This is a genomic window from Nostoc sp. DSM 114159 (genome assembly GCF_053470285.1).
The window spans coordinates 233,186-463,871 of sequence record NZ_JBPFEH010000001.1 but is presented as its reverse complement, the minus strand read 5'-3'; the positions used below and the strand labels follow the sequence as shown (position 1 = coordinate 463,871).

General features: G+C 41.3%; 175 protein-coding genes and 4 pseudogenes (2 of these 179 cut by a window edge). 83 read left to right on the top strand and 96 right to left on the bottom strand.

What is annotated here, in order from left to right; all coding sequences use genetic code 11:
- From ACR5KR_RS01800 to ACR5KR_RS01790, 3 genes are all read left to right on the top strand, one after another.
- A protein-coding gene (locus ACR5KR_RS01800; RefSeq protein WP_448265224.1) for a hypothetical protein crosses the window boundary here: on the top strand, positions 1 to 250 show its 3' portion. Its footprint begins 200 nt before the window's first position; only the last 250 of its 450 coding nucleotides appear in the window; the start codon falls outside the window, past its left edge; the stop codon is at positions 248 to 250.
- 300 nt (positions 251 to 550) lie between these two features.
- Positions 551 to 1,585, top strand: a complete 1,035-nt coding sequence (locus ACR5KR_RS01795; protein WP_448265223.1) for an Npun_R2821/Npun_R2822 family protein — start codon at positions 551 to 553, stop codon at positions 1,583 to 1,585.
- Between the two features lie 65 nt (positions 1,586 to 1,650).
- Positions 1,651 to 2,598 carry a glycosyltransferase family 2 protein gene (locus ACR5KR_RS01790; RefSeq protein ID WP_448265222.1) on the top strand — a complete coding sequence of 316 codons (948 nt, stop codon included), beginning with the start codon at positions 1,651 to 1,653 and terminating at the stop codon, positions 2,596 to 2,598.
- 157 nt (positions 2,599 to 2,755) lie between these two features.
- Here the strand turns inward: ACR5KR_RS01790 and ACR5KR_RS01785 are convergent, their stop codons facing one another.
- A complete protein-coding gene (locus tag ACR5KR_RS01785; RefSeq protein WP_445628034.1) occupies positions 2,756 to 3,487 on the bottom strand; it encodes a ParB N-terminal domain-containing protein in 732 nt (243 codons plus the stop codon).
- Positions 3,487 to 4,851, bottom strand: a complete 1,365-nt coding sequence (locus ACR5KR_RS01780; RefSeq protein ID WP_448265221.1) for an AAA family ATPase — start codon at positions 4,849 to 4,851, stop codon at positions 3,487 to 3,489. Before ACR5KR_RS01780 ends, ACR5KR_RS01785 begins: the two co-directional genes overlap by 1 nt.
- Before the next feature lie 259 nt (positions 4,852 to 5,110).
- Between ACR5KR_RS01780 and ACR5KR_RS01775 the strand changes: the two genes are divergently transcribed.
- Entirely contained in the window at positions 5,111 to 5,482 is a 372-nt protein-coding gene (locus ACR5KR_RS01775; RefSeq protein WP_322678886.1) for a zinc ribbon domain-containing protein, read from the top strand.
- A 278-nt stretch (positions 5,483 to 5,760) separates the two neighbouring features.
- Here ACR5KR_RS01775 and ACR5KR_RS01770 read toward each other — a convergent pair whose 3' ends face one another.
- The 6 genes from ACR5KR_RS01770 to purD form a co-directional block, all read right to left on the bottom strand.
- The gene (locus tag ACR5KR_RS01770; protein WP_448265220.1) at positions 5,761 to 5,922 is read right to left on the bottom strand and encodes a hypothetical protein; all 162 of its coding nucleotides are present in this window, start codon (positions 5,920 to 5,922) and stop codon (positions 5,761 to 5,763) included.
- Positions 5,923 to 5,990: 68 nt separating this feature from the next.
- Positions 5,991 to 10,823, bottom strand: a complete 4,833-nt coding sequence (locus tag ACR5KR_RS01765) for an amino acid adenylation domain-containing protein (RefSeq protein ID WP_448265219.1) — start codon at positions 10,821 to 10,823, stop codon at positions 5,991 to 5,993.
- A 567-nt stretch (positions 10,824 to 11,390) separates the two neighbouring features.
- Positions 11,391 to 16,832, bottom strand: a complete 5,442-nt coding sequence (locus tag ACR5KR_RS01760) for a trifunctional serine/threonine-protein kinase/ATP-binding protein/sensor histidine kinase (protein WP_448265218.1) — start codon at positions 16,830 to 16,832, stop codon at positions 11,391 to 11,393.
- 32 nt (positions 16,833 to 16,864) lie between these two features.
- On the bottom strand, positions 16,865 to 17,137 hold the full coding sequence (locus ACR5KR_RS01755) for a hypothetical protein (protein WP_448265217.1): 273 nt from the start codon (positions 17,135 to 17,137) through the stop codon (positions 16,865 to 16,867).
- A gap of 94 nt (positions 17,138 to 17,231) precedes the next feature.
- Positions 17,232 to 19,178 (bottom strand): two-component system sensor histidine kinase NblS, encoded by a 1,947-nt coding sequence (gene nblS, locus ACR5KR_RS01750; protein ID WP_448265216.1) that lies wholly within the window; start codon positions 19,176 to 19,178, stop codon positions 17,232 to 17,234.
- Positions 19,179 to 19,303: 125 nt separating this feature from the next.
- Positions 19,304 to 20,581, bottom strand: a complete 1,278-nt coding sequence (gene purD, locus ACR5KR_RS01745) for a phosphoribosylamine--glycine ligase (RefSeq protein ID WP_445628040.1) — start codon at positions 20,579 to 20,581, stop codon at positions 19,304 to 19,306.
- 486 nt (positions 20,582 to 21,067) lie between these two features.
- Between purD and ACR5KR_RS01740 the strand changes: the two genes are divergently transcribed.
- Positions 21,068 to 22,027, top strand: coding sequence for an NAD-dependent epimerase/dehydratase family protein (locus ACR5KR_RS01740; protein ID WP_445628041.1), 960 nt, complete (start codon positions 21,068 to 21,070; stop codon positions 22,025 to 22,027).
- 38 nt (positions 22,028 to 22,065) lie between these two features.
- Here the strand turns inward: ACR5KR_RS01740 and ACR5KR_RS01735 are convergent, their stop codons facing one another.
- The gene (locus ACR5KR_RS01735) at positions 22,066 to 22,428 is read right to left on the bottom strand and encodes a hypothetical protein (protein WP_445628042.1); all 363 of its coding nucleotides are present in this window, start codon (positions 22,426 to 22,428) and stop codon (positions 22,066 to 22,068) included.
- Positions 22,429 to 22,662: 234 nt separating this feature from the next.
- Here ACR5KR_RS01735 and ACR5KR_RS01730 point away from each other — a divergent pair, with 234 nt between their 5' ends.
- From ACR5KR_RS01730 to ACR5KR_RS01720, 3 genes are all read left to right on the top strand, one after another.
- Positions 22,663 to 23,013 (top strand): hypothetical protein, encoded by a 351-nt coding sequence (locus tag ACR5KR_RS01730; RefSeq protein WP_445628043.1) that lies wholly within the window; start codon positions 22,663 to 22,665, stop codon positions 23,011 to 23,013.
- 386 nt (positions 23,014 to 23,399) lie between these two features.
- Positions 23,400 to 24,269: a hypothetical protein gene (locus ACR5KR_RS01725; RefSeq protein WP_445628044.1), complete on the top strand. Its 870-nt coding sequence runs from the start codon at positions 23,400 to 23,402 to the stop codon at positions 24,267 to 24,269.
- 25 nt (positions 24,270 to 24,294) lie between these two features.
- Positions 24,295 to 24,669 carry a hypothetical protein gene (locus ACR5KR_RS01720; RefSeq protein WP_448265215.1) on the top strand — a complete coding sequence of 125 codons (375 nt, stop codon included), beginning with the start codon at positions 24,295 to 24,297 and terminating at the stop codon, positions 24,667 to 24,669.
- 79 nt (positions 24,670 to 24,748) lie between these two features.
- On the opposite strand, the gene ACR5KR_RS01715 is transcribed toward ACR5KR_RS01720, so the two are convergent.
- The 3 genes from ACR5KR_RS01715 to ACR5KR_RS01705 all read right to left on the bottom strand — a co-directional run bounded on the left by ACR5KR_RS01715 (position 24,749) and on the right by ACR5KR_RS01705 (position 30,653).
- Complete coding sequence (locus ACR5KR_RS01715) at positions 24,749 to 24,880, bottom strand: hypothetical protein (protein WP_445628046.1); 132 nt, start codon at positions 24,878 to 24,880, stop codon at positions 24,749 to 24,751.
- Positions 24,871 to 28,851 carry a DUF2157 domain-containing protein gene (locus tag ACR5KR_RS01710; RefSeq protein WP_448265214.1) on the bottom strand — a complete coding sequence of 1,327 codons (3,981 nt, stop codon included), beginning with the start codon at positions 28,849 to 28,851 and terminating at the stop codon, positions 24,871 to 24,873. Before ACR5KR_RS01710 ends, ACR5KR_RS01715 begins: the two co-directional genes overlap by 10 nt.
- Positions 28,852 to 29,039: 188 nt before the next feature.
- Positions 29,040 to 30,653 (bottom strand): glycosyltransferase family 39 protein, encoded by a 1,614-nt coding sequence (locus tag ACR5KR_RS01705; protein ID WP_448265213.1) that lies wholly within the window; start codon positions 30,651 to 30,653, stop codon positions 29,040 to 29,042.
- A gap of 725 nt (positions 30,654 to 31,378) precedes the next feature.
- On the opposite strand from ACR5KR_RS01705, the gene ACR5KR_RS01700 reads away from it, so the two are divergent.
- Positions 31,379 to 32,347: a TauD/TfdA dioxygenase family protein gene (locus ACR5KR_RS01700; protein WP_322665055.1), complete on the top strand. Its 969-nt coding sequence runs from the start codon at positions 31,379 to 31,381 to the stop codon at positions 32,345 to 32,347.
- Between the two features lie 163 nt (positions 32,348 to 32,510).
- Positions 32,511 to 33,320 carry a molybdate ABC transporter substrate-binding protein gene (gene modA, locus ACR5KR_RS01695; protein ID WP_448265212.1) on the top strand — a complete coding sequence of 270 codons (810 nt, stop codon included), beginning with the start codon at positions 32,511 to 32,513 and terminating at the stop codon, positions 33,318 to 33,320.
- Positions 33,321 to 33,625: 305 nt separating this feature from the next.
- Here modA and ACR5KR_RS01690 read toward each other — a convergent pair whose 3' ends face one another.
- The 3 genes from ACR5KR_RS01690 to ACR5KR_RS01680 all read right to left on the bottom strand — a co-directional run bounded on the left by ACR5KR_RS01690 (position 33,626) and on the right by ACR5KR_RS01680 (position 35,330).
- Positions 33,626 to 34,183, bottom strand: coding sequence for a peroxiredoxin (locus tag ACR5KR_RS01690; RefSeq protein ID WP_445632201.1), 558 nt, complete (start codon positions 34,181 to 34,183; stop codon positions 33,626 to 33,628).
- 57 nt (positions 34,184 to 34,240) lie between these two features.
- On the bottom strand, positions 34,241 to 34,483 hold the full coding sequence (gene sipA / locus ACR5KR_RS01685; protein WP_322682666.1) for a regulatory protein SipA: 243 nt from the start codon (positions 34,481 to 34,483) through the stop codon (positions 34,241 to 34,243).
- A 334-nt stretch (positions 34,484 to 34,817) separates the two neighbouring features.
- On the bottom strand, positions 34,818 to 35,330 hold the full coding sequence (locus tag ACR5KR_RS01680; RefSeq protein ID WP_448270051.1) for a Spy/CpxP family protein refolding chaperone: 513 nt from the start codon (positions 35,328 to 35,330) through the stop codon (positions 34,818 to 34,820).
- Positions 35,331 to 35,698: 368 nt separating this feature from the next.
- Here ACR5KR_RS01680 and ACR5KR_RS01675 point away from each other — a divergent pair, with 368 nt between their 5' ends.
- The 3 genes from ACR5KR_RS01675 to ACR5KR_RS01665 all read left to right on the top strand — a co-directional run bounded on the left by ACR5KR_RS01675 (position 35,699) and on the right by ACR5KR_RS01665 (position 38,336).
- Positions 35,699 to 36,964 carry a sensor histidine kinase gene (locus ACR5KR_RS01675; protein ID WP_448265211.1) on the top strand — a complete coding sequence of 422 codons (1,266 nt, stop codon included), beginning with the start codon at positions 35,699 to 35,701 and terminating at the stop codon, positions 36,962 to 36,964.
- Entirely contained in the window at positions 36,964 to 37,626 is a 663-nt protein-coding gene (locus tag ACR5KR_RS01670) for a response regulator (protein WP_448265210.1), read from the top strand. Before ACR5KR_RS01675 ends, ACR5KR_RS01670 begins: the two co-directional genes overlap by 1 nt.
- 206 nt (positions 37,627 to 37,832) lie before the next feature.
- Positions 37,833 to 38,336: an O-acetyl-ADP-ribose deacetylase gene (locus ACR5KR_RS01665; protein ID WP_448265209.1), complete on the top strand. Its 504-nt coding sequence runs from the start codon at positions 37,833 to 37,835 to the stop codon at positions 38,334 to 38,336.
- A gap of 72 nt (positions 38,337 to 38,408) precedes the next feature.
- Here the strand turns inward: ACR5KR_RS01665 and ACR5KR_RS01660 are convergent, their stop codons facing one another.
- Positions 38,409 to 38,834 (bottom strand): nucleoside deaminase, encoded by a 426-nt coding sequence (locus tag ACR5KR_RS01660; protein ID WP_448265208.1) that lies wholly within the window; start codon positions 38,832 to 38,834, stop codon positions 38,409 to 38,411.
- An 88-nt stretch (positions 38,835 to 38,922) separates the two neighbouring features.
- Between ACR5KR_RS01660 and ACR5KR_RS01655 the strand changes: the two genes are divergently transcribed.
- Positions 38,923 to 39,702 carry an ion transporter gene (locus tag ACR5KR_RS01655; RefSeq protein ID WP_448265207.1) on the top strand — a complete coding sequence of 260 codons (780 nt, stop codon included), beginning with the start codon at positions 38,923 to 38,925 and terminating at the stop codon, positions 39,700 to 39,702.
- Positions 39,703 to 39,825: 123 nt separating this feature from the next.
- On the opposite strand, the gene ACR5KR_RS01650 is transcribed toward ACR5KR_RS01655, so the two are convergent.
- A complete protein-coding gene (locus tag ACR5KR_RS01650; RefSeq protein WP_448265206.1) occupies positions 39,826 to 41,958 on the bottom strand; it encodes a tetratricopeptide repeat protein in 2,133 nt (710 codons plus the stop codon).
- Between the two features lie 274 nt (positions 41,959 to 42,232).
- Here ACR5KR_RS01650 and ACR5KR_RS01645 point away from each other — a divergent pair, with 274 nt between their 5' ends.
- The 7 genes and pseudogenes from ACR5KR_RS01645 (at position 42,233) to ACR5KR_RS01615 (ending at position 50,396) form a co-directional block, all read left to right on the top strand.
- Positions 42,233 to 42,931 carry a rhomboid family intramembrane serine protease gene (locus ACR5KR_RS01645; RefSeq protein ID WP_448265205.1) on the top strand — a complete coding sequence of 233 codons (699 nt, stop codon included), beginning with the start codon at positions 42,233 to 42,235 and terminating at the stop codon, positions 42,929 to 42,931.
- A gap of 283 nt (positions 42,932 to 43,214) precedes the next feature.
- Positions 43,215 to 45,836 carry a PAS domain S-box protein gene (locus tag ACR5KR_RS01640; RefSeq protein WP_448265204.1) on the top strand — a complete coding sequence of 874 codons (2,622 nt, stop codon included), beginning with the start codon at positions 43,215 to 43,217 and terminating at the stop codon, positions 45,834 to 45,836.
- 99 nt (positions 45,837 to 45,935) lie between these two features.
- Positions 45,936 to 46,193 (top strand): annotated as a pseudogene (locus ACR5KR_RS01635) (addiction module protein).
- Positions 46,194 to 46,198: 5 nt separating this feature from the next.
- Entirely contained in the window at positions 46,199 to 46,480 is a 282-nt protein-coding gene (locus tag ACR5KR_RS01630; protein ID WP_448265203.1) for a hypothetical protein, read from the top strand.
- 12 nt (positions 46,481 to 46,492) lie between these two features.
- Complete coding sequence (locus ACR5KR_RS01625) at positions 46,493 to 47,851, top strand: GTPase family protein (protein ID WP_445628057.1); 1,359 nt, start codon at positions 46,493 to 46,495, stop codon at positions 47,849 to 47,851.
- Between the two features lie 155 nt (positions 47,852 to 48,006).
- The gene (locus ACR5KR_RS01620) at positions 48,007 to 48,894 is read left to right on the top strand and encodes a carbon-nitrogen hydrolase family protein (RefSeq protein WP_448265202.1); all 888 of its coding nucleotides are present in this window, start codon (positions 48,007 to 48,009) and stop codon (positions 48,892 to 48,894) included.
- 578 nt (positions 48,895 to 49,472) lie between these two features.
- The gene (locus ACR5KR_RS01615; protein ID WP_448265201.1) at positions 49,473 to 50,396 is read left to right on the top strand and encodes a manganese catalase family protein; all 924 of its coding nucleotides are present in this window, start codon (positions 49,473 to 49,475) and stop codon (positions 50,394 to 50,396) included.
- 216 nt (positions 50,397 to 50,612) lie between these two features.
- On the opposite strand, the gene ACR5KR_RS01610 is transcribed toward ACR5KR_RS01615, so the two are convergent.
- Positions 50,613 to 51,842: a DUF4336 domain-containing protein gene (locus ACR5KR_RS01610; protein WP_448265200.1), complete on the bottom strand. Its 1,230-nt coding sequence runs from the start codon at positions 51,840 to 51,842 to the stop codon at positions 50,613 to 50,615.
- Positions 51,843 to 52,151: 309 nt separating this feature from the next.
- On the opposite strand from ACR5KR_RS01610, the gene ACR5KR_RS01605 reads away from it, so the two are divergent.
- Positions 52,152 to 52,541, top strand: a complete 390-nt coding sequence (locus ACR5KR_RS01605; RefSeq protein WP_322710766.1) for a hypothetical protein — start codon at positions 52,152 to 52,154, stop codon at positions 52,539 to 52,541.
- A 59-nt stretch (positions 52,542 to 52,600) separates the two neighbouring features.
- Here the strand turns inward: ACR5KR_RS01605 and ACR5KR_RS01600 are convergent, their stop codons facing one another.
- From ACR5KR_RS01600 to ACR5KR_RS01575, 6 genes are all read right to left on the bottom strand, one after another.
- A complete protein-coding gene (locus ACR5KR_RS01600) occupies positions 52,601 to 52,834 on the bottom strand; it encodes a hypothetical protein (RefSeq protein WP_448265199.1) in 234 nt (77 codons plus the stop codon).
- A 319-nt stretch (positions 52,835 to 53,153) separates the two neighbouring features.
- The gene (gene ptsP / locus ACR5KR_RS01595) at positions 53,154 to 55,667 is read right to left on the bottom strand and encodes a phosphoenolpyruvate--protein phosphotransferase (RefSeq protein ID WP_448265198.1); all 2,514 of its coding nucleotides are present in this window, start codon (positions 55,665 to 55,667) and stop codon (positions 53,154 to 53,156) included.
- 61 nt (positions 55,668 to 55,728) lie between these two features.
- On the bottom strand, positions 55,729 to 56,925 hold the full coding sequence (locus ACR5KR_RS01590; RefSeq protein ID WP_448265197.1) for a hypothetical protein: 1,197 nt from the start codon (positions 56,923 to 56,925) through the stop codon (positions 55,729 to 55,731).
- 838 nt (positions 56,926 to 57,763) lie between these two features.
- Positions 57,764 to 61,591 carry a beta strand repeat-containing protein gene (locus tag ACR5KR_RS01585; protein WP_448265196.1) on the bottom strand — a complete coding sequence of 1,276 codons (3,828 nt, stop codon included), beginning with the start codon at positions 61,589 to 61,591 and terminating at the stop codon, positions 57,764 to 57,766.
- 208 nt (positions 61,592 to 61,799) lie between these two features.
- A complete protein-coding gene (locus ACR5KR_RS01580) occupies positions 61,800 to 62,357 on the bottom strand; it encodes an IS630 family transposase (protein WP_448265195.1) in 558 nt (185 codons plus the stop codon).
- A 28-nt stretch (positions 62,358 to 62,385) separates the two neighbouring features.
- Positions 62,386 to 62,751 (bottom strand): helix-turn-helix domain-containing protein, encoded by a 366-nt coding sequence (locus tag ACR5KR_RS01575; RefSeq protein ID WP_448265194.1) that lies wholly within the window; start codon positions 62,749 to 62,751, stop codon positions 62,386 to 62,388.
- A gap of 1,001 nt (positions 62,752 to 63,752) precedes the next feature.
- Here ACR5KR_RS01575 and ACR5KR_RS01570 point away from each other — a divergent pair.
- Together ACR5KR_RS01570 and ACR5KR_RS01565 are read left to right on the top strand one after the other, a co-directional pair.
- A complete protein-coding gene (locus ACR5KR_RS01570; protein WP_445631003.1) occupies positions 63,753 to 64,709 on the top strand; it encodes an IS4/Tn5 family transposase DNA-binding protein in 957 nt (318 codons plus the stop codon).
- A gap of 74 nt (positions 64,710 to 64,783) precedes the next feature.
- Positions 64,784 to 65,155: an IS4 family transposase gene (locus ACR5KR_RS01565; RefSeq protein WP_448265193.1), complete on the top strand. Its 372-nt coding sequence runs from the start codon at positions 64,784 to 64,786 to the stop codon at positions 65,153 to 65,155.
- Here ACR5KR_RS01565 and ACR5KR_RS01560 read toward each other — a convergent pair.
- Positions 65,126 to 65,695 (bottom strand): hypothetical protein, encoded by a 570-nt coding sequence (locus ACR5KR_RS01560; RefSeq protein WP_448265192.1) that lies wholly within the window; start codon positions 65,693 to 65,695, stop codon positions 65,126 to 65,128. The two genes, ACR5KR_RS01565 and ACR5KR_RS01560, sit on opposite strands and share 30 nt — an antisense overlap.
- Positions 65,696 to 65,741: 46 nt before the next feature.
- Between ACR5KR_RS01560 and ACR5KR_RS01555 the strand changes: the two genes are divergently transcribed.
- From ACR5KR_RS01555 to ACR5KR_RS01530, 6 genes are all read left to right on the top strand, one after another.
- Complete coding sequence (locus ACR5KR_RS01555; protein WP_448265191.1) at positions 65,742 to 66,038, top strand: transposase; 297 nt, start codon at positions 65,742 to 65,744, stop codon at positions 66,036 to 66,038.
- Positions 66,035 to 66,307, top strand: a complete 273-nt coding sequence (locus ACR5KR_RS01550) for a transposase (RefSeq protein WP_448270050.1) — start codon at positions 66,035 to 66,037, stop codon at positions 66,305 to 66,307. The genes ACR5KR_RS01555 and ACR5KR_RS01550 overlap by 4 nt, the downstream gene beginning before the upstream one ends.
- Before the next feature lie 122 nt (positions 66,308 to 66,429).
- Positions 66,430 to 66,582, top strand: coding sequence for a hypothetical protein (locus ACR5KR_RS01545; RefSeq protein ID WP_448265190.1), 153 nt, complete (start codon positions 66,430 to 66,432; stop codon positions 66,580 to 66,582).
- Positions 66,583 to 66,861: 279 nt separating this feature from the next.
- The gene (locus ACR5KR_RS01540) at positions 66,862 to 67,320 is read left to right on the top strand and encodes a Mov34/MPN/PAD-1 family protein (RefSeq protein ID WP_448270048.1); all 459 of its coding nucleotides are present in this window, start codon (positions 66,862 to 66,864) and stop codon (positions 67,318 to 67,320) included.
- A gap of 140 nt (positions 67,321 to 67,460) precedes the next feature.
- A complete protein-coding gene (moeB, locus tag ACR5KR_RS01535; RefSeq protein ID WP_445628069.1) occupies positions 67,461 to 68,633 on the top strand; it encodes a molybdopterin-synthase adenylyltransferase MoeB in 1,173 nt (390 codons plus the stop codon).
- A gap of 138 nt (positions 68,634 to 68,771) precedes the next feature.
- The gene (locus tag ACR5KR_RS01530; protein ID WP_448265189.1) at positions 68,772 to 69,971 is read left to right on the top strand and encodes an MFS transporter; all 1,200 of its coding nucleotides are present in this window, start codon (positions 68,772 to 68,774) and stop codon (positions 69,969 to 69,971) included.
- A 60-nt stretch (positions 69,972 to 70,031) separates the two neighbouring features.
- Here ACR5KR_RS01530 and ftsH4 read toward each other — a convergent pair whose 3' ends face one another.
- From ftsH4 to ACR5KR_RS01515, 3 genes are all read right to left on the bottom strand, one after another.
- Positions 70,032 to 71,897, bottom strand: coding sequence for an ATP-dependent zinc metalloprotease FtsH4 (ftsH4, locus tag ACR5KR_RS01525; RefSeq protein ID WP_448265188.1), 1,866 nt, complete (start codon positions 71,895 to 71,897; stop codon positions 70,032 to 70,034).
- 671 nt (positions 71,898 to 72,568) lie between these two features.
- Positions 72,569 to 73,651, bottom strand: a complete 1,083-nt coding sequence (locus ACR5KR_RS01520) for a peptidoglycan-binding domain-containing protein (RefSeq protein WP_448265187.1) — start codon at positions 73,649 to 73,651, stop codon at positions 72,569 to 72,571.
- A gap of 378 nt (positions 73,652 to 74,029) precedes the next feature.
- Complete coding sequence (locus tag ACR5KR_RS01515) at positions 74,030 to 74,194, bottom strand: hypothetical protein (protein WP_448265186.1); 165 nt, start codon at positions 74,192 to 74,194, stop codon at positions 74,030 to 74,032.
- Between the two features lie 210 nt (positions 74,195 to 74,404).
- Here ACR5KR_RS01515 and ACR5KR_RS01510 point away from each other — a divergent pair, with 210 nt between their 5' ends.
- Positions 74,405 to 75,061 carry a class I SAM-dependent methyltransferase gene (locus ACR5KR_RS01510; protein ID WP_445628075.1) on the top strand — a complete coding sequence of 219 codons (657 nt, stop codon included), beginning with the start codon at positions 74,405 to 74,407 and terminating at the stop codon, positions 75,059 to 75,061.
- 184 nt (positions 75,062 to 75,245) lie between these two features.
- Here ACR5KR_RS01510 and ACR5KR_RS01505 read toward each other — a convergent pair whose 3' ends face one another.
- Positions 75,246 to 76,202 (bottom strand): aldo/keto reductase, encoded by a 957-nt coding sequence (locus tag ACR5KR_RS01505; RefSeq protein ID WP_448265185.1) that lies wholly within the window; start codon positions 76,200 to 76,202, stop codon positions 75,246 to 75,248.
- 201 nt (positions 76,203 to 76,403) lie between these two features.
- Here ACR5KR_RS01505 and ACR5KR_RS01500 point away from each other — a divergent pair, with 201 nt between their 5' ends.
- A complete protein-coding gene (locus tag ACR5KR_RS01500) occupies positions 76,404 to 77,183 on the top strand; it encodes an SDR family oxidoreductase (RefSeq protein WP_448265184.1) in 780 nt (259 codons plus the stop codon).
- A 92-nt stretch (positions 77,184 to 77,275) separates the two neighbouring features.
- Here the strand turns inward: ACR5KR_RS01500 and ACR5KR_RS01495 are convergent, their stop codons facing one another.
- The 13 genes and pseudogenes from ACR5KR_RS01495 to ACR5KR_RS01435 all read right to left on the bottom strand — a co-directional run bounded on the left by ACR5KR_RS01495 (position 77,276) and on the right by ACR5KR_RS01435 (position 94,839).
- On the bottom strand, positions 77,276 to 79,027 hold the full coding sequence (locus ACR5KR_RS01495) for a protein kinase domain-containing protein (protein WP_448265183.1): 1,752 nt from the start codon (positions 79,025 to 79,027) through the stop codon (positions 77,276 to 77,278).
- Between the two features lie 329 nt (positions 79,028 to 79,356).
- Positions 79,357 to 81,009 carry an alpha/beta hydrolase gene (locus tag ACR5KR_RS01490; protein WP_448265182.1) on the bottom strand — a complete coding sequence of 551 codons (1,653 nt, stop codon included), beginning with the start codon at positions 81,007 to 81,009 and terminating at the stop codon, positions 79,357 to 79,359.
- Between the two features lie 398 nt (positions 81,010 to 81,407).
- Positions 81,408 to 81,902, bottom strand: coding sequence for a quercetin 2,3-dioxygenase (locus ACR5KR_RS01485; RefSeq protein WP_445628080.1), 495 nt, complete (start codon positions 81,900 to 81,902; stop codon positions 81,408 to 81,410).
- A gap of 215 nt (positions 81,903 to 82,117) precedes the next feature.
- Positions 82,118 to 83,671 (bottom strand): YcjF family protein, encoded by a 1,554-nt coding sequence (locus ACR5KR_RS01480; RefSeq protein WP_448265181.1) that lies wholly within the window; start codon positions 83,669 to 83,671, stop codon positions 82,118 to 82,120.
- Positions 83,672 to 84,051: 380 nt separating this feature from the next.
- Positions 84,052 to 86,928, bottom strand: coding sequence for an NHLP bacteriocin export ABC transporter permease/ATPase subunit (locus ACR5KR_RS01475; protein ID WP_448270046.1), 2,877 nt, complete (start codon positions 86,926 to 86,928; stop codon positions 84,052 to 84,054).
- A gap of 183 nt (positions 86,929 to 87,111) precedes the next feature.
- Positions 87,112 to 89,421 (bottom strand): annotated as a pseudogene (locus ACR5KR_RS01470) (NHLP family bacteriocin export ABC transporter peptidase/permease/ATPase subunit); the annotation flags it as partial.
- A gap of 130 nt (positions 89,422 to 89,551) precedes the next feature.
- Positions 89,552 to 89,782, bottom strand: a complete 231-nt coding sequence (locus tag ACR5KR_RS01465; RefSeq protein ID WP_448265180.1) for a hypothetical protein — start codon at positions 89,780 to 89,782, stop codon at positions 89,552 to 89,554.
- 155 nt (positions 89,783 to 89,937) lie between these two features.
- Complete coding sequence (locus ACR5KR_RS01460; protein WP_448265179.1) at positions 89,938 to 91,377, bottom strand: NHLP bacteriocin system secretion protein; 1,440 nt, start codon at positions 91,375 to 91,377, stop codon at positions 89,938 to 89,940.
- A gap of 663 nt (positions 91,378 to 92,040) precedes the next feature.
- Positions 92,041 to 92,298 carry a hypothetical protein gene (locus tag ACR5KR_RS01455; protein WP_448265178.1) on the bottom strand — a complete coding sequence of 86 codons (258 nt, stop codon included), beginning with the start codon at positions 92,296 to 92,298 and terminating at the stop codon, positions 92,041 to 92,043.
- A gap of 89 nt (positions 92,299 to 92,387) precedes the next feature.
- Positions 92,388 to 92,648, bottom strand: coding sequence for a hypothetical protein (locus ACR5KR_RS01450; RefSeq protein WP_335005928.1), 261 nt, complete (start codon positions 92,646 to 92,648; stop codon positions 92,388 to 92,390).
- An 89-nt stretch (positions 92,649 to 92,737) separates the two neighbouring features.
- Positions 92,738 to 92,998 (bottom strand): hypothetical protein, encoded by a 261-nt coding sequence (locus ACR5KR_RS01445; protein WP_445628086.1) that lies wholly within the window; start codon positions 92,996 to 92,998, stop codon positions 92,738 to 92,740.
- Positions 92,999 to 93,687: 689 nt separating this feature from the next.
- The gene (locus ACR5KR_RS01440; RefSeq protein ID WP_448265177.1) at positions 93,688 to 93,975 is read right to left on the bottom strand and encodes a hypothetical protein; all 288 of its coding nucleotides are present in this window, start codon (positions 93,973 to 93,975) and stop codon (positions 93,688 to 93,690) included.
- Between the two features lie 654 nt (positions 93,976 to 94,629).
- On the bottom strand, positions 94,630 to 94,839 hold the full coding sequence (locus ACR5KR_RS01435) for a hypothetical protein (protein WP_445628088.1): 210 nt from the start codon (positions 94,837 to 94,839) through the stop codon (positions 94,630 to 94,632).
- Between the two features lie 527 nt (positions 94,840 to 95,366).
- Here ACR5KR_RS01435 and ACR5KR_RS01430 point away from each other — a divergent pair.
- From ACR5KR_RS01430 to ACR5KR_RS01420, 3 genes are all read left to right on the top strand, one after another.
- The gene (locus ACR5KR_RS01430) at positions 95,367 to 96,803 is read left to right on the top strand and encodes a carotenoid oxygenase family protein (protein WP_448265176.1); all 1,437 of its coding nucleotides are present in this window, start codon (positions 95,367 to 95,369) and stop codon (positions 96,801 to 96,803) included.
- A 290-nt stretch (positions 96,804 to 97,093) separates the two neighbouring features.
- The gene (locus ACR5KR_RS01425) at positions 97,094 to 97,573 is read left to right on the top strand and encodes a hypothetical protein (protein WP_448265175.1); all 480 of its coding nucleotides are present in this window, start codon (positions 97,094 to 97,096) and stop codon (positions 97,571 to 97,573) included.
- Between the two features lie 389 nt (positions 97,574 to 97,962).
- A complete protein-coding gene (locus ACR5KR_RS01420) occupies positions 97,963 to 98,820 on the top strand; it encodes a lysophospholipid acyltransferase family protein (protein ID WP_448265174.1) in 858 nt (285 codons plus the stop codon).
- A gap of 81 nt (positions 98,821 to 98,901) precedes the next feature.
- On the opposite strand, the gene ACR5KR_RS01415 is transcribed toward ACR5KR_RS01420, so the two are convergent.
- From ACR5KR_RS01415 to ACR5KR_RS01400, 4 genes are all read right to left on the bottom strand, one after another.
- The gene (locus tag ACR5KR_RS01415; protein WP_445628092.1) at positions 98,902 to 99,162 is read right to left on the bottom strand and encodes a MoaD/ThiS family protein; all 261 of its coding nucleotides are present in this window, start codon (positions 99,160 to 99,162) and stop codon (positions 98,902 to 98,904) included.
- A 486-nt stretch (positions 99,163 to 99,648) separates the two neighbouring features.
- Positions 99,649 to 99,939 carry an Asp-tRNA(Asn)/Glu-tRNA(Gln) amidotransferase subunit GatC gene (gene gatC / locus ACR5KR_RS01410; RefSeq protein ID WP_445628093.1) on the bottom strand — a complete coding sequence of 97 codons (291 nt, stop codon included), beginning with the start codon at positions 99,937 to 99,939 and terminating at the stop codon, positions 99,649 to 99,651.
- Positions 99,940 to 100,191: 252 nt separating this feature from the next.
- Positions 100,192 to 100,713, bottom strand: a complete 522-nt coding sequence (locus tag ACR5KR_RS01405; RefSeq protein ID WP_322692183.1) for a photosystem I assembly protein Ycf3 — start codon at positions 100,711 to 100,713, stop codon at positions 100,192 to 100,194.
- Positions 100,714 to 100,948: 235 nt separating this feature from the next.
- Complete coding sequence (locus tag ACR5KR_RS01400; RefSeq protein ID WP_448265173.1) at positions 100,949 to 101,674, bottom strand: SOS response-associated peptidase; 726 nt, start codon at positions 101,672 to 101,674, stop codon at positions 100,949 to 100,951.
- 197 nt (positions 101,675 to 101,871) lie between these two features.
- Between ACR5KR_RS01400 and ACR5KR_RS01395 the strand changes: the two genes are divergently transcribed.
- Positions 101,872 to 102,483: a glutathione S-transferase family protein gene (locus ACR5KR_RS01395; RefSeq protein ID WP_322713942.1), complete on the top strand. Its 612-nt coding sequence runs from the start codon at positions 101,872 to 101,874 to the stop codon at positions 102,481 to 102,483.
- A gap of 123 nt (positions 102,484 to 102,606) precedes the next feature.
- Here the strand turns inward: ACR5KR_RS01395 and ACR5KR_RS01390 are convergent, their stop codons facing one another.
- Both ACR5KR_RS01390 and ACR5KR_RS01385 read right to left on the bottom strand, forming a co-directional pair.
- Entirely contained in the window at positions 102,607 to 102,834 is a 228-nt protein-coding gene (locus ACR5KR_RS01390) for a DUF167 domain-containing protein (RefSeq protein WP_322670473.1), read from the bottom strand.
- On the bottom strand, positions 102,812 to 103,228 hold the full coding sequence (locus tag ACR5KR_RS01385; RefSeq protein ID WP_445628095.1) for a ribosomal maturation YjgA family protein: 417 nt from the start codon (positions 103,226 to 103,228) through the stop codon (positions 102,812 to 102,814). Before ACR5KR_RS01385 ends, ACR5KR_RS01390 begins: the two co-directional genes overlap by 23 nt.
- Before the next feature lie 289 nt (positions 103,229 to 103,517).
- Here ACR5KR_RS01385 and ACR5KR_RS01380 point away from each other — a divergent pair, with 289 nt between their 5' ends.
- The 3 genes from ACR5KR_RS01380 (at position 103,518) to ACR5KR_RS01370 (ending at position 111,616) form a co-directional block, all read left to right on the top strand.
- Positions 103,518 to 105,335, top strand: a complete 1,818-nt coding sequence (locus ACR5KR_RS01380; protein WP_448265172.1) for a calcium-binding protein — start codon at positions 103,518 to 103,520, stop codon at positions 105,333 to 105,335.
- Between the two features lie 407 nt (positions 105,336 to 105,742).
- Positions 105,743 to 111,085: a Rossmann-like fold-containing protein gene (locus ACR5KR_RS01375; RefSeq protein WP_448265171.1), complete on the top strand. Its 5,343-nt coding sequence runs from the start codon at positions 105,743 to 105,745 to the stop codon at positions 111,083 to 111,085.
- 3 nt (positions 111,086 to 111,088) lie between these two features.
- Entirely contained in the window at positions 111,089 to 111,616 is a 528-nt protein-coding gene (locus ACR5KR_RS01370; RefSeq protein ID WP_448265170.1) for a hypothetical protein, read from the top strand.
- 69 nt (positions 111,617 to 111,685) lie between these two features.
- Here the strand turns inward: ACR5KR_RS01370 and ACR5KR_RS01365 are convergent, their stop codons facing one another.
- On the bottom strand, positions 111,686 to 112,285 hold the full coding sequence (locus tag ACR5KR_RS01365) for an alpha-ketoglutarate-dependent dioxygenase AlkB (RefSeq protein WP_448265169.1): 600 nt from the start codon (positions 112,283 to 112,285) through the stop codon (positions 111,686 to 111,688).
- A gap of 173 nt (positions 112,286 to 112,458) precedes the next feature.
- Between ACR5KR_RS01365 and ACR5KR_RS01360 the strand changes: the two are divergent.
- A pseudogene (locus ACR5KR_RS01360) lies at positions 112,459 to 113,542 on the top strand (IS630 family transposase).
- Between the two features lie 31 nt (positions 113,543 to 113,573).
- Positions 113,574 to 114,704, top strand: coding sequence for a YbjN domain-containing protein (locus tag ACR5KR_RS01355; protein WP_448265168.1), 1,131 nt, complete (start codon positions 113,574 to 113,576; stop codon positions 114,702 to 114,704).
- 11 nt (positions 114,705 to 114,715) lie between these two features.
- On the opposite strand, the gene ACR5KR_RS01350 is transcribed toward ACR5KR_RS01355, so the two are convergent.
- The 3 genes from ACR5KR_RS01350 to ilvN all read right to left on the bottom strand — a co-directional run bounded on the left by ACR5KR_RS01350 (position 114,716) and on the right by ilvN (position 115,991).
- Entirely contained in the window at positions 114,716 to 115,033 is a 318-nt protein-coding gene (locus ACR5KR_RS01350; RefSeq protein WP_334875978.1) for a Txe/YoeB family addiction module toxin, read from the bottom strand.
- Positions 115,005 to 115,310, bottom strand: coding sequence for a type II toxin-antitoxin system Phd/YefM family antitoxin (locus ACR5KR_RS01345; RefSeq protein WP_335005975.1), 306 nt, complete (start codon positions 115,308 to 115,310; stop codon positions 115,005 to 115,007). The genes ACR5KR_RS01350 and ACR5KR_RS01345 overlap by 29 nt, the downstream gene beginning before the upstream one ends.
- Before the next feature lie 162 nt (positions 115,311 to 115,472).
- The gene (gene ilvN / locus ACR5KR_RS01340) at positions 115,473 to 115,991 is read right to left on the bottom strand and encodes an acetolactate synthase small subunit (RefSeq protein ID WP_448265167.1); all 519 of its coding nucleotides are present in this window, start codon (positions 115,989 to 115,991) and stop codon (positions 115,473 to 115,475) included.
- Between the two features lie 271 nt (positions 115,992 to 116,262).
- Here ilvN and ACR5KR_RS01335 point away from each other — a divergent pair, with 271 nt between their 5' ends.
- On the top strand, positions 116,263 to 116,628 hold the full coding sequence (locus ACR5KR_RS01335; RefSeq protein WP_445628102.1) for a phospholipid-binding protein: 366 nt from the start codon (positions 116,263 to 116,265) through the stop codon (positions 116,626 to 116,628).
- A 65-nt stretch (positions 116,629 to 116,693) separates the two neighbouring features.
- Here ACR5KR_RS01335 and ACR5KR_RS01330 read toward each other — a convergent pair whose 3' ends face one another.
- The 6 genes from ACR5KR_RS01330 to ACR5KR_RS01305 all read right to left on the bottom strand — a co-directional run bounded on the left by ACR5KR_RS01330 (position 116,694) and on the right by ACR5KR_RS01305 (position 124,048).
- Entirely contained in the window at positions 116,694 to 117,605 is a 912-nt protein-coding gene (locus tag ACR5KR_RS01330; RefSeq protein WP_445628103.1) for an alpha/beta fold hydrolase, read from the bottom strand.
- 326 nt (positions 117,606 to 117,931) lie between these two features.
- Positions 117,932 to 118,951, bottom strand: coding sequence for a (S)-8-amino-7-oxononanoate synthase BioU (bioU, locus tag ACR5KR_RS01325; protein ID WP_322684543.1), 1,020 nt, complete (start codon positions 118,949 to 118,951; stop codon positions 117,932 to 117,934).
- 282 nt (positions 118,952 to 119,233) lie between these two features.
- Positions 119,234 to 119,887, bottom strand: coding sequence for a CatB-related O-acetyltransferase (locus tag ACR5KR_RS01320; protein WP_448265166.1), 654 nt, complete (start codon positions 119,885 to 119,887; stop codon positions 119,234 to 119,236).
- A gap of 44 nt (positions 119,888 to 119,931) precedes the next feature.
- On the bottom strand, positions 119,932 to 120,318 hold the full coding sequence (gene gloA2 / locus ACR5KR_RS01315; RefSeq protein ID WP_448265165.1) for an SMU1112c/YaeR family gloxylase I-like metalloprotein: 387 nt from the start codon (positions 120,316 to 120,318) through the stop codon (positions 119,932 to 119,934).
- 83 nt (positions 120,319 to 120,401) lie between these two features.
- Positions 120,402 to 120,929 carry a PEP-CTERM sorting domain-containing protein gene (locus ACR5KR_RS01310; protein ID WP_448265164.1) on the bottom strand — a complete coding sequence of 176 codons (528 nt, stop codon included), beginning with the start codon at positions 120,927 to 120,929 and terminating at the stop codon, positions 120,402 to 120,404.
- A 95-nt stretch (positions 120,930 to 121,024) separates the two neighbouring features.
- Positions 121,025 to 124,048, bottom strand: a complete 3,024-nt coding sequence (locus ACR5KR_RS01305) for a bifunctional YncE family protein/alkaline phosphatase family protein (RefSeq protein WP_448265163.1) — start codon at positions 124,046 to 124,048, stop codon at positions 121,025 to 121,027.
- Between the two features lie 660 nt (positions 124,049 to 124,708).
- Here ACR5KR_RS01305 and ACR5KR_RS01300 point away from each other — a divergent pair.
- A complete protein-coding gene (locus ACR5KR_RS01300; protein WP_448265162.1) occupies positions 124,709 to 126,130 on the top strand; it encodes an esterase-like activity of phytase family protein in 1,422 nt (473 codons plus the stop codon).
- 253 nt (positions 126,131 to 126,383) lie between these two features.
- Positions 126,384 to 126,626 (top strand): DUF433 domain-containing protein, encoded by a 243-nt coding sequence (locus ACR5KR_RS01295; protein ID WP_448265161.1) that lies wholly within the window; start codon positions 126,384 to 126,386, stop codon positions 126,624 to 126,626.
- A 535-nt stretch (positions 126,627 to 127,161) separates the two neighbouring features.
- Here the strand turns inward: ACR5KR_RS01295 and ACR5KR_RS01290 are convergent.
- Positions 127,162 to 128,243, bottom strand: a protein-coding gene (locus ACR5KR_RS01290; RefSeq protein ID WP_448265160.1) for an IS630 family transposase whose coding sequence is annotated in 2 segments (ribosomal slippage) — positions 127,162 to 127,769 and positions 127,769 to 128,243 — 1,083 coding nt in all. Because the reading frame shifts where the segments join, the coding sequence is not laid out codon by codon here.
- Between the two features lie 175 nt (positions 128,244 to 128,418).
- Here ACR5KR_RS01290 and ACR5KR_RS01285 point away from each other — a divergent pair.
- On the top strand, positions 128,419 to 129,000 hold the full coding sequence (locus ACR5KR_RS01285; RefSeq protein ID WP_448265159.1) for a hypothetical protein: 582 nt from the start codon (positions 128,419 to 128,421) through the stop codon (positions 128,998 to 129,000).
- An 81-nt stretch (positions 129,001 to 129,081) separates the two neighbouring features.
- Here the strand turns inward: ACR5KR_RS01285 and ACR5KR_RS01280 are convergent, their stop codons facing one another.
- From ACR5KR_RS01280 to ACR5KR_RS01270, 3 genes are all read right to left on the bottom strand, one after another.
- Positions 129,082 to 129,306 (bottom strand): hypothetical protein, encoded by a 225-nt coding sequence (locus ACR5KR_RS01280; protein ID WP_448265158.1) that lies wholly within the window; start codon positions 129,304 to 129,306, stop codon positions 129,082 to 129,084.
- Positions 129,307 to 129,450: 144 nt separating this feature from the next.
- Positions 129,451 to 130,731 carry a vWA domain-containing protein gene (locus tag ACR5KR_RS01275; RefSeq protein ID WP_448265157.1) on the bottom strand — a complete coding sequence of 427 codons (1,281 nt, stop codon included), beginning with the start codon at positions 130,729 to 130,731 and terminating at the stop codon, positions 129,451 to 129,453.
- Positions 130,732 to 130,743: 12 nt separating this feature from the next.
- Entirely contained in the window at positions 130,744 to 132,000 is a 1,257-nt protein-coding gene (locus tag ACR5KR_RS01270; protein ID WP_448265156.1) for a vWA domain-containing protein, read from the bottom strand.
- 238 nt (positions 132,001 to 132,238) lie between these two features.
- Between ACR5KR_RS01270 and ACR5KR_RS01265 the strand changes: the two genes are divergently transcribed.
- The 4 genes from ACR5KR_RS01265 (at position 132,239) to ACR5KR_RS01250 (ending at position 135,473) form a co-directional block, all read left to right on the top strand.
- Positions 132,239 to 132,901, top strand: a complete 663-nt coding sequence (locus tag ACR5KR_RS01265) for an ATP-dependent Clp protease proteolytic subunit (protein ID WP_445628113.1) — start codon at positions 132,239 to 132,241, stop codon at positions 132,899 to 132,901.
- A gap of 139 nt (positions 132,902 to 133,040) precedes the next feature.
- Entirely contained in the window at positions 133,041 to 133,649 is a 609-nt protein-coding gene (locus tag ACR5KR_RS01260; RefSeq protein WP_322670450.1) for an ATP-dependent Clp protease proteolytic subunit, read from the top strand.
- Positions 133,650 to 134,025: 376 nt separating this feature from the next.
- Complete coding sequence (locus ACR5KR_RS01255) at positions 134,026 to 134,652, top strand: J domain-containing protein (protein ID WP_322670449.1); 627 nt, start codon at positions 134,026 to 134,028, stop codon at positions 134,650 to 134,652.
- A 365-nt stretch (positions 134,653 to 135,017) separates the two neighbouring features.
- Positions 135,018 to 135,473, top strand: coding sequence for a hypothetical protein (locus ACR5KR_RS01250; protein WP_445628114.1), 456 nt, complete (start codon positions 135,018 to 135,020; stop codon positions 135,471 to 135,473).
- Positions 135,474 to 135,599: 126 nt separating this feature from the next.
- Here the strand turns inward: ACR5KR_RS01250 and ACR5KR_RS01245 are convergent, their stop codons facing one another.
- Entirely contained in the window at positions 135,600 to 136,802 is a 1,203-nt protein-coding gene (locus tag ACR5KR_RS01245; RefSeq protein ID WP_448265155.1) for an aminotransferase-like domain-containing protein, read from the bottom strand.
- Between the two features lie 131 nt (positions 136,803 to 136,933).
- On the opposite strand from ACR5KR_RS01245, the gene ACR5KR_RS01240 reads away from it, so the two are divergent.
- The 3 genes from ACR5KR_RS01240 to ACR5KR_RS01230 all read left to right on the top strand — a co-directional run bounded on the left by ACR5KR_RS01240 (position 136,934) and on the right by ACR5KR_RS01230 (position 141,716).
- Complete coding sequence (locus ACR5KR_RS01240; RefSeq protein ID WP_448265154.1) at positions 136,934 to 137,749, top strand: basic amino acid ABC transporter substrate-binding protein; 816 nt, start codon at positions 136,934 to 136,936, stop codon at positions 137,747 to 137,749.
- Between the two features lie 331 nt (positions 137,750 to 138,080).
- On the top strand, positions 138,081 to 140,075 hold the full coding sequence (locus ACR5KR_RS01235; RefSeq protein ID WP_448265153.1) for a serine/threonine phosphatase: 1,995 nt from the start codon (positions 138,081 to 138,083) through the stop codon (positions 140,073 to 140,075).
- Positions 140,076 to 140,429: 354 nt separating this feature from the next.
- Positions 140,430 to 141,716 carry a protein kinase domain-containing protein gene (locus ACR5KR_RS01230; RefSeq protein WP_448265151.1) on the top strand — a complete coding sequence of 429 codons (1,287 nt, stop codon included), beginning with the start codon at positions 140,430 to 140,432 and terminating at the stop codon, positions 141,714 to 141,716.
- A 91-nt stretch (positions 141,717 to 141,807) separates the two neighbouring features.
- Here the strand turns inward: ACR5KR_RS01230 and ACR5KR_RS01225 are convergent, their stop codons facing one another.
- On the bottom strand, positions 141,808 to 142,026 hold the full coding sequence (locus ACR5KR_RS01225; RefSeq protein ID WP_012407469.1) for a DUF4327 family protein: 219 nt from the start codon (positions 142,024 to 142,026) through the stop codon (positions 141,808 to 141,810).
- A gap of 975 nt (positions 142,027 to 143,001) precedes the next feature.
- Between ACR5KR_RS01225 and ACR5KR_RS01220 the strand changes: the two genes are divergently transcribed.
- Together ACR5KR_RS01220 and ACR5KR_RS01215 are read left to right on the top strand one after the other, a co-directional pair.
- Positions 143,002 to 143,397, top strand: a complete 396-nt coding sequence (locus tag ACR5KR_RS01220; RefSeq protein WP_448265149.1) for a tetratricopeptide repeat protein — start codon at positions 143,002 to 143,004, stop codon at positions 143,395 to 143,397.
- Between the two features lie 122 nt (positions 143,398 to 143,519).
- On the top strand, positions 143,520 to 149,249 hold the full coding sequence (locus ACR5KR_RS01215) for an FkbM family methyltransferase (RefSeq protein ID WP_448265148.1): 5,730 nt from the start codon (positions 143,520 to 143,522) through the stop codon (positions 149,247 to 149,249).
- Here ACR5KR_RS01215 and ACR5KR_RS01210 read toward each other — a convergent pair.
- The 5 genes from ACR5KR_RS01210 to ACR5KR_RS01190 form a co-directional block, all read right to left on the bottom strand.
- Entirely contained in the window at positions 149,246 to 149,581 is a 336-nt protein-coding gene (locus ACR5KR_RS01210; RefSeq protein ID WP_448265147.1) for an element excision factor XisI family protein, read from the bottom strand. The genes ACR5KR_RS01215 and ACR5KR_RS01210 overlap by 4 nt on opposite strands.
- Positions 149,569 to 149,988, bottom strand: coding sequence for a XisH family protein (locus ACR5KR_RS01205; protein WP_448270044.1), 420 nt, complete (start codon positions 149,986 to 149,988; stop codon positions 149,569 to 149,571). Before ACR5KR_RS01205 ends, ACR5KR_RS01210 begins: the two co-directional genes overlap by 13 nt.
- Before the next feature lie 452 nt (positions 149,989 to 150,440).
- Positions 150,441 to 152,678: an O-linked N-acetylglucosamine transferase, SPINDLY family protein gene (locus ACR5KR_RS01200; RefSeq protein WP_448265146.1), complete on the bottom strand. Its 2,238-nt coding sequence runs from the start codon at positions 152,676 to 152,678 to the stop codon at positions 150,441 to 150,443.
- Positions 152,679 to 152,817: 139 nt separating this feature from the next.
- Positions 152,818 to 153,384 carry a type IV pilin-like G/H family protein gene (locus ACR5KR_RS01195; protein WP_448265145.1) on the bottom strand — a complete coding sequence of 189 codons (567 nt, stop codon included), beginning with the start codon at positions 153,382 to 153,384 and terminating at the stop codon, positions 152,818 to 152,820.
- A gap of 204 nt (positions 153,385 to 153,588) precedes the next feature.
- A complete protein-coding gene (locus ACR5KR_RS01190; protein ID WP_448265144.1) occupies positions 153,589 to 154,155 on the bottom strand; it encodes a Uma2 family endonuclease in 567 nt (188 codons plus the stop codon).
- Between the two features lie 581 nt (positions 154,156 to 154,736).
- Here ACR5KR_RS01190 and ACR5KR_RS01185 point away from each other — a divergent pair.
- Both ACR5KR_RS01185 and trxB read left to right on the top strand, forming a co-directional pair.
- Entirely contained in the window at positions 154,737 to 154,874 is a 138-nt protein-coding gene (locus ACR5KR_RS01185; RefSeq protein WP_448265143.1) for a hypothetical protein, read from the top strand.
- A gap of 393 nt (positions 154,875 to 155,267) precedes the next feature.
- Entirely contained in the window at positions 155,268 to 156,638 is a 1,371-nt protein-coding gene (gene trxB / locus ACR5KR_RS01180; protein WP_445628129.1) for a thioredoxin-disulfide reductase, read from the top strand.
- A gap of 412 nt (positions 156,639 to 157,050) precedes the next feature.
- Here trxB and ACR5KR_RS01175 read toward each other — a convergent pair whose 3' ends face one another.
- Positions 157,051 to 157,338 (bottom strand): hypothetical protein, encoded by a 288-nt coding sequence (locus ACR5KR_RS01175; protein ID WP_445628130.1) that lies wholly within the window; start codon positions 157,336 to 157,338, stop codon positions 157,051 to 157,053.
- 328 nt (positions 157,339 to 157,666) lie between these two features.
- Here ACR5KR_RS01175 and ACR5KR_RS01170 point away from each other — a divergent pair, with 328 nt between their 5' ends.
- The 4 genes from ACR5KR_RS01170 to ACR5KR_RS01155 all read left to right on the top strand — a co-directional run bounded on the left by ACR5KR_RS01170 (position 157,667) and on the right by ACR5KR_RS01155 (position 161,637).
- Positions 157,667 to 158,563: an ABC transporter permease gene (locus ACR5KR_RS01170; protein WP_375471655.1), complete on the top strand. Its 897-nt coding sequence runs from the start codon at positions 157,667 to 157,669 to the stop codon at positions 158,561 to 158,563.
- Positions 158,564 to 158,700: 137 nt separating this feature from the next.
- Entirely contained in the window at positions 158,701 to 158,895 is a 195-nt protein-coding gene (locus ACR5KR_RS01165; protein ID WP_322670426.1) for a hypothetical protein, read from the top strand.
- Between the two features lie 116 nt (positions 158,896 to 159,011).
- Entirely contained in the window at positions 159,012 to 159,914 is a 903-nt protein-coding gene (locus tag ACR5KR_RS01160; protein ID WP_448265142.1) for an ROK family protein, read from the top strand.
- Between the two features lie 247 nt (positions 159,915 to 160,161).
- On the top strand, positions 160,162 to 161,637 hold the full coding sequence (locus ACR5KR_RS01155) for a sugar ABC transporter substrate-binding protein (protein ID WP_448265141.1): 1,476 nt from the start codon (positions 160,162 to 160,164) through the stop codon (positions 161,635 to 161,637).
- A gap of 181 nt (positions 161,638 to 161,818) precedes the next feature.
- Here the strand turns inward: ACR5KR_RS01155 and ACR5KR_RS01150 are convergent, their stop codons facing one another.
- Both ACR5KR_RS01150 and ACR5KR_RS01145 read right to left on the bottom strand, forming a co-directional pair.
- Positions 161,819 to 162,241 (bottom strand): hypothetical protein, encoded by a 423-nt coding sequence (locus ACR5KR_RS01150; protein WP_445628133.1) that lies wholly within the window; start codon positions 162,239 to 162,241, stop codon positions 161,819 to 161,821.
- Positions 162,242 to 162,402: 161 nt separating this feature from the next.
- Positions 162,403 to 164,040, bottom strand: coding sequence for a CTP synthase (locus ACR5KR_RS01145; RefSeq protein ID WP_445628134.1), 1,638 nt, complete (start codon positions 164,038 to 164,040; stop codon positions 162,403 to 162,405).
- A gap of 84 nt (positions 164,041 to 164,124) precedes the next feature.
- On the opposite strand from ACR5KR_RS01145, the gene ACR5KR_RS01140 reads away from it, so the two are divergent.
- From ACR5KR_RS01140 to ACR5KR_RS01130, 3 genes are all read left to right on the top strand, one after another.
- Positions 164,125 to 165,879: an N-acetylmuramoyl-L-alanine amidase gene (locus ACR5KR_RS01140; protein ID WP_448265140.1), complete on the top strand. Its 1,755-nt coding sequence runs from the start codon at positions 164,125 to 164,127 to the stop codon at positions 165,877 to 165,879.
- A 178-nt stretch (positions 165,880 to 166,057) separates the two neighbouring features.
- The gene (locus ACR5KR_RS01135; protein WP_448265139.1) at positions 166,058 to 166,453 is read left to right on the top strand and encodes a type II toxin-antitoxin system RelE/ParE family toxin; all 396 of its coding nucleotides are present in this window, start codon (positions 166,058 to 166,060) and stop codon (positions 166,451 to 166,453) included.
- Entirely contained in the window at positions 166,425 to 166,742 is a 318-nt protein-coding gene (locus ACR5KR_RS01130) for a helix-turn-helix domain-containing protein (protein WP_448265138.1), read from the top strand. The genes ACR5KR_RS01135 and ACR5KR_RS01130 overlap by 29 nt, the downstream gene beginning before the upstream one ends.
- 256 nt (positions 166,743 to 166,998) lie before the next feature.
- On the opposite strand, the gene ACR5KR_RS01125 is transcribed toward ACR5KR_RS01130, so the two are convergent.
- From ACR5KR_RS01125 to ACR5KR_RS01115, 3 genes are read right to left on the bottom strand one after another with little or no spacing between them, the layout of a single operon-like run.
- The gene (locus tag ACR5KR_RS01125; protein ID WP_448265137.1) at positions 166,999 to 169,815 is read right to left on the bottom strand and encodes a dynamin family protein; all 2,817 of its coding nucleotides are present in this window, start codon (positions 169,813 to 169,815) and stop codon (positions 166,999 to 167,001) included.
- Between the two features lie 31 nt (positions 169,816 to 169,846).
- On the bottom strand, positions 169,847 to 170,857 hold the full coding sequence (locus ACR5KR_RS01120; protein WP_448265136.1) for a hypothetical protein: 1,011 nt from the start codon (positions 170,855 to 170,857) through the stop codon (positions 169,847 to 169,849).
- A gap of 38 nt (positions 170,858 to 170,895) precedes the next feature.
- Positions 170,896 to 171,165 (bottom strand): hypothetical protein, encoded by a 270-nt coding sequence (locus tag ACR5KR_RS01115; RefSeq protein WP_448265135.1) that lies wholly within the window; start codon positions 171,163 to 171,165, stop codon positions 170,896 to 170,898.
- A gap of 162 nt (positions 171,166 to 171,327) precedes the next feature.
- Here ACR5KR_RS01115 and ACR5KR_RS01110 point away from each other — a divergent pair, with 162 nt between their 5' ends.
- Complete coding sequence (locus ACR5KR_RS01110; protein ID WP_448265134.1) at positions 171,328 to 171,729, top strand: hypothetical protein; 402 nt, start codon at positions 171,328 to 171,330, stop codon at positions 171,727 to 171,729.
- Positions 171,730 to 171,807: 78 nt separating this feature from the next.
- Here ACR5KR_RS01110 and ACR5KR_RS01105 read toward each other — a convergent pair whose 3' ends face one another.
- Positions 171,808 to 172,317 (bottom strand): pentapeptide repeat-containing protein, encoded by a 510-nt coding sequence (locus tag ACR5KR_RS01105; RefSeq protein WP_445628141.1) that lies wholly within the window; start codon positions 172,315 to 172,317, stop codon positions 171,808 to 171,810.
- A 292-nt stretch (positions 172,318 to 172,609) separates the two neighbouring features.
- On the opposite strand from ACR5KR_RS01105, the gene ACR5KR_RS01100 reads away from it, so the two are divergent.
- A complete protein-coding gene (locus ACR5KR_RS01100) occupies positions 172,610 to 173,167 on the top strand; it encodes a YraN family protein (RefSeq protein ID WP_448265132.1) in 558 nt (185 codons plus the stop codon).
- Between the two features lie 70 nt (positions 173,168 to 173,237).
- On the opposite strand, the gene ACR5KR_RS01095 is transcribed toward ACR5KR_RS01100, so the two are convergent.
- Positions 173,238 to 173,627, bottom strand: coding sequence for a hypothetical protein (locus tag ACR5KR_RS01095; protein ID WP_012412259.1), 390 nt, complete (start codon positions 173,625 to 173,627; stop codon positions 173,238 to 173,240).
- Positions 173,628 to 173,872: 245 nt separating this feature from the next.
- On the opposite strand from ACR5KR_RS01095, the gene queA reads away from it, so the two are divergent.
- Together queA and ACR5KR_RS01085 are read left to right on the top strand one after the other, a co-directional pair.
- The gene (gene queA / locus ACR5KR_RS01090; protein ID WP_448270042.1) at positions 173,873 to 175,138 is read left to right on the top strand and encodes a tRNA preQ1(34) S-adenosylmethionine ribosyltransferase-isomerase QueA; all 1,266 of its coding nucleotides are present in this window, start codon (positions 173,873 to 173,875) and stop codon (positions 175,136 to 175,138) included.
- 112 nt (positions 175,139 to 175,250) lie between these two features.
- Positions 175,251 to 176,351: a tetratricopeptide repeat protein gene (locus tag ACR5KR_RS01085; RefSeq protein WP_448265130.1), complete on the top strand. Its 1,101-nt coding sequence runs from the start codon at positions 175,251 to 175,253 to the stop codon at positions 176,349 to 176,351.
- Positions 176,352 to 176,569: 218 nt separating this feature from the next.
- Here ACR5KR_RS01085 and ACR5KR_RS01080 read toward each other — a convergent pair whose 3' ends face one another.
- Both ACR5KR_RS01080 and ACR5KR_RS01075 read right to left on the bottom strand, forming a co-directional pair.
- On the bottom strand, positions 176,570 to 177,265 hold the full coding sequence (locus ACR5KR_RS01080; protein WP_289797626.1) for a potassium channel family protein: 696 nt from the start codon (positions 177,263 to 177,265) through the stop codon (positions 176,570 to 176,572).
- A gap of 149 nt (positions 177,266 to 177,414) precedes the next feature.
- On the bottom strand, positions 177,415 to 178,752 hold the full coding sequence (locus ACR5KR_RS01075; RefSeq protein ID WP_448265129.1) for a TrkH family potassium uptake protein: 1,338 nt from the start codon (positions 178,750 to 178,752) through the stop codon (positions 177,415 to 177,417).
- Between the two features lie 263 nt (positions 178,753 to 179,015).
- Here ACR5KR_RS01075 and ACR5KR_RS01070 point away from each other — a divergent pair, with 263 nt between their 5' ends.
- Positions 179,016 to 179,858, top strand: a complete 843-nt coding sequence (locus ACR5KR_RS01070) for a methyltransferase domain-containing protein (RefSeq protein ID WP_445628145.1) — start codon at positions 179,016 to 179,018, stop codon at positions 179,856 to 179,858.
- A gap of 374 nt (positions 179,859 to 180,232) precedes the next feature.
- Here ACR5KR_RS01070 and ACR5KR_RS01065 read toward each other — a convergent pair whose 3' ends face one another.
- Positions 180,233 to 180,976 carry a response regulator transcription factor gene (locus ACR5KR_RS01065; protein ID WP_322670411.1) on the bottom strand — a complete coding sequence of 248 codons (744 nt, stop codon included), beginning with the start codon at positions 180,974 to 180,976 and terminating at the stop codon, positions 180,233 to 180,235.
- Positions 180,977 to 181,133: 157 nt separating this feature from the next.
- Between ACR5KR_RS01065 and ACR5KR_RS01060 the strand changes: the two genes are divergently transcribed.
- Positions 181,134 to 182,198, top strand: a complete 1,065-nt coding sequence (locus ACR5KR_RS01060) for a YheT family hydrolase (protein WP_448265128.1) — start codon at positions 181,134 to 181,136, stop codon at positions 182,196 to 182,198.
- A gap of 93 nt (positions 182,199 to 182,291) precedes the next feature.
- On the opposite strand, the gene ACR5KR_RS01055 is transcribed toward ACR5KR_RS01060, so the two are convergent.
- The gene (locus ACR5KR_RS01055; RefSeq protein WP_181929464.1) at positions 182,292 to 182,459 is read right to left on the bottom strand and encodes a hypothetical protein; all 168 of its coding nucleotides are present in this window, start codon (positions 182,457 to 182,459) and stop codon (positions 182,292 to 182,294) included.
- A gap of 175 nt (positions 182,460 to 182,634) precedes the next feature.
- On the opposite strand from ACR5KR_RS01055, the gene hetI reads away from it, so the two are divergent.
- The gene (hetI, locus tag ACR5KR_RS01050; RefSeq protein ID WP_445628147.1) at positions 182,635 to 183,354 is read left to right on the top strand and encodes a 4'-phosphopantetheinyl transferase HetI; all 720 of its coding nucleotides are present in this window, start codon (positions 182,635 to 182,637) and stop codon (positions 183,352 to 183,354) included.
- An 85-nt stretch (positions 183,355 to 183,439) separates the two neighbouring features.
- On the opposite strand, the gene ACR5KR_RS01045 is transcribed toward hetI, so the two are convergent.
- The 7 genes and pseudogenes from ACR5KR_RS01045 to ACR5KR_RS01015 form a co-directional block, all read right to left on the bottom strand.
- Positions 183,440 to 184,243, bottom strand: coding sequence for an SDR family NAD(P)-dependent oxidoreductase (locus ACR5KR_RS01045; protein WP_445628148.1), 804 nt, complete (start codon positions 184,241 to 184,243; stop codon positions 183,440 to 183,442).
- A 558-nt stretch (positions 184,244 to 184,801) separates the two neighbouring features.
- A complete protein-coding gene (locus ACR5KR_RS01040; RefSeq protein ID WP_448265127.1) occupies positions 184,802 to 186,316 on the bottom strand; it encodes a thioester reductase domain-containing protein in 1,515 nt (504 codons plus the stop codon).
- Between the two features lie 2 nt (positions 186,317 to 186,318).
- Positions 186,319 to 187,995, bottom strand: a complete 1,677-nt coding sequence (locus ACR5KR_RS01035) for a PfaD family polyunsaturated fatty acid/polyketide biosynthesis protein (RefSeq protein WP_448265126.1) — start codon at positions 187,993 to 187,995, stop codon at positions 186,319 to 186,321.
- Between the two features lie 236 nt (positions 187,996 to 188,231).
- The gene (locus tag ACR5KR_RS01030; protein WP_448265125.1) at positions 188,232 to 192,980 is read right to left on the bottom strand and encodes a PfaB family protein; all 4,749 of its coding nucleotides are present in this window, start codon (positions 192,978 to 192,980) and stop codon (positions 188,232 to 188,234) included.
- A 306-nt stretch (positions 192,981 to 193,286) separates the two neighbouring features.
- Complete coding sequence (locus ACR5KR_RS01025; RefSeq protein ID WP_448265124.1) at positions 193,287 to 195,014, bottom strand: SDR family NAD(P)-dependent oxidoreductase; 1,728 nt, start codon at positions 195,012 to 195,014, stop codon at positions 193,287 to 193,289.
- A 176-nt stretch (positions 195,015 to 195,190) separates the two neighbouring features.
- Positions 195,191 to 200,650, bottom strand: a complete 5,460-nt coding sequence (locus ACR5KR_RS01020; RefSeq protein ID WP_448265123.1) for a beta-ketoacyl synthase N-terminal-like domain-containing protein — start codon at positions 200,648 to 200,650, stop codon at positions 195,191 to 195,193.
- A gap of 247 nt (positions 200,651 to 200,897) precedes the next feature.
- Positions 200,898 to 201,175 (bottom strand): annotated as a pseudogene (locus tag ACR5KR_RS01015) (hypothetical protein).
- 1,332 nt (positions 201,176 to 202,507) lie between these two features.
- Between ACR5KR_RS01015 and ACR5KR_RS01010 the strand changes: the two are divergent.
- The 9 genes from ACR5KR_RS01010 to ACR5KR_RS00970 all read left to right on the top strand — a co-directional run bounded on the left by ACR5KR_RS01010 (position 202,508) and on the right by ACR5KR_RS00970 (position 212,351).
- Positions 202,508 to 203,716 (top strand): ABC exporter membrane fusion protein, encoded by a 1,209-nt coding sequence (locus ACR5KR_RS01010; RefSeq protein ID WP_445628154.1) that lies wholly within the window; start codon positions 202,508 to 202,510, stop codon positions 203,714 to 203,716.
- A gap of 81 nt (positions 203,717 to 203,797) precedes the next feature.
- A complete protein-coding gene (devC, locus tag ACR5KR_RS01005) occupies positions 203,798 to 204,976 on the top strand; it encodes an ABC transporter permease DevC (RefSeq protein WP_445628155.1) in 1,179 nt (392 codons plus the stop codon).
- 204 nt (positions 204,977 to 205,180) lie between these two features.
- Positions 205,181 to 206,185: an NAD-dependent epimerase/dehydratase family protein gene (locus ACR5KR_RS01000; RefSeq protein WP_445632210.1), complete on the top strand. Its 1,005-nt coding sequence runs from the start codon at positions 205,181 to 205,183 to the stop codon at positions 206,183 to 206,185.
- Between the two features lie 245 nt (positions 206,186 to 206,430).
- Complete coding sequence (locus tag ACR5KR_RS00995; protein ID WP_448265122.1) at positions 206,431 to 207,414, top strand: glycosyltransferase family 2 protein; 984 nt, start codon at positions 206,431 to 206,433, stop codon at positions 207,412 to 207,414.
- A gap of 78 nt (positions 207,415 to 207,492) precedes the next feature.
- Positions 207,493 to 207,960 (top strand): DUF2141 domain-containing protein, encoded by a 468-nt coding sequence (locus ACR5KR_RS00990; RefSeq protein WP_448265121.1) that lies wholly within the window; start codon positions 207,493 to 207,495, stop codon positions 207,958 to 207,960.
- A gap of 158 nt (positions 207,961 to 208,118) precedes the next feature.
- Positions 208,119 to 209,378, top strand: coding sequence for a glycosyltransferase (locus ACR5KR_RS00985; RefSeq protein WP_445628158.1), 1,260 nt, complete (start codon positions 208,119 to 208,121; stop codon positions 209,376 to 209,378).
- Positions 209,379 to 209,887: 509 nt separating this feature from the next.
- Complete coding sequence (locus ACR5KR_RS00980; protein WP_448265120.1) at positions 209,888 to 211,171, top strand: glycosyltransferase; 1,284 nt, start codon at positions 209,888 to 209,890, stop codon at positions 211,169 to 211,171.
- Positions 211,172 to 211,322: 151 nt separating this feature from the next.
- Positions 211,323 to 211,547, top strand: a complete 225-nt coding sequence (locus ACR5KR_RS00975; RefSeq protein ID WP_445628160.1) for a hypothetical protein — start codon at positions 211,323 to 211,325, stop codon at positions 211,545 to 211,547.
- 171 nt (positions 211,548 to 211,718) lie between these two features.
- Positions 211,719 to 212,351 carry a hypothetical protein gene (locus ACR5KR_RS00970; protein WP_445628161.1) on the top strand — a complete coding sequence of 211 codons (633 nt, stop codon included), beginning with the start codon at positions 211,719 to 211,721 and terminating at the stop codon, positions 212,349 to 212,351.
- A 221-nt stretch (positions 212,352 to 212,572) separates the two neighbouring features.
- On the opposite strand, the gene ACR5KR_RS00965 is transcribed toward ACR5KR_RS00970, so the two are convergent.
- The 3 genes from ACR5KR_RS00965 to ACR5KR_RS00955 form a co-directional block, all read right to left on the bottom strand.
- Positions 212,573 to 213,088: a DUF2085 domain-containing protein gene (locus ACR5KR_RS00965; RefSeq protein ID WP_448265118.1), complete on the bottom strand. Its 516-nt coding sequence runs from the start codon at positions 213,086 to 213,088 to the stop codon at positions 212,573 to 212,575.
- Between the two features lie 34 nt (positions 213,089 to 213,122).
- Positions 213,123 to 215,234, bottom strand: a complete 2,112-nt coding sequence (gene argZ, locus ACR5KR_RS00960; protein WP_448265117.1) for a bifunctional arginine dihydrolase/ornithine cyclodeaminase — start codon at positions 215,232 to 215,234, stop codon at positions 213,123 to 213,125.
- Between the two features lie 780 nt (positions 215,235 to 216,014).
- Positions 216,015 to 217,652, bottom strand: a complete 1,638-nt coding sequence (locus ACR5KR_RS00955; protein WP_448265116.1) for a DUF1565 domain-containing protein — start codon at positions 217,650 to 217,652, stop codon at positions 216,015 to 216,017.
- A 231-nt stretch (positions 217,653 to 217,883) separates the two neighbouring features.
- Between ACR5KR_RS00955 and ACR5KR_RS00950 the strand changes: the two genes are divergently transcribed.
- Positions 217,884 to 220,235, top strand: coding sequence for a hypothetical protein (locus tag ACR5KR_RS00950; RefSeq protein ID WP_448265115.1), 2,352 nt, complete (start codon positions 217,884 to 217,886; stop codon positions 220,233 to 220,235).
- Between the two features lie 282 nt (positions 220,236 to 220,517).
- Here ACR5KR_RS00950 and ACR5KR_RS00945 read toward each other — a convergent pair whose 3' ends face one another.
- Positions 220,518 to 222,176 carry an IS1634 family transposase gene (locus ACR5KR_RS00945; protein ID WP_448265114.1) on the bottom strand — a complete coding sequence of 553 codons (1,659 nt, stop codon included), beginning with the start codon at positions 222,174 to 222,176 and terminating at the stop codon, positions 220,518 to 220,520.
- 269 nt (positions 222,177 to 222,445) lie between these two features.
- On the opposite strand from ACR5KR_RS00945, the gene ACR5KR_RS00940 reads away from it, so the two are divergent.
- Positions 222,446 to 222,604 (top strand): hypothetical protein, encoded by a 159-nt coding sequence (locus ACR5KR_RS00940; protein ID WP_448265113.1) that lies wholly within the window; start codon positions 222,446 to 222,448, stop codon positions 222,602 to 222,604.
- A gap of 212 nt (positions 222,605 to 222,816) precedes the next feature.
- Here the strand turns inward: ACR5KR_RS00940 and ACR5KR_RS00935 are convergent, their stop codons facing one another.
- The 4 genes from ACR5KR_RS00935 to ACR5KR_RS00920 form a co-directional block, all read right to left on the bottom strand.
- Entirely contained in the window at positions 222,817 to 225,198 is a 2,382-nt protein-coding gene (locus ACR5KR_RS00935) for a phosphoketolase family protein (protein ID WP_448265112.1), read from the bottom strand.
- A gap of 322 nt (positions 225,199 to 225,520) precedes the next feature.
- Positions 225,521 to 225,658 carry a hypothetical protein gene (locus ACR5KR_RS00930; RefSeq protein ID WP_448265111.1) on the bottom strand — a complete coding sequence of 46 codons (138 nt, stop codon included), beginning with the start codon at positions 225,656 to 225,658 and terminating at the stop codon, positions 225,521 to 225,523.
- A gap of 119 nt (positions 225,659 to 225,777) precedes the next feature.
- Positions 225,778 to 226,530 (bottom strand): ribosome maturation factor RimM, encoded by a 753-nt coding sequence (gene rimM / locus ACR5KR_RS00925; protein WP_448270040.1) that lies wholly within the window; start codon positions 226,528 to 226,530, stop codon positions 225,778 to 225,780.
- A gap of 106 nt (positions 226,531 to 226,636) precedes the next feature.
- On the bottom strand, positions 226,637 to 227,920 hold the full coding sequence (locus ACR5KR_RS00920; RefSeq protein WP_448265110.1) for a valine--pyruvate transaminase: 1,284 nt from the start codon (positions 227,918 to 227,920) through the stop codon (positions 226,637 to 226,639).
- 374 nt (positions 227,921 to 228,294) lie between these two features.
- On the opposite strand from ACR5KR_RS00920, the gene ACR5KR_RS00915 reads away from it, so the two are divergent.
- Both ACR5KR_RS00915 and ACR5KR_RS00910 read left to right on the top strand, forming a co-directional pair.
- On the top strand, positions 228,295 to 229,404 hold the full coding sequence (locus ACR5KR_RS00915; RefSeq protein WP_445632211.1) for an S-(hydroxymethyl)glutathione dehydrogenase/class III alcohol dehydrogenase: 1,110 nt from the start codon (positions 228,295 to 228,297) through the stop codon (positions 229,402 to 229,404).
- 430 nt (positions 229,405 to 229,834) lie between these two features.
- Positions 229,835 to 230,686: the 5' portion of an NAD(P)H-quinone oxidoreductase subunit 4 gene (locus ACR5KR_RS00910; protein ID WP_448265109.1), read on the top strand. 762 nt of this gene lie beyond the right edge of the window; the window shows 852 of its 1,614 coding nt (coding positions 1–852); its start codon is at positions 229,835 to 229,837; its stop codon lies off the right edge, out of view.

Sequence of the window (230,686 nt, the reverse complement as noted above, 5' to 3'; positions counted from 1 at the left end):
ACTGATTTTGGTAGTAATTGCACCTCGTTTTCGACACGATAAAAACTATTGGTTAGCAGCTTTAGTCTTTGGTGCAATTGCTCCGACGCTAGTGGCTTGGTTTGTGGTTGCACCACTCAAGGGTCAACCCATCGCTGGCGGCTGGAAACTTGTGGGAATAGTGACAGGTTTATTGGTTAATGGTGCTTGGGGTGTGGGAACCGCCGGATTCCTGAGATTATTCTCTAGGAGGCAATTGTTTAACAGCTAGAGTTTTAGGCATTTTTAAATAGGAGGGTAATGTTTAGTATCATCCGTAACCAAAATAGCTTCCTGCTTATTTCAGGGTTAAGTTGAAAATGTGTATATTATTATTTGAGAATAATCGATCAAAAAATAGCGATCGCATTATTCGCGTTAGACCAATTCTGTATAAAGATGTGTAGAAATAACCCTACTACCTGCGGCGCTTCCCGTGAGTTCGGGAGGGTTGAGAGGGATCTAAATGATGTGCAGCTTCACAGAGAATTGGCTTCACTCAATAAATCAAAAATCAAAAGAATTTATTACAATGACAATGGATAATTTTGGGATTTACACACTGGCTAATGACGTGGTATTTGACCAACTAGTAGCTTTGCTAAACAGCATTGAAGTAAATGTTAGTCCAGATATTCCGATTTGTATTATTCCCTATGATGACCGCTTAAAACGAGTTAAACAGGAGATAGATTCTCGACCAAATGTCACCTTGTTTGACAATAAAAGCTCAATCAAAAAATGGGAGGATTTTGCCGTTCAAGTTTGGAACGCTTATCCCAGAAATAGTCGAAAAAATAAACCTTCTATCGAATGGAATAAAAAAAATAATTTAATCCGAAAAATGTGTGCTTTTGATGGTGAGTTTGAAAGATTTGTATTTTATGATGCTGATAGTTTGGCAATGAATAAGTTGGATAAGGTTTTAGAAAAACTAGACCAATACGACTTTGTGTTTGATGACTGGGAACACACAAAACAAACTTCAGTTGCAGCTTTCGACTTGCCGAAGTTAGAACAAAAAATGTCTTTGCCTGAATCTGAAATCAGACGAGAAATCCACTGTTCTAGTTTTTTTGGTTCAAAAAAGGGTATTTTAGGCGCTGAAGAATTAAAAATACTCAAAAAGCGATTGATAGAAGATAAAGAAGTCGAATTGATTAACGAAATCGCTTGGTGGTGTGACGCAGATTTATTTAGTTACATGACTTTTAGAATTGCTCGACCACTATTTAACTTTACACTCAGTCCCAATGGTGAAGATAGAACTGGTAACTGTGCTAATGCAAATCCATTTGTGAACATTGATAATGTTCTTTACAACCAACAGGGATTAAAACCTATTCATCGTCTTCACTATATGGGCTATTCTGCTATTGGATTTGCCCGCTTGTGTAAAGGTGAAGATGTTGATATTCGTTACAAAAATGAATTTTTACACTATCGCTTTCTGAAGCAACCAGAGAAAAAACCGAAGCAATTAAAGCCACCCACCCTAGCGGCTAGAAGCAATCGATTTATCAGAAAAGTTTGGAATAAAATTAATCAAACTATTTCTTACACTTAGCTTTTGCCCAGCCTTGCTCATTAAGCCTTTAGTTAGTGAGCAATGTCCACTCTCATCTTGCAAAAATGCCTAAAGTTAGTGTTTCCATTCCCACGTTTAATCGAGTTAATTTACTGCCTTTCGCAATTGACAGTGTACTCAATCAGTCTGAGCAAGACTTTGAGCTAATTATTTGTGATGACGGTTCTAGCGATCGCACACCCGAATTGATGTCACAATACACAGACAATCGGATTAAATATATCCGTCATCAGCAAAATATTGGTAAAAGTAATAATATGCGCTCTGGCTTTGATGCTGCCAGTGGTGAATATTTTATTAAATTTGATGATGACGACCGGCTAACACCCGATTTTCTCGCAAATACAGCAGCTATTCTTACTCAAGATTCTAGCATTGATTTTGTTGGTACAGACCATTGGATCATTGATATTAACAATGTGCGGGATGAGGCAAAAACTCAAGAAAATTCTCAGCGCTGGGGTAGGAAGAATTTACCCGCAGGTGTTGTAAATAATTTGTTAGAAGTCGTATTTATTCAGCAAAGTTTTCAAGTTGGAGCGACATTATTTCGCCGTAAAACCTTGCAAGAATTAGGATATATGCAGCCAAACCTGCAAAATTGCGAAGATAATGATTTATTTGTGCGTCTGGCTTTGGCTGGAAAAAAGGGCTATTACTTACCAGAATTATTGATGGAATATCGCTACCATGCAGAGCAGCAGGGTATTAATCGAGCCATTCCTTATTTATTTGATAAAATTCAGTATTTAGAAAGTTATAAGTTTGAGTCTGAAAAATTAGAGAAAGTCAGAAAAAATCGTTTAACGGAAACACAATTATTATTAGGTTTGCGTTTAATTGAAAAGGGTGAAACGCAAAAAGGCAGAGAGCTAGTTTTGGCGGGACAGTCTTTTTCGACTGCTAAAGCTTGGACTGGTTTAGGTTTATCGTTGTTACCGATTGGGTTGCGAGGTAAGGCGTTTAATGCACTGCGACAAATGCAGGGTTAAAGATTAACATATTGTGCAACTTACTTTTCACCTCATCCAAAAAAACTGTGTAGGTTGGGTTGAGGAACGAAACCCAACATTAAACGTTAATTGTTGGGTTTCACTTCGTTCAACCCAACCTACTAGCTGCATTAATGTACTTTACTAATTTCTTTAGTTAATTATTTTCTGACCACCGATCAATTATTTCGAGCATTTTTTCAATACTTATGGCTTTAACCATCCTTTTCCCCCACGGGATTTTAACCCTTTCTACGACATCATTCAATGATTGAAATTGTTTCTTATTGCGCTCATTTTCTACTATTTCTGCTATCTGAGAAGCTTTTTTTTGATTAAAACCAGCATTTTGTAATTTTGAGACAATTTTAACTTGACTAAGTGTTTTAAAAACTTCTATTGGATCAGTCTTATCAGCCACCTGCTTTTTTAGCTCTTTCACTTCATTTTCTAACTTTGCATTAATATTTGCTTGCTCTATTATTTGGTTCGTTATCTTTTCAAAACGTGATTCCAAATTTATTAAAAACTGTTCTATATCTTTTGATTGTAAAAATGTTTTTTCTGAAGAATCAGCTTTTTGTTGTCTAAATAATTGAACTTGCTTTGTTAAAGTCTCCTCATTTTCAGACTCAATAATAATTGCTCCAATCATTTCGCCCTTATGAGGCTCTATCTCTCTAGCTCTAGCAGCAGCATGATATTCAAAGTGTCCATCAACTACCTCAAAGGAATTGATACTTGAGCGACGAATAACTATAGGGTTAATAACTCCCGCCGCTTCTAAAATAAGATTTGCTGCCTGTTCTAGTTCATCATCTCCAAAACTTGAACGAGGTACAGTAGAAGTAATTTTCTTGATGGCAACAAGTGATGTAGATAATTTCATTAATTCAACCCTATTTTTTGTAAAACTTCTATTGCTAATAATTCAAATTCTTGTGCAGCAGTTGAATCTGGCTTAAAATCAAGCACAGAAATAGGATCAGCCACCTCCATGTCTCCTATAATAAGAAATCTCTCAGCACATTTTGCCAGATCATCTCTATCATAAATTACCGTATTCATCATCTCAAAATCATACCGTTTTGGAATAGCTTCGAGTCGCTTGGGCAAAGTATGTTTAACAAACTGGTTATTAGTAGATATTTTGCAAGCTAATACACCTAGAATTTCAATTTGAGGCTTTCTTATTTGTTTTCTAAATCCATTTATCTTTTTGAGAAATTCCCTAACGTTTATTAGTCCTTGATTAGCGAATGGTTTGAGATCAGAAGGAATAATAAGATAGTCAGCAGTAATTAGAGCAATTCTAGCGTACAGATTTAATGAAGGAGGAGTATCAATCAATACTACATCATATTCCTCTGCTACTACATCTAGTTTTTGAGCAAGCATCATTTTACTATCTTCTTGCTGAATTAACTCATTTTCATAATTCATCAAACTAATATGAGAAGGAACAACGCTAATTTCTGGATTTGTGAATTGGGATTTTCTGGCGACTTCATTTATAGGAAAAAAATCTTCTGATTGCAAAATATGACGAATATTAGAATCTTTGATATCATCAAACTCTTCGTCATCAAATTTGACTAAACCAGTAGCAAATGTAGTGTTGGCTTGACTATCTAAATCAATAACTAGAACTCTTTTCCCCTTCTTTCTAATAGCAGCAGCTAGATTAACTACAGTTGTTGTCTTACCAACGCCACCTTTATTATGGTAAACCGCGATTGTTTTCATTGAATGTTTCCTTTTGATTTCAAATTTGTAATTCTTTTCAGTTATTTGGACTTTTGGCTTATCTACTAGCTGTCCTTCTTTGAGGCTTTCTCTACCAATTAAACTTTTAATTTCATCTAACTTTATCTCTACTTCCTTTCCAGAACATTGAAATACTAGTTGAATATCGTATTGTAATTTTTGATAAATTCTAATCTCTTTGCCATTAGTCAACAATCCATACCTGACATTCAAGCTGGTTAAATAATGCCTGAGTCGGGGAACATGATGATTTAAGTTTTGTTTGGGATGCTTTGCCTCCATGACAACACTCAGTGGTGAGTTGGCATCTAAGACAAAGGGAATCACTTGTGCAGCAAATGCTAAAAAATCTAAACGGATGCTACCAACGGCAACCTCTTGATGCCAGGTGTCAGGAGTATAACCTAGCTGCGGTAGCAAATATTGCACTATGAGTTTGCTTTCAACTTCGCTTTCGTTACGGCATAGCTCAGGATTAAAAGGCAATATTTTTCTACCTCTAAATAATTATTGGACTTGGGATAAAACCTGATATTTGCTAGATTATGGCATAGCCTTAATGATGTTGAGTGATAGAAATCACTGAGAAAAATCTAAAAAATCATCATAAGATTAGTACTTATGCTGATAAAATAACCAATTCTGAGAGCTAGCCACATTCAAAATTAACAGGCTACGTATGTATTTCCCTATTATCCCTGTAAATGGCTAGAATCAAAGTGTTTACCTATTTGCGCTAAAGGTTTTGGCTACTGTATCTTGTCCCCACTGCCATCAACTTGTTGATAGTCAAGCTATTAGTTGTCCCTACTGCCGGACTACACTTAAAGCTTACGGTCATCCCGGTATTCCATTGCACCGCGCCGCTGGGGATGGGTATCTGTGCGACACCTGCACCTATCACGCTGATGATACTTGCAATTTTCCTAAACGTCCCTACGCTAAAGACTGTACGCTCTACCAAAATATTGAAGAGACAAAATTAGAGTTGGAACAGCAGCGTTACACTAACAGTTTTGCTGTAACGGTGAAAAGTTGGGTAAAACGCAATCAGGCTTTACTGTTACTTTTGGGTTTATTATTGGTCTGTTTGTTGTTTGTGATATTAAGGTCTTGATTTGGGTTCTCTGGGGAGTTGAAAATATAACGCTTCTGTGTTGAGTCTAATACAAAACTAAAGAGGGGAACATCTCACTTTTACAAAAGTAAGATGCTCCCCTTTTACACGATGTGCCTTTAACAGTTGACCATCATCAGCACCAAATACAGTGTCACTATCGCTTCGGCCCGCTAACCAGAAATCATCAGTCGTATGCCTTGGCATACTTTGATGCTCTTGGATAAGAAAGTAGCGTTTTTCAGCAGCAATACCAAATAATACGGTTCAGTTAAAGGCTACTGGCAAGAATTTTGGGTTTTGGAGACGCGATAAATCGCCGTCTCTACAGGTGTTTTGGGCTTATCTGAACTGTATTGCAATACCAAATAATAACTTGAGTGTACAACAATTCTGGTCTGCCAGCCAAACATCGTCTTATTCAATAGTAGATAAATCATACTATGCACTCCAGAATTACTGGAGAAACTTGAAGGGAATGTTAAGCTGAAAATTATAGTATGAACATTTACTCCTGTTTTAAAGGTGGTGAATTTAAGAAACCACTACTGACGAAATATGAGAAGTATTTATCAAATAGTTTAACATCCATTGGCGGACAAACAATTGCAGAATCTGCCAATCCATTGAGGGTATTTTGATAGTCATAATCAACTGTATTTTGATACAGCTCCATGATTGTCAAAGAATCTTGATAGACTTTTTCAGACATCATCGGTAAAAGTGGATGTAAAACATTTTCCTGAGAGTGCCTGAAATTTGCAATTAGCTCATCTTTCCACTGAGTATATGGTAGCTTCTTGAGTTGATAACCATAAGAACAAATAAACTCAAAAAGCTTGATAAGTCCAATATTTTCGTCTGGTGGCGGTACTATATGGAAAGCTTTTCCTAGAGATTCTTGCTTTTTGGATAAATGGATAATTGCTCTGCTGGCGTAATCCACAGGAAGCAATTCTTCTTTTTGATCTATGAGTTCCGGATAACTACCAAGCTGTATGCATCCTTTAATAACTCTAGGTACAAAAGAATCTTGTGTATGAGCAATACCTGTTTTGCTATGTCCCATGAGAAATCCTGTTCTGAAGACGCTAACAGGTATTCCCCTAGACTTGGCAACCCATACAAGATTTTCGGCTACCCATTTGGTTTGAGCATAGCCAAGATCCAGAGCAACATAATCTTTACAAGACTCGATGTTGTCATCTTCGTAAACTACTTTTTGTCCTGTAAAATGGCTGATTGCACCAAAAACAGCAATGGTAGAAATGTAATGCATTGGTTTAATTTTGCCCATACAAGCTAATCTGAGAACTTCTTGAGTTCCAAGAACATTGGATGCCTTGATGACAGAGTATGGTTTAGCAAAATTGACTTGGGCAGCACTGTGATAAATAACATCAATTTGCAGAGCCAGTTTTTCAAACTGTTCGCTAGGAAGACCTAAGTATGGCTGTTCTAAGTCTCCCGAAATTGCAATCACATGAGAGCTAAAATTTGGGTGATGAAGGGAATATTTTTCTAGGTTTTGTTGAATCTTTTTTAACCCTTCATGCTCGTTTGTGGAACGCACCAGGCAGTATATTTTTGCTTGAGTTTGATGTAGCAGTTCATCAAGTAAAAAAGCCCCCAAAAAGCCTGTAGCACCTGTGAGAAAAACATGACGCAATTCATCGACCTGAGCAACAGTCCTTCCTTGGGCATCGATCGCAGGGTCGAGTACTACCTCAGATTTGAGATCGATCGCACTGGTTAAAGTAGAAACGCCATCTCGACGCACTGTCTCTATTACCTGAGCCAGCGCTTCTATAGTGGATTTCTCAAACAAGCTTTTTAGGGGTAAATCTACTTGAAAGGTTTCTTTTACATAAAAAATCAACTGAGATGCTAGCAGGGAATTACCACCAAGCTCAAAGAAATTATCGTGAATTCCAACTTCTGCGATCGCCAAAACCCGGCTCCAAATTTCAGCCATTTGTGACTCAATCGGAGTACGAGGTGCGACAAATGCTGCTTCCAAATCGCTTCTATCCATTTCAGGCTCTGGTAGACTGCGAATATCTATATTGCTGTTGTATATCTGCTTAGTTTGGCGATCGCTAGGGAATGTTAACAGAGGTAAGTTGGAAATTGTCCGATCTGGGTTAGAGACAATACTCTGTAATAAACTAGAAAAATTTTCTACCATCAGAGCGATCATCTCAGCTTTAAATAGGTCAGTACTATATTCCAAGTTGCCCGATATCCCTGCTGCTGTCTCTCGGAGTTCGAGGTATAAATCGAACTTGGATGTCCCGTTATCAATTTCCAAACGGTTCATTGTCAATTCGGGAACAGTTAGCTTAGGCGTTGGGGTATTCTGAAGATTAAACATCACTGAAATCAGTGGATTTTGGTTCAAGCCCCGCTCGATCTGTAAAGCATCAACTAGCTTCTCAAACGGCAAGTCTTGGTGAGTGTAACCCGATAAAGCTACTTCCCGGACTCGACCTAACAACTGCCGGAAACTTGGGGAGCCGGACAAGTTGGTTCGCAATACCAAAGTATTGAGCAAAAACCCAATTAGTCCTTCTAATTCAGAACGGTGGCGGTTGCTAATAGGAGCACCTACTAAAATATCTTCTTGCCCTGTGTAGCGAAATAGGAGTGTCTGGAATGCTGCCAACAAGGTCATAAACAACGTAGTACCCTCTTGGCGTGAGAGAACATTAAGGGCATCGGTTAGAGATTTGGGGATAACGACCGATTGACGCGCCCCCTGATATGTTGGCTCTAATGGTCGTGGATAATCGGCGGGCAATTCTAATATAGGTAGACTGCCACTCAAATGTTGCTGCCAATAAGCAAGCTTATTATCTAAAATTTCACCTTGCAACCACTGGCGTTGCCAAGCTGCAAAGTCAGCATACTGAATAGCTAAGTCAGGAAGGGGTGAAGGGTTGCCAGTGGAGAAAGCTTGATACAGAGTTGACAGTTCCTCGAACAAAAGATTTAAAGACCAATCATCACAAAGGATATGGTGCAGGTTGAGGAGGAATATATGTTCCTCTGAACTCAATTGCAGCAATGTTGTTCGCAGCAATGGCCCTTGAACTAAATTGAAAGGACGTTGGGCTTCTTCGAGGATGAGCTGGCGGACTTGAGATTCGCGATCGTCTGGAGACAGCCCTTGGAGATTCACCACTAAGAGTTTGATCGGAAAAGCTGAGTGGATAACCTGTATGGGTTGTCCGTTCAAACTGGAATATGTAGTCCGCAGAACTTCATGACGGTTGATAATTTCATTCAAACTCTCTTCTAATATTGTGGCGTTGAGTACACCTCTGAGGCGAAAGGCTTCGGGAACATTGTAAAAAGCATGGTTGGGTACTAACTGGTTAAGAAACCACAACCTTTCTTGCCCAAAGGAAAGCGGTAAATCGCCATCACGCCCAATGGATTGTATTGACACAGAATATCCTATGTCTTCCTGTTGTGCTTGTTTAATGCTGTCAGCTATTTCAGAGATGGTGGGCGCTTCAAAGAAATGCCGCATTGGCAACTCAACTTGAAAAATATCGCGGATACGGCAGAGGATTTGAAAGGCTAGTAAGGAATGTCCTCCCAACGCTAAGAAATTGTCATGAACGCCAATGTTTTTTAGACCCAATACATTAGACCAAATTTCTGCTACTCGTTCCTCAATAGGAGTGCGAGGAGCAACAAACTTCTCATTTGCATTCAAAGTTTGAATGGGTGCTGGGAGCGCCTTACGATCGACTTTTCCGTTAGCTGTTAAGGGTAAAGCACTCAATTGCACAAAGCGAGAAGGGATCATGTAGTCAGGCAATTTCTGTTTGAGAAAACGGCGCAAATTACCAACATTCGTGTCTGGTGATTCGGGCTTGGGAACTACGTAAGCTACTAGACGTTGATCGCCAGGGGAAAATTCTTTGGCAATCACTACAACTTCTTGCACATCAGGATGTTGCCACAGTGCAGTTTCAATTTCTCCTAGTTCAATACGGAAGCCACGAATCTTTACTTGTTGGTCAATGCGCCCAATATACTCAATGTTGCCGTCTGGTAAGTAGCGAACTAAGTCGCCTGTTTTGTAGAGGCGTTGTTTTTTGACCATTTGCTTGGTGTCTTCACCAGGCTCGCTAATGAATGGGTTGGGGATAAATCGCCGATCTGTCAGTTCTGGACGGTTGAGATAGCCTCTAGCTAGTCCCTCGCCGCCAATATATAGTTCTCCAGAAACACCTGTGGGTACTATCTGCATTTGTTCGTCCAACAGAAGACAGTATGTGTTGGCGATCGCACGACCAATTGTCACGATGCTGTCACCTTTCTTCACTAAGGCAAATGTGGAATAGGTTGTATCTTCTGTCGGGCCGTATAGATTAAAGACTTTTTGAATATTGTCCAACGTATATATCTGCTGCACCAAACGATTTTGCAGAGGTTCACCTGCTAAGTTAACGATGCGAACAGAAGCGGGTATACCTTGAATTCTCAGTAACTCTGCGATCGCAGATGGCACTGTATTGATGAGAGTGACTTCGTTAGCGGCAGGTAAGGTAGGTAAATACAAGGCATTTTCTGCCAAAATCACCTTACCACCCCAACTGAGGGGAACAAATATTTCAAAAACTGAGAGATCGAAGCAAATAGATGTTGCGGCCAGCACTCCAGCTAGATCCTCTGTTGTAAAAACTTCTTTTGCCCAATGCAACAAAGCGACTGTGCTGTGATGTTCAATAGCTACCCCTTTCGGTTTACCAGTCGAACCGGAGGTGTAAATGACATAAGACAGGTTTTTATCTGTCACTAAACAGGTTAAATTCTCCTGACTTTGTTGACTAATTGCCTCTTTATCGCTATCTAGACAAACTATATGGGCCTGATGCTCTGGAAGCTTTGAAAGTAGATGTTGTTGTGTCAGCAGTATTGGTAACTGTGAGTCCTCTAGCATTAAAGCTAGGCGCTCTGAGGGATAGGCTGGATCTAAGGGGACATAAGCTCCGCCTGCTTTGAGGATGGCTAATAGTCCAACAATCATTTCCAGCGATCGCTCCAGACAAATGCCAACTAAAACCTCAGGTTGGACATTCAGAGTTTGTAAATAGTGCGCTAGTTGATTAGCTCGCTGGTTAAGTTCTTGATAAGAAACTTGTTTGTCTTCAAATATGACTGCAATTTGTTCGGGTGTTTTTTCTACTTGATATTCAAACAACTGATGGATGCATATATTACTTACGTAAGCTGCTGGATTTTCTTGCCATTCCAGAAGCAGCTGGTCTACTTCTATCTTGGGTAGACTGAGGTCTTGTTGAGAACTTTCAGTAGAATTTTTCATGAAAGAATAGTAATTTTTGATACTACTACTTTATTCTCAAATACTTAAATTGGCTAGTCACAATGAAAAGTTTCTACTTGGTATAAGTTTAAGGAAATAAAAGCAGAGTAGGCATTTCATAAAAATTACAGCAGATTGCAACAGGCTTGAGGTACAGATGATCTCAAGGGCACAACACTGCTGTGCTCCTACGTGTAAATACGCTTGGGTTAGCGCCAAAAATATTAACCTGACCTGAATTCGACAGACCTCACCTACCCAGCCTCCCTCTCCTGCGTTCGCGTACCGTCTCGTTGGCGCAGCCTCTCGTAGAGAAGAGAAGGGGAACCCAACATTTCCCGGGCTTTGTTGGGTTGCGCTTTGCTTAATCCAACCTACAATTTTTCTTAACTGAACTGTATTGCCCTACGTGTGTACTTCATTTACCTGAAAAACGCTGTAATCGATCGATAGACTTCTTGGCATTGTAGGGAAAAGGGTAAGGGATAAAGGTATGGAATTTTCCCAAACCCAGTAACCTTTAACATGCACTCCAACATCTTGGCATTTGTTACTTTTGCAAGATGTTTAATAGATAGGGAGAACAATCTCAAATTCAGTTCCCTCAGTGGGCTGAGAACGCACAGTTAAAGTACCGCGATGTTGTTGGATAATGGAATAGCAAACAAATAACCCCAAACCTTGACCACGACCAACAGGTTTTGTGGTGAAAAATGGTTCAAAAATCCGCTCTTGCAAACTCACAGGAATCGTACTATCTGTATTGGCGATTGCAATTCGTAACCATTCACGATCTATCACTCCAGTACGAATCCGAATTTCTGGGTGTTCGCTGCTTTGGGGATTATCTCGAATCGCATCAATGGCATTGTTAATCAGATTTAGGAAGACTTGATTCAACTGGCTAGGATAGCAAGTAACTAAAGGTAGATTGCCATACTCCTTAATGACGCGCACTTCGGGTTGATTTTCAGAAGCTTGTAAGCGATGTTGCAAAATTAACAGCGTGCTTTCAATACCACTGTGTAAATCTACAGCTTTGATTTCGGCTTCATCTAAGCGAGCAAAGTTGCGTAAACTCTGGACAATTTTGCTGATGCGATCGCTACCACTCTTCATAGATTCTAAGGTTTGATTAGCATCTTTAAACAGAAAATCAAGCTCAATCTCTTCCTTCATCGCTTGAATAGCTGGATTAGGTTGGGGATATTCCTGCTGATAAAGTATCAGCAAACGCATCATATCTTGAATGTAATTTTCTGTATGGGTAAGATTACCTTTAATAAAATTAACTGGATTGTTAATTTCGTGAGCAATACCAGCTACCAATTGACCGAGAGATGACATTTTTTCGCTATGAATTAATTGTCCTTGAGTTTGCTGCAATTTTTTCAAGGTCTGCTCTAAATCTTGGGCTTTTTGGTTGAGAGCTTGGGTTTTGTGTTCTACCTCTGCTTCTAGGGTGTAAGAATAGTTTTCGGTTTGTTGATACAGACGGGCATTTTCCACAGAGATAGCGGCTTGACTAGTTAGGAGTTGGAGAATCTCGATGCGATCGCTGCTAAAAGCGCCTAAAGTTAAGTTGTTCTCTAGGTACAAAATACCGATGAGTTTTCCTTGGCGACTAATGGGAGTACATAAAACTGATTTGGGCTGGTGAGCGATAATGTAGCGATCGCTGGCAAATTGCACTGCTGTACTCAAGTTTTCAAACACAGCCGTCTCTTGAGTTCTTGCTACTGCATAAATCAAACTTTGGGGAATTTCTGAGTATTGCTCCAGGGGAATTTCTAAAGTTTTTACCAGTTCTCGATCGGCTTGAGCTACAACTAACCATTGTTCTTCTTGGCGAAGAACCAAATGACCGATTTGGGCGCCAGCATTGGCGATCGCGATCTGCATCAAGGTTGCCAACAGTTTCTCTAATTCAATTTCTTGAGAGATGGCTTGTGCGGCTTTCATCACCGCTTGTAAATCTAAGTATAAATTTTGGTTGCTAGAACTTTTAGTTACACTTTTCATCAAAGTTAAGGGGATGGTTGCCGTAGATGTGATGGTAAGATTAGGCGATTGGAGAATGGCTGTTAGTAGTTGCGGATATTGTTCTTCTAAATGGGCAACTTTCGCTTTTGCACCCCAATGGGCGTAGCAGTAGTAGGCTTGTTGCATATAGTCTGCGGCCAGCTTCTCTTTGCCCCAAGCTAGGTAGAATTTGGCGGCCAGCTCATTGCTGAGTGCTTCTTCTTGGATATAGTCGTTTTCTTTTGCCCCCTGAATGGCTTTTTTATAGTAGGTGATTGCGTCTAAATGACCTAAAATTTTTGCCCGCTCTGCTTCAACTAAATCATATTTGTGCTGATGATTGGCGGGAGCGTGAAAAGCCCATTGACTCATCAATTTCTGGTTTTCTGCAACTTTTTCTAGTGCCGATTGTTGCTCTGCCTCAGTGCCATTTGAACAGGTAGCCAACAGAGCGAGGGAGTAATAGAAATTATGTTCGGCATACTGCAAGAAGCCAACCATGTTTCCCAGGTATTTTTCGGCTTCTTGAGCATGGATAAGTGCCTGCTGATAGTCCTCAAAGATGAACAGAAGAATGGTCTTTGCTAGATGAAGCAGGAACAAGAGAGTTCCGTTTTGAGTTTCAATTAAAATCGGCAGTATTTTTTGCTCGTCGAAACTCTCCCCAACGAGTATTAGGGGATCTTCTGCTGCTCCCATCAAATTCAACACCAGCTGACGACAAATTTGCCCGAAGTAAATTTGATACTCTTGTTTGAATTTCAACAACAGATCGATGTATTTTTGCTGTTGCTGATTTACCTGCTCCAGTGCTTCACCGACAAAGAAAAGATAGTTACAGTAGGAGGCGGCGTTGTAGCAGGCATACTCTACATCACCCGTTTCTAATCCAACCTGAATCGCTTCACGTAAAGGAGCGATCGTTTTCCGAGCGGGTTCTTGCCAGTGCCGCACAAACACATCAAAAATATTGATCGCTTTTGCATACAATTTCCTCTCGTTGAAGCGCTCCAGCAATTTTAATCCTAATTTTCCAAACCGATAGCCTTTTTCAATTCCGGTTGGGGTACCACATAGAACCAGACCATAAAAGGTGTAGCCAAATGCTGAAAATGCCGAGTTGCCAAATTGAATCGATAAGTTCACTAGTGTGTAAGCAATCAGTGGTAACAACTCTGGTTTAGCATTCAGGCTGGGAGTGACCATTGCGATCGCAATTCGCATGGCTGCTAACTTGTGCGGATCGAGCATCTCTGGAAGGTTAATTAAATCCTCGATCGCTAACTCCAATGGGGGTTCTTTAAACAGCGGTTCACCCAAAAATTCCAGCACTTGTAGAGAGGTGTCGATTGCTGCCAGCATTTGATTCTGAGCAATGTAGAAATAGATTTTGATTTCATACATCTTCACCTTTTGCAGCAAATCCTGGGCGTGCTGAAGAACAATTTCTGAAAGCCGTTCTGCCTGCTCGAAATGGGTACTCAGGTACTCAATTTCAGCCGCTTCTGTATAAAGGGCAAGGGTGAGGTCGTAACGATCTGACCAACCGTTTTCTGGGAGCGCTGCCAGCCCTGCGGTGAAATATTTATTTGCCATTTCATAGGCGGTTGCTGCCTTGGCTTTTTGTCCTGCAAGCAGATTCAGTTGAGCTAGATCCAATTCTTGCAGCTTGGAGATTTCGTCACCATTTTCTGCATTCAACAATCCAGGAGAACTTTTTTGAGGTGTCAATTTCAGACCGTAGTTCAATTGATTGACAATTTCAAAAATTTTCCCTTCTCGCTCTGCTTCCGGCGTATTTGCCCACAGTTGCTGCCCGATTTGGAAGTGGATAGACTGTTTTCGATCTTCTGGAATCAGACCATAGGCAGTTTGTTGGACGCGATCGTGCAAGAATTTATAAGGAACGACAATCTCAGCACCGCGATTGATATGGTCTGAGTTATTTGATTGGAAGAACTTGTAAGTTTCGCTAATGGGGAGAATCAGTCCTTCTTGTAAGGCTGTCCATAGGTTGGTCGCTATATCAACAAGTGATTTTTCACAGACCATTGCCAAGGTCTTCAAATCAAATTGGTTGCCAATACAAGCCGCCAGTTTCAAAAGCTCCTGTGTATCCACCGGAAGTTTTTGTAACTGCAATGCTATGAACTCTACCACTCCATCGGTCAATGCCAACTGCCGCACCGAAGCCAGGTCGCATTGCCAGTAACCCAGTTCAGGCTGAAACTGAATGCAACCCTCTTCGTGCAGTGCTTTGAGAAACTGCGTTGTAAAAAAAGGATTGCCTTTAGTTTTTTGATATACCAATTGCGTCAGGGGTTGAGCCAGTTCGTGGGGACAACTTAAGGTGTCTGCCACCAATTGATTCACCGTTATTTCGGACAAGGGTTGCAAGGCGATCGTATTGACGGTAGCTTGGGCTTGCTGAATCTGCTCCAGCGTCAGTATCAAGGGATGAGTCGGAAAAACTTCATTATCTCGATAAGCGCCCAGAATGAGTAAATATCCAGAACTGGCTTCACTCATCAATAATTGCAGCAAATTCAGAGAAGCCGAATCTGCCCATTGCAAGTCATCTAGAAACATCACCAGCGGATGCTCAGGGGTGGTAAAAACCTCGATAAATTTCTGAAATAGCAAATTAAAACGATTTTGGGCAGCATTACCAGATAGTTCTGGGACTGGGGGCTGTTGACCGATAATTCGCTCTAGTTCAGGGATCACATCAACAATTGCTTGTCCGCTTTCACCCACAGCCGCCAAAATTTTCGCCCTCCATTGGGCCAATTGGACATTACTCTCACTCAGCAGTTGTCCCATCAAATCACGAAAGGCTTGCATCAAGGCACTGAAGGGAATATTACGCTGCAACTGATCGTATTTGCCTTTGATGAAGTAACCGCGTTGTCTGACAATCGGTTTATGGATTTCATTGATCGCCACAGTTTTACCAATCCCGGAAAATCCTGCTACTAGCATCATTTCTGAACTGCCATTAGCGACGCGCTCAAAAGCTTTGAGCAAGTTTGCAACTTCTGTTTCTCGCCCATAGAGTTTTTCGGGGATAATGAAGCGATCGCACACATCCCGTTGTCCCAAAACAAAGGTTTCTATTCTACCCGTTGCTTTCCATTGATTGAAACAGCATTCTAAGTCATATTTCAAACCCAAGGCGCTCTGATACCGATCTTCGGCATTTTTCGCCATCAACTTCAATACTATCTCTGAAACGATCGCGGGAATTTCTGGATTAATACTGTGTGGGGCGAGTGGCAGCTTGGCTAAATGACAGTGTACTAACTCCATCGGATCGTTGGATTGAAAGGGTAATTGTCCAGTCAAAAGTTCGTACAATGTCACCCCTAAAGCATAAAAATCACTGCGGTAATCAATGCCGCGATTCATTCGTCCGGTTTGCTCTGGGGAAAGATAGGCAAGGGTTCCTTCCAACACATTCGGATTTTGGATTTTTTGGGTTTCGCGGGGGAGGAGTGAGGCAATGCTGAAGTCAATCAGCTTGACTTGTTGTGATTCTGGATGAATCAGAATGTTGGCGGGTTTGATATCTTTGTGGATGACTCGATGCTGGCAGACATCATGGAGAATATCAGCAATTTGTCGGGCTATTTCTAAAAATTCTCCTAAAGATAAGGAATAATTTTGGGTATAATCCCGTAGGGAAATGCCGCCAAAGTCTTCCATTACTAAGGCATAGCTGTTAGCGTATGCTTCTAGGCTTAATGGATGAATTATGCCAGGAATGTTGAGATTTTTAGTAATTGCATACTCGTTACGAAACTGTAATAATTCGTTAAAGTTGGGGTAGTCTTGCCGTAATAGTTTAATCACCACCGGACGCTGACTTGACTCCTGCACTGCTCGATAAACTATTGTCTGAGAACCTGCATATAGCTGCTTAACAATGGCATAACCAGGGATATACGGCAATGGATTTGAATCGGGGATTGCTGCCAGCGTCGTCATAGGGTAAAGTTAAAATTTTGAGAAGAAGTCGATCATTTTAATATTTCCCAAGAATTTGGCAGAATAAACATTCCGTAACTTGTATACATAATTAATTGAGCCACAACTAAACAAAATTCAATGCTGCTTGCACGAAGATTGTCAATGACAGTTGTATCAACAACTATGCGAACAGTTAGTGCAGTATTTCTAGATTCAAAAGAGAGCAATGCGATTTTGTGAGACGATCCACCTAGAGAGCGATCGCTAATCAACCTCTTATGTATAAATTGAATAAAGTGTGGCAATTCCTTCAAAGGCTTCATCCAAAATTGCCACTATCGGGAATGGTCAAAAATAACAAACCATACCCAATTCCTAATCTTCAGGCTGTGATGATTTTGGCTGCTTCTGCAATTTTCAAACTGTGGTGATTTTGGATGTTTCCGCAATAGGTTCAACTTGTATCGGTGGGACTTTTTCTTCAAAGATGGCTAAGTCAAACCAAAAAGTGGTGCCAATGCCGACTTCACTCACTAGATAGACTTTACTACGATGTCTGTCGATGATATTTCTAACAATCGATAAACCTAAACCCGTGCCTTCTAGGGTGTGAACTCGGTTTTCTACGCGGAAAAAGCGTTCAAAAATTGAGTGTTGATCTTCTGTGGCGATGCCAATTCCAGTATCGGAAATTTCAATCCGCACTGGTGCAGATTCGTTGTGACTGGGTTTGAAATCTAGTTGGTAGGCGCGGATTGCTACTTTACCACCGGCTTTGGTGAATTTAAGCGCATTACCAATCAGGTTGCCAAACACTTGTACTAACAGATCGTAATTACCTAATACTAGCGGCAAATTAGGGGCAACTTCTTGAACAAGTTCAACACCTTTATCTTTTGCATTGAGTTGGTAAGTACGCAGGGTTTGCTCGATCGCTTGAGCTAAATCTACGCCATCAAAGCTGTAGTTGCGACCAGATTCGAGTTTTGATAAATCCAAAACATCGTTAACTAGGCGAGTTAGGCGATCGGTTTCATGGTTGACTGTTTGCAGAAACTCTTGGCGTTCTTGTAAAGCTAAGTCTTCGCCGTAGTCGTGCAAAGTTTCAATATAAGTTTTAATGTTAAATAGAGGCGTTCGCAGTTCGTGAGAAACGTTGCTGATAAATTGACTTTTTGCCTCGTTTAGTTCGACTTCACGGGTTATATCTTGAATAGTAATCGCAATACCTTTGATGCTTTCTCTTTGTAGATTGAGTACTGTAGTCAAGAGAATACGGATCGTCCGTGGGGTGGGTTGGTTAATAAAAATTCGGAATTCGGCGCTTTCGCATTCGCCTGCTGCCATTTCGTACAAGGGACGGGTGATTTCGATTTGTACTGATGCTGGCAAGTGATGTAAGACATTGCAACCGACTACATTAGCGGCTTCCCAGCCAAAAATTCGCTCTGCTGTGGGGTTGACTAAAATCACCTGCATATTGTTGTCAATCAACACGGCACCATCTGCGATCGTGGAAACTAAAGTTTCTAGCTTGGCTTTTTCTGCGGTTAGTTCTTCAATGTTCTGTTCTTCATAGCGTTCTAATCGCTCTGCCATCTCATTAAAGCTAAAAATTAATTCTCCTAGTTCGCCGCCTAAAGGTAAATTAATCCGCTGCTTAAAATTCCCGGTAGCAATTTGCTTTACTCCCACCAGTAGTTCTTTAATCGGCTTGGTGATGGTCAAAGCGTTAATCACTCCTGCCAAAATCACCATTACCCAAATGGTGATAAAAACGGCAATGGTGACATCGCGGGTAAAATTGGTGGAGATAACAGCAGTCTGATTGGGGTTGATCCCGATCGCTAATACACCTAAGTATTTTTTATTGACGATTAGAGGAATAAATACATCGGTGACTGTCCCATCTGGGGTTGTGTGTTGCCGCACCATCGGCTTTTCCCCATCACCAGGGTAATCTTCTGGCAGTTGTATCCGCCGTTTAATGGTAAGGGAATTTTCTACCTCGGCTTCCCAAAAAGGAATGCCAAAAAAGATTTCCCCGTTTTCATCGGCGTAGAGCATATAACGCACGCTAGACGTGCTGCTATAAAAACGTTGGGAAAATCGGGCGACCTCGGTGAGATTATTGTCAGCGACCAAGGGGGTAACGTTGGCAGCAAGCAGCAGCCCTAAATCACGACCAAAGCGGGTGTCATTCATCCGCGCATCCTGCTGAATTGTATTTACAGCCCAGAAGGTCAAACCACTCATCACCAACGAAACTACCATTGTGGCCACAGCCAGCAGTTTAGTCTGGAGAGTGAATTCCGACCACCAACTTGCGATCGCATCTCGAATTGATTTGAACAGACTTAGCATCTTAAATAAAGTTGTTAGTAGTCTTTGTTATAAAGCCCAACAACTTAAAAATTAACAGTTAATTTGACAAATATGTTAGGGAAAGAGGGAATAGGGCATTGGGCATGGCGAATAACTCCTAACTCTTAACTCCTAACTCTATAACCAATATCTTTCCGGTAATACATCCCCTGAAACTGAATATGTTTGATACTAGCGTAGGCTTGGGCGATCGCTTGCTCAAAATTTTCTCCAATTCCGGTCACATTTAATACTCGACCCCCATCTGTGACTATTTCTTGTTGCTGGTTCAATTTCGTACCTGCATGAAATACAGTTGCTCCTGCTGCTTCTGCCTGCTCAATGCCAGTAATTACCTGGCCTTTTTGATATTCTCCTGGATAACCACCGGAAGCGGCAACGACAGTAGCAGATGCTCCCCCTTTCCAAACAATGGGCGGCAATTCACTTAAGCGCTGCTGTACGCAAGCTAGAATCAACTCTTCTAGGGGTGTTTCTAACAGTGGTAAAATCACCTGGGTTTCCGGGTCGCCAAAGCGACAATTAAATTCCAAAACTTTCAAGTCGCCATCGGGTGCAATCATTAACCCAGCATACAGCACGCCTCGGTAATCAATGCCTTTAGCTCTTAAGGTGGCGATCGCTCTTTCTAATACTTCTGTTTGAATGCGTGCCATCAACTCTGGTGTAGCGATGGGTGCTGGGCTGTATGCTCCCATCCCGCCAGTATTTTCGCCCGTATCGCCTTCCCCAATCCGCTTATGATCTTGCGCTGGCAACAAGGGTCTAATTGTTAACCCATCAGTCAACGCTAAAACTGACACCTCTTGCCCAATCAAACATTCTTCAATGACGACAAATTTACCAGCACTGCCAAATTGCCCTTGAAAAATCGCATCGATGGCACTTTCTGCCTGTGCAACTGTTTCAGCTACCGTTACACCCTTACCAGCCGCCAAGCCATCAGCTTTAACAACAATGGGCGCTCCCTGAGATTTGACGTAAGATTTTGCTGCCTTAGCTTCCGTAAATACCGCAGCCCGTGCCGTCGGAATCCCTGCTTCTTGCATCAAGGCTTTTGCCCAAGCTTTACTCGCTTCAATTTGCGCTCCGGCTCTGACTGGGCCAAATACCATCAATCCTTTATCTTGGAGATAATCTGTGATTCCCTTAGATAGGGGAACTTCTGGGCCAACTATTACCAGAGTTACGCCATTTAAGAGAGCATATCGGCTCATTCCCTCAAAATCATCTACTGCTAAGGGCAAGTTCTGGCAACGTTCCATACTTGCCGTGCCCCCATTCCCTGGTACACAGATAACTTGCTCAATTTGCTTAGATTGCAACAGTTTCCACGCCAGAGCGTGTTCGCGCCCTCCATTACCAACAACTAAAACTTTCACTGATTTCCTCGTGCGTCCCTTGCAAAATGAGAATACCTTAACTGCTCTCGCGGATCAATTTTTTCATCAATTCTCACACTTGTGCAAGTTTCTTTTGGTTTACAGGAGAATTCAGGAGTCAGAATAGGCTTATTGGTGTCAATTTAAGGTCAAATGCTTGTACCACATACACTTGAGACGCGATAAATCGCCGTCTTTACAAGACGCGATAAATCGCCGTCTCTACAAGTATTTTGGACTTATCTGAATTGTAAGTTTTTTCTTAAAAATTCAATTTGACTAATTAGTAGAATTGGAATTTTTATTGTTAACAATTACCAAATAAAGTTAGTAACATATTTTCAGCAGACGTATATTAGTTGAATTATCTTTTTTGCTGATACGAATCAAATTATCTATGAAAAAATCATCAATCAATAACCAATTTTTGATTATAATTATTAACTTGTGAATATCGCGGTTAATCAGGATATAAAAATCGGCAACATGGCTAAAATTATCGTTACTGGAGTCGCAGGCTTTATTGGTTCTCAGCTTGCAGAAACATTGCTAGAACAAGGAGAAGAAGTAATCGGGATTGATGAATTTAATGATTATTACGATCCGATGTTAAAGCGAAATAATGTTGGACACTTATATCGTTTCCCTGGTTTTGCATTAATTGAAGGAGATATGCAGTTTTTAGATTGGCAAAAACTCCTAAAAGATGTTGATGTAGTTTACCATCAAGCGGCACAAGCAGGGGTCAGAGCAAGTTGGGGTAAAGCTTTTCGAGGCTATACAGAACGAAATGTTAACGCTACACAAGTTTTGCTAGAAGCAGCTAAAGATGCTAAAGACCTCAAAAGATTAGTGTTTGCTTCTTCATCTAGTGTATATGGTGATGCGGAAACATTACCTACCCACGAGAGAATTTGTCCTCAACCTGTTTCTCCTTACGGCATTACAAAGCTAGCAGCAGAGTTTTTGTGTGAACTCTATCACAAGAACTTTGGTGTGCCCTGTGTGACATTGCGCTATTTTACAGTTTATGGTCCCAAACAGCGCCCAGATATGGCATTTAATAAGTTTTTTCAATCCATTTTGCACGATGAGGCGATTCCTATTTACGGCGATGGCCAGCAAACGCGGGAGTTTACCTTTGTTAGTGATATCGTCGCCGCTAATTTAGCCGCCGCTACCGCACCCCAAGCAGTGGGAGAAATCTTTAATATCGGTGGTGGTAGCAGGGTGGTTTTAGCAGAAGTTTTAAATACGATTGAAGAAATTGTTGGGAAGCCAATCAAAAGAAACCATATAGAAAAAGCGATGGGAGACGCGCGCCACACGGCTGCTGATGTATCTAAAGCGCAGAAAATTCTCGGATATCAGCCGCAAGTCTCCCTAAAAGAGGGTTTGACGCAGGAATGGGAGTGGGTAAAATCTTTGTATTCCCTATCTTCTTAATTTTCCTGATTCTCTTTATCTGTTGAACCGTTTTGCCCTTAGCTGGTAGTCAAAACAACACCTTGGCGTGTAGCACGCTTGCGGTCGCTTTTACGAGTACCTCCAGCCATCTGATATTGATGGCTATTTTTACCAAACTTATGAGCAACACCAAGCAAAATTTTTTCAGAATAATCTGCTAAATCTTGTTCATTTTCAATAATTTGGGTTAATAAAACATCAATATTAGAGAGGGTAGTATTGTAAATTTCCAGAGATTGACGGAGATTTTCAATTTTGTCAGTGTAATCTTTAACTGTTAAACTTTCTCCTACATCTAGGGTAGGACTAATAGATTTAATACTTGCCAAGCGCATTTCAGCTTTGCTCAGAATACGTGAATCGCGTTTGTGCCTTGCCATTAATACTCCTTTGCCTGAAAAGATAACCTAAACTTTTAGTAATTCCATAGTGGACAATTTTTTAAAAGGTTGTCCTGAGTAAAATTATTTATTTTTTTAATCATTAAAATTTGAGTATTTTCACCAATTTTTATCTTACCTCTCTCTTTCATAACCCAATACGCTTGGGTTAAAAAAAATTGTAGGTTGGGTGAAGCAAAGCGCAACCCAACAAAGCTATGAAAATGTTGGGTTTTGTTCCTCAAACGCCACTTGCTTCTTTCTTTGGGAGACGCGCAAGGGATAAGTCGGGAAACTTCCCATGCAGAAGCGGAAGTTCTTGCAGGGAAGACGGAAGTTATTACAAGCTGCGCGAAACACCGAAACGTCTTGGCGGAAGTTCCTACAGACTGCGCAAAACACCGAAACGTCTTAGCGGAAGTTCTTACAGGGAAGGCGGAAGTTGCTACAGACTGCGCGAAACACCGAAACGTCTTGGCGGAAGTTCTTGCAGGGAAGGCGGAAGCTGCTACAGACTGCGCGAAACACCGAAATGTCAACCCTGGAGCAATATTTTTTGATGCGATCGCAAAATTCCGAAATTGACTAATTGGGGAGTGGAGAAGGAAACAACAGCGATTTGAGTAATATCGCAACGGTAAATAAAGATGTATTCGATAGTTGTGTCAATCAATCCTAATATTATCCTTCTGGAGGCTCTATGAATTTTCTAATTCCGATTTATATTGTGCGTAGGTCAAACAAATTTGCTTTTTACTATTTGCAATTTGCAGCGTTTTTCTCCCGGTAAGCCTACGGCATTAACGCTAAAAGGATGTCTGAGAAGTATTAAATATTTTGCTTGATCTCCCCTAGCCTCCTAAAAAAGGGGGGGATTTAGGAGGATCTACAATTCTTGAATACAACACCAAAAAGTTTTCAGATATCCTTTAACCCTCAAACTCAAGAAGAACACAAACAATCATTAGTTTATGAAGAAGACTTTTCGTAAAACCGTCGTTGTATTTGCAGTAATTGCAACGCTAACAACAGGGTGCCGCTCAACTGATGAATACAAAAAATTTGCCAAAGCAGGAAATGAATATGCCAATGCAGTTGACAAATTACTTGATGCCGCCACTGACATTCATATAGATAAAACTTCTGAGCAATTATTAAAAGATGACCAAATTACCAATCAAACACGTGAAGATTATGAAAAACTTACTGAAACTGATGAAGAACGTTTAGAGGTTATTGATAATTTACGCAAACATAACAATCTATTAAGAGATTATTTTCAACTGCTTAACGAACTTGCTTCTTCCGATGCACCTGTACGTGCAGAAGGAGAAATTAACGGAGTAGTAGATAATCTCAATAATATTGGGAAAGAACTACAAAAGAGCGATTTGATTAAAAATCCAGGTCTTTTTGAAGGCATTACTAATCTTGTAGTTTCATCACAAATTCGTGGAGCATTACGCAATGAACTAGAAAAACGTAATGGCACAATTATGCGCGAACTAACTATTCATACGGCAATGTTAAAATCTCTTGGAGATTCAATTGAACAAGATACCAAACTTATTCGTATAGCAGAAGAAGACCGTTTAGTTATTCGTCCACTAACGCAGGACGCAGAAATTCCTGACAAAGAAGCATGGATTGAAACTCGACGGGAAATATTAACAAGGAGACAAGGAAAAGAACTTAAAGATGCTAGCAATACATTAAGTGAGTTTCAAGGAGTGTTTCAAGGTCTTATTGAAGGAAAATTAAATCTTGCTAGACTCAATAGTTTTTTACAAGATGTTGATAATTTTCTACAAATTGTTGAAGCAGATAAAAACGCAAAGTAGATATTTACATTGTAAGAAAATTACCATGAATTTTAGCTCAAAAATTACACCCGAAGAAAACACAAGCATTGCTAGAGATTGTGAAGAAATCCTCAAGAGAATTAAGAATATAGAATTCAATCTCAATTTACCAGAAATACAACAAAAATTTGAAAATGAAAAGGACGAGTCACGAAAACAAGATTTTCTTGAAGAACGTAAGAATATAGCGATTCTACGCAGTCAACTTGAAACTGCGGCTCTAAAAGAAATAGCTGCGAATCTAAAGAAGTTAGAACCAGACTTGTTTAAAGGAATAGAAGACTTAACTCAAGCAATTGATCGAGTGGAAAATACCGTAAATATTCTCACTACACTCCAAAATGTAACAGGAATTATTCGACGTGTTCTCTCGTTGTAAAACGATTTAACAAGAACCTCAGTTCGGGTAAATGAAGTTGAGCTTGTGTTAATGGAATCTGTGTTATTATTTTGTGCTTCTATGCATTAGTCGTTTGCAGAGCGTCTAAAAAGCTTTGGCAAAGCCACCGCTCTTGCTTAATTTTAGAGGTATCTTCAATTTGGGCGATCGCCTGTCTAATGAGTTTAATCTTTAGCTTACCTATTCCCATGATTGAAATTCATCAATGGCGCTACGAATTAAGGAAGTGATTTGAGCGCGACGGGTTTCAAAGTTGGCGGCGATGTAAATCAATAAAATGCCAACTAACAAACCAACTACCCATTTTAAAAAGGAGTACTGCAAGCTGAAAATTACTGATTGATAGATTGTCGTAATTAAAAAAGTCGCTGTACCAATGTAGAGAAAAGCGCGCACTCGCAAAGCTAATCCAGCAAAAATAGCGATGAGACTGAAAATACCCGGTATCCAAGCTGTATTTTGATTAAATAAAATTGCCCACCCACAAATTAAACCACTCCCTAGTACTCTCAGAAAATGACGAGATGTTTTGTACTCTGGTAGCTTCAGTTGGGTATCCACTTGAGCAATATAAAGCAGTGATAATCCAATTGGTGTTACATACCACAAAGTATCAGTTAGGCGTAAGGAATCAAACCAGCGATAAAGTGCCCAATCAATCAACGCCACACTAATATAAGTGAAACGGATATTTTCACCCACTTTTGCTAAAAAGATGTAAAATCCAGCTGCGAGTACTAAGGTTATGGGGTAAGTTTGCAGTCTAGTTTCCCATAAAATTATCAGTGGTGTGATGTATGCAGCTTGTTGCCAAGGTCTTTTAGACCAACCCCAACTTTCCCAAGGTAGGATGTACAAAAAGTAGGCTACCACACAAGCGATCGCCCCATTCCAAGGAACTAATGGCCCAGCCCAAAATCGCCCTACTGCTGTCTCTCGCCAATAAATCCTCATCCCGGCTACCTCTAATAAACCAAGGTAAACCCACATCTCGGCAATTGTAATTCTTCCCAAGATGCTGGGGGAAGTGGGTAAATTTCGTCCCTGAAAGACGGCGTAGCGAATCAAAAATACTCCCGTTCCCAATCCCACCAAACGGTTAACTGCAATGGGTGTAATAATAGCAGCCATTAATAAACAGCTACTCCAAACCCAGTGAATATGAGCAATTCTTTTCAATTCTTGAGGAGTTAGGTGTAAGTAGCTGATTAGCCTTGGCGACAAAATGCGGTAAGCATACATGATACTCGCGCCAAGGGCAGACATGGCAATTAATCCATCACCTAATGCTCCTCCTGAAGCTTGTGACATTTGATAAAACAAAAGTTCATAAGCAGAAATTGATACGCCAATAATTCCTAAATACAGCAAGGGTTTGAAGCTCTGGTGCCGTCGCCCCACGCCAATAATAATTAAAGCTACACCCAAGGAATACAAACCTGTCCACTCGGTAAAGGTGTTCAAACGCAGCAACACACTAAATGCACCATAAATTAATGGCAAAATGTGCAGGCTGCTAGGAAACCTTTCTAATTGATGTCGTCGCCGCCACCACTCGCCAACAAGTTGAGTAATTAAACCCAAGGCGATGTTTGCAATCGCAATTCTCACAATTGAACGTTCCCCCAACCCTAGCACCTGAGCAATCAACAATTCCAAACACCAACCAACACCATAAAATGCCCAATTTGTCGGTTCGCGCCAACTGCGATAAACAATGGCTGCCAGGGTTATTGCAGTGGCAATTAAGAACAAAAATCCTGAAGTCGTAAACCCTTGGTAAATCAGCACTGAATGCAGCGTCAAACTTAATAATTCAACACTACATAAGGCGATCGCCCATTTATCGCTAGCGGCTGCATAGATAACTGCTAATTCGTTACCGCGTCGGCTTAAAATAGTCCGCGCTAACCATAAACTTAGAATTGCGATCGCTCCGACAACAAACCAACCAGCTACCGCGAGGCGAGGTAAACCAGGCACACCCGTCCACAGCAGCGCCCCAATGAAACTTAAAACAAATCCTTCTGTAATTACCGCAGATACTTGGTTGCGCAAATAGCGCGTATTTACAAACATCAATCCAGCACCTACAGCCAAACCGATTAATCTGATTTCTGGTAGTTGTAAAGTTAGTAACTGAGCAATTATTACAGCCAAGACACTCAAGTAACGGCTAGTAAGCCGCCGCTCTATCATTGCGGCATTGGCAACACCCATCAGAGCTAAAGGCGTAATTAGCCATAAGACTCCCCAATCAGATCGGTTATCAGTGATGCCATACCAAGATGATTCTGCATTCATCCACAAGAGGAAAAAACTCGCTGCGGCTAATCCTAAGCCGATATCCCATGCACTACCTTGCCATAGTCCTTCCTGCAAGCTAAATCGCCATTCTGCAACCATGAGAGCCAATAAAATACTTGCCCAACCTTGTTGAGTCAGGCTGGGGAATAACCAATTAATGGTACAGCAAAACGTCAGTATCCCCATGATGTGAGTTAGGTATACCAAAGGAAGGGATGAGGGGGAGCGGCGTTGAGTAACAAATGCCAGAGTGGCGGTAGAAAATAGCAGATTTAGCGATCGCAATGTGGGATTTACGAGAGCGATCGTTGTTAAAAAAGCTCCAAATAACAGGGTAAGCAGTTCGCCAAATTTAGCTAATTCTCGCTTTTGGCGGCGATACAAACTATCTGTAAGCGCCACCATCAAAATTACGTAGGGAAATAAAGCTATACCCAGTAGCGCCCAAGGTTCATTTTGAGAATTGGTGAGTTGGGTACTAGTTGCGATCGCTAATTTCTGTAAGTTATCAGGTACTAATCGCCAACCTAGCCAAATCGTCTCTAAGCCGATGACAAAAGCCCCTGCAAAGTCTCGCTTTAAACTGTACCGCCACAAGCGACTCCCCACAAACCACAAACCCAAACCACTGACAGCTATTGCTTGCCAAGGATAATTTACTACCGATACCACCCAACCCAAAAAGAGTAAAACGCCCCCAAATCTTTCCCAGAGTAAGAGGGATGAAGGAGACAAGGGAGATGAGGGGGATATTAATGTTACTTCCTCTGCTCCCACTTCGGCTACGCTCAGTGACCACCTGCTCCCACTTCGGCTACGCTCAGTGACCACCTGCTCCCCTGCCCTCCTGCCCTGTGCTAACCAAGCGATCGACCAGCCGCAAATGCCAATAGCTAACCCCAACAGTGCGACATCTAACTTGGTAACAAAAATTGCCCGCACCAACAATATTATTAAAGAATAAATAATTACAGCAGCAGGTAAACTAATACTTAAGCTACGGCGATCGTTGCTGACAGTACGAGGCTGTTGGAAAAGATTGTAATAAACGGTAATGATAGTTGTAGCGATCGTTGCCAGATAAACAGCAATTAAGGGAAATCCTCTTAATTGCCAACCCCAATGCAGATAACTCAGCCCTAGAATATTTACCAGAGGTAATTTGCCAGTATGTAAATTGCTAAAAATAGTTCGATTTTTGGAGAGTAAAACAGTTATAGCAGTCAGGGTAGGACAGGCGATCGCAACTACAATCCAATCCACAGGATTTTGCCACAATTTGAAGCTATCCATTGCCCAAAAATTCACTGGCACTAACAAAAGAGTGGCAATCAGCAATGTCTGAGCCGTCAATCTGAGGTTATTTTGCCTAGTCGCCCAAAAGCTTAATCCCCAAAAACTCAAAGTATAAGCAAATAAAACCCCGTACTGTCCAGCAGCCGGAAACTTCGCCCATTGACTAGCAGCCAGTACCCCAGAGGATACAACTACCAAAAAAACCCCTAGAAAAAGTAGCCAACGCACACTCAGTTCTGCCCCCAAGGACTGCAACATTGTGCCGATGAAGTTGGGTTTAGCTGGTTTTTGTTGTGGTTGTTTACCGCTACTAGATTGTAAAGCTGCTACAGGCAACTGCTGCACGGGGTCGGAAGTTGCAAATACTACCTTTGTGTGAGCTTCAGCCTGGGGTTGCAACACCACCGCACACACCAGAAACTCTCGACATAACTGCCTGACTTGGATATCAGATATCAAACCTAAACGCAACCATATATCCAGTCCTTCCAATAATTGAGGATGGGAAGAAGGCAATCTGATTTCAATTTTTAGCGGGCGCTCAAGGGGCGATGACATAAGCGGCAGCAGTACCAGTATATACTGAAATTATTTGTTTAATTAAAGTATATTTTTGCTCTAACTGTGCAACTTATCAGGCTAATTGATATTAATTTTTAACCGCCAAGCGAGATTCAAATGCCAACTATCTGCTTTTAGTTTCCATTTGCAGTCTCCCAGGCGGTAGATGTGCCCGTATCTTGAGTTTAATTAGCTTTTGTTATTTTCCAGAGAAAGTCGTCTACCTGCTGTAACTTTGAGTTATAAATTTTTTCAATTCCAGCTTTTAAGAAGTCAGACGGCTCGAACAAGAATAAAAATATATCACTAAAGCCATTAGTAATCTCTGGTAACTGATTTTTTGCGACAATTTGGAATTGCACTTTTGGATCGATGAAGTTACTAAGTACTTGTAGTGGTGGAATGATGTTATCCTCATCACTAATTAAAAGTGGTTTCTTAGCTTGATTAATAACATGAGCCATTTGAGGATATTTTTGGTATTTTTCAGGGAATTGGTTCCACCAAATCTGCGCTTGAGAGTGAACCATACAAGATACAACCTCGCCCATAACTACCATAACTGCTACAAGTGACCAAAACTTTTTTTGCCAAGCTTTAGTAGAAATAGACGTAATCTTAGTGGTAAATAGGTAAGCAACAGCTAACTGTATCCCTAAAACAGAAGGAAGTGTATATCGACTAGTAGCATATCGCTTTAAAAAAACGAAATCTATTATCAGTAAGGGAAGCCCTACTGATGCAATCAAGGTTAAAACAAATAACCAAACTTTTTTAGAGGTTCTTCGACATACAAAATAAATTGAGTAGCTGATTATAACTAAAAAAATCAAAATCAAAGGAATTAAGAAAAACTTAAGTTTTCCAGGATCGTTAGGACTAATACTTAAATCAAGAAACGCACGACTAAAGATACCAGCCCACCTTATAGCTGACATAAATACTGTTTGTTTAATATTCGCCCAAGTTACTGCTTCTGGCTGAGGATTGGTAATAATAATCCAAATCCAAGGTACAAACGTGATAAAACCCGCAAGCGATGATAGCAGATAATAAATTAATGTTTTACTCAATCGGAAGCGTTCGATTGTAACTACATAAATTCCTTGGGCAAAAGCAACCAAGGTAAAAAATAGATGAGTATAAAACCCTATTAATAATGTTGCTACATAAATGCACCAACTAGCTTTTGTTTGAAGGCGTATGGCTCGCAGCAGGGCTACGCTCGATATTAAAATGGCTACTATTGCTAAACTATACGATCGCGCTTCTTGTGCATACACGATATGAACAGGTGAAACGGCTACCAACCCGATGGCTATCCACCCGACTAGTGAAGACTCAAATAATTCTTGACATAGCCAATAAAGACAAGGAAAGGTAAGCAGACTAATAAATGCCGAAAAACTTCTAATCGCTGCTATAGAATTGCCAAAGCACTCTACCCAAAACCGGGCCATCAAGATGTATAGTGGCAAAATCTGCGAGTCTTCTACAATAACTCCTTTAATTGTATCAATTGCATTTTTTTCAGGGTTAGGATGCTGGTATTTGTGTAAATCTTCTATGCCAATCAAACGACCATTACCTAATTGCTTCCTCATTTCTGACTGCGTATAGCCAGATATGCGTAATGAGGATAAAACTTCATCACCCCAATAAATTTTTTTATCAATATTAACGAAGCGAAAAAATACACCTATTACTAATAAAACTATAATTAAAAAACGTAACCAGTATTTAGAAATAGTCCATTTCTGTGATATTTGCGTTTTCTTTTGTGGTAATTGCTTTTTCATGTAGTTTTCGATCTCCTCAAGGCTTAATTAATCTCGGTAAAAAATCAATTGATAATTTTTTATTAGCCTGTTCTCATGAAAAAAAGCAAATTAGTATCTCTGAATAAAAGAGTAGATGAACATGAAGATTTATCTAATTTACGAATTAAATAAAAAGTCTTATTTTCTGATTAACCAGTATCAAATTGTCTATAAAGATTTTAATTAAAAATTTTTACTCTAAATAATTATTTAAATATTGATTTTGCAGCTTTTGACAATACGTAATTATCATAAATACAATTGTTTCTTTGTCATCCTACAGTATAAATTAATCAAGAAATAAAATACTTGTGTGAAAAATAAAAAGATTTAATAAACTTTATATGAAATAAACCTAAGTAAGTTTGTAGTAGCGAATAACACAGAAAAAAGAGACACTAAGTAAGTCGGCGAGAAAAAAAGCAATAGACCTCTTGGCAAAAGAGCTTTTTGCACTCTTGGGGAAAAGGTTTTGGTTAAAGGGGAAAGGGACTTTTGCAGAACCTTTCCCGGACTAAATCGACTATTGTCACAGCAGTCTAAAATATGGCAAGCAAATACTACGGTAAATCGATCAATTTATAGTAATATGTTTAAACTGCGATCGCTTCCTTTGGTATGTAGCCATTAAGCGCAAGCAACATATCTCAAGTAAACGGACGAGTGCGAACACCGCCCGATCGATCAAACTATGGAGAATTGAGATGAGCAACAAACACATTGAAGTCAAACAGGTAGCAGGTTTCATCGGTGCCGAAATCAGCGGCGTAGACTTGTCGCGTCCTTTGCACGATGATGCAGTCAAAGAAATTCGTCAAGCACTATTGAAGTGGAAAGTCGTGTTTTTTCGCGGTCAAAACATCGATCATGCGGCACAGATTGCATTTACGGCTCGTTTCGGCGAAGTGACTTACGCACATCCCCACGAAGATGAGCCGATTGAAGGCTTCTCAGAAATCTTGCCCATTGACCGCAGCCGTTACGAGCGGCGCAATGGTTTGCGTCGTTCCAGCTACGAGAGCCGTTGGCACACCGATGTTACAGCAGTTGTCAACCCACCTGCGGCATCAATTTTACGTGCGGTTAATGTCCCTAGCTTCGGTGGTGACACACAGTGGACAAATTTAGTTGCAGCCTATGAGGGTCTGTCAGCACCCCTACGGGCATTAGCAGACACATTAAAGGCCGAACATCGCTTCAATGCGCGTTTGAATTTGCCCAGCAACAGCAAGATTGCCCAGCGCATCGCAGCCAATCCCCTGGTTTCAATCCATCCAGTAGTAAGGGTTCATCCTGAGACTGGTGAACGCGCATTGTACGTCAACCCTGGCTTCACCTCGCACATTCTTGACGTATCACGACAAGAGAGCGACCTGTTGCTTGAGTTGTTCTTCAACCAAATTACCAAGCCCGCCTACACCACCCGCTTCCGCTGGAATAACGGTGACATTGCGTTCTGGGACAACCGCGCCACCTCCCATTTGGCCCCTCAAGACTTGGATCATCTGGAAGTCGAGCGCGTTCTCTATCGCACCACTATCACAGGCGATGTTCCAGTTGGGCCCGATGGTTTCCGATCGCAAGTGGTTGAAGGTGAGGCGTTCAACAGCGAACTACCAACCGTATTGAAGAACAAAGCTGAGAAGTTAGAAGCAGTATCAGCACTTTCATAAGCTACAGAGCGGTAAACAAGGGCTGCGCTGTTCGTAGCCCAGTTTACCTACTGAAGTTTTTCGAGCCAGATTTTTACCGATATAGTTGGTTATATATTGGTATCTTTGGTACTATTTTACCTAACGTCAATTTTATGGAAGAAACCCTTCAAACGCCTTTTCTATGAAAAGAAGACAAATTTTTGGCTTTTTGGGTATAGCGATCGCTGGCTTGCTGCTAGCAATTGGTTTACCGTTAGTTCCTCCTTCTCCTGTAATAGCACAGTCGAACACAAACATACTCGTGTCCGCAGCTGCCAGCTTAAAAGAGGCACTAGAAGAAATTAAGCCTTTGTACCAACAAAGTAAATCAAATATCAATATTAATTATAACTTTGGGGCTTCTGGTGCCTTGCAGCAACAAATTGAGCAAGGTGCGCCAGCGGATATCTTTATTTCTGCTGGCAAAAAGCAAGTGGATGCCTTGGAACAAAAAGGACTATTGCTACCAGGTAGCCGTACTAATCTAGCAAATAACCGTCTAGTTTTGATTGTGCCTCAGGATGTTGTTGGCATCTATAGCTTCTACAATTTAACAGATAGTAAGATTAAAAAAATTGCGATCGGTGAACCCAGAAGCGTACCCGCCGGTCAATATGGCGAGCAAGTCTTGAAGAAATTGAAACTTTACGATCGCCTCAAGTCGAAATTTGTCTTTGCTAACAATGTGCGTCAAGTTTTAGCAGCAGTAGAAAGTGGTAACGCCGAAGCAGGTTTAGTTTATGCCACTGATGCCAAAATTTCCAACAAGGTAAAAGTCGTAGTCGCTGCTGATGATAAATTTCATTCCCCAATTGTCTATCCGGTAGCAATAATTAAAAGCAGTAAAAATCCTTCTGCTGCCAAAGAATTTGTCCAGTTTCTATCTGGCGGTGAAGTCAAAACTGTACTCAAAAAATATGGTTTTATTGTGCCCGAAGGAAATAAAAAATAATCACTCTATTTCTTTAGCGATCGCTCTTACAAATTTTAAGAAAGATCCAATTAATGAATAGCCTTTAAGGGGGAGAATTTAGATGTATGCAAGTTCTTCCAGTAGCTAATTTTGAATTAACCGCTTGATTATTGTTAGCCTAAGCCAAGGAGACAAATCCCTAACTTAGGCTAATCATTAGACCTCTTGCAAAAGTGCTTTTTGCACTCTTGGAAAAAAGGGGAAAGGGGAAGGGGAAAAGGTACTGCAAAAGTCCCTTTCCCCTTTAACCTTTACCCTTTTCCCGACTTATGCAATAAGTCTATTTAAGAAGCTGTGGACTGTAATTGTTCTAGTCGTGCCAGCACTTCTGAACTGTGAATAGTTGGGTTGACTTTGACAAAAGTCTCGCGTAAGACGCCTTGAGGATCGATAATGAAACTGTGGCGCATAGATAAAAAGCCGAGCCACGAACCGTAAGCTTTGCTCACTGAACCATCAGTGTCAGCCAACAGGGGGAATTTTAGTCCTTCTGAATCGCAAAATTTGGCGTGAGAATCAATGTCATCAGCACTAACGCCAATAATCTGGGTATTTTTTTCGAGATATTGGGGTAAGTCTTGCTGAAAACGACGAGCCTCTATAGTACAACCAGAGGTGAAGTCTTTAGGATAGAAGTACAGGACTAGCCATTTACCGCGCAAGTCAGAGAGGGAAATTTTGCCATCACCTGTGTTGGTTGGCAAAGTAAACTCAGGTGCGGGTTGATTAATTGCCGGAAGTTTACCACCCATAGCATCAGCAACAGGGGTAAAATTCAGCCAGCTGATGATAGAAATACAGCTGGCAAATAATATGCTTAAAAAAGTGCGGCGGGAAATCATGGTGGAAACCAGAATCACAACTTTACACAAGTTTACAATTCTTGGTTGCGAGAAATCTTATTCTAAGTGAGATTCGGCAGGGGTATCTGTACTTTCGATATATTGACTATCTAGGAGAAAGACCCCCCTAGCAAAGCGAATCCCCCAATATCCACCGGGTCTGCGGTCAATGACTATACCTTCTTCGCCCATGTGAATTACATTAGGGGGACGTAGCATGGGCATAGGTTCAGCAGTTTTGACATAAGCTGGTAGCGCCACAACACGGACTTTACTACCAATTGCGAATTCTTTTGACATTTTAATCAAGCTAGGAGTTTTGAATTAACTCATAACTCAAAACTAGCTTGAAAGTCTACTAAATTAGACCTCTTGCAAAAGGTACTTTTGCAAGAGGTAGGGAAAGGGGGAAAGGTTAAAGGGGAAAGGAAAATTTGATCCTTTTCCCCTTTGCCCCTTTCCCTTTACCCGACTTCTGCAAGAAGTCTATTGAGTAAGGGAATAAATAGGGAAAGGGAAAGGGGATGAAGTTTTTCCCCTTTCCGCATCTTCTGCAAGAAGTCTATATAATCTCTTTTGGGATTGAGATGGGCGAGTACTGCCCACCCCTGAATTATTATTTTTTGAAAGATGATTATTGAGGATTGCCTTGTTGACGGCGTGAAGGAGCATTTTGACGGAATTGCTCTAATTTTTGACGCTGTTCTGCGGTTAAGACTGCTTGAATCTGTTGTTTCTCAGACTCGCGGATTTGTCGCATTTGGGTTTTTTGGGCTTCAGTTAGATTTAAGTCAGCAAAACCACCCTTTCCTCGACGTTGACCGGGTTGCCGTTGACCTGTTTGCCCCTGAGCTTTACGTGCTTGCCATTCAGCCCGACGTGCTTGTTTGGCTGCCTCTAATTTTGCTTTTTGTTCTGGGGTCAAAACTGCTTCAAATTTGGCGCGGCTATCGCGGCGAATCGTCTGAATTTGGGCTTTTTGGGTATCTGTTAGACCCAAATCTTTCCAAGGGCCTCTTTCTTTTTGTGGAGTTTGGGCAAGTAACAGGGGTGAAGGAGAGGCTGTTTGAGCGTGAACAGCAAAGGAGGTTGCAGTTAAAGTGAGAGCGATCGCGGAAGCAACTAGCGATAATGCTTTGAGTTTCATTACTTGTGTGGTGGGTTTTTCCTGGTTGGATGCCACCATCATAAGAACTTATCTTCAGCAGTTACATGAGGAGAAAGTCATGGTTATACCCATGACTAAAGTCATGATTGACAAGAGATAGTTAGAAGTTAGAAGTTAGAAGTTAGGAGTTAGGAGTTAGAAATTATGAAAATTTTGATTATGATGATTTTATAAGTCATTATTTAGCTGATTATCTAACGGGTTTGTTCTTTGAATTTGCTTTTGATTTCTCACTCAACGAAAAAATTAAGTGATGAAAGCATCTGCTAAAATATTCTAAATTATTAACTTTTAATTCCTAACTTATAACTCATAACTCATCACTTCTAACTGGAGCAACGCGACTAATGAGTCGTCCAATTGAAATTAAGAAACATCCTTTTCCGTCTCTGCTTTATCTGGAGTGGACATTACTGGCAATCACTGCATTGACAGCTGTTATACCACCTCCGTTACGGCGATTTCGTCCTAAGCCTCCAGAGCTATCAATTTGTAGTGCATTTCCAGACTTGTCAGTTTGTAGCATATTGCCAGAACTATCAATTTATAGTCTGATTATTTTTGCGGCAATGGGCTTAACATTACCTAGAAAGAATCAGACAACTAAGGTAATATATACAGTCATTGAAATTTTATTAATTTTAATAATTGGACTTTTTGGGGAAAGATTTGCTCGGCTTTTTCCTTTTCTCTATATAATTTTAGTGACTCGCAGTTGTCTGATTTTTCAATTAAATGGGCGCTTATTCGTTACAGCTTTGTCATTTGCTTTATTTTTAGTTACTACACAACTAAAATATCAATTATTCAATTTTCAAGCATCGCCGCAGGCACAAGAGCGATATCGATTTTTGATTTTGAATTCGTCGCTAGTATTTGGCTTAAGTTTGGTTTTTGTATTATTGATGATGAATGCAGTTTTGTCTGAACGGCAAAGTCGAGAAAAGCTAGCTCTTGCTAACGACAAACTCCGTCAATATGCTATGCAAATTGAAAATCAAGCTACCCTAGAAGAACGTAACCGTATTGCTCGTGAAATTCATGATTCATTAGGACACTCTCTGACTGCTTTAAATCTGCAATTAGAAACTGCTTTAAAACTATGGCAATCTAACCCAGGTAGAGCTGAAACATTTCTTGCAACTGCAAAGGAATTAGGTTCAAAAGCGCTAAAAGATGTTCGTCAATCTGTTTCTACTATGCGTTCTAATCCATTACAAGAACAATCTTTAGAAGATGCGATCGCTAGTCTTTCAGAAAATTTTCATCGCTTTAATGGAATATTACCAATTTATCAAATCAACCTGGAATATTCTCTACCACCTGAAATAAATACTGCTATTTATCGAATTACTCAAGAATCTTTAACTAATATATCTAAATATGCAGATGCCACAGAGGTAAAATTGGAACTCACTACGACTAAAAGCAATTTGCGATTGATAATTCAGGATAATGGTAAAGGTTTTGATGTTGGGCAAAATACTACTGGTTTTGGACTTCATAGTATGCGCGATCGCACTTTAGCACTTGGGGGTCAGTTTAATATTAATAGCACTCTTGGCTCTGGCTGCAAAATTACAGTTAATATTCCATTAACAAGGTTAACATAATGATTAAAGTATTGCTGGTAGATGACCAAAGTTTAATTCGTCAAGGATTAAGAGCATTATTGGAATTAGAACCAGATTTAGAAATAGTTGGAGAAGCAGAAAACGGCGAACAAGCGATTAATTTTGTTGCAGAATTTCAGCCAGATGTAATCTTGCTAGATATCAGAATGCCGATTATGGATGGAGTTGCAGCCACAAAGGAGATTCAAAAACGTTTTGCCAAAACTAAGATTTTAGTACTAACGACTTTTGATGATGATGAATATGTGTCAGCAGCTTTAAAAAATGGGGCTATGGGTTATTTATTGAAAGATACACCATCAGAGGAATTAGCTGTTGCTATTCGTGCCGTTCATAAAGGATATACTCACTTGGGCCCAGGTATAGTTAAAAAGCTGTTAACTCAATTTTCTCCTGTTGCACCAACTCATTCACCGCCTTTACCATCTAGTTTAGCTGAACTGACTCCTAGAGAAAAAGAGGTTTTGCGATTAATTGCTACAGGTGCTAGTAACCGAGAAATTGCTCAGAAACTCTACATTTCTGAGGGAACAGTAAAAAATCATGTTACGAATATTTTAAACAGATTAAATTTGCGCGATCGCACTCAAGCTGCGATTTGGGCAAATACATATTTATCGTATTTGAATGAACCTAGTTAAATAATTCGTAATTCTTCAAAAATGAAAAAATCATAACTTAAGTATTGACAAAATAGATAAAAAAATGCATTAAATAGATCGGAAAAAGTAGGCGATCGCTTATCACCTTAAGCAGACCGATGGTTAAGCTTGAAGTTCAAACTGTATATTATTTTACACTACAATTGTAGTGTAAAAATTAGTCTTGATTACGTTTACATTGTTTTATGGAAGTGATTTTGGGTGATATCACAAAGTTAGAAGTTGATGCTATTGTCAATGCTGCAAATACTAGTCTGCTTGGTGGTAGTGGCGTAGATGGAGCAATACACAAGGCATCTGGCTCGAACCTAGTTGATGAGTGTAGGTCACTTGGAGGATGTCAGATTGGCGATGCTAAACTAACCAAAGGATATCGCTTACCTGCAAGTTTCATCATTCATACCGTAGGCCCAGTATGGCGAGGAGGTAATCACAGAGAACCTGAACTTCTTGCTCAGTGTTATTATAAATGTATGCAAATTGCCGCAGATAAAGAGTTTAAGAGTTTGGCATTTCCTTGCATTAGTACTGGCATTTATAGATATCCTAAAACTTTAGCAGCTGAGGTGGCAGTGAAAATATGCGATGAACAGCTACAAAAAAATGGTCGTCCCCAAAGAATAATTTTTTGCTGCTATGACCCAGAAAATTATGGAATATATGCGAATATTTTAGGACTTACGCATTAGACCAAAGATAAAGAACAAGATTTTTCGAGTTACTTTGGAAGAACTACTCCTAAAAATAAGTTTTTTAGTAGCTTATTTAAATAGCTCCAAACATTCATTTTTTAAAATGTTTTTTGTAACTTTTATTTTTCGAGATGACTTATCGATTACCTCTTCACAAGATATATTAATTTGTGATTGATTTACATTAATTAAATCTTGAATTGAAGCACCATATACAATTTCTGATAAACCACTCCAAACACAAGCAGTTGCACACATCGGACAAGGTTCGCCAGTTGTATATATGCTATAACCTTCTAAAGAGGGGTTTTTCAGTTTAGCTGTTAAACTACGAATAGCATTGATTTCTGCATGGGCTGATGGATCGTTGTCTCTCTTTACAGTATTATGAGCTACGACAACGACTTCGTTATCTTTAACAATCACTGCACCGTATGGTGCATCGCCTTTTTTTGCTTCTGCCAATGCTAAACGCATAAAAGATTCTGGGTTCATATAAGCTGAGGTTAACATCAGGATAATGGTTAATCATATCGTATTTCTAATGTTATAACTGGGAATTAAGATGTTTTAATAGTCGAATATGTTATTGAGCAGACAAGAAACAGAATTTTACTTAGAAGACCTAGAAACACCAATAGGTAAAGCGATTAATTTAACCCTTGCCTCTTTGGTACTAATATCATCAGGAATTTTTGTGGCAGAAACATATAATATTCCTGATTATATGCGGTTTCAGTTAAATGTAGCTGATACTGCGATCGTCATCATCTTCGCTGTGGAATATTTGCTTCGCCTGTGGAGTGCGGAAAACAAAATTAAGTATATTTTTAGCTTTTATTCGATTATTGACTTAATGGCGATTCTGCCATTTTTTCTCGGTATGGTAGATATTAGCTTTATCCGACTATTACGATGGTTTCGGATTTTACGATTAATTAGATTTATAGATAGAAAGTTTTTATTCGTTAGTATCAGCAGTGAAGATGGGATGATTTTTGCGCGAATATTATTTACGTTATTTACAATTGTTTTTATTTATTCTGGCTTAATTTATCAAGTCGAGCATCCGGTTAATCCTGAAAATTACGGTACATTTTTGGATGCATTTTACTTTTCTGTTGTCACAATGACAACTGTAGGATTTGGTGATGTTATTCCAATTTCGGAATCAGGACGCTTGCTAACAGTATTGATGATTTTTACCGGAATTGCATTGATTCCTTGGCAAGTGGGAGATTTAATTAAACAAGTAGTGAAAACTGCTAATCAGATAGAAATAGTTTGTTCAGGTTGTGGTTTAGCTTTCCATGATGTAAATGCTGGGTTTTGTCAAAGGTGCGGGACTAAGTTACCTAAGTAGTCTGCCAATGGTGAAATTAAATATGCATTATCTATAATCCTTGGAGAAATGTAGCACTGCTACGTCTCTCCATTCTTTTTAACTCCTATAGGATATCTCCCTTGATGAAAACCCAGGTTCAGTTTAAGGTGTCGTCTGCGGTGGATTGGTGGAATTAGGAAATGGAAGAGTTGGTACAATTACAGGTACAGGCTTTGCTTTTTCGCCTTGCAGTTGAATTTGGGCTTGATTGCGGCCCTCTATTGCTTGTTGGTAGTTAGGCTTGTATTTTATTGCTCGATCGTAAGAAGCGATCGCATCTTGAAACCGTTTTAAATTTAATAGAGCGTTGCCTCTACTATACCAGCTTTCGGAATGGTCTGGTTTATAACGAACTGCCTTATTATAAGACGCGATCGCATCTTCGTATTTCTGCAATATGTATTGCGAATTTCCCAAATTATACCAGAGTTGATAGTCATTTTGCTTAATTGTCGCCGCTTTATTATAAGCTTTTATTGCTTCTTCATAGCGTTGATTTTGATGCAGCGACCATCCCAAATTATACCATGCTTGATAGTTTTTGGGACTGTATTTAATTACTTGATTAAAAGATTCAATCGCTTCGGGATAACGTCGTAAATTCAGCAGTATATTACCTCTAGATAACCAAGCTTGATAATAATCTGGCTGATATTGCACCGATTTATCATAAGCTGTAAATGCATCTTGATAGCGGTTTAAATTGACTAGTGCATTCCCCAAATTATACCAAGCTTGCTCGTAGTCTGGTTTTAAATCTACGACTTTTTGATAGGCGGCGATCGCTTCTTCATATTGCCTAGAATTCTGCAAAGCTAATCCTTTTTTATACCAAGCTTCGTAATTATCTGGTTTGAGTTCAATTGCCTTTTCATAAGACTTAATTGCCTGATCGTATTGGTTTAAATTACTGAAAGCTTCACCCCTAGCATTCCAGACTTCTGAGTTGTCATTCTTTAATTCTAAGGCTTTGTCAAAAGAGGCGATCGCTTCTTGATATCGCTGTAAATTTCCCAATACAGTACCACGTCCAATCCAAGCATCTAAATAATCTGGCTGAATTTGAATTGCTTTATCATAAGCCACTAATGCGTCTTTGTATTTTCTTAATTTATTTAGTGTTTTGCCTTGACCATTCCAAGCTTGAGGATAATCTGGTCTAAGATTAACGGCTTTTTCATATACTTCTAGCGCGTCTTGATAGCGTTGTAAATCAAAAAACGTATTTCCTTGTTTAGATAATTCTATAGCATTATTTGAATTAATGTAATGCCAAATAAATATTGATGCTACTACACCAACAGCAAAGAAAAATATTGTTAGTAAAATTTTACCTAAAAGACCTTTTTTTGGTTCAGGTTTGTTGATATTTTTTGGTGGAGGAGGAGTTAACGCGATTGTCTGAACAGGTGGTCGTGTTACCTCCTTCAGCGCTTGTAATGCCACCGTTGCTGAAGGATAGCGTTGCCGAAAGTCGTAGCACACCATTCTATCTAAAAATTGAGCAAATTCTAGTGTTACCGTGGCTTTATCGTGCCAGATAATTTCATTAGTATCAGCATCTTTGACTATTTCTTCAGCTGATAATCCAGTGAGAGCTTGAATAGCAATTATTCCCACAGCATAGATATCACTACTTAATTTTGGCGTACCATGAGCTTGTTCGCTAGGAATATATCCAGGCGTACCGATAGCTACTGTTGCTAAAGTTTGACCTTGAGGAGTAATAACTTGAGTTGCAATTTGTTTTACAGCACCAAAATCAATTAAAATTAGTTTGCCATCTGGTTGGCGTCTAAGAATATTGTGAGGATTGACATCACGATGAATTACATTTTGTTGATGGACAAATTCTAAGATTGTCAAAAGTTCTTGTAAAAGTGAAATGACTTCTTCTTGACTGAGGATTTTACCTGATGTTAATTCTTGACTCAGGTCGTGACCTTCGATTAATTCCTGTACAAGATAGAATTCGGCATTTTCCTCAAAGTAAGCTAAAAGTTGGGGAATGCGATCGTGAGTTCCTAATTTATACAGAACTTGTGCTTCCGTATCAAATAAACGTCTAGCTGTTTCCAAAGTTACCGGATCGCTTGCCTGAGGTTTGAGTTTCTTAACAACACATAGAGGTGAACCAGGTAATTGGGTATCACAAGCCACAAAAGTTTCACCAAAACCCCCACCTCCCAAGTTACTAATAATTTGGTATCTTCCTACAAGTGTGTTTCCTAGCATCTTGTTTGCCTAGTTAAGTGCGATGCGATCTGATTTCAATCTTGCCACACGTTAAGGGGAAGTGAGGGAGTGAGGGAGTTAGGGGACAAGGGGACAAGGGGACAAGGGGACAAGGGGACAAGGGGACAAGGGGACAAGGGGGACAAGGGGGAATTATTGACAAATCTCTCCCAAGTCTCCCCCCTCTTCCTTGTCTACCTTGTCTCTTCTCAATACCCAATGACCAATGACAAATGACCAATGACAAATGACAAATGACAAATGACAAATATATATGATTCCTATTAGTGATAACATTCGTTGTCGAAATAAACCAATTATTAATTACTGGTTGATTGGCATTAACCTGGCTGTATTTTTATGGGAACTTCAACTAGAGTTTAGCGGTCAATTAGGTTATTTTGTCAATACTTGGGGTATGATTCCAGCGCAGATTAGTGGAGCAGTTACCAATGCTCTCTTTTTCAACTCTGCTGCTTGGATAGTTGTGATTTGGCGGGTATTTACCCTATTTTTTGGGATATTTCTGCACGGCAGTTTTAGTCAAATATTAGGAAATTTACTATTTTTGTGGGTTTTTGGGAAAACTGTAGAAAATCTTCTCGGACACAGACGCTATCTAGGATTTTATCTGGCTGCTGGGGTAGTGACAGGTGTAATACAAATTCTGCTTGAACCGAGTTTGACAGTTCCATTGATTGGGGCAAATGGTGCGATCGCAGCTATTTTAGGAGTATACGTTATGAAGTTTCCTAAAGCTACAATTGACACTGTTTTGCCGCTAATAATCTTGTATATCCCGATCCAACTACCAGCCCTTTTCTATATATTTTGGTGGTTTGTACAACAATTATTTTATGGTATCGGCAGTTTAAATATTCCTCCTGTTGGCGTAAATCAATCGGGTGTTGTCGTCTTAGGGCAGGTTGTGGCATTATTAATTGGTGTAGCTTTCATCCGATTAAAGAAATAAATTTTAATTTAGCTATCTAGCCATTATTTCTACGGTGGGCACTATTAACTGACTGAGATCGCAAAGCTCAATTATGATATTTTGGCAGTGCTTACCCTACAGTTCTTGAAACTCATATATACCTTTCGACTGAAATATATAAATTGTTTTTGCTTAATCAAGCATAATTAATCAAAAGCTTACGCTGTATGAAATTTTAATTTTTAATTTCTAATTCCGCCTTGCCGTACTAGGGAATACCTACTCTTCAAGTCGATATTGTTAAACATTAGCGGTGTACAATATGCAAAATGTTGATAAATTTAACTTTCAACTTACTGAGGAATTAGCAGTGTTGCGGCAGCGGGTAGCTGATTTAGAGCAATCAGAGAGATTTTATCAACAAAGGCAAGCAGCACTAGAAGAACAACTAACAGAACTAAAAAGAAAGCTGGCAGTAGAAGTAGAAAAGCCTGATATTAAAGTTCAAGAATCATCTGTGGATCTCATGCCAACAGAGGTAGCAGTAATTTTAGAGCAACTCCAACAAGAAATTGCGACGCGACAGCAGCTAGAAGTATTTCTTAGGGAGAGTGAAGAACGGCTGAAGCTGACTCTAGAGGTATCGCAGATGGGCTTGTGGGATTGGAATATTGTTACCAATCAAGTCATTTGGTCGGAAAATTATGAACTGCTTTTTGGTCTAGTTCCAAGTAGTTTTGACAGTCCTTATGAGACGTTTCAAAAGTGCGTTCATCCTGAAGATAGCCAATCTGTAATGCAAGCGATCGCCCACGCTTTCACACAAAAGACTGACTATAATGATGAATTTCGTATAGTTCGCTCAGACCAAAGTACGCATTGGATTTCTGCCAAGGGAAAATTTATCTATAACGCTCAAGGGCAAGCGGTGCGAATGATCGGCGTTTGTATGGAAACGACTGTGTGTAAGCAGGCAAAAGAAAGTACTCGCGAACTCACAACACAAGTCCAAGAACAGGCAAATATTTTAAATGCCATCCTCACCGCCTCAGTCGATCATATTTATATCTTTAATCGTCAAGGTTGTTATCAGTATGTTAGTCATGATGCAGCGATTGTACTAGGTTTAAATCCCCAAGATATGATCGGCAAAACTTTGCCAGAAATGGATTTCCCCACCGACTTAATAACCCAGGTAGAAAATCAACGACTTGCTGTGATGAAAACTGGGCAACCGATTAAAGATGAGTGTAAATATGTTACTCGTGATGGCGTACATTATTATGAATATATTCTCACACCATTACGGAATGTTGACCAAACTATTGAAGGTGTAATTACTGTTTCTCGCGATATTACCGAACACAAACGGGCAGAAAAAATTTTACGTGAAAGTGAAGCGCGATTTCGACGTTTGTTTGAATCTAACCTGATTGGGGTCGCTTTTTGGAATGTGCATGGCTTTGTGATTGATGCCAATGATGCCTTTCTGCAACTAGCTGGTTACACTCGCGATGAATTTGCTACTTTAGGCAGAATTAATTGGAGAGAACTTACTCCTGTTGAGTATCAGGATTCAGACGATCGCGCCCTTTTGGAGGTGCAAACCACCGGAGTTTCCAAAATTTATGAGAAAGAATATATCCACCGCAACGGTAAGCGAGTACCGATTGTTTTAGGGATAGCTTTACTGAATGATTCCCAAGAACATGGTGTTGCTTTTGTACTGGACATCACCGAGCGCAAATTGGCTGAACAAGAATGCGATCGCCTACTCGATCGCGAAAAGACAGCACGGCAACAAGCAGAAATCGCCAACAAAATTAAAGATGAATTTCTGGCGGTTCTCTCCCACGAACTGCGCACCCCACTCAACTCCATTCTGGGATGGTCGAAAATGCTGCGGACTCGCAAGTTTGATGAAAAAACTACTCACCATGCCTTAGAAACCGTTGAACGCAACGCGAAATTACAAACCCAGCTAATTGAAGATTTGTTGGATGTTTCGCGCATTCTCCAAGGAAAATTAAACTTGAATATCTGTCCTGTCAGCTTGGTAATGGTAGTTGAAGCAGCACTAGAAACGGTAAAACTAGCAGCACAAGCCAAATCAATTCAAATTCAGACTGTATTTGATGCCAGTTTGGGACAAGTGATGGGCGACCCAAATCGGCTGCAACAAGTTGTGTGGAACTTGCTTTCTAATGCGGTAAAATTTACACCAACAGGCGGACGGGTAGAAATTCGACTCATGGAAGCTGGTAATCAGGCTCAAATTCAGGTCAGCGATACAGGTAAGGGAATTAGCCTAGACTTTTTGCCTTATGTGTTTGATTACTTTCGTCAAGCTGATGGCACAACTACTCGGACATTTGGTGGACTAGGTTTAGGACTAGCGATCGTGCGTAAGGTTGTAGAAATGCATGGGGGAAATGTTCAAGCCGAAAGTCTTGGAGAAGGATTGGGTGCAACCTTCACTGTCGAGTTACCGCTTTTGCTTAGAAGCGAACAGGTTTGGGGTGAAGAGAATCAGTCTTCATATTCAGAGCCGGAATCTTCGCTGCTTGCAGACACTCAAGTTTTGGTAGTAGACGATGAACCAGATATCCGCGATTTAGTTACCTTTATTTTGCAAGACTACGGCGTGCAAGTAACCGCCGTATCATCAGCACAGGAGGCATTACAAGCACTATCTGAGTCGATACCAGATGTTTTAATTAGCGATATTGGAATGCCAAAAACAGACGGTTATATGCTAATGCGTGAAGTGCGATCGCGATCCCCCCAACAAGGAGGAAACGTCCCAGCGATCGCTCTGACAGCCTATGCAGGGGAAATGAATCAGCAACAAGCATTAGCCGCAGGATTTCAAATGCATATCTCCAAACCAGTAGATCCAGATGTATTGATAAAAGCGATCGTTGATTTGATTGAACCAAGTTAATACTAGATTGGCGTCCGTCGGCTGTCTATCACTTTAGTGTTGTACGATGTCTACTGCTTTCCTGCTAGACTCTGAATAGCCCTTATGCTTTTAGAAATTATGGCATCTGTTGAGCAGATTAAAGAAGCCTTAACTTTGCCCAGTGCAGCGAGAGCATTGTTGGCATAAAAGCTGGTTGAAAGTCTTGAATTTGATGTAGACGAAACACTTCAAACACTGCGGACAGACGAAGCCAAAAAGCGTAGAGATGAAGTTCGTAGCGGTGCAGTTTCACCCATTCCTGGAGAGGAAGCGTTAGCTAGAGTAAGACAAAACCCAGATTGTAGAGACGCGATTTATCGCGTCTTGAAAGATTAATCGCATTGTTAGTCGATGCAATCGCATTGTTAGCCGATGCAATCGCATTGTTAGTCGATGCAATCGCATTGTTAGCCGATGCAATCGCATTGTTAGCCGATGCAATCGCATTGTTAGCCGATGCAATCGCATTGTTAGTCGATGCAATCGCATTGTTAGCCGATGCAATGGCATTGTTAGTCGAAACAATCGCATTGTCAATCGAAACGCGATCGCCCAAGAACACTACTAAAGATACTAGTTATCCCTTTGAGAATCGCTATAAGATGACAAAAAGGGTCTTCTAGATTTGGATGAAAATGACTGAGCAACGTGATGCTGATTTACCATCTACTGATTCTCAGCAATTGAGCGAACCGACCGATGAAGCGACTACCAAATCGGTTGATAATTCCTGGAAAAATCGGATTGCTGGTGTCTGGAACAAAGCAACAACACGTCTAACGCAACTTTTGCCCGGAGAACAAGTGGCACAGACAGTTGTCGAATGGTTTAATGTGAGCGATACTCAGGTTGCAGAGATTTTAGAGAAAATCCGAGCCGAACTGCCAACTACAGAAGCCCTTTTAATTGGTAAACCTCAAGCCGGAAAAAGTTCTATTGTCAGAGGATTGACAGGAGTTTCTGCTGAAATTGTCGGTCAAGGATTTCGCCCACACACACAACACACCCAACGCTATGCCTATCCTTCAAATGAGGTGCCATTACTTATTTTTACTGATACGGTGGGGCTGGGTGATGTCAAACAAGATACTCAAGCAATTATTCAAGAGTTAGTTGGCGATTTACAACAGGAAACTCGTTCCGCCAGAATCCTACTTTTGACTGTCAAAATTAATGATTTTGCAACTGATACTCTACGACAAATTGCTCAACAACTGCGCCAGAAGTATCCAGACATTCCCTGTTTGTTGGTAGTTACCTGCTTGCACGAAGTTTATCCTGGCGATACCGTCGATCATCCCACCTATCCGCCAGATTATCAGGAAGTCAACCGCGCATTTGCCGCAATGCAACAAGCCTTTGCAGGAATAAGCGTTGGCGAAGCCTCTCCGAAGGAGATTCGCTCTGTACTGATTGACTTTACCTTAGAAGAAGATGGCTACACTCAAGTATTTTATGGCTTAGAAGCACTGCGAGATTCTTTAGCAGAACTACTCCCAAAAGCAGAAGCCCAAGCGATTTATCAGCTATTAGATCGAGAAGAAGTTGGCAAACAAATTGGCAACCTTTACCGAGATACTGCCCGCCGTTATATTTTGCCATTTGCGATCGTGTCTGCAACTCTGGCTGCCGTACCTCTACCATTTGCTACAATGCCCGTACTGACTGCCTTGCAAGTATCAATGGTGGGACTGTTGGGTAAATTATATGGGCAGACAGTTACTCCATCTCAGGCGGGAGGCGTTGTGAGTGCGATCGCAGGAGGTTTTTTAGCACAGGCAATTGCCAGAGAATTAATTAAATTTATACCAGGTTTTGGGAGTGCGATCGCCGCTTCTTGGGCAGCCGCCTATACTTGGGCACTAGGGGAAGCTGCCTGCGTTTACTTTGGCGATCTAATGGGAGGTAAGAAACCCGATCCCCAGAAAATTCAGTTAGTGATGCAAGAAGCATTTCAAGCGGCGCAAGAACGGTTTAAGGGGATTAAACGTTAAGAGTAGTTGCAATCCGGTTCGGGTGATTACAACATCTGAATTGGACAATTATATAGATAGCGATATGAGTTAGATAATTGTAATATTCATTAAAATGATAAACAAAATAAATCAAGTCTTTTTCCAGAATATAAATTAACGTGAGTTCGACAGCGATGCTGGAACCGAAACGTCTACGGATGGCGGTAGCGCAAACCACACTCCGCGAAAATCCTAGCAATAGCGTTCAACTGCGCGAGAGCGGACGCGAGATACGACACCTGATGTGCAAGGCGCATGAAGCGGACGCGAGGCTCGTGCATTTCCCAGAGGGAGCCACCTGCTCTCCGCATAAGCGCATCATGTCCATCGATGGGCCCGAAAAGGTTGGCCCAGCAGACTGGGATCGGGTTCAATGGGACGTTCTCCAACAGGAGTTGAATCAGACGGCTGCTTTGGCGCAAGAGCTGCGGCTCTGGGTCATTCTCGGCTCACTGCATCGCTTGACACCACCGCACCGTCCGCATAACAGCTTGTACGTCATCTCGGATCGAGGCGAGGTAGTGACGCGATACGACGAGCGGATGCTGTCGAAAACCAAGCTGGCCTTCATGTACACACCAGGCTCGCTCCCGGTCACATTCCAGATTGACGGTCTGCGGTTCGGGTGTTCGGTTGGCATGGAATGTCAGTTCGCAGAAGTATTTAGCGAGTACGAGCGGCTCAATGTCGATTGTGTTCTGTTCTCGACCGCAGGCCCGGGCACGCTGAATAACAGGGGGATGTTTGCTATCCAGGCGCAGGCACTCGCGGCGACGAACAGCTACTGGGTCAGCTATGCCGCGCCCGCGCAAAATGAAGGCGCACCGTCGGGTTTGATTTCACCTCGTGGGGAATGGCTTGGGCAATGCCCACAGCAAGGTGAACCTATGGTGGCGATCGTTGACTTGGATGAGAGCGAGCCAAACCTCGCACGACTATGGAGGCGCAAGGTTCGGACTGGGATTTACCAGCCGCACCTCGTCTGCAACGACGCTCGGAGCGACGACCGTAGAACCTTTTGAGCAGGCTACGAACAGCCGTTACCTGTAGGAGCTAGCAAACATAAATGCATTGCTCTGGCTAACAAGACTGTTTTTAGGTCAAGTTATCTGCAATTGGAACTGTAGCCTAGCTCAAATTAACTACAGATCAGATCGAGTTAACGCGAGTTCGACATTAGGAAAAAGCAAAAAGCTTGCTAGATATGAATTTGCATAATTGGGTAAGCCAAAGCGCTATATCATGTCCGCATAAATTAATTATGCGGACATGATATTATTTGGTCAAAAGTTTATGTTTTTGGACTATTGACCCCAGGCAACGGAAGTCTCGGCTTTACTCTGGACAACCTCTACAATTTGGCTATGCCTTTCTTGAGAGTAAGTAAAGCTTTCTGAAATCCATTCTTAGACAGAACTATAAATAAGAAAGCCTAGTCAAAATACTTATTTAAAAGTATTTTTTTTATCTGACTAGAGGCTGATGAAGATAAAACATTTGATTAGTTTCCTAGATAAGGAGAGGCTACACAAAATCGGATAAAAGTTTGGCAACTGTATTGATTTTGTGTAAGCAGCCCTGCAATTAACGAGGAATTCAAATGTTTTATCACAATAAGAAACTCCAGTATTTTAAGCCGCCAGAAAAACCAGATGCAGTCTACGCAATGAAAATTCAAGAACTCATCGGCGGTACTTTTGGTGAAATGACCGTGATGATGCAGTATCTGTTTCAGGGTTGGAACTGTCGAGGTCCAGCCAAGTACCGGGATATGCTGCTTGATGTTGGAACTGAGGAAATCGGTCACATTGAGATGCTGGCAACGATGATTGCCCATCTTCTAGATAAAGCGCCGCTGAAAATGCAAGAAGAAAGTGTCAAAGATGCGGTTGTGGGTGCTGTAATGGGCGGTAGTAATCCACGGGATGTAATTATGGCGGCGGCGACGAACCCTCAACACGCCATTGTCTCTGGTTTGGGTGCAACGCCATCTGATAGCGTCGGCTATCCTTGGAACGGTCGCTTTATTGTCTCCAGTGGCAACCTGTTGGCAGATTTCCGGTCTAATCTCCACGCTGAAAGTCAGGGACGTTTGCAGGCAGTGCGACTGTATGAAATGACGGACGATCCAGGAGTGAAAGATACCTTGAGCTTTATGATCGCCCGTGATACGATGCACCAAAACTTGTGGCTAGCAACCATTGAGGATTTAGAAAGCTCTGGATTGGAAACCACTCCAGTTGCCAGTTCCTTCCCGTTGGAATTGGAGAAACGCGAGTTTGCCTATCAGTTCTGGAATCACTCAGAAGGCACGGAAAGTGCCGAAGGTCGTTGGGCAAAAGGCCCCTCAATGGATGGCAAAGGCGAATTCGAGTATGTGGAAAATCCCCAACCACTAGGCCCAGAACCGCAACCTCCTGTGCCCGACCCACGACTGCATGGTACCTCGAAAATGCCACTGGCACAAGGCGACGTTTCAAGCGCACCCTCTTTGATTGACCGGATAACAAATATCGATGGTTAATCATATTTCCAGCACTTATACCATTCCACGAAACATCTGATACAGATACATAGCTTTGGTAGCACAGTTAGCTGTGTTACCTGCATCCCAAGGAGGGCGTTATATTGCAGTATGATTCAGTTAAGGATAATTGGTCTTTCAAGACGCGATAAACCGCGTCTCTACATCATCAGGGTTTTGGGTTTATCTGAACTGTATTGCGCTATATCGTCTCTCCTACACTTTCTCTTTGGCTGCTGGCACAATCCCAAACTTATTTAAACCTGCATCGATTTCTCTAAGTGTTTTAAAATCTTCCTCTGGTAAACGATAGCTGCTACTGCTGAACAAACCCCTACTGACAGCAGGTTGTTTTTCCAAAAAAGAGAAAGCTTGGCGAAACTGATATGGTTCGGCTTTAATCGGTGAATCAAAATGGCAAGGAATAATCCACTGGAAGTCCCAACTCGCAACTTTATCAGCCCACTCAATGGTTTCCTTCGGGGCGCGGTTGAGAATTAGCGTCTGTAAAATTGGTGCGACAAACAAACGCCCACCACCTCGCAGGGCATCAAACGATCGCTGCCAATCTGACTGCCATTTAAAGGGATACAATCCAAAATAAGCTTTCTTTGAGCGTTCTGGGGCTTTCAAGGAATCTCGTAACACCTGACTCCATTGGCGTATATCTAATGCCCTTGGTTGAAAGTACAAAGCAAACAGACAGATACGCTGCCAACCCTTACGGCGATTTGCCTGATTATCTACAACAATATCAGAAGCATAATCCTTGGCATGGAATAATAAAGGATATGAATCTAATAGAACGATCGCAGGTGGATCTTCTGGAATCGAAAGCACAGAATCCGTGATTAAAAGAGTATGCGATCGCTTGTGGAAAAAAGCAACTTCCGCAAACCTACCAGGCCCAAGACCAATGGGGCCCAGCATTGCATAATCAAACTCATCAGCAAAGGGGGTTTTGCTGCTATCTTCTGGAAGTACTTGAGTTCGTTTTGGAGGTAAGCCAAGCCAACTAAGGGGGAGATTTAGCGGAAAACTCCACTGATGGGGAGCGACAAACACCTGTGCAGTCGGAAAGTATCTCGCAAAGGGGCCAACGAAGACTTTGTGTTCTATACCAGAGATAGTTGGCAGAATGATGTACTTAATGTCGCCATATTTCACCACCAACTCATTCACAAGTCTGATGCACTCTGGGGTTGGTGCAACAGGCGCATAAACGAGAAGACCCCCAGTTTCCAACTTTACAACAGTCATGCGAATCGGCACAACAACGTAGAAAATACCTTGAATCTGGTCAAAATTCCAGATTGTGTCCTTAAGCACTTCTTGACGAATTGTCTGCCGCCTACCGTAGGGGTAGAGTGGCACAACAGGCCATAATCCCCAGGAAAAATCCTTTGGATAAATCTGTTGTGTATTGACTATGCGTTCATCAGCCACTCTGCAACCCCCTCCAAATTCCCAATATTCAAATTGTTTTTATTTGCTTTCCACGAAGTTGGAGTTTAGCAAATTGTTGAGATAATAATACCAATTTGTAATTCGTACTACTCCCTAAAGGCAAGAAGCAAGCTACGCGTAGCGTCCCGGAGGGAAGAGAGCCGAAGTGCTGCTCCCCTGCCGCCTATTTGTATCAACCTGAAAGTGAAATAGTATTACCAAAGGGAGATGCCAAGGCACTGAGGTTCTTTTTATGCGTCTTCATAAAGAATTGGTATCAGTCCTAAAAACAATTAATTGGAGAATAACGTGAAAATAGCGATTATTGCTAAAACATTAATTACATCTATAGGTTTATTAACTTTGTTTGCCCCAAGTCAAGCATCGGCTCAACTGATACCGCAACCTTGGGTTTCAGTCGGTGGAAAAGATGGTGACATAACTTATGCTGTCGGAGCTAGGGCTTTGAATTTTGGGGTTGAAGTGGGAACTGGCGCTGATGGTGCTACAGGAGTAGATGTTTTAAAATTTATTAATTTGCCTGTAATTTCACCTTATGTAGGAATTGGACTTTATTCGGAAGATAAAGGCGTTGCAGTTTCAGGTGGCGTTCAGGTAGGCGCTACTAATAACGTTTTTGTTGGCGCTGGTTACAATTCTATTCGCGGCTTTAACGGGCAATTGGGAATAAGATTTTAATTAATATTCATGTCCGCTTAATTATTTATTAAACCTGAAGAACCCCACCCCCACCAAAGCTATGCTTTGTCTCCCCTCCCGGCTCTTCGGGCTACGGTGTACACAAGTTTCTTGACCTGCAATGGCATTGCATCGACTGACAATGGCATTGCATTGACTGACAATGGCATTGCATTGACTAACAATGGCATTGCATCGACTGACAATACGATTGCATCGACTGACAATGGCATTGCATTGACTAACAATGGCATTGCATCGACTAACAATGGCATTGCATTGACTGATATCATGTCCGCTTAATTATTTATTAAACCTGAAGAACCCCACCCCGCCAAAGCTATGCTTTGTCTCCCCTCCCCGCAGTCCTACGGTGTACACACAAGTCAAAAAAAGTTTGATTTTCCATTCTTCTCTCGTTTATCTCGTTTGTCTCGTTTTGTCTCGTTCCCATGCTCTGTATGGGAATGCCCCTCGTTGAGGCTCTGCCTCCAATCTGGCATTGAGTCAGAGACTCAATGAATGCATTCCCAGTCGGAGACTGGGAACGAGGAAAGTCTTATCAAGCTAGGTTTTTAGCGCTTGTGTGTACACCGTAGAGCATAAAACTGATTATGCAGGTGGGGTAATTGAAGTTGAGATTAGTTCTCTAACATGCTCTGCGGAATCTTGTTGTAATGCTGATGCCACGATCGCTTCACTTTCAACTATACTTAACCGAGCGATCGCCTGCTTCACTCCAGGTATACTTTGGGGATTTACGCTCAATTCATCCAACCCTAAACCTAATAAAATTGGTGTTGCTAAAGTATCTGCTGCCAATTCTCCACATAATCCTACCGAAATCCCCGCCGCATGGGCAGCTTGGACAGTTTGCTGCACCATTCGCAATATGGCTGGATGTAGTGCATCAACTAAATTTGCCACGCTGGGATTAGTGCGATCGCTAGCCATGATGTACTGACTCAGATCGTTAGTGCCTATACTAAAGAAGTCTACTTCAGCAGCTAACCGATCGGCGATCGCTACTGCTGAGGGAACCTCTACCATAATTCCTACTTTCATTGCTGCATCAAATGCGATACCAGCTTGATTTAGTTCAGCTTGCACTTCGCCCAAAATTACCTTAGCTGCACGGACTTCAGTTACAGTAGCAATCATCGGCAACATGATCTTAATTTGGTGTCCGACACTAGCTCTCAAAATTGCCCGTAACTGAGTTTTGAAGAGTTCTGGACGATCTAAACAGAAACGAATTCCCCGCCAACCCAAAAAAGGGTTAGCTTCTCTTAACCCTACTTTTATATAGGGAAGCGGCTTATCACCACCGACATCGAGGGTACGAATAATTAGGGGACGATTATCTAAAACTTGGGCGATCGCCTGATACACTGCTAATTGTTCTTCTTCAGTCGGGGCGCTTGTCCTATCTAAATACAGAAACTCTGTGCGGAGTAGTCCCACCCCTTCTGCACCGCTAGCCACAGCAACTTGCACATCATTTATACTACCAATATTGGCGAAGACGCTAACTTGCCGACCATCACGAGTAATCGCTGGCTGATGTGCCGTAGCTCGTGCTTCTTGTTGGGCAGTTTGCCAAGCTGATTGTTTTGCTGCCAGTAAATCCAGGATATCTGATTCTGGTTCTACCCAAGCTCTGCCACTTTCACCATCAAGTGCCATCATTGTACCATCAGCCAAGTGCAACACCTGGGCATCCACTCCCAAAACTGCTGGAATACCCAACGTCCGGGCGATAATTGCACTGTGGGAGGTGGCACTACCTGAAGTTGTACAAATACCTAACACCTTTGTCGGATCTAGTCCCGCCGTATCCGAGGGGGTTAAATCAGTCGCCACCAAAATTGCAGGTGACTCAAGATGCAGGTTCGCAGGGGCATTCCCAGCCAGTAATCGCAGCACTCTTTGCCCAACATCTACAACATCGTCAACTCGCTCTTGCAGATAAGAATCCTCAAGTGCGCGGTAGGAAGTCGCGACTTCATCGACTACAGCTTGCCAAGCTGCTTCAGCATTTATATGGTTGTCTAAAATACGCTGATGAGCCGCTTCCAACAGTACTGGATCTTCTAAAAACAGTAATTGGGCATCGAAAATGGCAGCTTCAGCGTCGCCAATTTGCAGAGATGCTTGTGAGAAAACTGCTTGAATTTCTTGTCGGGCAGTATTAATTGCTCCCTGTAATCTTTGCCACTCTGGATCGGGATCGTCTACGTGATATTCTGTGATTTTGATGTGAGTGGGTTGATAATGAACAACAGGTGCGATCGCTACTCCTGGAGAAGCTGCAATCCCCGAAAGTTCGCCGTGAGTTGCTGGAGTAGCTTCATGGTGAAATGGTAATGGAGAACTCAAAACAACATTATCTTCACCAAAGTTATTTGCAAATAATGCCTGTAATGCATCCAGCGCTTCATCTGCATCAGAACCGGTAGCAGTAATCAGCAGTTCGTGTCCTTGACGCACCCCTAAAGTTGTAACTTGGTTAATACTGTCACCCCTAACTAACTCAGTATTTCTGGTTAAATTCCGCACCAGAATTTGGGATTGAAACCGGGCTGCGGTGGCTACAAATTGGGCTGCGGGGCGGGCGTGTAATCCTAAGCGATTGCTGACAATCAGCCGGATTTCTCGCGTTGGGGATTCTGTATTGGTTGTTGTTGGGCTGACAACTGATAACGGACTACTTACACCCAATTGAGTTGCTTTGGCGAGGAGTGCGCCGCGTGCTTCCGCCATAACTTGGTGAATATCTCTACCAGCCGCCGCCGCCACCACAGCAGCGATCGCACCTTCTACTAGAGGTGCTTCACACAAATACACTTTTTCCTGTTGTGCTTCTGGCAAAAACTCGATTGCCATTTCGGCACTCAGCAAAGCACTACCCAAATCCATTAATACCAAGACACCATCATCAGAAAAAACAGAAGCGATCGCCTCATAAACCTGAATCGGATCGGTACCCAATGGATTTTCAGGATCTTCAATACCTGCTGCAACAGCAATGGGAACTTGGCCTTGAACCATCTGCGCGGCGAGTTCCCGCACGCCCAAAGCTAGTTGTTTACTGTGAGAAACGATAACAATTGCGATCGCGGCCACACCGTCAACCTTGTTGAGAGGTTTGCGTTTAGCTAGTTATCCATTTCATTTTCCCATTCCGCTACAATTGCAACTGCCCGAAAATATTCCGGTCTTTCCAGCTAGAAATACGAATAAAATAGCCTTCTTTTACGGAAATACGTGGTTTCCACTCATAAACTCCATCGCTAGCAGTACGGGAAGAAATGTTTTGGATAAGTTTGTTCCCATCGTACAACTTAATCGAGACATCGCCGTCAAAATTATCCCGCCACAATATTAAAAAAGGCTGATCTTTCTTTGGAAGTACTTTACCAGCTGGTTGAGCGATCGAGATTTTTGGCGCAATCTGATTTTTGCTTTTCTTACGGAATCCTAGATAATGAGGTAAATCTCGGAAAGTAGGATTTTCTTGCAGATTAGACAGTTGGGGAACAATAATGTTTCCCTTCTGGGAATTGAATAAATAAGTCGATCTGCCACCATCAACAGTAATGATATCGCTTTTGACTCCTAATTTACGTAATAAATCGGCTGCCTTATCCAGAGTTGCTTGATTCACCGTCATCATCAACAACAACTCGTCACCTTTAACACCATCTTTGTTCAGAGTACCGATGACTTGATACTTATTCGCTTGATTTTGGGCTAAGACTTTCGCCGGATGATCGCTATATCGGTAAGTGACAATCGCATTCTTCACTGCTTTTTGATTAAGAGGCGCACCGCTAGCTTGGTTGTAATCGGTAATGTATGCCTGCTTATCATCCCAGACTAAGGTTTTGAGGCGAATATTACGATAATATTTATCTTTTGGTTTTTTGATTGGCCCATAAGGGCTACTGCCGCCAGTGATGACTACACCATTAAGTTTAATCGGAAAGGATAATTGAGTACTAGATTGGTATTGTTCAAAGAAAGAACAATTAATCATCGAAAAAACGTTGTTTGTATAAAGTTTTTGATATTCGTCTGTCACTTCAGAAAACAACTTATTTTGGAAAAAAGGGCTGTAATGCCCACCTTCTCCTTGATAATACTTACCTTCATTTAGACCCATATTATCTACCTCTCCGATAATTTGGTCTATGTGCATTTTGCCCAGTTCGATAACTTGTAAATAAGCTTCGTTTCCATTGGTTAATTGTTTTTTATATAAAGCTGCCCCGTCTACAGCTTGGAGAGGCTGATAAGAAGATAGAGGGTTGAAAGTTTGGGCAATCCAAAAGCTACTCAGAATCGGCAGCAAAAAAAGCAGTAAATTGATTAGAACATTCATCGTCTTGCGATCGCAATTCCGCAAAAAAGTTGTTGTTACTACTTTAAGCCTAATGAGTTGCGATACCTGCGGTAAATGCTCGCCTACCCATGACGGTATTCACTATAGGGCGTTGCATATTTCCGGGATGATTTTACTATTTTTGTGAGGTGGGACAAAAGCCCGTCCCTTGTATTTTCGGGCGGGCAGGATGCCATTGGTGTCAACTTAAGCTAAAACTCTTTTCAAATCTCGTTTCCAGCCTCTGGCTGGAAATGCTCTTCAATTGCGGCTCTGCCGCAAGTCTTGAGGCAAAGCCTCAAGGACACGCATTCCCAGTCTCAGACTGGGAACGAGACAATATCTAAAAGCCTTTTCTAGGCTGGCTTTCACGTTAAGTTGACACCAATGGCAGGATGCCCATCCCACAAAAGTCATCCCTTAATTCAGCAACGCCCACTATAGGCTAATACTGCTCGGTTAATGAATATTCGTAGGTTGGGTTGAGCCAAGCGAAACCCAACAAACCCCTCAAAATGTTGGGTTTCGTTCCTCAAACGCCACGTGCTTCAAGTCGGGGAACCGCAAGGGCGCAGTGGCTCCCCAATCTATAAATTTTTATTTTTTAGCCTTAACCGAGTAGTATTGCACTATAGGCTATTAAAATTACAAACGCAGACATAATTAAATTTAGGCAATAACACTTGCAAACCATCCGCACTCATATCAAAAGTTGAGAAACAAAACCCAACATCTACTCTCTGCTAGAAGTAATTACATAGAGTAATCGAATGAGAGGTACTTACAAAAGCACCTCGCAACCTGTGTCGCTTAATGAGCAGAGAATGATTAATTACGATTAAACTAATACAAAGTTCTTTTCAGTTAGTGACAGTCCAGCAGATAATTGGGCAAATTTTACCTGAGTAAATGTACTTGCACTGCCATCAAGGTCAAAATATAGCGCACCTGTAATATCGTCATAGATAAATCGTTGATTGCTTGTTGTTGCAGATGTTCCGATAGTAAACTGACTTGTTTGAAGTGAAGGCGTTGACAACCCGCCACCAAAATCATAAGTCGATACCTGAATCAGTTCATTAGTAGCATTGAAGTCATAAATAGTATCAACACCTTGGTTGTAACTATTGAAAGCAAAGGTATCAGTACCAGCTCCTCCAATTAGACTATCATTACCATTGCCACCTATGAGAAAGTCATTGCCATTGCCACCTGTGAGGATATTTTTACCAGAGGCGTCATAGGCTGTAAGAGTATCATTACCATCATCCCCAGATAGCAGGTTATCGCCTGTTGAACTGCCAGTATCCAAGCGATCATTTCCTGCACCTCCGTTGAGGGTGTTATTACCAGACGAGCGAGAGTCGTTGAAATCACTGGAGTTGTAGCTGTAGTAGTTACCAGAAAGATCAAGCTCATCATTGCCATCGCCTCCAGAGAGCAGGTTATCACCTGTTAAACCACCAGCTCTCAAGCGATCGTCCCCCCCACCTCCGTCTAGGGTGTTATTGCCCTCCGATCGTGAGTCGTTAGAATCGCCGTAGCTGTAGCTGTAAGAGCCAATAAGGTAAAGAGTATCATTGCCGTTACCACCAGAAAGCAGATTATCGCCTTTTGAACCACCAGCACTCAAGGTATCGTCACCTACACCTCCTTCTAGGGTGTTATTCCCCAAGGAGCGAGAGCCGTAGGAGTTGCTGGGGAAAACTGAGCCAGAAACCTTAAAAAAGCCAGAGATGTCAAGAGAATCATTGCCATCACTTCCAGAGAGCAAGTTATCGGCTATTGAACCGCTAGCATTCAAGGTATCGTCACCAGTACCACCGTCAAGAGTGTCATTGCCTGTAGTGGTAATGAGAGTATCATTTCCCACACCGCCAATGAGAATATCATTTCCTACACCACCTCTGAGCAGGTCATTACCACTCAACCCGTCGATGATGTCGTCACCCCCTTGACCATTGATTACATCATTAGAGTTATCAAAACCCGTAATGTTATTGTCGAGGTCATTGAGGAAGGTAACAGTGTTTCTGTTGAAAAGGGTAGTTTGAATGGAATTGGCATCAAACACATCAAAACTGTCGGTGATGCTGGTTTGTCCATCAAACAGGATATTTCCAATAGCTGGTTGTGAAGAAGTTGCTGGCAGATTATCCAGATTTTCTAATTTGAAGTTTTGGAGAATGACTTTGCTATTAGGGACATTTTCAAAGGTGATTTCTAAGTTGCTACCATTTTGAGTTAATTGCAGATTTTGAGCAGTGAAGATACTACCTGTAGCGAATACACCACCTGTAAATTGCAAGGTGTCTGAGGAGGCAATCACTGCCGCAGACGGATTTGAGCCTTTACCTACACCACCGAAATCGGTGATAATATCAGTGTTAGTGTCGTTAGAGTAGTAGCTGTCGTTGAAGTTGTAAACAAATTTATCATTGCCCGTGCCACCAGTTAGGGTGTCGTCACCACTCCCACCTGTCAGGATATCATTACCGACACCGCCAATAATCGTATCATTTCCACCATAGCCCCCAAAGAGCGTATCATTACCACTATTACCAACAATGTTGTCATTGTGATATGTACCTGAGATATTTAATCGCTCAATATTTTTGTAGCTAACCCGATTCGTGCCTGCCGTAATTGCTCCAATGTTGGTAGAGGCATTGAATGTCGTTGTAATCCCCCCAGAAACACTGTTGTCATTGCTGTAATCGACAGACAACACATCGTCACCCTGGCCTCCATCGATCGTATCTTTGCCACCAGAACCAGTGGAAAGCGTATCGTTTCCATCATTGCCAACAATGTTGTCGCTGTAGGCTGTACCTAAAATATTTAATTGTTCGATATTCTTGTAGTCAATCCGATATGTCCCCGCCGTAATTTCTCCTTTATTTGTGGCCGCATTGAACGTCGTTGTGATTCCCACTGTAGCATTGCTGTAATCGACGAACAATACATCGTCACCTGCTCCCCCATCGATCGTATCTTTGCCACCAGAACCAGTGTAGAGCGTATCGTTCCCATCATTGCCAACAATGTTGTCGTCGTAGGCTGTACCTAAGATATTTAATCGTTCGATATTCTTATAATTAACTCGATAAGTACCTACCGTAATTTCCCCCTTATTTGTGGTCGCATTGAACGTCGTTGTGATTCCCCCAGAAGTATAGCTGTAATCGACTGACAACAAATCGTCATCCTTACCTCCGTCTATCGTTTGAGTCACTAAATCAGAGAAGAGAGTATCTAAAATTGTGAAGTCTAGATAGAAGGAATCATTGCCATCGCCCCCAGAGAAAAAGTTATTCCCTGTGTAATACTCAACACGCAATGTATCGTCACCAGCGCCACCGTTGAGGGTGTTATTGCCTGAAGAAGGGTTATAGAAGTCTTGACCGCTATAGGAGATAAGATCGCCAGAAATGGAGAGAGAATCATTGCCATCGCCTCCAGAGAGCAAGTTATTGCCTGTTGAATTGCCAGCATTCAAGGTATCGTCACCAGCACCACCATTGAGTGTGTTATTGCCTGATGAGCTAAAATTAGGCTCTCCTCTATAAGTAAAAATGCCGGAAGTGGAGAGAGAATCATTGCCATCTCCCCCAGAGAGTAAGTTATTGCCTGATGGAGACTCGGCATTCAAGGTGTCATCACCAGCGCCACCATCGAGGGTATTATTGCTTGAGGAGGGATAATAGATGTATCCGCTGACGCTACTATAAACGTTAGAGGTAGAGAGATAATCATTGCCATCGCCCCCAGAGAGTAAGTTATTGCCAGATGTTGCCCCAGCATCCAAAACATCGTCACCAACCCCACCGTTGAGGGTGTTATCGCCTGTTGAAAATTCGACATTCAAGATATCATTGCCCGCACCACCAACGAGAGTATCATTGCCTGTGAGGGAGTCATTCCCGACACCACCAATGAGAATATCATTCCCGACACCACCAATGAGGAAGTCATTACCCGCACCACCTCTGAGTATGTCGTTGCCACTTAAGCCGTCAATGAGGTCATCCCCGCCCTGACCATTGATGACATCATTTGAGTTATCAAAGCCGCTAACATTATTGTTGAGGTCGTTAAGAAAAGTGACTGTATTCAAGTTGAAGATAGTGCTTTGAGTAGAGTTAGCATTGAAGACATCAAAGCTATCTATAGTGCTAGTTTCTCCCTCAAATAGGATATTGCCCAAGTCTACAGTGGCACCTGTAGATTTGCTGAGGTTATCGAGGTTTTCCAGAGCAAAGTTTTGCAGGATAACTGGGACATCAAAAAACCTCGTTATATAAGCATCCCCTGCAAAGCTGATTTCCAGATTCTTGCCTTTTTCGGTCAACAACAAATTTTGGGCTATGGCACCATCGCCCTGGAATTCTAGGGTATCCACTTCGGTAGTGACTGCTGCTGTTGGGTTTGTCCCTTTACCTACACCACCAAAATCGGTGATTATCGTAGTATTGTTGTTGTTGTTGTTGTTGGTGTAGTTGTAGTAGTAGTAGACGAATTTATCGTTGCCGCCTCCACCAGTTAAGGTGTCTTTGCCACCGTTAGGATATATGGTATCGTTGCCTGCAAGACCCTTAATCGTATCCGCGTCACTATAAGTACCCTGTAGGGTATCATCACCGTTAGTTCCAATAATATCTGCCATAACTTTTACCTTTCTAAATCGATTTTTTCAGTAACTTCAGTTGTCAATTTGCAGATTGTGCTGTTAAGGGCGCAAAAATTCACCGAAATCTACACACTTTATACGTCACCCTTGAGGAACAGTAAATTTCTCGAAAATTTCCCCGATTCCAAGGTTTTTACGTATACTTTTTTGATAGTCTCAAACTATTCAAGTCTTACAGCGGTTTTCATATGAATAGACCACAATGAGCGAACCAGCCCCAAGCATCATCAGATGAGATTTGCTTAGTAACAATCTCGGTTAAAATTTGGTTAAGAGCTTGGTGGGTTCGAGCTTTTGCGGTACGCAAACACTGCTTCAGTTTTGACCAGCATAATTCGATGGGGGACAAATCAGGTGAATAAGGAGGCAAAAATACAACTTTTGCACCCACAGATTCAATTACGTCTTGAATCACCTGTGCATGATGCACTGACAAATTATCCATCACTACAACGGCTCCCGCCCACAATTGAGGTGCTAAAATCTCCTGAACATAGGTCAGAAATACATCGGTGTTGACACTACCTGAAATGCTCATCGTAGCAATCAGTCCATCCAAACTCAGTGCCCCGATTAAGGATATGTTTTGTCCTCGATCCCGAGGACAAGAATCATACAACCGTCGACCACTAGAAGCACGTCCATAAAGTCGCGTCATCCCCAAGTTAAGACCAGACTCATCTACATACACCAAATTGTGTGGATCAACGCCCAGTACCCAATCTCGATATTCAAAACGCATCCGTTCGACTCGTGGGCTATCTTGCTCACTAGCATATAGCGTTTTTTTTAGTGGTCAATCCTAAGCGATGAACTGCGCGGTGCATGGTTGGTACGCTGACTGTTAATCCACTTCGTTCCACGAAGCGCTCGCATAATTCTGCCAATAAAGCATCTGGCTGTTCATTTACTAACTGCTGCACTATTGGTAAACTCTCAACTGTTATTTTGGCGATCGCTCCACCTCGATGAGGCTTGGGAGCTACTTGCCCAGTGGTTCTATGGCGACGTATCAACCGTTGAACAAACGACAAGCTTACTTTGAAACGGTCGGCGAGTTGTCGTTGCGAACCTTCATTCGCTTTATAAGCCTCTATCACACGTTGGCGTAGATCAGTTGAATAGGCAGCAGGCATAAGTTACATGAGTATTTTTACTGCCTCTCTAGTTTATTATCTTTGTAGTCTACTCAACTGAAAACCGCTGTAAGCACTGTACAAATTAATTAGCGTGTGAATTTGCGAAAACTAGTCATTTCAGGTTTTTTTCATCCTTTTTGAGTAAAAATTACTCTTTTAAGTACCAAAAAATTCAGCTTCAATACCTAAAATTCTTTCTTCATATTTATTTTTTTGCCAGCGCCTAAGTCTTACTAGAATATAAAATAATCAACAGTTGACTCTTAATCGGGAAAAAGATTTTGATGCCTTCCTTGTAGGCTGTTATCCGTGGGTGTCTAGTTTGAAAATAGAGAACATCTCAAGAACCTCAAAAGAACTACACAGTCAATATCATACTTAGATGTTTATACTTAAATACTCATCTTTGCATACTCTTCACATTATTGGCTGAAAAATCTATACACAAGTATTGAGCTTTGTATATTCTTCATATTCTTCTGTGTCTAGGCAATAAGAAAGTAAAACCTAGTAGGTAAATATTTTAAAAAGTGATAAAAAATACATATTTTTATTTTTGAAGGCTGCGATCGCCTACGGTTTTTACTAGCCTACGCCTTGGTTAACTTATACTACGATGAGAGCGATCGCCTACCAATATATATCTGTGCAAGAATCGCTATAGGTTATCAAAATTATCAACGCAGACATAAATTGACTTAACCAAGAATACTGCAAACCATCCGTACCTATGCCAAAAGTTAAGGAATAAAACCTAACACATCCTCTCTGTTAAAAGTAATTGTATCGATCAATCGTATGCGAGGTGTTGAAAAGAACGCCTCGCAAGCTTTATCCAGACTGATGCCAGAGCGCTAATAAAAAAAATTAGACAACCATAAAATTGTTTTCGGTTAGTGTCAAGCCAGGAGATAATTGTGCAAATTGTACCTGAGTCTCTACACCTTGTCATTACCAACATATTTTAAAGTGAGGTAGAGGTGTAATAGAGTCAGAGTATGAAGTTGAAAAATTTCAGAAACCTCAATGCTTGGGCAGTTGAGCAATGGGGAGATACCGAATTAGGGGATAGTCGTCGTACAGATAGAGCGATCGCAGTGGGAGCAGCAATTGCCGCCAACCCCGAAGCAAGTCTGCCAAATATTATGTCAGGTTGGAATGAAGTCAGAGCAGCCTACAGACTATTTGCAGAAGAAGAGGTGACTCACAGTGAGTTGATTAAGCCCCATACAACAGCAACAAAAGCGATCGCTAAAAATAGCTCAGGCTCAGTCGTCCTATTTATCCAAGACACATCAGAACTAGACTACACATCAGCGCGAAATATCAAGGGGTTAGGACATATAGGCGATGGGAAAGGGCGAGGAATTATGCTGCACAATTGCTTGGCAGTAGTACCAGTACCAGGAAACCCAGAGATATTGGGACTGGCAGGACAAATACCTTGGGTACGTGGCAGTGATAGCCAGAACCAAAAAATCGAGAACATTTCACAGGAATTACTCAGAAGCGAAAGTGAGGGTGAAATTTGGTCGCAGATGGTCGAATCAATCGGAGAAGCTCCACAGCTAGATTCAATGTGGGTAAGTGTTGGAGACAGAGGCAGTGATATTTTTTCATATATCCGACGTGTGATTGGACTACGCTGGCACTGCTTACTGCGGGTAACTCAAAATCGTGTAATTACTAAACCAGACGGTACAAAAGGATACCTCAAAGCTTTCGCTCGTGCCTTGTCACCAATGTCAACCAAGACGCTCGTGCTACGTGGTCGCAATGGTGAACCTAAACGTTGTGTGGATTTACAAGTTGCTTGGTCAGCCCTAACAATTCAACCACCTACAACGGGTAGTGAAAGAAAACAACAGCCGATTGATGGCTGGTGTATACGTGTTTGGGAAGAGTCGGGTGAAATGGACGTGGATTCTATTTACGAGTATACCTGTAACAGATAAGAACTCTGCTTTCATCCAAATCGACTGGTACAGTTGCCGTTGGCTGATTGAAGAATATCATAAATGCCTGAAAAGTGGTTGGTTGTGCAATAGAAAAGCGTCAATTGGAGTCAGCCAATGGTTTAGTCACATTGCTTGGTTTTTTTGCAGTTGTTGCAGTGAGATTGTTACAGTTACGTGAACTTAGTCGCAGTAATCCGTTATTGCCTGCTCAAAATTTTGTACCTCCGATGATGCTAAATATTCTGGTTGCTCGTCTTGGTCTGCTCTGTGATGATTTAACTTTAGGTGAGTTTTGGAAGTGCGTTGCTCGTTTGGGTGGTTTTCTTGGTCGTAAAAGTGATGGGCTTCCTGGTTGGCAAACTCTATGGCGCGGATGGTGTCGATTAATGGATATGTGCTGGGCTATCGATTTTTCAACCCAGTCTCTTGAAAAATGTTGGTAATGACAAGGTCTCTACACCCGCACTACCATCAGAGTCAAAATACAGTGCACCTGTAGTGAAGTCATAGATAAATCTTTGATTGCTTGTTGTTGCAGATGTTCCGAGGGTAAACTGGTTTGTCTTAAGTGAACCTACTGATAACCCGCCACCAAAACCAGCAGCCGATACTTGAATTAATTCATTAGTCGCATTAAAGTCATAAACGCGATCGATACCTTCTTCATTATTATTAATACTATGGAAAAAAAAGGTATCAGTACCATCTCCTCCATAAAGGGTATCGTTATCTGAAAGTTCATGATAAAATGAATAATTGTTATAACCATAGCCCCCGGAGAGCGTATCGTTGCCGTTGCTCCCCACAATATTGTCAGGGCGGAATGTACCTATAATATTTAATCCTTCGAGATTCTTGTAGCTAACTCGATTATTGCCTAGCGTAATCGAGCCACTGTTAGTAGTGGCATCAAAAGTCGAAGTGATTCCCTCGGTATTACTAACATCACTATAGAACCCATTTGAGATCTTTGAGGTGAACAAGTAAAATCGGCAGAAACAGTGGAATAGAATCAGGTCAGGGCGAAAAATGGGATATTCAAGCGACGTGACAGACTTGGAATGGGAAATTATCGAGCCGTTATTGCCGACCAAGAAGAAAACAAGACCTCCTGTGTGGACAAAGAGGCAAATATTGAACGGGATATTTTATCAACTTAAGAATGGTTGCAACTGGGCAGACTTACCCAGAGATTTGCCGCCCTATTCTACTGTGTTCTGGCATTACAAGCAGTGGTGTGAAGATGGCGTCCTGGACTCAATTATGGCTAATTTACATGAGGGAGTGCGTAAAAAAGTAAAAAAAACCCACAGTGGACAACCCTGATCCTGATTGATTCACAAGCGGTCAAAAATACTTGTAATGCCAGTGTTGAGTCGAAAGGGTTTTGTTTTTACAAAGCGACCAACGGGATTAAAAGACATCTAGCAGTGGATATATTGGGTTTCCCTTTCTTCACTCACTGCACCACCGCCAACGTATCTGATGACCAGGGGTTGATTGAAATGCTCTCACAAAATATCGATTATTTCCAATTCTATTCCACTGGAATTGCCCAAAACAACTATCTTGGTAGATCATGGCTATCATCCTGAAAAAATTATCCCGGCCTTGGAGCAAATTTATCCCCAGATCATGACCAAAATCCAATTTGAACTCTCTGCCAAGCCATCAAAAGCTGAAAAGGAAGCCTGCATGTCAATCCGGATTTGTTCCGGTGTCTGCGAGATGGGTGATAGAGAGATCCAATGCTTGGGTAGAGCGATGTAAAAGTTTAGTCAAAAACTTTGACCGGACACTCGCTCGTGCCAATGCCAAGCTCAAACTTTGTTTTATCCGATTGATGCTCAAACGATTAGCTGCTAGCTAGCAAAAAGATCTCAAATGGGTTCTATAAGGCATAACTCAGTAGGTAAAACTTTTGAGGAGTGATACAAAATACATAATATATATGTTCTTTTTTGTGCTGCGATACCTTCTCTGCGATCGCGCAGCGTGTCGCAGACAGACGCTACGCGTAGCTTGCTTCCCCGGAGGGGTACGGCAAGCTTTCCTGCGGAACGCTGCGCGATCGCAAACGCCTGCGGTTTTTGCTAGCATACGCATTCAGCAAGAATTGTTAGAAGTTGCTAAAATTACAAACGCAGACATGATTCAACTTAGCCAAGAACACTTGCAAACTATCCGCACCCATGCCGAAAGCACCTACCCAGATGAGTGCTGTGGTATAATTTTGGGCTATCTGGCAAATGAGGGCAAAACTGTGGTAGAAGTCATGCCAACAGAAAATGCTTGGAATACAGAAGCGGCTGCTGAATTTCCAGGAGAACGCACAACAGAAAGTAAAAGACGGCAATATACGATCGCACCCGAAGTTATGTTAAAAACACAAAGGGAAGCACGCGATCGCTCACTGAACATTATCGGCATTTTTCACTCTCATCCAGATCATCCTGCTATCCCTTCAGAATGCGATCGCCTATACGCTTGGCAGGGATACTCGTATATAATAGTTTCCGTCCAAAACGGCAAAGCTGGAGAACTCAAAAGTTGGAGCCTTGATGATACTCATCAGTTTCAAATAGAGGAAATTGAAAATATAAAATAACTGACTTAGTTTAAAGATAGTCACTCGTAGCGGTTTTAGCCGCCACCACAGATGAAAATTCGTCTTTCCCACTCCTATCTCTATATAAGATCCAGTTTTTCGATAGGATTAATATTCCGCTTTCTCACATCATAACTGTTATGCTCAATCCCAATCTGGACGAAATCCAGTTGACCAAAGACGATTACGAACGCTACTCCCGACACCTGATTTTACCGGAAGTAGGGCTAGAAGGACAGAAGCGCCTGAAAGCCGCTAGTGTAATGTGTATCGGTACAGGTGGACTCGGTTCACCACTACTTTTATATTTGGCGGCGGCGGGTATTGGACGCATCGGAATTGTCGATTTTGATGTTGTCGATACTTCTAATCTGCAACGCCAAGTAATTCACGGGACATCCTGGGTGGGTAAACCCAAAATTGAATCGGCGAAAAACCGCATTCACGAGATTAACCCCTATTGTCAGGTTGATTTATACGAAACTCGTCTGACTTCCGAAAACGCCCTAGAGCTGATTCAACCTTACGATATCGTTGTGGATGGTACTGATAACTTCCCCACCAGATATCTAGTTAACGATGCCTGCGTATTGCTGAATAAGCCCAACGTCTACGGTTCAATTTTACGCTTTGAAGGGCAAGCTACTGTATTTAATTACGAAGGTGGCCCGAATTATCGTGACCTTTTCCCAGAACCACCACCACCAGGAATGGTTCCTTCTTGTGCAGAAGGTGGTGTATTGGGAATTTTGCCAGGAATTATTGGTTTAATCCAGGCGACCGAAGCTGTTAAAATCATTCTGGGACAAGGGAACACTCTCAGCGGGCGATTGCTGCTATACAACGCCTTGGATATGAAATTTCGGGAGTTGAAACTGCGTCCGAACCCGATTCGCCCAGTAATTGAAAAGCTGATAGATTACGAAGAATTCTGCGGGATTCCACAAGCTAAGGCAGAGGAGGCAAAACAGCAGATGGAAAGTCAAGAAATGACCGTCAAGGATTTGAAGGAGTTGTTAGATAGCGGTGCAAAGGATTTTGTACTGCTGGATGTCCGCAACCCCCATGAGTACGATATTGCCAAGATTCCAGGTTCAGTGTTGGTGCCCTTACCAGACATTGAAAATGGCAATGGTGTTGCTAAGGTGAAGGAAATATTAAACGGTCATCGTTTAATTGCTCATTGTAAAATGGGCGGGCGATCGGCAAAAGCCCTAGCCATTCTCAAGGAAGCCGGGATTGTCGGGACGAATGTTAAAGGCGGAATTACCGCTTGGAGTCGAGAAATCGATCCTTCAGTTCCGGAGTATTAAAAGCGCATCGCTTTCTTTAAAGAGTAGATGAGGGAATGAGGAAGACAAGGGGGACAAGGGGGACAAGGTAAAATTTTCTCCCTTGTCTCCCCCTTCTCCCTTGTCTCCCATTCCCCACTCCACACTCCCCATCTCCTTATGACTACCTCGAAATCTCATCTGAATATTTTATGGGTGCAAGTTTGGGTGTTGGCAGCAGTGCAGGGAGCAATTACCCTCTCGTGGTTAATTTATAATGTCTATTTGCCGCAACTTTTGACTCAGTTTGGTTTTCCTGCTTCATTGGCAGTTGGTTTGGTGCTAGTCGAAAATGCCTTGGGTGCAGTGCTGGAACCAGTGATGGGTGGACTTTCAGACCAAGCTAGGCGCTGGGTAGGAACTCGGTTTCCTTTCATCTCAGTAGGTATGATTCTCGCATCGGCTTTGTTCATTGCGATACCATGCGTTGTGAGTTTGATTCCACCTACTACCATAATGCGATCGCTCTTACCTATAGTATTGGTAGCTTGGGCATTGGCAATGACAATATTTCGCTCTCCAGTTATGTGCCTATTAGGGATGTATTCGACACCAGCCCAGTTACCTTTAGCAGTAAGTTTTGTCACTTTAACAGGCGGTGTGATTGGGGCTTTTAGACCGATAAGCTACAAGTTTATTCTCAGCTTAGGCCCAGTTTATACCTTTGCGCTCGGTTCTTTTGTGATACTGGGGGCGGCGGCTGTGTTGCGCTTAGTCAATCCTCCAGAAGCACCAGTGGATAAACATCAAGCAGAAACAGTAAAGTTGCCCTTGCAGAAATTGGCTTTGATTTTAGGAACTGGTTTCGGTGTCGCGTGGGGTATCCGTTTTCTCATGGATGTCTTGGGTAAAGTGCTGAAAACCCAACTGAATACTGATAATATTGATGTGCTGATGGTGTGGATTGGAATAGCGATCGCAGTTGCCAGCATCCCAGCAGGAATCTTCGCCGTTAAAATTGGTAATCGTCAAGCAATGCTTTGTGGAATCTGTGCAATCATTCCCTCGTTATTGATAATGATATCTCTGGGCGCACAAATTCCAATAATTGGATTAATCATTGCCAGCTTTAGTTTAATTGTCAACGGGGCAATTCCTTTTGCTTTGGGACTAGTACCCCAGCGGTGGGCGGGATTAGGAATTGGGATGTATTTTGGTGGGTTTGCTTTAGCTATGAGTTTGTTTGGCATTATATTTCCCCAACTGCAAGTAATAACACCTTTTGTCGGTGCTGTTGGGGGTGGATTGGCATTTTTGTTTGCTGGTGTTTGCATTGCAGTGAGTGGCATTTCTGAAACGCAGAGGAACGCAGAGGTTTAACGCAAAGGTACGCAAAGTTATACTCTACGTACCTCTGTGGATGAAATCTGACTTTCTTAATTACGAATGAGTTACAGGTTTCACTTGACTCAACAAATCGTGCAGTTTTTCGCCTTCAATGACTTCTGTTTCCAATAGTTGAGTAGCGATCGCTTCTAGCAAGTCTCGATTCTGTCTGAGAATCTCTAGGGCTTGCTCGTGGGCTGTTTCCACGATTTCCTTGACTTCGATATCAATTGCTTTTGCTGTATCTTCGCTTACCAATCTCCGAGGATTAGTAGTACCATTGCCCAAAAATGCTGCTTGTTGTCCTTGTTGATAAGCTAATGGCCCTAAGACTTTGCTCATACCATAAGTTGTTACCATCCGTTCTGCTAAGTCAGTTGCTCGTTGCAAATCGTTGGAAGCACCTGTGGTAATACTGTTAAACACAATCTCTTCGGCGGAACGTCCACCCAATAAAGTTGCAATCTGACCCCGCAATTCATCTTCATTCAGCAAAAAGCGGTCTTCAGTTGGTAATTGCAGGGTGTAGCCCAAAGCTGCCATCCCACGAGGAATAATCGAAATCTTTTCTACACGACCGTTTCCGGTTGTCAGCGCCCCGACCATTGCGTGACCAACTTCATGGTATGCAACAATCTTTTTCTCAGTGTCGTTCATCACACGACTCTTCTTCTCTAAACCGGCGACTACCCGCTCAATTGCTTCGGCAAAGTCTTCTTGAGCAACCTTTTCACGCAGATTGCGCGCTGCCAATAATGCGGCTTCGTTTACCAAGTTTGCTAAATCTGCGCCAGCAAAACCAGGGGTACGAGTAGCGATCGCTTTTAAATCTACATCATCTCCTAATTTTACCTTTTGAGCGTGAATCTTGAGAATTGCTTCCCGACCAGATAAATCGGGACGGTCTACCAACACTTGGCGGTCAAAGCGACCTGGACGCAGCAATGCCGGGTCTAGGGTTTCGGGACGGTTGGTCGCTGCTAGTACAATCACCGTTGCATCCCCAGCTGCAAACCCATCCATCTCAGTTAGTAATTGGTTGAGGGTTTGTTCGCGTTCATCGTTACCACCGTAGAAGCCGTTACTACTACGAGACTTACCAATTGCATCTAATTCATCAATGAATACAATACAGGGAGCTTGTTTTTTAGCTTGCTCAAACAAATCCCGGACTCTGGAAGAACCTACACCGACAAACAATTCCACAAACTCGGAACCAGAGATGCTGAAAAATGGGACTCCTGCTTCTCCTGCTACGGCTTTTGCTAAAAGTGTTTTACCAGTACCAGGAGGGCCAACCAACAGCACACCTTTGGGAATCCTAGCGCCAATTTGCGTAAACCGTGCCGGAGTCTTGAGGAAATCTACAATTTCTACTAACTCGGTTTTTGCTTCTTCTACCCCAGCCACATCTGCAAAGGTAATTTTTGCAGATTCGCCTTCAACGTAAACCTTAGCTTTGCTCTTACCAATGGAAAGCGCACCTTGGGGACCACCGCCACCACCACGAGCGAGAAAGAACTGCCAAATACCAATGAAAATCAGTGGTGGAATCACCCAACTTAAGAGGGTTGTAAACCAAGTATTTTTGGGTGGCGGTGTAGCAGCGAACTCAACTCCCTTTTCTTCTAACAGTTTGGGTAACTCTAAATCAAAGATTGGTGTCGTTGCAAACACCTGGCCCGGTTGGGAATTTTCTGTTTTTACTTGGTAAAGAATCTGGTTTTGACCAACGGAAACTCGGCTGACTTCCCCTTCCTGTACTTGATGAATAAATAAGCTATAGGGAACACCAGCAGGGCCTGAAGCAAATAAACCAGGCAAAAATAAATTCAAGAGCAGGAATAGTCCTGATACTGCCAGTAAAATATTAGCAACGATCCGAAACCGAGGTGACTTAGGCTGTTCTTTAATTCCCATAAATGTTACCAATCCTTAAATAATGAAAACTAACTTGAAAATTGGGCATAGGGTATGGGGGAGCCACTGCGGTCTTGGGGTCTCCCCAAGTGGAGGAGGCAGTGCGGTCTTGGGGTCGCCCCAAGTGGAGCAACTGCCGTCAAGTGGCGTCATGGGGCATTGCTTTTCCCCTGCTTCCCCTGTTCCTTATTTCCCTTAAAGTTTTGAGAAACTTGATTAAAGACTGGTCAAGAATGCTGATATATTCGCCCAATCTGAGCAATGTCTACAACGAGCTGTAAGGCTCATGATGCTCGTTAGCCCTTGTATCTCTCTTTGGGAGATGGGAGAAGACTCGCTAACGGTAATGCAAAGTTGTTCAGCTTGTCTCGATGCTCAAGTATACTACTCTTTCTCATAATTTCTCCCATTTAGCAATGTTTGCAGCATTTTTTTACTTATTTATGTAACTAAACTTAACAATTTAATTAATCTTTGTGAACTAACGAGCAAATACGGTTTACCGTACTCAAAAAATATGCATGGATTGGGAGACGCAAATAGAAATCCCCCACGAAGAGTTATTCTGGAGCCTTGGCGGAGCTTTCCTTGCTCGAATCGGGAATTTTTTTCAAGTCATTCTACTTTGAACTTTGGAACTGCGTTTTCCATATATGCGGTTTTGCTAGCGATTAATGTCCATCATGCGACCAGTGGGGGCGATCGCTAGATAATTTAATCACACCGTAAGAACGGCCAACCTGCCATAAAGTAGGATTTTCATAACTTGTCCGTGGCTGATCGATACTAACTGTCGTTCCGTTAGCGTTTTTGATCTTTAAGGTTCCTGACCAAGTAATTTCCCAATCAATTGCTAATCTTTGGGTATGACGAGAGGTAAGAACAGGTCGAAAAGCAATATTATAAGCAGACACCATTTCTTTAGCAGCTTGGACAGAACCAGCATTGGTGTAATGTAGCCAATTAATATCTACATTAGGCATAGGTGGAACATCTTTGGCAGCAATTTCATTATTACTAATACGGAAAGAATAGTGCATTAAATAAGCTCGTTCCGCTGGCCGGAATACTGAGGAAATATCAATATTAGCTCCGGCATTTTTTAAGGCTTGCTCAAAAGCTTGTACTTTTTGACGGAAGGGAGAAGCTAAATCATCAATTAAGTCGCTGTCTGGGAAAAAATTAACCCAGGCTTTTCCACTCAGTTGTTCTCTTAATTTTTTGGCGTATTCAGTTATGTTGTCTAAAGCTAGCTCCAAATCAATGCCAAGCTTAGTTTTTGTTGTATTAGAAAGCTGTTGAGCTAACTCGGCTCGAAAATTAACGTCTCTGATTTTATAAGTTTCGGCTAGTCCTTTTGTACTGTTGGGGCCAAAGTCTCCATCAGCTACTAACGGGGGATTCAAACGACCGATCGCTGTTAAACTTTTTTGTAAATCTTTGACCTCATTTTCTCCAAAGTTAAGATAGGTTAAGAATTTTTTACCGGCATTGGTATAGATAGCGAAATAAATTGCAAAACCTTGCTCTAGCGCTTTTTTATAAGTAGCAGTATCAACAATTCCTGTTACTGTTAAAGCATTACTAGTCTGATAATCACGAGTTGCTTGAGCTGTAATATTCCCGAAATCCCCATCAACGGCAGCAATGGGGAAGTCATAATCTAAAAGAAATTTCTGCCAAGCAATTACAATTGGCCCTTCGGATTTTTTCTGGAGAGTCGGAAGTTGCAAAGCTTGAAGTTTAAAGCTCATAGTTTTTCTTGGATGAAACAATTGTTTTTAGTTAATTTATCTGTCACTATTCGTCGTATAATTTAAGTTCTTACCGCTGTCAATTTGGTATCTCGTTCTTCATGACTGTTTTGCAAAACCCACTTTGGATTATAACATCCGCAGTTATGTTAGCTTTTCTCACAGATCCTTAAAATAGGAAGCAGCTGTCTTTTTAACTTGTTAGCAAATGGGGTCTGAAACTTTCTGGAGGTCAGCCACAGCAAATTGTGTAGGCGAGCATTTACCGCAGGCATCCCCCATGTTATTATCAAAGACCCGCCAATTTGGATTTGAAATCAGGATACTCTGCGGTAGGTAATGAAACCAAAGCGGCTATTCAAAAATCTCTGGCTATAATTAGCCAAAATTGTATAACCATAGCGTAGGCAAAGCCCGCACTTCGACACCTTTCGGCTTCGCGGTAGTTGAATCTCGACTTACTTCGACTACGCTCAGTACAAGTCGCTCGATTACCGCGCAGTCGAAACTCAAGGCAAGAGGCTCAGTGACCACCGTAGGCATCGCTCATCGTCATATCTATAAACGCCTCTATCCTTTTGTCCTTTCTGTAATATCTTACGGTCAGTCGCTACGCCTAATACGTTAATTAAATTCATCCTATCAGGTGAGTCTAATGGGTGAGGTACAACAAACACCAAGTATTGTACCTTGATGCTATCAAATGGTTGTTTAGCACCCCAATTTCTCGGCTCAAAAATTAGGAAGTAGATAATGACTGTAAACCAAATTATTGGAGATTCAAAAAATAACATTTTTGCAAACCTTGGGAAACATTTTTTTGCCTGGATGATGGCTTCAAATAGTAGTAAATATGATAAAATTGTCAGCGATCGCCAACGTTCTCTTTTTGCTAATCTCCAAGGTAAAGTTTTAGAAATTGGCCCCAGAACAGGTGCTAACTTACCCTACTATCCTAAAGATATCCATTGGATAGGAATCGAGCCAAATTCACAGACGCATTCTTCTCTTCAAAAACAAGCAGAAAAACTGGGTTTAAATATCGATCTCCGCATTGGTAATGCTGAATGGTTAGATGCCGAAGATAACAGCATCGATACTGTTGTTAGTACATTATTTTTGTGCTCTGTGCCGAATATAGATTATACATTGCAGGCAATTTTAAGAGTACTTAAACCAGGCGGACGCTTCTTATTTATTGAACATGTCGCCGCACCTCAAGGAAGTTTATTGCGACAAGTACAAAACACAATTAGTCCAATTTGGAAAGCAATAGGTGATGGTTGTCATCCAGATAGAGAAACTTGGATAGCATTAGGAAATGCTGGTTTTAGTAGCATCCATTACGAGCGATTTGATGCACAATTGCCAATTGTTAGTCCTCATATTATCGGTGTAGCGACAAAATAAAAGTATAGACTTCTTGGCATTTGTCGGGTAAAGGGTAAGGGTTAAAGGGAAAAGGGATAGAATTAACATTCCCCTTTAACCTTTCCCCATTTCCCGGCCTCTTGCAAAAGGCACTTTTGCAACAGGTCTTATGAATAAACCCCGGCTAAAGTCGTGGGGTTTATGAGGTTTTCCAGCAGAGATTTTATGGATTCTCGCGCAGGAAAGTATCAATATCATTTAGTTCCTGCTGATTGAGACGAAATTCTCCAGCACCAATGATTCCTTCTACCTGCTTAGGATTGCGTCCGCCAACGATCGCCGCAGTCACCGCCGGATTATTTAAAGTCCAAGCGATCGCTACTTCACCTGGCGAGCGATCGTGTTGTTTACCAATGTGTTGCAACACCTCGACTAGCTTCAGGTTACGAGATAGACGTGGCTCCTGAAATTCACTATTGTTTTTGCGCCAATCATTATCTGGGAAATTAGCAACTCGCTCAGGTGTCATCTTTCCTGTGAGCAAGCCAGATTGCATAGGTGAATAAACAATCACACCTATGTTATTTTCCTGACAAAAAGGCAGAATCTCCTTTTCGACATCCGGCTTTACCAGCGAATAAGGCGGTTGCAATGACGTAACTGGTGCAATCTCTTGGATACGTTTCAACTGTTCGACATTGAAATTAGAAACTCCGATATAGCGAACCTTACCCTCATCCTTGAGCTTGGCCAAAGTTGTCCAGCCTTCTTCGATTTCTGAGTCAGGGTTGGGCCAGTGGATTTGGTAGAGGTCGATGGTTTCAACCTCTAATCGGCGCAGACTGGCTTCAACCTCCCGCCGCACAGAATCCGCCTTCAGGCTGCGACTAATTTCGCCCTTTTCATCCCAGACCATTGAGCATTTCGTGAAAATGTAAGGGCGACTAGATCGACCTTTGAGCGCTTTAGCAACAACTTCTTCAGAATGCCCTAAACCATAAATAGCTGCGGTGTCAATCCAATTAACGCCAAGGTCAAGAGCGCGATCGATCGCTGCGATCGATTCTTGGTCATCTTGCTCTCCCCAGCCAAAAGCCCATTCACCTCCGCCAATCGCCCAAGCACCAAAGCCGATTGGGGTAATGTTAAGCTCCGAATTACCAAGCTGTTTGGTTTGCATATCTACTTTCTTCAAGAATTTTTGAGTCAATTGTTACTTTACGCTGCACATATTTTCTCAACAGCTATCTGAAGTATGAATTACTACTGGTGCAAACATGACAAATCACTCTTGAATATTGTGTTGATACACACTACTTGTATACTAAACTTGCTCAAAGATAGTAACAGTTGTCAGTGTCAATCAAAATAGAGAAGCAATATGTCAGAAGATTTAAAAAGCAAAGTTGCGCTGATTACAGGCGCAAACAAAGGTATTGGATATGAGATTGCCCGCCAATTAGGTTCTAGAGGTGCTACTGTTCTTGTTGGTTCAAGAGATATAGGACGTGGTGAAGAAGCGGCGAATAAACTTCGTCTTAGCCAGATCGATGCCCGAACAATTCAACTTGATGTGAGCGACCAAAAAACAATCGACTCTGCGGCTAAACAAATCGAGAGCGAATTCGGAAAACTTGATATTCTTGTGAACAATGCTGGAATAATAAGTGATGGCGATGCCTACGGCGGTAAACTACGCCTTCCACCTAGCCAAGTTGATATTGAAACACTACGACATACTTATGAAACGAATGTATTTGGAGTGTTTGCAGTTACAAAAGCGTTGTTGCCACTTTTAAAGAAATCAAAAGCAGGGCGAATAGTGAATTTATCAAGTGGTTTAGGTTCTCTGACTCAGAACTCCGATCCAAATTACGAATTTGCTGATTTTAAGTTTCTTGCTTATAACTCATCCAAAACAGCAGTGAATGCAATCACAGTTTTATTAGCTGCCGAACTTAAAGATACCCCAATTAAAATCAATGCTGCCGATCCTGGTTTTACCGCAACTGACATTAATCAATATCAAGGGTATCGTACTGTTGAACAGGGTGCGATCCCTACGGGGGGCTACGCCTACGCAGCAGTAAGACTCGCTACTTTACCTGATGATGGTTCTAGCGGAGGGTTTTTTGATGAAAACGGTGTGGTTCCTTGGTAAAAAGTAGAAGGCATGGGGCACGGGTTTTCCCCTTGTCCTATCAAAAGCTACATACAGCATCTCCTAGAGAGCGTGATTACAAATTATTAAACCTACCGAATATTAACTTCTTGAAGGTAATTTACTTCTTGAAGATATTCAACCTTAGTAACTGAGTTTTTAGGGACGAATAAATTTGTTCTTTTTGTAGAAGCTATCTTTTGATTGTCAGCTAGTACGCGTTGTTTTTGAGTATACTCATTCAATTTGACTTGAGCTTGAGCATAAACTAGAGTATCGCTGGGAATATTTTTAAGAAATTTGACAGCGCGATCGAAATCACCAATAGATGCTTTTTTATAGGCTTTTTGTAAAAAGTAGGCTGCCCTGATCTGCCGCTTTCGATTGTACTCAGCTAACTTGTCTTGAACTAAAGCACCTGCATGACTTTCTTGAGGGATTTGACGCAGATATTGTAAGGCGGCAGAAAAATCTTTGTCAGCAGCTTTTTCGTAAGCTTTTGCTAATAAATCTTGCGTCTGTGCTTCAATGTTGACAGATGCTTTCTGAACTATTTTATCTGTTTTAGATTGCCAATATAAAATCTTGGGAACTTTTGCAGCAGCATGAAGAACATCTGACCATCTGCTCTCTTGAAAAGCTAGTTGTGCTATTTCGTATTGCTGTGCAGCTACTTGCCATTGCTCTTGCCATTCTTCAATTGTGGCTTGCGCTTCTGGATAAACATTGCTGTGAGAGGGAATTGATTTAGCGAGTGCGATCGCTTCTTCCAAATCTCCTGCTTGATATTCTTTTGCTGCTTTATATAATGTATCTGTTTCTGAATATGCAGGTGATGTATTAACTAAAGAATATACACCAAATCCCATTAATAAAGAATTAGCTGCTAGCCCTACTTTCATTCCCGTTAATAATGGGGATAATTTTCCAGACGCAGGATTTTTTGCTACTTCTAGGGAAAATTGAGAATCTTCTTGTAATGTTTCTGATGGCTGAGGTTCCCAAATTATTTGTTTGAGTACTCGCAATACTTCACCCGCAGACTGAAAGCGGTCTTGGTAATTATAACGGATCATCTGGCTGAGAACAGCAGCTAAATAATCATTAACTGGCGTGTTTTGAGAACGCCAAAAAATTTCATTAGTAGAAGGATCGGTTTTTAATTGTAGTGGTTCTAGCCCTGTTAAAGCCTGGATAGCAATCATACCCAAAGCATAAATATCACTGTTGGGCTGTGTTTGACCAATAAATTGTTCTGGCGGTATGTATCCCAATGAAGTCACGGGAATTCTATAAATGGGCAATTCTGCACCTATGCCAAAATCGATCGACTGGATTGAGCCAAAGTCAATCATAACTAACTTGTTATCAACAGTACGTCTAATCAAGTTTTCCGGCTTGATATCGCAATGGATAACGCCTTGAGAGTGAACAAATTCTAGAATACCTAAGACATCTATCAAAAATTCTACAACTTCGCTCTCACTCCACAGACAGCCGAAATGTCGATCGATGGGCAATTCCGCAGTCAGCGCATGTCCTTCAATACATTCTTGCACTATATAAAATCGCTCGTTTTCTTCAAAACAGGCGATAAATTCAGGAATTTGGTCATGGCTTCCCAGAAGCTTGAGGGTTTGGGTTTCAGTCAGAAACAGTAACCTCAACATCTCCAAGTAGCCGGATTCGGAACTGCTAACTTTAATCTGTTTAATAACGCATTTAGGATTCTCTGGATAATCTACATCTACAGCAATGTATGTTTGCCCAAACACCCCTGCACCGAGGCTTTGGACAACTTGGTAACGCCCTTGTAGTAATTTACCGATTATGTGGTGGGTCATGACCTGCCTACTCAGTAAGTCCTTTTATCTAGTTTTTCTGACATTCCCTCCTGTTTCCGGAATACTTTAGAAATAAATAACCAGAATTTTGACACTTTAAATATAAGTTAATTTTTTTTAAGTATTATTGCAGATAAAAAATCTTTTTTTTAGTAAAACAAATACTTCGCAAACAAAATGCGAAGTATTGGCGGTGTTATATTCTTAACTGAGAAATTGATGTTTATCATAGCTGCCTTGTAGAAAAAATACTTTACAATCTGCAATTGCCCATCAAAATGTCGAGTTTGTCCGGCAAGTGCTAAAGGCAACGAAGGCAAGAAGAAAGTCTAATCTTGAGTCTTTTGTTGATATATTTGCGGCGCAAGAATCACTTGAATTTGCTTTTCGTGGCATTTTTGAGAAAAAATGCTAATTTGCTCGGACTCGCCTCCTTCAATTGACAAAGATTGCAAAAATCCTTGAAATCCTAAAAAAGCTAATTCATAAATAGCTTTCTGACTAAAAACACCTTCAAAATAGCCCGTGTGGGTATCAACACCTTGAGGATCTCTATTGTTAAAAGACTTCCGAATAAATGCCAAGGTGAGGAAAATATAATTCCCAAAATTTATCGCTGGCTTTTGGATGGCAGAACTAACTATTCCGATTTGCTTCATCCGGTCATCTTTATAATCTGTACAGTCAAAATATGTAAATAAATCTGCGGGTTGTACCAACTCTTCTGACATTTCAGTTATCTCTTCAAGTTTTCTATGTTCGCTACTAGAAGAACGAATTTCTAAATATTTATAAGGATTATCAAGTCTGTAACCTTTGCCATAGTCTTGTTCGTGTAAATTAACAACTCCATATCTGGGCGTGTGACCCACTGAATCATTTTTATTGTTGAAATGTTTAACTGTTATATTACCAAGCCTGTACCCACTAATACGAGTTCGCGCTGGGAAACTAAAATAATTTGCGGCAGTAGAGGTAAATCGTAACGCTAGGTCTCCTTCATTACAAAATATATAAGCTTCTTCACAACGACGTAAAGAAGAACGAAGAAAATTAGCACGTCCTGGCAAGATACTTTCTACAGGAATATCAGGTGCAACTAGCACAAGTCTGCCTAATCGAAATACATTACCAATATCTGAATTCGGTTTTTTATTAATAGATTTAACATCAAAAACATCAGAAAGAATCCGAATTACATCTGTAACTACAAAACACCCCATACTATGACTAATAAAAGATAATTTAATGCGCTTATTTGGGAGAAGTTTTGCTGTGTAATCCAACTGTCTTATCAACTCAACTAAATCTGTAGTTCCATAATTACTTGCTCTGTAAATATCACGAAAATAAGTAGATATTCTGAGAATAATTAGTGTAAAGATAATTGAAGATACAATCCCAGATAAAATTAACAACGCTGTGAAAAAGTGGACAGCACCATTACTCAAAATATTTAGGAATAATAAAGCTATGGTAGACAATATACTAATTGTTAGTCCCAAAGCTAAATTAATAGCTAGTAAAGTTGGTAGAGAAGAAAGTGCGTTGATTAGCTTTTGTCTAAAGGAACCAGACTCATCCGTTTTTACAGGATTTTCTGATGGCCATCTGTATCCGATAAAAATATACTTATTTGCTTGTTCAATATGCGTATTAATATATTCATAAATCTTTTTGCACCCCGTCTCTGTATCCGATGGTGTAGAACTATATCCATGAATATTGATGATTATTTCTGGGTCGGGGCTTGATTGCAAACTTTGAGAAATTTTCTCAATCATCTGTTGGGTTGAAGGTTCAGCTTCTCCATCATTGAGATTAAAAAACTTTTTATTTGCAACTGATGAGAAATACCTATGAGAATTGTCTTCTTCTGTCTCAACGTTCAGTTTCGCAGTACTAACTACTAAATAACCAGGTATTTTTTCCTGATTATTTTTTTTAAATTCGTAAATTTTATACGGTTGATTGTCTGGCAAACTCTGATTGTTAGGATAAGTCATTAGGTCTATTTCCTTTGACAATTTATATTCAGTATATCGCAATCGCTTTTTGGTAATATAGGAATCATATTTGATTTTTGAACAAAATAAATTAAGTATTGTAGTGGCGTGGCAAAGCTAAATTGTTGCAATAAATTTTCTTGTGGGATGGGTGTCCTCACCCGTCCGGGCGGACAAGATGCCCACCCCACAAGAGCTAAATTTTATGCACTATTTTAGGCTTGCCACGCCACTACGTATCTTTTCAGAAATCAAATACTATTCCTATATCGGGTCAGCCTGCATAGATACTGAGTTCACTCAGTACTTATATGAGTGATTTATAAGCAAATAATCCTTAAAACTGAAAATTTTTTGGGATTAAAATTCCAATTTTATGGAGAATTCTCTGTTTCAGGAAGGACAATTGTAATTCCATATTTTGGAGCAGTTGCTAATATCCTGTCAATCACTTCTTGAGTTATAGGTAACGGTGGAACTGATGAATTCTCTACTTTAGTTCCGACTTGTGCAAAAAACTTTTCTATTCCACCTGGGGTAGCCCAAATCAGCATTTTAGCTGGTGCAGAGCCAATATTTTTAAAACTATGGAGTTGACCTATAGGAGAATGCAAGAATGTTCCGGGAGTTGCTAGAACTGTTTGTTCATCAAGATAAAACTCAATCGAACCTTCAAGAATGTAGAATGCTTCATCTTCTCGACTATGAATATGTGGCGGCGGGCCTAGTTGGGGTGCAAGTACTACTTCAAACAGTGCATACTTGCCATCAGTTTGTTCGCTCGTAGCTTTAAAGGTGGCTACATCGCCTGCTACTGAATAACTATCACCATCACCTAGTTGCGATAAAATCCCATGATTAATTGTCATTTTCATCATCTCCTGAGTTTCATGACAAACAGATTGCCCTGCTTGCACAAATCACTAAAACACAGCCTAGCATGATTCCAAAGCCCAGTAATTAAGCTCCAATGCGCTACCCACTATTATTTTACAAAAAGTAATTAGGATAATTATTTCATGCTAAAACTGATATTTACTGGAGGCTTCTATCTAAAAAATTAGTTGTTTTCTGCTTATAATATTTAACTATTGACTTCTTCATCATGTTCAACCATCTCAGATTTATCTTGTAATGGCTTCACTACCCGTGCGATCGCTTCTTGAATAAAAGCTTTAATAAATTCATCTCGGCGATTAATTTGAAACTGTTTCTGCACAACTTCTGTCATTCCCCCATCACCCCAATCTTGGTCGTGACGAAAATATTCAATAAAACTTTTACCAGCAATTCGCGTTAAATAAGCTGCTGTCACACCTTGAATTGCTCTACCAACCAGAAAGGTGGCAACATTAAGTTGCAAGGCTGTAGATAATAATTGAATTGCTCCTTTAACAATGCCCAAACTAGCAATGGTTTTCGCTAAAGAAAGAGCTAATTCTCGTCCCCGTTCCATATTCAATTCACAGCCATACACTCTACCAATTTCCACAACCATTTGAGCGTTGACTGCGGCTGTCGCCAATAAATCTACAACAGGTATCGGCGTGACTGATACCACACCAGCGCCAATCCATTGAAACCGTTCTACGATTTTGTCAGCTTGACGGCGACGCTGCCCATCAATGAGTTTTCGCGCTTCATCTCCCAATCGCAGAGATTGCAAAAGAATATTATCCGCCACCAAATCTTCACCTTCGGCACGCAAAACAGCAGCCGTGCGCCGCAACAAAGGGACAATATCCGGTTCTGGTTGGAAGGTTTCGCCAGTTTCTAGTTGTGCAGATTGGGGATTAGCAGCGATCGCTACCACATCATTAGTAGCAATAAATCCCCGTACCCGTTGACGCAATCTCGCAAGGATGGATTCTTTATCTTCATCTGTATATAAATCGGTTTTGTTGAGAACTAAGAGCGATCGCTTGCCAATTTCTGCCAACCCCCGCAACGGCTCATATTCTGAGCGTCGTAAGTCATTATCTACCACAAACAACAGTAAATCTGCTTCTGTCGCCAGTTCTCGCGCCATTTGTTCCCGTTCCGTTCCTGCCACTCCTGCTTCTAAAATCCCCGGCGTATCTGTAATTAAAATCTTGCGTTCTAATCCCTTCAACCGCAGACAATAGGTTTCTCCAACCTGAGTTGTACCCATCGGTGCATCTACTTGACCGACCATGCGTCCCATAATCGCATTAACTAGGGAAGTTTTGCCAGCACTCCCCGTACCAAATACCACTACTTGAATTTCACCCCGTGCGAGGTTGGCTTCAATCTCTCGCGATCGACTTAATAAAGCTTGGCGGGTGACTTCATCTTGAATTTGCGCTACCTGTTGTCGCACAGCCTGGAGAGTTGTGGAAGCTGCGTCAGATTTAGCAGCCGGAATTTGCGCCGCAGTCGCTCGCTTCGGGTTGCGACGCGATCGCTTTTCCCCAGATTGAATCACTAGTACATAATAAACAAAAGCAGCAACCAAGGCTCCAATCAGGACAATCAGCAGCAACAACAGTAAATTGCCTAGCAACGGCGAATAGGATAATTGCCAATAGAGGCGTGACAGGGAATCAATTAGCCATAGGGCTAGCCCCAAAATGACGATCAGACCGACAATCAGCGTTACTATGCGTGACAGAGGCATGGCTGGGAAGTTTAGTAAGTATTCAGTAGGCAGATGCTTCTAATCTTAATAGTTTCAGCATTTTTTACCAGAGTAGGGGACTTCCTTATATTCGTGTCCGGTTAAAGACTTATCATTAAGGCAGCAGAGGGGCAGGGGGGCAGAGGGGCAGAGGGGAAGGGTTTTTGGATTTTTGCATAGATTCGGGAATCATAACTAATTAGCCGGACTTGATATTACTCAAAAAAATTACCAGAGCAAGCTTAAATAGGAGCAAAGTTAATTCAGTTATAGTCGTAGTCCCATAGGTTAGGACATTTGGAAAGCATGAAAACTAGGAATAGTAATACTTTTACCTCCTGCCTCCTGCCTCCTGCTATACCTACTTTCCCAATACACAATTAAAGCAACTGTTGCATCATGAGTTGTGCAAATAGCCCTGATTGATTTGCTAGTTCAACAAAACTACCTTGCTGCACTACTTTGCCATTTGCAAGTACGTAAATTCGGTCAGCGTTTTGAATAGTACTGAGGCGATGGGCGATCGCCACCCTAGTTACCTTCAGCTGTTGTAAACTTTCACTGACAATTGCTTGGGTTCTGTTATCTAAAGCGCTAGTCGCCTCATCGAATAGCAAAATTCGGGGTTTTAACACCAACGCCCTAGCAATCAACAGCCGTTGTCGTTGTCCACCAGAAAGATTACTACCTCCCTCACTGACGATTGTATGCATCTGCATCGGCATGGCTGCAACATCATTTGCTAAACCTGCCATCTGGGCTGCTGACCAAGCTTCGTCCATCGTCACCAAGGCACCACTGGCAATATTCTCGAAAATCGAGGCTGACATCAACCGACTATTTTGCAGTACCACACCCAATTGACGGCGTACAGCATGGACATCCAAAGAAGTTAAGTCTTGCCCGTCGTAGTAAATTGTGCCAGATTTCGGTAATTCAAACCCCAACAGTAACCTCAATAAAGTTGATTTCCCGCTGCCAGAAGGCCCAACAATGGCAATAAATTCTCCTGGTTCAGCACGAATGTTGACATCATCTAACGTCAAGGGGCCATCGTCGCGATAGCGGAAAGTTACCCGATCTACAACTAATTTGCCCGATAGCCTACCCGGATCTGCTTGAGCGGAACTAATTTCTGGTTCAGCTTGCAAAATTGGTTGGGCCCGTTGCCACAAGGGTAAAACTTGCAAAACTTCCACAACTGTGCTACTCAAGCTAGTGGCTCCGTTAATAAACGTGCCAAAAGCAACGTTGAATGCTAAGAAAGTGCCAGTGGATAAACCACCTCCTCCAGGAGTTTGGGATTGCCCAATTAAGCTAGTAGCAAACCAGAAGAGGGCAGCAGTGGTTAACACAGGTAATACTTGATTGATTACCGCGAGGCTATCTTCAATGCCTTGGGTACTCAGCATTAATTTCAGTTGATGCGTATACTGTTTACCCCAGTAGGCGAAGGCGCGGGTTTCAGCTTTGGCGATTCGGAGTTTGGCAACTCCATTAATTAACTGCACCATCACGCCAAAAAGTTGTCCTTGTAGCTCTAGTAATGGGCGAACTTTACGGACAATAAGACTACCAGAGATGATAGTGACGGCAATATTTACCAGTGCCACTGCACAAGCTATGAGAGCTAAGGAAACATTGTAGTAAAATAACAATCCCAGATTCAATAAGGAAAACAAACTGGAGAAGATTGTTTTTAAGACTGTGTTACCCAGTCGCTGGCGGATTTGAGTAATAGCCGTGACTCTAGAATCCAAGTCACCAACTGAGAAAGAGCGAAAAAAGGAAACCTTCAAGTTTAACAATCGATCCCACACTGCGGCTTGGGTGGAGGAATCGGCAAAAGTTTCCAGCCTAATGGTGGCAAACCCAAGGGCTAGTTGAAACAGCGTTCCGCCAAAGGCAGCAGCCACCAAAGCAACAGCAATTTGGCTCAACAAGCCTCGATTAGCATCTGGGATCGCTTTGTCGATCAGGATAGCTGTAGCTTGAGGTGTCAGCATTCCTAACAGACTGATGGTAATTCCCATTACTACAACTATAATTACTTCTTTGTAATGTCCTTGGAGGGCAAACTGAAGTAAATCAAAAGTTTTCAGCTTTTTTTCCGGTAAAGGTCGATAGAATGCGTAGGCAGTTTTAGCTAGGGCTGCTGCTATCTGGGCATCGACAGAGATAGGAGTTCGTTCTCCAGGAACGTAGAGTTTGTAATGTGTATCAGACACTGGTAATAGTGCCACTGGCAGTTTATCGGCAAGCGTAAATGCCAACATCGGCCCGCAATCCTTTTGCCACCAGTTGTCCCGCAATTGAATTCGTCGCAAGCGGATACGCGAAGCACGAGCGATCGCTTCTACAGGATCTTGGATTCGATTAGAATCTTCTGAGGCAGCTGGCGGATGAATCTTAATTCCCAATGCTCGTCCTACAGCACCAGCAGCAATTAGTAAGGCTTGGTTTGGGTCAGTTGCATCAAGATTACTACTGAATCCTAAACTATTATCTAGCCCGTCTGATTTTGGCTGTGGCAATACAGATGCTAATTCTGCTAACGTCTCTTGCATCACTTGGCTCTCAAGACGTTCTCTGGCTTGAAATCTCAGTAATTCTGCATCCATCTCCTGCCGTTGCAGCAGGTTAATGCAGTGGAGAAAGTAAGTTTGTAGTTGGGACAAACCACTTAACAAGGAATCAATATCTTCTATGTCTGCGGTGTTAACACTTTTCAACTCCACAGTGTTATTTGCTTGTAACCACATATTTTCAGCCAAAGGCAACATTCCAGAGGCAGAAGTTAACGGTAGATCGTCAAACCCCATCCATCTAGCACGCCCTTGGAGAATTTGCACCCACGATATTTGATGCGGCTGGAAGATTTGGTCTTCGACTAAGGAGATTTGGCGGGTTTTTGGCAACGATGTTGGTATAGTTGGCGTAGCGATCCCGGCAAGTACCGAACCTAATTGATAAATCCAGCGTTCTATCAGAGTTACTACTTCTTTATTAGCGTCAGCAAACAACTGGTAAAAGTCTGCTCTGGATACTTTGAGAATTTCTGTCTCCTCAAGTGACACTGCTAAAACTTCTTGCTGCTTGCCCTCTAACCTTGGTGCGATCGCAAACATCGCTTGTCCAGCTGTGCTACTAAATAAATAGCGACGAGTGCCTTCGGGAATGCGATCGTTAACTGCGATCGCAAATAGCGCCAAGTAACCAGATTTTACCAGCCAAATTGTCTCCGGGTCATCTAGCAGTAGCGATTCATTGCATTGAAAACGATAGTGTTGTCCTTTGAGGTTTGCGAAAGATAAGAGGGAAGGCTTCTCTACGAGATGCTCCGCGAACGCCGGGGAAAGGGCAAGGGGGAAAGGGGAAACAAGAATATCTGTCCTTTTCCCTTTAACCTTTTCCCTTTTCCCCTCTTCTTCTGCCCCTGCTCCCTCACTGCGAATTAATTGTAAATACGGCCCTTCAACTTGCTGCAATTGTGCATGGCTTCCCCGTTGGACTATCTTGCCGCGATCGAGGACAATAATTTCATCGCAATCTCGGATGGTTGAGAGTCGATGCGCCACGATGATACAAGTACAACCGCGCAACCGCAGATTACGAGTGACGGTATTTTCTGTTTCAGTATCCAGGGCACTGGTGGCTTCATCCACGATCAAGATACTGGGATTATTTACTAAAGCACGGGCAATTTCTAGCCGTTGTCGCTGACCACCACTCAAATTGGTAGCACCTTCTAAAAGGTCAGCATGATAGCCTCCAGGTAGTGAAAGGATGACATCGTGAAGCGCTGCATCTTGACAAGCTCGGACAAGATGACTCTCAGGTATGGTAGTATCCCAAAGCGTCAAATTGTCTCTGACGCTGCCAGCAAATAACAAAATCTCTTGCTCGACGACAGAAATAGAATTGGCTAGTACTTGGCGAGAAATCTCCTTTCTAGGTTTGCCGTCGAATCGAATTTCTCCTTGCCACGGTTCGTATAGCCCACATAAAAGTTTGGCAACAGTAGACTTACCAGAACCACTCCCACCCACCAAGGCAACTCGTTGCCCTGGCTGGAGTGAGAGACTAAAATTTTCAATTAGCGGCGGGGCAATTTGGCTATAACCAAAGGTCACATTGCGTAATTCAACATACCCCTGAAGTTTGGCAAGAGGCAGAGGGGCAGGGTGCGGGGGGCAGAGGGGAGATTTTTGTAAAAACTTCTCTTCTTTTCTTGTCTTTCCTACCTCTTCCCATTCCCCCTGCTCCCTGCTCCCTGCCCCCCTGCCCCCCTGCTCCCCTACCCCCCTGCCTCTTTCCTGCAACTGCGAATCAATGGGGTTACGCAAGACATCATCAAGGCGAGTCAGATTACCTTCCATCTCTTGAAGTTCGCTTCCCAGGCTGATGAGATTACTTACTGGGGCGAAAAACCTTTGCATCATGCCAAGAAAGGCTATTAACATACCGATGCTCAAGGCTCCATCCATGACTCGCAAACCGCCTACAGCTAAAAGCAGCATGGAAGCGATCGCACCGAGAAAAGATGGTAAAACACCTATTGTCTGGTTTGTTTCCTCTAATTCCTGGTGGGTGTTGATGGCTTTGGCATAGTGACCCGCCCAACGGGAGAAGAAATCTGACTCTAATCCAGATGCTTTTAGCGTCTCCATACTCTGAAGACCAGAAATTTCTACGCCGCGAACTTTTCCCTCTTCTTGGATGAGTTTAATATTGGCATCTGTGCGCCGCTTTCTCACCCACTGTAAGGCGGCAAGGTTGATCGCGACAAAGGCGATCGCAATTAAAGTTAGTACAACATCATATTGCAGCATCACTACTACATATATAAATACTGATACTGTTGCGATCGCAGTAGTCGCTAATTCACCAGAAAGCATATTAGCAATGCTGTCGTTGAGTTGGATGCGGCTACTGATTTCTCCGGCATACCGCTGATCGTAAAAACTAACGGGTAGGCGTAAAATGTGCCACAGATACCGACTCTCCATGCCCACGGACAACTTAATTTTCATTTGACGCAAAAACTGCAACTGTAGCAGCGTCAAAAATCCACTGAGTCCGGCTGTGAAGATCATGCCTAAAATTAAGGGACGCAACCACTCATACCGATGCTCAATCAATATGTTGTCTACAAATACCTGGGAAAATGCAGGTATGGCCAGTCCCGGAATTACTAACAAAAATCCTGCCAGCACGCAGTAAAGTAATGCGCCAATGGAGCCTCGCAACCGCGACCACAAAGCTAAGATTGTGCTAGGCTTGCGTCCTCCTGGCTGGAACTCCGAACCAGGCTCTAGAACTAGCACCACACCTGTGTAAGCGCCGCTGAATTCTTCTAAGGAGACGATGCGCCGTCCAGTAGCAGGGTCATTGAGATAAACTCGCTGTTTGCCGATTCCCTCTACTACTAAAAAATGGTTAAAGTTCCAAAATACAATGTAGGGAAATTTTAACTGCGACAAGCCAGCTAAGTTGGTTTTAAAGCTTTTAGCGTTGAGTCGATAATTTCTGGCAGCCTTCAAGATATTTAAGGCACTAACTCCATCCCGCGAGACACCGCACGCTTGCCTCAGTTCTGTTAGTGGGACAATGCGATTGTAATAACCGAGAATAATTCCCAAAGCAGCAGCGCCGCATTCTACTACCTCCATTTGCAACAGAGTCGGAGTATGACACCGCTTGTTTTTACGCAAGCGCCCTAATATATTTTGCAGATTTCGCCAGAACATAAAAATATTTTTTAAAACTTGGACTTTGGCTTAATTTAAGCGTTTAAACATAAATTCTTAACTATTTTTCAACATGACTAAAATTGCTGTATTACACTACTGTTCCCTTCTAAAGTCTTGATTGTATTGATTAAGCCAAATTAATAAGCAAAAAGCCTGAATGCTTTCTCATTTTGCTTAAATGCTTTCTCATTTCAGTAGATTCAGCAAGCAAAAAGCCTAAATGCTTTCTCATTTCAGTAGATTCAGCAAGCAAAAAGCCTGAATGCTTTCTCATTTCAGTAAATCGCGTACTCATTTCAGTAGATTCAGCAAGCAAAAAGCCTAAATGCTTTCTCATTTCAGTAGATCGCGTATTCATTTTAGTGTTTTCCGCAAATAATTAGATACATTGTTTTCTCAGTACGCCAAAATGCATTCTTATTTAAGTAATTTCCGCACTTTAGTACAGCGTCAAGGTTGATTGAATGGGTAAAATTTTGAATAATTTCTTCCTCATTCCTTTCATCGTCAAGATCACGAAATGCCACTCCAGGATCTCAGAATCGGTAGAACAAAGGTAATTGGGGCGCGTTCTTCCACGGTGACTTGTACTGAAGTGGTAGTTCCAGAAGTGATTTTCATATGTGGCCCTTGAGAAGAAGACCATTTGTAATCGCTGAAGGTGGAATTGTCTGGTTGCAGTCGTGCCGTAATGAGCATCTGTGGCCCTTGTGACATCAAAGCTTCCACAAATTCGGAATTGCCGACTACACTTAATGCACCTTCTTTAGTCACAGGAAAGGCTGAGACTTCTGTGACAGCACCGATGATGCCACCAAAGCGTTCGCGTTGCACTGTACTAGGTGTGACTTGTAACTTCATCCCTGGTTGAATTTGCTTACCATCGCCAACGGGGAAAAATGCCACGCTCACAGGTTGAGCCGATCGCTTTTGTGCGGCGATCGCTCCGATGGGTGTACCCTGTAAAACAACCTGTCCGGGACTTGCGGAGATTTCTAAAATTCGTCCAGAGTAACTGCTTTTGACTAAGCTGTTGCTTGATAGTTGCAGTGCTAATTGCACAATATTCCGTTGGACTTCCTGAATTTCTTTTTTGCGGGTAGTTACATTTTCTAAATCTTGTTGCGCCGCAGTCGCTTCTTTGCTATCTAGTTGTTTTAATTGCGCTTGCAAATCTTTAATTGAGTTCAAATTCTCTAAATATTGGCGTTGGGCATCTGCTTCTTTGACATCTAGTTGCTTGAGTTGCGATTCGGCTTCATTAATTTGGGTGACAGCATTTAAGTAGTCTTGCTGTGACTGTAGGACTGTATCGCCAGAAATTGCTCCCTCTTGCAATAGCTGCTGGCGGTTGGTCAATCTCTTTTTGAAGGTAGGTAAGAGATCCCGCAGTGCTTGTAAGCTTTGGGTTTGATTGGCGCGATCGCGTTGAATCGAATTTAGCCCTTTCTCTTTTAAAATCGGGGTGAGTTTCTGTACCGCCTGGAGGTTTTGCTGCAAAGATTGGCGTTGCTGTTTAATCGCTTCTTTGTCTGCGTTTTGTCGCTGTACTTGCACTAAGCTAGAAGCGCGATCTTCTGTTTGTAGTTGCCCTAATTTAGAGCGGACTAGTTGTAGCTGTTTCATCAGTTCGCTTTGGTCTAGCGTCGCCAGCACATCTCCTCTATTTACAAAGTCACCAACCCGGACATTGATTGTTCGCAATTTACCTGCGATCGGTGACTGGAATGAAGTAATTGTGCTGGGATAGACTATTATTCCAGTACCCGTTACTGTAATTGGGATTCGACCTAAAAAACTCCAAGTCACCCCCGTTGCCACCAACGAACCAACAGCAACTAGAGGTAGCCACTTTTTCGGGCTGACTACCTGCATAATTTGATCTAGTTCTTCCGGCGAAGAAGCACGCTCTAAAGCTTCTTTGCGGAATAGGTCGCTTTTTTGATTAATCACTATAAACCATCCCAATTTGCATTGCATTCAGAAGGAATTGGGTATTAGGCTGACAACTGAACAAAAAATTACCTTCTGTCTTCAGTGGAAGGCGGATATGTTTTGTTTGCTTTGGCATACTAGTATTCAGATGCAAAAATCAACCTACCATCTGATGAAAGGTCGAAAGCTGAGAAAATCAAATTTTTTATTTTTAAATTTTGCGTTAAAGTAACGATTTTGTAATCTTTATATAAAAACATTGACGGGTGGGTAAGAAGTAAGGGATAATAACAATTGGTCGCTTACCTTTTGACCTTTCGTTATTATCTGGCTTACACCCGCCAATGTTCGTGTAACGTTGTAAAGGATTGTGATGCCAGAAATAGTTAGACCACTATGTTATAAGATGTCTGTAGCTTATTCGTAAGGGTCGTTTGTAGTCCTTTGTCAGTTGTTCGTAGCAATTGGCAAAGGATTACTGTTTAATAACTCTCTTAACGAAATAATGCATAACTTACATGCTTGCTAGCTTAGTGTTGTTTTGATTTGTAGGGATGATACAAATCATCATAGATAAATATTTTGGCAATACAAACACCTTAAAGTGACTTTTGGTTGAGGTGATAACTCAACATGAGCGTGCTATGGAGATAACCTAGTATCTATTAGTACTAGTTAGTACTAGAAGTACACACGGTCTTTGCTATTATCAATGTCTTGCTTTGATTTTTGAATAACCTTAGCATCTCCTCCACCAATTGCTATTGCAACACCAACTTGAACATTCGATTGTACGTTTCCACCTTTGGTTTTAACGTCAATTTTAGCCTTGGTATCGATATCTACACCTCCGCGTCCTCCGACAATTTCACTGATTTCTTCATCAGCTAACTCGGTCATGACTGCGAGTGTTTCTTGTTCAAATGTTACAACTGACATACAAATTCCTTCCTGGTACAAAATGGTTTTGGAACAGTGAAATAGTAACTCAACATGAGCCTACTATGGAGATAACCTAGTACCTGTTATTACCAGAAGTACACACGGTCTTTGCTATTATCAATCTCTTGATTTGAATTTTGATAAACCTTAGCATCTCCTCCACCAATTGCTGATGCGTTACCAACTTGATTGGATACTTGTACGTTCTTACCTTTGGCATTAACGCCAACATTGGTTCTGTTATCAATATCTACTCCGCGTCCACCGCCGACAATTCCACTGATTTCTTCATCAGCTAATTCGGTCATGACTGCGAGTGTTTCTTGTTCAAGTGTTACAACTGACATAAAAATTCCTTCCTTGTACAAAATGGTTTTGGAACAGTGAAATAGTAACTCAACATGAGCCTACTATGGAGATAACCTAGTACCAATTATTACCAGAAGTAGACACGGTCTTTGCTGTTATCAATTTCTTGATTTGAATTTTGATAAACCTTAGCATCTCCTCCACCAATTGCTGTTCCGTTACCAACTTGATTGGATACTTGTACGTTCTTACCTTTGGCATTAACGCCAACATTGGTTCTGTTATCAATATCTATACCGCGTCCTCCTCCGACAATTCCACTGATTTCTTCATCAGCTAATTCGGTCATGACTACGAGTGTTTCTTGTTCAAATGTTACAACTGACATAAAAATTCCTTCCTTGTACAAAATGGTTTTTGCATAGTGAAATCTTTTTTGACTTAACCAAATAATAAAAATCTTTAGACATTTAAAATAATAAATATCTGACGACTTTTATTATCAAATTTGTTGCTTTAAAACACTAATTAAATGTGCAAAACAAAAATTTGCTTTTGGTTTGTTTTGCAATTTCACTATGTTTAAACAATACAGTTTTTTAAAAGTATTTTATATAAAGAAATGATAAAGTTGTTCAAGATTTTTGTGAAGATTATGATTTTAAGAAATATCAAATATCGATATTAATTCAAGTTAATAAAGGTAGGATCGGTCAATGGTATATCTATAAATAATTTTTTGACAAGTTAATATAGGTATTAAAAAATCTTGCCGAATAAGCAACAGCTAACATATTCAATTATTCACAAAAATAATATCCCCAACTTCTTTAGAAGTTGGGGATACGCACCTTTAATTGGGTACATAAAACGTGAGTTGAATTTAAGTTATACCAATTCTGTATGAAGATGCGCCAAACTATATAAAAAACGAACTGCATAGGCGCAAAGCGGGTTTCCACAGGGCGCATACTCCTATAAAAAAGCAAGCTACGCGCAGCATCTCGTCAGAAAAGTAAACAAAGGAAGAAAGAAAATTTGACGCAACCTCACAAATAAATGGTATTGCTGTGAATACTAAATAGATGAAATCACTGTTGAATTTATTATTTGTGCAACTCCATTTGTCAGCGAAAATCTTCTTTTTGTGCGTGTTCTTTGCTTAGCCTTCGTATCCACAACATCTTGATTGGAGTCTTGAACAACAGCATCAGTGCCATCAGTTGAAATCGCATTGATCTGTGATGAAAAATCCAAAACAATATCTCCTCCCACTATTCCTTTTAATTCACTATCTATCAGTTCCTCGACAATAACTTTTCGATTACAGATAGATTTGAAACTCACTTGATTGAAAGTAGTCATAAATTCCTCCAGAAGTATACAGACTTTTTTTGTCTGAGATGTATTTACAAATAGCAGATTATTTAATAATTTGTCAACAGATTAAAAAAATATCCTACTTTTAATAACTAACTAACTTTTCTGATTTTTTATCTTTTATTTCTCTATATTTACCTACTTTATATTATTAATTTAATGAGAAAATATTGCCGATTAGTCTTTACCATCCGACAAAAGTGAAATATCAATAAATGTGGTGAAAATATTCATTCGATACTTGCCAAACTACTGTTGATGTTGGCAGCATCACACATCTTTATTACGGCACTGAATCGCTAAAATATCAAATCTTCAATCTCAATTCAAACTTTAGGCACAAATAGGTTCTTTATGAACACAGAAGTAACATGGAAAAATCAGAAGTCAGAATATTCTGACTTCTGGCTATTTTACTAAACAATGAGGAGTGTATAATTGGGTTATACTAAATGTTGATTGAGCAAAAACGAAGATGAATTTGTAGCATTCTCTTCGTCAACAAGCTTTCATAAAAACAATAACCTTTCCAGGCTAATATTTTTATGCTAGCTTTGGTTAAAGTTCACTTCATCTCTTAGTAACCACATTTGCTACACTTCATTTCTTCGGTTCAGCAAAGCAATTACGCTAGAGAGGCTATATGAGAATATCTACAAGCGAATCTAAAGTAGTTTTTAGACCCCCGTTGAGACCTGCTACTGCATCTGGTGATGCTCCTAGTCCTCCTACAAGTATTCCTCCAACTATTCCTAGTCCTCCCACAACTCCTTCTAATTCATCCTCATTAATTTCTTCCAAAATAGCTTCTTGGTTGTTGAGTTGTGTCAATCCATTAACGTTATTCATAATTTTCTCCTAAAAGTGCGTAGGCATTTGTGCCTTGGATGTATTTATAAATATCAATTTTTATAAAAGCTTGTCAACGGTTTTTACAGAAGATCCTACTTTTCCTACTTTTGTTATTTTTCCTACTATTTTTCCTACTTTTCTTACTTTTTGAAACCTCCTGTTTTACTTTTATTCCTAATATTTTCATGATATAAATATTAGAGCAAAATTCAAAAAAATAATACTAAAGGAGGATGTTTTATATAATAATTTGCTTATTTATTTGATATGCTTTGAGTTTTTATGTAAAACGGTAGATTTACAAACAAAACTTTGTACAGGTTATTTACACTAAGCATATAAAAATGAATATAGCTTATATCAAAAGACTGATTTCTTAATTTTCAATTAGTAATTTAGTGTTGTTTGGCAGAGGATACAGGAGAGGAATTTTGTCAAGTGCTAAATCATCCTGCTTTCTCTGCAATGCCAAAAATTGCAACAATGTCAGAATCGATCTAGATTAATTCAGGCAATATTTGAATATGCAGACTATTACCAAAAAGTCAATAAATAAATCTTGGGCTGGTGCGATCGCAGAACCAGCAAAAGAATTTCCCCTTACTCAGCTATCAATTATTTCTGGCAAAGTCCCAGATGGCTTGCGTGGCACTCTTTACCGCAATGGCCCTGCACGCCTAGAACGCGATAGCGTTCGCGTAGGACACTGGTTTGATGGAGATGGGGCAATTCTCGGCATCCATTTCACAGAAGCAGGAGTTACCGGAGTCTATCGATATGTGCAAACAGCAGAATATCTAGCTGAAACTCAAGCGGATAGGTTTCTTTATGGTGTCTATGGGATGCATCCGCCAGGGCCCATCTGGAAGCGCTGGGGCCAACAGATTAAGAATGCAGCGAATACCTCAGTGTTGGCACTACCTGATAAATTGTTGGCTTTATGGGAAGCAACCAATCCCTACGCCCTTGATTTGCAAACTTTAGAAACTAAGGGATTGGATGATTTAGGCGCTTTGGATAACGGATTACCTTATTCTGCTCATTACAAGCGCGATTCCCAAACAGGCGAGATTTTTAACTTTGGCATCAGTATCGGCAGTTCTGTACAACTGAATCTTTACAAAAGCGATCCCACTGGCAAAATTATCCAAAAAACTGCTTTTAAGTTAGATCGTTACTCAATAATGCATGATTTTGTTTTAACTCAAAAGTATCTAGTGTTTTTCAAGCCACCAATGCGGATGAAAATGCTGTCACTTTTGCTAGGTTTGACTACCTTTAGTGAATCTTTGTTGTGGGAACCTCAATTAGGAACCCAGGTGTTAATCTTCGATCGGGAAAACTTATCCTTAGTGAGTCGTAGCGAAACCGATCCTTGGTTCAATTGGCATTTTGGTAATGGCTATGAAGATAAAGACGGTTCTGTGGTTTTAGACATGGTGCGATATGCAGATTTTTACCAAACTAATGAGTATCTCCGAGAATTTGCAAGTGGTGAGACACACACAGTTCCTACAGGAACATTGTGGCAAGTGCGCCTCAATCCTCAAACTGCTAAAGTTATAGAAATGCAGGAAGTTGTCAATCGCAAGTGTGAATTTCCCGTAGTGCAGCAATCGCAAGTTGGGCAACCTTGCCGCTATACTTACATATCATTAATGCCCCAAAGAGGGGATATAGATAAAGAATGGTTTGGTGCGATCGCCCGCTTCGACTACAAAACTGAAACCCTCACCGAAGCAGACTTAGGAGAAAACCGCTATCCTTCAGAACCCATCTACGCTCAAGATGCCCAAAACTCCGAGCAAGGCTGGGTGCTAACCGTTGTATACGATGGTAATACTCATAGTAGTGAAGTTTGGGTATTTGATAGCGATCGCCTGGATGCAGAACCCGTTTGCAAACTAAGATTACCTAGCGTTATTCCCCACAGTTTCCACGGCACTTGGAACCCAGCTTAACAATTTGGGGAATGAAGCAGGGGGGCAGGGGGCAAGGGGGCAGGGAGCAGGGAGCAGGGAGCAGGGAGCAGGGAGCAGGGGAGCAGGGAGTGAGGGACTTAGGGGACAAGGAGATAAACAAAACTCCTAACTCTTGTACAGACGCGATTAATCGCGTCTCTACTTTTAACTCCTAACTCAGCACTCAGCACTCAGCACTCAGCACTCCCAATTCACTCTAATCTTTGATAATTGCTAAGTGTAAAAACGTAGTATCCTACATATTGGTATCTAAAAATAAGTCCAGAATCATGAGGAGAAACCGGATAGCATTACTACTTAGCGGAGTGATTGTCAGCTTTGGATCGTCATTGTTAGCTCAAGCACAACAAAAGGTTTCTGATGCCCAAGTTGCGGCAATGGTAGAGGCGCTACGACTAGCTGCACCGCAGACCGGCACCGCAAATGATGGACTTTACAGTGAATGGCAAGTTAAACCAGAAACCTTAAAAGGCTGGTCGAAATATTGTCTTAAACAAGAACTAACACCAACGCAGTTTGAAAATAGTCCCGCGAAAGCACGCCAAGTTGTATCTTGCATTACGCGCCGTGAGTTGAATAAGCAATTTATCGCCAGCAATAATAATGAAATCGCTGCTGTGCGTGGCGTCGGCTGTTGGTGGATGACTGGCAGCTATACAGGTTGTAACAGTGGATTTACTGCTACATATCTTCAAAAAGTTGTCGGTTTTTACCAGCAGCAGCGTTCAAAACCAAGAACTACTCCATAGACATCACCAAATTAATCGCCGCGATCTGGCAATAAAAATATGAGTGAAAAATAATTTAGAGACGTAGTATTGCTATGTCTCTACAAGGATTATGGATAACGCATATTTAATTTCACCAAATATTTAATCATTAAGCGATCGCAATTAAGTAAACGTGAGTTCGATAAGTTCTTTCTTTACTTCTCCGCCAACCCCTCTTGGACACTCAAGATTACAGTCCATTTTAATGGACTTGGGTTATTAGACCGCCGTTTTAACGATGGGCGGACGCACAACACCCAACGAGTACGCTAGGGCTTGCTGAAGTTGACGCCACTGGCTTTTCGGCCCACCCCACAATATTGGATAATTTATTTCTTGGAGTTCCCTAATGCTGTTAGAATGCCTCAATGTCAAAAAAGCAACATTTATTAAACAAAAAACTCGGTTGGTCTTTGGATGAGCGAGATCCAAAGTTCATAGAATCTCTGATGCCCCTAGTTGACTTTTTCTATCAGTACTATTTCCAAGTTCAAACTAGTGGCTGGGAGAATATTCCACCCCAGCAAAAAGTTTTGTTTGTTGGTTCGCACAATGGTGGACTCGCAGCCCCAGATATGGTAATGATGATGTATGACTGGTTCCGAAGATTTGGTGTAGAAAAACCAGTTTATGGTTTGATGCATCCCAAGGTTTGGCAGGTTAGCCCACCACTAGCGCAATTAGTCGCCAAGGCTGGAGCAATCATTGCTCATCCAAAAATGGCTTACGCTGCCTTACGCTCTGGAGCGAGTCTGCTAGTTTATCCCGGTGGAGCCGAAGATATCTTCCGACCGAATTATTTACGTCACAAAATTTACTTGGCGGGGCGACAAGGATTTATCAAGTTAGCGTTACGGGAAAATGTGCCGATTGTGCCTGTGATTTCTTGGGGCGCTCACGATACACTTATTGTTATCGCTGACTGCTACAAAGTTGCGCAGCAACTCCACGAGTGGGGGATGCCTTGGCTATTAGGTATCGACCCAGAAGTTTTTCCAATCTATCTCGGACTGCCTTGGGGATTAGCAATTGGTCCATTACCCAATATTCCATTACCAGTGCCCATATATACGCGGGTTTGTCCGCCAATTGTATTTGAACGCTACGGTCGTGAAGCAGCTAGCGATCGCCATTATGTCAATGAATGTTATGAATTAGTTGTTAGTCAAATGCAACAAGAGTTAGACAACTTAATAAAGCTAACGGCTAAGACCAATTCTCTTTAAATAGTTATGACTTAAAAGTTTTGAATCTTTAATTTATCACTCCAAACTCTTGTACAGACGAGATTAATCGCGTCTCTACTCCTAACCGCCGCTGACTGGTGGAATCAACACAACCTCATCTCCATCTTGTAGTAGGGTATCTGGTTCGACAAATATCAAATTAATTCCAAAACGGGTTATATCGCGCCATTGTGAGAGTTCAGGGTGTTCAGCTATGAGGCGATCGCATACTGCTTTGACTGGCATACTATCAGGAAATTCCAGCACTAATTCCGAAACCCTAAAGGCTTCTTGATAAGCAGCGAACAATTTGACGGTAACGGTGATTACAGATTTAGACATATAACATACTTTGGCAGTACGAGCAAGTATTTTAATATTTGCTAATAATGTAAACAAATATTTAACATAGATAAGTATGTTTTGCTTCTTTGCCACTTGTGCGTGAAACAAATCTAAGTATACGCTGTTAAGCTGTTACGGAAAAAGAAAAGCACATCAACTGGTGAAGGTTGTCCTAAGTCAATTGTCATTTGTCCTTGGTAAACACAAATGACTAATGACTAATGACGGTCTTAACCGAGTTTGTGCAATATGTAGGTGCATTAGCTTAGGACTGGCTCTAAGCGTACTCCTACGGAGAGGCAAGCTACGCGGTAGCATCTTTTAGAGTTGCTATGCTGTTGGCGTACTCCTGCAAGTGTCGCAGACAAGCCTTTCGTACCATTTTGTATAAGTTAAATTACGCATAGCGTCTCCTTTTGGGAGAAGAGAAGGCTTTACGCTGTGCTATCATCAATTGCAAATCTAAAATTCCCAATTGTTTGACTATTCCGCATTAAGGATTTTTGGTACTTTGAAAAATTCGCCTTCCTGTTCAGGCGCACTGTTGAGAATAGTTTCCCGGTCAGGATAGGGTTGCAATTCATCCTCTCGTGTGATGTTGCTGACATCAATTGCGCGTGTTGTTGGCAGCACATTACTGACATCAAGTTCATTCAATTGTTCGATATAGTCCAGAATACTTCCCAACTGAGTAGTGAATTGTTCCTCTTCTTCTGGAGTCAATTCTAAACGAGCAAGATTGGCTACTTTGTGAACTTGTTCTTGGTCAATCATAAATTGTCATTTGTCATTGGTCACTTGTACTGAGTTTCGACTGCGCGGTAATCGAGCGACTTGTACTGAGCGTAGTCGAAGTAAGTCGAGATTCAACTACCGCGTAGTCGTTGGCGTGGTAACAGAGCGTTGGTCATTGAATTTCGACTACGCTCAATTACCGCGTAGCCGAAATGAGTCGAAGTGCAGCCTCTCCAAGAGTTGTATTGGTCATTAGTCCTTAGCAAATGACAAAGAACTAATGACTAATGACTAAAAGAATACGTCAATTTGCGATCGCCCGGTGGTTTTCAGCCAGTTTTGAGCTTCGATGTAGTTATTGGGAGCCATGCGAATAGCACGAATCCAATAGTCTGCTGCTTGGTCAAAAAGTGCTTCGCCAGCCTCGTCATCTCCAGCTTCTTTTTCTTTTTCGCCTTGATAGTGATAAATTACAGCGATGTTGTTCAAGGCTTGGGGCATACGTGGATTCAACTCAATTGCCTTGTGATATAGTTCTAAAGCCTTGTTGTGGTCGCCATTGCTGGCATAGATTAGCCCCATATTGTAGAGTATATAGCCGCGATCGTTGGTATCTTCCTCTAGTGTTAGAGCTTCTTCATAGTATTCCAATGCCTCAGCATATTCCCCTTCCGCTTGGGCTGACATCCCATCTCGATAATAAACAAACGCTTCTTTAGCTTTTTTGTTGGCTGGCAGGATCTTCAGAATGATATCCGCCATTACAGTAAAGGATTTGTCAATAAAATTATCGTTTTTTTGTGTTCTTGGCATATTTCTCTCTGGATATTGGGCATTAGGGATTGGGCATTAGGAGTGCTGTTAGCGATAGCGGGGCGTTGAGCCAGTGCTGAGTGCTGAGTTAGGAGTTAAAAGTAGAGACGCGATTAACCCAAGTCTTTCCAAGAGTTAGGAGTTTTGTTTACTCCTTGTCCTCTTGTCCCCTTGTCCCCCTATTCTCCCGCCCCTCATCTCTCTCATTTCCCCAATCCCCTAGTTAACTCAATAGTTAATTTAACTGATTTGCGGGGGCGTTCTTCTCACTGAGGGGTACGATACATTCTGAACTATTATGTCGAGAGTTGTTTACTAAGGTGCTAACTGGATATGCAATCATTGCTGGCGCTGGATAAGGACGCAATAGCTGCTGTAGAGTTTGGGCCGTTTGTACTTGAGAATCTAGCCATAAATCGTAATCTTGTGGCTCTAGAATTACTGGCATCCGCTCGTGGATGGGTTGGAGTAATTCGTTAGCTGCCGTTGTCAAAATTGTACAAGAAATTATTTCTTCGTTAGCAGGCGTACCCGCTTCGGGTTGCCGGGGGCATCGCCATCTTTCCCACAAACCTGCAAAACCGAAAGGTTGCCCATCTTGGAGACGAAAATAAAATGGCTGCTTTTTACCTTGTTGGCGTTGCCACTCATAAAAGCCATCAGCTAGCACTAAACAGCGTCTGTGCTTAAAAGCCGAACGAAAAGCAGGTTTTTCGGCAACAGTTTCTGCCCTAGCATTAATCAGCTTTGCCCCCATTCCTGCGTCTTTCGCCCATGATGGAATTAATCCCCAATGCAACTGCTTAAATTCTCGCTTTTTGTTTTCGGGATTTTGTAACACTGTCGCCACCATTTGCGTAGGCGCAATGTTATATTCCGCTGCCAAATCGGGAACTGACTCAACATGAAAAACTTCAGACAATCCTGCTGCCGAATAGTTTAGAGTAAATCTTCCACACATAGTTTTCTTTTCGACCATTAACTAAATTAAACATCTCAAACTAGAAATAAATAATATTTTTTTATTTTCTCGAATCATTTCCTGTAGTACGTTCAGATACTAAATACAAAAAAAATATCCGGTTTTGGGAAAATCTTTTGGTAAGATATTGTATTTTGAACCTTCACTTCTCAACACATTCCTAACTGTATTTTAACATGGAACTACTGCATCTGTACGATTTTTTACCTTCTGGTCATGGTTATAAGATACGTCTTTTATTGACACAACTAGGTATGCCTTTTGAGAGGATAGAGCTTAACATCTTGAAAGGAGAGACTCGAACACCAGAATTTTTAAGTAAAAATCCTAACGGTAAGATACCTGTCCTGGAAATCGAGCCAGGGAAATATTTGGCAGAATCAAATGCTATATTGGTTTATCTGAGTGAAGGTACAGAGTTTTTACCTTATGACCGTTTTTTACGAGCGCAGGTGCTGCAATGGTTATGTTTTGAACAATATAGCCATGAGCCATTTATTGCTACATCAAGATTTTGGATTTCTATTTTAGGTAAAACTGAAGAATATAGCGAAGCTATCAAACAAAAACGCGAACCGGGCTATGCAGCACTTAACTTGATGGATAAACACTTAACTTCTCAAGATTTTTTTGTTGGAGAACGTTATTCGATTGCTGATATCGCTTTGTTCGCATATACTCATGTAGCTGATGAAGGTGGGTTTGATTTAACACAATATCCTGCTATCCAAGCTTGGATAGAAAGAGTCAAAACTCAACCAAGGTATATCAGTATTACAGAGGCATAAAAATTAGATGAGAGCAAGTTACTATCTCTGGTTTCTAATCTCTAGTAGAGAATGTCTTGGGTGGAATGTAGCTCGCATTCAGAAAGCAGCAAAGTCTTCATAAAAGATATTATTAAGCAGCAGTTAGGTATTCGGATCGATTTCCATCAGCTTTTGCCGAGAGGAGAAACCTGACTTTATTCTGATATGAGACTTGGGTACATCAAATTTATCTGCTAGTAGTTTAATTAACTCTTCATTAGCCTTACCATCAACTGGGGGCGATTTTAAATAAACAGTCAGACTACCATCAGGTTGTTCTTCAATTTTTTGCTGTTTTGAATTAGGTTTAACCTTGACTTTTTTTTGCATAACTTATTTTGTGTAGTTGTCGCAGCCATAACCAGCCTAAAACAGAACCCAATACATAATGAGGAAAATCCCACCAAACAAAGGTCGTACCAAGTAACAATTTACCTATCAAGGTGGCGCGCATTTGCTCTAATAGTGGCGGATGCCAAAGTTGCAAGAATTCTAGTATACAGGTGATGACAAAAACCCATATAGGAATTTGGATTACCGCTGCCCGACTTCTGAAAAACCAAAATGCGAACAGACACCAAAATATTTCGTAAAATACAGCTGCTCCGTAGTCATTAAACCAGTGATGAGCAGGGCCGTTATAATACTTAAACAAAAATCCCATCGGTACAACGATGAGTACAGAAATAATAATAAATATTGTTTGCTTACGGTATCGGAGCATTTTCTTATAGACTAGAGACTAAGCAAAATTTTAGCAGCGGAATGATTATAAGTCTCGGCTGAGTACTAGCAAAAACCGCAGATATCGCTAATTTCCAAACTAAGGGCTGGCTTTTTGGGTCAGCCCACACTAAGTAGTTGGATATTTTTCTTGAGAAGTTTTTAACTAAATAGTTAATGTTTTTTAACATGAAATTATGCAAATTACAAGTAAGCTACATGGAACTGATAAATAGTTCTTTCATTGATGCTGAATTTACATATTTAGTGAGAAATTTAGGAGAGATAATATGGTTTTCGGTACTACAAATCCTGACACGATAAATGGGAGTTCGGGAAATGATACCATACTTGGTTGGGCTAGTGGTGGTAACGCCAATACTGCCTCCGGTAACGATATCTTGAATGGCTTGGCTGGTAACGATTCCCTCGCAGGTGGCACGGCGAATGATAGTCTTAGCGGTGGAGATGGCAATGATACACTTGATGGGGGTACAGGAAACGACACTCTAAAAGGTGGTGCAGGTAGTGATACCTTCAAAGGCAGTCAGGGTAACGACAACATTGATGGTGGAGATGGCATTGATACCGCAGACTACAGTCAACTAGGTCAAACCATTACCTTATCAGGTGTTGGAACCATTCAAAAAGCTGGGGGATTGGGACAAGATTTACTCTTTAAAGTAGAAAAGGTGATTGCTAATGCTAAGGTTGCCAACAACACTATAGATGCATCTCAATCTTTGGCTGGGGTATCTATCACCGCTAACCTGCAAACCCAAAGTTTAGCTGCTAATAACGTTCCTGGTTTAGGAACATTGTCATTTACCGCAGTCAACTTTGATAATGTCATCGGCACAAATGGAAATGACAGCATTGCTGGCGATAACCAAAATAACCGATTATCCGGTAATAATGGCAATGATACACTTGATGGGGGTACAGGAAACGACACTCTAAAAGGTGGTGCAGGTAGTGATACCTTCAAAGGCAGTCAAGGTAACGACAACATTGATGGTGGAGATGGCATTGATACCGCAGACTACAGTCAACTAGGTCAAACCATTACCTTATCAGGTGTTGGAACCATTCAAAAAGCTGGGGGATTGGGACAAGATTTACTCTTTAAAGTAGAAAAGGTGATTGCTAATGCTAAGGTTGCCAACAACACTATAGATGCATCTCAATCTTTGGCTGGGGTATCTATCACCGCTAACCTGCAAACCCAAAGTTTAGCTGCTAATAACGTTCCTGGTTTAGGAACATTGTCATTTACCGCAGTCAACTTTGATAATGTCATCGGCACAAATGGAAATGACAGCATTGCTGGCGATAACCAAAATAACCGATTATCCGGTAATAATGGCAATGATACACTTGACGGCGGTTTAGGTATTGACACTTTGAATGGGGGAGCAGGTGACGACACTTACATTGTTGATACTACTCTTGATACCATTACAGAGGCTGCGAATTCAGGTATAGATAACGTCCGGTCTTCTGTCAGCTACACTCTAGGAGCCAATCTGGAGAACCTGAGACTGAGAGAAGGTGGCAACCTTACCGGGATAGGTAACAGTCTTAACAACTTTCTTTTTGGTAATACTTCTAATAACACTATAAATGCAAGAGCAGGCGATGATACCCTAGACGGTAATAATGGCGATGATATCCTCAATGGTGAGGACGGCAATGATAGCCTACAAGGCGGGCCGGGCAATGATATCCTCAATGGGGGATCTGGAAACGATATCCTCATCGGTACTTTTCCTGGTAGTCCGTTTCCGCCTGGATTAGGGGAAACTGATACCTTAACTGGCGGGCCTGGAGCAGATAGATTTATCCTCGGGGACGCTGAAAATGTTTTCTACGACGATAACAACACTACGAATCCTGGTTTTGGCGACTTGGTTACTATTACTGACTTCAACCCTAGCCAAGACCGAATTGAACTCAACGGATTTTCACAGGATTACCGCTTGCAAGTTGTTGGAAGTAACACGCGAATATTCTTAGACAAACTAGGAGCAGAGCAAGATGAGATCATCGGTATTGTGCAGGGGGTAGTGGGTCTCACACTTGATAGTGACAGCTTCACTTTTGTATGAGCAAAACAATACTGGATAAAGTACAAACAATACATTCGCCAGCCCTGAAGGGTTATCTTGCCTGAAGATGGCGAAACTTTCTTTGGTAGCAGTTCTAATCCTGATTTTTCTTATACACTAAGAGTCAGTTTTGCATAAAAACATTGTCAACTTAAGAAAGTACTAATATTCAGAAGGCAGATTCAAGGATACTTTTCCTCTTGGCTAGGAGAACACACAGTCGTGTTCTCCTTTATCCAATATGAGACTCTTTACAAGCCAGTACTTATCTTTGGGAGTAATACATCTTAATTATTTCTAATTGATTAGCGTTCTAAAATTATCTTAATAATTGCAATTTTGGGTAAATGACAATCAAAACTAATCACCTAGACAAATTGAATCGTCAATAGTTGCAATCAAAACCGATGAAATCTCTCAAAAGTCCCTCATCTAGATTTTCTAATTTTCAAGCACCAGAACAAACTCCTCAATTGGCCTATAGACCGTTTGGTGGCCAAACTCAAAAAGCATCTTTTACGCCCGTGACACAAACGGACGTAGAGAATGAAGCTTTTGCAGAAGAAAAGATGGAAGTAACTGGATTGGAATTACAAGCCAAGTATGGGACGATTACGCCAGAGGGACAAGAACGGCTGACTGTATTGCAAGCCAAGATGGATCGATCTTTGAATTCTCGATTGGAAAAAGCAACTCGATTTGGTCATAACTTTGCCAATATTCCAGTCAGAAGGCCAGATACACCAACACCAATTCAAGCAAAACTGACGATTGGGGAGCCTGGAGATAAATACGAGCAAGAAGCTGACCAAACAGCGCGTCAGGTAATGCAAAGAATTCATCAGCCACAGAGTCGGAAACTTCAGCAAGAAGAATTATCTGATGAAGAAGAATTGCAAATGAAGCCAGAGGGCAGTATTCAGCACGAGGAACTGCTAGAAGAAGCACAAATGAAATCTTTGAAAGCAACTCCCTCGCTGCAACGGGAGGAACTACCAGAAGAAGAATTGCAAATGAAGCCGCTTGGTACTTCATCCGAGATAGTGAATGAGGTAAAGTCCCCAAGCAAACCGCTTGGACATGACATTAGTCGAATATCACTGCGGCGTCCACAAACAAAACTGACAGTTAGCCAACCTGGAGACGTTTATGAGCAGGAGGCTGATAGTGTAGCCCAATTGGTGATGCAGAGGATGAGCGAACCTGTGCAATCTATCCCACGGGAGGCATTACCAGAAGAAGACCAATTACAAATGAAATCTCTGGCGGATTCCGTTACTCCTTTGGTGCAGCGTCAGGGTGGAGGAAGGACAGCCGCAACATCTGAGCTAGAAACTTCAATCCAACAAGCACGTGGCAATGGGCAGCCACTTGCAGATGATATCAAGCACCCAATGGAGCAAGCATTTGGGGCTGATTTCGGTAGCGTCCGGGTTCATACTGATGCTCAATCTAATCGTTTAAATGAATCTATACAAGCTCGTGCTTTTACTACAGGGCAGGATGTGTTCTTTCGTCAAGGCGAATACTCTCCTGGAAGTGATGCAGGCAAGGAATTACTGGCCCATGAGTTGACGCACGTTGTCCAGCAGAATGGCAGTGCAGTACAGCCGAAATCTCTTCATGTAGCACCAAAAGAAAATAAACTTCAGACAAAAGTGCTGACAACCTCTGCGGGGCATGGGCTAGCTATCCAACTGCGAGAGAATTTCCAAAAACCAAGTGACGAAGATAACCAAAAAAAATTAGAGTCCAAAACTGATACGGAAAACGGCGAACAACAAAATCAAGCTACAACAGAAAAACATCAAGCTAGTCCCACGCCCCCAGATGATAGTGGTAACGCGGCAACAGATCCGCCCCCGACAAAAAAAGTTGGTGCAGCAGTAACTCAGAAACAGGTTGAGGTTGGGGGAAATCAACCAAAAGAGCTTGAGTCAAAAGATACTAAAGTTAATACAGAAAAGGTCGATTCTCAACAGCAAGCTCAAAGCAAAGGAGCAGATGTAGGTAAGGTAAACGCAGATTTATCTGGAGAAAACGCCGGGAAAGCGATCGCAGCATTACCCAGAGCAAATGTAGCCATTACAGCAGTTGATGGTAAAAAGGCTCCCACTTCCCCTGAAGATGACCCAGCATTTCAAGCGGTAGTCGGCACAACCAAAGAAGTTGCAGGACAACAGAAAAAACACCCACCTGCTAATAGCAAAGCCCAAGAAGCCCAAGCGGCAGCCCAACCCCCAGGTAATGAAGTAGACAGCAAAGCGCAAGCCAATCAAGTTGGGGAGATGCAACAAGCCCCAACACCAGGATTTGACGCTGCCGCCTTCAAAGCCAAATTGATGGAGCGGATTGCTGATATGGCTCCCAAGAACTTGGAAGAGGCGGACAACTTTAAAAATAACAATAAACTGGACTCTGTTAAAGGCGATTTGAGCGGTCAGGTTAAAGAAGAACAGAAAAGTTCTCAGGGTCAACTAGAAGAGAAAACCAAAGAAAAACCTGATGCCAGTGGAATTGAGGCTAAACAAGTAACACCACTACCCAAGAATGAGCCAGGGACACCGCCAACAGGTGTTGATGCAGATAAAGCTGCACCCAAATCCAAAGGACAAGGTGAAGTCGAAGCACCACTGCAAGAGGACAGTAAAAAACTTGACCAGCAGATGAAAGAAGCGGATATTACCGAGGAGCAATTAGCAAACTCCAATGAACCGGAGTTTCAAGGGGCACTCGCAGCCAAGAAAGACGCTCAAACCAATGCCCAAGAAGCACCGCCACAATATCGTCAACAAGAGCAAGGGATACTCGCAACCGCTCAAGCTACGGCATCAGCTACAGCGCAGCAGCATCTCCAAGCAATGCACGGTATCCGTACCCAAAACCTGGGTCAGGTAGGGGAGCAGCAGGTGGGTGCCAAGAGCAAGGATGAGCAAGCACGGGCAAAAGTTGCTGGTGATATTAATAAGATTTATGACAAGACTAAAGCTAAAGTTGAGAAAACTCTCAGCGAACTAGACACTCAAGTTATACAAGCCTTTGATGCTGGTGCTGCTGACGCCAAAAAAGCCTTCGAGGATTACGTTGGCAAGCGGATGGACGATTATAAGAGCGATCGCTACAGTGGCTTTTGGGGGCCAGCAAAATGGCTGAAAGACAAATTGTTTGGTATGCCCTCAGAGGTAAACACTTTCTATCAAGAAGGTCGCCAGCTTTACATCAATCAGATGGATGGTGTCATTAACAAAGTTGTCGCCATTATCAGTAAAGGACTGACCCAAGCCAAAGCAGAAATAGCCAATGGTAAGCAGGAGATTCAGAATTATGTCAACAAACTGCCGCAAGACCTGAAAGGAGTCGGTCAACAAGCCGCCGCAGACATTGATAGCAAATTTGAAGAATTGCAACAAAGTGTTGACGATAAGCAAGATGAGCTAATTGATACCCTAGCCCAGAAGTACAAAGAAAATTTGGAAGCTGTTGATGCCCGCATTGAAGAAATGAAGGCAGCAAATAAAGGTTTTATTCAAAAAGCTTTCGACTTTATCGTGGGAGTCATCAAGACAATCGTTGAACTGACCAAAATGCTTTTGCAAGTGCTAGCACGAGTTGCTGGTGTAGTTGGGCAAATTCTCAAAGACCCGATTGGTTTCTTGGGTAATTTGATCCAGGCGCTGAAGCAAGGCTTCCTCAACTTCATGAATAATATCGGGAAGCATCTCCAGCAAGGATTAATTGGCTGGCTGACAGGCACAATGGCAGAAACTGGTATTCAAATGCCAGAAAACTTCGACCTCAAAGGAATCTTTAGCCTAGCGATGCAGCTTTTAGGCTTCACCTACGAAGCAATTCGTGCCCAAGCTGTGAAACGATTGGGTGAAGAAAAGGTCAGCCGATTGGAACAAACTGTTGATGTATTTCAAGTTTTAGCCAGTCAGGGAGTGGCTGGGATTTGGGAGTTTGTCCAAGAGAAGATGGGCGACCTCAACGCTTTGGTGATCGAACCCATCAAGAACTTTATCATTGAAAAAGTGATTACAGCCGGGATTGAGTGGATTCTCAGCCTGTTGACTCCAGCTTCAGCATTCATCAAAGCTGCTAAGGCGATTTATGAGATTGTTAAATTCTTTATTGAACGCGCCCAGCAGATTGCCGATTTAATTAATGCGATACTGGATGCAATTGGTGCGATCGCTAGTGGTGCGATCGACCAAGCAATCAAGGGTGTTGAAAATGCCCTAGCGAAATCTTTACCAGTTGTCATCAGTTTCCTAGCAAGTCTTTTGGGCTTAGATGGAATTGCTGGCAAGGTTCAAGCAATATTCCAGAAGCTGCGTAAACCGATGGAAAAAGCAGTTGATTGGGTAATTGATAAAGGTGCAAAGGCGTTTAAGAAAGCTGGCAACAAGGTTAAGGATAGCAATAAGAGCAAGAAGAATAAAGTTGACGATAATTCGCCAAGCCAAAAGCAAGAAGGTACAGAGCAGGGAGACAAAAAGAAAAAGAAAACTGATTCAAACAGGGCTAAAGAGAAAAACGGATCTGCAAACAACAGGCTTGAAGATCAGAATCAAAAAGTTGCGAATAATAAGACAGATAAAGGTAAGGACAATAAGGATAAGCAAACCAAAGATGGCAAACTCGATGAGCGGACTTACAAGCAAAAACAAGCCGACCTTGAAAAGGCTTTAGCAGAAGCTCAAGGGCTAATAAAAGCTCAGAAACTGTCACTAGAAGATATTCATAAGCGACTGCCTAAAATCAAGTCTAAATATCAAATGACTTCGTGTAAGCTAGTCATCGACAGTAAGACAGCAGAAAAAGCAACTGTTCATGTAGAGGGAAAAATCAACCCTCAAGATGAAACAAAACCAATAGAAATTAAGTTACCTACATTCAAAAAGCTTTTTTCTGAAGAATCGGCTTTAGAATCTGTAAAACGCCGATTCAGTAATAATTTGTTTTCAAAGCAAGAGATTAAACAAGCTATTGAACATCGTTTCACAGTTCCATCTCAAGTGAATATCAACTCCCTGATAGATAAATGGGAAACTAACAAAGAAATATCGTTAATAGAGGGAGACAAATATCGTTTTACAAAGCGACTCAGAGACGAAGAGGGTAATCAAGAAAAAAGTTCCAAAAAAAAGAAAACTAATGAGCTTACGGCAGAGGATATCGCACCCGCTCAAGTGAGAAAGATTTTACTACTGGGAGAAGGAGACTTCAGTTTTGCTTTGAGTCTTGCCAAGCAGGTGAAACCAGAACAACGTAAAAGTATAGTTGCAACCTCTTACGATAGCAAAAAAGAGGTTAAAGACAAATATCAAGGTGCTACAAAGAACATTAGTGACCTTAAAAAGCAAGAAGTTTCAGTTTTTCATGAAGTAGATGCTACTAACATAGACCCAAGCCAAGGCTTATTTTCAAGTATTGTATTTAACTTTCCATTTGTGCCAGGGCCTAGAGGCGCACAGCAGATAACACGTAATGTTGCTATGCTCGATAAGTTTTTTATTAGTGCAAGCAAGTCTTTGGAAAATGGCGGGAAAGTCTTTCTGACCTCTAAAGAGTATTGGCTCAAGAGATTTAACCCTATAGCTTCGGCTAGTAGTGCAGGTCTTAGTAAAGATGGGGAACTTACATTTAATGCAGGAAATTTTCCGGGTTATGAACATAGAGAAAGCCACCAAGATAAAGCGGCACAAGACACTAAAACAGCTATTACATACATCTTCAAAAAAAAATAGTCTATGACTACCAACAATAGAATTCATCAAATTATTAATAGACTGCACGAATTGGGAAATGTGGAAACTGGTCAAGGGCCAAGGCACCCTACATTACCCAACGCAGAACTGGCACAAGAGATCGCAGAATTTCTAGAAACCTATTCATTTTTGAAGAAAGACAAAGGTTACGTTGATTTCTTGGAAAGCTACGCAGGGTTGCTTCTTTATCGAGATAGTGACTTTTTTTCTCTGGGAATTTATGGATTTGACGAAGATGTTTCCCTGCATCTTGTTAAGGGGGAAGGCGAACTGATAGACGAAACGGGTATGTTGACATTTGCCGACTTGACGCTTCCTTTAGAAGAAGCAGATCAAAGTGCAGACAACCTAAGAGGAATTGCTTTTGGGTTCGACTCCACGCAACAAAAAACTTGGGGTGTGTATCGATGTATTGATGAGCAACCCTACCACTGGTATTGTGGGTCTTTTCTTGAATGGCTGGAAAAATTATACAATCATAAAGGGCGATTGTTGGAAGATTTGCACTGAATTTTTGTGTAAAAAAATTCTTATAAATCAAGAAAAGCTATAGAACTACTGGGTGAGTCTGCGCGTTTTTTAATTAAACATAATGTTTCTAAAGGTTATAGATACTCTTCTTTTTCTTATAAATTCCTTACCTTCATACTTATCTGTTTTTCGAGGTGCAATACCATGTTTCCATTCATATCTCGCATCTTCTTGTAGCACTATCAAACTTCTGGGAGATAACAAAATAGGAATTTTTTCTAAAGTTTTCACATTAGTAAAGTTCATAACACAAGTAGAGCCTAAACTTAATGAAATAATAGTTTTATCAAAACATGGTGGACAATCTACATGGTCAGCGATACCTTGTCCTGGCATATATTCATTAATAATTATTTGTTCAGGAACTTTTTTAAAAAACCTATCTTCATGCAATCTCCTGGCAATCCTTAATATCCAACTGGGAAGGTTGCCCAAATACATAGATGAATCTAAAGAATGTTTTTTATAATCATATCTATATCCGTAATGTTGCACCCTTCTTTTTAAGGTTTCCATCCAAGTTTGCCTGTCAATCATCTCTAGCAATTCGTCATGTTCATCTTCAGTGATATAGTTAATAATATACTTCAGCCCTATTATTCGTCTTATATTATCTTCCATAGGTAAAATATTTGTTTTGGTTTCCATCAGAATTTTTATGATGTAGTCTATTGATCGGAAAATTACCCAGATTGTCTGGCAATTACAGGTCGTAATTATCATCTACTATGCTAACAATAAAAATTATATAGGAATCCTATTTGATTTTTGAAAAAGATTACGAGATAATACTGATGAGTGTACAAGTGTAAGAGCAGACAATGGTCAATCAGCATCTACAAACGGTAACACTACCTGGAGGAGTGGCAAGTGCGATCGCTGAATTACAAGATTTTATCGCAGGTTGTCGTGATGCCCGCGAAGCAAGAAAAGCTTTAGCAGTCAAATTGGTTTACCAAGATTACTTGTACGAAGAAATCCAAGCTATTTTAGATGTGTCTTTAGGCTCGATAACAGGTTGGAAACAAGCCTATGAGCAGTATGGAATAAATGGACTGTGCTTGAACTACAAAGGAAGAAAGAGCGCGCCTTCGTGTTGAACAGCGAGAAGAAGTGTTGAGTTGGCTCTCTACCAAGAACTGCTGGGAACTGGGTGAACTGGAGTATAAACTAGCTTTTGAGTATGATGTAGTTTATTATTCAAAACAAAGTTACTACGACTTGTTTGATGCTGCTGACATTAATTGGAAGAAAACCACAAAGTTGAATCCTAAAGCTGATGAGAATGCTGTTGCAGCAAAAAAAAAGAGATTGAGACATTGCTGGCAAAGCACCGGGAGTCAATCGAAACAGGAAAGCTTAAAGTACTGCTAATTGATGAGTGCCATTTAATGTGGGGAGAAATAAGATGGTTACGTATGGGGAAAAAGTGACCAAGAAATAGCAGTCCCAGTTGTAAACGAACGAGACAAGCAGACATACTATGGGGCAATTGACTATCTGCAAGGAAAATTAGTTCTCAAAGCTTATAAAGCAGGAAATTCAAAAAACACTATTGATTACCTACAATACCTGCTAGCTAACTCTCCCGACCAGCAATTACTAATTTTTTGGGATGGAGCTAGTTACCACCGTTCTAAAGAAGTCCGAGGTTTTTTGGACGAGGTAAATTTTGGGTTGTCATCTGAACAATGGAAAATACATTGTGTTCGCTTTGCTCCCAATTGCCCAGTACAAAATCCTATTGAGGATATTTGGTTGCAGGCTAAAACATGGGTTCGACGTTTTTGTGCTTTGATTCCTTCGTTCTCTCATTTAAAGTGGATGTTTGAGTGGTTTATCCGACACACTACCTTTGATTTCGCTACTCTCCAGATGTACGGAGTTTTTTCAAAACTCAAATAGGAGTCCTATATAAAATTGGGTATAACCCTGCATGATAAATCATACTGAAAATCATCAATTACATAGTGAACTAACCCTACATGACTTTTTCCGATCTACCTTAACCGTTCGCGCGATCGCCCTATCTCTCACCAAACAAGACAACGAACTCATCGAATGTCGTCTCACCTTTGAAGTCAACCCACAACTCTACCACCGCATCGATACCGTTGGCTTATTTAATCTCAAACCAGATGCGCGTAACCCCTTATCATCTGGGAAATTCCTCAGCGAACCAAGCATTACTATCGAAGTCAGCCTGAAACCAAATTTATTACCACTCCTTGCAGAACACGCCCTCAACATTAATAAAACTGCAAAATATATCCTAAATTTAAGCCAAGAACAACCCGATAACCAAATCCTTTGCACCGAAAGTTGGTTGGGTTTATCTGTTAAACAGCAACAAGAATCAGGCGAAATCGGCTATCGTACTCTTTGGTCTTATATTAGTCCAGAAAATATTACTCAAACAAACGTTTCCGGTGAAGGAATTGCTGAAGATATTGTCAACTTTTTTAAAGATTGGACTGAAGCTAATTTATCTTTAAAAACTCAGAAAGCATCTGCCAAAATGCTAGAAGGAATCGATAAATTTTTGACAGAGTTAGCTGATATTAACACAGATGAAATAACACAAAAAATAGAGGCAATGCCCTCAGATTCTACAGATGGTAGTATTTTTGAAGAAATAATCAATTTTTTCCAAGCTGATGATTGGCCCTTTGTACAACTTCCAGGACAGCCAGCTTTACAAATATCGTTCCAAGGCGAAAATGGCAAATGGAATTGTTACGCTAGAACCAGAAGCGAACAAAATCAATTCGTTTTTTATTCAATTTGTCCAGTCAATTCACCAGAAAATAAGCGGCTGGCTGTAGCAGAGTTTATCACTAGAGCTAATTCTGGCATGATGATCGGCAATTTTGAGTTAGATTTTACCGATGGCGAAATTAGTTACAAAACTAGTATTGATGTTGAAGGTGACAGACTCAGTTTTGCACTCATTCAACGGGTGGTTTACGCCAATGTGACGATGATGGATGAATACCTGCCAGGGATTATGTCTGTGATTTATGGTAATGTCTCACCAGAAGAAGCGATCGCTAAAATTGAAAGGTAGTTAATCAGCCCTTATTCATAGTGATACCGACAAGCGAGAAAATCAATCTGAGTGTTTCCCACCCGATATACAAGCCGATGTTCTAAATCAATTCGCCGCGACCAAATATCTGCATCCATATATTTTAATGGTTCTGGTTTACCAATCCCCTCAAACGGGTCTTGCATTACAGCCGTAACCAAATCTAATATTTTCGATGCTTTCTGAAAATCCTGCTTAAACCACCAAGCTAAATCTTCTTTAAATTGAGAACTAAAACCAGGACTGCGATTAACAATAACTGGTTTAATTTCAATGGGTTCAGCTTTCTTTTTCTTCTTCTTGCTCAATCCCCAACTCCTGCTGAAGTTCTGCTAGCGTTTGAGATTGGATGTTACCTGTTTTCGACTCCTCTATTGCATCCAGTAAACGACGCGCATTAGCAGGTGACCGCAAAAGATAAACCGTCTCAAGTAAACTCACTAAATCTGATTCAGCAATCAAGGCTACATTTTCACCATCACGACGGTTGATCATATACACCTGATGATTTTCTACCACCAGCTCTAATAACTTAAAAAAGTCATTTCTCGCATCGGTTGGGGATGTGATTTTGTAAAACAACATTAGTTAATGTACATAAAGTTGTACATAAATTATAAACTATGCGGTTCGTGGGTAGTCGGATATTTGTTTTTTTGCTAGTTCCTAAATAGAAGTCATAGTAACAATTGCCACTATGACTTCTGCTGCGTTTGAGTATTTCTGAGTCTTGATTTAAATTCGCAACTAAACCTTTGCTTCCAAAGATTTGAGTAACTCAGTATTCACGCCTGACTCACGAGTTAGGGCAATTTTGCCAGTACGGGCGATTTCTTTCAAACCAAATTTTTGTAATACTTGCACGATCGCTACCAGTTTACCTGGATCTCCCACAACTTCTAAAGTGAGAGAATCTTCCGCCACATCCACGACTCGCGCCCGGAAAATCTGAGACAATTCGATTACTTCTGAGCGATTGCTGGTACTAGCATTCACTTTCAAAAGCATCAATTCCCGCTCGACACAAGGAGTTTCGGTAATGTCTTGGACTTTCAAGACATTGACTAACTTGTACAGTTGTTTGGTGAGTTGCTCGATAATGCGATCGTCACCAGGGACAACCATTGTAATTCGGGAGACTCCTCCCTGTTCAGCAGGGCCAACAGCAAGGCTTTCAATATTAAAGCCGCGACGCGCAAATAAACCAGATATGCGGGAAAGAACACCCGCCTCATCTTCTACGAGAACTGAAAGGGTATGTTTCATCTTCGCCAACAGAGGCTAGAGCAGGAATTGAGGGGAGCAGACACTAGCTAAGGGCAATGCTAGACCTACTACCGCACTAAATTTTCAGTGCGACCTCCTATTGTAAACTTAAGCGTTGCACTCTATTGCATTTCCAATCGAGAAATTGTTTAGAAATTCTACTGCAAGCAAGAATTTGATTGAATGTATATCTTTTTGTTGGCAGATGCAGCATTTGTTGCAAACCTTTTATACTCAGATTTGATCGGTTTCTAATAGGAGAAAAATTTTTATGGGTTGGCTACAAAGATTGTTTGGCATGGAAAAACCTCAAAATGCAGAAGTAAATCCGGCTCCACAGGCTATACAGCAAGCTCCTAGTAGTGATGTCGCTAATGCTACGCAATCAATACCTCCAGAACGTCTAGGGTTAAGCGGAGAATATGACCAAAGTGGTTTGGCAAAGCGGGTAGCGTTGGCATTTGATGAAGATCCCCAACTCGACGATGTTAATACCCTTTGGGTTGCTCAGACGGGTAGCACTGTAGTGTTGAAAGGTAAAGTCCCCAGTCAAGAAATTCTCAACAAAATGATTTCTGTAGCGAGTTCTGTAAATGGTGCTACAGATGTTGACACTAACCAGGCGACGATTGGCTAGGTGCAAAAAGGCAGAAGCTTGAGGGAGATGAGAGAGATGAGGGAGCAGGGGAAGAATTCAAACTCCTAACTCCTAACTCCTCTCTCAATCCAATCTAAAATCGCTTGGTTCACTTGTTCTGGACATTCATCATGGGGACAATGCCCTACATCCTCCAGATTCAGCAGTTCCAACTTCTGGTTATATTGGGCAAATTGGCTAGCTAGTGCTGGCGGCACAAACCGGTCTTTTTGTCCCCAAATTAAAAGCATGGGAATTGTTAAGGTTGGTAAAACTGTCTTGACACTGGGACTAAAATTAATTCCGATCGCAGCTTTGAATAAAGCACTAAACGCCCTCGCAGAACCCCGATCTTGGGGAGGCCCTGCTAAAATTTCGATCAGTTCATCGGTAATCGCTTCTGGGTTAGCGTAGGCAAGACGTGCCCAGCGACGCAGCACCCCAGGACGGCGCACGAAGTTAAATACAGGTTTAAGTATCAACGGTGAAGCGACAACATTTTTAATTGCTGTGACAAGTGGGCGCAGCACCGGAGGAATTGCTTCTTGTTCTAATGACGGATCTGGTAAACTCATCATCACCATACCCAGCACCATATCCGGATGGGCGGCGGCGGCGGCCATAGATATCAGTGAACCGTTGGAATTGCCTATTAATATCGCTGGTTGACGGATAAATGTTTTCCAGAAATCGTAAACCTGCTCAACCCAGAGTTCGATGCTGTAATTAGCTGCGGCTTTTTCAGAAGCGCCAAAACCCAGCATATCTATGGCGTAAACTGTGTGATGCTCACCCAACACCTCTAAATTATGTCGCCAATGACCAATAGAAGCGCCAAAGCCATGTAACAGAATTAGAGGTGTTGTGTTGTGGTGATTTTGACTAGGGCGAATGTAAGTGTAGCGAGTTTGCCAGCCACGCCAAATCCAATCTCTTTGATTACCAACTCGTTCCTGCCAGTGTACCGTAGTGGTCACACTTACCTCCGATTTATCAGCACTGAAATACCATTATAAGAATTGGGGATTGGGCATGGAGAAGAGACAAGGTAGACAAAGAAGAGGGGGGAGACAAGGGCTTTCTGGGGCAGGTTTTTTTGATTAGACAAATTTTTGGGATTTTAAAACCAAAACCATTGTCTGAGAACTTAAAACTACGTTCAATAATTGAGAACATTCTCAACTATTTATCGAAAGCCTAAAAGCCTGCCCTTGAAAGGGAGACAAGGGAGAGACTTATTCAATATTCCCCCTTGTCCCCCTTGTCCCCTTGTCTCCCCTGCTCCCCAGTCTCCATTCCCTATTTACCTAACAAATTGGGGCATAATTTCAGCTGCGGTAAATATTCCATAGATGCCGCGTTGGTGCAATTGTCTACCAGCTTTGAGATAGCCGAAAGCAGGGCCGCAGACATTTGCTGCCATGCTGGTTTCATCTCCCAAAGTAAAGGTATGGGTGGAAATCTTTCCTTCAAAGGTACGCCCTGTTACCTTCACATTGGTGCTGAGGGGCTTTTTGGGATTGCGGGTATCGACTACACCACCAACTGTAACGCGATCGCGTCCTACTATCCCCGCTACTTCTAACATCACATCATCAGCGTGTTCCATATTTTTCAAGGTCAGCACGCCATTAGTTTTATCTAGTAGTGCTTCTACTTCTGCGTCAGTCATCGCCCTAGCAGCTTCTACTGTGTAACCAGGCATATGGCCAATGTCTTCCCGAACAGTGGCGCGGTAAGCTTCCCAGTTAGCAATTCCCACCCCAAAGGTAATTTCAACTTGATGAATTTCGGCGTAACTTTGGGCGGCTAAAGCTGCTGCTGCTGTTAACAGTCCAGGTGTAGCACCGCATCCTGTCATGTAGGTAATCCCGGCGGCTTGCAGTTCCTCTTTCATCGCTAGGAGTTGTTCTACAGCAGTGGTGCGTTTAATTGCATCTACTAGTACCCCACGCCAACCAGATTTGATAAATTCCTTGGCGACATTGGGAATAAAATCATTTGGCAGGTTGGGTAAAGCCAAAAAATACCCATCTACTTCAGCTATTTCGATTAAATCTTGAATACTTTGATTTGTTAATGTACCAATTGGCTCTAAATAACCCACCGAACCTTGAGACTGATAGGTTGCAACAGATTTTTCAGTATTTAAACCTTCAGCAGCATAAGCGTAACCTTTTTGATCTGCTGCTGCGACTAAAATCATTTCTCGTTTGCCAGCAACTACTTTGGCGGCTGCTTGTCCGAGTCCGCCGAAACCCAGTACTCCCACACGTATCGCTGGCGAAATATTTAGAGAATTTTTGATTTGTTCAGAATTCATAGTCAATTCGTTAAGTTGAATCCAAAGCCCTGATTATTCGGCATCTCAGCTTCCGGCTGGTAACTGGTGGCTGATGGCTGATAACTCAAAGCTATAGAGATTAATTATGATTCATTATCCTGGGTTCTTTGGCTGGATATTGCAGATATTTATGTGTTTGCGATCGCTTTTGAGTTTTTTGACTGGGAATATAGGCATAGTTATTAATATAGAAATTTTGGCAATAATAAACAGCAATTAGACTGGTGCTAGATGTCTAGGATGTGGAAGTGCCACCTCGGCTCAATACCTATCTGTTCTGTGTTCTGCTGATGGCGGCATCCCGATCAATTTCAATACATCTGCTTGTGGCTGTTTCAACTGGATCTCTGGTAGCCATTCATCCGGGTTGGTATATAGCAAATCTAAATTAGCTGCAATCTTGTGTGACTCCCAATCCCACCAAGATAGTTCTAGCAGCCGTTCTACTGTTTTAGGCTCAAACCGATACCGAATTATCTTAGCTGGATTACCGACCACAATTGCATACGCAGGAACATCACAAGCAACAACAGCCTGTGCGCCCACAACTGCACCATTCCCAATTTTCACACCTGACAAAATCGTTGCTCCATGCCCAATCCAAACATCATGGCCAATATTCGTCACCCCGCAAGCAGATGCATCGGTGTAACGTTCTTCTGGAGAAGCTTCCGCAGATAACCACTTGAAAGGAAATGTCGTTACTCTTGTCATAATGTGGTTTCCTCCACCAAAAATAACGATATCCTTAGCCAGAGAACAAAACTTTCCGATCTCAATCCGATCTTTTGGGGTAAATATTGCCAAACTGATGTGCCGATCAAAGTAGGTGTAATCTCCAACTTTGATACGCGGGTCTTGAATATGAGCGTTTAGCCAAATGGGAGGAGAAGTATATTCGAGCATCGTAGACATCACTTGATTATCTATAGTGATAAGAAGTTTGGCTAGAAGTAATTTTAATGCTCATAAATTTCTAATGGTAAATTATCTGGGTCTTTAAAGAAAGTAAATTTCTTGCCTGTAATTTCATCAACTCTGATATTTTCTACCTCTAAACCTTTTGATTTTAAATAAAAAACAGTTTCCTCTACATCATCAACTTGAAAAGCAAGATGTCTTAAACCACAAGCCTCTGGTTTGCTAGGTCGTTCTGGAGGATTTGGGAAAGAGAATAGTTCAATTTGAGTATTTTCTGCAACTTTTAAATCTAATTTATAAGAATTTCTGGCGGCGCGAAAAGTCTCTTGAATAATCGAAAAGCCTAAAGTTTCGACATAAAATGCTTTGGAGCGATCGTAGTCAGAACAAATAATCGCTACATGATGGATACCAGTGGTTTTCATTGGAGTTTTGCTTTTTTAATACAATTATTAAGAGAGTGTACGCAGGTGGGAACCCAACCATATTACACCCTCTTAAGTCGAGGTTAAGCTTTAATGTTTTTGATCGATCTTACCTTTCTTTTCATGAACAAGCCAATAGTGCCAAGAAGAAGTGTGCTACCTAAAGTACTAGGTTCAGGTACTTGTCGATAAGAAACTATACCGGAATCGGAAGTTTCAGAAGAGACAGAAAATAATGTTCCAGCAATTTCGTAACTTTTGTCAGGATTAGCTTTGTCAAGGAAGCTGTACAGCAATCCAATAGGTGCGTTATCTGCTAAGGATACAGTTGGAAATGCAACCGGATAATCTGGATATTCAACATCATCCTTTGCGGTGTAAATATTGGGGTCATTAGCGAATTGAAAACTTAGCGATTGAACTGGGGCTACTGGGATATTATCATTACTGAAAGTTGTGTCATCAAAGCTAAATAGACCGTTACCTTTAGCTGTAGAACTATCAACATTGAACGCATAATTAATAATTGCAGCCGATGCAGATTTAGTGGTTAATGTAGCTAAACCCAGAATCAGACTAGTAGCGATCGCTAATTTTTGAAACAATTTCATCTCAATTTTCCTGTTGCATTAAATAAATCAACTATTTAAACTCTGTAGAGACGTAACAGTGCTACATCTCTACGTTTTCACCAAACGTCTAAGACTTACTTATTAGCGCCAGTAGAGTTATTCGTTTGACTCAATTGCCAATTTTTTAGAAGTTGCTCGCGGTTTTGGCGTAAGTTTTTACCGTTACGTGTTTCAGGATAAGGAATATTATCACCCTTAATTCCTTCCCAAAGAATTTCGTTAAATTCTTCTGCATCAAGGTTATCTTCACCGATAAAATTGAAACCCTTGGTTATAGCAGCCCACCATTTTGCATCATTTAGAATCGGCACAGCTGCTGTATTTTCAACATTGGGGTCTTGGCAAGCTGGTACTAGTTTCGGATCTACAGGTTTAGCACACAAATTACCTGGCACAATAGCTTTGTAAGGCTCAAAATTCGGTTGTCTTGTGAAGGCATCTGACATTGGTTCGGCATTAGCATCAGTAATTGCCAAATAATTAATATTTAACAAATCCTCTATCGTCCGCAATATATTTATGGTGTTGTAGTTAGTGCTAACGAGGGCACCCCGTTTTGTGTAGGGCGAAATAACGTAGGCTAACGAACGATGGGAATCAACATGATCTGGGCCATTTTGAGAATCATCTTCAATGATGAAAATTGCTGTTTCCTTCCACTCCGGCAGATGAGAAATTTTTTCTACCAGTTTGCCAATAGCATAGTCATTATCTGCCATTTGCAATTCAGGAGTATTTAGTCCAAATAAAGCAGTGCCAAAAGAACCAAAATGATCGTGAGATAAACGCACAAGCATTAAATTGGGTAATCCATTTTGCTGAAGATCCCTTTCCCATTCGTTGTACAAATAAATATCGGCATTATTTTGATCGAATGAGCGGAAGTAAAGATCGGTTTTATCCAACAATGCAGTTTTAGTAACGGGAGCTTGAGGAATCTTGTCAGCGTAAGGAGTTGCGGAAATGGGGATATAAGCTGGGTTTTTCGGATCGGGTTTAGTTGGATCGGTTTGAGTAGTGGTGTAAGGAATTCCGTTATCAACGAAGAAACCGTAATTGCGTACAGTCTTGCCAGCACGTAGCGCCGTATCCCACAGATAACCACCAATGGCATCCGGTTGGAGATTACCGTCTCCTTCGGGAGCATCAACATCTCTGTCTCCAGGTAATATGGAAGACTGCCCAGAAGGATCTAAAACTCCTGTTATCCGGGTATTGATTGGCGAGTTATTCGAGGAAGTTTGCGGTAGTCCAAGACTGATATTCCGATTTGTACCTTCGTAATCGTAGGTTAAGCCGTTAAAGCCAGCGTTACCGTAAAGAACTGATTGAGTTTTTTCGGTGTAATCTGTAGTACGACCGTAAGTAGACCAGTTCCAACCTACTCCACTAGATTCACCACTGTCATAGAAGTTATCAAAAGTTGCAAAACCAAGAGACAGCTTGTGATGGTTGGGTGAAATCTTGTAGGGAAACAAGGTAAGTGCAGGATCGCCATTACCGATAGGTAAGTCACCGAGTACCTGATCGTAGGTACGGTTTTCTTTAACTATGTAGATAACGTGCTTAATTTTGCCTTGTAAATACCTCATTATCCGGTCAGGACGACGATTGTAAAAACCGTTGTTTTTGTCTACCTGCGTTGAAAGCATAGCCAAAGTACTGCTACTTGGCACTGGAATAATTGAGATCCCAGCTTTTTCTAAAGCCCAGGTGTAATCGTTTTTAAAATTAGTGTTACGTGCAAGTCCAGTTGGTGTCGTTCGACTGTTTGAGGGATTGGGGCCGGAATTACTTTTAGCATTGACAACGTAAAGTCTTTGACCATCTTGACTAACACTTACAGAATTTGGATACCAGCCAGTGGGGATGCGTCCATTCACTCGACCAGTTTGCAAATCTACAACAGCGATCGCATTCTCGCCGCCTAGAGTAACATAAAGTGTTCCTCCATCTGGACTGAGACTTAAAGAGTTGGGATTGCCACCTTTGTATTGATCGCCAGGGCGAGACAGAGAAATGGTTTGGACAACCCGATTGTTATTTGTATCAATGACTGAAACTGAGTCATCATTACCATTAGCTACATATAGTCGATCTCGATCCGCCGAAAGCAGTACTTTGTTTGGCTGACTACCTATTGGTATACGAGTGATTTTTCCAGAAGCAATTTCAACAGCAACTACTTCGTCATCGCGCTGGCTACTAATAAAAACTTTAGCTGCTTGACCTTTTTCTGTACTTTTGATAGCGACATCAAAAGGAAATTCACCAGTTGCTATTTTATCACCTGCCCTAAAGAACTTAATTTCTTTAATTACCTTACGGGTAGGAGTGTCAACGATTGATATAGAGTCATTCTCAAAGTTTGCAGCTACTAAGGTCTTGCCATCTTTACTAACTGCAATACCCGCTACAACTGCTCCTGTACTCACAGCCTTAGCTGGTGTATCCTTCAACAAACCACCATCGTATTTAGGGAAGGGTGCAGTTTGGTCAGAATTGTGATCTAGTAAAATAAAGGGAGCATCTGGTACGTACTGACTACCATTAGACGCATAAACATACACGCGATCGTCAATCCCGCCTGAGACAAAGAAGCGCGAGCTATCTTTAGCCCAAGCCAAACCGTTATAGGTATTAGGAATATTAATTTGTTGTTTTTTAACTAACTTACCGCTAGTCACATCATATACAAAAACCCATTCTGCTTTTGGGGTTGTTGTACCACTTGGCTTACCAGTTAGCGGGTCTAATACAGGATAAGTGAAAGTACTACCTGTATTTTCATCCTTGAAGTTTTGGTTATAGCCACTAGTAAGAACCAGTAAAGTTTTTCCATCAGGACTAAGGGCTGTGCTTACGGCTTCGGCAGCATCAGCATTATCATCTGTACGCAAACCAGTTCCTAAAGGTGCAAACGTCGAGCCTGGTGCTGCTGCGGGCGTGATAATTTGACCTGTAGGTAGCAAAGCTGCTCCACCTTTTATGTTACCAACAGGTCTGGTAGTTCCAGCACTAGCTGATTGGATACTTGCACTCAAGCTACTTACCAGCAAAAGACTTAATAGATACCCTTGGTTTCTACTAGTTTTCATGCAATTTTTCTCTAATAGGGAGAACCATAACTATTCAAATACAGATATTTATGGTTAATGGTTAAGCCATGAATAATTTTTGGTTATATTTTGGTAGTAGCAAATTGTATCTAGTTAAGTTTGTGAAACATTTTATTTCTTTTTTGACGTTGCTGAGTGGAAATATCGAAATCCAGTTTTATTTCTGAAGCTTATAAAATTAGTTGCCAATACGCTTGGGTTAAGGAAAATTGTAGGTTGGGTTAAGCAAGGCGCAACCCAACAAAGCCCCGAAAATGTTGGGTTACTCTTCGAGAAGCCCCTTCGGGTCTACGTTCCTCAAACCAACCTACACATTTTAAGGTTTTTGACACTAACTGACCTGTATTGAATTAATTGCTAATATTTTGAATTTTGAATTGTTAATTTTACTTTTGAATTTTAATTATTTAATTTTTCCATTTTAGACTTTATCTTGACCATTTTTTTATATATAACGTAGTTTTTATCCGTTTCTCGATAGCAGATTTTGACTGCTACTAGTAATGGTTTTATACAAACTTTAATATTTTTATTTAATCTAAGCTTAACTTTTGCTTAATTACTGATAATAGATACTAAAAAAGTAAAAAAACTGACAATATTTTTTAATAAATACTGTCTTTTAGCAAGAGAACTGATATGCTCAACAAAAGTCTTATTCTGTCATTGTTGGTGTTATTTGCAATGGCTCCTGCTGCCAATGCAGAGGTTAAATTGATTGCAATTGGGAGCCTAGATGGTAATATAGGCGATCGCTCCACTGAAACATCTGCTCCTTTGGAAAACGGCGTTCCAGGAAACCTTTTGGGTGGTCTAGGGTCGGGACTAGCTTACGCTGGCAATAATACCTTTATCGCTATCCCAGACCGGGGCCCAAATGCCGTCTCATACAACAGCGCTGTGAGTGACACAGCATCCTATATCAACCGCTTCCAAACTATCAAACTGAAACTCGTACCAAGCAATGGTTCATCAACGTTGCCTTTCACCCTTACCCCTCGCTTAATTGACACAACTCTGCTGTTTAGCAAAGACCCTCTTTACTACGGAAGTGGTGCGGGATTGGGTGTACCTAGCGGTGTACCAGCCTTAAATACCAAGAATAAAAACTATTTCACTGGACGCTCAGACAACTTCAACCCCACCCAAATCTCCACATATTCCAACAATGCGCGTTTCGATCCTGAAGGGGTGCGTGTATCCAATAGTGGAGAGCAAATATTTATCTCGGATGAATATGGCCCTTATGTATATGAATTCAACCGCAATACAGGTAAGCGGATCGGGGTCTTTAACCTACCTAGCAAGTTTGCAGTCAGCAACTTGAGTCCCGTTAGTGATACAGAGATCAGTGGTAACACCTCCGGTCGGGTTGCGAACAAAGGTATGGAAGGACTGGCAATTACTCCCAATGGTAAAACCTTGTTTGGCATTTTGCAAAGTCCCCTACTCCAGGACGGTGGGACTAATGGTGCTTATACCAGAATTGTCAAAATTGACATTGCCACAGGTGCTACTCAGGAATACGCCTATCAGCTAGATAATATTGGTACGGCGGCTAAACCGAAGTATCCTACAGTTAGTGAGATTTTAGCCATTAGCGATCGCCAATTCCTAGTAGATGAACGCGATGGCAAGGGGTTTGGCGACGGCTCCAAGGCTGCTTTCAAGAAAATCTATCGGATCGATCTGACGAATGCTCAAGAAGTAAGCAATATCACCGGGGAAAACAACCTTGTTGGTAAGGCAGTAAGCAAGACCCTATTCCTTGATGTGGTAGCTGCACTAACTCAAAACGGCATCAAAGAAGAGGACATTCCTGCCAAGCTTGAAGGTTTGGCTTTCGGAAAAGATGTGAAGATCGACGGAGTGGAAAAGCATACATTATTCATCGCCAATGACAACGATTTTCTAGGTATTTTAGCACCGGATACTTACCATTCAACAAGTGTTGACAACCCAAACAAATTTTTCGTTTTTGCGGTTGACAGTACCGATCTGCCGGGTTTCGTAGCGCAAAAGATCAAAGGGGAAGACGAGGATAGCAAAGGTGATGATTGATATTCGGTTGAGTTGATATTTAATCATGAGAAGCTGTTAGAGTAGGCAAAATGCCTACTCTACATGCTTACTAATTTCACTTGTTTGCTAGTTTATTTAAGTAAGTCATGCATTTATTTCGATGTATCGTTTATTTGTAGTTAATTATTTTTTTGTGTACCTTACCCATGTGGAAACCGCTATAATGCCTAAATAATGTTAGAAATTTGCTTATAAAATTGGGCGTAAGTAAGAAACTAAAATAAGCAATGGCATGAAATTAGATCGCATCACCAGCAATCCGAATCGCATGAATGGACAAGCTTGTATCCGTAATCTTCGCCTTACCGTTCGTCGGGTGATTGAGTTATTAGCCACCTACCCTAATCGAGAAGAACTGCGCCAAGAGTTTCCCGAATTAGAAGATGAAGATATTCAACAAGCCTTAATTTTTGAATCGTCTTACTTGGACGATCGCCTCATTGAACTATCTAACCGCTACGAATTTGTTGCTTGAGCAAGGATTACCACCCTCTGAGGCAACATTGCTAAGTGATGCAGGTATCGACACCATCGTTTACCGTTGTTGCCGGATGTCTAAACTTTCGCATATTTAACTTAAATTTATATTCAATCAGCAAAAAGGCATATTACTTTCTCAAAACTTCATATTTAATAAGCAAAAAGGCATATTGCTTACTCAAAATGGCATTTTACTTTCTCAAACCCCAGTTTGCTTTCTCATTTCGGTGTTTTCCGCAAGCAAAAGGAGCTTTTACTTTCTCAAACCCCAGTTTGCTTTCTCATTTTGGTGTTTTCCGCAAGCAAAAGGAGCTTTTACTTTCTCAAACCCCAGTTTGCTTTCTCATTTTGGTGTTTTCCGCAAGCAAAAAGAGCTTTTACCTTCTCAAACCCCAGTTTGCTTGTTTATTTAAGTAATTTCCGCATTCATTTTGGTATATCGTTGAGCCGTTAGCTTGCGATGCCTGCGGCGGGCATAGCCATCGCTTTATTCAGCAAAAATCCTTCAATTGTTGCTTACTATAGGACTCCTATTTGATTTTTGAAAAGACTCCGTACATCTGAAGAGTGGCGAAATCAAAGGTAGTGTGTCGAATAAACCACTCAAACATCCACTTTAAATGAGAGAATGTTGGAATCAAGGCACAAAAACGTCGAACCCATGTTTTAGCCTGCAACCAGATATCTTCAATAGGATTTTGCTCTGGACAATTAGGAGCAAAACGAACGCAGTGAATTTTCCATTGTTCTGGTGGTAAACCTTGATTTAGTTCGTCTAAAAAGCTTTGGATTTCTTTGGAACGGTGGTAAGTAGCACCATCCCAAAAAATCAGCAATCGCTGGTCGCCAGACTCAGTTAGCAGATATTGCAGATAATCAATAGTATTTTCTGAATTTCCCTTGCCGTAAGCTTTAAGCAGTAATTTTCGTTCAAGATAGTCAACTGCTCCGTAATATGTTTGTTTCTCTCGCTCATTTACGACTGGAACCGTTATTTCCTCGTCACTTCGCCCCCAGACATAACCGCTTAAGTCTCCCCACATTAAATGACACTCATCAATTAACAATACTCTCAATAATCCGGCTTCGATTTCGGAACGGTTGCTTGCCAACAATGTTTCAATCTCTTTTTTTTTTCTGCAACAGCATCTGGGTTGGCTTTGGGATTTAGCTTTGTGGTTTTCTTCCAACTTATGTCAGCTGCATCGAATAAGTCATAGTAACTTTGTTTTGACTCATAAACCACGTCATAATCAAACGCTAGTTTATGCTCCAATTCTCCCAGCTCCCAGCAGTCCTTTGTAGAGAGCCAACTCAACACCTCTTCTCGCTGTTCGACACTCAGATGGCTTTTCCTGCCTTTGTAGTTCGACCACAGCCCATTAATTCCATTCTGCTCGTAGGCCTGTTTCCAACCTGTTATCGAGCCTAAAGACACATCTAAAATAATTTGGATTTCTTCGTACAAGTAATCTTGGTAAACCAATTTGACTGCCAAGGCTTTTCTTGCCTCACGGGCATCGCGACAAGTGGCGATAAAATTCTGTAACTCCGCGATCGCAGTCGCCACTGTCTCAGGCAGTGTTGCCGTTTGTAGATCCTGATTTATCATTGTCTACTCTTACACTTGTACACTCAGCCGTATTTTCTCGTAATCTTTTTCAAAAATCAAATAGGATTCCTATATATAATAGATTTCATACATAGACATTAATATTGTCACGTAGTTATATTTAACTTTTCAGATCATTCACTTTATGTTGGAAAAATTGAAGCATCTGTGACACTTGGGAAAGTTAAAACCGATTCGTAATTATCCTAATAAATTTATTTACCCTTCTCTAAAATTTTTAGTTCTTAGCATTATTCTGCTGAGTTTCTTTGTTGGTGGGTGTGAGAAGGAAGATGAAAATAAGGCGATGGATAAAAAAATATCAAGACTAGAGGAAGAAGCAGAAAAGCATATTATATCTAAGGTTAAAACTCAAAGAAACTACTTCTTAAATAACAAAACATTTTTTATACCTCCTGACGAACCAGCAACTAAACATGGCTCATTTCCACCAATTTTTGGAACACAAATATGTTATCGGTACTATACTAAAACAGATACTAATATTCTCTCTAAAACAACCATTGATGCTGTTTATAGCTATGGCGTTCAAGGCGACTGTGGTGGTATGTTTGGCTTTGAACTTAGGTGGTATGTTGGAGCAAGCTTTGCTGTTCGCATTCCTGGGGACAAGCAAGTGAAACTGATAAGTATTGTCTGTAGAAGCAATGACTTTGGGCGTGTACCCTCGCGGCCAGAATACATAAACGATGTAGTTAAATGCCCTCCTGAAACAACACAAGTATTACCGATTTAACTAACTCCGCAAATGGAAAAACATGGAGTTTTGGGTCGTCAAAGAGCCACCACAGCAGAATATGGGTGTCGATGAGGTAGCTCATTCCCATTGCTGGAGTTCATCTTCTGGCAGTGGTTCAAAGAAAGCATCACCAAGTTGTCCTTTCAATAAACCAGGGGTGCGCGGTTCGACTTCGCTCACCGCAAGAGGTTGTGTACGTTCTTGACTTAAACCTAGCGGAAAGTAGTGAATTAGGTCATAAATTTCTGCTAGTTTGTCTTCAGGGATGTCTTGCAATTCTTGGACAATCTTCTGGATCAGCATAAGTCAAACTCTTCGCTGGTTTTTAATCAATAAGTTAGGAATATGCGACTACTTTGTTGCTCAATTGAGGAATAAAATATTTTTTCTCGCTTTGCGCTTTGACCCGAAACTTTCATACCGCTAATCAGCAACGCAGAATTTTTACTATTCCTGTAAAACAGTCTTTGATACAATCCTAGTTTTCTTAAGATCAGCTTCCGAAAGTTTTTCTCCAGCTTGCAAACGAGTGGCGGAAGTTTGCAACACTGTCGCTGCACCTTTATCACCGATTTGTAAAGCGGTTTTAGCAGCCGTTTGCAACATCGTTGCTGCACCAGTGCGATCGCCTTGTTGCAATTTCGCCTCGGCTAACTGGGTTTGGCGATACTTCGCTAATGCTAAAATAGAATGTTGCACCTGGGGATTAGATGTCGGTTGATACGCCCGCACTACATCTGCATACACTGGCATCAAGGGCGAAAGTAAACCTTGTTCGTTAACCAACGGGTCATCATAACGGATTTGCAGATGCGCGATCGCTTGCTTCCCTTCTGGCAATTGTCCCAGATAAATGTTTGCCAAAACTACCCGTTCTACATCCTGCATCAAATCTCCCAAACGCACAGCAAAGCTACCATCAGCTTCAGTTTCCACTGGTAACTCGATTGTGTCTGGGGCAACTTGGGCAATGGGTTTCAATTCTGCTAATCGGACATTGGGCACTAAAGATAACAGCAAGTAAGCATTAGTTAGCCCAATCGATTGAATCCGTCCAAACAGTCGGCTAAATTGCTCCACAGCTTGTTCGGGACGTTCGATATAAGCTAAAGTCCCACCACCAACATCAGCAATGTTTTCTAGCATATCTTGATTCCAGCTATTGCCAAATCCGAAAGTGTTGATAGTTAGGTTAAGTTTGGCAGCCTTTTGCGCCAGTTTCAGACAGCGTTTGCGATCGTCTCGCCCTATATCCCACTTCCAAATCCGCAAACCGCTTTCACCATGTCCATCCGTCAGCAGAAACGCCTGGGAAACAGCGCCTCTTGTACCCTTCATCAGTTCTGTAATTCCCAGTTCCAAACCATCAGCGATCGCAGTGCCGCCGCTAGCAGTCAGTTTGCTTTTAATTTGAGATTTGATGCTTTCGGGGTCTTCAATCGCTTGGTTGGGGATAATGACTTCCGCAGTGCCGGAAAAAGCCACAACTGAAATGCGATCGCCTACTTTCAAGCGATCGATTAATCCTTCCACCGCCTGAATCACCGTTTTAATTGGTTGTCCATGCATGGAACCACTTTTATCCAAAATCAAGCAGAGATTAAGGGGGAGATTTCGATCGGACTCACCAGCGATGGCAAAAATCGTAATTGCCAATTGACGTTGGCTAGTTGTTTGAGCCAGATCGACATTATTGTCATTTAACGCCGAGAGCAATTTAACTTTCATCTAAACTTGAGTTTACTGGGGAGGAGTATCTTGCAAAATTGTTTTGGAGACAATTCTGGTTTTCTTGCGATCGCTTTCGGATAAATCTCCGCCAGATTGTAGCTGGGTGGCAGAAGTTTGCAACACTGTCGCTGCATTAGTATCTCCCATTTGCAAGGCAGTTTTCGCAGCCGTTTGTAACATTGTCGCCGCACCAGAGCGATCGCCTTGTTGTAATTTCGTCTCGGCTAGCTGGGTTTGGCGATACTTTGCTAATGCCAAAATAGACTGTTGCACCTGGGGATTCGGGTCTGCTTGGTAATTTTTGACTACATGGGCATAAACTGGGATATTTGGTGTAACTAAACCTACTTTGTTAGCGGCTGGATCGTCGTAGCGGACTTGCACATTAGCGATCGCTTGTTCACCTGTTGGCAATTGTCCCAAATAAATATTAGCTAAGATTACTCGTTCTGCATCTTTCATTAAATCTCCCAACCGCACAGCGAAACGTCCATCAGCTTCTTGTTGCAGTGGTAACTCGATTGTGTCTGGGGAAACTTGGGCGATGGGTTTGAGTTCCGCTAACCGGACATTGGGCATCAGGGAGAATAACAGATAAGCATTAGTCAATCCCACTGTTTGAACGCGGCTGAACAGGCGATTAAACTCTTCTACAGCCTGTTCGGGTTTTTGAATATAAGATAAAGTACCTAAGCCAGCATCGGCAATTTTTTCTAAAACATCTTGGTTCCAGTTGTCACCAAATCCCAAAGTATTTAAAGTTAAATTATAGCTAGCAGCCAATTGAGCAAATTTCAAACAGCGATTGTTATCACCGTGTTCATTTTCCCCGTCGGTTAATAAAAAAGCTTGGGAAACAGTATCTTTTTTGCCCTTCGCCAACTCCTCAATCCCCAAGCGCAGCCCTTCATCAATCGCAGTTCCCCCATCGGCGGCTAGGCGATTGATTTGCTGTTTGATTTTCTCTGGATTTTCGACACTTTGATTGGGTACTAAGACTTTGGCCCGGTGATCGAAAACTACCACACTGAGGCGATCGCCAGGATTGAGTCTATCCACCAAACGATTCGCTGCTTTTTTCACCGTTTCTAGCGATCGCCCATTCATCGAACCACTATGATCGAGAATTAAGCATAAATTCAGGGGTACATGGCGGTCTTGATTTTCTGCGATCGCCGAAATCGAAATTCCCAACTGACGTTGACTGTTCAGTTGATTTGCGTCCAAATTACCATCATTCAAGGCAGGCTGCAAATTAACCTTCATAACTCAGAGTCCCTATTCAGGATATACATATTAAAAAATAACTTCAAAGCACTACTTTAGCTCTACGGAAAACTTATCCAACATAAATACACTAATATAATCAGAATATCTTAGAAGCCAAGCATTGGCAGATGCGAAGCCGCCTTCAGCATTAGGGAGAAATCCGCACCTTGAGGGAAGCGTGCATCGCGCTAGGATGTATTACAGTTAACGGCATAGTTTCAGGCGATCAGTTGCTATGGACATTTCCCCAATTAAGGCTGTTCAAGCCCCATATTACGGCGATAACTTTTACCGAACACCGCCGCCAGATTTACCTTCCCTTTTATTGAAGGAACGAATTGTCTATCTTGGGATGCCTCTGGTGCCTGCTGTCACAGAATTAATCGTGGCCGAATTGCTGTTTTTGCAATCCGACGACCCCGAAAAACCGATTAAAATCTATATCAACTCCACCGGCACTTCCGGTTACAGTGGCGATCCCATTGGCTTTGAAACCGAAGCCTTCGCCATCTATGACACCATGAAATATATCAAGCCTCCTATCCACACCATCTGCGTCGGTTCTGCAATGGGAATGGCAGCGATGCTACTCAGTGCTGGTACAAAAGGTTGCCGCGCTAGTTTACCTCACTCCTCGATTATCCTGCATCAGCCTAAGAGCTACGCCCAAGGTCAAGCAACGGATATTCAAATTCGCGCTAGGGAAGTTTTGGTAAATAAAGGGGCCTTAGTTGATATTTTACATCGCACCACTGGACAGGCTCCAGAAAAAATTACTAAAGACATGGATCGGTTGTTATATTTAACACCCTATGAAGCGAAGGAATACGGTTTAATTGACCGAGTTTTTGAGAAAGAAGAACTCGCCAATCCCCCACTCCCGGCCAGTGTCCTCTAGTGAGTGCTGTTAGCGTCAGCGGGGCGTTTAGCCCGTGCTGAGTGCTGAGTAGAGACGCGATTAACCCAAGTCTTTCTAGGAGTCATGAGTTATTCCTAACTCTCCCACCGCCCCCAAATTATTAAAAACGGAGTAAATTATGCCTATAGGCGTTCCTAAAGTTCCTTACCGGATGCCCGGTGGACAATATACAGATTGGATTAGCATCTACGATCGCCTTTACCGAGAACGGATTATATTCTTGGGGCGTGATATTGATGATGAAATTGCCAATCAAATTATCGCAGTAATGCTGTATCTGGACTCAGACGATCCAGGTAAAGACATTTATTTATACATCAATTCCCCAGGTGGAATGGTTACATCTGGCATGGCTATTTTTGACACCATGCAACATATTAAATCAGATGTAGTGACTATTTGCGTGGGATTAGCTGCTTCAATGGGGTCTTTCCTGCTGGCAGCTGGCACCAAAGGCAAACGCCTAGCATTGCCTCACTCACGGATTATGATTCACCAGCCTTCAGGTGGCACCCGTGGACAAGCAACCGATATCGAAATTGAAGCTAGAGAGATACTGCGGATTCGTCACCAGCTCAATGGCATTTATGCTGATAAAACAGGTCAGACCATAGAAAAAATTGAAAAAGATATGGATCGTGACTTTTTCATGTCTGCCGAAGAGGCAAAAGAATACGGTTTAATTGACCGTGTGATTGAAGAACGAACCTCTGTAGTAGCTGGTTAGTAGGAAGGCAGGGGCAGAAAGCAGAGGAGCAGAGGGGCAGAGGGGCAGGGAGATGTGGTTCGACTGCGCTCACCAACCGGGAGTGAGGGAGTGAGGGAATTAGGGGACAAGGGGACAAGGGGACAAGGAGATAAACAAAACTCCTAACTCTTAACTCCTAACTCCTAACTCAGCACTCAGCACTCAGCACTGGCTAAACGCCCCGCTATCGCTAACAGTACTCCTAACGCCCAATGCCCCATGCCCTTTTATGAATAAACTGTCAACATTGAACTTTAAAATAGAAAATTAGCCCTTATCATTAATAGTCCGGGCTTGAAGCTGATACTGACAGATAATAGCCAATAGCTAAATATTCGATAGCTGATAGCTCAAGATGGATCTTGGAGATTGCTACCGTTTACTAGGTTTAAGATCGGGAGCTTCTTTTGCTGACATCAAAGCGTCTTACCGACGACTGGCGCAGCAATATCATCCCGATATCAACCCAGATGACAACAAAGCCAAAGATAAGTTTATTGCCTTGACAGAAGCGTACAAACTCCTGATGACAGTGGTACTACCAGAGGAAACTGTGGCACATTCAACTCAGGTATCAACATCTGGTGGGCGTGATGACGCTAAGGCAACGCATAGGCAGAAAACACCAGTAACAACGGTGACAAGCCAAGAATCAGGAAAACCAAAGCCGCCGAATCTGTTGGAAATAGAAGAACGGCTGAAGTGGAAGACTTATGAGCAATTGCAGCGATTTTTGCAAGAAAAACGATTTCCGCAAGCGATCGCCCTAGCGGAAGCTTTAGCAGATCGTTTGTCAACAGATGCAGAAGTCCGCCAATGGTTAGCGATCGCCTATCAAATTTGGGGACGAGCGCTAATTTCCGAAAAACAACTACTCAAAGCCAGAATTTATCTCAAAAAAGCTTTGAAAACAGACCCTCATAATAAAAGTCTCTGGTATGAAGTCCAGCGTGATTTCCAGCGCTTGGAGCAAATTTTTTAAAGATTCAAAATTAGCCCTTTCAAGGTAGGTAAAATTTTTGGACAATAATTCTTCTTACTTCTGTGTTATCTGCGACTAATGCAGTTAAATAAATTCCCAAAAAATGCTGAGTCACCTTGAAAAGGCTAGTTCTGAGTATAAAACTTTTACCAAAAACCTTAATTGTAGGATTCTATTAGAAAATAAACGCTTCAATTATCACTTTATCTACAGTTGAAAAATACGCTCTTATTTTTCTTTTTTCAGAGTAATTAAAGAGGATTAATTACTTTAGATTTTTGTTACATACTTAGAAATTTTTCTGCCTACTTACTATAAACAGTTAATCTAATAGATAAATATAAAATTGAATTTGGAAACCACTCATGGGGATCAGAACAATCACCAGGGTTTTCGGTCTATTCATCTCCACATCGCTAGCATTTGCGACCGCTGCTCAGGCTGCGCCGTTCAACAGTCCGGGCTATCCAAGCTACCCTTATGAAGGTCGCTACCCGGAGTCCACGCCCTGCCGTTACAACCTCCAGCAGAGCAAGAAGGCAACCTGGGCTGGAAGCAACATAACGCTGAAGTACTTCTACAGCGGCCAATGCGGTTCATTCGCACGAATCGACAACGCGCCGCCTTACTGCAAGGTCTACCTCGATCGCACCCGGAGCAGTAACCCCAACCCCAGCAGCTGGGACTATGTTGGCGAAACCGTCGATCCGGGCATTAACTTTGCCTACACCAAGGTCGGCAATAACCTCAGTGGCCGCCTCTCCCGCGCGGCCCTAGTCTGCGGCACCGGAACCGTTGTTACCCGCACTAACTGGTACTAAGCGTGACTTTTCACAGGATGTAGAAAAGGGAGAGCGGTTTGCTAATTGCTACGGCTCGTAAGGAAAGAAAGTCTGACCGGAGATTTCTTTAGATCGGACTTTCCACAAAATCTAAAATTGGTACGATCATCGCTGCCATTCACGTAGCACTGCTCCCAAGGTAGCAATTCCCTCGACAATCTTTTTAGTTGGTTGAAAGCTAAAAGCTAACCTGATGGCATCATCTCCCTGTCCATTGGCGTAGCAGCGAGTTCCTGGGAGAAAGCTGATGCCATGTTCATTGGCAGCAATTAGGAGTGCTTTGGCGCTGATGTCTGGCGGTAATTTACACCAGACAAAAAAGCCACCATCTGGTCGCAAAGCAACTACATCACTGGGAAACTCTTGAGCGATCGCTTCTAACAACAAATTACACTTATGTTTATAGCAGGCGATTAGCTCCTGAATGTGACGATCTAGTTTGCCTGTAGCACAGTAGCGACCAACCACATGGCTGACAAACGGCCCCACAGGCCCTTCACTTTTGAACATTGCCAACCGCTCAATAATTGCTGGATCGCCACAAGCCCAGCCTAGCCGGATACCAGGCGCAATGATTTTCGAGAAGGTATTTACGTATAACACCCACCCCTCCTTGTCAAGGCTTGCTAAGGATGGCACAACTTCGCCTTGGAAGCGCAAATCGCTATAAGCATCGTCTTCCACCACCAACACGCCATACTCAGCCGCTAACGCTACCAGTTTTTGGCGACGAGATAACGGCATAGTAGAGCCTGTGGGATTATGAAAAGTAGGGATAGTGTAAATAAACCTGGGTCGAATCCCCCGTTTTTTCAAGTCGCTTAAAGTTTCTTCTAACGCATCTACATCCATTCCCATCTCATCTACAGGAATGGTAATCAGGCGGGCGCCAGCCTGGACAAATCTATTAACTACTCCCAAGAAGGTTGGCCCTTCCACAATTACCACATCACCAGGTTCGAGAAACACATCTGGTAGCAAGCCCAAAATCTGACCGGAACCGTAGCCAATAATGACGCGATCGCGATTGGCAGAGATTCCTTGAGCCTGCAAGCGGAGGATTATTTGTTCATAAAGTTGGGCTGAAGGTGGCCCATAATTGAGAGCGAGCGGAGCTTCTTCTGCCAGTACAGCAGCACTTGCAGCCGACAAATCAGCATGAGGAAAGAGAATTGGGTCAGCCAAACCATAGGCAAAGCTGACGGTGATGATTTTGGTTAACTCAGTGCCGTAAGTTGGTGGTGTCAGATTTCTAGCTCTTTCGGCGAACAAATCAGCAATTTGGTAAGCAGAAGTGGTAGAAGCCATAAGCGATTAAAAATTGGGAGTCAGAATATAGAACACACACAAAGGCAATTAGCAAAAAGTCATACGTATGTATTCTTTCTTATAACATCTTGACAAGTATCGTAAAAATTGATGACTAGAACAAAATTACTATGGTGAAATTAATTAACTTCAAGTGGCAGCAGCTAATTCTCAGCTTCGGCTGTCTACTACTAATTATTGCCTGTCAAAGTTTATATCCCACTACTAGCCCAGATGTTAAAATTCTCAAGGTGGCCACAGACCCCACCTTTGTCCCTTTTGAATTTCAAACAGCTGACGGTAAGTTAGAAGGTTTTGATATTGATTTGATGAATGCGTTGGCGTCGCCCGCCGCAGGCATCGCTAAAGTAGCAGGTTTTGCAATCCAGTTTGAAAGTCTGCCCTTTGATGGCACGATCTCAACTTTGGAAGCTAAAAGAGTTGATGCCGCAATTAGCGGAATCACGATTACCGCCGAACGCCTGAAAACAATTGCTTTTTCACGACCTTATTTTAAAGCCGGACTTGCGATCGCTGTCCGCGAAGACAATCAAAATATTAAAGACTTCAATAGTCTCAAAGGTAAAAAAATTGCTGTCCAAATTGGTTCCACTGGGGCAGATTTTGCCAAAACCATCCCCAACGCCAAAATTAGCACTTTTAATTCTGGGCCAGAATTTTTCCAAGACTTACTCAATGGCAACGTTGATGCCGCGATCAGCGATGCTTTCGCTACTTTGTATGCGATTAAAAATGGCAAACTCAAAGGCATCAGAGTTGTTGCGGATTTGCTCACCCAAGAATACTACGGGATTGCTACGCCCAAGGATTCACCGCATTTGGATGCAATCAACAAAGGTTTAGCAACTTTGTTATCCAATGGCACTTACAAGCAAATTTATCAAAAATGGTTTGACGCTGAACCTCCACAATTGCCAGACTCTTGATAATTGGGGATTGGGCAAAGGGGCACGGGGAAAGGGGAAAGGGGAATGGGGAAAAAACCTTATATATTATCGAGCCTTCCAATCCTTTTCCCCTTACCCTTTTCCCTTTAACCGAGCAGTATTGCTCCCCTGCTTCTTCCCTGTTCCCCATTTCTAAGGAATTAACTGCCAATATATGAAATATTTATCTAATATGCGTCACAATTAATACTGCCACCAAAATTCATTGATCGACTACAATCTACTGTAGTCAGGGACAGCCAATTGTGGCACCTTGGATGTTAGTGGCTAGAAGCACCTTGGAACGAATGGGAATAAAGGAACTTCCACTATGCTGATTTGCCCTCAGTGTAAATTTGAAAACCCCAATAGCAACAAATTCTGTCAAAACTGTGGCACGTCCCTGACTCACAAGGTTTGTCCTGAATGCGGTACCGATGATGTACCTGTGAATGTATTATGTTGTCATAACTGTGATACAGAATGTGGAACAGTGTTTTGGGCAATTATTGCTAAAGAAACGACTGGGGAAGCTTTGAGAAGAGAAGGGGATGTCCAAGATGTGGGAGGTGAGGGAGATGAACAAGCAATACCCTCCTCATCTCCTGTATCTCCTAGTTCTCAAATTACATTAGGCTCCTATTTAGACTCCCAAGAACGCTATCAATTATTAGATGCGCTACCTGTTAAAACGGAAACTGCCATTATTACTGATGTGGGTGTGAGAGTTCTAGACTGCCGACCGTATCAAATATCACCGATTGAGGCAATCCTAGAAAATCAGGAATCAGATTTGCTCACACCATCAGTAGAAGCGAATGAGATTCCTCGCCTTGCTAAACTTTATATTGCTTTACAATCCCCAGGTGAGCAGGGGATACCGTCGATTCACGACGCATGGCAACAAGGTGATATACAGGTATTAATAATCGAAAATCGCTCGGATTGGCAGTATTTACTCGACCTGTGGCAAGAAGAAACAACCAGTTCGTTAAAAATTTTACACTGGTGTTATGAAATGGTTCAACTTTGGGCAGTATTGGAACCAGTAAATTGTCGTCAAAGCCTTTTAGATTTGTCGAATTTGCGATTGGATGAAGACCAAACGTTGGCACTACAAAGGTTGTATGTGGAATCACCGAATTCTCAATCCGCCACAGAGTCGTTAGAAGATGCCCCTCGCCAAACATCTGCCATTCCAGAGGAACCGTTAACTATCCAAGCTTTGGGAAGGGTTTGGCAAGCACTATTTAGACAATCGCAACGGACTCAATTTGGCTCCGTAGTCCAAATGTTGGGGGATTTAGAGGTAGGTAAGATTCAGACGATCGCCCAATTGCGATCGCGTTTGGAGGAAATTTCTATTGAACTGGAAGCACTAGGAAGCGCAACTTTGCCCCCAATAAAGGAGAACAATACTACTGTGTCCACTACCCCGCAATCAGATGAGTCAGAAGATATCATTAGCAAAACTGATGATATGGCAACTGTGGTGCTGGCGATGCAGTTAAGTAGCTTAGAAGATGCAGGACGCACAGATGTGGGGCGTCAACGTCATCATAACGAGGACTGCTTTGGCATTGAAACCAAAATTCAGAAACTGGAGTTCCCTAAAAGTCGAGTTTTAGAAGGGCATGGTTTATATATTCTTTGTGATGGTATGGGTGGACACGCTGGCGGCGAGATAGCCAGTGAGTTAGCAGTCAACACCCTAAGGGAATACTTTCAAGAACACTGGATTGCCAACCAGCTGCCAACAGAAGATAGTATTCGTGAAGCAGTGTATTTAGCTAATGAGGCGATTTACAAGCTCAATCAACAAGATGCCCGTTCTGGAGTTGGGCGTATGGGTACAACTTTAGTAATGCTTTTAATTCAAGATACTCAAGCAGCAGTTGCTCATGTGGGAGATAGCCGTCTCTATCGCCTGACGCGTAAGCAGGGACTAGAACAAGTCACAGTAGATCACGAAGTTGGGCAACGGGAAATAAATCGAGGAGTGGAAGCAAGCATCGCTTACGCCCGTCCAGATGCCTACCAACTCACCCAAGCCTTGGGGCCTCGTGATGAAAATTCGATTAATCCCGACGTTGGCTTTTTCGACATCAACGAAGACACTCTTCTGCTGTTGGCATCAGACGGTCTATCAGATAATGATTTACTAGAAACCCATTGGCAGACGCACTTAGAACCCTTACTTAGTTCTGGTGTTAACTTAGAACGGGGCGTTACAGAATTAATTGATTTGGCAAATCAACACAACGGTCACGACAATATTACTGGTATACTTATTCGGGCAAAAGTACGTCCAAATCTAGAAAGTTAAAAATAAATGGGGAATAGGGAATGGGGACTGGGGACTGGGGACTAGGGACTGGGGACTGGGGACTAGGGACTGGGGACTGGGGACTGGGGACTGGGGTAGGGGAGCAGGGGAGTAATGAGTAATGAGTAATGAGTAATGAGTAATGAGTAATGAGTAATGAGTAATGAGTGCTGAGTTAGGAGTTAAGAGTTAGGAGTTTTGTTTACCCCCTTGTCCCCTTGTCTCCCTTGTCTCCCCTACTCCCCTACCCCAATCCCCAATCCCCAATCCCCAATCCCCAATCCCCAATGCCCCATTCCCAATCCCCAATCCCCAATCCCTATTCCCTAATCCATTTACCTTGTAGGTTGTATTGTGGTTAGTCTGACCCTGTTAGAACCGCAACAGAAAACACCCCTCCAGCAGTGGAGCTTTGAGAACTCCTCCATAATTCGGATTGGTCGAGCGGCAGATAATCACGTTGTTTTAAATGATAGTTTAGTTTCGCGACATCATCTAGAACTGAGAAAAGTCGGTGACGCTAGCAATGGCGATGCTTGGCAGCTGATTAGTAAAGGTACAAATGGCACTTTTCTCAACGGTATCCTTGTACTTCAGAGTCCGTTACCAGATAATTCCCTTTTGCAATTGGCACAGGGAGGCCCAATATTGCAATTCCAAATTCAGCAGGTAACAGTACTGGAAACTGGTTTGCGATCGCAGCAACAAATACAAGGGACAGAAGAAAACGCTGCTGAGACACTTTACTCAGCAGGAAATCTGGCAAATTTATCTTTTACTTGCACGCACGAAGGCAACTCCCCAAACAATCTGTTTTGCATCCACTGCGGTCAACCTCTCTCAGTCCAACAGAGAATTCGCCATTATCAGGTGTTGCGAACTCTTGGACAAGGAGGTATGGGTACTACCTATCTGGCTTGGGATGAGGCTGGTCTGATTGCGGGTGTGCCACAACTGCTGGTGTTGAAGCAAATGAATGCTGACATGCTAAAAATTGTCAAAGCTCAAGAGTTATTTGAGCGAGAGGCGCACACTCTCAAATCCCTTAACCATCCGGGAATTCCCAAGTATTATGACTTCTTTGTAGAAGGCGGAAAAAAATACTTGGCAATGGAACTAATCCACGGACAAGATTTGGAGAAACGTGTTTATACCACTGGCCCCGTAACACCAAACCAAGCGATCGCTTGGATGATCCAAACCTGTGATATTTTGGACTATCTTCATAGCCAAGAGCCTCCACTGATTCACCGCGATATCAAACCCGCCAATTTAATGGTGCGAAGTTCAGGAAATCGCATAGTGGTGTTAGATTTTGGCGCAGTTAAGGAAATTGGCACAGCGCCCGGTACTCGAATTGGTGCAGAAGGTTACTGCGCTCCCGAACAAGAACGAGGACAACCTTTGACTCAATCTGATTTGTATGCAATTGGGCCAACGCTGATTTTTCTGCTCACAGGCGAAAACCCGTTCAAGTATTACCGCCAACGAGGGCGAAACTTCAGGTTTGATGTGGCCAAAGTTCCCACCATTAGTTCCCAATTAAGAGATGTTATCGATCGGGTTACAGAACCATTGCCACGCGATCGCTATCAACATGCAAACGAATTGGCTGCGGCTTTGGCTGCTTGCAAAGTTTAGAGAATCGGGAGTATGTAGAGACGCGATTAATCGCGTCTAGGGAGTGGTGAATATTAAAAATTTCTATTCCCTATGCCCTATTCCCTATTCCCTACTCTTCATCCCAAGTTTCTACAGCTAGCAATTCACTAACTGGGTCTTGCATACTAAAGCCAAAGTCAAGCAGTTCTTGTTTCCAGTGCTGCCATTCATTACCATAGAGCAGAGCGATTTTCCAGATGCTATCGCTTGGCTTGATAATATTCGATTCTATGAGTGATTGCACGTTGCGCTGCAATTTCACCATTGGGTGAATCACTTGCTGAGTCATAACCTCGATTGAATTCTAATTTTGTGGGTAAATGCTTAATTAAAACTGCTTTCCATTCTGCAATTGTTGCCGGCCCGTAGAGTGGTTTAATTTGGTAAAGCTAGTCTTAACTTTTTAACTATACCATAACAAACTCTACTAAGTTACTGGTAAATTCGGTTTTGTACGGTAATTACCACCAGAAAATCCCAATTTTACCAAGCAGTCCTTAAACTTTTCGCAGAAGTCAGACAAAAGTTTTGGGAGAAGGAGTAAGGGATGTTTATGTTTACCCTTTTTCCTTTAACTTTTGCCCCTTTTGTTTTTCTTCTTTACGTCTACCTTTTTTTTGCAACAGTGCAACACTACCTTTCGTAAGATATCTATTGTGAACGCCGAGCAGAATAATTAGTCCTCAGGGAAGTTCCACTAAGTAGTGTGACTGAGGACTACTAAGAAAATTCTGTTTGTTTAAATTAGGAAAAATATGCTTACTTGTTGCAGTAGCTATAGGATACGAGCTAATTTGAAAGTTTTTAACTGACAGCGAAATTTGCAATTGAGTAGAAATGTTTATTCTTTGTGTTGATTTAAATGTTATTTAGATTATCGCAAACATCTGGCTTTAGGCGAAATAATTGCAAATCTTTATATAATTTTTATGTTTTGCTCAGAGAATAAGACCTGTTAGGGCACAGGGTAGGGTTTTGCTTTGAGGTATAGGAGCAATGCCCTTCTCTACGAGACGCTCCGCGTAGCTTGCTTCCCCGGAGGGGTACGACAGGCTCAGGGTAAGACCTACGGCGGTAAACTACGCATGGCAAAATTGTTGCTACAGCATAGGCTTACCATAAGGTTCTCTCGTCTTCAGAGTCAGCATTTGAAGTTTGTGTAAAAAATTTTTAGCGCGGATGTTAGTTTCTGTTGAGCGGATGGGTATCCTCAGAACGGAGGCTTGCTGATACTTAAGTGTTTACCGCAGCAAGTACGTGAGATATGGCTGGTTCAGACGAAGAATACCTAATCGCCCACAAAAAGCAGATTCAGCGGCGACAAAAGATTCTCACGATAGTGTCGATGTTCTCGTTTTTTGGTTCTACGTTATTTGCAGTCATTCCAGCAATCCAACAGGCTACTCAACCTAAGCCAGCAAATGCGTCTGCTTCTCCTGAGTCACTATTACAGCAACAGGCGCAAGGCTACGAGTTAGTTTTACAACGGGAACCAGAAAACCAACTTGCTTTAGAGAAACTGTCTGTGCTGCGGTTGCAATTGAAGGATACGAAAGGTGCGATGGAACCTTTGGAAAAGCTAGTGAAGCTGCACCCCGATCGGCAGGATTACAAAGTTGTATTAGAGAAGATTAAGAAGCAAGAGGGAAAGGAGAAGTAAATAGCGATCGCTAGATCAATAGCCCCAAAAAACTAATTGATATTGTCTAATTATACTACCTATCCAAAATTATACTAGCTAGATTAAATTGTTAAACATTTATAGAAGCGAAGTTAAAAAATATGACATTTATTTCCTATGCCCAGAATTTTGAAGATGTTTTACTCAATAGAGTATTTAAAAATCAAACAAAAGGATTTTATATTGATGTCGGAGCTTTGCATCCAGCTTTTTGTTCAGTAACCAAAGCTTTTTATGATGTTGGATGGTCGGGAATAAATATAGAACCAATACAAGACTGCTATAAATTATTTGAACAAGAGCGTCCGAGAGATATTAATCTGAATATTGCACTAAGTAATTCAGAAGGATATTTAGATTTTTTTCAAGTAATAGGACAACCGGGAAATTCTACTTTAAATAAAGAAATAGCTTATGAAATTGCTAATGAGAAAGGTTTATATGTTTCTCAATATACCGTTGCTGTTAAAACTTTGGCGGAAATATGTAAAAAATATGTTAATAAAAAAATTGATTTTCTTAAAATTGATGTAGAAGGAGTAGAAGAGAAAGTTATTTTAGGTGGTAACTGGGACATATTTAGGCCAACAATATTAGTAATAGAAACTACATTGCCAGGTACAAATGTTCGCTGTGAAAATGATATTCCTGTCTTTTTAATGGGAAAAGGTTATCAAAAGGTTTTCTTTGATGGCATCAATGATTATTATATATCTGAAGAATCAAGCGAATTAGCAAAACATTTCTCTTTTCCTGTTAATGCTTTAGATGATTATATAGATTATAGATTGATCGAAAAACAAAGAGTAGAGCGGATGATACAACTAAGTAATCCAGATAATATGGGTACAGAAATTGGAAAATTAATCATGCCTACTCCTACACAAATAAAAACAATAGATAAACCTTCAGATAAACCTTTAGATAAACAAGATTGTTTATCTAGAGAGCAAACCAAAATTGCCTTAGATATTGCTGTACTAGGTTTAGGAACTCTATTTGAAACTGCCAAAACAGGAGTTTTTAGAGTAACAGAGTATCTTTTAAAAGGACTAATAAAATATCCTCAATATAAAATTTATTTATGTACCAGTATTCCTGAGGTATTTGATGCTTGTCAAACTTATATAAATCAAAACCTTGAATGTAAAAATCTTCCTTTGCTTCACTTGTCAGAACTAAAGTATCAAAATATAGATATTTATCAATCTACACATTATCCATTGCCCAATAATATTTACTTTGCTATAAGAATTGTCACAGTTTGTGATTTAATACCTATTCTTTTTCCAGAGTATTTTACTGATAATTCACAGCATCTCGTCATAAATGCTATAGATCAAATAGATAAAAATGATTTTGTATGCTGTATTTCCGAATCAACAAAACAAGATATTTGTAAGTATCAACCAAACCTTGATGAAAAGCAGGTATTTGTTACATATTTAGCTGCCGATCAAGAAAAATTTTATCCTTGTGATGATCGGGAATTAATTATCAAAACGAAACAAAAATATAAAATCCCAGACCAACCTTATCTCTTAACTTTATCAACCCTAGAGCCAAGAAAAAATATAGTTCATGTTATCCGTTCTTTTTTGACGTTAATTAAAAAACAGCATATCGATGATCTTAATTTAGTATTAATAGGTACAAAAGGATGGCAATACGAAGAAATTTTTGCAGAAGTAGATAGAGCTAAAGAATTAGAAAATAGAATTATTATTACTGGTTTTCTTCCCGATGAAGATTTAGCTCCTCTGTATTCCGGGGCATTAGCATTCATGTATGTATCTTTATATGAAGGTTTTGGCTTACCACCACTAGAAGCTATGCAATGTGGAACTCCAGTAATAACCTCTAACACTTCTTCTTTACCAGAGGTGGTTGAAGATGCCGGAATTATGCTTGATCCTCATGATACAATAGGACTTTGTGATGCCATATTTAAGCTATATTGTGAACCCGAATATCGAGAAAATTTAGCTAATAAATCTGTTGAACAGGCTAAAAAATTTACTTGGGATAAATATGTTAAAGAAACTATCAAAGTTTACAAATTAGCTAAAGAAAAAGCAAAAACTTTACCTCCTCGTAATATTTTAATTGATGGTGTCTTTTTCCAGATCAATAGCACAGGAATTGCTAGAGTTTGGCGAAGTCTGCTAGAACAATGGTCAAATAGTAATTTTGCTAATCATATCCTAGTCTTAGATAGAGCCAATACTGCACCCAAAATTAATGGTATTCGTTATCACACAATTCCCGCCTACGATTACAACAACATTTCTGCTGACCGGGAAATGCTACAGCAAGTGTGCGATGAAGAGGGTGCAGAGGTATTTATATCCTCTTACTATACAACACCGACTACAACACCTTCTGTTTTCATCGCTTACGACATGATTCCAGAAGTCATGGGATGGAATATTAATAGTCCTATGTGGCGAGAAAAACATCAGGCTATTCAAAATGCATCTCAATATATAGCTATTTCAGAACATACGGCACGTGACTTAGTAAGCTGTTTTCCTGAAATAAGCAGAGAGTCAATAACTGTAGCTCATTGTGGAGTTGAAAGTACTTTTTCACCAGCAAATATTGAAGAGATTGACATTTTTAAAACAAAGTACGGTATTACAAAACCATACTTTATGTTAGTAGGAATTGAAAATAATTATAAAAATAGTATTTTGTTCTTTCAGGCTTTTTATCAGCTTGCTAGTAGTTCTGGCTTTGATATTGTTTGTACAGGGAATAGAGGTACATTAGCACCTGAGTTTAGAAGCTACACATTAGGCAGCATTGTTCATATTCTCCAACTCAGCGATCATGAGTTAGCTACTGCTTATTCTGGTGCAGTAGCACTGGCTTATCCTTCAAAATATGAAGGTTTTGGTTTGCCTATAATAGAAGCTATGGCTTGTGGTTGCCCTGTAATCACTTGTCCTAATGCTTCAATACCAGAAGTAGCGGGAGAAGCAGCGATCTATGTGAATGATGATGATGTCAATGCACTAGCAAATGCACTCTGTGAAGTGCAAAAGTCTAGTGTTCGCAACTCATTAATTACCGCAGGTTTGGCACAAGCGAAAAAGTTCTCCTGGTCAACAATGGCGAATACTGTAAGTGCTATCTTAATTAAGGGCACTATTCTACATTTAAATCTTAAAGAAATTAATTTAATTGTTTTTCCAGATTGGTCACAGCCAGAAGATTTAATTAGCTTAGATTTAGAAATAGTAATTAAAACATTAGCAACTTATTCAGACAGTCAAAAGACAACACTAATTATCGACACAAGTGATATTGCTAGCGAAGAGGCTGCAATTTTACTTTCTGGTGTGACTATGAATTTGCTAATGCAAGAAGATATAAATATTACTGAAGGGTTAGAAATCTCCTTGTTAGGAAATTTATCTAATATTCAATGGGCAGCTTTGCTCCCTCGCATTAGTGCAAGAATTATTTTAAAGCACGAAAATAAACAAGCGCTAGAAAAATACCAACAAATTCTCCAACAAGCAAATAAATTCAATGGATTAATAGAAGAATTTAATGTTAAAGAGTTTATATATAATTATGATTTAAGGAATAATTTAATTAGTTTAGTAACAACATTTCAGCAAGAAAATTCAAACACATCTGTATTAAAGGAACTACGTTTATTGAGAATGCAGATTGCTGAATCACTAATATATAAAGAGAAAAATTCACTTGAAAGACTATACTTGACCAAATTTGGTGAGATTTATCAAGCATTGTTAAATAGTGGTATTCAGAATGAATCGATAACAGAGGCTGAAGAAAGCTTTGTAAATGACGTATTAGCAAGAGTTGCGAAGAGATTTAATGAACAAAATGCTATTCAGTATCTTCTGGTAGCAATGCTGTACTGCCGTCCTCACCAGTTACCCTTAGTGTATGATCTAACTGAAATTCCTAGCTGGTTACTTAATGACTATCTCAAATTTACTTTCAAACCTCCCCTTTATTTTCAGCAGATGGGAGAGGCAGATAATTACTATCAATATATGGAGAATTTAATTAATTATCTCCACAAAAACATTATCACTAATTCTGAGTCTAAATTTTGGCAAGATATCGCTGAATATTTTACATATACAGCAAATTTCATTCCTTTGTATTTTAATGAATTAAATTTGAAAGATATCTACACAAAACGTGCAGATATCATGAAATCATACTTACAAGAATTTAATCAAAATATTGAATACGAATTCCCAGAACGCTTGGATGAACGAGTCAAAATTAAAGTAGGTATTCTTGCTAGCCATTTTGGACCGCAGACAGAAACTTTTGCTACTTTGTCACTATATAAACATTTAAATAGAGATTTATTTGAAGTAGTTCTCTTTACATTAAATGTGAGCAATCATCGTTTAGAACGATATTGTATTGGTCATGCAGATGCTATTATTCAACTTCCAACTAACTTAACCAATCAAGTAGAAATGATTCGAGAATCTGACTTAGATATTCTGTTCATTTCTACGAATATTACCGCAGTTACTCATCAAATTACCTTGCTCTCTTTATATAGGCTAGCTCGAATCCAGATTGTTGACGCTAATTCTCCTGTAACAACTGGTATGCCTCATATAGATTATTATATTTCAAGTAAACTTTCTGAAACTGAAGATAATGCTCAAGAACATTATACGGAACAGCTAATTACATTAAATAGTCCTCCCCAGTGTTTTGATTTTGCAACTGAAGAGCAAATACTTGCCACAGATGCTACTAGTCGAGAAAGTCTGGGAATTGAAAAAACTGCTATAGTTTATGTTTCAGGAGCTAATTACTACAAAATAATTCCAGAGCAAGAAGTAACCTGGGCAAAGATAATTGCTAGCGTACCTAATTCTGTACTCTTACTTTATCCATTTAATCCAAATTGGTCATCTTCCTACCCTTGTATAGCTTTTCGGAAGCGTATAATTACTACTTTTGCTAAATATGGTATTAGCGAGGATAGATTGATCGTTCTTGACCCAGCACCAAACCGTGCTGATGTTAAAGAACGTTTAAAACTTTGTGACATTTACTTAGATTCCTATCCTTACTCTGGTATGACTTCACTCATCGACCCGTTTGAAGTAGGTTTACCAACGGTGGTTATGGAAACAGAACCCTCTCGTTCTCGAAAGGGAGCGTCACTTTTACGAGAGCTCCAAATATTTGATTTAATTACAAATAGTGAAGAAGCTTACATTGAGTTAGCTGTTGCTCTCGGAATTAACTCTGAATTGCGTCAGGAAAAATCGGAGCAAATAAAGCAGAAAATGCACCAAAATCCGATTTTTCTTGATAGCCGCTCTCACTCTGCTCAAATGGGAGAACTATTTCAAGAACTATTCTATAAATATCAAGCGAGCGCTCTCAAAGAGCAACTCAATTTAAAAGATATTAACCTAATTATTTTTCCAGATTGGTTACAGCCAGAAGACTTACTATATCAAGATTTAGCAAGTGTCATTTCTACTCTTACTACTCATCCAGATAAAAGTTGCTTAACTCTCTTGATAGATACTCAGAACGTTTCTGAGGATGAAGCTGATATGCTTTTATCGTCTTTGACTATGAATTTGCTTATAGAGGGTGATGTAGATATAACTGAAGGGCCAGATATTTCTCTGTTAGGAAAAATGAGTAGTATGCAATGGAAAACTCTTTTACCTAAAATTCATACTCGAATTACTTTAGCAACAGATAATCAATTTGCGATCGCACAAGCGAAAGCAGAAAATCTCCCATTCTGCGATGTAGATAGCTTGAGCGCATCTAAATTAGAGATGACGCCTCTCTAACCCACTGCATATTCTGTAAACTTCCTCATGAAAGGAGACTGAAATCCTAACACAATGTCCTCTTTGGGAACTCCTATAGTAACTAAATTTGCTGCAATATCATCTTCTGTACCATTCCATTGAAGCCAAATTTTTTCACCCTTAATATCAATATGGATGATACAACTATGTACCCAATCTTGCCCTTCCCAGCCTACATGGACTACTTGGTAATGGTCACGTTCTATATCAAAAATATTCTCAACGTCTATATTACTATCAGAGGGTTTTTGCTCACTATACTCCTGTAATATCTGCTGTACAATCTGGCGATAGTGGGCTAGTTTATCCATTTGAAAATAACCTCTTGCTCTACATCATAAATAATCATTTTGACTTGATTCTCTTCAATCATGGCTTGGGGGAAATCAAGTTGAAAAAATGTTTTATAAGTTGTCAAAGGTACTGCTAAATACAAAACACGCTCTGGCTGTCGTCGCCTTAATGCGCCTCTATAGTTGATAAACTGTCCCAATGCTGTATGAAATTCTGAGATTGCAGATGATTTCTCCAAAAAACTTTTAACTTCAACAGCAATTTTGTCTCCTTCCCGTTCTGCCGCAATGAGTTTTTCAGCAGCTAAATCAATAGAGACATTCACACCACCCACGCTAATTGAGAGGAGGTCATGAGTAATCTGCCAACTATCCTTCTGCAAAGCTTTTTTGACAACTTCATGAAAGACATCTTTAGCAGATATAGCTATTCATAATCGTATTTATTATTTTTATATTAACGTGAGTCTCCAACGGAGGCGCACCTGCGGGAAGGGCGAAAGAAACAAGTCAAATCCTCTTCCCCTCTGCCTTCTGCCTCCTGCCTCCTGCCTTGTTTCTTAGGAGTTCGACAAGCCCTTTTTTGACCTCTCCCCCAACCCCTCTCCGACACGGAGAGGGGAGCCAAAACCCTAATTTCTCGTTGCTCCTCCCTCTCCCACGGGGAAAGGGAGGTTGTCCGGGAGAGGTTCATCGAACTCACGTCATATTACCTTTTTAGCTGCCACGCAGGATAGGCGAGTACTTAATATAGCACTTATGTTTTGATGCAATATAGTTTGACCTCTCTCCAAACCTTTCTCCTAAAAGGAGAGAGCCTAAAAGGAGAGAGGCTTTGAAATTTACTCCCCTTCCCTACAAGGGAAGGGGCTGGGGGTTAGGTCTGTATTCCATCCAATTGAGAACCGCTATAGTTCTGCCACATCTGTTGGTAAGCCTTCTCCATCTCACGGGTAAACTGTTTGCCATTCCACAATGGGGCTGTTTGCCGCGATGCTTTCAGCTTCAAAGCGACTTGCTGACGTAAAGCCTCATCCTTCCCTAAGCGCACACCCCATTCTATATACTCTTCATCAGTCCAAGCAATACCTTCTGTAATACCCGCATTCACCATCATGGTGTAGCTGTTACGCGCTGCAAATTGTTCGCCAACTCTTGTCACTAGAGGAATACCCATCCACAATGTTTCTAAGGTTGTTGTCGCTCCGTTGTAGGGAAATGTATCTAATACAATATCAGCAATGCCTAAATTAGCACGATGAACTGATTCTAAATAAACTTGTGGTAAAAATCGTAACCGAGAACAATCTACACCTTCTTCTTCGGCAATTTGGTAAAAGAAGCGTTTAATTGTTTCCTCCTCAGCAGGCCCCTTAATCAAAAAGTAACTGTTAGGTACCTGTTTAATAATTTGCATTTGCCACTTTGTAGTTTCTGGATGGCGTTTATATCCTCTTTGGGCGCTGAGATAGACAACAGCATCCATAGGAATATCCAAGTCATCGCGGCGCAGAGTTGGTACACCAACTTCAAAACCATCTACTGCGATGTAAGTTTGAGGTAATCGCCAGATTTTTTCTGTATAGTAATTTTGGGCATCATCTGGCAGTACATAAGGATCTGCAATAAAGTAATCAATTGCAGGTATGCCTGATGCATCCCATCCCAGCCAAGTAACTTGAATTGGGGCTGGCTTGAGTGCCATCACTTCACAAGTAATATCTAGAGTGATGCTATCAAGGTCAATTAAAATATCAATTTCATCTTGATATATCTGGTCAGCAATTTCTAGACCATTCATACCTAATTGACGAGGTTTTCCTGCCTGACCTAGATACCACTCTTGGAGATAGTCATTGACTAATGTGTAGTTAACAAAATAAGTATGAATATCAAATTTATCTCGGTCATGATGCTGAAATAGCCAGCGAGCTAGCCAACCAACAGAATGATTTCTTAAAGCGTAAGATACATAACCAATTTTTAATTTTTTAATAGGTTGATATAAATTTCTATTATTGATATTTTTGTGACAATAAATTTTCCCTTCTGATTGGGCAAAAGCTTTAATATAAAAGTCAAAAATTTCAGCTACCTGATTATGAATAGCTCGAAAATCGGCAGGAGCATCTTTAATGTGAGGGATCGCAAAAGATGGCGTAAGCAACCGTAATATTCTTCCTTCTTCTAAAGGAATTCGTTCAGCTTTAATAAACTGTTGAAACACAGTTTCCAATTCTTGACAAGTTGTACATATCTCTTGCCAATATCCCCCGGCTGTCATTAGACCCCTTAACAGCAAATGGAGTGCAAAAATTTTATCAGCCAAGCTTTCTGATAAGGAATAACACAATCTAGCTGTCTCTATGCCCTGAGAATAATTACGAGCGTCTTGATAAAAAGTCGCTAAGTGCCGCAAAATTTCTACATTATTTGGCTCCAATCGTAAATGCAATTCTAGCAGAGATGCTGCTAGTAAAGGCTGCCGCAAAGTATGACCAATTTTGATAGCAGCAGGAAGCAGTATAGAGAAGCATTGATGAGTATCAGAGAAATAAGGAAGACTAGCTTCTATTAAATTTAGAGTAATTGGATGTAAGGGAACAGCATTTAATAATTCTTTTAAAAATTCGATTAATAATTCGCTATTAATTTCTATATTTTCTTTTACGTTTAAGCTTTCGATTAATCCCCAATCATTCAAATTATCAACTTCTTCAAACTTTTTCAATTTGAGAGAAAGTATAAAAATTTGAAGCAAATTATTTATATCATTAGGATTAATTTCCCGAAGATGCTGGCGAATTAACCAAGCTAGAGAATATTCTGTCAGTGTTTCGCGTCTTTCAGCTTCTATCTGTAAAAATTGAAATAGTTCATTTATCCAAATTGGTAATTGCTCTTCATCTGCCTCTGTTATTGGCAGCATCCAAGTCATTTGAGCTTCTGTTTCTTGCCCTTGTAATAGCAGTAGTAACCCTAAATGCCAATAATAAGAAATAGCATTTGGTTCTATTTCTATTGCTTGTTCGTATAACTGTGCTGCTTGCAAATATTTTTCTTGAATGAAGTATTGTTCAGCTTGATTTTGCCAATTACATATATCAGTAATCATTGTAATTCTCTGAGAAAATTTTATGAGGAATATAGTTGTGAACAACTCACATAACAGAAATAAAGTGGATAGAAGCATCTACCCACTTTGGAAAAGATTTTGTTGAAAGACAATTTATATACTGTTTGTCCTTGGTTGGTTACTTAGCCAAAGAGATGAAGTTGCTGGTACAACTAGGTGCTCCAGCACTATAAGTAACCGCCGCTCCACTAGCAGCATCTGCATTTGTACCATTGTTAACCATAGCGTCTTTAGATTCACACAAAACAGCTACGGTAGTAGCTTCACTGGTAGCTTGTTGGGTTGTCACCTCTACAGCACCAATATAGGCTTTGAGAGGCGCCTTGCCACTGGCAGCTATTACTATTCCTCGGTTGTTTACTGTACTAGCGTCTGCATTAACAGCGTCATATTTGTAATTTACGGTTTGTGTTGCAATACCAAGGCCTAAACTACCAATTGAAGTTGTAAATGTACTATTTTCTAAGTAATAAGCTTGCTGCGCGCGGTTCATGGAACCTGTATAAGTTTTAGCTTCTGATTGCTTGGCTTTGTTAGCTTGGTTCAAGAAAGAAGGTAGAGCGATCGCAGACAAAATACCGATGATGATAATTACTACTAGTAATTCAATAAGTGTAAAACCCTCATTTTCATTCTTTTTGTTGAGGATGTGTTGGAGAAACTTGGCTTTTAATTCGGTTTTCATAAGTGTTTTCCTGGGGCAGGAAGTGCTTGGGTGTTCTAGATGTAACTTACCCAGCTGCGATCGCTTTCCTATCACCTTCAGAAAAAAAGTTTGAGGAGATACAATTACACAATTCAGAATCCTTGCATCCCAAATGACACAAACATCACTAAATTCCTGCTGTTGACCAAGGCTGAGATTCTCAACTTCGATTGTGGAAGCGCCTTATTCAAACTCAGGTGGCCACAGTTCTGATATTGCCAGTTCCCAACCTGGCAGCAAGTCTGGTAGTGTGAGCATGTCGCCATTCTGCATCACCACTGGAGCTTGATTTATTCGATAAACCGTTACTGTCAATTTATCGGGGTCAATCAGTATGCCAACTACAGACCCAAGTTGCAAGAATAGCTCGATCTTCTCTTCAAGTGGTTTGATTCTGTCACTTTTAGATTTAATCTCAACCATCAAGTCTGGAACCAACTCTACAAAGTCGCGCTTGGTCTTCTTCAGCCGGTCAGCTTTAACAAAAGACACATCAGGGGCACGCAAGTTTCTTTTTTCCGAGTCGTCCTCTTCTATATTCGGTAGGATAAATCCTGCGCTAGAACCAGTTATACGTCCTAGCTTGCGCGACATTACCCAGTTATTCAAAAAGGTAATTAGACGAGCGCCAATTTCTTCTGACTCGTAATCTGATGGCCCCATAACTATGATTTTTCCCTCTACCAACTCCATCTGCCATTCTGGATGCTCAGTTTGTAGCTGCTCTAAGTCTGTAATTGCAAAGGACATAATACATTAAATAACGCTTTTATATCTATCATACGTACCCTAACCTACGAAAGCTATAATATATTGCATCTAATAAAGACGCTCCTATAGTTTGCCATTAGTAGCATCAATGAAAATACATGTAATTGTTTATTAACTTATCAAGGAACTATCACAAATATTTTTTGAACTTATTGATAAACTCGGTATCAAAACGTTTTAGATCCCCCTAAATCCCTTGATGAATTGGGGGACTTTGATTCTGGTTCCCCCTTTTTAAGGGGGGCTAGGGGCAGGGCTGATTCATTCCATTTCAAACAGGATTTGTCAAGATGGTTAGCAAGAAAATTGTAAGTAAGCGTGACAAATAAATGAACATTTAAGTACTGAAATATCAGTAAAATAGTTGGTTTCATCGGCACGTCGGTAACAAAATAACTAATTTTCAATCGCTAGAACCCTTGATTTTTAAAGCTCTTTGGGGAATGAAACAGCCCTGCTGGGGCTAGGGGGGGATCGCTAAAGTGCCTAAAATCACAGCAAATCACTTTTCAAACAACCTCTTAGATGCATTCAAAAATACTCGATTGTACGAGAGTATCGTGGCCAAGACAGAACCAGAAACCAAACTGAAGTTAGCCCCAAAATGTGTTGACAAAGGTATGAGCATTCAAGAAATAGCTGAATTTCTAGAGCTAGACATTGAAATTATCAAGAAATATCTACAAGAGCAGTCTTAGTGATTCAGAATAATAATGTAAATTATGCAACTGGCACATACATATATTAGGAGCAATTGAAACTATGTTTGATTTAGATGAATTTACAAATATTCGATTGTAGAAGAGCATCTGGGAAAAGAGTAGATTGAAATTAGCCCTAAAACTTAATGAGAAAGGTATGAGTATTCAAGAAATGGCAGAATTGCTAGAAATAGATATTGAAGTTATCAGGAAATATCTGCGAGAAAACTTTTAACGGTTAAGAGCATCTTTGGCAAGTGTTGAGCGCATAGTACTGTAGGCTTTTTGCGTAGGCGTAGGCCGCCCTTAGACATCGCTTTCCATCTGACGTAGCCAATCACAGTTTGTTATGCTATATTAAACGTAGTCGTTATGAGTTCGTATATTTGCATGACTAACCCAACTGTAGAAAACTTAGTAATTATCGGTTCTGGGCCAGCAGGGTACACAGCCGCCATCTATGCCGGACGCGCTAACCTGAAACCCGTTGTATTTGAAGGTTTCCAAGCCGGGGGATTACCTGGTGGACAACTAATGACAACCACGGAAGTTGAGAATTTTCCAGGATTTCCTAAAGGAATTACCGGGCCGGAACTGATGGATCAGATGAAGGCGCAGGCGGAGCGCTGGGGGGCTGAACTATATACTGAAGATGTTATATCAGTTGACTTGAGTCAGCGTCCCTTTACAGTGCGATCGCAAGAAAGGGAAATTAAAACCAACAGCATCGTTATTGCTACGGGTGCAACAGCAAAGCGTTTGGGTTTACCCAACGAACACGAATTTTGGAGTCGGGGTATTTCCGCTTGTGCAATTTGCGATGGTGCAACACCTATTTTCCACGGCGCAGAATTGGCTGTGATTGGTGCTGGCGACTCGGCGGCGGAAGAGTCAATTTACCTCACCAAATATGGTTCTAAAGTGAATATGTTAGTACGCAGCGATAAAATGCGGGCTTCTAAAGCCATGCAAGACAGAGTTTTGAGCAACCCGAAAATCCAAGTGCATTGGAACACAGAAGCCGTGGATATCTTCGGTAATGGTCACATGGAAGGGGTGAAAGTCCGCAATACAAAAACTGGTGAAGAGAGCCAACTGCACGCTAAAGGTTTATTCTACGCCGTTGGTCACAGTCCAAACACTTCTCTATTTAAAGGACAATTAGAACTGGATGAAGTGGGTTACGTTGTCACTAAGCCTGGTTCTGTAGAAACCAGCGTAGAAGGCGTTTTTGCTGCTGGCGACGTACAAGATCATGAGTTTCGACAAGCAATTACGGCTGCGGGTACTGGCTGTATGGCGGCGATGTTAGCAGAACGCTGGTTGTCCTCCAGTGGCTTGATTCAAGAATTCCATCAACAGCCAGAAACAAAAGATAATGAATTAGAACATCAGCCAGCCAAAAAGACTGAAGCCGAAGAAGAAGCTGGATTTAATTTGGATGGGACGCGCCATGAGGGTGGTTATGCTTTACGGAAATTGTTCCATGAAAGCGATCGCTTACTCCTTGTTAAATATGTCTCTCCTGGTTGTGGCCCTTGTCATACCCTGAAGCCAATTTTAAATAAAGTGGTGGATGAATTTGACAGCAAAATTCACTTTGTAGAAATTGACATCGACAAAGACCGAGATATTGCTGAAAATGCTGGTGTGACAGGAACGCCAACAGTTCAATTGTTCAAAAATAAGGAACTGGTGAAGGAAGTCAAAGGCGTGAAGCAAAAGAGCGAATATCGCCAGTTGATTGAAAGTAATCTTTGAGATAGTAGGTATTGGGAACTAGGGAAGACTCTGCCCAATACTCAATAGACCTCTTGGCATTTGTGCTTTTTGCACTCTTGGGGAAAAGGTTCTGCAAAAGTCCCCTTTCCCTTTAACCAAAACCTTTTCCCCTTCAGCCTGCCCCTTATCCCCTTCTTGGGGTCCCACCTTCCCCTTTTCTTGGACTTTTGCCAAGAAGTCTAATACATGCCATAGTCCACTACGTTTCAATTAAGGGTTATTTGTGTAGAACATTGGTCTTTTAAGAGGCGATAAATTGCATTTCTACATCAGATTTTATTGCTCATTCTGAACTGTATCGCGCCATAGCCGATAACTTAAACTGCTCATTCTTTGCATCTTGAGACAGGTGCAAAGGATGAGTCTACCTCAGAAATTGAGCTAATTAATATTATTTATCTTGATGACGATCGCTTGTATCTTGCTCAGTTTCTAGTAGCCGTGAAATCAGCATCTCTGGTTTTCTACTAATAACAGACTTAATTTTATCAATAGCAATTACTTCACTGATTTTCACAACCATTTCCCAGAAAGTATCTTCTTCTGTGTCTTTGTTGTAAGTTCTATGTTTAAAGGACAATAAATCATCCCAAACTCCGACAATTGTGGCGAAATACCACTTATCTCTCACTAGTATCCAAATTTCTTGTTCTAAGTAAGTCTGTAGAAGAGGTTTCACAATGACTAAGATATAAAAAATATTGTGCTACATATTAATTAAGTATTAACAGCCAAGACCACAGTTAAAATACTGAAAGTGTGTCAAAAAATCAAAGGCTGCATCATCAAGATGACTGATTCGTTGATCGAGACGATCGCAAACATTGTAGTACTCTGAATCGTAGTTAAAAGCTTTGGCAAAAATCAGGCATAATTTCACCTCTAACTCAGTCTATATCTGTATCCACGTGAAATAGTCGGACTTTTATTTAAAGATGTTTACGCAATCCCCTATCTAAATATGTAAAATGGTCAGCGTATCAAGCTTTGCTTTAGGCGATCGCTTTATGGCCATTACAAAACGGCGGCTACCAACCTTTTTACAGTTTGGTAAAAGTCTCAATCTTTCGCAAAAACTCATGTTCATCGGGTTAGCCATCACCCTATTTTTCATCTTCCTGGCATTTTTCGCTCCCGTATTGCAGGCTTGGGGATGGCTGCAAAACCCCAAAGATTTTCTCTCTAATCCAATTCACGAGCCACCCTCAGCTAAACATTGGTTTGGTACTAGTCGCCTGGGTTATGATGTATTCTCCCGGACATTGTTCGGCGCTCAAGCTGCTTTGCAGGTGGTAATTTTAGCAACGGCACTGAGTATGATTATCGGTGTGCCTTTGGGAATGCTAAGTGGTTATCTCGGCGGTAAATTGGATAAAGTGCTGCTATTTATTATGGATAGCATCTACACCTTACCGGGACTACTGCTGTCTGTGACACTGGCCTTTGTGGTGGGGCGTGGGATATTGAATGCAGCGATCGCTATTAGCATTGCCTACATCCCCCAATACTATCGCGTTGTCCGCAACCACACCGTGAGCGTGAAAACTGAAGTGTTCATCGAAGCTGCTCAAGCAATGGGTGCTTCTACTTGGGTTGTGCTTTCTCGTTATCTGTTTTTCAACGTCATTCAAAGCGTACCCGTCCTATTCACGCTCAACGCCGCTGATGCAATTTTGGTGTTGGGCGGTTTAGGCTTTTTGGGGCTAGGACTTCCCGAAGAAGTGGCAGAATGGGGACATGATTTAAAACAAGCCCTAGAAGCTCTACCTACTGGCATTTGGTGGACTACCCTTTTTCCTGGTTTAACGATGACATTTATGGTGGTAGGGTTATCACTACTTGGTGAGGGGTTAAATGAATTTGTCAATCCTCGATTACGGAGAGAAAATAGAATCCGACAATAGTCATTGGTCGGTCACTAGAGACGCGATTAATCGCGTCTGTACAATGGTCATTAATTTTAGACAAATGACAAATACTTCGACTTCGCTCAGTACAAGTGACAAATGACAAAGGACAAATAAACAATATAGAGATTTGTATGAAAGATAATCTAACGTTAATTGCTGCCGCTACTGGCGGGTTTATCCTTTCCGTTGCTCTTGCTGGTATCTTAAGAGGTGCGCCAATCACGGCTTGGCAAGAGCAATCTAGTGTTCGTACTATGACTGTCGCTAATTTACGAGTCGCACCCAATAGGACAGAAAATTTAGAATATTTTCGTGCCAAATCCTAAAACCCTGACGAATTGTTGATTTTGAACTCAAGATCGGGAATACACAATGGGTGATAACTGTTCACCAATTACCAATGCCCAATGCCTCATACCCAATTACAAATGACAAGTGACAAATGACAAATGACAAAATTCAAGTAATTGGCATTGATGTCGGGGGAACAGCAATTAAGCTGGGGCGTTTTGCAGATGATGGTACTTGTCTGCAATCTTTGACTGTGGGATCTCCTCAACCAACAACGCCGGAAGCGGTGTTGGCGGTTCTGCTAGATGCGATCGCTCAAATCGATCCAGATAATCAAGCTGTTGCGATTGGTGTTGGAACTCCTGGCCCATCCGATGCCGCAGGACGTATTGCCAAAATCGCTATTAACTTACCTGGATGGATCGATGTGCCTTTAGCAGACTGGTTAGAAGCTAAAACTGGCAAACTGACTGCGATCGCTAATGATGCTAATTGCGCTCTTTTGGGAGAAGCTTGGCTGGGAGCCGGTCGCCACTTTCAAAATCTGATTCTGCTAACTTTAGGTACTGGGGTTGGTGGCGCAATTATCCTTGATGGCAAACTATTTATTGGACATCAAGGAGCCGCCGGAGAATTGGGTTTAATTTCCTTAAATCCTGATGGCCCAATTTGTAATAGTGGCAATCGAGGCTCTTTGGAGCAATATGCCTGTGCTACTGCAATTCGCCGCCGCACTCTCAAGGAACCCATCGAATTGGGTTTTCTTGCCCAACAAGGAGATGCCGCCGCATTGACTTTTTGGCAAGAATATGGTGTTAATTTGGGAATTGGTTTGACCAGTTTGATTTATGTACTTACACCACAAGCGATCGTGATTGGTGGCGGTATCAGTGGTAGCTTTGAGTTTTTCTTACCAAGTGTGAAGGCAGAAATTGAGAAGCGAGTGCAGCCTTTATCACGAGAGGGTTTACAAATATTGCCAGCAAAGTTAGGCAATTTTGCAGGAATAGTAGGTGCAGCAAAGTTGGCATGGCAAAACTATTCAAGATTTTAAATTATGGTTCAAACAAGCCCAGCTAGAGACATCTGTCTTTACAAATTAGAAGAAAAATTAGGCTCTAACTAAGAGATAATTTAATTAGTTTTACATTACGTAACATAGTTTAATTTATTCTTGCCCACTTACTTAGCAATTCTGGCTGATGGTGAAAAGTAAGTGAAAAGCAACTATTTAAGCTTGAATAAAAGCTATGTAATGTCAGAAGATGCAGTAAAGATGTTTTTCTGGCAAAAATCATAAAATGAGCATGTTATTCAAAACCAAAGCCAGTCTAATGGCTAAAGGCTTGAAGTATCAACAAAGAGTCAAGCAAACTTTTACCGTAATGCTAATAAGAGCTAGCCATCGCTACGTACTTGTAGCATTGATATTTAGCTTGATAATTCTTGCCTGCATTAACATCTTAAAATCTAACCAATTTTCAGTCACCGAGTCTCCTCTTAACAGTAAAGTCCTGAAGATTTGGTCAGATAAAGGTTACACTTTGGAAGAGGATGAAGCGCTCCAGAAGATCATTAGTAACTGGGAACAGCAAAGCGGCAACACAATTAAACTTACTTTTTATACTAACGATGAATTGCCACAAAAGACTCAAAGAGCACTTCAGGCAGGTAATTCACCCGATCTCGTCATCAATAGCAGTGCTGAGAGGGAGCTGTATCCACGTCTTGCCTGGGAAGGTAAATTGGCAGATGTGTCTGATGTAATTGAGCCAGTCAAAAGTATTTATTCTGAAGGTGTGTTAGAAGCAGTTCGTTTATATAACAACGTTGATAAGAAGTCGAGTTACTATGCAGTCCCAATTAATCAATTAACAATTCACATCTTCTACTGGCGAGACTTACTAGAGAAAGTAGGTCGAACTCAAAGCGATATCCCTAAAAATTGGGATGCTTTCTGGGAGTTTTGGAAACAAGTGCAGGATGATTTGCGCACACAGCAAAAACAGAATATTTACGGATTAGGTTTTCCTTTTTCCACTGGTTCTACAGATACCTACTACTTATTTGAGCAGATTTTAGAAGCATACAATGTCCAAATTTTAGACTCCAAGGGTCAACTTCTGCTCAACGATCCCAAGGTGTATCAAGGTATTGTTAAAAGCTTAGAGTGGTATGCGAAATTTTTCCAGCAGGGTTACGTACCACCAGACGCAGTAAACTGGTTAAATCCAGACAATAATCGCAGCTTGCTCAATCGTGGCGTGGTTATGACGCCTAACAGCTCGCTTTCGATCCCTGCTGCTGTTCGCCAAGATTCTGACACCTATCGTCATAAGCTTGGTATCTTAGAATTTCCGAACAAACCTAATGGTAAACCGATGCGCTTCTTAGTCTCGATTAATGAAATAGTTTTGTTTGCTGAGTCTAAAAACCAGAAGGTAGCCAAAGACTTTCTCGCATATTTAATTAAACCTGAAATCATAGGAAACTATCTCAAAGCTACCGGAGGTCGATATCTACCAGTAATGAAGTCTGTTTGGAAAGATCCTTTTTGGACAAATCCAGCAGATCCTCATCTTTCTACTGCAACTCAAACACTAACTAAAGATACTCGTCCATTTTATATTGTCCAAAACCCTGCTTACAGCCTAGTTTTAGAAGAGAATGTTTGGGGTAAAGCTCTTAATGGAATAGTTGTCAATAGCATATCTCCAGAAGAAGCAGCAGACACGGCAATTGAGCGGATAAAACAAATTTTTGATGAATGGCAGTGAGCGATAAGTAGAATCGCGTAAATATTTGTAGTTGGGATGAGGCAGAAGGCAGAAGTTCTAAAATGTTTGAATGCGTGAATTTTGAATACTTCGGCTACGCGGTAGTTGAGCGCAGTCGAAACTCAGTACAAGTTTTGAATTTTGAATTGTTAATTTTATCTTGTTCTGCTACACAGTAATTTCAAAACAAAGAATATCCTGTTGCTTTTTGAACGTATTTCACAACTTTTTCATAAGATTCAGGATTACTCACAGGGTTGATGATAATAGGAATAGTGCCATCTGGCAACCAAAAAGTTATCCTGCCGTTCGGTTCATGACAAAAGGAACTGATGCAGTTGAGATTAATGACATATTCATTTTTTTCGTAAATTATTTTCACCCAGTGGGCACGCTCTAATTCTAATCCTGTCACACATTCTAAATAATCGATAATTTTTTGATAATCTTCTAGGTTATTTTGTGGATTAATTATTATGGGAATGGCACTATCGGGTAGCCAAAAAGTAACTCTGCCATTCAGTTCATAACAAAAAGCATGGACACGTTCAAAATTTACTACATATTCTTTCCTCTCGTAAAGGATTTTCACCCAGTACGCCACAACATCTCCTCAAGTCCGAAATTTACGAATGATGCACCCTGAATATCCTAATCTACTGAAGTCTTAAGTTAATGTTGCAATTAATTTTGAATTTTGAATACTTCGGCTACGCGGTAGTTGAGCGCAGTCGAAACTCAGTACAAGTTTTGAATTTTGAATTGTTATGACACCTCCAATGGTGTTGGTGTGCTAGATGTCGAAAGCGAAAGAGCGATCGCTGTTTGAATGAATCCTTTAAATAAAGGATGAGGTGTACTGGGGCGTGATTGAAATTCTGGATGAAATTGGCAAGCAAGAAAGAATGGGTGCTTGGGTAATTCCACAATTTCAACTAAACGTCCATCGGGAGAAGTACCACTAATTACATAGCCAGACTTTAACAACAAATCGCGGTAAGCATTGTTGAACTCATAGCGATGTCGATGTCGTTCATAAATTACATCTTCTTGATAGAGCTTAAAAGCTAAAGTATCAGGGAGAACACGACAAGGATATAATCCTAAGCGCATTGTACCCCCTAAATCCACAACTTCCTGCTGTTCTGGCAATAAATTAATTACTGGAGCCGTTGTGTAAGGGTCAAATTCAGCACTATTAGCACCTGTTAATCCCCCTACGTTTCTGGCCCACTCAATCACAGAACATTGCATTCCCAGGCATAAACCCAAGAAGGGGATTTGGCGATCGCGGGCGTATTTAATCGCAGCAATTTTACCATCGACTCCCCGAACCCCGAAACCTCCTGGTACAACTATGCCATCAACACCTTTAAGATAATTTTCGGCTGGTTCTGTTTCCAATTCTTCTGAATTCACCCAACGCAGACGCAGTTTGCCATAAGTGGAGATTGCAGCATGGTTGAGCGCTTCTACTACAGATAAATAGGCATCACTTAACTGTACATATTTACCAACAATGGCAATTTCTACTTCGTGCTTGGGACTATGTAACCGTTGTACCAGGGTTTGCCACTGCGTCAAATCTGGTTTGCGTTGTTCCATTTGCAGCAAGTTCAGCACTTGTTCTGCCATTCCTTCCCGTTCTAGATTTAGCGGTACTTCATAGATACTTTTGGCATCTTGGGAAGTGATAACGCATTCTTCGGGTACATCGCAAAATCCCGACAATTTCTGCTTTAATCCTTTGGGTAAAGGGCGATCGCTCCGACAAACTAAAATATCTGGTTGAATGCCAATGGATCTCAGTTCTTTAACTGAATGCTGTGTCGGCTTAGTTTTCATTTCACCCGCAGAGGCAATCCACGGCACCAAAGTTACGTGCATATACAGCACATTCTGCCGCCCCACCTCTTTACGGAACTGGCGAATTGCTTCCAAAAACGGCAGTGATTCAATATCTCCCACCGTCCCGCCGATTTCTGTAATTACTACAGAAGGATTTGTACTTTTAGCAACTCGCAGAATCCGCTCTTTAATTTCATTGGTAATATGAGGAATTACCTGTACAGTACCGCCATTGTAATCTCCGCGCCGTTCTTTATTAATGACTGCTTGGTAAATTGAGCCAGTAGTCACACAATTTAAGCGTGACATTGAGGTATCGGTAAAGCGTTCGTAATGCCCCAAGTCCAAATCTGTCTCCGCACCATCCTGGGTAACGAATACTTCCCCATGCTGAAAGGGACTCATCGTGCCAGGATCGATATTAATATAAGGGTCGAGTTTGAGAATCGACACCGAATATTCGCGCGACTTGAGCAAACGCCCTAAACTTGCTGCTACAATGCCCTTACCAATACTGGAAACTACGCCTCCAGTAACAAAGATAAACTTAGTCATAGTAGTTTGAATTTCTAACAACTTCTAAAAATACATCCCGTCATTGTGCCACAGTTGTTGTGGTGTCATCTTCTGTGATTTGCTGTGAAAAACCTCTTAGGATTAGTAATATTAGGCTGTATTCTCACCTCCTCGGTAGCATTGGCAGAGCCATCTCTTATTGTGGTTTTTCCCCAGACAAACTACCAGACAAGTGCCCAAAAAATCTTCTTTCTGGGCACTGCACCACCAGATGGTCAGGTTTTGATCAATAGTAAGCCAATTACTCGCAGCAAAGCTGGTCATTTTTCGCCTAGTTTCCCCTTGCATTTGGGGGAGAATCTTTTTACTGTGCGTTACCACAATCAAGAACTTAAAATTAAGGTGATCGGGGTTAACGCTAGCCCTGAACTACCACAGGGGGTAGCTTTTGCGAAAGATTCCCTGACTCCCGCAGTTGACATTGCCAGATTACCAGGAGAAGTAATTTGTTTTAGTGCGATCGCACCCCCTAACGCTAATGTCTCTGTAATCCTGGCTAATCAAACTATTGCCCTTTTACCACAACCTCAACAAGCACAACTACCAAGTAATTTGGCAGCTTTGACAGGTCAAAATCAGCCTCATGCCCAGTCTAGCGTAGGCAACTATCAAGGTTGCACCGCAGTGGCAACAGCCGCCGATCTAGGAAAACCTCAATTTCAACTGACACTTGACGGCAAGACAATAACTCAACCAGGATCTGGTAAGATTGAAATCCTCTCAAGATCGCAGTTGCCAGTTTCTGAGGTTACAGTAGAATCAGGCGTTGCTCGTACTGGCCCTAGCACCGATCATTCCCGACTCACACCACTGCCCAAAGGCACACGCGCAACAGTTACAGGTAGGGAAGGTGAATGGTTGCGCCTAGATTATGGCGCTTGGATTAATAGTAAAGAAACCCGCATTCTACCTGGTGCAGTTCCGCCACAGACAATAATTCGCAGTGTCGGATACCGTCAACTCCCTAGTGCGACAGAGATAGTTTTCCCCTTGCAAGTTCCCGTACCCGTGAGCGTACAACAAAGTGAGCAAACTCTCGCTCTCACTCTCTACAATACCACTGCCCAAACAGACATAATTCGCCTGGATGACAACCCCCTAATTAATCGCCTAGACTGGCAACAGGAAGCTCCAGGACAAGTAAAATACACCTTTAACCTCAAAAAAGCTCAACAGTGGGGATACAAGCTGAGATACGACGGTACAACCCTGGTTTTGGCTTTGCGTCATCCGCCTAAAATCGGGAACACAAGACGAAAGCCATTAGCTAATTTCAAGATTGTACTAGATCCAGGGCATGGCGGTAAAGAATCTGGTGCCAGTGGGCCAACTGGATATTTAGAAAAAGATGTCAATTTGGTAGTTTCCAAGTTGTTGCGGGACGAATTGGTGAAGCGAGGGGCAACGGTGGTGATGACGCGGGAGGACGACAAGGAAGTTTCGTTAGTAGAACGTCAGGCAATTATCAGTCAAGAAGAACCTGCGCTCGCTATTTCCATACATCACAACTCTTTACCCGATGATGGTGATGCCGAAAAAACCAAGGGATTCGGCGCTTTTTGGTATCAACCCCAAGCCCATAGCCTCGCCATATTTTTACAGACTTATGTAGTCAAAAAACTCGGCAAACCTTCTTATGGTGTGTATTGGGATAATCTGGCGCTGACACGTCCGACAGCTGCACCATCGGTGTTACTAGAATTGGGTTTTATGAGCAATCCCGATGAATTTGAGCAGATAGTGAACCCAGAAGAACAGAAGAAAATGGCAAAAGCGATCGCTCAGGGGATTACTGAGTGGTTTAGGAGTGTGAGATAAATTTGCAGGTACAACTAAAGTTTTACCCTGATTGTATTTGGTGGAGTGCGATCGCTATTTTTTCGCTAGTTCCTGCTCAATGTTGCGATCGCTCTTTGTTCAAGCTTTTTGACTTTTATAGTGTATTGCCAAGTATAGCACTTAGTGCTATATAATAAGTGAAGGTAATGACTATAGCATGATAATTTACAAAACCCGATGGTTTGACCGTTGGGCACGCAAAGAGGGTTTAAACGACCTTAGCCTCTGCACGGCTGTAAACGAAATGACGGCAGGACTTTACGAAGCCGATCTAGGAGGCGGACTGTTCAAAAAGCGGATTGCCCGCTCTGGACAAGGTAAGCGTGGTGGCTTTCGTACATTGGTCGCCACCAACAAGGGAGATTGCTGGTTTTTTGTTTTCGGCTTCCCGAAAAACGAGCGCAGTAACATTAACAAAAAAGAAGAAGAAGCATTAAAAAAGCTGGCATCAGTGCTGTTATCTTACACGCTACAGGATCTCGAAAAAGCCAAGCTTGAAGATGAATTGATGGAGGTAATTTGCAATGGCGAAGAAGAAATCAGCGATTCTTGAAGCCGTTCATGAAACGGCTACGGGGCTGCACAAGGCTGGACTGATGGATCAAACTACATTACGTGAATTCGACCGTCTATGTTTGTCTCCAATTGAACAGCTAGAACCTGAGCAAATTAAGGAAATACGCGAATCCTCTCATGTCAGCCAGGCAGTATTTGCTGCGATTTTAAATACAAGTCTATCAACGATTCAAAAGTGGGAAATCGGTCAGAAGCGTCCCAGTGGCACTGCTCTTAAGCTGTTGCACCTAGTTAAGAAACGGGGATTGAATAGCCTGATTGATTAAGGGGTCGTTGGTGGAGTGCGATCGCCTTGAAACATTAATAGCTCTTCTAAATTTGCGATCGCCTATCTCTAATCGTAATAGGATGTAATGGGTTATACTCTGGATTTGGCAGTATATCAATCAAGTAAAATGAAAGTTTAGTCGTTCCTGCGAGGTGTTCGATGACTATCTTTGACCGCCGCCGTCAACTTCAACAACAGATTGCTCAACTTCCAGATGACCAACTAACTCAGGTTGAGCAATATATACTTGTCAATCAACCAAGCACAACGATGTCAAAGTCTATCTCTATCTGTGTTGTATAGATTTGAGGCTTTTCTCTGGGTGTTTTTTGGCTAAGTCCTATTAATGAATTCTCTGGATTCCTTGGTTTCCAACTCTCAAGATTTTCTCGAATAGACACTAATTCCCTAATATATTTACTCACTTCGATTCTTTGACTTTCGAGAGTATTAATAACCTCATAAGCTTCTACTTCCCTTCTTTGTCGTTGCTTAAGTAAAGAGTCAAATTCATGTTGAAACCTATTAATGTAGTCATTGATTTGCTTCTCAGCTTTACGAAAATCATCTGATACTTGTTGTTCAATAACACGCTGAAGCAACTTTAGGTTTCTCTCTACTTGTGAGTCAATCTTTTGCTGAATTCTTTGAGAAGTCAATCGTAAATCAATTTCATAGTAAAATACTGTTTCCTCATACGAAATATCTACTTCATAGACTTTATCTGATTGACAGCATTGGCTATTCGTCCTTGATTCCTTCTTACTTCTAGTAAATACTTCTTGCTGATGTTGAATTTTAGCATCAATCCCAGAAAATTCAAAGTCAGGAAATTGAATTGTATTATTACCTATTTCTACTTGCAAATCGATTTTAATAGACTCAGATAGTTCGTCAGAAATAGCCTGTATTTCTCGTTTAATTTTTTGAACTAAACCTTCACGAATTATTGTTGCCTCTCTAACTAGTCTGTCCTGAGTATCTAACCAAAAACTTTGTATTATAGGGGTGCAATACTCATTAATGGTTTTACCGATTTTCTCAGCCTCGTTTTTGTTTTTGACCTTGATTTTATAGGAATCATAACTGGAAGAATCTTCAAATAAAGAACTGAAATTATCCCACATATATGTGAGAAGATTTTGATTATTTTTGTCCTTTAAAACATTTTTAGATTGATTTTCAGCCAGTCTATCAATTTCTGATTCTATGCGTTTTTTAGCAGTTTCGGCAAATTTATTAATCCCTTGGCTAAACGTAGTGATTAATGTTTGCTTTTGTGCTTGTACGGACTTTTTTACACTATTAACCTGAGATTGGGCTAAATCAGAATGTTTTTTGTACTCTTCTACTTTTTGTTGCAGTTCCTCAACTTCTAACTGCCAGCATCCGATATCTGTAATAAATGTCTCATCAATAGCTTTGGCTGTTTTGTCCAATTCATATAAAACATCACTCAATAAATTCAATCCTGAATTTTGAGTAATAGTTTGAATTACTGTCTCTTGAATTATCGGAATCCTACTATCATTTAAAGCTTGTGGTGCAATTTCTTCTGGTAAGGGAATGACATCCCTTCCTTTTTCATCTATTTGGGCATATTTAGCACTAAAAAAATGTTTAAAGTCTTTAATATGACTATCAGTTGCCTTACCTTGTTGAATAAGCTTGGATAACAACCCTTGCCATCCACTAACTGAATCAATTCTTGGTTCAGGTATACCAAATTCAATTAAATCTATTCTTAAAGATTCTATAATATCTGCGACAGGTCTATCTCTGTCTGCTTTTCTATCTACTTTATTAAGAATAAAGTAAATCTTACCTGTATTCTCTGCTAAAAATTCTTTCCGTTTCTCAATTAACTCTTTAAGCAATTCTGAGTTCGTGTTGTCCCTAAACGATGTGTAATCCAGAATGAATAATATAGCATCACAAGTTCGGAGAGCTTCTAAAGCAGTCTGCTTTAAAGAAGTTGTGTTAAACGAGACAGATTCCCACTCATTGGGGCCAGGAGTATCAACTAATGTGAAACCTGCCAGTGATGGCATTGTACTAATCGCTTCAATGGGATGTTCTAATTCAAAGCGTGTAGTATTATCTTGATTAGATTTAGCTCGAATCTCATGGGTACGCTCTAAAAATCTTTGCCGAATTTCGCTTGCTTCACCTTCTATTAAAACTATAGGTTCTCGTTTACCTGCTTGATATTCTAAAAGTCTGGGTGTTTGTCCAGCATCAATTGGACGGATATCTGTGCGACAAACTGTGCAAGCTTCTGCTTCACTTGCTAACACATCTGCACCAATTATGGCATTCAAAAAGGTACTCTTACCTGCTTTCATTGCTGCAATGACAGCAACCTGATATTTTTGTTCGGCTAAGGCTTTTAAAGCTTTGGTAAGATTATCTTCAACGCTCTGTAATCCTTGGGTACTATCTCCTTCTTTTAACCGTCCAGCCCGAAGTTCTTTCAAGTAATTTAAGAGTTGATTACCAGTATCACGAATTCTGTTATAGGTTTCTTGAAATTCTTGTTCAGGCATATTTTTAGGTTCTAGTTTCATTGGAATTACCTCCTCGTTTATATTTGATCGATTTGAAACATCTACTGGTTCCCGAATGATTTCGCGTTGAACAGCAGCAATAAGATTGCGTGCATAATAGTCACTTGGTACACAAATTAACTCTTCATTTATTTTGCAAAGAACATTATTTGTAAATTCTACTGCGTTGACAAATCCCTTCAAAGCAGCTTCTGTTGGATCTCTATCAATATCCAACATCAAAGAAATCAGACTATGCTGTAATCTAACTGCTAAACGCAAACAATCTTTTTCAACTTCATCTAAAGCGTGCTGGTGAGTTAAACCAAGAATCTGCTTTTTGCTTTCATCAGCTAGTTCATAGTATTTTTGCTCCAAGTTTGTATATTTATCAGCTAGTTCATTTGCAACAGTCCTATGATGTTTGGCAGCTTGTCTATCACTTTCCCCAACAGCGTGAGTAGTAAAAGCACCAACAACTGCTCCAACAGCTAATCCAAGAGCGCCGAAAATAAAAGGAAGCATAAAAACGATGTAATCCTCTAAGATTTAATTCCTATTGTTCTGTGAGAATATGAGGCACTTGAGAACCAGCAAGGAATTTACTATCTGCTGATGTTAATCCTAGAGATTGGGCAATAGCGACTGATTCACGTAACCGTTGCATAGCCCCTTCTATCCCCGGTACAATTGGGCGATTTGTAATTTCTTGATTAATTGCTTCTGCTTCAGCCAAAAATTCTAGATTTTTCTGGTGTTCATAAATTAGTTCATTTTCAATTGCTTGTAATCTTTCTAATTCTTGTTGAGTTAAAGATTCATAATAGATTTTCACCGTTTGTTTATGGTCATCGAGGATTTTGAAAAACTCATAAACCATACCCGCAGTTCCAACAACAGCTAAAACTGGTGCGGCTGCGGTTAAAGCGATCGCAATTGGTGGACAAGCTGCTGCTACTGTTGTGGTTACAAACGCTGTCACACCCCCAACTGTGCCACCTTTTACGGTATCTTTCAGTGTTTCTATAGCGGCTTCTTGTGCAGAAATTTCACCCCGAACTACGCGCAACGCGTTGGTTAGTAACGAAAATGGTGCTGTCGTCGCTACACCAATGGCTGCTCCCAGAGGCGCTGCTTTCACACCTGCTTTGACTGCACCTGTTAGGTTCTCAAAATGCCATTTAGCATCTAGTCTCATTTGCTCCTGCAAAGTCATGGGTTTATCGCCACGGGCTAAATTATCTTTGGCGTTTTCCCACTTGATATTTTTGGGATCGTTTGAGCCGCCTTTGCTATGCGGTTTGATATGACTAGCGTGCTTATCTGATAGGTATTTTTGGGTATTAACATCAGTAGATTTGCCATCAATCTCTGCTCTTTGAGATGGAGGGATTTTATCTAACATTTCTTGGGCTTGCACTCTAGTTCTTATCGGATCGCCAGGTCGAATCCCACCTTTATATAATCTACGGGCTGCACTTAAGGATAAATCCTGTAATTGGGTATGTTGAACGTTAATGTTAGCAGCAGCGTTAAAAGCGGAATTACGCTCTTGTTCGTCAGACATGGGTAAACCAATCTAGTGTGATGTATTAGCTTATTTTCTTATGGTTCCCATTTGAAGATAGATGCGATCGCCCCACTGCCAAACCTATAAAATGGAGCCATGCAAAAGATAGCAAAAATAGCCTTCAAGTTCTTGAAAGGTGCGTTGGCGTAGCCCCTCGTAGACATCGCTGATTTACCTACTACTGAAAAGCTGTTTGAAGTCTGTGGTAAGCTTTTGCCTGTGATTACTAAGTTTTTCGACTTAGGTAGTTGAGTGTGATCGGAAAACTGGGGTGGTATGGCAATATCAGCAAGTGTTTCACTCATACTTTGAAAAGTATTGCAGCTATTTATATAGTCTTTAACGCTTTCCATTAGGTATTACGAAGTAGTATAACACCTTGATATATCTTGATTTCAGTGCTTTTACCCTGCCAGAACCCTTTGATTGCGAATAAAAATATATGAAATCTTATATTTTGAAACTGTATGTATTTGAAAATAGGCGGCATAGTAGGAGCGATCGCTATTTTATTAAGTAATGGTAGTGCGTTCACCGGAGGTGTTGGCGCAGCCATCGCTCAAGATGCAGAAAGATATATTACTGTAGGGCATGATAAATTGGGAAACAGGGTAGCTCTGGACACGGAAACGATTAAGGGCACAGTATACAAGCTTTACGGTATCTATGGAGATGGCATCTTCGAGACTACCTTTGATGCATCGTGCAAAGAATCGCGGCTGTTTCGCAATCGCATTGCAATTTACGGCCCAGAAGGACAGCTACTTGAAGAGGATAAAGAAAAAGGAGAAATCCCTTTTGTAGCAAGTTCTTCACCAGGCAAAGGTATGAAAATTGTTTGTCAAAAAATTGGTGCGAGTGGTTGGTAGTTGCTCAATATTTTATGAGTAGGGAATGGGGAATAAGCAATGCACAATGCCCAATGCCCAATTCCCAGCTAAAAAATACTAAGGACAAAACAACGTGTCACGCGTATCTCGTCCTGTAATCGGATTAGTCCCTTTGGCAAGTTTGCACAATTTTTTTTGCTCATCAGGACGCAGCAGCGTATCGGTAAAATCTGCCCCATCAATGATTGCACCATCAAATCTGGCGTTAGCAGCAAACGCACCCTCCAACAGTGCATTTGTCAAATTTGCTCTGACTAAACGAGCCGAATCTAAAGTCGCATTTCTCAAATCAGAACCCTCCAAATTCGCAGACTCTAAATTTGCTGCAAAAAAGCTAACACCGTTCAAATTAGCTCGGCTGAAGTTGCTCTGGCGAAGATTAGCTTTGGTAAAGCTAGAGTCTGTTAAATCACGTCCTGAAAAATCAGCCTCAACCAAAATTTCTTTATTATATTCAAGTGCCAAAGCTGTTGGAGCAAAACCGACCGTTGCGGCGATGCTAACTATTCCCCAAAGGAATAAGCTGAGTATACTTGCCCAAATCCGGGCGCTTAACTTAGAATTCATTCTATTTTTAGCCAATGGCGAACCCTCCTCCATCTCATTATCCTTGAGTCAGAGATGTTAGCGCAAAAATCCTTTAAAATTCATCAACTTTCTGGAATGCGGTGGTGGCATATATGTCGAACATCACTCTTTTATGGATATTTACCCAAATTATGTTTACTTCAATTTGACTGTTGGGAATGCCACGCCAGCAAGGGAAGAATAAGCACATCATGGAAGGATGAATTTCGGGTAACTACTAGAAACTCTTATTTTGCTGTTGAATTAAATAACCGAGAATACTAAAGTTTATATGCATTGTCCAAATAGTGGTCAATTAGGAGAAGACCTAGTAGCCCAATGGTTGCAATCTACAGGTTGGATAATTCTTCATCGTCGCTTTTCTAGTCGCTGGGGGGAAATTGATATCATCGCTGAATATGATAGAAAAGTAGAGCAAGCAGGGGAGCATACAACTCTTGGAGAGGCTACGCCAACGACTACGCTCAGTAACCGTGGAAACAAGGGAGCAGTAGGACAACTCAGAACTCAGCACTCAATATTGGCATTTGTTGAAGTCAAAACCCGCAGTTCAGGTAGTTGGGATACTGGGGGAAGAAGCGCAATCACTCCACAAAAGCAAGCAAAAATCTGGCGTACAGCTGGTATGTTCTTAGCCCAGTATCCTGAGAAGGCAGATTATTCTTGTCGATTTGATGTTGCTATTGTCTACTGTCAAAGGATATCAAAAAATCTGACTGGGGTTACAGCAAATCAGGAAGCTCTAGCTACTTCATCAGTACCCGGATATAAGTTGAAGCTGCAAGAATATATTCTGGCAGCTTTTGACTCTTCAATTGAGAATGGTTAATTGGTAATCGATAAAATATCTTAATTACCAATGACCAATAATTTTGTAGTAGCGTTACAACCAAATAGTTTCACGCCAGAGTTTCTGGACAGTAACCTAAGCCCCGGACAAACTGCTGCCGGAACGCTTCAATTTCGTCTCTTTCTGGGCTACCATGAGAAACGATCGCTACCTGATAACGACGCATCACATCCACAGGGCACTGTCCAGCTTCCAAACTCCAAAGTGCCATTTGCACCCTCATTGGCGGCTCATAGCTAATTCCTAATTCATTTAGAAAAGCCCGAAAGTCGCCATCTTCTTGGGGCGAGACTTGACCTTTGAGTTTGATCCTAACCACCCAGCCATCAATTTGATGAATTACGGTGACGAACGAAACTGGTGTCTGGGGTCTAGCGTGGAGGTGTTGAACGACCCTCAGGGTTAGACTGGCATTTGCCAGATAGTACAAGTATTCCATGTTTGTTGGTGCTTGGGATCAAAGCCAATCCTACATATCTATATTCGTCAATCAGTGCCTGTTCCCGGTAGGGTAAAAGCCCCCGTTTTTAGATGGGGAGGTTTACCCAATTTTTATGTTAATTTTTCCGTGTTACTTAATAGTAACAATCTTATAGCCTAGCGGCAAAACTGAGTAAAGATGCCTTAAAGTTCCTTTAGAAGGTAAAACTTAACTCAGCCTTTTTAAGAGAGTATAAATACTAAATAAACCAAAAACTAGTACAAGTAAATTTGAAAGATACATCTAGCCCACAAGAAAAAAATTTTGAATTAGATTGCTCGGTAGCTGGCTATGACTACACACTACCTCCAGAACTCATTGCCCAAAACCCAGCAGTTCCTAGAGATACTTCGCGGTTACTGGTAGTTGATTCTCCGACTACAGGCATCGAAACAGCACCTCTACACCATATTTTCCATGATTTGCCTGCACTGCTGCGCTCTGGTGATTTGTTGGTTATGAACAATACAAGAGTCATTCCAGCGCGGCTTTATGGTCATAAATCCACTGGTGCAAAAATCCAGGTGTTGCTGTTGGAAGAACGGCAACATAACTGTTGGTTAGCTTTAGTTAAGCCAGGAAAAAGCTTCAAACGGGGAGCAAAGATTATCTTTGAACCAAGGGAAGCGGGGATTGGGCATTTAAAAGAGGCAGAGGGGCGGGGTGCGGGGGGCAGAGGGGAAAATTCTCCTTTACTTCCCTTCGGCTACACTCACGGCAAGCCTGCTCCTAGCCCCCAGCTAACGGCTACGGTTCTAGAAACAGATGCAGCAACCGGAGGGCGTTTGTTGCAATTTGATGTGCCAGAGGGAAAGACTTTGGTGCAACTGTTAGAGGTGTTTGGTGAAGTACCGTTACCACCATACATTACTACCTCAGAAGCAGCTGATGAGCAGTATCAGACAGTTTATGCTAAACAGCCAGGAGCGATCGCAGCTCCGACGGCAGGATTACACTTTACCCCAGAATTATTACAAAAGTTGCGCGATCGCAATATTAATCAAGCTTTTGTGACGCTACACGTTGGTGTCGGCACATTTCGCCCTGTGGAAGTAGAGGACGTAACTACCCATCAAATGCATGAAGAATGGATTGAAGTTCCCGCCGCTACAGTAGAGCAAATCCGCGCTACGAAAGCAGCTGGCGGGCGGATTATTGCTGTGGGAACAACGGCAGTAAGGGCTTTAGAAGGGGCGGCTCAATCTGGTAATTTACAACCATTTTGCGGAAAAACAGACTTGTTTATTTATCCTGGCTACCAATGGCAGGTAGTAGATGGTTTGATTACGAATTTTCACTTACCGCGTTCTAGTTTGTTGATGTTGGTAAGTGCCCTAATTGGCAGACAACGATTATTGAATATATACAACGAAGCGATCGCTCTTGGATATCGCTTTTATTCATTCGGTGATGCCATGCTAATTTTGCCGTCAGCTGTGGGAGTGGAGAGTGGGAAGAGACGCGATTAACCCTTGTCTGTACAAGAATTAGGAGTTAAAAGTTGGAAATTGGGAATTTTTTCATTCGTGGTGGGTACTCTGACTTATGAGGAGTTAAAAATAAGTACAGGTCTGCTATTATATGTCTGAAAAATACCTATTTTCTCATTGGTTAAATTTATTTTGTCAGGTAACACTCGGTGGCTGTTCTGCATTTTTGCTCTTGGCTGCACCGACAATTACCAATTTCCCAGTTAGCAAGCTGCTGGCAGAAACTGCAATTTCTCAGGATCTCGAAGCAGCTAGCTTTTTCCAGCAAGGAGTTACACGCTATAATCGCCAAGACTTACAAGGTGCAGAATATGCCTTTCGCCAAGCCTTGCAGCGAGATCCTAACCTTGGGGCAGCACGGAATTATCTGGGTAATATATTTATAGAGCAAAATCGCCTGGATGTAGCTTTACAAGAATTTACAGAGGCGATAAAACTTAATCCCAATTCTAGCGAAGCTTATTACAACTTAGGGTTAGTGTTGCACCGACAAGGAGAAAAAGATGCAGCAATTACCGCTTATCGCCAGAGCTTGGTGATAGATTCCACAAGGGTGGCAGCACTGTATAATCTGGGTTTGTTGCTATACGAACAAGGAAAGTTAGAGGAAGCGATCGCAGCATATCAAAAAGCAATTAATCTAGATAGCAGCAATGCCAATGCTTATCTTAACTTAGCGATCGCCTTGCAACAACAAGGTCAAATCGAGCCTGCGATCGCCAGTTATCGCCAAGCTTTGAAGCTAGATCCTAAAAATGCCGCAGCCTACAGCAATATGGCAAATTTGCTAGCAATGCATGGTCAAGCTCCTGAGGCTATTTCTGTTTATCGGCAAGCGATTCGCCTAAATCCAAAAAGTGCCTCAGCTTACTATAACTTGGGAGTAACTTTATATAATCAGGGCGAGTTCAAAAAAGCCAGTGGAGTCTTGAAACGCGCTCACAATGAATATCGCGAGCAAGGTAACATTGAACAAGCCCAGAAAATTGAGCAGTTAATGCAGCAAATTGCTCAGAAAACTGGGCAACAGCAACCTCAAACCAGTCAAACAGCTACTCCTTCTCAGAGTTCAGATTCTACAGTACAAACACCTGAGCCACAGACGCCAAATCAACCAGAAACGCCCGCGAACCCTGGCGATGTGCCTGTCTCAGTTGAACCACAATCCACTTCAACAAGTCCCGGACAATAAAAAACTCAGGGTTAAGGCGATTTGCCCTCATCCCTCAACCTCTTCTCCCAAAGTTGGGAGAAGGGGAGCGAATTTCAAAGTCCCTCTTCCAAGCTTGGGAGAGGGATTTTGATTCATGCAATAAGTCTATTCTCTATTAAAAGGTGTTGGAGGTTAGTTTTGAGTAAAAGTTGCACACGGCATAACTCCTAACTGTTAATTTTTAACTCCTAACTTTTTTAAATCGGCAAACGATTAATATCTTTATTGCAACCAATAACAACCATTGCTGAACCACGCTCTAAACGCTTGGTAGCGTCAGGATTAATTTGAAATTTCCCATCCTGGCTTACTGCTAACAAATTTAAACCGTATCGGTTACGAAGTTGAAGTTCGGTGATAGTTTTGCCGTGAAATTCATCAGGCACAATCAACTCTACAATACTGTTATCTGGGTCGAGGTCAAACCGATCTAGAATTGCTGGTTTGGTAAGAGTACGCGCTAGGGCACAACCCGCTTCATACTCAGGAAAAACAACATGATCTGCACCTACTCGCCGCAACAGTTTACGATGAACTTCACTAGAAGCTTTAGCAACTACATGAGGTACACCAGCCTCTTTCACATTTAGGGTGGTTATGATACTTTCTTGAACGTAGTTGCCAATTGCGACAATTACAGTATCAAATTCAAAAATTCCAGCTTCTTTGAGTGCGGCTGGTTCTGTAGAGTCTAGTTGCAAAGCATGACCAACTATTCCCTCAGTTAATGCTTCTGAAACTCGTTTTTCATCAATATCTGTTGCCAGCACTTGATAACCAAAATTGTGCAGTGTGGAACAGACAGACCTTCCAAAACGACCTAACCCAATTACAGCAAATTGGTGGTTATCTTTACGTAAACTGCGAAAAAAACTTAATGATGACAGATTCACCCTTTTTATCCTTATGATGGCTCCCTGTATTTAGGGCAAAAAACGGATATGCCGCTTGAATGAAAAATTTTATTTTTGCCTTCTAATGTATATTTTATCAGTTTGGGCATTAGTTCTTCTTTATCCCTATTCCTATTTCCTCTCCCTAACTATCCCACGAGTAAATTTTCTTCAGGATAGTGAATTCTGGTAGGGCGGGGGTCTCCTAATACAGCAGACATCAGCAGTAAAACACCTACTCTTCCAACGTACATAGTGAGAATTAAGATGAGCTTTGCTGCTGTAGAGATAGTCCCTGTGATGCCTGTAGAAAGACCCACGGTAGCGAAGGCTGATACTACTTCAAACAAAATTTGAATAAAATCTAATGTTGGATCTGTGAGGCTAATTAAAATGGTGGCTAAAATTACGACTGCTACCGATCCTACTAACACACCTACAGCTTTCAAAATTAAAGTTATTGCTATCTTGCGATCGTATAATAAAACTTCTTCTTTCCCCCGAAGAATCGTTTTTGTACAACTGGTTAGAACTCTCAAAGTTGTTGTTTTCATACCTCCCCCTGTACCACCTGGACTTGCGCCAATAAACATTAGTGCAATCGTAATAAATAGACCAGCAGTGGTCATTTTGCTAATATCAATGGTATTAAAACCAGCAGTTCTGGGAGTAACTGATTGAAACCAAGCTACTAATATTTGGTCGCGGAAATTTAGAGAACCAAATGTTTCAGGGTTTCTAATTTCTATACAGAAAAAAGCTATTGCTCCTATTGCTAATAATATAATAATTGTGCTGGTTGCAACTTTAAAATCGAGTGATAACAATTGCTTTTTAAGAGATTTTTGGAAAACGCGATCGCGCAACCAAAGATACATTTCTAAAATTACCTGATAGCCAATTCCCCCAAAGATAATCAACATGCTAATGGTGAAGACTACTAAGAAGGATGACTGATAGCCAATTAAGTTATCTTTAAATAAACTAAAACCAGCATTATTCCAAGCATTGATGCTATGAAAAATCGCTAACCAAAGTCCTTGACTCCACCCATACTTTGGAACAAAAGCTGGTAGAAGTAAGAAGACTCCGGTAATTTCAAAAATTAAAGTTGTGGCAATAATTGAACGGATAACTTGGGAGCTACCACTCATACCTGGCCGGTCTAAAGCTTGTTGAATGGCGATTTTTTGCCGCATATCAAACTTACGACCAATGAGCAAAATCAGAAATGTGGTGGTTGTCATGTAGCCCAAGCCGCCAATCTGAGCTAATAGGGCAATAAATAACTGACCCCAAAAGGAAAAGTAAGTACCAGGATCGACTACTGATAAACCCGTGACACAAACTGCGGATGTGGAGGTAAATAGTGCCACAATCAGGTTATTCCATGTACCATCGCTAGTTGAAAAAGGCATCATCAACAGGATAGTACCAACAGCAATGACAGCCAGAAACCCCAAACAAATTGTGCGAGCAACAGTCATAATTAATTCAAAATTCAAAATTCAAAAAGTCAGATTTAAAATGGGTTGCTAGATGCTTTAAGCTGTAGCCCGATTTGGGAGAATTGACATAAATTCGACTCAGTAAAGTTTATTAAGGTAAAAGTGAGAAATTTGTCCCAGGAGGATAAATCTCGGCTTACCTTTTCGGGAAGTAAAAATACCCTTATTTAATTAAAAACATACATGGTAGCCTACCTGTATGTTTTTTTTGAATTCTACTTCGTCTCAATACTACTTTTTTCATGAGTGCAACACTTTACCAGCAAATTCAGCAGTTCTACGATGCTTCCTCTGGTCTGTGGGAACAGATTTGGGGCGAACATATGCACCACGGCTACTACGGTGTCGATGGCAGTCAGAAAAAAGACCGCCGTCAAGCTCAAATTGATTTAATCGAGGAACTGCTCAATTGGGCAGGGGTACAAGCAGCAGAAAATATCCTCGATGTCGGTTGTGGCATTGGTGGCAGTTCTTTATACCTGGCAGAAAAGTTTAATGCTAAGGCTACAGGAATTACTTTGAGTCCTGTGCAAGCTGCCAGAGCAACAGAACGCGCAACGGAAGCAAATTTGAGTCTGAAAACTCAGTTTCAAGTCGCCAATGCTCAAGAAATGCCCTTTGCTGATAATTCTTTTGACTTGGTTTGGTCGCTGGAAAGCGGCGAACACATGCCAGATAAAACTAAGTTTCTCCAGGAGTGCTATCGGGTATTGAAACCTGGCGGCAAGTTAATTATGGTGACTTGGTGTCATCGAGCAACTGATAAGTTACCACTGACGCCAGATGAGGAAAAGCACTTGCAGGATATTTATCGGGTGTATTGTTTGCCTTATGTAATTTCTTTACCAGAGTATGAAGCGATCGCCCGTCAACTTCCATTAAACAATATTCGCACTGCCGATTGGTCAACCGCCGTCGCGCCCTTTTGGAATGTAGTCATTGATTCGGCATTTACTCCCCAAGCACTTTGGGGCTTACTCAATGCCGGCTGGACTACTATTCAAGGGGCATTATCACTGGGGTTGATGCGTCGCGGTTATGAGCGTGGGTTAGTTCGGTTTGGATTGTTATGCGGGAATAAATAGAAACAAGACCGCGCTGTAATGAAACAGCGCGATCGCACTACAATTTAAGAAATTCAATTCCGATTACCCTAGCAGCTTGTCCACCGTCAACAACTCAAGTCTCAAGAAAGAATGAGTTTTATTTTCAAAAATTTGAATAAAATGTCTCCTGAAGAATTACAGTCTATCTGCTAACAAGCTTAAGACTGACACCCTCAGTCGTAGTTTATTGCAAGGTATTAAAATAATTCGTAATTCGTCTTGTAGAGACGTTGTATTGCAACATCTCTACATACTACTAAATCCCACCAATAACCTTAACTAAGCGGTAAGGAATAAGAGTTACAGAGAGTTCTTGCCTAAGTGATAGCTTAGATAAGGGAATTTAGCGTGTTTCATTCAACGACTGTTACTGAGGCCCCTTCATTGGATGGAGGTATAGCGGGTAATTCCAGACAGTATCCAGCACCATACACTGTCTTGATATAGCGGGGATGGCGAGGATCTGGTTCTAGCTTGGTTCTCAAGTGGCGAATATGCACTCGAATCGTTTCTATGTCATCATCAGGATCGTAGCCCCAAACTTCTCTGAGGATTTCGCTGGGAGAAACTGTTTGACCGTGGCGTTGCAGCAAGCAGTGAAGTAGCTCAAATTCCAAGTGAGTCAATTTCACCGTCTCATTGAACCATATTGCCTCAAATCTTTCGGGAACGAGGGTTAATGAGCCATAGTTGAGAATCTCACTATGCTTTGCGGCTTGGGGAATCCGGTCAGTACGCCGCAAAAGTGCCCGCACCCGCGCCAGCAGTTCTTCAACTTCAAAAGGTTTGGTGAGGTAGTCATCTGCGCCAGCATTGAAGCCTTCCACCTTGTCCTGAGTTTGGCTCAAAGCCGTCAACATTAACACGGGAATCTCAGAGGTGCGATCGTCGCGGCGCAGGCGTTGACAAACGGTAAACCCATCTACCCTGGGCAACATTAAATCGAGCATGATCAAGTCTGGTTGTAGTTGGAGAGCCAGTGCTTGACCTTTGATGCCGTCTTCAGCTTGACTAACATCGTAGCCAGCCATTTCCAAGTTGACGGCAACTAGTTCTGAAATCGCTGGGTCATCGTCTATGACAAGAATCCTCGGCATTCTTAAAAAATTATTACTACTTATTAAGGATAATTAACAACCTTTGATAGATACAAAGATTTTTGAATCAATTCTAAAAAAGTTTCTAAATCTTACATAAATATTAAGATTAAATGACTGTGAAATCAAGACTCAATTACACGAAATCTTATAGTCTATGATGTGTTATACTCCCCCCTACAATCCGTCTTGGTTTTTACAAAACGGTGTGATGATGACTGTATACACCGCTTTGTGGGGAAAACGTAACTGGGAAATTACTGTTCGAGACCCAGAACCGTCTTATCACGAAAAAATCTTTATTGGTGGCCAAGGTGTGCCAATTTTTGGCTTGGTTGCCATCCCGGAAAATGCTCACAGCACGATTATTGGTACTTATGGCATTACCGGAGAGTTAGAGACGGAATGGTTTTTGAGGGTGCTAGGACGTAAAGCTTACGCTCAAGGCTATGCTGTGGTGTTATTTGATTGGCGGGCCCACGGCAAAACCGCCGAATTGTCGCCGACTCTCACCTCTGATGGTTTGTATGAGGGGGAAGATTTTGTTCGCATTGCCGCCGCTGCGAAGGCAATGGGATGTCCGGGTAAATTTTGGTTTACAGGATATTCTTTAGGAGGACAGTTGGCACTCTGGGCGCTGAAGGTGGTTGGTGAGGTGATTAGGGAGTATGGAGATTTAGGGCTAGAAGATAGCGATATTGGCGGTGGTATGGTGATTTGTCCAAGTTTGGATTCACAGCGATCGCTATCTTATCTGGTTACAAAGCCTTTCGGTAGATATTTGGAAGCAGGGATTGCCCAAAATTTAAAAAAACTGGCGTGGCGGATTCATGATGCCCATCCTGGAAGCCTTGACCCAGAAGCGATTGAACGGGCGAATAGCATTTGGGGTTTTGATAATGAATTGGTAATTAAGCGACTTGGTTTTCCTTCTGTGGAAGCATATTACCAAGCTAGCAGTGCTTTACAAATATTGCCGCAAATCTCAAAACCGACTTTGATTCTATATGCTGCTGACGACCCACTTTTTGACCCAGCTATCATACTGGAATTAGAAGAAGCGTGCGATCGCAATTCTGCAATAGATTTGTTACTTACTCAGTATGGCGGTCATGTTGGCTATTTGAGCAGTAAAGAGTGCCAGCGTCAAGTACAAGACCCCGATCTTTGGTGGGCATGGAATCGGGTTTTACAATGGTTAGAGCAACAACGAACAGAGTAATAGGCGAGACGATATTCTAGTTGTAGGATACTCGACGGATGGAGTCGTATTGCTTGGAAGCCCAAAATAGAGAGGATGACATTGACCCAGAAGTTACCACAATATCATTGGTAAACCAGCAATAACAGAAGCAATACCTGTCCAGAGAGTAAAACGCGCAATATCTAACTCATCCAAAGCAACGCTCATTTGCCTAATTGCTAATAGCAGCGCTGCCAGTAGTAGTATAAAGAAGGCAAAGTACTCCAAATTAATAATCATTCATCCTCACTATGTTCTACAAAAAAGTAGTTCTAATAGTTTATTAACAAGCTTTGGTAAGGTTTTTTTGTTTTAGATTTAACACTTTCTGAGAAAAACTATTTCCTACTGAAGAGATATCTACTTCAGAATTAAACAAACTATTAAAATACAACTCCCTTGACCTTTTGACTCAATGACCGCTTCTAATCATATTTGGCTACCTGCACCGACGGATTTAACTTTGCTACCAGATGATATTCATGTCTGGCGCATAGACCTTGACCAACCAGAAACACAACTGCAAAATTTAGCAGCAACTCTTTCCAGTGACGAAACATCTCGTGCTGAACGGTTCTATTTTCAGGAACATCGACAGCGTTTCATCGCAGGTCGCGGTATTCTCCGAACTATATTAGGGCGCTACTTGAGTATCCAGCCGTTACAAGTGGAGTTTAATTATCAACAGCGTGGCAAACCAGTACTAGCAGATAAATTTGCCGATAGTGGACTGGCGTTTAACTTGTCTCATTCCCAAGGGTTAGGTTTGTGTGCAGTGAATTGTACTCGCCCAATTGGTGTAGACCTAGAATATATTCGCCCGATGTCTGATTTGGAAGCTCTTGCCAAACGGTTCTTTTTACCGAGAGAATATGAGATGTTGCGATCGCTATCTCCCAACCAACAGCAAGAAGTATTTTTCCGTTACTGGACTTGTAAGGAAGCTTATTTAAAAGCAACTGGAGATGGACTATCTCAGTTAGAGCAAATTGAAGTGTCGCTCACTCCCACAGAACCAGCCAAGTTACAGATATCTGAAGACTGGAGTCTGTTTGAACTAGTACCTGCAAACAATTATGTTGCTGCTGTTGCTGTAGAGAATTTTGGCTGGAATTTGAAGTGTTGGCAGTATTAATCCTAGTCATTTGTCATTAGTTATTCTTCGCCAATGCCCAATACTTCGACTTGGCTCAGTACAAGTGCCCAATGCCCCATGCCCCTTACTTATCTTCCTGCATATTTCTCACAATTCTTGTCACGAGTTTTCTAGGTACAAATCTGACGCTTTTTGCCAGGAGTTTATTCATAAAACCAGGAATGACAATGGTTTTGCCCTTCATTAAGCCGTGAAAACCAATTTCGGCTACTGTTCGTGCATCCATCATCTTTTTGCCCTTGAGCAACTTAGAGTCAGCCATCCCGGTTCTTTCGTGAAAGCCAGATTCTGTTGAACCTGGGCAAAGAACTGTCACAGTGACACCTGTACCTTCTAATTCATTAGCGATCGCTTCCGAAAAAGATAAGATATAAGCTTTAGTAGCAAAATAAACCGCCATTAAAGGCCCAGGTTGAAAAGCAGCAGCCGAGGCGACGTTTAAGATTTTGCCTTCACCTTGCTTTACCATGTGCTTCACGAATAGCTTGGTTAGATGAGTGAGACACACCAAATTTACCTGTAGCATTTCCAATTCAGTCGCTAAGTCTGTTTCATGAAATAATCCATAGATACCAAACCCAGCATTATTTACTAGCACATCAACATTAATATTGGCGAGTTGCAACTCTGTGAAAATTTCTTCAGGAGCCGTTGAAATAGATAAATCCTTGACAATAGTTTTGACAAGATTTCCAAATTTTTTTTGGAATTTACCTGCAATTTCTACAAGCTTTAACCCGTTTCTGTCTACTAAGACCAGATTGTAATCATGAGCAGCAAAAATACATGCTAATTCATAGCCAATACCACCGGCTGCCCCAGTAATAAGAGCAGTTTTTTTGCTCTGACCTTGATGTGTTGTGTTCATGTAAGAATATTGGTGAATTCAACTTGATGAAGCTGCGTTGCATTTACAGTGATTCTCGTTCTACAATTAAGTACGCGTAATATCTGAACCGACGATAAACGTCTTGAGTTATTACCCTTTCAAATACTTGTGTGATGCGTTAGATAGATGTAGCATTCCAAACGCAAATTTAGGATTTATGCATCTAAGAATTTGAGCATTAAAGAAGTTACGTTATTTTATACTGCTAGTATGGGCTTTTGATCGCTCACAAAAACCAGCAGTTAAAATAAAACTTTTATGCCCGACATTAACCATTCTATCCTCGATTGCTTCTGTCAAGAGGTGAATACTAAAAATTTACATTATTGAGCATAAAAAAACAGGGCAATTATATTGCCACTGTTAGTATATGTGTTGTTGCTGGCATCTGGAATATTGGCTATTCAGTAATACTGTGTTGTAAAAAACATGAACTAAAAAATATTTTGCAGGGTGTGTTACGGCTTCCGTAACGCACCGGAACTAACCGAGATAGTGCGTTACTTCCCTAACACATCCTACGCAATTTGTGAATTACTAAGCGAGATTCAAGAAACCACTTTGAATCAAGTAAGCGGTATAAGTCATAAACAATTGAGAATCAATTGGAGGACAAGCAATAGAACTACCTGCCAATGCATGAAGAGTATCTTGGCAGCTAATATGGGGTCTTCTAGCTTGTAAATACAAATCAGGAATAGTCAGTTGTTCATCAGACCAACGTTCCAGTAAAAATGGTCGCAGAGTGTACAAAGGATTGTCCGCAGAAGTCACATTGTTGATTAACTCAGATTGCCATTTTTCATAAGGAATCATTTCAACTGAATAACCAAACGAGCGTATCCACTCAACTAGTATTTTCAAAGAAACAGGTTGGGGATGTTGTAAATTAAAAGCTTTACCTATGGATTCTTTTTGGCGTGATAGATAAACGATCGCTTTACTTACATAATCCACAGGTGACATATCCAACATATAATCTACATCAGGGAAATATCCCATTTGTAGACAGCCCTTGGTCATCAGATTGATAAAATCATGGGTGTTACAAATGCCTGTTTTGCTATCACCAGAAATCAGTGGTGGTCTATGGATAGTTACAGGCAGTCCACGGTCACGAGCAATTTTAACTAACTTTTCAGCTACCCATTTAGTTTGTGAGTAACCAAGATAAATACCTTCCCAATGATTGAATTCATCCTGTTCTTTAACAACCTTGCCAGCATAAGCAGTGGATTCAAAAACAGCAACGCTAGAAACGTAATGTACAGGCTTGACTTTAACTTGACAAGCTAATCTCAAAACTTCTTGGGTTCCCAAAACATTGGCTGCCTTCAGTGCTGAGTATGGGAAAACATAATTCAACAAAGCACCACTATGATAAATAGTATCAATATTTGCAGCTAAAATTTGAAACTGTTCTGAACCAATACCTAACAATGGCAGAGATAAATCACCGACAATCGGAATAATTCTGGAGGTAAATTTTTCCTGCCAAATTGCATATTGTTGCAAATTATTTTGGAGTTTGCTTTTGCCTTCTTCGGCATTCGCAGCACGCACTAAGCAATAGATATTCGCATTAGTTTCTTGTAGCAATTCCCGGATGATAAAAGCTCCTAAAAAGCCTGTTCCTCCAGTTAAAAAGATGTTCTTGGGTTCACCTATAGCTAGATTAGATGCAGCGCTGGGATGAATTGTGGGGTCAAGAACAGCCTCAGCACCTAAATCTAGAACAGAGGGCGCAGTGTTGGCATTGGAGGTTGTCACACCTGTATCTTGAATTGGCGAACCATCTTGCACTTCTTCAGCTAAACGCTGTGAAAGAGCTTCAATATTTGGGTAATGCCACAGCAACAACGGAGATGGTTGAAATCCTAGTAATTTTTCTAAGTTACTGACTAGAATCATTGCTTGGGCTGAATCTAACCCATAGTTTTCTAAATGTTCTTTGACATCTATTTCATCAGTTGCGACTTCTAGCAACTTAGCTAAGTTAGATACCAAAAATATTTGAATATCGTCTGCTGTGAAAGACTGTTTTATAGTCATTTTTAAATCTCCAACAATGATGTAGAACGAATAGGGTGATATTGACTGTAATAATCGGAAGCTTGTAGTCCTTGAATTTTCAAATTTTGGACACGGTACAAAAAGGCTGCACCAGTCATAATTTGATTAGCAACATCAACTACACCACGATTATTTGGTTCAGATAAATAAGAACCGCGTACCCAGTCATTGAAACCGCCCATTGCCGGGCCACACCAAATTTGATAATCTACTTCTCTACCTTTTTCACCAGAACTAGACCAACGGGAAGATAATCCTAGATACCAACGGAAAATCAACGCCATTTTTAGTTTAGGATTATTGACTGCTTTCCCAAGTTTTTCAGGATTCTTTTGGGATAAATAAGCCGCAGTTCCTTCCCATACTTCAGCAATAGTTTTGCGAAAAACTTGTTTTTCTAATTTCTCTCTTTCTGCCAAAGGAATCTCTTCAATGGAATCATAAGCGCGGTAGAGTTCAAATAATTTCTGCGCTCGCATGGGGAACATTGTACCCCGTTTGAGAACTTGCAATTTGACTCCCATTTCAAACATATCTGCTGCTGGAGCCATTATCATATCAGCCATTTCTGCTTGGGCTAGTAACTTTTTGGTATGTTCACAAGCCCCAGATTCAACACATGATTGATTAATGGAACCAGTCATTACATAAGCAGCACCCATCATAAAGGCTGCTAATGCTGATTGTGGTGTACCAATTCCCCCTGCTACTCCGATTCTAATGGGTGTTTGGTAATGATATTGTGCTTGAATTTCATCCCGCAAGGCAATAATAGAAGGCAGCAAACAAACCAAGGGACGGTTATCTGTATGACCTCCAGAATCAGCCTCGACGGTAATATCATCAGCCATTGGAACTTTGGTTGCAAGAGTTGCTTGTAACTCGGTAATTAATCCTTGTTCCAAAAGTTCTTTGATAATTCTCGCTGGTGCTGGTTGGAGAAATTTAGTCGCAACTTCTCGGCGAGAAATTTTGGCAATGACTTTATTTTTGATTTCAATTTGATTGGCGCTATTCAAACCCAATCCAGCAACACGGTAATAAACAATGTTGGGGGTCAAGTCGAGAAATGCAGATGCTTCTACTGTTCTCACTTGATATTTGAGGTATAAATCTACAGCCCGGCGTTCAATCGCAGGTTCATTAGGACTGTGGATTAAATTAAATGCATAAGGCCCTTGAGGTAAAGCTTGTTGAATGCGATTTATGGCTGCTTCCAAACGTTCTGGAGTTAAACCACCTGCACCAAAGGAACTCAAAATTTGTTCTTTACCGAGTGCAATGACCATTTCTTCAGAGGCAATTGCGCCAGCCATTGCGCCGGTAACGTAAGCGTATTTCACTCCATAAGAGGAGAGAAAATTGGGGTCGCCAAATTGTTGAATGCGGATTGGGGCTGCAAATGTTAGCAGTTCTACTTGTGCTGTTGTGCCATTATCACCAGGGCATAAATACCCCTCATTTGTGACACCGATTTTTCCGGCAACTTTCACGATGTAGCAGGGTTTATTTAACACCATCAATTTATCTTTGATGGTTTGTTTCTCAAAAGATACAGTTTCTAAAGAACCTTTCCAAACCTGGTTTTTGTTATAAGACCAGGCAGAGAAATTAAGGCCATTATCGTGTTTACTTAGTACCGTATCTACGGTTGTCACGGCAGTTATCCCTCGGATTATACAAACAATGGATGATAAGGTTGAAGGTTGAAGGATGTAAACTCTTGGAAAAAGTTTCAATACGTTTGGTTAGCTTGTTCATCGCTTGAAGATCCCCCCAACCCTCCTTAAAAAGCAGGGAGGTTATTTTCTTTATTTACCCCCTTTGTAAGGGGATCGCCGTAGGCGGGGGATCTTAACCGAATCATATTGACAGGAGTCTACATTTGGGATTCTCAGGATTCGTCGTTAAGCAAGTTTTGGGCACAAGCTAGTTGCAATTGAATGATTTCGCTCATTTGTTGACTGTAATCTTGTCTAGCTTGTAAAAAGGCAGTGTGTGCTTTAGTTATCTTTGAATTATTAGCATTGAGCTTTTGATACTGAGTCTTATTTAAATCGAACATGCTGATGATGCTACTAATTTTTTGAGTGATGACAGGTGGTGAATAAAGAGGATTTTGCTGCCCAATTGCGCTTGACTCAAAAGATTGTAATTGTTCTTTCGATTCAAAAACGTTATCAATGATATTTTTCGGTTTTACTTCTTCTGCCTGAGGCAAGATGTGAGAGGAATAAGTTTCTTCTGGGGTTATGTGGTTGGAAGTATTAAGATAATCTGTGATTTCAGATTGTTGGAGATTAGGTATATCTAGATGCTGTATTTTGAAGCGCTCGCACTTAATATCCTCAACCAATTTTTCAACTAGTTTGCGATTTTCATCACTCAAAATTGTAGCAGCGATCGCTTTCCCACCCAAGGTAACTGTTCTCAATGTTGCTTTGTTTGAATTAGCAGTGTCTTGGACTTTGCTATACAGTGGTGATAAATCCACATTCACCTGATGGCTGAGTAGTTTTGCTAATGCTTTGACCATTGAAGCATGGTCATCCATCCCTCTACGATTTAGAGAGACTGTGATATGTTCTTTGTCGCCGAGAATTTTATCAATCCATCGCGAACAAACACTACCAGCGCCCGCTTCTAGAAATATTTTGACTCCATCACCGTAGACACGATTAACTAATTGCGGAAAATCAAGTTCTTGGCACAATCCTTTAGCGATATTGTGAGCAATAGTATCTCTTTCGAGTGCAACTGGTTGATAATCGGCGGCAGAATAAAACACAATCCCAGGAAGATTTTGTGATGGTAAGCTGTTTACCTTCTTGATTTCCTCGAACTGCGATCGCATCGCCTCACAATGTATCACATGGTCGAAGGGAGCGGGGAAAGAATTACAACCTAAAGTTTGAATTACTCGCTTACAGGCGGCATCGTCACCAGCAATTAATACTTCTTCTGGTGTGTTGATTTGAGTTAAGTAGACGTGATTTTCATGTTTCAGGCATTCTCTAACTTGAGATGGAGTAGCCATGAGAACATACGTATTCCAAAAATTGTTGTTTGGTGAATCTGTTAATCCCCAATATTCACGCACAGCATTTTTCGGCCCAGATAACTTATCGCCAAATAAAGGTGATGAGTTTAAAGTGTTACTTCCACCTTCAAAATCACTCCAAACCCCTTGGGCAACCATCATACTAGTTTCACCCAAGCTATACCCAAAAACGCATTGCGGCTTGACTTTAAAATCATCTCGGAAAATTGCTGTCATGTATCTAGCAAAGGCGATTTCACTTTCAAACATTGCTAGTGAATCATCTAACAATTGCTTTTCGAGAGTTTCTAATTGCCTGGTTGTCAATTTAGGCAAGCTTCTGGGATAAACCAATTTTTCAACATCAGCAGCCCGATTGTAGAGATTGTTACTTTTTAAGTCCTCGAAGACTTTCGGAAATAAGCGGAAGACGGTGCGACCAATGCCAATATAAGAATTGACTGCTGCGGGGTAAACGTAAGCAACTGCTCCGGTTTTACCCAATGGTTTCGCTGTGAAATAACTACCTATTGGTGTTTGCCAATCTGTACCATTTTCAAAGGCATTATTTACACCTTTGCGGGCAGATTCAATTTCTTTGAGTAGTTCTTTTGTGTTACGTCCTGCGATTGATAAGACGTATTTTGCATCAGATTGCTGTTGAAAGGTAGCGAATGTTTGGCTGGCGGTAGCTGATAAAGAAGAACTAGCTTCAATGGATTTTTGGAGATGGTTTAGGATATCGGGTATAGTGGAGCGATCGCTAACTGCGATCGGAAACAAATGAAAAGGCATTTGTTGCAAATATCTGTTGTCGCGCTCCTCTTGGCTGGGTTCCTCCGATAAGATTAAATGGGCGTAACTGCCATCTATGCCCATGCTATTAATTGCTGCTATTCTGCGTGTGCCGCCTTTATCGACAAACCAAGGTCTTGATTCCATTGCCACATAGAAAGGACTACCTTCCCATACTTGCGGTGTTTTGACACCAGACCATTTGGGTGTGGCGGGAATATACCTGTAATAAAGACAGAGGGCGGTTTTGATTAAGCTAGCAATTCCCGATGCTGTATAGGTGTGACCGATATTGGCTTTAACGCTACCTAACGCACAATGCAGACCATTGCCCACTTTCGGATAAGCTTGCAGTAAACCTGTGATTTCGGCTTCATCCTCCTGGGGAACGCCACTACCGAAGACTTCTACATAGTTAACCTCTGTGGGTTGAATCTCTGCCATCTCAAAAGCTTGTTTGCAGACATTGCTGATAGCTGAAGCATCAGGTTTTACCAAAGTATCACTCAAAGTAGAATCACCTTGTGCGAAACTCATGGCATCAATTACTGCATAGATGCGTTCATTATCTTCCTTAGCAGCTTCGTAGCGCCTGAGGACGACAGCACCCGCACCTTCGCCAACCGTCCAGCCGTTAGCTTGTTGGTCATAACCCAACGTGTTGACACCCGTATTAATTGAGGCAAATTGGCTGCGGAATAAGACATTTTCCACACCGCCTGCTAAATCTACTGCACCCACAACTACCGCGTCTACTTCTCCCGTAGCGAGTAGCATTTGGGCAACTTCCAACGCCTTGAGGGCAGAATTTTCGCCAGCGCTGACAGTGAATGCAGGGCCAGTGAAATTCCACAAAGCAGAAATCCGGCTTGCCATGATGTTGGCGATGTGACTTACATATTCGCCGATTTCTACTGGTTGGTGAATGCTATCTTTGACGATAGTTTCTAGTTGGGAAAGCTGTTGGGCAGGTAGAGAAATTCCTTGGTTGAGTAAGCCATCCTTAACTTGCCAAGACAAATTCCATCTTTGCTGTAGCTGATGCACAGAGAATTCTGTCTCGGCAGCGACAATCACAGCCACATTGCTACCCTCCTGTAGTTTCGCATCTTTGACGGCGCGATCGCTAACTTTCAGAAGCAACAATTGTTGTGGGTTTAGCTTTTCGATTTCATTCGGTGGGATTTTGCACGATAAAGTATCGATTTCAAAATCTTTGATGTATGCCCCAATTGGTGCTTTTCCATCTGCTAAACCGTACTCTTTCAAAACATTTTCTTGATTTTCTATACCGTGCCATCTTTGAGGCGGTAGGGAAGTAAAATGTTGTGTGCCATCATAAATGCTGCGTTCAAAAGCATCCAAACCATTGCAGTTACCGAAAAAGGCATCCATGCCGACAATGGCAACTTTGGTAAGTGGAATAGGTGGAGTTGATTCAACTGATTCTGCTGTATTTCCTTGTTCTAAAATCAGATGAGAATTAGTACCGCCAAAACCAAAAGCGCTAATAGCTGCCCGTTTAATTGGTGCGTTCTTATTAGGCCATGCTGTAGCTGTTCTCACAATCTTGTCGGCGGAAATTGTACCTTTTTCTGATGTTAAAGGTTCCGAAACATTCATGGTTACTGGAATTACACCATGAGACATACTCAAAATCACTTTAGTCAAGCCAACCATGCCAGCAGCAGTTAGCAAGTGACCAGTATTTGCCTTAGCAGAACCCAGCAGAGGCGCAGCTTGATTTTGGCCAAAGAATGTTTCGATGGAATTGAATTCGGTTGTATCTCCTAGTAATGTGCCGGTGGCGTGACACTCTAGATAATCGATGGTTTTTGGGCTAACTTTTGCCTCATTATAGGCTCGTTCAAAAGCTAGAATTTGCCCTTTAGGGTTCGGACTGAGTAGGTGTTTACCTTTGCCATCATTTGAGAGTCCATTACCGCAGATGGTAGCTAGAATATTATCGCCATCTCTAACGGCATCAGAATATCTCTTCAGCATCACCATCCCAACGCCATCGGCGGGAATTAGCCCTCTAGAGGATTTATCTAAGGGGCGGCTAATGCCGTTTTCTGCATATCCTTGAACACCGGAAAATAACATCCGCACAAATAGGGAATCTGCACAACTGATGGCTCCAGCTAACATAACATCAGCTTTGTGTGACCATAAGTAATGAGATGCTAGTTTAATCGCATAAAATGAAGAAGAACAAGCAGCATCCAGACATAAATTAATCTGAGATAGTGATAGTGCTTGAGCAACGATAGATGCTGGTAAACCAGATATCATCGCATTGTATAAAGATGCTTTAGTTGCACTTGAGCCAGCTAAATTAAAGTCTTCATACTGCAAAAGTTCTCTAACAGCCGGGGTAATAGTTTGCTGGTAAATTGGCGAGAATAATTGATTAGATAATTTTGTCGGGAATGATAAATTACCTAAAATTACGCCGCATTTTGCCAGAACAGTTTGATTACCCCAATAACTACTTTGTACGATTGCTTGTTTAGCGGCATACAATGACCATTTGAAAGTGTTATCTAAACCAGCAACAAATTCTGATGGTAGATTGTATTCAGATGGATTAAACTCGAAGTTGCGGATGTATCCGCCTTTGAGTGAATAGGTTTTGTCTGGTGTACCTTTAACTGGATTGTAAAAGATTGTCGGATCTACTCCGATTTCTTCGACGGTTGCAGAGGATGTCGAATCTTTTTGATTAACGATGTTTTGCCAGTATTCTTCAGGATTTTTAGCATCGGGGAATAGGCATGATAATGCGATGATGGCTATTTTTTCCACGATTTATATGCTCCGAGTTTGGGTATTTAGCAAGAGATAATTAAAAAGCAGGATTTACGCTGTTCCCCAAACTTTGAACGAGGCTAGTTATAGCAATCCTAAGATTAAGCTAGCTTTGATAGTTTGCAGTAAAGACTTTATTGCTTAGTACAAGATTTCTAGCGAACTCTCTGCGAACCTTTGCGTTTCCCTTTGCGAACCTTTGCGTTTAAATTTAACCCCTCAATTCTACACGAATTTACGCAAAGCTATACTTGTAAAATAACAATAAAAGTCCTTACTACGAACTTTAAACTTGATATACTACTAGCTTCTGAGCATTTTCATTGACCAAATAATGGCATGAGCGCCGAGCATTCGCGAATAGATTTTACCTTGGCGGTCGTGTATGATAAAGTTGGCGATCGCACTACTTGGTGTCTTAGCTAGTACTTCACAAGAAACGTAAAATGTTTCGTTATGTGGTATCATCGCAAATTGTTCAAACTTTTCTACTTTTCCAGGTAAACAACCTTCTTCATGAAAGTGTTGTGTCCAAACCCATAAGGCGTGCATACTCAAGTCAGTGGTGTAAGGATTAACCCATTGCACGGGGAATTGTCCTTGTTGCTGGGGGCTGAGTTCTGGCCACAGACATTCTGTAGTAATTTTTTCAGGGCTGATGTTTAAAACTCTTTTGATTTCTTGAAAAGCTGGGCCATGAAATAATGTAGCCCCACCATTTTGATAAAAATCTTTTCCTGTAGCGGTGATGATATTATCTTCTTCGAGATTGAGAGATTCATAAGTGGGTACATCTGGGATTTCTCGCTGGAGATTGAGTTGAGCGCTAAAATGAAAATGAATTCTACCTTGTGGGTTTTTACTCGAAATTTTGGCTTTAAGTTCGATTCTTTCAAGATTAACTTTAGAAATTTCTTCTATTTCTAAAATATGTTCCTTCGCTAATGTTTCATTGAAAGTAATCCCCTTTAAAACTTTGAAATCTTGGTAATAAAACAATCTATAACCAGGATATAATTGTTCAGAAGCATTGATAATCCAAGTCATTGCACAAGTTGCTGGTAAAACTGGAGAACCAGCAATAGTATGATCGTGTAAAAATGGATTAGCCTCCAATGTCATTTGGCGACGAATACGATGGGTTCGTAATTCTGAATCTAACTCCGCCGCAAGTGGAACTAATGGGCTACCAATGACAACTTGTGAGGTTGCATGGTTAGTATTATCCATTTCTTTAACGAGCATTTGTGCGCCGACAGCAATGGGAATTATGTCAATTTTTCGCTCTTGAAAAATCTTCTTTAATTCTGCTGTCACCATCCCACTATCCCAAGCGCCCCAGTTGATAGCGACTACGTGACATGAGGGATAACTTTGCTTAAATATATGGGCTGATTTGTTCAGAATTTCATTTGCGATCGCATAATCAGATTGTCCGGGATTTCCGTAAAAGCCTGTTACGGAAGAGAACAAAACTAAATGCTGAAGTTGATTAGGATTGACGCAATTTAGCAGGTTTTCTAAACCTTGAACTTTAGCGATGTAAACCTTTTCAAAATCCTCTTCTGTTTTCTTTTCAATTAACTTATCAGCTAAGTTTCCCGCGCCGTGGATGATTCCGGTAATTGGGCCGAGATGTTGGACAGCAGTGGCAAGTTTTTCTTGTAAAGCTTGCGTATCTGTAACATCGACGCTGATATATTCTGCTTTAGCTCCAGTTTTTTCAATTGCTGCTAGAGTCTTTTTAATTTCGCGGCTGGAGGTTATTTTGTTATATATTTTTTGCACATTCATGGGTGTAGGCTTCTCTCCTTGAGAAAGAAGATTTTCCATAATGCATTTTTTCAATGCGGAGTCATCGGAATTTTGAGCAAAATCTGGCTCGGTTTCTAATAGTTCGGAGCGACCGAGGAGGATGAATTTGCAGGGTTGCTGTTGAGCTAATCTGATAGTACACTCAGCCGTAATCCCTTTTGCACCGCCGCTCACGACAAAGACAGATGATGGACTAAGCTGGGCTGTTTGTGTCATAAATCCTCGTGAATACCTGCATAAATTGGGTTTTGATGTGCAACTGATTCTTAAAACCCCTCTCCAAACCTCTCCCCCACAGAGAGAGAGGCTTTGATTCTTACTCCCCTTCCCTTGTAGGGAAGGGGTTGGGGGTTAGGTTCGAGAGAAAGTTACACACGGCGTTAATTAACTTTTTAATCGGCGATAATAGTGACTCGCCCTTGTGAACCATACCCAACTTCACTTATATAAAGGTTGGGGTCGTGAAGTTCGGCGATGATGTTTTGTACTGACTGTTTAGCGTCAAGTCTGGGACTTAAATCGATCGCACGAGTAAACACCTTGGGCCATTCCCATCTGAGAGTTTTGGTTAATCCGAATAAACCAGCGCCGATCGCACCGAAGTTGACTTTGTACTCTAAACCGAAGGCTCCATCAAGGTGAGCAACTGTGCAGAAACAACTACGTCCATGCTTTGCAGTTTCGTTGAGGGAGGGTTTGAGGTGTTTCGCCATCAAAAATACGTGCTTGACGATCGCCTTTTCTGATTCGTTATAAGAAATACTTCCGATGTGATTTCCTACAAACATCGGATGGAGATGAATGAAGGCCCCAATCGTTCCGCAGTGAGATGCGATCGCTTGCAATTGTTGTTGAAGATGTTCTTCACTCAAGTTTGCTAAGGTGACGCGGGTTACTCCTGCGGGTAAAGGCGCTTGTTGAGCGATAAGCGATTGGGGGAAGCTGATAACTACTACTTTCCAGCCTTTCTCGATTAGGGATTCAGTTAATTTATAAGTGGTGAGGGAACCATCATCGGTGATTAAACCGATGTGTCCCTCTGGTAACGTGAAATCCAAATAATCGGGTTGTGCTAGGCTTCTGAGTTTGACAGGATGGCGCTGGATATTATGCTCTAGTTCCAGTGGTTGCTGTTGGACAAACTCAGGCTCAGACTTTTTTTTTTCACCTCCAGCCAACTGCTGTAGGTAATCGACTATTTGACCGATGGTGCGGAGATCGCCGAGTTCTTCGATATTTGGCTTGGGTAAGTTGGGGTACATTTCTTGCATCGCCCCTAAAATTTCTACCCGCTTGATGGAATCAATCCCTAAATCGGCTTCCATGTCCATTTCCAGTTCCAGCATCTCGACTGGATAGCCAGTTTTATCGCTGGTGATAGCTAACAGGGTTTCACCTAAGTTTGCAAATTCATCACTTATAGAGGGAGCAACTTCTGGTTCTGGTTCTGGGGTGAATGCGACAACTATGCTTGGTTCCGGTGCAATGACTACCTCAACTATTGGTGCAGTCTCTACTGAAATCTCGGTTGCTGGTTGTACTTCGTGAACTGCAATTTCTACTGAAACACTTTTAGAAGCGTGGGATTGCAGATACTCTACAACTTGACCGATGGTGCGTTTTTCTGACAGTTCTTCTAAATTAGGCTTGGGTAGGTTGGGGTACATTTCTTGTAGCGCCCCTAAGATTTCCACCCGTTTGATAGAGTCAATCCCTAAATCAGCCTCCATGTCCATGTCCATTTCCAGCATCTCGACTGGGTAGCCGGTTTTGTCGCTGGTGATGGCTAACAGGTTTTTATCCAAGTCAACAATATCGATGGTTGCGCCAGGTACAGGTGCAGCAGTTGTAGGTGCTGGCTCTGGGGTGAATGCAACAACGTTGTTGACTGGAGGTGAGCTAATTTTGACTACAACTTCAGGTTGGGGTTCCACTACTGGAGGAACCGATGATGCCGCTACAGGCTCTACTGTCTCTGTTGAGAAAAGATTAGGGAGCAAAGAAGAGGAATTTTCATCCTTCTTAGCAGTGGGAGATACAGGAATTTCAACTACTGGCTCTACCACCTGTGGAGCGGGCATGAGAGGTTCTTGGGTAACATTTAAGCCATTTTTAGCTACAGGCTCAGTTACAGGCAAAGGCTGGCTTTCTACTATCTTGGTAGTAGCGGGTACTGGTGCATCACTAACAGTTGTTTCTGTTGTGAACGGAGTGAAATTACTTATCTCTGTTAGTTGGGTTGCTCCCTCACCAGAGATGATTTGAGAATATTCTTGCTGTATGAGTTGGAAAAAGTTTTTGGTATATTCCAACTGCTCTTGAAGATATTGCTCATGGATGCGTAGGGTTTCACCTTGTTGGGAATGAAACTGCATCATGCTACGCTCTAAGCTTTCCATGACAACTAGCTTCATTTTGGCAGTTTCGGCTGTTGATTTACTTTCGCTCAACAAAGAATTCTGCTGCTGCATCAGTTGGAAAAATGCTTTAGCATATTCCATTTGATGGTTGAGATAAGTACCGTGAACTTGTAAATTCTCAGCTTGATTTTCCTGGAACTGTGTCAGGAGGTATTCTAAACTTGCTAAAAGTTGTTCGTAATTTGTAAGCTTTTCTGGTGTTGGTTGCATCTTAGATTCCTGGGCTGGTTGTGACAGGGTAACAGGATTCATCTGTTGCTCTGGCTGGGTGATGATATTAGATGTCACACCGTTCATGGCTGGGGTGGATTTTTTATGTCCGTTAGTCTCAATTACAGCCAGAGGTGGAGTTACACCTGGGCTGCTAAATAAAGGAACCGCATCAGGATATTCGGGGGTGGGTAATGTAACTTTATGCCCATCCTGCAAAGCGAGAGCGAAGGCATTTTTCGTTTTTTCGGATCTGTAGTTTATCCCATTTAAACGGACATTTAATGTCTTCTTCGTCTCAATTGGGGGGATGGTTTGGGGAAGTTGGTAAGGATCGAGGTTATTCAAAGCCAAACCAATCACCCGCAACTGCACAACTGCTTCTCGCAAAGAGCGATCGCTATTCTTTTGAGTGCTGGGGTTTAAAGATACGGTAATATGTGGGCGATCGCCAAGAATCTCTTTGACCAAGTTGCTAAGAATTCTCCGCGGCCCAAATTCCACAAAGCAAGTACCACCGGCTGCATAGATATTTTCAATTTCCTGCTTAAACAGCACCGAATTAGAAAGGTGCGTTTCCAGGATTTTTTGAATACCTTGGGCTTCCTTGGGATACTGCTTACTGGTAACGTTGCTGTAAACAGGGATTTTCGGACTTTGGAATTTGACAGACTTGGTGGCGATCGCAAAGGATTTCTGAGCAAAGGCAATTAACGGTGTATGGAACGCTGCTGAAACAGGTAACAATACAGCTGTATATCCTTTCTCGTGTAAAGCCTCTTTGACTCTCGCTATTTCTGCGGTAGGCCCAGCCAAGACAAATTGAGTTGGAGAATTTTGATTAGCGATCGCAACTTGGGGAAAATGTCTCAGCACTGCTTCCACTTTGCTGATGTCTTCTTTGACAGCCAGCATACTTCCCGCATCATGATCCGGATCTTCGGGTGCAGCCATTGCTTGACCCCTAGCTTTCACCAAGAACAAGTAATCTTCTGTACTCAAAACCCCCGCAGCCCATAGCGCTGTCAGTTCACCAAAGCTGTGACCGGCAACAAAATCTGACTTAAACCCAGCTTGTTGCAGGATGCTGTACATCCCTGCACTCAACACCCCGATGGCTGGTTGAGCGTATTCTGTGCGTTGTAAGGCAGCAATTTGGACATTTTTTTCTGCCTCTCCAAACACAGGATGAGGAAAAACGATTTCTGAAAGCGGCTGCAAATTATCTTTGAGCAACAGGCTATCCATATAACCATGCAGACGGCGCATCAAAGGAAAATTCATCACCAGTTCGCGTCCCATCTCCAAGTATTGCGAACCTTGACCAGAAAATAGAGAGACAACTTTTCCACCCAATTCCATACCAGAGGAACGATAATAAATCCCTTGGGGATGCTCCCAAGATGCTGCTGTTCCTTTGAGTTTCAACCAGTCAATGCTAGTTTGCAGCAACTTGCAAGCTTCTTCGAGATTCTCAGCGACAAACCCAAATCGGGGAGCAGAGAGGGGAATTTGTGGCGATTTGCACTCATTGACTAATTGTGAGTAGTGTGCATTACCTGATGGCGATCGCAACTTACCTAAAATCTCTTCCGATTTGCTCAACAATTGCTCTAGTGTGGGAGCAAACAACAGCACTTCACTAGCACCACTGTGTAAGCGATAGGCGGCGTTTTGGTCGGCTTCATATTCTTCCAAAACAACGTGATAGTTGGTTCCGCCAAATCCAAAAGAACTTACACCTGCGCGTCTTGGCGCTTCCCCTTCTGGACGAATCCAAGGTCTAGTTTCAGTATTCAAATAAAAGGCCGAATTTTTAATGTTGAGTTTGGGGTTTGGCTCGGTAATGTTAATTGTCGGCGGTAATACTTTATGATGTAAAGCCAAAGCAGTTTTAATCAAACTCGCCGCACCCGCAGCCGCTTTTGTGTGTCCGATTTGCGATTTCACACTACCCAAAGCGATATGCTGCTTTTTGCGATCGTGTTCATCAAAGAAGTCTTTTAAAGAACCGAATTCTGTCGGATCTCCAGCCATTGTACCAGTGCCGTGTGCTTCCATTAAACCAACGGTAGCGGGAGAGAAGCCGGCATCTTCATAAGCGCGTTCTAAAGCTTTAACTTGGCCTTCTTTGCGGGGAGCATAAATGCTCTTATAACGCCCATCGCTAGAAGTACCAATACCTTTAATTACGGCATATATTTTATCGTTGTCCCGTTCAGCATCTTCCAACCGTTTAAGGACAAGCATAGCGATACCTTCACCCAGCATCATCCCATCAGATTTAGCATCGAAAGGTTTGACATTTTCACTAGGAGAAACCGCCGGTGTTTTGCTAAATGAGATATAAGCCATGATAGTGTTATCGGTATCAACACCACCAGTCAGCATCATGTCAGAACGATGCTCAACTAGTTCGCTAATTGCCATTTTTAAAGCACCAAAAGAACTAGCGCAAGCCGCATCAACTACACAATTCATCCCGCCAAAATTTAGGCGATTGGCAATTCGTCCGGCGACTACGTTAGCTAACATTCCAGGGAAAGCGTTCTCATCCCATTTCACGTAAGCGCTTTTGATTTTATCAACGATTTTTTGGGTATCTTCATCGGATAAACCACTGCTTTTAAGTGCTTTTTCCCAAATCGGATATTCCAATCTGGCAGAAAGTGGCATTCCTAATTGCTTGGCCATAGCCACGCCTAAGATTACCCCAACCATCTCGCGGTTAAATTCACGGTTTTCGCCATAACCTGCATCTTCCATCGCTTCTTTTGCAACTACTAAACTTAATAGTTGCGATACATCTGTGACTTCTAAAATGCTGGGTGGTATGCCGAATTCCATCGGGTTAAAATCTACCTCTGGAAGAAACCCACCTCTTTTACAATAGGTTTTATCTTCAGTAGTTCTCGGATTCGGATCGTAATAATCTTCGACGCTCCAGTGAGTGGAAGGAACATCAGTAATACAGTCAATTTTGTTTACTATATTTTGCCAGTATTCGCGCAAATTTCTGGCTTGAGGCAATAGAGAAGCCATCCCAACAATGGCGATAGGATTGTGTTGTAATTGTCTGTTAATTTTGTTAATTGACACTGATTTATCTGATTTATCTGACTTCATGTTTTTTTCCTCTATAGACCTCATCACAGCCTTTTCACAATTATTGATAAGGCTCTCTAACTCCGCTAAGGCAGTATCAATTGAATAAGCAGACATAGGGCATAGTTAGTACTGTGGATTGTGTAGCTACAGTAATTCTGTTGCCTACTAAATAATGAAAATTTCTCGTCTTGTAAGCAGCTAGCTATTTTATCTTTGCTAAATGCTTTTCTCCAAATCGACACCACACGACACATACTGCCTTCATAAAGCCTTAGATTTATAGGCGATTTTGGCACACTGCGTAGGCGTAGCCCGCACTTCGACTTGGCTCAGTGACCATCGTAGACATCGCGAAAAAATGTTATCCAACGCTAGACTCTTGATATTGTGACAATAGGTCGATGACGTTGTTAAAACTGGTAAAATAGTCTTGGAGTGTAATAGCTGCTTGACCAGTGAATTCAATCCATTTGTAATAGTAGAGATTTTGAGCAATGGTATCCTACTGGAGCGAGGAAAACTGAGGAGTAGCTAAGGAAACAGAAACGTTTTTTCACTCGAAACCGTTTGATTATCTAGCCTAAACACAGCCACATAGCTGGTGTTAATAAAAACGTTCTGTATCTCAATCAATATCATAGCTAGTTGTAACCGTCCAGGATAATATATTTTATGGTATATAACCCAGTAAAGTTGACAAGTTCGTTACAGAAAAGACACCGCCTTTTATCCGAGTTTATGCAAGTTGAAAAAGTAATTAAACGATCTCTAGGTAATGACAACGCAGTTATTTTTAGTTATTTTTAATTTAAAAATATTAATTAAATAACTAGTTTCTATAACCACTTTAAAGCATTGAATTAATAAAAACACTAGCATACTTTACAGAAACTAAATCATTCCTTTAAACTTATTTTATAAACAACCATATACTCTTACTGATAGAAATTTTGAATAAATTTAGCATAAAAGTATAATCTATAACTAAATAAATATGTGAAAAATTTTGTTATCTATGGGTTAAACATAAATATGCTCTTGGTTAAGTTAACACTACAAATCTGTTGTCTAATAAGTAAAAATTCAATGAATACATAGATAAAGCCAATAACTATAAGTATTATTTTTCAGAGAAGCATCATAATTGAGTCAAAGTTTTTGGTTATTTTTTAATATAAGTCAAGTTAAGAAGCAAAGTGGTTATTTATAAAGCAAATATTAATTTTAAGTATGTTGCTAGATAAACATAATATGAGTTAAATGAATTTTCAGTAAACAGTCAACTTAAGCAAAGCTCAGGTTTTGCATCTTATCTATCACTGACACGATCTGCAATCAATAACAGGGCTAATAGCTTAAGTAAGGGCAATTCATCAATTACCCCTACTAGAAATCGCTAGAATAATGTCTTATATTACACAACCTTGATAATAATAATCTGTTAGTAATATCAAATCTGCTTAATAACCAACTATTTATACGTATTCAATTGCTAGACAATAGATTAGCGATTGGTACACTTTTTCAGCACCTCATCTGATTGTGATGAAATATTTTAGTGAGAGAATCAGGACTTATGCAAATTCAATGAGTTGACAAAAATCAACTTTTAGTCCATACTTGATAACAAGTTTATCCAGGTTTTGATATCATTTTTATTAGCGCTTGGTTGTTCTTGAAAGTTAAGTTTGCTGGCTAGCGCTATTGTATTTTACGCTACGAGATTAGATGACAAATTAGGATATAACTTAGGAAGCTTTGAAGTAACACGCCATTAATTTTCACGCCAAAATACTAAGTTTGGGCGGTAAAAGCGTACAACAATTCATATAAAACCAATTTAGAACCATCCACTCGAACGAGGTAGAAAACCTAGAGGAAAAGCCCTCTTGGTAATTTGCGGATGAGTCTATTCTAATTGACTAAATATAACCAGGATATTCTCTAAAAAAGCAGAATTGGAATGAAAATATGGCAGTAAATAAAGAAAGTCGATTATTCAGAAAACCCGTAGGCCGATCGCAAGTAATTTTAGCAGCTTCTCTGACTTTAGCGGCTGGATTAATCGCTTTCTATAGTTTGACACCCTATTGGTCTAAACCCAAAGTTGTGACATCGCCAGCAAATTCTCCCAAAGCTGCTGCTCCTGCGAAAGTTGCTGTGACAGCCTTAGGACGCTTGGAGCCAGAAGGCGAAGTTACTACTTTGACTGCTCCTACATCTAATAATGGGGTGCGAGTAGATAGACTGTTGGTGAAAGAAGGAGATGCGGTTAAAGCAGGGCAATTACTGGCCTATCTCGAAAATTATGGTCGTTCTAAAACCGCATTGCAACAGGCTATAGACCAACTCCAAGTTGCCAAAGCTAAACTAGCGCAGGTGAAATCTGGAGGTAAAACGGGAGATGTTGATGCTCAAAAGGCTGTAATTGCTCGTTTAGAGCCACAATATAAAGGAGACGTTGCGACACAACAGGCGACAATTGACCGCATCCAAGCGGAAGTAGACAACGCTCAAGCTGAGAATAATCGTTATCAGCAATTATATAGACAAGGTGCGATCGCGGCTTCTGTAGCAGATAGCAAAGCTTTGCAACTAAAAACTACACAACAGCAGCTAACAGAAGCCCAAGCCACCCTCAAGCGAACTCAAGACACATTCCAAGAACAACGCAAACAAGCACAAGCGCAACTCAAAAGTATCAGTGAAGTGCGTAGCGTAGATGTTCAAGTTGCACAAACCGAAGTCAATAGCGCCACAACTGCTGTTCAACAAGCAAAAGCCGACTTGGATTTAAGTTACATCAAATCTCCCATAAATGGCAAAATTTTGAAAATTCACGCCAAAACCGGAGAAGTAATTAGTACCACCAGAGGATTTGCTGAGATAGGTAAGACATCTCAAATGTATGTGATTGCAGAGGTGTATCAAACCGATGTTCAAAAAGTGCGTGTAGGACAAAAAGCTACCATTACCAGCACTGCATTTCCTGGAACAATAAAAGGAACTGTAAAAGAAATTGGTTGGCAAGTTGATAAACAAAGCATCTTTAGCCTCAACCCTGGTTCAGATACAGACCGCAGAATAGTGGAAGTGAAAATCTCCATTGATAATCCCGCCGACAGTGAAAAGGTCGCTCGTTTCACTAACTTACAAGTCGATGTCGCCATTCATATTTAGTCATTGAACATGGGGCATAGAGCATTGGTCATTAACCAATGACAAATGACAAATGACAAATGACAAATAATAAATAAATCCATGATTTTCAAAATTCCTTTAGCATGGCTACAGCTAGCCCAGCAAAAAGTTCGTTTATTAGTAGCTGTAGCCGGAATTGGCTTTATTGTGCTGCTAATGTTTGTGCAACTTGGTTTTCAAGATGCCCTCTACTCCAGTGCAACCGCAGTCCATCAGAATCTCAAGGGAGATTTATTTTTAGTTAGTTCGCAATATAAATCTTTGACCTCAAATCAAAGCTTTTCGCGGACTCGTTTATATCAATCTCTGGGATTTGATGGCGTAGAGTCAGTTAGTCCCATGTATTTGCAATTTGCCAAACTGAAAAATCCGGCTACTAGTGAAAAATATTCAATATATGTTATTGGTTTCGATCCAGGTAGACCTGTGATGAATCTTCCAGAAGTTGAGAAAAATTTAGATAAACTCAAAATTCCCGATGTTGTGCTTTTTGACCGAGGTTCTCGCCCAGAGTTTGGTCCAATAGCTGAAAAATTTAATGCGGGAGAGACTGCACAAACAATTGAAATATTTCCCTTCAACTCATTAATTGGTTATCGAGTGAGAATTGGTGGCTTATTCACATTAGGGCCTTCCTTTGGGGTAGATGGAAATTTACTTGTTAGTGACTCAACTTTTTTGCGGATAAATCCCAATACTCGTCCGGCAGATATGATAGATATCGGTTTGATTTCACTAAAACCTGGTGCTAATGCCGAAAAAGTCCTGAAAAATTTACAGGCAAATTTGCCTAGTGATGTCCAAGTTTTTACCCGCCAAGGCTTCATTGATTTTGAAAAAAACTATTGGGCTGTTAGAACACCTATTGGTTTTATTCTTAATTTGATGTTGACAATGGCTGCGGTTGTTGGTGTGGTTATTGTTTATCAAATTCTTTACAGCAATATTGCTACCCAATTTGTTGCTTACGCCACTTTAAAAGCCATAGGTTATGCCAATAGCTATTTATTAAATGTGGTATTTCAGCAAGCTTTAATTTTAGCAATTTTAGGCTATATCCCAGGATTTCTTACTTCTGTATTGTTGTATAGTTTTGCAGCAGAAGCAACTAAACTACCAATAGTTATGACCACTAATAATGCAGTGATTGTCTTAACTTCAACAGTCTTAATGTGTATAACATCAGGAGCGCTTGCTATCAATAAACTTCGCTCCGCAGATCCGGGAGAGATTTTCTAGCTACTTGGTAGCAAAATAATTTAATTATTTTGCCACGATCTAAACTGATAGCTAAGTATTAGTGCAGCCTCTCCACAGAAAAATTCTTCTTATACAAAGTTTAGATTTTAGATGAAAAGTATTTACCAATATTTAAATGTGGTATTACTTAAAGTCTTTTATCTAACAAATCAAATTCACCTATTTAACAATAATTTCGATTTTATGAACCTCAAAGACAAAACTCTCCTAATTACCGGGATTAATGAATTTGTCGGTTTGCGTACAGCCGAGTTAGCCATAGCGCAAGGGATGAAGGTTCGTGGACTACAAAGTTCTACAGAACAGAACAAACAATTACAGAATTTAGGTGTAGAGGTAATTATTGGTAGTATCACCGATTCTACTATTGCTCAAAAGGCTTGTCAGGGAGTAGATATCGTTTTACATACAGAGCAAATTGCTGAAGAAGCTGGTGCAATTAAGCATTTTCGTGATGTGAATGTTGGCGGTACTGTCAATATGGCTAAAGCTGCTAAACAAGCTGGTGTCAAAACATTTGTGCATTTATCTAGTGTGATGGTTTACGGTTTTAACTATCCTGATGGTGTTACAGAATCCGGCCCACTCTCTGGCGAAAATAATCCCTACTGTCAAACGAAAATCGAAGCCGAAACAGCACTTCTAGAACTGAATAATCCGTCAGATTTTGGCATCATCATTATTCGAGCCGGAGATGTTTATGGTCCTGGAAGTATTCCCTGGATAGTCAGACCAATTCTGATGATGCGCCAAAAATTATTTGCTTGCGCCAATGATGCTAAAGGAGTAATCAATCATGTATATATAGATAACCTGATTGATGGCATCTTTCTCGCGATAGAAAAAGAAATCTACGGTGAAATATTTAATATCACTGATGGACAAGAAACTTCGTGGAAAGAGTATTTTATGCGTTTAGCAGCAATGGAAAATTTGCAAGCACCTCTTTCATTATCAAAAGATGAAATCAAATTGTTTCTAAAGCTACGCGTTCAAGGGCAAAAACTTTTTCGGAAAAAAGTTGATATTTTACCAGAGTCCATAGATTTTATGACTCGTCCCTATGCTTGTTCCATTGCCAAAGCCCAAAATCTATTAAATTACAAACCAGTAGTTGACCTAGAATTAGGTATGCAGCAAACACATGAATGGCTGCAAAAAACAGATATTCAAAGCTTGGTGAAATAGTTCACATATTTTTGAGAATTCAGGAGTCAGGAGCCATAATGGGCTAAACGCCCCGCTATCGCTAACAGAATGATTGCAAAATGAAGAAGCTAGAAGACTCTTGATTTACTTAAAATGATTCAGCTTGGTATCAAAGTATTCTAAATTCTGACTCCTGAATTCTGACTTCTGAATTCTTGCATTGCATCTACCTAACTACAATTAAGCAGAAAATAATCCACAGATTTTCCGAATACTTGTTTTCTATGAGTAGCAATCAGCCACGATTGAGCATCGGATTACCTGTATACAATGGTGAAAAATTTCTCAAAGAAGCCATAGAATCACTTTTGGCTCAGACCTTTGAAGATTTTGAACTTATTATTTCAGATAACGCATCGACAGATAAAACGGAAGAAATTTGTAGAGCTTATGCCGAGCAAGACCAACGTATTTGTTACTACCGCAATGACACGAATATCGGTTGTGCTGGTAACTTTAATCGCGTCTTGAAACTGTCTTCGGGTGAGTATTTTAAATGGGCAGCTCATGACGATCTACATTCTCCAGATTTTATCAAGAAGTGTGTCGAGGTGCTTGACCAAGATCCTACGATAATCTTGTGTCACTCCCAGGCATATTTCATTGATGAACAGGGGAATTTTATCCAAAATTACGATATCAAAGTCAAGGCCGATGCACTAAAACCGCAGGAGCGTTTTCACGAATTGCTGACCAAGCATTTATGCAATCAATGTTACGGGGTAATTCGCGCTAGTGCTTTGAAAAAGATACCGCCTATGGGTGGTTACGGTAATGCAGATGGAATTCTTTTGTTAAGACTTGGTATTCTTGGTAGGTTTTATGAAATCCCTGAATACCTGTTTTTCTTCAGAAGTCATCCGCAACAATCAATGAGTATGTTCTTTCCCCATTATTTGTTGTTAACAAATACAAATCAAAAATCATTCTTGAGTATGCTCCCGGATTTTTATGGGTATACAGTGTGGTTTGATTCAGCAAAGAAAGGACAAATTTTATTCCCACATTGGAGAATAATCTGGGAGTACATACTCTCTATATGGCGTAGTCCCCTGAGTTTGAATGAGCGGCTATGTTGTCATAGAAGTTTACAACAGCAGTTAAAAGGGACAGAATATCTTTTACTGAAAGATTTGCTAAGTGTGGTGCAAGTACTTTGGAAAGATTGGAAAACAGCATTCATTAAAGAAGAGCAAGTCATTCTTTGAAAGAATCAGTTCACAAATCAAAGCTGACTAACGCGGCTTTCTATCAGCCCCAAAATCACTTATCCTAATTACAAAATTATGCTGAAACTATCTCAACTATCTCATGTTTTGCTTGCTACTTTAGCGAGCATCAGCTTTGCTAAAACAGTGAACGCAGAGCCAACTGCAACACTTAATGTTGTAGTAAATGGAATACATCACCAAAAAGGTGAGATTTGCTTTCGAGTTTATGCAAGTGAAAAAGGATTTCCAATGAGTAGTGCTAGTGAAGCTCAAAGTGGCTGCGCTAAGATTACTGGCAGTTCTGTAACAAAAAAATTCTCTGGTTTGAAACCTGGAACTTATGCTGTCGCTGTGGTTGACGATCAAAATGGCGATCGCAAACTAAATAAAGACTTTTTCGGTATTCCCAAAGAAGGTTTTGGGATTTCCAAAAATCCAACTGTGTCCATACAAACAGGTACACCAAAGTTCCGTGATGCCAGTTTTGTTGTCAACAAAAATACAACAGTGACCATCATCATGAAATATTCACTGGATTCGTAAAGGAAATGGGGAGTGGGGAAGAAGCAGGGGAGCAGGGGGAGAATAAAAATTACCTCTTTCTCCTCTGCTCCCCGCTCCCTGCCCCTTGTTCTCTTTCCAATGCCCAATGCCCAATCCCCAATTTCCAATCCATTATTCTGTCGGAGATTAAAAATTTAATGGAAGATTTGGCAATATTTCTGTCTAAGTCTTTGATGGGTTGGCTGGTTATTCAGGTGTGTTTTACGCTTGTCTTTATATGGTATCTGCGCTCGTCTAAAAAAAACTTATTGCCAGACGATCAGCTACCCAAAACAGCAGTAATTCTTTGCTTACGCGGAGCCGATCCGTTTTTGCCTAGATGTTTGCGATCGCTCCTAAATCAAAACTATCCACAGTATGATTTAAAGTTGATCGTTGATAGTCACGAAGATCCTGCTTGGAAAATTGCTAGTGAAACCATCACTGAGCAAGAAGCAACCAATGTTCAAATCAGCCCTTTGAGAATAGTACGCAACAGTTGTAGTCTCAAATGCAGTTCTTTAATCCAAGCTGTCCGGGAGTTGGACGACTCTTACAAGGTGGTTGCTTTAGTCGATGCTGATACTATAGTTCATCTGAATTGGCTTAGAGAATTAGTCAGTCCTCTAGGGGATGCGAAAGTAGGCGCAACAACCGGTAATCGTTGGTACGTACCAACAGGTAGCTATTGGGGTTCTTTAGTGCGGTACGTCGGCAATGTCTCTACAGTAGTGCAAATGTTTATCTTCCAGATTCCTTGGGGTGGAACTTTGGCTGTGAAAACAGAAGTGCTTCGCCAAACAGAACTGCTAGATAAGTGGGGACAAGCTTTAGGCGAAGATTTTATGATGCACGACATCCTGAAAAAACATGGTTTCCAGGTAAAGTTTGTGCCTTCGCTGTTAATAGTCAATCGTGAAGAGACTGATTTATTCAACTTAATAGACTATCTCAAGCGCCTTATCCTTTTTTCTCGACTGTATCATCCTCGTTGGTTGGCTCTTGTAAGTGAAGCTGTTTCTAGCATTTTGTTTCCGACTCTACTAAGCGTGTTAGTTCTAGAGTCGCTGTTAGAGGCAAAATGGGAAGCTGCGGCTCTGTTGTTAGTCTGCTATGGAGTTTACACTGTCGGATTACTCTTGATAATGCTGGTGTTGGAATTAGAGATACAGCGAGTAGTTCGCTCTAACGATCAAGCGATCGCCAAATTATCAGCTACTACAATTATCAAAATGTTGATTGGGATTCCGTTGACACAGTGGGTTTATGGGTTAGCGATGCTATCATCCCTGTGGACATCAACAGTCACCTGGCGCGGTGTCAGCTATCGAGTTCAAGGGCCTTGGAATGTCCGCTTGGTGGAATATCGCCCTTATCAATGGTTGGATCAACCGATTAATAGCAAGGTTTCTCTTTGAATTAAATCGCTAAATATCAACTAGGGCATGAAAGTTATTACACTAAACATTCCCTAGTCTTCAAATTGTATTATCTTATATTTAGTAGAACTATATTAGCTATAACCCTTGTAAAAATATACGTTTTTACTTGTTGATTACCAAAACGTATTGACATTTTTGGCAAGGGTTTAGACAAATATATTAAGGGGAATTTTGACTTAGCAGTTTGGATGTTTTGATATAGCAGGAGACAGAAGGCAGTTCTTGCTGGAGGTAAAAGTATACTTTTCCTAGCATTCACGCTTGTCATTATGTCCTAAGCTATGTGATTACGGCTATAGTTTAAATCCAGATTGACAAACATCCACTTCAAAATCGAAAATTTCAGCTATTTAACAATGCGTAAATCCTTAGTCTAACTGTATTGACGGGAATTTCTGAGCCAAAGAATCAGGATGTTCATGAAACATTTGCTGCGTAAATCCTAAGTTAAAAACCAGCAATTTTGTGAAATATTCCCCTTTATTATGACTAAGCAAAAACTTCGCATTGCACTGTTTACAGGGTTGTATGCTCCTTTCTTAACTGGTGTTTCCGTTGCAGTACACCAACGAGTTCGTTGGTTGCTAGAGCAGGGACATGAGGTTTTTCTAATCCATCCGCAAATCAACGATCGCTACCCCAAAAATGTTGGCGATCGCCCCATGCCAGGTTTAGAAGAAATTCAATCTTTCTCCAATTTCTCTGCTTACGCATTCCCTACAGAACCACTGGTATTTTACAAGTCTCTTCCTCAACCGTTGAACTATCGGCATTGGAGCGATACCAAGTTGCTGGAGAAATTCCAGCCCGATATTATCGTGGTTGAAGAAGCAGCCCAAATGAGAGGTTTATACTCATTTTTCTTGCAAGGTTATGGTCGCCCTATCGGCACTCAATATGCAAAACGAACAGGCACGCCAATAATATCACTGTTCCATACAGATATTGTTGCGTATATCAAATATTACTTTGGAGACCGATTCTTCAATTTGGTTCGTCCCATCGTTCCCGTTTTAGTCAAGCAGTTTAGTGAGTCTTATGACTTCAATTACTTCTCTTCTAAAGAACAACTGACTAAATACGAAGAACTGAAATGCCAACGCGCTGAATACGTCGCTTATCAAGGTATCGATTGCGAAAAATTTCACCCGCGAAACATTTGTTACGATCCAATTCCCAATGATAACCGACCAACTCTGTTGTTTGTTGGACGCATTACACCGGAAAAGAATGTCAACCAATTGCTTGATATCTTTCCAGTCATAGCTGCCAAAATTCCTGATGTCCATCTGGTAATTGTTGGTAGTGGCCCGCTAGATGAAGAGATCCGCGAGCGTGCTAAAAAGTTTGGATCGGGTGTTACTGTATGGGGTGAGTCTCACGGTACAGAACTTCTAGGTTGGTTTGCTAGAGCAGATGTTTTTGTCAATCCCTCCGTCACCGAGAACTTCTGCACGACAAATAACGAAGCGCTAGCCTCTGGAACTCCTCTGGTTGCTGTTGTTGCACCGTCAACCTCAGAACAGGTATTTCCTGGTCGTAACGGCTTCCTTGCCCAACCTAACAACCCTACAGACTTCGCTCAAAAGGTAATTGCGATTCTAGAAAATCCCGGTTTGAAAGCAGATATGACTAGACACGCTCGCCCTTCTATACTCGAATTTGATTGGTCAGCGTGTATGCAGAAATTTGAACACAAACTTTACCAAATCGTTGAAGGAGCGCAGAAGGTGGAGGTAGGTACAACCAGTATAAGACCACAGCGATAAAAAATATGGCGATCGCTAGTATTTACAGTATTAGCGATCGCTAATTAGTGACTTTGAGTTTGACTAAACCTGTTAGTTGATGGGTGCGTAGGCATAGCGCGTCGTAGACATCGCATTAAAATGAAACCAGAGTTTAATAGCTGGGATAATAATGGAAGTTTTTCAAATTACGACAATTGTTGATGCATCAGGGCATTTGCATCTTGATATCCCAACACCGCTAGCGCCTGGGGAGGTGAATGTCGTGGTTGTTCTGAATCCAGTTGCATCAAATAGCACACAAAAATCTGATTATGATTTTTCCGATCTTGCGGGTAAATTAGCCTGGGAGGGAGATGCATTAGCGATGCAAAGGGTGTTACGAGATGAGTGGTAATCGCTATTTGTTGGATACAAATGCGATCGTTTATTCTGAGCAGTACAATTTTTGTTAAAAATTCTGTAAAATTATCATAAATTTTCAGTGAAATTACTGCTATAACTTTTAACAAATATGTTACTTGCCGTATTATCTTGATGTCAGACTACGGTTAAAAAAGTAATTTTTATGACATACGCACAAAAGTTACCAGTGTCTCTGCTTGGAGCAGCTTTAATTGCCTTGGGCACAGGGCAAATAGCACAAGCAGTATTATTAGTTGAATCAGAGTCAGCAGTGGTAAATCTTGATGCTCAAGAAGTAACATTCACTGTAAATTTTAATAGAGTGCCAGATTTTTTCACAGTTGATGAATTTGATAGACAAGCCGATTCTTTTCAATACTATATCGATCCGAGTGGGGAATTGCCTATTTTTAGACCGCCCTCTGCCTATAGTAACCTTTCCTCAATTATTCGCGGAGAAGAAATTCACGTTGCAGGTGACGTTCGGATACGTGATGTATTCTCAGTTGGTCCATCGGAACCGAATTCAGGAGGTTGGGGTAACATCCGTGGTTCAGTACCATACAGCCTTGATGGCACTGTGCTGAAATTTTCAGCACCTCTGCAATTTATTGGTGATTCAGACGGTTTGTTTAGCTATCGGTTAGAGTTGTACGAGTTTGGCAGTTGGAATGGTCTTACAAACGAAAATAAGTCTACTATTGCTAGTGTTCCCGAACCTAATTTTGCATTAGGTGCATTAGCTTTTGCAGCCTTAAGTGTAGGTTTACGGCAAAAACGTAACGTAAAGATATAGCAGGGGACAGGAGACAGGGAACAGGGAACAGGATCGAAAGTCGCTTGGTGTCTGGGTTTTATATTAGGTTTATGTCCTAAACGACTTGGCGACAGCTATAAGTCAGCCCCCAGTCCTGTAAATCAATACGCTTGGTTAAGGCTTGATCCCCCTAACTCATTAAAAAAGGAGGGAACTATACTAATAATGTTCAGAGACGTTGTAATACAACGTCTCTACAATTAACGGAAGCTAGTTTTAGCACCATGCCACCCATGTAAGATCGGCATAGTAAACAATCCCCACGCCAAACCTGTAATTAACCCAAAAGGCGTAACCAAATAGTTATTAAAATTCCACAAACCAAAAATCTGTGCTGCCAATTCCAAAGGATAAGCCATCATCAGCACACTGGCTAACGCCACACCACTCCAGCCATATTGATTTAACCAGTAAAATCCTTTACCACCAGTCATCCCATACAGCAGGCGAGTAATCAGCAAACCCGTGACAGTGCCATAGCAGCGCATACACACAGCCATAATAAATGGTGGTGCTAAATCTAACCCCATATCTGGTTGCGGACAGACATGATTACCCATGAAATAAATGATGTCCGCAATTCCAGGAAGCAAAGACACTCCAGACGCAGCCAAAAAGGGAGCGATAGGCGGGCCAAAAACCATCCCTACCAACAAGAAATCAGCAATCAAACTGACCCAATTAACCTGCAATTCACTGAAAGCTACTCTTGTCATTTCCTTTTGTCTGCGCCTTTGCGTCTACCTTTTCTTAACGTACCTTATTTACATAAGGACTTGTTAACTTATCCAACTGCTGAATCAACAGACTGAGGAACAAACCTACATCTGTCACCACACCCACTGATTCTACAGAACCGCGATCGCTTAACTTAGTCACTACAGCTGGATTAATATCGACACATACCATTTTCACCCCTGCCGGAGTCATATTACCCACGCCAATGGAGTGCAGCATCGATGACAGCATCAAAATCATCTCTGCACCTTCTAGGTGTTTGGCATATTGCTCCTGTGCTTGAATCAAATCCATTACGGTATCAGGCAAAGGCCCGTCATCCCGAATGGAACCCGCAAGTACAAAAGGTACATGATTGTGAACGCACTCATACATGACGCCACTTTTAATTGCTCCCGCCTCCACAGCTTTGGGAATGCTGCCATAACGACGGATACTATTAATTACCTTCAGGTGATGGCGGTGTCCTCCATGTACGGCGACACCCCGCTTCATGTCTACACCCAAGGAAGTGCCCATGATATTTTGCTCGATGTCGTGAACTGCGATCGCATTACCACCCAGCAGTGCTTGTACATATCCTTCCCGAATCAGTTGCGCCAGGTGTTCGCCGCCACCAGTGTGAATTACCACAGGCCCAGCCGTGACAACTACTTTACCACCAGCATCGCGGATTTTACGCAATTCCCAAGCCACTTGCTCAACGACTAATTCCACGCGCCGTTCGCTAGAAACCCCCGCCGACATAAAGCTGAATTCTTGGGTGCTGCGGAGTTCCCGCGATTCAGTTTTGCGGATGGTGCGGATACCTAAAACATCTACAATTACCTGTTCGCCAACTTTTAAATCGCGGAGTATTTTACACCGAGCTACAAAGCCATTGGCAGTTTGGGTAATGGCGATCGCGCCATCCATGCGTTGATTTTCTACCTTCACCCACTGACCATTAATTCGCACTTCGGTGGGATAAATTGTACTGACGTAAAAATCATCAGGCGCAACGCCATCTTGAATTACTGGCTCCAGTTTGGCATCTCGCTCATCATGGGGTAAATCTACAGCACCCAAATCAATCAATCGGGAGATGATTTCTTCCATCACTTCATGGGATGGTGCTGATACTCTCACCTCGGCGGCTGAAGTACTTTGCCGTTGTTCTCCCAAGTTGAAATTCAGGACTTTGAAACTTCCGCCGGCATCTATAATCAAATCCAAAGCGCGGTTAATTAAGCCAGCATCTAACAAATGTCCTTCCATGCGAATGACGCGGCTTTCTACCGAGACATTGGCATGAAGTTCATCTCTAACTGGTTCTGTCACCCGCAAAGTTAAGCACTTAGCCGCACCACCGGCTTTGAGAAATTCCGTAAGTGGTGTTTCCAGCACTTGGAAACCTGCATCCTGAAGGCGGGTTTTCAAAGCATCACTCGTCTTGTTCATGATGACGATGCTATCTACATTCACCGCATTACAAGCGAAGTTGACTGCATCAGCTTCTTCAATTGCGATGCGCTTTTCTGGTGCAACTCGCATTTCAATTAAGCGGTTGGAGTAAGAATCAAAAGCGCCGGGATAGTATAGCAAATAGCCATTTGTTAAAGGACAAAAACAGGTATCTAGGTGATAGAAACGTTCGTCTATTAATCGTAGGGATAGCACCTCAATATCCAGCCATTTAGCTAGATAAGGGTGAGAATCTAATTCCGAGCGGAAACCGTATCCCGCCCATAACCAGCGTCCTTCCCGATCTAGCAGTGCGTCTCCTGCTCCCTCAAAGGGCAAATCTTTGGGAAGTTCATTGACTGTATAACCATTTGCCTCAAACCATTGTTTGAAGAAAGGCTCCTCTCCCTGACGTTCCTTGTGCAAAAAGCGACTGAGGACGACATTATCGCCCAGAACCAAGCCAGCATTGGCGGTAAAAACCAAATCAGGCCAGCCTTTTTCAGGTGGTACTAAATCGACAATGGCGTGTTGTTTGAGGATTTGATGTAGTCCCTGCCACTGTTCCACGGCGCGATCGCGCGATGACTTGTGAATATTCCCTTCCATCCAAGGATTAATCACATAGTCCACGTCGTAGTGGTCAGGAGGGCACATTAAAAAGCGAATCCGAGAAGTCATAAAAATCTTACAAGCGTTTTATATGCTACAAGCTTACTTTGAATACAGACTTTTGTTTTTTTACAGGTAAAATCTGCTACTAAAGCATCTATCTTTTGATAGTTGAAGACTTGACCAAGCCTTCGCTCTCAATTCTATTACTGGAACATAGTAATAATACCAATTCAAAATTCAAAATTAACGTGAGTTCGACAGACCTCTCCCGGACAGCCTCCCTCTCCTAAAAGCCGAACGCGAGTGTGTCTTTGTAAGGAGAGGGAGGAGTAACGAGTAAGGAGGGTTTTTGCTCCCCTCTCCTGGTAGGAGAGGGGCTGGGGGAGAGGTCAAAATAGCACTCGTCGAACTCACGTAAAATTAAGAAACCCTGATTTAATTTAGGTTTCCAGCAAAGTGAGGCCACTGGGGGTGTATTAGAGGGCGAAGCAACTAGATCAAATTCATCGGCATTAGCAGCAAAATCTTTATCAAATGCTCTCAAATCCACAGTCTATAGTATGCTAATAACAAGCAACTAACCACTATGTTCGGCAAGTATAGTCAAGCGAACGTTTATTTTCCCAGCGTTCGCTTTTAACTTTTCACCAACACCCGTGGCTTGAATAGCACGCTTATTAAGCTGAAGGGTAGGAGGGGTGTGCAGAGGGCATGGAGAAGAGACAAGGTAGACGAAGAAGAGGGGGGAGACAAGGGAGAGAGTTGTTCAATAATTCCCCCTTGTCCCCTTGTCCCCTTGTCCCCTTGTCTCCTCTGCTCCCCTGCTCCCCCGCTCCCCTGCCTCCCTCAAGCAGTCACTATATAAGACGAATCGATCGCTGCTACACGCCCTGCATCTACCAAAGCTTGATACACTATCGCTGCTACCTCACCGCGTGTAGCATCGCGGGTAGGATTGAGTTGTTTCAGGTTTGGGTAATTGACGATAATTTTCTTGTCTATAGCTTTTACTACCTCATCCTTGGCATATTCAGGAATCTTGGCTTGGTCATCGAAAACTTTGATAGTTGCCGTACCATCATTAGATAACCCCAATCCATTCACCAGAGAGACAATCACTTGCACGCGCTGGATATTTTTGTTGGGACTAAAGGTATTGTCGGGAAAACCAGAGAGAAATAAACCCTGATATGCCTGCTGAATTACCTTGGATGCCCAGAAGTCTGCTGGTACATCTTTGAATTTGATCGCTGCACGGCTTGGTGGTGGGTTGAAAGCTTTTACTACTATTGCCGCGAATTGTGCCCGTGTCATTGTCGCATCGGGTTTAAATGTGCGATCGGGAAAACCATTAACTATCCCCAATTTGACTAATTCCCGAATAAACCCACCTGCCCAATGATTCGCAATATCGGTTAATTCAATAGTAGGGGTTGGAGTTGGTGTTGGAATCGGGGTTGGGGTTGGCGTTGGGGTTGGCGTTGGGGTTGGCGTTGGTGTTGGCGTTGGGGTTGGTGTTGGCGTTGGAGTTGGCGTTGGCGTTGGCGTTGGCGTTGGTGTTGGCGTTGGCGTTGGTGTTGGGGTTGGAGTTGGTGTTGGAGTCGGTGTTGGAACCGAACTATCTGCAAACTCTATGTTTCCGGTAACTTTAGACGCATCTATTTTATTTCCTAGAGAAATCAGCTTGTTGGAACTGACATTTTGCAAATCAAATTTACCGTTATTGCGTAGAGTATTTCCCCCCGGATTATTGATACTGCCGATATCCGGTAGAGCAGTTCCAATCACTGTGATCCCATCATCAGTGTTATTTTCACTAACATTATTACGTAATACGGGACGGGCACTACCAGAGATGACAATCCCAGAACGGTTTTCATAAATTCTGTTATCTCGAAGGATGGGTGATGCAGTATCACTAATGGCAATGCCAAAACCTGTTTTGAAGTAAGTATTATTTTCAATTTGACCTTTAGAATTTTTAGCGATCGCAATTCCATTAGCTGCATTCTCACTGAACACATTACCTAGAATCACTGGGTTAGCATCTCCTGTAGCAAATACTCCCTCCCGCTTATTGTTGATGAAGGTGCTATTAGCAACAGTAGGGGCAGTTGATTCAATCCAAACACCACTACCACGACTAGCCAAATTTGTTACAGTCACTCCTCGGAGTTCAGCTTTATCTAGTAGTACAAAAGTGACATTCTGACCCGCAAAAGTACGGCTCAGATAGGTACCACTTCCTTCAATCAAAATGCCATTGCCTTTATTGGCTTCATTACCCACCACTGTTACACCAGATGGAACCGTTAGCGGAAATACTTCACCGCTAGCAGCGTTGTAATTACCATTTGCTAGTTGAATCTTGGTATCAACAGTAGCTACCTTAAGGGCTTGCGTAATAGTTTTGAAGGGGGCTTGTTGGCTACCTGGGTTGGCATCACTGCCTGATACTGGATTTACGTAAAAAGTTTGAGCCATATTTATACTTTAATAAAATACATAGCTATCCTAGCGCTAACCATGAAAATGAGTAGCGATCGATGCATTAAGTAACTGAAATTACTTCACAGTACAAACTTAAAAAATTATGCAAACACTTCTGGTGTTACAATACGTTCGATCTGAGTGACAAACAAGTCATAAATGAAATTTCAAAGACTCCACAAAGTTACCTTACAAAGTCACCAAAGACCCCAAGAAATATCCAACTTGACACCTCAAAACTTTCGTATCCAGAGTAAAGAGACATCAAAGAAGCCTCTCACCCAAGAACAAATAGATAATCAAGCCTTCCAAATTCAAAAAATGGAGGCTACAAAATTAGAGATCCAGGCAAAACATGGCACGATAACGCCAGAAGGACAGGAACGCTTGGGTGTATTGCAAGCCAAGATGAATGACTTCTGGATGCAGAAAAAAGAAAGTAGCAACGGTCAGCCTAACCTGTTAGAAATCCCTGATTTATTTACAAGGCGTGAAACACGTTTAGCACAACAAATTCAGCCACAACTTACAATTGGGCAACCTGGAGATAAGTATGAGCAGGAAGCAAATAGGGTAGCCACAGATGTCGTAAGCCAAATGCATCAACCGCAGAGTAAGGATATTCCCATTCAGACGGCTTCTAAACTAAAGCATCAGGTTGGTGTAAGCGATAAGAGAACAGCTTCAAGTGAATCGGGTAATGTAGTGAATACAGGAAATGGGATACAGGGTAAGGTAACTCAGACAGATGGAGATATTATCCAGCTTTTAGGCGTTCAAGATATCATTAAAAAGTTTGAACAGATAGCACAAGAAAATAAAGTTTCAACTGACTCACAACCGTGGCTAAGCGATCGGAGAAAACCAGCAACAGATCGGATAGCGAATAAGTCTATCAAAGCAGAGGAAGAGGCGCAACAGTTAGAATCCGAGTCTGGATCGAGCATTGATACAGATTCACAAGCCTCAGATTTTCGACCTCAGGAATCAAAGGAAGAGGTGAAATCAGAAGATAAAATACCAAGTACCTCCTCTGAATCAAAAACAATCTTATTTGATATCAATCAAGAGGTTGATAAAAATTTAAATAAAATAGCAGACTATCTTTTTTCTGAATATAAAGAAGAAAAAGAAGAGAATCCAGATAATTTCAAATTCAAACAAGATTTTCAAGTTGAGTACGACGATATAATGCAATCATCACGAAAAGCATTAACTGATTTACTGTCAATTAAAATCCAAGATGGACTCACAAAAATTACTCCTTTAAGCGATGAGAAAATCATAAAAATCGTAGAAGAAATTAAGTTAAAAAGAAAAGCTGAGCAGTTAAGAAAAGACAAGGAAGAATTAATAAAAAGTATTAAATTCAAGACCAAAACACAATTTATAGTTTCTAACTATAAAACTCCTACTTCTTCCGCTCATAAAAAGCAACTAAGTCTAGAACAACATCTAAAAGAAACTCAAGATATTCTTAATGATGAAAGAAAAATTACAGAAGCACGAGAAAAATTACCTGATTTGCTGGTAAACCCTCGTTCGGTTGATGTCTCTCTCTTGAGTGATGAAGAGGTTCGAGGTCTCCTGCAAAAGTTTCTATCGCAGCATCTCAAGAAGTCAACGAACACAAACACACCAAAAAGCAAAGTAGAAGAGCAAACTAAACCAGAGATACCAGAAAGCAAAGTAGAAGAGCAAACTAAACCAAAGACAACCGGGAAGGAACGCTGGAATAAACTGAAGAAGATAGTAAGAACAGATTCATCTTTACCTCAGATAAAAGGTAAATCTAAAAGTTTAACTTTTGAGCATGACCCCAAAAATGCCGGACACAATTATTGGTTAGAGGCATGGGATGCACTGCATCGACCTGCTTTTCTATTAGCAAAAGACGCTCTAGATTCACCAAACTATTTTAGCGATTGGTTTAAAGAAACTAAAATCTCTGAATGGCTAAATGAGCAAGAAGCAAAAGACAAAGAGATGAGAACGGCTTTTGAAGAGCAAAAACAACAAGAGGGTGGCGAAACAAATTTTTGGGAGTGGAAAGCAAAATCAAAGTATGCTGGGAAATCTTCACCACCTCCCACTACAGAATCTTTCTGGGATTACCTAGATCGAAACAAAATCGAGATTCCAGGAGTCAAATACCTGGAGTCGGAAGCAGAGCGCAGACCAAGAGGAGTCACGATTAGCGGAGGTACATGGACAGATGCCTTTGGAGATGATCTTAGCTCAGAAGGTATGAACGCTATTAGTGATGATCTACCTAATGATGGAAATGATTGGATGATTTTTGTTCTTAGCCCTGATGGAAAGTTCTATGCTGATGGCCATAAGGAAGGGGAGTATCATCATTCAAGTGCTTTAGCTGGCATCCCAGTCAAAGGTGCTGGTGCCATTAAGGTTACAAATGGCAAACTAGAAGCGATCGCAGATAAAAGCGGTCACTATAAGCCTAACATGCATCAGATGTATACGACTTTAAGACATTTGGAAAAATTAAATGTAAACCCTGAAACTTATATCCCCGATTCCGCACCCCAACTGTCACAAACGGCAATTACTGAATAAAATCTCTAAAATAAGAATAAAATTATACTGGTTTTCTCGGAAAAACCGATAAGAAAGCGTCAAAACTCGGATCTAAGACATATTCGCTATTCTCAATTATTAGCAATAAGATGGCAACAGATTTTCTCTCGTAATTGATAGATAAAATTCTATAGTTACTTGAATTAAGTTATTATTTTACTAATGTATCAGTCTCAAAAAAAATATTAGACATAATGATTTAAAGCTAATTTCTCAAAAAATAGCTCGTTGGTAAAGAAAATAGACATTTTTAAAATATAATTATGTTACCGTTCGATAATAACGCTGGCATTCTTCAGGCAAGAGATTTAGAATAAAATTTCTCTCTTGATTCCAATTAGAAATTTGTTTTTCTTCATGAAAAGTGACAAGATGAATTGATTGAAAACATTGAAATATCCACTTCAATGTAGGATTATCTACGGATTTTCCTAACTGATTTTTAATAGTTATTCGTGACTCATATAAAGCCAGACGTATTTGTCGCTGCGCTAACTTATAGACTAACAAACATAAACCCATTATCATTGCCAATGCTTCGATTCTTTCCGGTCTTTTGAGATAAACGCTATTTGCAAAAAACGATGGGTCTTTGAGAAAAGCAAATCCTCTCTCACATGACTGCTGCGCTTTATAATGGTAAATCATAGTGCTATTACCAAGCTGATTTGATTCTAAAACATTTGTAGCAATGATAAATCTTCCAGCACTTAGAGAATCCTGATTAATTTTATTTTCATCCTTCGTAATTGTTGCTGATATTTGATAAACATTTGATGGGATTTCCGCTCCTTGTGCTTTTGGTGTTAATACAGTCACCTGATGTTTCTCAATTTGATGATATTTAAACTTTTGAGAAAGTTTTAACAATGCTTTAACTGCATCAGCTTCACAGGCAAATTTTTCCGAAGCTAATTTCTTCAATTCTCTGCGAGCTTTTTCTTCAGATTTGAGAATTTTTTGGGAGAGATGACGCAAATCTACTTTTCTTCTTTCTTGGCTTTGTACAACTAGCCACCTCTGTTTTATCCCACCATAATCACTTTCAGTAGCGACAAATGAATATCCTTTTAATTCACTTTCAATAAATTTTGATTCTGGTAGTGTTGAGACTAAAGATTGTGCCGATTTTAGGCTTAACGGCACTCTACATAACCATTTCATCTGCGACATAAGTTGTAGATTTGCTTCTGTATATAAAGCACAATCTGCTACTATTAAACTATCTAATTGCATTTGCTTTTTATACTCAACAGCTATTTCTCCAAAATATGAAGAATCTACTCTATTTCCAGATGCTGTTTTGAAAAATAATGGGATATCACTATCCTCCGTACATATTAATTCTATTAAAAACTGCTTTAAATCTGGTCTATGATCTCGCGAATACCCATAGGTAATATTTATCGCTTGTTTGGATTTTAACTGAGAATCTTCTTGAAACAGTTGATGTTCATTTTTTGAATTCTCAATTATTACCTCTGGTAAGGGGGTATTATATTCTCCATGCACGTGTATTGATGATGAGTCTAAGTGTGATGTTGTTGTTGATATTTTAAATTTCCGAACGACATTTAGGCTGACTGCTAAAAATATTGTTTCTAGTCCTGTCAGAAACATTTTATCCAAGACTCTGCCAAGTTTATCATCATTTAAATATTCGGCTTTGACTCCTTCGCCTATCAAATATTCACAAGGGATTGACTCAAAAAATTTGGGAAACATATATAAAGGCTGAGATACAAATCCTAATCCATTTAAAATCATCGCTTTCACAACGTGTCCAGCACTCACCTTTTCGTCGTCTTCTTTTCCCAACAAATCATTAATAATTTCTACTAATCCAATGGCGTCTACTATTCCCGCTACTATCCCCAAATGGTCTATATTCTGTATAGACATCTCTTCGACATTAAACATAACACCAGAATTCTCCTCAGCAATTCTGGTTCAATTTTTCTACATTTCTTTTGAGAAAACTTAAATTTTTCTATTTCTTTTATTTTCTTGACTCAATTCTCAAAGAAATTGACTCTCGCTTAAGAATGGGAATTTTCTCTACAAAACTTAGACTTTAATGCTATCAGTTCTCAACAGTTTAATTAAACTCTTTTCTTGACTTAGTTATTTTGTACTATTTTTTGGTGAGTTTTTTGTATGTGACAGTTAGGGTGCGGAAGGAGGGTTATATGGTACATACAAGAGATTTGGGGGATATGCAAGGTGACAAATGGCTTGAAAAATATGAAAACAGTGATGAATTCAAAAAATACCGCCAACAGCAGCAAGAGAACGTAAATACAATAGAGCAGAGAAGAAAGAGGGAAAAAGCCTCACGGGGAAAGTAGTAGTTATAGCAGTTGCCAGGTAGGTTAGTAGAGAAACTGAACGTCAAACCCCGATAGCAAAAGACTTTTAAGCCTGTTGCCTATTATTTGTTGCCTGCTATAGTTTTGAAAACTGTACCTGGTTGGCTGACGATAGACGAAAACTCCCTTTCCTACAAAGTCAGGGAGTTAGGATTGTATATTCTCTTCAACTGAAAAAGCCTGTCTTCCTATTAATACGGCCACTTCCAATCGCGAATTTCTGGCATATCGTCGCCGTACTTCTGGATGTATTGCTTGTGTTCGATCAGCTTATCTTGCAAATGCTGCTTGACATAAGCTGCCCTATATCCCAATTTTGGTACGCGCTCAATTACATCCATTACTAAATGAAAGCGATCGAGTTCGTTAAGAACAACCATATCAAAGGGGGTGGTGGTAGTTCCCTCTTCCTTGTAGCCGCGCACATGCATCTGATCGTGGTTAGTATGACGATAGGTTAAGCGATGAATCAACCAGGGATAGCCATGAAAGGCAAAGATAATGTGTTTATCTGTGGTGAAAATTGTGTCAAAGTCTTTTGCGCTCAAACCGTGGGGATGTTCGCTTTTTGGCTGTAGTGTCATTAAATCGACTACGTTTACCACCCGCACTTTTAAATCTGGAAAGTGCTGGCGCAGAATATCCACAGCCGCTAAAGTTTCTAAGGTGGGAATATCCCCAGCACAAGCCATTACTACATCTGGATCGCCGTCTTGGTCGTTGCTTGCCCATTCCCAAATGCCGATGCCTTTGGTACAGTGCTTGATGGCAGCATCCATATTTAGGTATTGCAATGCTGGTTGCTTTCCGGCAACGATAACGTTGACATAGTTACGGCTTCTGAGACAGTGATCGGTTACTGATAGCAAAGTGTTGGCATCGGGCGGCAAATACACCCGAACGATCTCTGCTTTTTTATTAACTACATGGTCAATAAAACCGGGGTCTTGGTGCGAGAAACCGTTATGGTCTTGCCGCCAAACGTGAGAAGTGAGTAGGTAATTGAGAGAAGCAATCGGTCTACGCCAAGGAATATGTCTGGTCGTTTTCAGCCATTTGGCGTGCTGATTGAACATCGAGTCAACGATGTGGATGAACGCCTCATAGCAAGAGAAAAACCCGTGGCGTCCGGTGAGGAGGTAGCCTTCTAACCATCCTTGACAATTAGTTTCGCTGAGAATTTCCATCACCCGACCGTCGGGGGAAAGGTGGTCATCTTCCGGGAGGATCTGAGCTGCCCAATCCCGGTCTGTGACTTCTAGCACAGCGCCTAAGCGATTTGATACCGTTTCATCGGGGCCGACGATACGGAAATTGCGGCTTTCTTGGTTAAGTTGCATGATATCCCGGAGAAATTTTCCGGCAACTTGGGTAGCTTCAGCGATCGCTTGCCCTGGTTTGAGAACATCTACGGCATAGTCTCGAAAGTCGGGCATTTTCAGGTCACACAGCAAAAGACCGCCATTAGCGTGGGGATTGTCACCCATACGTCGATGCCCCTTGGGAGCCAGTTCTGCTAATTCGGGAATCAGCTTACCGTTGCTGTCGAAGAGTTCTTCTGGTTTGTAACTCTTCATCCAATCTTCTAGGAGTTTCAGATGTTCTGGCTGTTTGGCTATGTTGCCAAAGGGAACTTGATGCGATCGCCAATAACCTTCAGTTTTTTTGCCATCAACTTCCTTTGGGCCTGTCCAACCTTTGGGGGTTCGCATGACAATCATCGGCCACTGGGGACGTTTGGTGAAACCATGTACGCGGGCTTCTCTTTGGATACTTTGAATTTCAGCGATCGTTATATCTAGAGTCGCCGCCATCTGCTGGTGAACATCTGCGGGATCGTCACCTTCAACAAAGTAGGGCTTGTAGCCGTAGCCTACAAATAAGCTTTCTAATTCCTCATGGCCGATCCTTGCCAATACTGTTGGATTGGCAATTTTATATCCATTCAGGTGCAGAATCGGAAGTACAGCCCCATCATGCACGGGATTCAAAAACTTGTTGGAATGCCAGCTAGTTGCTAAAGCACCTGTTTCAGCTTCGCCGTCACCCACAACAGCCGCAACAATTAAGTCTGGGTTATCAAAGGCAGCACCAAAAGCGTGGACGAGGGCATAACCTAATTCCCCGCCTTCGTGAATTGAACCAGGGGTTTCTGGTGCAACGTGACTGGGAATACCACCAGGGAAAGAGAATTGTTTGAAGAGTTTCTGGATTCCTTCAGCATCCTGGGAGATGTTGTGATAATACTTGGTGTAAGTGCCTTCTAGGTAGGTGTTGGCTACCAGTCCAGGGCCACCATGACCAGGCCCAGCAATGTAAATTGTGTTTAGGTCATATTTTTTGATGACCCGATTCAGGTGAGCATAGATTAAGTTCAGCCCTGGCGTTGTTCCCCAGTGCCCCAAGAGCCTGGGTTTGACGTGTTCCAGCTTTAACGGTTCTCTCAGTAGCGGATTGTCGAGTAGATATATCTGCCCAACCGAAAGATAGTTAGCTGCACGCCAGTAGGCATTTATCTTCTGTAATTCTTCATCTGTTAAAGGCTTTGTTTGTGGAGGACTGGCTAATGTCATTTCGACACTCCATTACAAAAGGATTTTGACGGATTCACCAGTATGTAATCTTACTTATTTTCAAGATGATGGCCATCTAACCCATGATGAATTTTGCTAGCCTTTGTGACTAAATTATTTTGCTTTGGGCAAAGGATAGAGAGCGATGTCTAGAATGAGCTACTCTTACGCTACTAATGAATAGTATCAATCAGCATTGTCTTCGTCATAATTATCTAGTTGTAAAGTGTAATCTAATGCCACTTTTAACAGTATTAAATATCAGATAAGCTCATACTTTGTAGTGAGCGATTTATCGCTCAAAGCAAGCATTATCAGGACTTTAGTCCTGACTACAAACTTGAAATTTATTGATGCCTAGATACTTAGCAAAATCTAATACTTCTTCTTGACTAGACTTGGGCAATTGGGACAATATTTCCAGTAGTTGCCTGTGAATAGTTGTTGGTTTTTCTGACATTGCCACATTTCCTAGATTAATAGATAGAGTATGTACTCAATTTTCTCATGCTTCAAGCTTTGCTTTCCCTGGAACTATCGAGTACAGCAAAACTAGCTAAAGGCAGATCGAGGAATAACCTAATTATTAATTTCCAACAAACCAGGCGGCGGCGTAATTTCAATGCGATTAGATTTCAAGTCTACAACTGGTGCGATCGCTTCTACAAATGGAATCAAAACAGTCTTTTGTCCTTTGTCATTTGTCATTTGTCCTTTGTCAGTGGTAAAAGATGGGTGTAATTTTACTTCTAACAAATCATTGCCAGCCGGGATGATGTCTACCACCGTACCCACGAGTTCGCCAGATATTTGCATGAAGACTTCCAAGCCAATCAAATCGAGGACATGATATTCATCTTCGTTTAATTTGGGGCGATCTCTAGCTGGCACCATTAACGTACAACCGCGCAACGCCTCCGCCCGATCGCAATTTTCCACACCAGCTAATTTGATGACATACAAGTTTTTGTTACTGATGTAACGTCCTGCCAATAATTCGATTGGTTGCGGTTCTGTGTCACCTGAACACAACAACCAACGTTTTCCCGGCACCTCAAATCTTTCAGGAAAGTCTGATACAGGATAAACCCGTAATTCTCCAGATAATCCTTGCGGGGCAACAATCTTACCAATTTCTAGCCAATCATCGAGATTGGGAACTGGGGATTGGGTACTGGGAACTACGGGCTGGGGATTAGGGGTTGGAGATTGGACATTTTGAATTTTTGAATTTCCTACTACTTTCTTGCCCCTCTGCCTCTGTGCCCCTCTGCCCCTCTGCCCATTTGCACCTGTGCCTCCAATCTCTTTATTAGCTTCTTCGTGTTTCATTTCCATTTTTCTTACTAGTACAACACGGCGGAAATAAACCACCCATCTAAATCAGTGAAATGCTTACGCTATATTCATTTTGAATTTTTAATTCCGCCTTGCGGTATTAGGCAGTCACCGCCGCACCTTTATAAGCTTCTTCAGCCACTTTTGCTAAACGTTGCATAGCAGTGGCTATCTCTTCATCCGTGCCTGTGAGGCTGATGCGGAAACATTGATGCTTGTGCGCCCACTCTTCCTGTAAACCGGGGAAGAAGGTACTTCCAGGAACAATAATCACACCTACTTGCTTTAATTGCTGGTAAAATTCCCAATCACTGATGGGTAAATCTTGTAACCATAACCAAGCAAAAATTGCTCCTTCACCGCGATGGAGATACCAAGGTAAATCCTTGGGCATCGCCTTTTCTAAGCTGGTTTCTAAAACGGTAAACTTATTTTGGTAAAAGGGACGGATGACAGTGTGAGAAATTTCCACTAAAGCGCCAGAATTGATTGCATAAGCTGCGATCGCTTGGCCGTAACGTGAAGAATGGAGACTCATGTTTGCCTGAAAACACTCCAGCACTTCAATCCACTTTTCATCCCCAATGGCAATACCAATTCTTTCTCCTGGTAATCCGGCTTTCGATAAACTCATGCAGTGGAGGATATTATCACCAAACACTGGTGTCATTTCGGTAAAATTCAATGCTGGGAAGGGAGGCGCATAAGCTGAGTCAATTAACACCGGCAGATTGTAAGGCGCAGCCAAAGCGGCAATCTTTTTCACCTCATCATCGGTGAGGACGTTTCCAGTAGGATTACATGGGCGAGAGAAGAGGACACAACCCGTATTTTCTGTAATTGATAGTTTGCTGAAGTCGGGGCGATATTTAAATCGGTGGGCAGCTGCATCAATATCGAGAGTTGGTTTGTAGGCGATTAAGGCTTTTGGAACTAAGCAAATACCGCCGTAACCTGTATAGTCAGGGCTAAGAGGTAAAACGATTTGTTTTAACTCGCCGCTAGGAGTGTAGCCACCGAAGGTATTGGCAGCGTAGAAGTAAAGGGTTTGACTGCCGGGGGTGATCAGGATATTGCGATCGGTTAATTTTAACCCGTAGCGTTTGTTAAAGTCGTTGGCGATCGCTTCCACAAATGGTGCATAGCCCTGACTTGAACCGTAGCGGCAAACTACCTCACCATATTCTGGACTAGCCAAAAGCTGTGCAGTGCAATCCCGCCATAATTGTTCTACCTCTGGCAAAATCAACGGATTACCAGCACTCAAATTAATAAACTGCTGCCCTGCACCCGCTCGTAATGTTTCGATAATATCCTTCATGATTGCTCTGACGCCAGTCAGGTTGGACATTTGAGCGCCAATTTGAGTTAGGGCAGGGTTCATAAGCTGTGACAAAATATATTAATTTAGGGGTGGACAAATTATTTGAGGTTTGCTGCTGACATCCAGTTTACATCGTTGCCAAAACAGCTGTTGCCGCCTTTAACCAATCTAGCGAGAGAATGACATTTTAACAAAGGTAATAATATTTATCGTTATAGCCGCGATCGTGCTTAGTAGATACTGATGAAGTAATACAAAAGTCTATCATGCGTTCAATGCCTGTGAAAAAACTGGGGAGTAAAGAAGAGAATAAAGTACAGGTACAAGGTACAGATTATTCCCTATCACCTGTCACCTCTTTCCTAATCCCAATGCCCAATGACAAATGACAAATGACAAATGACAAATGACAAAACTATACAGGAGCGTTGACATTGGAAGTTAAAGCCGCAGTAGCTTACAGTGCAGGTAAGCCGTTGACGATTGAAACCGTTCAACTATCAGGGCCACAAGTCGGCGAAGTGTTAGTTGAAGTAAAAGCAAGTGGGGTTTGCCACACTGACGCTTTTACCTTATCTGGTGACGATCCCGAAGGTTTGTTTCCGGCTATTTTGGGACATGAAGGTGCTGGTGTGGTAGTGGAAGTAGGCGCTGGTGTTACCAGTCTCAAACCAGGCGATCGTGTGATTCCCCTCTATACTCCCGAATGTCGCCAATGCGAATATTGTTTGAGTTTCAAAACTAATCTCTGTCAAGCCATTCGCCTAACTCAAGGACGCGGTGTTATGCCCGATGGCACCAGTCGCTTTAGTATTGATGGGCAGATGATTCATCATTATATGGGTACATCAACTTTTGCTAACTATACAGTACTGCCAGAAATCGCCTTAGCAAAAATTCGGGAAGATGCCCCCTTTGATAAGGTTTGTTACATTGGCTGCGGTGTTACTACTGGTATTGGTGCAGTTATCAATACTGCCAAGGTGGAACCTGGAGCAAATGTTGTGGTTTTTGGTTTGGGTGGTATTGGCTTAAATGTCATCCAAGGAGCGCGGATGGTAGGGGCAAATATGATTGTCGGGGTAGATATTAATCCCAACAAACGCGCCTTGGCGGAAAAATTTGGTATGACACACTTTGTTAATCCTCAAGAAGTAGAGGATGATTTAGTTCCCTATCTAGTTGATTTAACAAAAGGCGGTGCTGATTACAGCTTTGAATGTATTGGTAATGTCAAAATTATGCGTCAAGCATTAGAATGCTGCCACAAAGGTTGGGGTGTGAGCGTGATTATTGGTGTTGCTGGTGCTGGACAGGAAATCAGTACTCGTCCTTTTCAATTAGTAACTGGTCGCGTTTGGAAAGGTTCAGCATTCGGTGGCGCTAGAGGACGTACAGATGTGCCGAAAATTGTTGATTGGTATATGGAAGGTAAGATAAATATTGATGATTTAATTACCCATGTGATGCCCATTGAGCAAATTAATGATGCTTTTGAATTGATGCACAAAGGTGAATCAATTCGTAGTGTAGTGACCTTTTAGCTGTTAGAGGATGTTTTAAAAGGGTATTTTGCTCTCGTAGTTAGCACATTAAAGTATCTCAGTACATAGCTAAACCTTAAATTGGCGTTGCACTTAACCCAATACAGAGGGTTAGGTTTATGACTCAACTTAGAAGCGTAGACTAAATAGTCCTGACAATTGGGCTGAACCAAAAAATGTAACTGTATTGTAACGGTGGCTTGAGCTACCGTTTTTTGTTGACGTTGCAAAAGTTTACATTTAGAATGGAATCGTCAAAACCCGATAAGTATTTATTCTTATTTATACTGAAAATTTGACATTCAATGAGTATATGTTCTTAATCTTTGTCAAAAATTTAATCTTCTAGAGTTAAAGAATGTTTACAAAAATATTCATTCCTTAATATAATGAAATCAAAAGTGATAAGGCAAATTGATTGTCAAAATTAATGAATGCTATTGAATTTCCCTGGCTAACAGCCATAATCCTCTTACCCTTGGTGGCTACCTTAGCCATCCCCCTAATCCCAGACAAGGAAGGTAGAACTGTGCGGTGGTATGGTCTGGGAGTTGCGATCGCCGACTTTGCACTGATGATTTATGCCTTTTGGTATAAGTACGACTTCCAGAGTTCAAGACTCCAACTTATAGAAAACTATCCTTGGATACCGCAGTTAGGTTTGCATTGGGCTGTGGGGGTTGATGGTTTATCGATGCCCTTAGTGCTTCTGACAGGCTTAATAAATACCCTCGCAATATTCGCGGCTTGGAAAGTTAACACCAAGCCGCGATTATTTTATGGTCTGATGTTAGCGATGTACAGCGCCCAGCTTGGCGTATTTGTTGCCCAAGATTTGCTGTTGTTCTTCCTGATGTGGGAAATCGAGTTAGTGCCAGTTTACCTGCTGATTTCCATTTGGGGAGGACAAAACCGCCGTTATGCCGCTACCAAATTCATTCTTTACACTGCTGCTGCATCAATATTTATCTTGATTGCCGGTTTTGCAATAGCATTCTCTGGAGATACCGTCACTTTCGATATGGCGACTCTAGGAATGAAAGAATACCCCAAAACCTTGGAATTGTTGGTTTATGCAGGTTTCTTAATTGCCTTCGGTGTGAAAATGCCGATTTTCCCTTTACACACTTGGCTACCTGATGCCCACGGTGAAGCATCAGCACCCGGTTCAATGATTTTGGCTGGTGTGTTGTTAAAAATGGGTGGTTATGCTCTTATCCGCTTCAATGTGGAAATGTTACCCAATGCCCATGTGACTTTTGCCCCAGTGTTAGCAGTTTTG

Bases quoted from the DNA above. Each gene is read 5' to 3' on its own strand.
- ACR5KR_RS01795 (WP_448265223.1), top strand. From the start codon at position 551: ATGACAATGGATAATTTTGGGATTTACACACTGGCTAATGACGTGGTA.
- ACR5KR_RS01790 (WP_448265222.1), top strand. From the start codon at position 1,651: ATGCCTAAAGTTAGTGTTTCCATTCCCACGTTTAATCGAGTTAATTTA.
- ACR5KR_RS01785 (WP_445628034.1), bottom strand. From the start codon at position 3,487: ATGAAATTATCTACATCACTTGTTGCCATCAAGAAAATTACTTCTACT.
- ACR5KR_RS01770 (WP_448265220.1), bottom strand. From the start codon at position 5,922: ATGATTTATCTACTATTGAATAAGACGATGTTTGGCTGGCAGACCAGA.
- ACR5KR_RS01765 (WP_448265219.1), bottom strand. From the start codon at position 10,823: ATGAAAAATTCTACTGAAAGTTCTCAACAAGACCTCAGTCTACCCAAG.
- ACR5KR_RS01760 (WP_448265218.1), bottom strand. From the start codon at position 16,832: ATGACGACGCTGGCAGCAATCCCCGATTCAAATCCATTGCCGTATATC.
- ACR5KR_RS01755 (WP_448265217.1), bottom strand. From the start codon at position 17,137: ATGAAGCCTTTGAAGGAATTGCCACACTTTATTCAATTTATACATAAG.
- nblS (WP_448265216.1), bottom strand. From the start codon at position 19,178: ATGCTAAGTCTGTTCAAATCAATTCGAGATGCGATCGCAAGTTGGTGG.
- ACR5KR_RS01740 (WP_445628041.1), top strand. From the start codon at position 21,068: ATGGCTAAAATTATCGTTACTGGAGTCGCAGGCTTTATTGGTTCTCAG.
- ACR5KR_RS01735 (WP_445628042.1), bottom strand. From the start codon at position 22,428: ATGGCAAGGCACAAACGCGATTCACGTATTCTGAGCAAAGCTGAAATG.
- ACR5KR_RS01725 (WP_445628044.1), top strand. From the start codon at position 23,400: ATGAAGAAGACTTTTCGTAAAACCGTCGTTGTATTTGCAGTAATTGCA.
- ACR5KR_RS01720 (WP_448265215.1), top strand. From the start codon at position 24,295: ATGAATTTTAGCTCAAAAATTACACCCGAAGAAAACACAAGCATTGCT.
- ACR5KR_RS01715 (WP_445628046.1), bottom strand. From the start codon at position 24,880: ATGGGAATAGGTAAGCTAAAGATTAAACTCATTAGACAGGCGATCGCC.
- ACR5KR_RS01710 (WP_448265214.1), bottom strand. From the start codon at position 28,851: ATGTCATCGCCCCTTGAGCGCCCGCTAAAAATTGAAATCAGATTGCCT.
- ACR5KR_RS01705 (WP_448265213.1), bottom strand. From the start codon at position 30,653: ATGAAAAAGCAATTACCACAAAAGAAAACGCAAATATCACAGAAATGG.
- ACR5KR_RS01700 (WP_322665055.1), top strand. From the start codon at position 31,379: ATGAGCAACAAACACATTGAAGTCAAACAGGTAGCAGGTTTCATCGGT.
- modA (WP_448265212.1), top strand. From the start codon at position 32,511: ATGAAAAGAAGACAAATTTTTGGCTTTTTGGGTATAGCGATCGCTGGC.
- ACR5KR_RS01690 (WP_445632201.1), bottom strand. From the start codon at position 34,183: ATGATTTCCCGCCGCACTTTTTTAAGCATATTATTTGCCAGCTGTATT.
- sipA (WP_322682666.1), bottom strand. From the start codon at position 34,483: ATGTCAAAAGAATTCGCAATTGGTAGTAAAGTCCGTGTTGTGGCGCTA.
- ACR5KR_RS01680 (WP_448270051.1), bottom strand. From the start codon at position 35,330: ATGAAACTCAAAGCATTATCGCTAGTTGCTTCCGCGATCGCTCTCACT.
- ACR5KR_RS01675 (WP_448265211.1), top strand. From the start codon at position 35,699: ATGAGTCGTCCAATTGAAATTAAGAAACATCCTTTTCCGTCTCTGCTT.
- ACR5KR_RS01670 (WP_448265210.1), top strand. From the start codon at position 36,964: ATGATTAAAGTATTGCTGGTAGATGACCAAAGTTTAATTCGTCAAGGA.
- ACR5KR_RS01665 (WP_448265209.1), top strand. From the start codon at position 37,833: ATGGAAGTGATTTTGGGTGATATCACAAAGTTAGAAGTTGATGCTATT.
- ACR5KR_RS01660 (WP_448265208.1), bottom strand. From the start codon at position 38,834: ATGAACCCAGAATCTTTTATGCGTTTAGCATTGGCAGAAGCAAAAAAA.
- ACR5KR_RS01655 (WP_448265207.1), top strand. From the start codon at position 38,923: ATGTTATTGAGCAGACAAGAAACAGAATTTTACTTAGAAGACCTAGAA.
- ACR5KR_RS01650 (WP_448265206.1), bottom strand. From the start codon at position 41,958: ATGCTAGGAAACACACTTGTAGGAAGATACCAAATTATTAGTAACTTG.
- ACR5KR_RS01645 (WP_448265205.1), top strand. From the start codon at position 42,233: ATGATTCCTATTAGTGATAACATTCGTTGTCGAAATAAACCAATTATT.
- ACR5KR_RS01640 (WP_448265204.1), top strand. From the start codon at position 43,215: ATGCAAAATGTTGATAAATTTAACTTTCAACTTACTGAGGAATTAGCA.
- ACR5KR_RS01625 (WP_445628057.1), top strand. From the start codon at position 46,493: ATGACTGAGCAACGTGATGCTGATTTACCATCTACTGATTCTCAGCAA.
- ACR5KR_RS01620 (WP_448265202.1), top strand. From the start codon at position 48,007: ATGCTGGAACCGAAACGTCTACGGATGGCGGTAGCGCAAACCACACTC.
- ACR5KR_RS01615 (WP_448265201.1), top strand. From the start codon at position 49,473: ATGTTTTATCACAATAAGAAACTCCAGTATTTTAAGCCGCCAGAAAAA.
- ACR5KR_RS01600 (WP_448265199.1), bottom strand. From the start codon at position 52,834: ATGATATCAGTCAATGCAATGCCATTGTTAGTCGATGCAATGCCATTG.
- ACR5KR_RS01590 (WP_448265197.1), bottom strand. From the start codon at position 56,925: ATGAATGTTCTAATCAATTTACTGCTTTTTTTGCTGCCGATTCTGAGT.
- ACR5KR_RS01585 (WP_448265196.1), bottom strand. From the start codon at position 61,591: ATGGCAGATATTATTGGAACTAACGGTGATGATACCCTACAGGGTACT.
- ACR5KR_RS01580 (WP_448265195.1), bottom strand. From the start codon at position 62,357: ATGCGTTTTGAATATCGAGATTGGGTACTGGGCGTTGATCCACACAAT.
- ACR5KR_RS01575 (WP_448265194.1), bottom strand. From the start codon at position 62,751: ATGCCTGCTGCCTATTCAACTGATCTACGCCAACGTGTGATAGAGGCT.
- ACR5KR_RS01570 (WP_445631003.1), top strand. From the start codon at position 63,753: ATGAAGTTGAAAAATTTCAGAAACCTCAATGCTTGGGCAGTTGAGCAA.
- ACR5KR_RS01555 (WP_448265191.1), top strand. From the start codon at position 65,742: ATGGGATATTCAAGCGACGTGACAGACTTGGAATGGGAAATTATCGAG.
- ACR5KR_RS01540 (WP_448270048.1), top strand. From the start codon at position 66,862: ATGATTCAACTTAGCCAAGAACACTTGCAAACTATCCGCACCCATGCC.
- moeB (WP_445628069.1), top strand. From the start codon at position 67,461: ATGCTCAATCCCAATCTGGACGAAATCCAGTTGACCAAAGACGATTAC.
- ACR5KR_RS01530 (WP_448265189.1), top strand. From the start codon at position 68,772: ATGACTACCTCGAAATCTCATCTGAATATTTTATGGGTGCAAGTTTGG.
- ftsH4 (WP_448265188.1), bottom strand. From the start codon at position 71,897: ATGGGAATTAAAGAACAGCCTAAGTCACCTCGGTTTCGGATCGTTGCT.
- ACR5KR_RS01520 (WP_448265187.1), bottom strand. From the start codon at position 73,651: ATGAGCTTTAAACTTCAAGCTTTGCAACTTCCGACTCTCCAGAAAAAA.
- ACR5KR_RS01515 (WP_448265186.1), bottom strand. From the start codon at position 74,194: ATGCCTACGGTGGTCACTGAGCCTCTTGCCTTGAGTTTCGACTGCGCG.
- ACR5KR_RS01510 (WP_445628075.1), top strand. From the start codon at position 74,405: ATGACTGTAAACCAAATTATTGGAGATTCAAAAAATAACATTTTTGCA.
- ACR5KR_RS01505 (WP_448265185.1), bottom strand. From the start codon at position 76,202: ATGCAAACCAAACAGCTTGGTAATTCGGAGCTTAACATTACCCCAATC.
- ACR5KR_RS01500 (WP_448265184.1), top strand. From the start codon at position 76,404: ATGTCAGAAGATTTAAAAAGCAAAGTTGCGCTGATTACAGGCGCAAAC.
- ACR5KR_RS01495 (WP_448265183.1), bottom strand. From the start codon at position 79,027: ATGACCCACCACATAATCGGTAAATTACTACAAGGGCGTTACCAAGTT.
- ACR5KR_RS01485 (WP_445628080.1), bottom strand. From the start codon at position 81,902: ATGACAATTAATCATGGGATTTTATCGCAACTAGGTGATGGTGATAGT.
- ACR5KR_RS01480 (WP_448265181.1), bottom strand. From the start codon at position 83,671: ATGCCTCTGTCACGCATAGTAACGCTGATTGTCGGTCTGATCGTCATT.
- ACR5KR_RS01465 (WP_448265180.1), bottom strand. From the start codon at position 89,782: ATGAATACGCGATCTACTGAAATGAGAAAGCATTTAGGCTTTTTGCTT.
- ACR5KR_RS01455 (WP_448265178.1), bottom strand. From the start codon at position 92,298: ATGTCAGTTGTAACATTTGAACAAGAAACACTCGCAGTCATGACCGAG.
- ACR5KR_RS01450 (WP_335005928.1), bottom strand. From the start codon at position 92,648: ATGTCAGTTGTAACACTTGAACAAGAAACACTCGCAGTCATGACCGAA.
- ACR5KR_RS01445 (WP_445628086.1), bottom strand. From the start codon at position 92,998: ATGTCAGTTGTAACATTTGAACAAGAAACACTCGTAGTCATGACCGAA.
- ACR5KR_RS01440 (WP_448265177.1), bottom strand. From the start codon at position 93,975: ATGACTACTTTCAATCAAGTGAGTTTCAAATCTATCTGTAATCGAAAA.
- ACR5KR_RS01435 (WP_445628088.1), bottom strand. From the start codon at position 94,839: ATGAATAACGTTAATGGATTGACACAACTCAACAACCAAGAAGCTATT.
- ACR5KR_RS01430 (WP_448265176.1), top strand. From the start codon at position 95,367: ATGCAGACTATTACCAAAAAGTCAATAAATAAATCTTGGGCTGGTGCG.
- ACR5KR_RS01425 (WP_448265175.1), top strand. From the start codon at position 97,094: ATGAGGAGAAACCGGATAGCATTACTACTTAGCGGAGTGATTGTCAGC.
- ACR5KR_RS01420 (WP_448265174.1), top strand. From the start codon at position 97,963: ATGTCAAAAAAGCAACATTTATTAAACAAAAAACTCGGTTGGTCTTTG.
- ACR5KR_RS01415 (WP_445628092.1), bottom strand. From the start codon at position 99,162: ATGTCTAAATCTGTAATCACCGTTACCGTCAAATTGTTCGCTGCTTAT.
- gatC (WP_445628093.1), bottom strand. From the start codon at position 99,939: ATGATTGACCAAGAACAAGTTCACAAAGTAGCCAATCTTGCTCGTTTA.
- ACR5KR_RS01405 (WP_322692183.1), bottom strand. From the start codon at position 100,713: ATGCCAAGAACACAAAAAAACGATAATTTTATTGACAAATCCTTTACT.
- ACR5KR_RS01400 (WP_448265173.1), bottom strand. From the start codon at position 101,674: ATGTGTGGAAGATTTACTCTAAACTATTCGGCAGCAGGATTGTCTGAA.
- ACR5KR_RS01395 (WP_322713942.1), top strand. From the start codon at position 101,872: ATGGAACTACTGCATCTGTACGATTTTTTACCTTCTGGTCATGGTTAT.
- ACR5KR_RS01390 (WP_322670473.1), bottom strand. From the start codon at position 102,834: ATGCAAAAAAAAGTCAAGGTTAAACCTAATTCAAAACAGCAAAAAATT.
- ACR5KR_RS01385 (WP_445628095.1), bottom strand. From the start codon at position 103,228: ATGCTCCGATACCGTAAGCAAACAATATTTATTATTATTTCTGTACTC.
- ACR5KR_RS01380 (WP_448265172.1), top strand. From the start codon at position 103,518: ATGGTTTTCGGTACTACAAATCCTGACACGATAAATGGGAGTTCGGGA.
- ACR5KR_RS01375 (WP_448265171.1), top strand. From the start codon at position 105,743: ATGAAATCTCTCAAAAGTCCCTCATCTAGATTTTCTAATTTTCAAGCA.
- ACR5KR_RS01370 (WP_448265170.1), top strand. From the start codon at position 111,089: ATGACTACCAACAATAGAATTCATCAAATTATTAATAGACTGCACGAA.
- ACR5KR_RS01365 (WP_448265169.1), bottom strand. From the start codon at position 112,285: ATGGAAACCAAAACAAATATTTTACCTATGGAAGATAATATAAGACGA.
- ACR5KR_RS01355 (WP_448265168.1), top strand. From the start codon at position 113,574: ATGATAAATCATACTGAAAATCATCAATTACATAGTGAACTAACCCTA.
- ACR5KR_RS01345 (WP_335005975.1), bottom strand. From the start codon at position 115,310: ATGTTGTTTTACAAAATCACATCCCCAACCGATGCGAGAAATGACTTT.
- ilvN (WP_448265167.1), bottom strand. From the start codon at position 115,991: ATGAAACATACCCTTTCAGTTCTCGTAGAAGATGAGGCGGGTGTTCTT.
- ACR5KR_RS01335 (WP_445628102.1), top strand. From the start codon at position 116,263: ATGGGTTGGCTACAAAGATTGTTTGGCATGGAAAAACCTCAAAATGCA.
- bioU (WP_322684543.1), bottom strand. From the start codon at position 118,951: ATGAATTCTGAACAAATCAAAAATTCTCTAAATATTTCGCCAGCGATA.
- ACR5KR_RS01320 (WP_448265166.1), bottom strand. From the start codon at position 119,887: ATGTCTACGATGCTCGAATATACTTCTCCTCCCATTTGGCTAAACGCT.
- gloA2 (WP_448265165.1), bottom strand. From the start codon at position 120,318: ATGAAAACCACTGGTATCCATCATGTAGCGATTATTTGTTCTGACTAC.
- ACR5KR_RS01310 (WP_448265164.1), bottom strand. From the start codon at position 120,929: ATGAAATTGTTTCAAAAATTAGCGATCGCTACTAGTCTGATTCTGGGT.
- ACR5KR_RS01305 (WP_448265163.1), bottom strand. From the start codon at position 124,048: ATGAAAACTAGTAGAAACCAAGGGTATCTATTAAGTCTTTTGCTGGTA.
- ACR5KR_RS01300 (WP_448265162.1), top strand. From the start codon at position 124,709: ATGCTCAACAAAAGTCTTATTCTGTCATTGTTGGTGTTATTTGCAATG.
- ACR5KR_RS01295 (WP_448265161.1), top strand. From the start codon at position 126,384: ATGAAATTAGATCGCATCACCAGCAATCCGAATCGCATGAATGGACAA.
- ACR5KR_RS01280 (WP_448265158.1), bottom strand. From the start codon at position 129,306: ATGCTGATCCAGAAGATTGTCCAAGAATTGCAAGACATCCCTGAAGAC.
- ACR5KR_RS01275 (WP_448265157.1), bottom strand. From the start codon at position 130,731: ATGAAAGTTAAATTGCTCTCGGCGTTAAATGACAATAATGTCGATCTG.
- ACR5KR_RS01270 (WP_448265156.1), bottom strand. From the start codon at position 132,000: ATGAAGGTTAATTTGCAGCCTGCCTTGAATGATGGTAATTTGGACGCA.
- ACR5KR_RS01265 (WP_445628113.1), top strand. From the start codon at position 132,239: ATGGACATTTCCCCAATTAAGGCTGTTCAAGCCCCATATTACGGCGAT.
- ACR5KR_RS01260 (WP_322670450.1), top strand. From the start codon at position 133,041: ATGCCTATAGGCGTTCCTAAAGTTCCTTACCGGATGCCCGGTGGACAA.
- ACR5KR_RS01255 (WP_322670449.1), top strand. From the start codon at position 134,026: ATGGATCTTGGAGATTGCTACCGTTTACTAGGTTTAAGATCGGGAGCT.
- ACR5KR_RS01250 (WP_445628114.1), top strand. From the start codon at position 135,018: ATGGGGATCAGAACAATCACCAGGGTTTTCGGTCTATTCATCTCCACA.
- ACR5KR_RS01245 (WP_448265155.1), bottom strand. From the start codon at position 136,802: ATGGCTTCTACCACTTCTGCTTACCAAATTGCTGATTTGTTCGCCGAA.
- ACR5KR_RS01240 (WP_448265154.1), top strand. From the start codon at position 136,934: ATGGTGAAATTAATTAACTTCAAGTGGCAGCAGCTAATTCTCAGCTTC.
- ACR5KR_RS01235 (WP_448265153.1), top strand. From the start codon at position 138,081: ATGCTGATTTGCCCTCAGTGTAAATTTGAAAACCCCAATAGCAACAAA.
- ACR5KR_RS01225 (WP_012407469.1), bottom strand. From the start codon at position 142,026: ATGACTCAGCAAGTGATTCACCCAATGGTGAAATTGCAGCGCAACGTG.
- ACR5KR_RS01220 (WP_448265149.1), top strand. From the start codon at position 143,002: ATGGCTGGTTCAGACGAAGAATACCTAATCGCCCACAAAAAGCAGATT.
- ACR5KR_RS01215 (WP_448265148.1), top strand. From the start codon at position 143,520: ATGACATTTATTTCCTATGCCCAGAATTTTGAAGATGTTTTACTCAAT.
- ACR5KR_RS01210 (WP_448265147.1), bottom strand. From the start codon at position 149,581: ATGGATAAACTAGCCCACTATCGCCAGATTGTACAGCAGATATTACAG.
- ACR5KR_RS01200 (WP_448265146.1), bottom strand. From the start codon at position 152,678: ATGATTACTGATATATGTAATTGGCAAAATCAAGCTGAACAATACTTC.
- ACR5KR_RS01195 (WP_448265145.1), bottom strand. From the start codon at position 153,384: ATGAAAACCGAATTAAAAGCCAAGTTTCTCCAACACATCCTCAACAAA.
- ACR5KR_RS01190 (WP_448265144.1), bottom strand. From the start codon at position 154,155: ATGTCCTTTGCAATTACAGACTTAGAGCAGCTACAAACTGAGCATCCA.
- trxB (WP_445628129.1), top strand. From the start codon at position 155,268: ATGACTAACCCAACTGTAGAAAACTTAGTAATTATCGGTTCTGGGCCA.
- ACR5KR_RS01170 (WP_375471655.1), top strand. From the start codon at position 157,667: ATGGCCATTACAAAACGGCGGCTACCAACCTTTTTACAGTTTGGTAAA.
- ACR5KR_RS01165 (WP_322670426.1), top strand. From the start codon at position 158,701: ATGAAAGATAATCTAACGTTAATTGCTGCCGCTACTGGCGGGTTTATC.
- ACR5KR_RS01160 (WP_448265142.1), top strand. From the start codon at position 159,012: ATGACAAATGACAAAATTCAAGTAATTGGCATTGATGTCGGGGGAACA.
- ACR5KR_RS01155 (WP_448265141.1), top strand. From the start codon at position 160,162: ATGAGCATGTTATTCAAAACCAAAGCCAGTCTAATGGCTAAAGGCTTG.
- ACR5KR_RS01145 (WP_445628134.1), bottom strand. From the start codon at position 164,040: ATGACTAAGTTTATCTTTGTTACTGGAGGCGTAGTTTCCAGTATTGGT.
- ACR5KR_RS01135 (WP_448265139.1), top strand. From the start codon at position 166,058: ATGATAATTTACAAAACCCGATGGTTTGACCGTTGGGCACGCAAAGAG.
- ACR5KR_RS01130 (WP_448265138.1), top strand. From the start codon at position 166,425: ATGGCGAAGAAGAAATCAGCGATTCTTGAAGCCGTTCATGAAACGGCT.
- ACR5KR_RS01125 (WP_448265137.1), bottom strand. From the start codon at position 169,815: ATGCTTCCTTTTATTTTCGGCGCTCTTGGATTAGCTGTTGGAGCAGTT.
- ACR5KR_RS01120 (WP_448265136.1), bottom strand. From the start codon at position 170,857: ATGTCTGACGAACAAGAGCGTAATTCCGCTTTTAACGCTGCTGCTAAC.
- ACR5KR_RS01115 (WP_448265135.1), bottom strand. From the start codon at position 171,165: ATGAGTGAAACACTTGCTGATATTGCCATACCACCCCAGTTTTCCGAT.
- ACR5KR_RS01110 (WP_448265134.1), top strand. From the start codon at position 171,328: ATGTATTTGAAAATAGGCGGCATAGTAGGAGCGATCGCTATTTTATTA.
- ACR5KR_RS01105 (WP_445628141.1), bottom strand. From the start codon at position 172,317: ATGAATTCTAAGTTAAGCGCCCGGATTTGGGCAAGTATACTCAGCTTA.
- ACR5KR_RS01100 (WP_448265132.1), top strand. From the start codon at position 172,610: ATGCATTGTCCAAATAGTGGTCAATTAGGAGAAGACCTAGTAGCCCAA.
- ACR5KR_RS01095 (WP_012412259.1), bottom strand. From the start codon at position 173,627: ATGGAATACTTGTACTATCTGGCAAATGCCAGTCTAACCCTGAGGGTC.
- ACR5KR_RS01085 (WP_448265130.1), top strand. From the start codon at position 175,251: ATGTCTGAAAAATACCTATTTTCTCATTGGTTAAATTTATTTTGTCAG.
- ACR5KR_RS01075 (WP_448265129.1), bottom strand. From the start codon at position 178,752: ATGACTGTTGCTCGCACAATTTGTTTGGGGTTTCTGGCTGTCATTGCT.
- ACR5KR_RS01070 (WP_445628145.1), top strand. From the start codon at position 179,016: ATGAGTGCAACACTTTACCAGCAAATTCAGCAGTTCTACGATGCTTCC.
- ACR5KR_RS01065 (WP_322670411.1), bottom strand. From the start codon at position 180,976: ATGCCGAGGATTCTTGTCATAGACGATGACCCAGCGATTTCAGAACTA.
- ACR5KR_RS01060 (WP_448265128.1), top strand. From the start codon at position 181,134: ATGATGTGTTATACTCCCCCCTACAATCCGTCTTGGTTTTTACAAAAC.
- ACR5KR_RS01055 (WP_181929464.1), bottom strand. From the start codon at position 182,459: ATGATTATTAATTTGGAGTACTTTGCCTTCTTTATACTACTACTGGCA.
- hetI (WP_445628147.1), top strand. From the start codon at position 182,635: ATGACCGCTTCTAATCATATTTGGCTACCTGCACCGACGGATTTAACT.
- ACR5KR_RS01045 (WP_445628148.1), bottom strand. From the start codon at position 184,243: ATGAACACAACACATCAAGGTCAGAGCAAAAAAACTGCTCTTATTACT.
- ACR5KR_RS01040 (WP_448265127.1), bottom strand. From the start codon at position 186,316: ATGACTATAAAACAGTCTTTCACAGCAGACGATATTCAAATATTTTTG.
- ACR5KR_RS01025 (WP_448265124.1), bottom strand. From the start codon at position 195,014: ATGACACAAACAGCCCAGCTTAGTCCATCATCTGTCTTTGTCGTGAGC.
- ACR5KR_RS01020 (WP_448265123.1), bottom strand. From the start codon at position 200,650: ATGTCTGCTTATTCAATTGATACTGCCTTAGCGGAGTTAGAGAGCCTT.
- ACR5KR_RS01010 (WP_445628154.1), top strand. From the start codon at position 202,508: ATGGCAGTAAATAAAGAAAGTCGATTATTCAGAAAACCCGTAGGCCGA.
- devC (WP_445628155.1), top strand. From the start codon at position 203,798: ATGATTTTCAAAATTCCTTTAGCATGGCTACAGCTAGCCCAGCAAAAA.
- ACR5KR_RS01000 (WP_445632210.1), top strand. From the start codon at position 205,181: ATGAACCTCAAAGACAAAACTCTCCTAATTACCGGGATTAATGAATTT.
- ACR5KR_RS00995 (WP_448265122.1), top strand. From the start codon at position 206,431: ATGAGTAGCAATCAGCCACGATTGAGCATCGGATTACCTGTATACAAT.
- ACR5KR_RS00990 (WP_448265121.1), top strand. From the start codon at position 207,493: ATGCTGAAACTATCTCAACTATCTCATGTTTTGCTTGCTACTTTAGCG.
- ACR5KR_RS00985 (WP_445628158.1), top strand. From the start codon at position 208,119: ATGGAAGATTTGGCAATATTTCTGTCTAAGTCTTTGATGGGTTGGCTG.
- ACR5KR_RS00980 (WP_448265120.1), top strand. From the start codon at position 209,888: ATGACTAAGCAAAAACTTCGCATTGCACTGTTTACAGGGTTGTATGCT.
- ACR5KR_RS00975 (WP_445628160.1), top strand. From the start codon at position 211,323: ATGGAAGTTTTTCAAATTACGACAATTGTTGATGCATCAGGGCATTTG.
- ACR5KR_RS00970 (WP_445628161.1), top strand. From the start codon at position 211,719: ATGACATACGCACAAAAGTTACCAGTGTCTCTGCTTGGAGCAGCTTTA.
- ACR5KR_RS00965 (WP_448265118.1), bottom strand. From the start codon at position 213,088: ATGACAAGAGTAGCTTTCAGTGAATTGCAGGTTAATTGGGTCAGTTTG.
- argZ (WP_448265117.1), bottom strand. From the start codon at position 215,234: ATGACTTCTCGGATTCGCTTTTTAATGTGCCCTCCTGACCACTACGAC.
- ACR5KR_RS00955 (WP_448265116.1), bottom strand. From the start codon at position 217,652: ATGGCTCAAACTTTTTACGTAAATCCAGTATCAGGCAGTGATGCCAAC.
- ACR5KR_RS00945 (WP_448265114.1), bottom strand. From the start codon at position 222,176: ATGTTTAATGTCGAAGAGATGTCTATACAGAATATAGACCATTTGGGG.
- ACR5KR_RS00940 (WP_448265113.1), top strand. From the start codon at position 222,446: ATGGTACATACAAGAGATTTGGGGGATATGCAAGGTGACAAATGGCTT.
- ACR5KR_RS00935 (WP_448265112.1), bottom strand. From the start codon at position 225,198: ATGACATTAGCCAGTCCTCCACAAACAAAGCCTTTAACAGATGAAGAA.
- ACR5KR_RS00930 (WP_448265111.1), bottom strand. From the start codon at position 225,658: ATGTCAGAAAAACCAACAACTATTCACAGGCAACTACTGGAAATATTG.
- rimM (WP_448270040.1), bottom strand. From the start codon at position 226,530: ATGAAACACGAAGAAGCTAATAAAGAGATTGGAGGCACAGGTGCAAAT.
- ACR5KR_RS00920 (WP_448265110.1), bottom strand. From the start codon at position 227,920: ATGAACCCTGCCCTAACTCAAATTGGCGCTCAAATGTCCAACCTGACT.